At 34.8% G+C, this 166832-nt stretch carries 168 protein-coding genes, 2 tRNA genes and 1 pseudogene; 106 read left to right on the plus strand and 65 right to left on the minus strand.

What is annotated here, in order from left to right; translation table 11 throughout:
- Positions 1–258 precede the first annotated feature (258 nt).
- A complete protein-coding gene (locus J2X31_RS10035; protein ID WP_310026473.1) occupies positions 259–498 on the plus strand; it encodes a hypothetical protein in 240 nt (79 codons plus the stop codon).
- A 455-nt stretch (positions 499–953) separates the two neighbouring features.
- On the opposite strand, the gene J2X31_RS10040 is transcribed toward J2X31_RS10035, so the two are convergent.
- The 5 genes from J2X31_RS10040 to J2X31_RS10060 form a co-directional block, all read right to left on the minus strand.
- Positions 954–2426 carry a lipopolysaccharide biosynthesis protein gene (locus J2X31_RS10040; protein ID WP_310026474.1) on the minus strand — a complete coding sequence of 491 codons (1473 nt, stop codon included), beginning with the start codon at positions 2424–2426 and terminating at the stop codon, positions 954–956.
- 8 nt (positions 2427–2434) lie between these two features.
- Positions 2435–3727: a glycosyltransferase family 4 protein gene (locus J2X31_RS10045; protein WP_310026475.1), complete on the minus strand. Its 1293-nt coding sequence runs from the start codon at positions 3725–3727 to the stop codon at positions 2435–2437.
- A gap of 79 nt (positions 3728–3806) precedes the next feature.
- On the minus strand, positions 3807–3968 hold the full coding sequence (locus J2X31_RS10050) for a hypothetical protein (RefSeq protein ID WP_310026476.1): 162 nt from the start codon (positions 3966–3968) through the stop codon (positions 3807–3809).
- A gap of 44 nt (positions 3969–4012) precedes the next feature.
- Positions 4013–6457, minus strand: a complete 2445-nt coding sequence (locus J2X31_RS10055) for a YfhO family protein (RefSeq protein WP_310026477.1) — start codon at positions 6455–6457, stop codon at positions 4013–4015.
- Positions 6458–6534: 77 nt separating this feature from the next.
- The gene (locus J2X31_RS10060) at positions 6535–6819 is read right to left on the minus strand and encodes a DUF4834 family protein (RefSeq protein ID WP_310026478.1); all 285 of its coding nucleotides are present in this window, start codon (positions 6817–6819) and stop codon (positions 6535–6537) included.
- Positions 6820–6944: 125 nt separating this feature from the next.
- Between J2X31_RS10060 and J2X31_RS10065 the strand changes: the two genes are divergently transcribed.
- Both J2X31_RS10065 and J2X31_RS10070 read left to right on the plus strand, forming a co-directional pair.
- Positions 6945–7904 carry a transporter gene (locus J2X31_RS10065; RefSeq protein WP_310026479.1) on the plus strand — a complete coding sequence of 320 codons (960 nt, stop codon included), beginning with the start codon at positions 6945–6947 and terminating at the stop codon, positions 7902–7904.
- Positions 7904–9022: a GTP cyclohydrolase gene (locus J2X31_RS10070; RefSeq protein ID WP_310026480.1), complete on the plus strand. Its 1119-nt coding sequence runs from the start codon at positions 7904–7906 to the stop codon at positions 9020–9022. The genes J2X31_RS10065 and J2X31_RS10070 overlap by 1 nt, the downstream gene beginning before the upstream one ends.
- A gap of 297 nt (positions 9023–9319) precedes the next feature.
- Here J2X31_RS10070 and J2X31_RS10075 read toward each other — a convergent pair whose 3' ends face one another.
- The 3 genes from J2X31_RS10075 to J2X31_RS10085 form a co-directional block, all read right to left on the minus strand.
- A complete protein-coding gene (locus J2X31_RS10075) occupies positions 9320–9727 on the minus strand; it encodes a hypothetical protein (protein ID WP_310026481.1) in 408 nt (135 codons plus the stop codon).
- A gap of 27 nt (positions 9728–9754) precedes the next feature.
- Positions 9755–10540 (minus strand): hypothetical protein, encoded by a 786-nt coding sequence (locus tag J2X31_RS10080; RefSeq protein ID WP_310026482.1) that lies wholly within the window; start codon positions 10538–10540, stop codon positions 9755–9757.
- Positions 10541–11075: 535 nt separating this feature from the next.
- Positions 11076–12611, minus strand: a complete 1536-nt coding sequence (locus tag J2X31_RS10085; protein WP_310026485.1) for a YifB family Mg chelatase-like AAA ATPase — start codon at positions 12609–12611, stop codon at positions 11076–11078.
- Between the two features lie 150 nt (positions 12612–12761).
- On the opposite strand from J2X31_RS10085, the gene J2X31_RS10090 reads away from it, so the two are divergent.
- From J2X31_RS10090 to J2X31_RS10105, 4 genes are all read left to right on the plus strand, one after another.
- A complete protein-coding gene (locus J2X31_RS10090) occupies positions 12762–13961 on the plus strand; it encodes an NAD(P)/FAD-dependent oxidoreductase (RefSeq protein ID WP_310026486.1) in 1200 nt (399 codons plus the stop codon).
- Between the two features lie 30 nt (positions 13962–13991).
- A complete protein-coding gene (locus tag J2X31_RS10095; protein WP_310026487.1) occupies positions 13992–14369 on the plus strand; it encodes a PH domain-containing protein in 378 nt (125 codons plus the stop codon).
- 75 nt (positions 14370–14444) lie between these two features.
- Positions 14445–15803, plus strand: coding sequence for a CoA-disulfide reductase (locus J2X31_RS10100; protein WP_310026488.1), 1359 nt, complete (start codon positions 14445–14447; stop codon positions 15801–15803).
- Between the two features lie 52 nt (positions 15804–15855).
- The gene (locus tag J2X31_RS10105; protein ID WP_310026489.1) at positions 15856–16545 is read left to right on the plus strand and encodes a hypothetical protein; all 690 of its coding nucleotides are present in this window, start codon (positions 15856–15858) and stop codon (positions 16543–16545) included.
- A gap of 70 nt (positions 16546–16615) precedes the next feature.
- Here the strand turns inward: J2X31_RS10105 and J2X31_RS10110 are convergent, their stop codons facing one another.
- Positions 16616–18592 (minus strand): alpha-ketoacid dehydrogenase subunit alpha/beta, encoded by a 1977-nt coding sequence (locus J2X31_RS10110; RefSeq protein WP_310026491.1) that lies wholly within the window; start codon positions 18590–18592, stop codon positions 16616–16618.
- 192 nt (positions 18593–18784) lie between these two features.
- On the opposite strand from J2X31_RS10110, the gene J2X31_RS10115 reads away from it, so the two are divergent.
- From J2X31_RS10115 to J2X31_RS10150, 8 genes are all read left to right on the plus strand, one after another.
- A complete protein-coding gene (locus J2X31_RS10115; RefSeq protein WP_310026492.1) occupies positions 18785–19735 on the plus strand; it encodes an isopenicillin N synthase family dioxygenase in 951 nt (316 codons plus the stop codon).
- 82 nt (positions 19736–19817) lie between these two features.
- Complete coding sequence (locus J2X31_RS10120) at positions 19818–20150, plus strand: translation initiation factor (protein ID WP_310026493.1); 333 nt, start codon at positions 19818–19820, stop codon at positions 20148–20150.
- 93 nt (positions 20151–20243) lie between these two features.
- On the plus strand, positions 20244–21110 hold the full coding sequence (locus J2X31_RS10125) for a nucleoside phosphorylase (RefSeq protein WP_310026494.1): 867 nt from the start codon (positions 20244–20246) through the stop codon (positions 21108–21110).
- A gap of 48 nt (positions 21111–21158) precedes the next feature.
- Complete coding sequence (locus J2X31_RS10130; RefSeq protein ID WP_310026495.1) at positions 21159–21536, plus strand: VOC family protein; 378 nt, start codon at positions 21159–21161, stop codon at positions 21534–21536.
- A gap of 17 nt (positions 21537–21553) precedes the next feature.
- Positions 21554–22006 carry a DinB family protein gene (locus tag J2X31_RS10135; protein ID WP_310026496.1) on the plus strand — a complete coding sequence of 151 codons (453 nt, stop codon included), beginning with the start codon at positions 21554–21556 and terminating at the stop codon, positions 22004–22006.
- Positions 21997–22530 (plus strand): GNAT family N-acetyltransferase, encoded by a 534-nt coding sequence (locus tag J2X31_RS10140; RefSeq protein WP_310026497.1) that lies wholly within the window; start codon positions 21997–21999, stop codon positions 22528–22530. The genes J2X31_RS10135 and J2X31_RS10140 overlap by 10 nt, the downstream gene beginning before the upstream one ends.
- Positions 22531–22590: 60 nt before the next feature.
- Entirely contained in the window at positions 22591–23439 is an 849-nt protein-coding gene (locus tag J2X31_RS10145) for a substrate-binding domain-containing protein (RefSeq protein ID WP_310026498.1), read from the plus strand.
- A gap of 22 nt (positions 23440–23461) precedes the next feature.
- On the plus strand, positions 23462–24394 hold the full coding sequence (locus J2X31_RS10150; RefSeq protein WP_310026499.1) for a transglutaminase-like domain-containing protein: 933 nt from the start codon (positions 23462–23464) through the stop codon (positions 24392–24394).
- Positions 24395–24809: 415 nt separating this feature from the next.
- Here the strand turns inward: J2X31_RS10150 and J2X31_RS10155 are convergent, their stop codons facing one another.
- Entirely contained in the window at positions 24810–25475 is a 666-nt protein-coding gene (locus J2X31_RS10155) for a uracil-DNA glycosylase (RefSeq protein ID WP_310026500.1), read from the minus strand.
- A 649-nt stretch (positions 25476–26124) separates the two neighbouring features.
- Between J2X31_RS10155 and J2X31_RS10160 the strand changes: the two genes are divergently transcribed.
- Positions 26125–28293: an endonuclease MutS2 gene (locus J2X31_RS10160; protein WP_310026501.1), complete on the plus strand. Its 2169-nt coding sequence runs from the start codon at positions 26125–26127 to the stop codon at positions 28291–28293.
- A gap of 5 nt (positions 28294–28298) precedes the next feature.
- The gene (locus tag J2X31_RS10165; protein WP_310026504.1) at positions 28299–28709 is read left to right on the plus strand and encodes a thiol-disulfide oxidoreductase DCC family protein; all 411 of its coding nucleotides are present in this window, start codon (positions 28299–28301) and stop codon (positions 28707–28709) included.
- Positions 28710–28774: 65 nt separating this feature from the next.
- Here the strand turns inward: J2X31_RS10165 and J2X31_RS10170 are convergent, their stop codons facing one another.
- Together J2X31_RS10170 and gyrA are read right to left on the minus strand one after the other, a co-directional pair.
- On the minus strand, positions 28775–30091 hold the full coding sequence (locus J2X31_RS10170; protein WP_310026505.1) for a tetratricopeptide repeat protein: 1317 nt from the start codon (positions 30089–30091) through the stop codon (positions 28775–28777).
- 19 nt (positions 30092–30110) lie between these two features.
- Entirely contained in the window at positions 30111–32735 is a 2625-nt protein-coding gene (gene gyrA, locus J2X31_RS10175) for a DNA gyrase subunit A (RefSeq protein WP_310026507.1), read from the minus strand.
- 264 nt (positions 32736–32999) lie between these two features.
- Between gyrA and J2X31_RS10180 the strand changes: the two genes are divergently transcribed.
- Together J2X31_RS10180 and rimK are read left to right on the plus strand one after the other, a co-directional pair.
- Complete coding sequence (locus J2X31_RS10180) at positions 33000–35543, plus strand: ATP-dependent Clp protease ATP-binding subunit (RefSeq protein WP_310026508.1); 2544 nt, start codon at positions 33000–33002, stop codon at positions 35541–35543.
- Positions 35544–35684: 141 nt separating this feature from the next.
- On the plus strand, positions 35685–37058 hold the full coding sequence (gene rimK, locus J2X31_RS10185) for a 30S ribosomal protein S6--L-glutamate ligase (protein ID WP_310026509.1): 1374 nt from the start codon (positions 35685–35687) through the stop codon (positions 37056–37058).
- 41 nt (positions 37059–37099) lie between these two features.
- Here rimK and J2X31_RS10190 read toward each other — a convergent pair whose 3' ends face one another.
- Positions 37100–37753 (minus strand): class I SAM-dependent methyltransferase, encoded by a 654-nt coding sequence (locus tag J2X31_RS10190; RefSeq protein WP_310026510.1) that lies wholly within the window; start codon positions 37751–37753, stop codon positions 37100–37102.
- Positions 37754–37997: 244 nt separating this feature from the next.
- Positions 37998–38858 (minus strand): NAD(P)H-hydrate dehydratase, encoded by an 861-nt coding sequence (locus J2X31_RS10195; RefSeq protein ID WP_310026511.1) that lies wholly within the window; start codon positions 38856–38858, stop codon positions 37998–38000.
- Between the two features lie 98 nt (positions 38859–38956).
- On the opposite strand from J2X31_RS10195, the gene J2X31_RS10200 reads away from it, so the two are divergent.
- The 7 genes from J2X31_RS10200 (at position 38957) to tsaE (ending at position 47097) form a co-directional block, all read left to right on the plus strand.
- Complete coding sequence (locus J2X31_RS10200) at positions 38957–39628, plus strand: hypothetical protein (RefSeq protein WP_310026512.1); 672 nt, start codon at positions 38957–38959, stop codon at positions 39626–39628.
- A gap of 244 nt (positions 39629–39872) precedes the next feature.
- The gene (gene gcvT / locus J2X31_RS10205) at positions 39873–40955 is read left to right on the plus strand and encodes a glycine cleavage system aminomethyltransferase GcvT (RefSeq protein WP_310026513.1); all 1083 of its coding nucleotides are present in this window, start codon (positions 39873–39875) and stop codon (positions 40953–40955) included.
- A 128-nt stretch (positions 40956–41083) separates the two neighbouring features.
- Entirely contained in the window at positions 41084–43126 is a 2043-nt protein-coding gene (locus J2X31_RS10210) for a carboxy terminal-processing peptidase (protein WP_310026514.1), read from the plus strand.
- Between the two features lie 5 nt (positions 43127–43131).
- Positions 43132–44163 (plus strand): LIC11966 family surface protein, encoded by a 1032-nt coding sequence (locus tag J2X31_RS10215; RefSeq protein ID WP_310026515.1) that lies wholly within the window; start codon positions 43132–43134, stop codon positions 44161–44163.
- A 62-nt stretch (positions 44164–44225) separates the two neighbouring features.
- On the plus strand, positions 44226–44936 hold the full coding sequence (locus J2X31_RS10220; protein WP_310026516.1) for a YebC/PmpR family DNA-binding transcriptional regulator: 711 nt from the start codon (positions 44226–44228) through the stop codon (positions 44934–44936).
- A gap of 175 nt (positions 44937–45111) precedes the next feature.
- Complete coding sequence (gene porX, locus J2X31_RS10225; protein WP_310026517.1) at positions 45112–46665, plus strand: T9SS response regulator signal transducer PorX; 1554 nt, start codon at positions 45112–45114, stop codon at positions 46663–46665.
- A gap of 21 nt (positions 46666–46686) precedes the next feature.
- The gene (gene tsaE / locus J2X31_RS10230; RefSeq protein WP_310026518.1) at positions 46687–47097 is read left to right on the plus strand and encodes a tRNA (adenosine(37)-N6)-threonylcarbamoyltransferase complex ATPase subunit type 1 TsaE; all 411 of its coding nucleotides are present in this window, start codon (positions 46687–46689) and stop codon (positions 47095–47097) included.
- Here the strand turns inward: tsaE and J2X31_RS10235 are convergent.
- Positions 47094–47216, minus strand: a complete 123-nt coding sequence (locus tag J2X31_RS10235) for a hypothetical protein (RefSeq protein ID WP_310026519.1) — start codon at positions 47214–47216, stop codon at positions 47094–47096. The genes tsaE and J2X31_RS10235 overlap by 4 nt on opposite strands.
- Positions 47217–47324: 108 nt before the next feature.
- On the opposite strand from J2X31_RS10235, the gene J2X31_RS10240 reads away from it, so the two are divergent.
- The 3 genes from J2X31_RS10240 (at position 47325) to J2X31_RS10250 (ending at position 49065) form a co-directional block, all read left to right on the plus strand.
- Positions 47325–48518, plus strand: a complete 1194-nt coding sequence (locus J2X31_RS10240) for an alanine dehydrogenase (RefSeq protein WP_310026522.1) — start codon at positions 47325–47327, stop codon at positions 48516–48518.
- Between the two features lie 37 nt (positions 48519–48555).
- A complete protein-coding gene (locus J2X31_RS10245) occupies positions 48556–48930 on the plus strand; it encodes a DUF4258 domain-containing protein (protein ID WP_310026523.1) in 375 nt (124 codons plus the stop codon).
- A 60-nt stretch (positions 48931–48990) separates the two neighbouring features.
- A tRNA-Val gene (locus J2X31_RS10250) sits at positions 48991–49065 on the plus strand.
- A 405-nt stretch (positions 49066–49470) separates the two neighbouring features.
- Here the strand turns inward: J2X31_RS10250 and J2X31_RS10255 are convergent.
- Both J2X31_RS10255 and J2X31_RS10260 read right to left on the minus strand, forming a co-directional pair.
- A complete protein-coding gene (locus tag J2X31_RS10255; protein ID WP_310026524.1) occupies positions 49471–50193 on the minus strand; it encodes a LytR/AlgR family response regulator transcription factor in 723 nt (240 codons plus the stop codon).
- Position 50194: 1 nt separating this feature from the next.
- Complete coding sequence (locus tag J2X31_RS10260; protein ID WP_310026526.1) at positions 50195–51241, minus strand: sensor histidine kinase; 1047 nt, start codon at positions 51239–51241, stop codon at positions 50195–50197.
- 341 nt (positions 51242–51582) lie between these two features.
- Between J2X31_RS10260 and J2X31_RS10265 the strand changes: the two genes are divergently transcribed.
- From J2X31_RS10265 to J2X31_RS10275, 3 genes are all read left to right on the plus strand, one after another.
- A complete protein-coding gene (locus tag J2X31_RS10265; RefSeq protein WP_310026528.1) occupies positions 51583–53958 on the plus strand; it encodes a TonB-dependent receptor in 2376 nt (791 codons plus the stop codon).
- A 40-nt stretch (positions 53959–53998) separates the two neighbouring features.
- Positions 53999–54820, plus strand: a complete 822-nt coding sequence (locus J2X31_RS10270) for a DUF4249 domain-containing protein (protein ID WP_310026529.1) — start codon at positions 53999–54001, stop codon at positions 54818–54820.
- Between the two features lie 72 nt (positions 54821–54892).
- Positions 54893–55762: an SDR family oxidoreductase gene (locus J2X31_RS10275; RefSeq protein ID WP_310026530.1), complete on the plus strand. Its 870-nt coding sequence runs from the start codon at positions 54893–54895 to the stop codon at positions 55760–55762.
- Positions 55763–56387: 625 nt separating this feature from the next.
- Here J2X31_RS10275 and J2X31_RS10280 read toward each other — a convergent pair.
- The 27 genes from J2X31_RS10280 to J2X31_RS10410 all read right to left on the minus strand — a co-directional run bounded on the left by J2X31_RS10280 (position 56388) and on the right by J2X31_RS10410 (position 76659).
- Positions 56388–56972: a TetR/AcrR family transcriptional regulator gene (locus J2X31_RS10280; protein WP_310026531.1), complete on the minus strand. Its 585-nt coding sequence runs from the start codon at positions 56970–56972 to the stop codon at positions 56388–56390.
- 85 nt (positions 56973–57057) lie between these two features.
- Positions 57058–57813 carry an SDR family NAD(P)-dependent oxidoreductase gene (locus J2X31_RS10285; RefSeq protein WP_310026532.1) on the minus strand — a complete coding sequence of 252 codons (756 nt, stop codon included), beginning with the start codon at positions 57811–57813 and terminating at the stop codon, positions 57058–57060.
- 270 nt (positions 57814–58083) lie between these two features.
- Positions 58084–59451, minus strand: a complete 1368-nt coding sequence (locus tag J2X31_RS10290) for an NAD-dependent succinate-semialdehyde dehydrogenase (protein WP_310026703.1) — start codon at positions 59449–59451, stop codon at positions 58084–58086.
- A 4-nt stretch (positions 59452–59455) separates the two neighbouring features.
- Positions 59456–61114 (minus strand): acetolactate synthase large subunit, encoded by a 1659-nt coding sequence (locus J2X31_RS10295; RefSeq protein WP_310026533.1) that lies wholly within the window; start codon positions 61112–61114, stop codon positions 59456–59458.
- 329 nt (positions 61115–61443) lie between these two features.
- Positions 61444–61932, minus strand: a complete 489-nt coding sequence (locus J2X31_RS10300; protein ID WP_310026534.1) for a hypothetical protein — start codon at positions 61930–61932, stop codon at positions 61444–61446.
- A 48-nt stretch (positions 61933–61980) separates the two neighbouring features.
- The gene (locus tag J2X31_RS10305; protein ID WP_310026535.1) at positions 61981–62955 is read right to left on the minus strand and encodes an alpha/beta fold hydrolase; all 975 of its coding nucleotides are present in this window, start codon (positions 62953–62955) and stop codon (positions 61981–61983) included.
- A gap of 20 nt (positions 62956–62975) precedes the next feature.
- Entirely contained in the window at positions 62976–63416 is a 441-nt protein-coding gene (locus J2X31_RS10310) for an SRPBCC family protein (protein ID WP_310026536.1), read from the minus strand.
- A 30-nt stretch (positions 63417–63446) separates the two neighbouring features.
- Entirely contained in the window at positions 63447–63839 is a 393-nt protein-coding gene (locus J2X31_RS10315) for an OsmC family protein (RefSeq protein WP_310026537.1), read from the minus strand.
- A gap of 23 nt (positions 63840–63862) precedes the next feature.
- Positions 63863–64744: a pirin family protein gene (locus J2X31_RS10320; protein ID WP_310026538.1), complete on the minus strand. Its 882-nt coding sequence runs from the start codon at positions 64742–64744 to the stop codon at positions 63863–63865.
- 82 nt (positions 64745–64826) lie between these two features.
- Complete coding sequence (locus J2X31_RS10325) at positions 64827–65051, minus strand: phosphoribosylpyrophosphate synthetase (protein ID WP_310026539.1); 225 nt, start codon at positions 65049–65051, stop codon at positions 64827–64829.
- A gap of 19 nt (positions 65052–65070) precedes the next feature.
- A complete protein-coding gene (locus J2X31_RS10330; protein ID WP_310026540.1) occupies positions 65071–65388 on the minus strand; it encodes a GNAT family N-acetyltransferase in 318 nt (105 codons plus the stop codon).
- A 98-nt stretch (positions 65389–65486) separates the two neighbouring features.
- Positions 65487–66461, minus strand: a complete 975-nt coding sequence (locus J2X31_RS10335) for a zinc-dependent alcohol dehydrogenase family protein (protein WP_310026541.1) — start codon at positions 66459–66461, stop codon at positions 65487–65489.
- A gap of 191 nt (positions 66462–66652) precedes the next feature.
- Complete coding sequence (locus tag J2X31_RS10340; protein ID WP_310026542.1) at positions 66653–67141, minus strand: VOC family protein; 489 nt, start codon at positions 67139–67141, stop codon at positions 66653–66655.
- A gap of 75 nt (positions 67142–67216) precedes the next feature.
- The gene (locus J2X31_RS10345) at positions 67217–67474 is read right to left on the minus strand and encodes a glutaredoxin family protein (RefSeq protein ID WP_310026543.1); all 258 of its coding nucleotides are present in this window, start codon (positions 67472–67474) and stop codon (positions 67217–67219) included.
- Complete coding sequence (locus J2X31_RS10350; protein WP_310026544.1) at positions 67467–68648, minus strand: cation:proton antiporter; 1182 nt, start codon at positions 68646–68648, stop codon at positions 67467–67469. Before J2X31_RS10350 ends, J2X31_RS10345 begins: the two co-directional genes overlap by 8 nt.
- A gap of 11 nt (positions 68649–68659) precedes the next feature.
- Positions 68660–68872: a (4Fe-4S)-binding protein gene (locus J2X31_RS10355; RefSeq protein ID WP_310026545.1), complete on the minus strand. Its 213-nt coding sequence runs from the start codon at positions 68870–68872 to the stop codon at positions 68660–68662.
- 8 nt (positions 68873–68880) lie between these two features.
- Complete coding sequence (locus J2X31_RS10360; RefSeq protein ID WP_310026546.1) at positions 68881–69165, minus strand: GNAT family N-acetyltransferase; 285 nt, start codon at positions 69163–69165, stop codon at positions 68881–68883.
- Positions 69166–69227: 62 nt separating this feature from the next.
- On the minus strand, positions 69228–70598 hold the full coding sequence (locus J2X31_RS10365) for an alginate export family protein (protein ID WP_310026548.1): 1371 nt from the start codon (positions 70596–70598) through the stop codon (positions 69228–69230).
- Positions 70599–70749: 151 nt separating this feature from the next.
- On the minus strand, positions 70750–71775 hold the full coding sequence (locus J2X31_RS10370; RefSeq protein WP_310026550.1) for an LLM class flavin-dependent oxidoreductase: 1026 nt from the start codon (positions 71773–71775) through the stop codon (positions 70750–70752).
- 14 nt (positions 71776–71789) lie between these two features.
- Positions 71790–72110, minus strand: a complete 321-nt coding sequence (locus J2X31_RS10375) for a MoaF-related domain-containing protein (RefSeq protein ID WP_310026551.1) — start codon at positions 72108–72110, stop codon at positions 71790–71792.
- Positions 72100–72489 (minus strand): nuclear transport factor 2 family protein, encoded by a 390-nt coding sequence (locus J2X31_RS10380; protein ID WP_310026552.1) that lies wholly within the window; start codon positions 72487–72489, stop codon positions 72100–72102. The genes J2X31_RS10375 and J2X31_RS10380 overlap by 11 nt, the downstream gene beginning before the upstream one ends.
- A 10-nt stretch (positions 72490–72499) precedes the next feature.
- Positions 72500–72910: an OsmC family peroxiredoxin gene (locus J2X31_RS10385; RefSeq protein ID WP_310026553.1), complete on the minus strand. Its 411-nt coding sequence runs from the start codon at positions 72908–72910 to the stop codon at positions 72500–72502.
- A 93-nt stretch (positions 72911–73003) separates the two neighbouring features.
- Positions 73004–73879, minus strand: a complete 876-nt coding sequence (locus tag J2X31_RS10390; protein WP_310026555.1) for a pirin family protein — start codon at positions 73877–73879, stop codon at positions 73004–73006.
- 16 nt (positions 73880–73895) lie between these two features.
- The gene (locus J2X31_RS10395) at positions 73896–74252 is read right to left on the minus strand and encodes a nuclear transport factor 2 family protein (protein WP_310026556.1); all 357 of its coding nucleotides are present in this window, start codon (positions 74250–74252) and stop codon (positions 73896–73898) included.
- A 103-nt stretch (positions 74253–74355) separates the two neighbouring features.
- Positions 74356–75015, minus strand: coding sequence for a hydrolase (locus tag J2X31_RS10400; protein WP_310026557.1), 660 nt, complete (start codon positions 75013–75015; stop codon positions 74356–74358).
- 279 nt (positions 75016–75294) lie between these two features.
- Positions 75295–75861, minus strand: coding sequence for a Crp/Fnr family transcriptional regulator (locus tag J2X31_RS10405; protein WP_310026558.1), 567 nt, complete (start codon positions 75859–75861; stop codon positions 75295–75297).
- Between the two features lie 261 nt (positions 75862–76122).
- Complete coding sequence (locus J2X31_RS10410) at positions 76123–76659, minus strand: Crp/Fnr family transcriptional regulator (protein WP_310026559.1); 537 nt, start codon at positions 76657–76659, stop codon at positions 76123–76125.
- A 379-nt stretch (positions 76660–77038) separates the two neighbouring features.
- Between J2X31_RS10410 and J2X31_RS10415 the strand changes: the two genes are divergently transcribed.
- The 9 genes from J2X31_RS10415 to J2X31_RS10455 all read left to right on the plus strand — a co-directional run bounded on the left by J2X31_RS10415 (position 77039) and on the right by J2X31_RS10455 (position 84630).
- Positions 77039–77899: a helix-turn-helix domain-containing protein gene (locus J2X31_RS10415; protein WP_310026560.1), complete on the plus strand. Its 861-nt coding sequence runs from the start codon at positions 77039–77041 to the stop codon at positions 77897–77899.
- A gap of 196 nt (positions 77900–78095) precedes the next feature.
- Positions 78096–78506 (plus strand): OsmC family protein, encoded by a 411-nt coding sequence (locus J2X31_RS10420; protein WP_310026561.1) that lies wholly within the window; start codon positions 78096–78098, stop codon positions 78504–78506.
- 19 nt (positions 78507–78525) lie between these two features.
- Complete coding sequence (locus J2X31_RS10425) at positions 78526–79563, plus strand: alpha/beta hydrolase (protein WP_310026562.1); 1038 nt, start codon at positions 78526–78528, stop codon at positions 79561–79563.
- Between the two features lie 210 nt (positions 79564–79773).
- Complete coding sequence (locus tag J2X31_RS10430; RefSeq protein WP_310026563.1) at positions 79774–80373, plus strand: SCO family protein; 600 nt, start codon at positions 79774–79776, stop codon at positions 80371–80373.
- Positions 80374–80748 carry a hypothetical protein gene (locus J2X31_RS10435; protein WP_310026564.1) on the plus strand — a complete coding sequence of 125 codons (375 nt, stop codon included), beginning with the start codon at positions 80374–80376 and terminating at the stop codon, positions 80746–80748.
- A 41-nt stretch (positions 80749–80789) separates the two neighbouring features.
- A complete protein-coding gene (locus J2X31_RS10440; RefSeq protein WP_310026566.1) occupies positions 80790–81647 on the plus strand; it encodes a helix-turn-helix domain-containing protein in 858 nt (285 codons plus the stop codon).
- 41 nt (positions 81648–81688) lie between these two features.
- On the plus strand, positions 81689–82513 hold the full coding sequence (locus tag J2X31_RS10445; protein ID WP_310026567.1) for an MbnP family protein: 825 nt from the start codon (positions 81689–81691) through the stop codon (positions 82511–82513).
- Between the two features lie 86 nt (positions 82514–82599).
- Positions 82600–83667: a cytochrome-c peroxidase gene (locus J2X31_RS10450; protein WP_310026568.1), complete on the plus strand. Its 1068-nt coding sequence runs from the start codon at positions 82600–82602 to the stop codon at positions 83665–83667.
- A gap of 6 nt (positions 83668–83673) precedes the next feature.
- A complete protein-coding gene (locus J2X31_RS10455) occupies positions 83674–84630 on the plus strand; it encodes a transporter (RefSeq protein ID WP_310026570.1) in 957 nt (318 codons plus the stop codon).
- Between the two features lie 104 nt (positions 84631–84734).
- On the opposite strand, the gene J2X31_RS10460 is transcribed toward J2X31_RS10455, so the two are convergent.
- Genes J2X31_RS10460 through J2X31_RS10470 form a run of 3 tightly spaced genes read right to left on the minus strand, consistent with a single transcriptional unit; the run spans position 84735 to position 88906 of the window.
- Positions 84735–86930, minus strand: a complete 2196-nt coding sequence (locus tag J2X31_RS10460) for a PepSY domain-containing protein (RefSeq protein ID WP_310026571.1) — start codon at positions 86928–86930, stop codon at positions 84735–84737.
- An 11-nt stretch (positions 86931–86941) separates the two neighbouring features.
- On the minus strand, positions 86942–87430 hold the full coding sequence (locus J2X31_RS10465; RefSeq protein ID WP_310026573.1) for a DUF2271 domain-containing protein: 489 nt from the start codon (positions 87428–87430) through the stop codon (positions 86942–86944).
- A 3-nt stretch (positions 87431–87433) separates the two neighbouring features.
- Entirely contained in the window at positions 87434–88906 is a 1473-nt protein-coding gene (locus tag J2X31_RS10470) for an ankyrin repeat domain-containing protein (protein ID WP_310026575.1), read from the minus strand.
- A 228-nt stretch (positions 88907–89134) separates the two neighbouring features.
- Between J2X31_RS10470 and J2X31_RS10475 the strand changes: the two genes are divergently transcribed.
- Both J2X31_RS10475 and J2X31_RS10480 read left to right on the plus strand, forming a co-directional pair.
- Positions 89135–90121 carry an FAD:protein FMN transferase gene (locus J2X31_RS10475; protein ID WP_310026576.1) on the plus strand — a complete coding sequence of 329 codons (987 nt, stop codon included), beginning with the start codon at positions 89135–89137 and terminating at the stop codon, positions 90119–90121.
- A 179-nt stretch (positions 90122–90300) separates the two neighbouring features.
- Positions 90301–91251: a DUF4349 domain-containing protein gene (locus J2X31_RS10480; protein ID WP_310026577.1), complete on the plus strand. Its 951-nt coding sequence runs from the start codon at positions 90301–90303 to the stop codon at positions 91249–91251.
- A gap of 203 nt (positions 91252–91454) precedes the next feature.
- Here the strand turns inward: J2X31_RS10480 and lpdA are convergent, their stop codons facing one another.
- From lpdA to J2X31_RS10495, 3 genes are all read right to left on the minus strand, one after another.
- Positions 91455–92861, minus strand: coding sequence for a dihydrolipoyl dehydrogenase (gene lpdA, locus J2X31_RS10485; protein WP_310026578.1), 1407 nt, complete (start codon positions 92859–92861; stop codon positions 91455–91457).
- A 105-nt stretch (positions 92862–92966) separates the two neighbouring features.
- Complete coding sequence (nhaA, locus tag J2X31_RS10490) at positions 92967–94319, minus strand: Na+/H+ antiporter NhaA (protein ID WP_310026579.1); 1353 nt, start codon at positions 94317–94319, stop codon at positions 92967–92969.
- 95 nt (positions 94320–94414) lie between these two features.
- Positions 94415–94873: an Lrp/AsnC family transcriptional regulator gene (locus J2X31_RS10495; RefSeq protein WP_310026580.1), complete on the minus strand. Its 459-nt coding sequence runs from the start codon at positions 94871–94873 to the stop codon at positions 94415–94417.
- 352 nt (positions 94874–95225) lie between these two features.
- On the opposite strand from J2X31_RS10495, the gene J2X31_RS10500 reads away from it, so the two are divergent.
- A complete protein-coding gene (locus J2X31_RS10500; protein WP_310026581.1) occupies positions 95226–96443 on the plus strand; it encodes an aminotransferase class I/II-fold pyridoxal phosphate-dependent enzyme in 1218 nt (405 codons plus the stop codon).
- A 94-nt stretch (positions 96444–96537) separates the two neighbouring features.
- Here the strand turns inward: J2X31_RS10500 and J2X31_RS10505 are convergent, their stop codons facing one another.
- The 4 genes from J2X31_RS10505 to J2X31_RS10520 form a co-directional block, all read right to left on the minus strand.
- Positions 96538–98106 carry a L,D-transpeptidase family protein gene (locus J2X31_RS10505; protein WP_310026583.1) on the minus strand — a complete coding sequence of 523 codons (1569 nt, stop codon included), beginning with the start codon at positions 98104–98106 and terminating at the stop codon, positions 96538–96540.
- 234 nt (positions 98107–98340) lie between these two features.
- Positions 98341–98622, minus strand: a complete 282-nt coding sequence (locus J2X31_RS10510; protein WP_310026584.1) for a Txe/YoeB family addiction module toxin — start codon at positions 98620–98622, stop codon at positions 98341–98343.
- A complete protein-coding gene (locus J2X31_RS10515) occupies positions 98607–98825 on the minus strand; it encodes a DUF2683 family protein (RefSeq protein WP_310026585.1) in 219 nt (72 codons plus the stop codon). The genes J2X31_RS10510 and J2X31_RS10515 overlap by 16 nt, the downstream gene beginning before the upstream one ends.
- 106 nt (positions 98826–98931) lie before the next feature.
- The gene (locus J2X31_RS10520; protein WP_310026586.1) at positions 98932–100611 is read right to left on the minus strand and encodes an amino acid permease; all 1680 of its coding nucleotides are present in this window, start codon (positions 100609–100611) and stop codon (positions 98932–98934) included.
- Positions 100612–100892: 281 nt separating this feature from the next.
- Here J2X31_RS10520 and J2X31_RS10525 point away from each other — a divergent pair, with 281 nt between their 5' ends.
- The 11 genes from J2X31_RS10525 (at position 100893) to J2X31_RS10575 (ending at position 110906) form a co-directional block, all read left to right on the plus strand.
- Positions 100893–101531, plus strand: coding sequence for a peroxiredoxin (locus tag J2X31_RS10525; protein ID WP_310026587.1), 639 nt, complete (start codon positions 100893–100895; stop codon positions 101529–101531).
- An 87-nt stretch (positions 101532–101618) separates the two neighbouring features.
- Complete coding sequence (locus tag J2X31_RS10530; RefSeq protein ID WP_310026588.1) at positions 101619–101927, plus strand: thioredoxin family protein; 309 nt, start codon at positions 101619–101621, stop codon at positions 101925–101927.
- Positions 101928–101939: 12 nt separating this feature from the next.
- Positions 101940–102197, plus strand: a complete 258-nt coding sequence (locus J2X31_RS10535; protein WP_310026590.1) for a DUF6952 family protein — start codon at positions 101940–101942, stop codon at positions 102195–102197.
- A 147-nt stretch (positions 102198–102344) separates the two neighbouring features.
- A complete protein-coding gene (gene tpx / locus J2X31_RS10540; protein ID WP_310026591.1) occupies positions 102345–102842 on the plus strand; it encodes a thiol peroxidase in 498 nt (165 codons plus the stop codon).
- Between the two features lie 16 nt (positions 102843–102858).
- Positions 102859–103233 (plus strand): diacylglycerol kinase family protein, encoded by a 375-nt coding sequence (locus J2X31_RS10545; protein WP_310026593.1) that lies wholly within the window; start codon positions 102859–102861, stop codon positions 103231–103233.
- A gap of 54 nt (positions 103234–103287) precedes the next feature.
- The gene (locus J2X31_RS10550) at positions 103288–105786 is read left to right on the plus strand and encodes a DNA translocase FtsK (protein ID WP_310026595.1); all 2499 of its coding nucleotides are present in this window, start codon (positions 103288–103290) and stop codon (positions 105784–105786) included.
- A 1-nt stretch (position 105787) separates the two neighbouring features.
- The gene (lolA1, locus tag J2X31_RS10555) at positions 105788–106429 is read left to right on the plus strand and encodes an outer membrane lipoprotein periplasmic chaperone LolA1 (protein ID WP_310026596.1); all 642 of its coding nucleotides are present in this window, start codon (positions 105788–105790) and stop codon (positions 106427–106429) included.
- 9 nt (positions 106430–106438) lie between these two features.
- A complete protein-coding gene (locus J2X31_RS10560) occupies positions 106439–107992 on the plus strand; it encodes an LptF/LptG family permease (protein ID WP_310026599.1) in 1554 nt (517 codons plus the stop codon).
- A 5-nt stretch (positions 107993–107997) separates the two neighbouring features.
- A complete protein-coding gene (ribB, locus tag J2X31_RS10565; protein ID WP_310026600.1) occupies positions 107998–109134 on the plus strand; it encodes a 3,4-dihydroxy-2-butanone-4-phosphate synthase in 1137 nt (378 codons plus the stop codon).
- A 177-nt stretch (positions 109135–109311) separates the two neighbouring features.
- Positions 109312–109396: transfer RNA gene (locus J2X31_RS10570), tRNA-Ser, on the plus strand.
- 262 nt (positions 109397–109658) lie between these two features.
- Positions 109659–110906: a site-specific integrase gene (locus J2X31_RS10575; RefSeq protein WP_310026601.1), complete on the plus strand. Its 1248-nt coding sequence runs from the start codon at positions 109659–109661 to the stop codon at positions 110904–110906.
- An 18-nt stretch (positions 110907–110924) separates the two neighbouring features.
- Here the strand turns inward: J2X31_RS10575 and J2X31_RS10580 are convergent, their stop codons facing one another.
- Positions 110925–111560 carry a TetR/AcrR family transcriptional regulator gene (locus J2X31_RS10580; RefSeq protein WP_310026602.1) on the minus strand — a complete coding sequence of 212 codons (636 nt, stop codon included), beginning with the start codon at positions 111558–111560 and terminating at the stop codon, positions 110925–110927.
- A 293-nt stretch (positions 111561–111853) separates the two neighbouring features.
- Here J2X31_RS10580 and ybiA point away from each other — a divergent pair, with 293 nt between their 5' ends.
- From ybiA to J2X31_RS10810, 46 genes and pseudogenes are all read left to right on the plus strand, one after another.
- A complete protein-coding gene (gene ybiA, locus J2X31_RS10585) occupies positions 111854–112303 on the plus strand; it encodes a riboflavin biosynthesis intermediates N-glycosidase (RefSeq protein WP_310026604.1) in 450 nt (149 codons plus the stop codon).
- 175 nt (positions 112304–112478) lie between these two features.
- Positions 112479–112961 carry a hypothetical protein gene (locus tag J2X31_RS10590; RefSeq protein WP_310026606.1) on the plus strand — a complete coding sequence of 161 codons (483 nt, stop codon included), beginning with the start codon at positions 112479–112481 and terminating at the stop codon, positions 112959–112961.
- Between the two features lie 144 nt (positions 112962–113105).
- Positions 113106–113870, plus strand: coding sequence for a hypothetical protein (locus J2X31_RS10595; protein WP_310026608.1), 765 nt, complete (start codon positions 113106–113108; stop codon positions 113868–113870).
- Positions 113870–114019, plus strand: coding sequence for a hypothetical protein (locus J2X31_RS10600; RefSeq protein WP_310026609.1), 150 nt, complete (start codon positions 113870–113872; stop codon positions 114017–114019). Before J2X31_RS10595 ends, J2X31_RS10600 begins: the two co-directional genes overlap by 1 nt.
- A complete protein-coding gene (locus J2X31_RS10605; protein WP_310026610.1) occupies positions 113992–114615 on the plus strand; it encodes an SMI1/KNR4 family protein in 624 nt (207 codons plus the stop codon). The genes J2X31_RS10600 and J2X31_RS10605 overlap by 28 nt, the downstream gene beginning before the upstream one ends.
- Positions 114616–114704: 89 nt before the next feature.
- Positions 114705–115121, plus strand: a complete 417-nt coding sequence (locus J2X31_RS10610; protein ID WP_310026612.1) for an Imm50 family immunity protein — start codon at positions 114705–114707, stop codon at positions 115119–115121.
- A 64-nt stretch (positions 115122–115185) separates the two neighbouring features.
- A complete protein-coding gene (locus J2X31_RS10615) occupies positions 115186–115695 on the plus strand; it encodes a hypothetical protein (protein ID WP_310026613.1) in 510 nt (169 codons plus the stop codon).
- Positions 115667–116176 (plus strand): hypothetical protein, encoded by a 510-nt coding sequence (locus tag J2X31_RS10620; RefSeq protein ID WP_310026616.1) that lies wholly within the window; start codon positions 115667–115669, stop codon positions 116174–116176. Before J2X31_RS10615 ends, J2X31_RS10620 begins: the two co-directional genes overlap by 29 nt.
- A gap of 75 nt (positions 116177–116251) precedes the next feature.
- The gene (locus tag J2X31_RS10625; protein WP_310026617.1) at positions 116252–116554 is read left to right on the plus strand and encodes a hypothetical protein; all 303 of its coding nucleotides are present in this window, start codon (positions 116252–116254) and stop codon (positions 116552–116554) included.
- Positions 116555–116581: 27 nt separating this feature from the next.
- A complete protein-coding gene (locus J2X31_RS10630) occupies positions 116582–117175 on the plus strand; it encodes a hypothetical protein (RefSeq protein ID WP_310026619.1) in 594 nt (197 codons plus the stop codon).
- A gap of 105 nt (positions 117176–117280) precedes the next feature.
- Positions 117281–117808, plus strand: a complete 528-nt coding sequence (locus J2X31_RS10635; RefSeq protein ID WP_310026622.1) for a DUF4303 domain-containing protein — start codon at positions 117281–117283, stop codon at positions 117806–117808.
- 57 nt (positions 117809–117865) lie between these two features.
- Positions 117866–118552, plus strand: coding sequence for a hypothetical protein (locus tag J2X31_RS10640; RefSeq protein ID WP_310026623.1), 687 nt, complete (start codon positions 117866–117868; stop codon positions 118550–118552).
- Positions 118553–118563: 11 nt separating this feature from the next.
- The gene (locus J2X31_RS10645; protein WP_310026624.1) at positions 118564–119271 is read left to right on the plus strand and encodes a hypothetical protein; all 708 of its coding nucleotides are present in this window, start codon (positions 118564–118566) and stop codon (positions 119269–119271) included.
- Between the two features lie 24 nt (positions 119272–119295).
- Entirely contained in the window at positions 119296–120705 is a 1410-nt protein-coding gene (locus J2X31_RS10650; RefSeq protein ID WP_310026626.1) for a hypothetical protein, read from the plus strand.
- A 250-nt stretch (positions 120706–120955) separates the two neighbouring features.
- Entirely contained in the window at positions 120956–122152 is a 1197-nt protein-coding gene (locus J2X31_RS10655; RefSeq protein WP_310026628.1) for an immunity 26/phosphotriesterase HocA family protein, read from the plus strand.
- A gap of 169 nt (positions 122153–122321) precedes the next feature.
- Positions 122322–123035, plus strand: a complete 714-nt coding sequence (locus tag J2X31_RS10660) for a hypothetical protein (RefSeq protein ID WP_310026630.1) — start codon at positions 122322–122324, stop codon at positions 123033–123035.
- A 179-nt stretch (positions 123036–123214) separates the two neighbouring features.
- The gene (locus J2X31_RS10665; RefSeq protein ID WP_310026632.1) at positions 123215–123598 is read left to right on the plus strand and encodes a VOC family protein; all 384 of its coding nucleotides are present in this window, start codon (positions 123215–123217) and stop codon (positions 123596–123598) included.
- Positions 123599–123608: 10 nt separating this feature from the next.
- The gene (locus tag J2X31_RS10670) at positions 123609–124127 is read left to right on the plus strand and encodes a HEAT repeat domain-containing protein (protein ID WP_310026634.1); all 519 of its coding nucleotides are present in this window, start codon (positions 123609–123611) and stop codon (positions 124125–124127) included.
- Positions 124128–124312: 185 nt separating this feature from the next.
- A complete protein-coding gene (locus J2X31_RS10675; RefSeq protein ID WP_310026637.1) occupies positions 124313–125098 on the plus strand; it encodes a hypothetical protein in 786 nt (261 codons plus the stop codon).
- Positions 125099–125264: 166 nt separating this feature from the next.
- Entirely contained in the window at positions 125265–125783 is a 519-nt protein-coding gene (locus tag J2X31_RS10680) for a hypothetical protein (RefSeq protein WP_310026639.1), read from the plus strand.
- 393 nt (positions 125784–126176) lie between these two features.
- A pseudogene (locus tag J2X31_RS10685) lies at positions 126177–127490 on the plus strand (DUF1266 domain-containing protein).
- Positions 127491–127501: 11 nt separating this feature from the next.
- Complete coding sequence (locus J2X31_RS10690) at positions 127502–127936, plus strand: hypothetical protein (RefSeq protein ID WP_310026641.1); 435 nt, start codon at positions 127502–127504, stop codon at positions 127934–127936.
- A 153-nt stretch (positions 127937–128089) separates the two neighbouring features.
- Complete coding sequence (locus J2X31_RS10695; RefSeq protein WP_310026643.1) at positions 128090–128572, plus strand: hypothetical protein; 483 nt, start codon at positions 128090–128092, stop codon at positions 128570–128572.
- A 234-nt stretch (positions 128573–128806) separates the two neighbouring features.
- Positions 128807–129409, plus strand: coding sequence for an SMI1/KNR4 family protein (locus J2X31_RS10700; protein WP_310026644.1), 603 nt, complete (start codon positions 128807–128809; stop codon positions 129407–129409).
- Between the two features lie 251 nt (positions 129410–129660).
- Entirely contained in the window at positions 129661–130446 is a 786-nt protein-coding gene (gene bla / locus J2X31_RS10705; protein ID WP_310026645.1) for a subclass B1 metallo-beta-lactamase, read from the plus strand.
- A 9-nt stretch (positions 130447–130455) separates the two neighbouring features.
- Positions 130456–131130, plus strand: coding sequence for an alpha/beta hydrolase (locus J2X31_RS10710; protein WP_310026647.1), 675 nt, complete (start codon positions 130456–130458; stop codon positions 131128–131130).
- A 70-nt stretch (positions 131131–131200) separates the two neighbouring features.
- A complete protein-coding gene (locus J2X31_RS10715) occupies positions 131201–131587 on the plus strand; it encodes a hypothetical protein (protein ID WP_310026649.1) in 387 nt (128 codons plus the stop codon).
- Positions 131588–131591: 4 nt separating this feature from the next.
- Positions 131592–132047 carry an SMI1/KNR4 family protein gene (locus tag J2X31_RS10720; protein WP_310026650.1) on the plus strand — a complete coding sequence of 152 codons (456 nt, stop codon included), beginning with the start codon at positions 131592–131594 and terminating at the stop codon, positions 132045–132047.
- Positions 132048–132182: 135 nt separating this feature from the next.
- The gene (locus J2X31_RS10725) at positions 132183–132809 is read left to right on the plus strand and encodes a hypothetical protein (RefSeq protein ID WP_310026651.1); all 627 of its coding nucleotides are present in this window, start codon (positions 132183–132185) and stop codon (positions 132807–132809) included.
- 265 nt (positions 132810–133074) lie between these two features.
- Positions 133075–133320, plus strand: a complete 246-nt coding sequence (locus tag J2X31_RS10730) for a hypothetical protein (RefSeq protein WP_310026652.1) — start codon at positions 133075–133077, stop codon at positions 133318–133320.
- A 15-nt stretch (positions 133321–133335) separates the two neighbouring features.
- On the plus strand, positions 133336–133680 hold the full coding sequence (locus tag J2X31_RS10735) for a hypothetical protein (protein WP_310026653.1): 345 nt from the start codon (positions 133336–133338) through the stop codon (positions 133678–133680).
- A gap of 146 nt (positions 133681–133826) precedes the next feature.
- The gene (locus tag J2X31_RS10740; RefSeq protein ID WP_310026654.1) at positions 133827–134084 is read left to right on the plus strand and encodes a DUF7660 family protein; all 258 of its coding nucleotides are present in this window, start codon (positions 133827–133829) and stop codon (positions 134082–134084) included.
- A 1-nt stretch (position 134085) separates the two neighbouring features.
- Positions 134086–134454, plus strand: coding sequence for a hypothetical protein (locus J2X31_RS10745; protein WP_310026655.1), 369 nt, complete (start codon positions 134086–134088; stop codon positions 134452–134454).
- Positions 134455–134612: 158 nt separating this feature from the next.
- Positions 134613–135500 (plus strand): class A beta-lactamase, encoded by an 888-nt coding sequence (bla, locus tag J2X31_RS10750; protein WP_310026656.1) that lies wholly within the window; start codon positions 134613–134615, stop codon positions 135498–135500.
- A gap of 28 nt (positions 135501–135528) precedes the next feature.
- The gene (locus tag J2X31_RS10755) at positions 135529–136206 is read left to right on the plus strand and encodes a hypothetical protein (protein ID WP_310026659.1); all 678 of its coding nucleotides are present in this window, start codon (positions 135529–135531) and stop codon (positions 136204–136206) included.
- A gap of 80 nt (positions 136207–136286) precedes the next feature.
- On the plus strand, positions 136287–137132 hold the full coding sequence (locus J2X31_RS10760) for an RteC domain-containing protein (RefSeq protein WP_310026660.1): 846 nt from the start codon (positions 136287–136289) through the stop codon (positions 137130–137132).
- Positions 137133–137217: 85 nt separating this feature from the next.
- Positions 137218–137532: a DUF3892 domain-containing protein gene (locus J2X31_RS10765; RefSeq protein ID WP_310026663.1), complete on the plus strand. Its 315-nt coding sequence runs from the start codon at positions 137218–137220 to the stop codon at positions 137530–137532.
- A gap of 150 nt (positions 137533–137682) precedes the next feature.
- A complete protein-coding gene (locus tag J2X31_RS10770) occupies positions 137683–137970 on the plus strand; it encodes a helix-turn-helix domain-containing protein (protein WP_310026664.1) in 288 nt (95 codons plus the stop codon).
- Between the two features lie 75 nt (positions 137971–138045).
- Positions 138046–138924, plus strand: a complete 879-nt coding sequence (locus J2X31_RS10775) for a transcriptional regulator (protein ID WP_310026666.1) — start codon at positions 138046–138048, stop codon at positions 138922–138924.
- Between the two features lie 93 nt (positions 138925–139017).
- The gene (locus tag J2X31_RS10780; protein ID WP_310026669.1) at positions 139018–139644 is read left to right on the plus strand and encodes an AAA family ATPase; all 627 of its coding nucleotides are present in this window, start codon (positions 139018–139020) and stop codon (positions 139642–139644) included.
- A 143-nt stretch (positions 139645–139787) separates the two neighbouring features.
- Entirely contained in the window at positions 139788–144230 is a 4443-nt protein-coding gene (locus J2X31_RS10785) for an AAA family ATPase (RefSeq protein WP_310026670.1), read from the plus strand.
- Between the two features lie 165 nt (positions 144231–144395).
- On the plus strand, positions 144396–144575 hold the full coding sequence (locus J2X31_RS10790) for a hypothetical protein (protein ID WP_310026671.1): 180 nt from the start codon (positions 144396–144398) through the stop codon (positions 144573–144575).
- 109 nt (positions 144576–144684) lie between these two features.
- Positions 144685–144972, plus strand: coding sequence for a DUF6922 domain-containing protein (locus J2X31_RS10795; RefSeq protein WP_310026672.1), 288 nt, complete (start codon positions 144685–144687; stop codon positions 144970–144972).
- Between the two features lie 76 nt (positions 144973–145048).
- On the plus strand, positions 145049–145741 hold the full coding sequence (locus J2X31_RS10800) for a nucleotidyl transferase AbiEii/AbiGii toxin family protein (RefSeq protein ID WP_310026674.1): 693 nt from the start codon (positions 145049–145051) through the stop codon (positions 145739–145741).
- Positions 145742–145854: 113 nt separating this feature from the next.
- Positions 145855–149598, plus strand: a complete 3744-nt coding sequence (locus tag J2X31_RS10805; protein WP_310026675.1) for a YecA family protein — start codon at positions 145855–145857, stop codon at positions 149596–149598.
- Positions 149599–150734: 1136 nt separating this feature from the next.
- Positions 150735–151160, plus strand: a complete 426-nt coding sequence (locus J2X31_RS10810; protein ID WP_310026676.1) for a DUF6943 family protein — start codon at positions 150735–150737, stop codon at positions 151158–151160.
- A 552-nt stretch (positions 151161–151712) separates the two neighbouring features.
- Here J2X31_RS10810 and J2X31_RS10815 read toward each other — a convergent pair.
- The 3 genes from J2X31_RS10815 to J2X31_RS10825 are packed head-to-tail and all read right to left on the minus strand — an operon-like array spanning position 151713 to position 153092.
- Positions 151713–151928 carry a hypothetical protein gene (locus J2X31_RS10815; protein ID WP_310026677.1) on the minus strand — a complete coding sequence of 72 codons (216 nt, stop codon included), beginning with the start codon at positions 151926–151928 and terminating at the stop codon, positions 151713–151715.
- A gap of 10 nt (positions 151929–151938) precedes the next feature.
- Entirely contained in the window at positions 151939–152334 is a 396-nt protein-coding gene (locus J2X31_RS10820; RefSeq protein WP_310026678.1) for a DUF5675 family protein, read from the minus strand.
- Positions 152334–153092 (minus strand): hypothetical protein, encoded by a 759-nt coding sequence (locus J2X31_RS10825; protein ID WP_310026679.1) that lies wholly within the window; start codon positions 153090–153092, stop codon positions 152334–152336. The genes J2X31_RS10820 and J2X31_RS10825 overlap by 1 nt, the downstream gene beginning before the upstream one ends.
- Before the next feature lie 266 nt (positions 153093–153358).
- Between J2X31_RS10825 and J2X31_RS10830 the strand changes: the two genes are divergently transcribed.
- A complete protein-coding gene (locus tag J2X31_RS10830; protein ID WP_310026681.1) occupies positions 153359–153562 on the plus strand; it encodes a hypothetical protein in 204 nt (67 codons plus the stop codon).
- A 502-nt stretch (positions 153563–154064) separates the two neighbouring features.
- Positions 154065–154622, plus strand: a complete 558-nt coding sequence (locus J2X31_RS10835; RefSeq protein WP_310026683.1) for a hypothetical protein — start codon at positions 154065–154067, stop codon at positions 154620–154622.
- 626 nt (positions 154623–155248) lie between these two features.
- On the opposite strand, the gene J2X31_RS10840 is transcribed toward J2X31_RS10835, so the two are convergent.
- The 7 genes from J2X31_RS10840 to J2X31_RS10870 form a co-directional block, all read right to left on the minus strand.
- Positions 155249–156532 carry an HlyD family secretion protein gene (locus J2X31_RS10840; protein WP_310026685.1) on the minus strand — a complete coding sequence of 428 codons (1284 nt, stop codon included), beginning with the start codon at positions 156530–156532 and terminating at the stop codon, positions 155249–155251.
- Positions 156533–156643: 111 nt separating this feature from the next.
- Entirely contained in the window at positions 156644–158839 is a 2196-nt protein-coding gene (locus J2X31_RS10845) for a peptidase domain-containing ABC transporter (protein ID WP_310026687.1), read from the minus strand.
- Complete coding sequence (gene gwsS, locus J2X31_RS10850; RefSeq protein WP_310026688.1) at positions 158832–159908, minus strand: grasp-with-spasm system SPASM domain peptide maturase; 1077 nt, start codon at positions 159906–159908, stop codon at positions 158832–158834. Before gwsS ends, J2X31_RS10845 begins: the two co-directional genes overlap by 8 nt.
- 178 nt (positions 159909–160086) lie before the next feature.
- Entirely contained in the window at positions 160087–160989 is a 903-nt protein-coding gene (gene gwsG, locus J2X31_RS10855; protein WP_310026690.1) for a grasp-with-spasm system ATP-grasp peptide maturase, read from the minus strand.
- A gap of 19 nt (positions 160990–161008) precedes the next feature.
- Positions 161009–161854: a hypothetical protein gene (locus J2X31_RS10860; protein WP_310026693.1), complete on the minus strand. Its 846-nt coding sequence runs from the start codon at positions 161852–161854 to the stop codon at positions 161009–161011.
- 208 nt (positions 161855–162062) lie between these two features.
- On the minus strand, positions 162063–162266 hold the full coding sequence (locus J2X31_RS10865) for a hypothetical protein (protein ID WP_310026695.1): 204 nt from the start codon (positions 162264–162266) through the stop codon (positions 162063–162065).
- A 176-nt stretch (positions 162267–162442) separates the two neighbouring features.
- Positions 162443–163087 (minus strand): response regulator, encoded by a 645-nt coding sequence (locus tag J2X31_RS10870; protein ID WP_310026696.1) that lies wholly within the window; start codon positions 163085–163087, stop codon positions 162443–162445.
- An 89-nt stretch (positions 163088–163176) separates the two neighbouring features.
- Here J2X31_RS10870 and J2X31_RS10875 point away from each other — a divergent pair, with 89 nt between their 5' ends.
- The 3 genes from J2X31_RS10875 (at position 163177) to J2X31_RS10885 (ending at position 166522) form a co-directional block, all read left to right on the plus strand.
- Positions 163177–163890, plus strand: coding sequence for a LytR/AlgR family response regulator transcription factor (locus J2X31_RS10875; protein WP_310026697.1), 714 nt, complete (start codon positions 163177–163179; stop codon positions 163888–163890).
- A 321-nt stretch (positions 163891–164211) separates the two neighbouring features.
- Complete coding sequence (locus tag J2X31_RS10880) at positions 164212–164400, plus strand: hypothetical protein (protein ID WP_310026699.1); 189 nt, start codon at positions 164212–164214, stop codon at positions 164398–164400.
- Positions 164401–164671: 271 nt separating this feature from the next.
- Positions 164672–166522 carry a tetratricopeptide repeat-containing sensor histidine kinase gene (locus tag J2X31_RS10885; RefSeq protein WP_310026701.1) on the plus strand — a complete coding sequence of 617 codons (1851 nt, stop codon included), beginning with the start codon at positions 164672–164674 and terminating at the stop codon, positions 166520–166522.
- The last annotated feature ends 310 nt before the right edge of the window (positions 166523–166832 follow it).

The following is a 166832-nucleotide window of genomic DNA, read 5'->3' on the forward strand; positions in this document are numbered from 1 at the left end:
TTGCTTATAATTTTCTGCCGAAAAAACCTTCTTTAAAATACGAAACAATTAAAACTAACCAATTAGCGGTCTTTTATTAATCGAGTTCAGGTTATTAGAAGAATAAAAACTTGGCAACCTTACCACCGATACCCGTCCGCTCGGATATCCACAACAGTTAGAGCAGATTTTCAATCTATTGCTACTAAACAAATTAAAACTGCAAGCTTAAACCTTTAAAAATATAATTGTACTTTTGATATATAAAAATAATACGTTATGGATATCGAATTGAACCTACAAAACACAAAGCTTGAATTAATTCAATGGCTTTCTACACTGGATGATGCTAGCATTCTTGAAAAAATAATGGATTTAAGGAAACGCGAAGCTAAAGATTGGTGGAACTCTATTTCTGAATTGGAAAAGCAATCCATAGAACAAGGAATAAAAGAGGCAGATGCAGGAAAACTAACTCCACATTCAAATGCTAGAAAGCTATATGAAAAGTGGCTGTAGAATCAGATCGAAATAGTATCATTTTTCTCGAATCGGCAAAATCCTAAAAAGCGAAAATTTAAGTAACTAAAAAACATTTTAGTTTAGACACAAACAACTCAAAACTGCAAGCCTAAAACCTTGCAGTTTTTTTATTTTGAAAATACCCTTGTACTCTGCTACCGCGAACTTAATGACATTAAGTTCGCGGTAGCAGAGGATTTGCATCAAACTGTTTTTCATATTACTATGAGTAATGCATTTTTAAGACACGTAAAATCAATATTTACAAAGAACAAATCGATATTTACAACGAACAAATGAACATTTACAATGGACAAATCGATATATACAAAGACCAAATGAACATTTACAAGTGACAATACAGAAGTACTGATTTAAAATAATCCGCGGAAAATCCGTAGAATCCGTGGCAAAAAAAAAGCCGGATAATTCCAGCCCAAAATCTTTCAATCTTACAATCTTACAATCCGAAGCTTCGACATCACCAAATTCAAAACATAATTAATATCCGAAGAAATCTTAAAGATATAATTCAGAAACAAATATAATACTGTCAACAAAGTCGATTTCAGCAGGATATTCACAACAGGGTGAAAAGGAAATTCCCAAAAGTAAAACAGCAAAAAACAGCTTGAGATGATGACCAACGAAGTGATGGTCTTTTTCGTAAACGGAAACAGCTTCATCTTGAACACCACAAACATCAACTTCGAAAGGCTGTAAAACGCAATCGAAATCAGCGTGGCTATCGCGGCACCTTCGATCCCGAAGTTGGGAATAAAATAGCGGTTCAACCCTACCACCATCACCAGCAACATCAACCCAAGGAACAAAACCGTGCGGTAATATTTTGAATTGAAGATGATGGAATTGTTGTTCCCTAACATCAAATCGAAGAATTTAGAAATGGAAATGATAAAAACCACCGTGATTCCTCCGCTATATTGTTGGGGCAACAGCAGATACAGCTCATTGATGTTCACAAAAATGCCCAACATGATCCATCCGCCAATCACCTGAAGCGTGATGGAAGTTTTTTTGTATAATTTATTAAGTTCGTCGTGTTTCTTTCGAGCCATCAAATCGGTCGTAATCGGATGCACAATCTGATGCATCGCTCTCATGGGTACCGAAACTGTCAGGGCAATATAAATCGCCACCGAATAATAGGCATTCTCCTTGATAGCGATATATTGACCAATCATAAACTTGTCGATTTCCAACAGCATCACGGCAATTCCGGCTGAAAAAATGATAAAACTGGAATAAATAAGTACGTCCTTCTTTTTTTCTGGAAACCTCAAATGAAAGGCCGGTCTTCTGACTTTAAAGGCTGAAATAGCCATTAAAACCATCAGTATAAAATAAATCAACACCAGACAGTACACAAATTCAATTGGCGTTATCCATTTAAAATAAACCGCAAAAAGAAAGATGGAAATCAGGATTCGCAACAGCACTTCCTTGATGAAATTCCCGTAAACGGACTTCATGTGTACTTTTACCCACGCATAAAAAATCTCGAAATAGGCCATAAACAAACCTATGAGCGGAATCATCCAGGCATATGTGTAAATGATGGGGTTTTCTTGAGAAATTAACGATGCAAGCTGGTCATAGAAAAGATATGAAAGTATAAAAACCGGAACGGCAACAAGCAAAGGCAACACCAAAGTCAGGTTCAAAAAGCGTGATTTATCGTCTTCCGATTCGTGTTCGGCATAGAATTTTATCAACGTATTCTGGATTCCAAACGCCAACAAAGGCATGATCATATTGGAAGTGGCCAGCAAAAAAGAAGTCAATCCGTAATAATCTTCCCCCAAGAAATTGGTGTACATATAAAGCGTATTGATCGCGCCAATCCCAAACCCCAAAAAGGTGATGATGGTATTTCGGATGGATTGCTTTATGACGATGCCCATTGGAGATTTTAGATTTTAGATTTTAGATTTAGGATTGAGGCCAACTTCTCTGTTAGTTTTTTACGGCTGTATTGTTGCAATCCGATGGCGTTTGCTTTTAAATTTCCTTGTTGATATTCTGTGTAATAATTTAGGATTGTATTTTTCAGTTTTTCTATTTCATCGTATTGATGAAAAACACCTGTGTTGGTATTCTTGATAATTTCTGCAAAATCAGAACCTTCGGGACCTACTGCAATTATGGGTCTTTCGGAAACCATATACTCGAATAATTTCCCTGGAATGATACTTTTGGTATCTTCAGAATCAATTTCAATCAGCAATAAAACCTGCGATTTACGTTGATGTGCGACTGCTTCCTTATGAGAAACATAACCAAGATTATTCACATAATCATTCAACCTAAATTCAGCAATTGTGTCTAAAACTTCCTGACTCACGGCTCCAATCAATTTCAATTGGAAATCAGCTTTGAATGAAGGATTTTCCTTGATGAGTTCCTTCAGGCATTTCCATAAAATCCTTGGATTTCTTTCGGATAAAAAAGAACCGATATGGGCTACTGTGAATTTTTCATCTAACGGTTGCTTTTCTACTTTTTCAACATCAAATCCGTTTGTGATGACTTTGATTGGTTTTGTGGTTAAGGCTTGGAATTCGGTCTTTGTGGTTTCGCTTGTTACCAAGACAATATCAGCCGTATTCAAAACCTGAGATTCTAACTCTTTATGCTTTTTCGAAGCTGAATCAGATAGCTTCAAAGCCTTATGATAACCAATGGTTGTCCATGGGTCACGGAAATCTGCCATCCAGTTTACATTTAATCTTTTCTTTAGTTCCAAACCTATAAGATGCAGACTATGAGGTGGTCCTGTCGTAATAATGGTTTCAATATTGTTTTCGGAAATATACTTTTCTAAAAACTTTACCGAAGGTTTCACCCATAAAACTCTTGCATCAGGAATAAAAATATTTCCCCTAACCCAAAGGAGCATTTTCTGAATAAACGATTGCTTTTTCTGATTCGGAATGATTCCCGAACTTATTTTTTTGGTATTCTTTTTTGAGAAAACAGAAGCAAAACCATAAGGCTCTACAATCTTCTTTTTGATGATGATGGCCTTATCGGAAACTTCATCCATCAAGCCTTCATCAACAATCGGATACGTAGGATTTTCTGGAACATACACAATCGGCTGGATGTCAAAATCAGGGAGATACTTCACAAACTTCAACCATCGCTGAACACCCGGACCTCCTGCAGGTGGCCAATAATAAGCTATGATGAGGACTTTTTTCAAGATGGGTTATAGGTTGTGGGTTTGTGGTTCAGATGAAACATCTTGACATTAACTCCAGAAATTTATAATTTGATAAGTATCACTTTCCATTGGTAATTCTTGGAGCATTTTTCAAAAGATATGAAATTTCAATTATGGCCATCAATTTTTCAAAACGTTGTTGAGGAGACATTTTTCTAATCTCTTCTATATAACGAGCTTGCATTTTGGAGGGATGATCATGATTTAATTTAGCTTTCATAATTCTCATAAATTATAATCAAATTTACAGAAAAAATTTTCCTTTTAGGCGTTAGCTTTTTTCTTTTTGCTTTCAAAATAAATCCCGCCAAGCAAAAACAAAAGCATTCCAATTGAACTGAACAAAGCAATTGTACTTCCTGTTTTTATTACTTGAGGTTCAAACTTGAATTCAATAGTATGTTTTCCAGCTGGAATTTCCATTCCTCTCAAGGTATAGTTCACTCTGAAATGTGTAGCTTCTTTCCCGTCAATCGTAACGTTCCATCCTTTTGGGTAATAGATTTCAGAGAAAACCGCTAGACCTTTATTGGCATTATTCGAAGTGTATTTCAAATAATTCGGTTTGTATTTATTTAAGACAATCGTTGCTGTACTGTCTTTTTGATACGTAGTAACATTGCTTACTTTGAACTCTTTATTGTTGATTACCACTTGGTTTTTACTGTCGATACTGTCCAAAGCTTTCATTTCTTCATCTGGAGAATTTACGAATTTCACTTCCTCCACAAACCAAGCATTTCCATTTGCATCTGGATTTATGGCTGGGAACTCCTGCCCTTTTTCATCCACTTGGATTACATATTTTGTATTGAGCATGTTCAAGACCTCCAAATTATTCTTATCGATTTGATAAGCAAAAAGCTGGTCCATTCTTCTTGGTCGAACCGCACTGTAACCCGACAATGATTTATGGAAATAGGAAGTTCGGGCTTGCAATCTTCCATTGATTTCATACACTCTATAATGGGATGTGTCTTGCAGAATGTGCATATCCGAAGGTGTCGCCTGGAAAGGTTCTTTCACTTCTCTTGCACTTACAAATCCGGTGGAATCAACATATTTTTTATCAATCAAAACCAAATCGCCAACCATGAAAACTCCCACTAAAACTACTGCGAGTGTATTGGACAACCTCTCTTTCATATACAACCACAAAAGTCCAAAAGCCACAACAATCAAGAATCCAGAACGAAGCAAATCGGCAGAATACAGGTCTTTTCTATCGGCTTTCAAGGCATCCATAAATTCATCTGCAAAAGTTGGATCGCCCATTTGACTGAACATCTCGAACAATCTTGCATCAATTGGTCCTGAAAAATCAAATAATCCTTTTGCCAAAAATAACAGAACAATCAATCCTAAAGCCACGGCTCCGGTCAATTTCAAAGATTTCCATTGTGTGTCTTTATCCGATTTGAAAAAGCTTTGCAATCCCATAATTGCCAAGACTGGAAAACACAATTCCAATATCACTTGAATAGACGAAACTGCCCTGAATTTGTCATACATCGGAACATTATCGATAAAGAAATTCGTCAAAAACGGGAAGTTTTTCCCCCAAGAAAGCATCAAAGTAAAAATCGCTCCTGCAAGAAAAGCGTATTTTATTTTTCGCTTGTCATTGAATAAGGCTAGGATTGCCAAGAAAAAAACGATTGCTCCAATATAAGCCGGTGCGGCAACAATCGGCTGATCGCCCCAATAGGTTACGCCATAATTTTCAGTAAAATCAATGGCTTCTTCTGGCGAAGCTCCTTTTTTAGAAATAAATTCATAGATATGTGATTGTTTCCCAAGCTTTTCAGAATTAGAACCTCCAAAAAGTCGAGGAGCAACAAGGTTTAAACTTTCTGAAACACCATAACTGTATTCCGTGATGTAGTTATAATCCATTGACGTTTTGGTCTCGTTTTTAGAACCATCCGGATTAAAAGTCAGTTCGCTTTTGCCTCTCATACTGAAATCAGCATACTCGGAAGTTGCCATGAGTCCGGTTGCATTGGCACCAATCGCAAAAATTCCAGCAACGACAAAAGTTCCAAAAGCATATAAAAGTGGTTTGAACTCCTTTGCTTTGATGTATTTATAGATAAAATAGCCCGAAAGGAACAACAGTAAAAACAAAAGATAATAGGTCATTTGAAAGTGATTCGCATTGATTTCCAATGCTGTAGCAATCATCGTTACTAAACCACCTACGATATACCTTTTTCTAAAAACTAAAATCACACCCGCTATAACCATTGGCATATAGGCAATTGCATGTGCTTTTGCATTATGACCAACACCCAGGATAATAATCATATAGGTAGAAAAACCAAACGCCAAGGCTCCAAAGAATGCCTTCAGTGGATCGGTTTTTAAAACCAATAACAAACCATAAAAACCTAGAAAGTATAAGAATAAATAATCCGAAGGCCGAGGCAAAAATCGCAAAGCATCATCCAAGGCTCCAATCCAATCGTTTGGATAATTGGCTCCCATTTGATAGGTTGGCATCCCCCCAAAAGCAGCACCTGTCCAATAGGGTTCGGCATTTTCTTCTGCACGAAAGTCATTTTGCTCTTTTGCCATACCAGTAAATTGTGCAATATCAGACTGATAAATCTGTTTACCTTGAAGTACTGGATAAAAATAAATTAGGGAAATGACAACAAAGCCAAGAATGGCAAATAGATGTGGATAAAACTTGTTCAGGAATTTCATTGATCTGGTTTAAAGTTTAAAAGTTCAAAGTCCAGTGTATGATTAAAACCGTAAACTATAAACTGAACAATGCAAACTTACTCAATTTCTTCATAATCCACATACTCCCCGACTTTTTTGGTTTCGCGAGGTTTTGTAGATTTTGCAGTATCAATAATAATTTCGTCTCTATTAGTATCTTGATACTGGTTTTGTTGCTGATTTTGATGGGAATACTGCTGTTGGAAATTTTGCTCGGCTTTTTGCACCACTTTTTTTACCAGAACAGGCAAAAACAATCTGGCCAAAAATTTAAGAGCATAATATAACAGTATGATTATGCAAGCTGTTTTTATAAAACTAGTAAGATTTGCGGTTTCCATTGAAAAATAAAATTTGTCAAATTTAACAAATCATAACCTTAAAAATAAATTATGAGTCTTAAATAAATAATAAATTATAGTACATTTGGGTTTATATGATGTGCTTCATTCCTAAACAATCAATTATGCTCAAAATCAGACTATCAGCTTTGACCGTTGCTGTTTTTTCATTTGCAACAAGCTATTCCCAACATACAGATGTGATCAATTCTAACCGACCGGGCGAATCGCAATCGGCATTTTCTGTAGGAAAAACGGTTTTTCAAGCCGAAACTGGAATTTACGGAATTACCGAAAAACACAACTTATTGGAAACTAAAACCAATGGTGTCGGATTCGATTTAAACTTGAGATATGGTGCCTTTTTAGAGCAATTGGAATTCAATATCGAATTGCAATATCAGAATGATTCTTTCGAGACCGAATTCAGCAGGCAAACCAGAAGTGCTTTGAAGCAAACTACAATTGGAGCGAAATACTTGGTCTATGATCCCCATAAAAATTATGAAGAAAAAATAAACATCCACAGCTGGAAAGCCAACCACCGTTTTAAATGGCGACAATTTATTCCTGCAGTTGGGGTTTATGCTGGGGCAAATTTGAATTTCGACAGTCCGTTTTCGCATCCTGAAGAACCAAATTTCTCACCAAAAGCGATGATTATCACTCAAAATCAATTTACAGGAGGTTTTGTTTTGGTGATGAATATCATTGCCGATAAGATTGGTACCGACTTTTCCAGTTATGGCTATGTGATTACAATGACTAAAGGATTCAATGAAAAATGGTCGGGATTCCTGGAAAATCAAGGATTCAAGAGCGATTATTATTCTGATTCGATTCTTCGTGGTGGAGCCGCTTATTTGATCAAGGAAAACATTCAGATTGATGCTTCGATAAGTGGAAATTTTAAAGACACACCTTCTATTTTTTATGGAGGAGTTGGACTTTCTTGGCGATTTGACAAAAACTACAAGCCTGTTATGATTAAAAGCGGAAAAGAAAGCAAGGAAGACAAGAAAAAAGAGAAAGAAAAAAACAAAAAACGCAAGGACGAGGTTGAAACTGAAACTGAAAAACCATAATGATTACAATAAAAGAAGCCGTTTCTAAAAAAGAACTATTAGAATATATAAAATTTCCGTTTTCGCTATACAAAAACCATCCTTATTGGGTGCCACCTTTGATAGATGATGAAATGGAAACGTTTGATAAAACCAAAAATCCTGCTTTTCAAAGTGCCGATGCCAAGTTTTACATTGCTTACAAAGATGGTAAAATTGCAGGAAGAATTACCGCAATTATCAACTGGAACGAAGTTAACGATCAAGGAAAACGAAAAGTACGTTTTGGTTGGTGGGACGTGATTGACGATATCGAAGTTACAAAAGCACTGCTCCAAAAAGTTATCGAATTCGGAAAAGAAAATCAGCTTGATCATGTTGAAGGTCCGATGGGATTTTCAAATTTGGATAAGGTTGGCGTTGTAACCGAAGGTTTTGATGAAATGGGATCGATGATAACGTGGTATAATTTTCCTTATTATGCCAAACATTTGGAGCAATTAGGATATGTAAAAGAGAAAGAATACATCGAAAGCAAGTTTCCATTTTCGAATGTAAAGCCTGAATCTTTCTTAAAAGTGAAAGATTTGATTACCAAAAGATATGAACTCACTTCTTTGAATTTTACGAAAACAAAAGACATCATGCCGTATGTCGATAAGATGTTCGACTTGTTTAATGATTCGTATGCAGAATTATCGTCTTTCGTTGCCATAACGGAAGTACAAAAGGAATATTTCAAGAAAAAATACATCAGTTTCATCAATCCGGAATACATCAAATTTGTGGTGGACAAAGACCAAAAATTGGTCGCTTTTAGTATCGTGATGCCTAGTTTTTCCAAAGCATTGCAAAAAGCCAATGGAAAGCTTTTTCCTTTTGGATTGTTCCATTTATTGAATGCCCGAAAAAACAGTAAGGAAGTTTTGTTTTACCTCATTGGTGTTGATCCTTTCTATCAAAGCAAAGGTGTTACGGCTCTGATTTTCAATGAATACTATGAAACGTTCAGGCAAAAAGGTATCACCAACTGCATTCGAACACCCGAATTAGAAGACAATTTGGCGATTCAGAATTTGTGGAAACATTTTGATCCTGTGATTTATAGGAGGAGGAGGACTTATACGGTTGGGATATAAAAAATAAAATGACTAAAATAAAATCAATGGAGATACCAAAATTTCACGAAACATTCAATCCTATTTTGGAAATCTTAAGTAATGAAGAAACCCTTCATACTAGAGAGTTACAAAGATTGGTTATTAGTCGCTATTTTTCTGACTTAACATTTAAGTTTTTCATAGTCTTTTCTGTTCTTGTAAACCGCATAACCAGTATTTCCTAAGATAGCTATAGAAAAATCTTAAATAAAATAATCTAAAGATATAACGAAAAAAGGGGCATTGTTGCCCCTTTCTAATTATGAGATTTAATAATTATTTAATCATTAAGCTCTCCAAATTATTAAAAAATTTAACTGAGTTTCTCTTATTTTTCCCGTAGTCAAATATTTGTAGCGGAAACACACATCTTGATTTGAACCTTACCTTAATTTTTGAATTACTAATTTTATTATAATCAATTTGTATTTTTTCAGAAAAAGAAAGTATAGTTGGCAAAGCAACTGCTGAGTATGTATTACCGTTTTTCTGTACTAATTTAAAATTAGATTTTTCTAAAGTTGGGGTTAAGTTTTCCGTAATTGCCGTTTCATCAGTACTATATTCTCTTTCTTCATCGTAGTGACTAGTAAAATAGAATGTACCATATTTTACAGCCCTAAAAATTAAAATTAGTAATACCACCGAGAAAAAAATTAATAATATCAATTGGAAATTTGTCATAATAGTATTTTTTTTTTATAAATGACATTAAATACAACCACCTTTTTTCTTCGTCATTGCATATATCATAGTAGAATAACCAATTGAACCTAATGGTCCAAACATACATCCAACAGCATCTGCAAAAGCAATTTGATAATACGGGTCACAAGGTCCACGTTGTGCTAATGAATTATAAGCTGAAGGGTTTTTAATAGAATAATCATCCCAAAAAAGAGCAGATTGTCCTAAAACATTTTTAAATTTATCTAATTCTAAAACTTCATCGGTTGTTAAAAGATTATCTCTTCTAAACTCTCTTAACTTATTTAAAACATCTGCCGGACTTTCTGGATTAGCAAGTAATGGTAAAAAGAAAGTCTGTAGTTTTGGAGAATAATATGTTTGAATTGCAGATTCTGTTATACTGTGATAATTATCTTCATTAAAATTATTATTTTGACTATTGAATGTAGTATAAATTCTTTCTTCAAAAAATAATCTTTCCTCTTGAGATAAAGTATTAGGATATCTTAATTCAAATTCAGCAAGAATTTCATTATATACCTCAGTAAAAGTAGGTTCACTTGAAAGACTAAATTTATCTAGATAAATACCTAGAATTTCATTGTGATAGATTCCATAATTTTTAGGGGTAGTCCATGTAACACCTGCTGAGTTTGCAGCATTACTTTTGGAAACTGGGTTAGTAATTTGTTCGGAATTACTTTCAGTAGTTCCATCAAGATTTTGGTCACTTGAACAAGCTATAAAAATTGTTGCCGATAAAAATATTGTAACTAAGCATAATATTGATAATTTAATATTTTTCATATTATTAAAATTTGGGATTAATGAATATATTATAAGTATTAAAATCTGAATAATTAGGTTTGTAAGCATTCAGAATAATTTACCAAACCTTAAAATTATTCTGAAAATACTTGAATACCTTCTGCCTTTTTCTCATAAAATGATGTTTTGACGAATTTAAAAATTATTCTTCTGATTACAAAATAATTGATAAAAAAAATACAAATTTTCTTATATTCTCAATGTTTACGAACATTTAAGATATTATGGATACATTAGAAATAACACATTAATTTTCAAATATTTAATATGATTAAATTCATTTATTAAATAATGTATTGTTATAAGCAACTTCTCACGTTACTTGTTATTGTTTTCTAATGCAAACTTTAATTAATTATTTTTATCAGATAACACAAAAGATTGTTTGACATTAGATAAAATATCATCGTAAATAGCAATATTTAAATTTATTAAACCTTATTTTAACCACCACCTAAAAATAACTCCAACATTCGAAATAGTGTGGTTTGGACTTCGAAAAGGCCGTTGATTCCTACCCCAACCACCCCTCACGATCCAAACTCCTATACTGTATCGCCTCTGCAATATGAGAAGCTTCCACATTTTCTGAAGCTTCCAAATCGGCTATGGTTCTGGAAACTTTTAGGATTCGGTCATAAGCTCTTGCGGAAAGATTTAGTCGTTCCATTGCAGTTTTGAGGAGTTGCTTTGAACCTTCATCCAAGACACAAAATTCCCGAATTTGCTTGGTATTCATTTGGGCATTGTAGTTCACTTTATCCATTTCTTCAAATCTTTTGGACTGAATTTCTCGGGCATTTGTAACACGTTTTCGAATATCCACACTGCTTTCTGCTTTTCGTTCTTCGGATAATTTATCAAACGGAACTGGAGTCACTTCGATATGGATGTCAATTCGGTCCAACAAAGGTCCTGAAATCTTACTCATATAGCGGTTCATTTCATGAGGCGAGGATTTTGAAGGCACATCGGGATCATTAAAAAAACCACTCGGACTTGGGTTCATGCTCGCCACCAACATAAACGAAGATGGATAAGTTACTGTAAATTTCGCTCTAGAAATTGTCACTTCTCGATCTTCCAATGGCTGTCGCATCACTTCCAAAACATCTCTTTTAAATTCGGGTAATTCATCTAAAAATAAAACGCCATTATGTGCCATCGAAATTTCTCCAGGTTGAGGATAACTTCCTCCCCCAACAAGTGCTACATTCGAAATCGTGTGATGTGGACTTCGAAAAGGCCGTTGATTCATCAACCCGACTTCTTTTAATTTTCCGGCAACACTATGAATTTTGGTAGTTTCCAAAGCTTCTCGTAAAGTCATTGGGGGTAAAATACTAGGCAATCTTTTGGCCAGCATCGTTTTTCCAGCTCCTGGAGGTCCAATCAAGATGATATTATGACCACCAGCGGCTGCAATTTCCATACACCTTTTGATGGACTCCTGCCCTTTCACATCGCTAAAATCGAATTCCGGGAAATCTAATGTCTTATAAAATTCAGCTCTTGTATCGAAAATCGTAGGTTCGAGTGTTCCCGTACCTTCAAAAAAATCAATCACTTCTTTCAGGTTTTCAACGCCATACACATCCAAACCCGAAACAATTGCAGCTTCTTTGGCATTTTGTTTTGGCAGAAAAAATCCTTTGAAACCTTCTTCTTTCGCCTTTATGGCAATTGGCAAAGCTCCTTTTATGGGTTGCAAACCACCGTCAAGCGAAAGTTCGCCCATGATGATGTATTTGTCCACTTCATCGGCTTTTATTTGAGCGGAACCAACGAGAATTCCAATCGCCAAAGTCAAATCATAGGCCGATCCTTCTTTTCTTAAATCAGCTGGAGCCATGTTGATGATGATTTTTTTGCCGGGCATGGCAAAACCGTTGTTCTTTAGTGCGGCAGCAATCCTAAAACTGCTTTCCTTGATGGCATTATCGGGAAGTCCGACCAGGTGATAACCAATTCCCTTGTCCATATTCACTTCTACAGTAATTGTTGTAGCTTCTACTCCAAAAACCGCACTTCCAAAAATTTTAACTAGCATGGCTTGTATTGTTTAAATTAATTTTAAAAATAGTAATTTTTCTTTATAAACAACAAAATAATTTTTATTTTTTACCTATCACAATTTTTACTTAAAAACCCTTATTGAAGTAAATATTTGAATTAATTTTAAAATTAAAATACCCTAACAATGAATTTAAAATCTGGATTGCCTTTTTGGCTGATTAAAAACGGATTAGCATCTGAATATAAAACATTGGATGAAAATATTGAAACAGAAGTATTGATAATTGGTTCGGGAATTACAGGAGCTCTTGTCGCTCATTTTTTATGTGAAGAAGGCGTCAAATGTTTAATTGTAGATAAAAGAATGGAATCTACAGGAAGTACAACTGCGAGTTCTGCCCAACTTCAATATGAAATTGATGTTTTCCTTTTTGACTTGATTGAGAAAGTAGGCGAAGAAAATGCTGTAAAAGCCTATGAATTGTGTTTAGAATCGATTTCTACTCTTCAAAAAATCATTAAAAAATTAAAAATAGAAGCCGATTTTGAAATCAAATCAAGCCTCTATCTTGCTTCGGATGCTAAAGGTGTGAAGGATTTGGAAAAAGAATATGAAATCCGAAAAAAGCACAAATTGCCGGTTACTTTTTTAAATCAAAAGCAATTAAAATCAAAATTCAACATCAACAAGAAGGCGGCTTTGTATAACGATGTTTCAGCTCAAGTTGACACCTATAAATTATGCCAAGGAATTTTAAACCATCATAAAAAACATTCAGGATTGGTGGTTTACAGCCATACAGACATCATTAAAATTGAAAATAAAAAGGATTTTATTGAAGCTCATACCGAAAAAAAAAATACCATAAAAGCCAAAAGGATTGTAGCGGCTCCTGGATTTGAATCGGAAAATATATTGGATGAAAAGGTGATGCAATTGAATTCTACTTATGTTTTTGTCAGCAAACCCTTGAAAGACGAAGATTTTTGGAACGAACGTTGCCTGATTTGGGAAACTGCCCGACCTTATATTTATGTCAGAACCACAAATGACAATCGGATCATGGTAGGTGGCTTTGATGAACCTTTTCAAGACCCAAAACGCCGTGACAGGCTGATGGAAAAGAAAAATGATTTGATTTTGAAACGATTCAAGAAACTTTTTCCAGAAAGCAAAATTGAAGTTGACTTTTACTGGTGCGGCACTTTTGGCGAAACAAAGGACGGATTGCCGTTTATTGGCGAACACAAGGATCATCCGAATATGTATTTTGCATTGGGCTATGGTGGTAACGGGATTACTTTCAGCGTTATAGCGGCAGAAATGATCAAGGATATGTATTTAGGAAAAAAGACAGAAAACATCTTTTCTTTCGATAGATAATTATAAATTTACATTCAAAAAAATAAAACAATGGGACTATTTAATGCCATTTTAGGCAATGCTTCAGAGGTTACCAACGAAGATGTTTCAAAGGAATTCGGACCACTTTTAATAGAAGGCGAATCAATAGAAAAAGCTTTCAAATTAATCAAGGACATGTTTGTTTTCACAAATAAAAGATTGATTTTGGTTGAAAAACAATTGGTTGGGACGAAAGTCGATTATTTATCAATCCCTTATTCAAGCATCAAGAAATTTTCGAAAGAAAGTGCTGGAATTTTAGATTTGGATGCCGAATTGAAAATATGGTTGAATCACGACGACCAACCTATCAAGAAACAATTTGGTAAAGGCGGCAACAACATCAATGAAGTCTATCAGATTTTGAGCAGGCATATTTTAAAATAAGAATTTATTATACGATTTAAATACCCAATGCTAAATGTGTTGGGTATTTTTTTTATATTTATAGAAATGAGATTTATGATGAACAAACCCAAATTGGTTATTATCGGTGGAGATGCAGCAGGAATGTCGGCGGCTTCAAAAGTACGAAGAGAAAATTCAGATTATGAAATCGTTGTCTTTGAGAAATCAGGCTTTACCTCCTATTCTGCTTGTGGTATTCCCTATTTTATTTCTGGGAAAGTCGGCACTTATGAAGAATTGATTGTTCGATCTCCTGAGGAATTTATCCAGAAATATAAAATTGACGTCAGGGTTTTTCATGAAGTAATTGAGGTTGACACAAAAAACAATCAAGTTTTAGTCCGGAATTTAAACGATAAGACACAGTTTTGGGAAACTTATGACCAATTATTGATTGCAACTGGAGGAAAATCCTTTTGTCCTGAAGTTGAAAACCGAGAAGCAGAAGGAATTTTTGGTGTTCAAAGTCTGAAAGGTGGCATAAAACTGGATACTTTTATCAAAAAAAACAAACCAAAAACAGCTGTAATTGTTGGAGGAGGCTATATCGGTCTTGAAATGGCGGAAGCTTTAATCATAAAAGGATTGAAAGTCACCTTGATTAATAGAGAACCCGAAATCATGAATACTCTGGATCCTGATATGGGAAAAATCGTCAATACGGTCATGACTAGTTTGGGTGTGAAGATTTATGTTAATGAAGAACTCAACCATTTTGAAGCAAAGGAAAATCGAGTGACAGCTGTTGTTACGAACAAAAAAACCATCAAAACCGATTTGGTTATTTTAGGAATGGGAACTAGTCCGAACACTGCTTTTCTACATAATTCAAAAATAAATCTGACAGAAAAAGGAGCAATAAAAGTGAATCGTGAACAAAGAACAAATGTCAAGAATGTTTGGGCTGCAGGTGATTGTGCCATGACGTATAATTTAGTGAGTAAAAAACCTTTTTATATCGCTTTGGGAACGGTTGCCAATAAAACAGGATTGGTTGCCGGAACCAATATTTCAGGTCAAAAAGCTCGATTTCCAGGAGTAGTTGCAACAGCAGTTTGCAAGATTTGTGTCTATGAAGTTGCAAGAACTGGTTTGCTCGAAAAAGAGCTTCTAGCTTTGAAAATGGAATACATTCAAACGATTATCAAGACCAAATCGAGGGCCCATTATTATCCCGATGCCAAAGATATTTATGTAAAATTATTGGCCGAAAAAGGAACCGGGAAACTATTGGGCGGTCAAATAATTGGAGAAGAAGGTGCTGCCAAAAGGATAGATGTTTTGGCGACGGCCTTGACTAACAAGCTAACATTGCAAAACATCATTGATCTGGACTTGTCCTATGCTCCACCGTTTTCTCCCGTTTGGGATCCTGTTCAAACTGCTGCAAGAAAATTGATAAATGAAGTATAGAAATATTTTCTAAAATTCAGTTATATTTGGTTTTAATTCCAAAAAATAGTCTATGAAAAATATATTTTATATTGTTATTTTATTGTTTTACTTGAACGGTTATGCTCAAAAATATTTTCCAAAGCTTAACAATTTATTTTTACAACAATCTGGGAGCGAATCGCTATTTTCAGATGATTTGAATTATTTTAGGGAAGGGTTATTAGCAGCAAACAACAAGCTTTTTTATAAAGATCTGCAAACATCAAATAGTCGTAATGCAGCCTTTTATAGCACTAGCCTCATCCCTCGTTTTATTACTGAAGTAAATTTCTTGGAAACAGGAATGCTTTTGAAATTTAATGCCAAAAGTAAAGACGAATTTCCTTCTTTTCCAGTTATTTTTAATGAATTTTTTGATTCTAATGATGGTGGTAAATTTGGACAAGGCACAATTGACATTTTTGATGGTGGAATTTCGCTGGCATTTACAGATAAGCAGATTTCAACATCAAGTAAAAAGCAAAATGACGAAAAACCTGAATTTATCGTTAAAAAAATAAGCTACAAAATAAATAAGGATAAGTTATCCATTGAATTAGATGGAAATTTCAAGACCGACATTAGTATTAAAAAACAAAAATTTGCAAAAGATTTACTTCAAAAACTAAAAATTGAGGTCGTAAAGCAATCCTTTATAGTTTCTTGTATAAATCCAAGCAATAATAAAGATATTCTTATTATTGAATTTAAAAGTAAATAAGAATTTTATGTTTAAAAAAACAAGGTGTGATTTTTATCTCACACCTTGTTTTTTGCCTATATATTATTTTTTAATAAGCCATCAATTCTTTCAAGGCATCTTCAAATCGGCCTCTGCTCAAAAACTGGTCTTCCAATGCTTTTGTAAACGGAATTGGAGAATCTAAACTCGCTACACGTTTTACAGGACCGTCCAGATATTCGAAACATTCTTCCATAATCATTGCTGAAATATCGCTGGCAACTCCGCCAAACATAGTATCTTCTTGCAAAATGATTGCTTTTCCGGTTTTCTTTACCGAAGCGAAAATAGCTTCTGTATCCAAAGGTTGTAAAGTCCTTAAATCCAATAAATCAGCTGAAATTTCAGGGTTACTTTTCAACGTATCCAAAGCCCAGTGAACAGCTGCTCCAAAAGCAATAATCGTCACGTCTTTTCCTTCTTTTAATAAAGAAGCTTTTCCTAACGGAAGAGTATAATAATCCTTCGGAACGTCTTGGTAAACGCTTCTGTACAACTGTTTATGCTCAAAAAACATCACCGGATTTGGGTCGTTAATTGAAGCATTTAAAAGTCCTTTTGCATCATACGGAAATGCGGGATAAACCACTTTCAAACCTGGTGTTTTGGTAAACCAAGCTTCATTGGTTTGCGAATGGAAAGGTCCTGCTTGAGTTCCGCCACCACAAGGCATTCTCACTACAACATCGGCATTTTCCAACCAACGATAGTGTGATTTTGCCAATAAATTTACAATCGGGTTGAATCCTGTAGAAACGAAATCGGCAAACTGCATTTCTACGATTGCTTTATGTCCGTTGATGGAAAGTCCCATTCCGGCAGAAACCACGGCACTTTCGCAAATTGGCGTATTGATGACTCTTTCCTTACCAAATTGAGCTACAAAACCATCGGTAATTTTAAAAGCCCCACCATATTCTGCAATATCTTGCCCCATGATTACTAAATTCTCATGACGTTCCATCGATTGTCTCAAACTATTTGAAATGGCATCAATCAAACGGATATTTTCTACTTCTTTCGAAGGATTAACTTCTTCAAAATCAAAAGGTTTATAGACATCATTTAATTCGCCTTCATAAGTAGCAACAATTTCTGGTTCGGCTTGAACCATTGCCCAATTTTCATCAATTTCTTTCTTTATTGCAGCACGGATTTCTTCGTCAGCTTCCTCTGAAAGAACATCAGTTAATTTCAAATATTTTCTGTAATTGTCCACAGGGTCTTTAATCGCCCACATATCCATCAATTCCTGTGGAACATATTTTGTACCGCTGGCTTCTTCATGACCTCGCATTCTAAAAGTTTTGAATTCCAATAAAACGGGTCGAGGTTTTTCAATCATCGAAGCTTTTAATTCTGAAAGAATATTGAAAACTTCCAAGATATTATTTCCATCAATAATATGACTTTCCATTCCGTAGCCAACTCCTTTATCGGCTAGATTCTCACAACGGTATTGTTCGTTTGTAGGTGTTGAAAGTCCGTATCCGTTGTTTTCTATTATAAACATAACTGGCAATTCCCAAACTGAAGCGATGTTTAGTGCTTCGTGAAAATCGCCTTCACTTGTAGCTCCTTCTCCGGTGAAAACTGCAGTGACTTTTCCGTTTTTCTTTAATTTATTGGCCAAGGCAATTCCGTCGGCAACACCTAATTGTGGTCCCAAATGCGAAATCATTCCGATGATTTTAAATTCTTGAGTTCCGAAGTGGAAAGAACGGTCACGGCCTTTTGTAAACCCATTTGCTTTTCCTTGCCATTGTGAAAATAAACGATGTAACGGAATATCTCTCCCTGTAAAAACCCCAAGGTTTCGGTGCATTGGCAAGATGTATTCGTCCTTATCTAAAACTGCAGTCACACCACAAGCGATGGCCTCCTGCCCGATTCCAGAAAACCATTTTGAAACTTTACCTTGACGGATGAGAATCAGCATTTTTTCCTCAATCAATCGAGGTTTCAAAATTCTTTTGTATAAGTCTAATAACTGTTCGTTGGAGAGGTTTTTTCTATCGAAATTCATAATAATACGAAAAGGTTTGCGTGATTTTTTAGCTCGTCCAAAAGTATAAAAAAATAACAGCATATTTCGTTAATGTTACAGAATTTTCGATTGTTGATAACTTTTAAAATTATATTCTCAAATTATTCTATACTTTTGTGATAACAAGGCTTATCGCCTAGCAAAGTTATTAACATCTATTTTTAAAAGAGTATGCAAAATATTCCTAGTGTTGACTTGCGTGATTTCCTTTCGGACGACCCGAAACGTAAACAAAAATTTGTAAATGAAATCGGAAAAGCATTTGAAGAGATTGGCTTCGTTGCTTTAAAAGGTCATTTTTTAGATGACAAATTGGTAGATGAATTGTATGGCGAAATCAAAAATTTCTTCGCCTTGCCATTGGAAACCAAATATTCGTATGAAATTCCAGGAATTGGAGGGCAACGTGGGTATGTTTCCTTTGGAAAAGAACATGCAAAAGGCCGAAAAGAAGGCGACTTGAAAGAGTTTTGGCACTTTGGTCAATATGTTGACAAAGATTCAAAATGGGCTTCCGAATATCCTGATAATGTGGAAGTAAAAGAACTGCCTCGTTTTAATCAGGTTGGAAAAGAGGCTTATCAAATGCTTGAAAAAACAGGAATTTATGTTTTGAGAGCTTTGGCGTTGCATTTAGGTTTGGATGAATTTTATTTTGATGATTATGCAAAAGAAGGAAATTCGATCCTTAGGCCAATTCATTATCCACCAATTACACAAGAACCAGAAAATGCCATTCGTGCCGCAGCTCATGGCGACATTAACTTGATTACCTTATTGATGGGTGCTCAAGGTCGTGGACTTCAAGTTCAGAACCACAATGGCGAATGGATTGATGCTATTGCAGAACCAGACGAATTGGTTATAAATGTTGGCGACATGCTTTCCCGTCACACTAACAATAAACTGAAATCGACGATTCATCAAGTGGTAAATCCGCCGAGAGAATTGTGGGGAACTTCGCGATATTCAGTTCCGTTTTTTATGCATCCTGTAAGCGATATGCGTTTGGATTGCCTGGAAAACTGCATTGACCAAGAAAATCCAAAATTATACGAAGACATTTCAGCTGGAGAATTCTTGCACGAACGTTTGGTTGATTTGGGATTAATCAAAAAATAAACATAAAATTCAAATAATAAAATTCCAAATTCCAATTCTCATTTTTGGAATTTGGAATTTGTTTTTTGAAAATTTAAAAAATATGGATTTACAAGACCAATTAAAAAACCTTTTTCCAGACCATCAGGTTTCTAACGAACCAGAAGCTGTTGAGGAAAAAGACCACGAATTATTCGTTCAAAAAGAACCAATGATCTGCAAATATGAAAAGCGAAAAGGAAAGCCAACAACAATAATTTCGGGCTATGAAGGTGAAGACGAAGATTTTAAAATTCTTGCCAAAGAAATAAAGAGTAAATTAGCTGTTGGCGGAAGCTTTAAAGACGGAGAAATCATTATTCAAGGGGATTATCGCGATAAAATCATGAATATCTTAAAAGAAAAGGGCTTCAAGGTAAAACGAGTTGGAGGTTAAATTTTCAATGGCAATGACAATTGCAATGACAAATTTCAAATTTCAGCTTAAACATTTTTCCATTTTTAAATCTTTAAATTTTTCAATCAACCAATGATACAATCATCAGAATTAATACTAAATCCAGACGGCAGTGTTTACCATTTGAATTTAAAACCAGAACACATTGCAAACGACATCATTTTCGTTGGCGACCAAAATCGTGTGGAAAAAATCACGCAATTCTTCGACAAGATTGAATTTTCTACTCAAAAAAGAGAGTTTAAAACCCAGACTGGATTTTACAAAGGAAAACGGTTAACGGTAATGTCAACCGGAATTGGCCCGGATAATATCGACATTGTAATCAATGAATTGGATGCTTTGGTTAATATCGATTTGGAAACACGCCAGCCGAAAGAAGAATTGACTTCGTTAAATATCATCCGAATCGGAACTTCAGGTTCTTTGCAAGAAGATATTCCTGTGGATAGTTTCGTGATGTCGATATTTGGATTGGGATTGGACAACATGCTTCGCTCCTATTTGATTGATGAAGTTTCAAATTCGGCAATCGAAGAAGCCTTCATCAACCACACCAATTGGGATGCCAGAAAAGGAAAACCTTATGTCATCAAATGCAGTGAGAAATTGGAACAATTAATCGAAAGCGATAAAATTTTCAAGGGAATTACAGCAACTGCCGGAGGATTTTATGGTCCACAAGGTCGGGTTTTACGACTTGAAATACAAGATTCTGAATTGAACAACAAGATGGACAATTTCAAATTTGAAGACAACCGAATCACGAATCTTGAAATGGAAACTTCTGCAATTTATGGCTTGTCTGCTTTGTTAGGTCACAACGCTTTATCACTTAATGCAATCATTGCGAATCGTGCAAGTGGAACTTTTAGTGAAGACCCTTATAGAGCTGTTGATGAACTGATTAAATATACTTTGGATAAACTATCGAAGTAGTTTAAGTAGTAAGACTGGAGTATTAAGTATTAAGATTTTATAAAAAAAATGACATTTCGATTTGCAAGACATACCAATAATTTAGAACAACTTAAATCCTTTTATATAGATGTATTAGGATTGGAACTGCTTGGCGGTTTTGAAAATCACAGCGGTTATGACGGTATTTTTATTGGCAAATCGAATGAAAATTGGCATCTAGAATTTACAAGATCAGATGAAGTTGTTGCGTTTCATTTTAGCGACGAAGATATTTTGGTTTTTTATCCCAATACAAAATTAGAATTTGATGCAATTCTGGATAAGATAATTACCAACAAAATTCAATTTCTGAAAGCAAAAAATCCTTATTGGAATGAAAACGGGAAAATGTTTTTAGACCCAGATGGTTACAGAGTTGTAATCTCAAATTTAAAAATTAAATAATCCACACAAAAATTAATATGGAAGAGAAATTAGAGGAATTTGGATTACTATTAAACCGTCTTCAGGTTTTATATTCGACTAATTCTGTTGTAGATTTTGAAGTAAAGCTTTCTGAAAACAAGTGGTCAAAAAAGGAAATCCTAGGTCATTTGGTCGATTCAGTTATCAATAATATTCAACGGTTTGCAGAAATTCAAACCTTTGAAAAACCTTATAAAATAAGAACTTACAACCCGGATGGTTTAGTAAAGTCAAACGATTATCAAAATAAAAACAATCAAGAATTATTAGATTTATGGATAAGCTTGAATGTTCATGCTTTGCATATCATTAAAAATCAAACAACAGAAACTTTAGCTTATAAATTAATTTTGCCAAACGGTGAAGAGTCTGATTTAAAATTTTTAATTGAAGATTACTTTGAGCATTTATACCATCATTTAAAACAAATTGACCCGACATGGATTTAGTTTTAGAAACTGAACGTCTTCTTATTCGTCCTTTAGAATTAACGGATGCCGAAGCTATGTTTGAAATGGATCATAATCCAGAAGTTCATAAATACTTATGGCAAAACCCAACCCAAACCATTGAGGAAACCATCAAAGTAATTGAAATGGTTCAAAAGCAATATGTTGACAATAAAATAGGTCGATTTGCAACCATTTTAAAAGAAACAAATGAGTTTATTGGCTGGACCGGAATCAAATTTATAAACGATCACATTGAAAACGGAAACACGAATTTCTATGATTATGGCTATCGGTTAAACGAAAAATTTTGGAACAAAGGTTATGCAACCGAAGCCTCAATCGCTTGGTTAGACTATGGTTTCAACAAAATGAATATCAAAGAAATGAACGCCTACACTCATTCTGAAAATGGAGCTTCCAATCATGTTTTGCAAAAAGTAGGTTTCAATTTCATCGAAGATTATCCTGATAACGATGGCGTGATTTGGAAATGGTGGCAACTAAAAAAGAGTATCCAATAATCTCAATTTTAATACCGTCAAAGTCTTAATACTTAATACCCCTATCTTAATACTTAAAAAATGAAGCACCTCAAAATAGCCGGAGTTCCAGAACATTTCAACTTACCTTGGCATCTTTGCATCGAAAATAATGAATTTGAAGCCGAAGGAATCGACCTGCAATGGACAGACGTTCCCGAAGGAACCGGAAAATTATGCCAGATGCTTCGCAACAAAGAAACCGACATCGCCGTAATTTTAACCGAAGGAATCATCAAAGATATTGTAGCAGGAAATCCAAGCAAGATTGTTCAAGTTTATGTGCAATCGCCTTTGATTTGGGGAATTCATGTAGATGCAAAATCAAACTATCAAACGCTTTCCGATTTAAAAGATAAAAAAGTTGCCATCAGCAGAATTGGTTCTGGTTCACAATTAATGGCTTACGTAAACGCTCATAATCAGAATTGGAAAACAGATAATCTGCAATTCGAAATCGTCAACACCATCGATGGAGCCGTTGAAGCTTTATCAAATGGAAAAGCCGATTATTTCATGTGGGAACGTTTCATGACAAAACCGTTAGTCGACAAAGGGGTTTTCCGAAGAATCGACGACTGTCCAACACCTTGGCCATGTTTCGTAATTGCTGTTAGAAATGAAGTTTTAGAAAACCATCCGGAAACCATCGGAAAAATTCTTGAAATCATCAATACAACCACATCAGAATTCAAGGGAATTCCCAGTATAGACAAAACACTTTCAGAACGTTACCATCAAAAGCAGGAAGACATTCTAGAATGGCTTTCACTAACCCAATGGTCTCAAAAACAATTATCAGAGCAAATGTTAAACAAAGTCCAAAATCAACTTCTCGAACTCGCTATTATCGATAAAAAAGGTACTTTTGCTGAAATAGTTCACGGCTAGAAAGCGGTTGCCATTTTGGTATATGATAAACTTCAAAAACATTAGTCTTCAACAAATAAAAAGCAAACTCCAGGTCAAAAAACCGTGGGACAATGTGATAATTTTCCTGTTGAATGTCCTGATTGCCATTCCCGTTTTTATCATTATTCACCAAAACATCATCGACCCAGAATGGCCTTTCCAAATCGACAGAATTCTGCTTTTCATCGCCTTAATTGTCGTTATACAACTTATCCTAAGAGCTTTAAGAACCATCATCATTGTTTGCATCGCTCTCTATTTGATAGCCTTAATCTACGGAAGCACTTTTGGAAACTACGGTTTCAATGCCGTTTTTGAAGACTATCGTTCTATGATGTACACCATGCTCGACGACCCAAATCCGCAAGACATCATCCTAGCAAAACTACTTCCGTTTCCCAACAAATCTAAAATCCTCAATGCCATAGATTACAGCAATCCGAAGGTTCGAAATTTTGCCCTAATGGCCACAACCAAGAATTTCCGCAACATAAAAGGCTACCAACAATACCGAGTTACCATCCAAAGCTTTGCCGTTTTCAAGGAAATCAAGGACCGATGGAATTATGTAAACGACCCAAAAGGAAAAGAATACATTGCCTCTGCAAGCGAATCCATAGAACATTTTTCGGGCGATTGTGACGACCATGCCATCCTCATGGCCGCTTGTGTTCGTGCTGTTGGAGGGACTCCCCGACTCATTCACACCGGTGGACACATCTATCCCGAGATGCTAATTGGTAGCAAAAAAGATTTGGAGACCATCAATTATCTCATCAAGGAAGTACTTTTCAAGCAGGAAAGTAAAGGCAAGGAAATCCACTATCACATCGACGAACGTGGCCAAATCTGGCTCAATCTAGATTATACCGCACGATATCCAGGAGGACCATTCATGTCCGAAGAAATCCTAGGGGCTTTGACTTTGAATTGATTTTTAGGAGCGAAACTTTCGGCATTTTCTTAATCCATGTTCCTGCCTTCCTTCCAAATCTTTTTGTCTCGTTAAAGAAACGAGACAAAAAGGATTTTCCCTCCAGTCAGGGCTATAATAAAAATTTATAGGCTTCTTCCGAAACTTTGGGATAATCTTTTGGACTCAACTTTGTCTATAATGCTTCGCCCTTTCAGGGCTAAACCACTAAAACCTCAAAATACATAAAATTCATAGGGTTTCACCCTATGCTAATTAATTTCGCCCTTTCAGGGCTAAAATCAACAAAACCTCAAAATGCATTAAGGTTTCACCTTAGGCTAGAATACTTCGCCCTTTCAGGGCTTTGACATCAAAAAACATCGTCAAACTGACAATTCTGATATTTTATAAAAAACCTGTCAGGTCTCAAAATCTACCACTCGATTTCATTTCTACCTTTCGATTTCAAGTAAGTATTTGCCTTACTAAAATGTTTGTTTCCAAACCAAAAACCGCGATTGGCACTCAAAGGCGAAGGATGTCCCGTCTCTAAAACCAAATGTTTTTCCCTGTTTATTTTTAAACCTTTTTTCTTGGCAAATCCACCCCAAAGTAGGAAAACAACATTTTCATTATTGTCTGAAACTTTCTGGATTACCGCATCTGTAAACGTTTCCCAGCCTTTATTTTGGTGGCTTCCTGCTTCGTGTGCTCTAACAGTTAAGGTTGCATTCAACAACAAAACGCCTTGCTTTGCCCAACGTTCTAAATTTCCAGTTGCAGGAAAAGGTTTCTGCAAATCGGTTTGAATTTCCTTGAAGATGTTGACCAATGATGGCGGAAAAGCAATTCCATCGTTCACAGAAAAGCACAAACCATTTGCCTGACCCACTCCGTGATAGGGATCCTGACCAATAATAACCACTTTCACTTGATCAAAAGAGCAACTATCAAAGGCTGAAAATATTTGGCTTCCCTTTGGATAACAAGTGTGTTCTGAATATTCAGATTTTACAAAATCTATGAGGTTTTTAAAATACGGTTTCTCAAATTCGTCTGATAGTATATTTTTCCAAGAAGGTTCAAGGTTGATTTGCATTAGGATTATTTTTAGGTTGCAAAGTTCGTGAAGTTTTCTAAAATGTGGTAATTCTTTTTTCCAGCAAGACCTACATTCTTTCAACTGAAATGCCCTGAAAGAGCCAAACATATTAACATTGGGTGAAGCCCTATGAACTCAAAGGGTCGTTCGGGATAGCCCTGAAAGGGCGACACAAATTAGCATAGGGTGAAACCCTGTGAATTATGAAATCAAAAGGTTGTCGGGTTTCAGCCCTGAAAGGGCGAAATTAAATAGCATAGGGTGAAACCCTATGAATTTTATGTATTTGAGGTTTTAGTGGTTTAGCCCTGAAAGGGCTAAACAAAATAGCATAGGGTGAAACCCTATGAATTTTATGTATTTTGAGGTTAGTGGTTTCAGCCCTGAAAGGGCGACACATCTTAGTATGAGGCATAGCCTTATGGATTTTGAAAAACCAAAGATTAAAAAGAGCCTAAAGATTTCATTTTAGCCCCGACTGGAGGGAAAATCCTTTTGTCCCGGGGTTCGGGACAAAAGATTTGGAAGGAAGGCGGGAATATGGACTGAAAAAAGCCCAAAGTTTCGCTCCTAAATTAAAGCTAAAGCCGATTCAATAATAGTATGAATCTTTGTAACTTTGGGGCTTCCCAACTTATAACGGAAAATGATATCCATAACAGAAAAAACTTTACAAGATTTACAATTTCCTACCGTTTTAGAAACCGTTTCGGGGCTTTGCAACACCGATTTGGGTATGGAAAAAGCATTGAACATCACGCCTTTCAAGGACAAGGAAACGTTGATGCAGGCTTTGAGCCAAACATCGGAATATGTTTCGTCGTTTCAGAATAATAATGCGATTCCGAATCACGGTTTCGATTCGATTGCACGCGAAATTAAGTTTCTGGCAATTGAAAACAGCACTTTGGAAGTGGGTAGTTTCAGAAAAATTGCCAATATTTCGGATACTTCCAACACACTTTTGCAGTTTTTCAAAAAATTTGACGACTATTATCCAACCTTGAACAACAGGGCTTCGGAACTTGAATTGACGAAAGACATCATCAAGAAAATTGAAGTCGTTGTAGATAAATATGGCGAAATAAAAGACAATGCTTCTCCGGTTTTACAACATATTAGAAGCGAGATGAAGGTGGTTCGAGGGAAAGTCAATCAGAGTTTTGGACTTTCGTTATTGCAATACAGCGGTTTAGGTTATCTGGATGACATCAAGGAAAGTTTTGTTGAAAATCGTAGGGTTTTGGCGGTTTTGGCGATGTATAGAAGGAAAGTGAAAGGCTCTATTTTGGGCAGTTCCAAAACGGGAAGCATCGCTTATATTGAACCTGAAGCAACCTTGAGGTATTCGCGTGAATTAAGTAATTTGGAATACGAAGAAAAGGAGGAAATTGAAAGGATTTTGAAACAACTTTCGAATGATATTCGGCCTTTTTTGCCTTTGATCATTCAGTATCAGGATTTCTTGAGTGATATTGATGTAGTTTCGGCAAAGGCTAAATATGCAAATAAAATCAACGGAATTTTGCCGACGATTACAGAAAACAGGAGGTTGTTTTTTAGAGAAGCCTTCCATCCTATCTTGTATTTGACGAACAAGCAGAAAAAAGAAATTACGTATCCTCAAACTATAGAATTACATCAGGAAAGCAGGATTATTGTGATTTCTGGACCCAATGCTGGTGGAAAAACCATCTCGCTGAAAACGGTTGGACTTTTACAATTGATGCTGCAAAGCGGAATGTTGATTCCTGTTCACGAACGAAGCGAAACGTTTTTGTTTGACAGAATATTGACAGATATTGGCGACAACCAATCGATTGAAAATCATTTGAGTACTTATAGTTATCGTTTAAAAAACATGAACTATTTCTTGAAAAAGTGCAATAGTAAAACGATGTTTTTGATTGATGAATTCGGAACAGGTTCTGACCCAGAATTGGGTGGTGCTTTGGCCGAAACGTTCTTGGAAGAGTTTTACCATCGGGAAGCTTTTGGAATTATTACGACACATTATTCAAATTTGAAAATGCTGGCTAATGAATTGCCTTTCGCTACAAATGCGAATATGCTTTTTGATGAAAAATCGCTGGAACCGATGTATAAATTGATTTTGGGTCAAGCCGGAAGCTCGTTTACATTTGAAGTGGCTCAGAAAAATGGGATTCCGTTTGGTTTGATTAATCGCGCAAAAAAGAAAATTGAAGGTGGAAAAGTGCGATTCGACAAGACGATTGCAACCTTGCAAAAAGAACGTTCGAAGCTTGAGAAAACTTCTCTGAATTTAAAAGAAGAGGAAACTAAAGCACGAGAAGAAAGCAAAAAAATGGAAGCTACCAATTTGAAAATCAAGCAGAAGTTGGAAAGCTATCAGGAATTATACGACAGCAATCAGAAGATTATTTACATTGGACAAAAAATTGATGATATTGCCGAGAAATATTTCAACAATAAAAATAAAAAAGATTTGATTGGAGAATTTCTAAAAATCATTGAAATAGAAAACTCGAAACGAAAAAAGGCAACTCCAAAAGAAATAAAAGTCAAGCAGGAAATTAAAAAAGAAATTATCAAGGAAGTTACGGTTCAGGTGGAGGAAATCCGTCAGGAGAAAAAAGAGAAGAAAATCAAGGCTTCGTTGGTTCCAGAAAAACCAAAACCAGTCCTGAAACTTGGAGATAGGGTTCGAATGTTAGACGGAAAATCTATAGGAACGATTGACAAGATTGAAAGAAACAAAGCAGTTGTAAATTATGGTGTTTTTACATCAACAGTTGGTTTGGATGCTCTGGAATTTGTTGAAGCAAAAAAATAAAAAAAATGAATTTACCGAAGGATAAAAAAATAATTTTGTTTGATGGTGTTTGTAATTTGTGCAATTCGTTTGTGCAATACGTCATAAAAAGAGATAAAAAAGATGTTTTTAGATTTGTTGCCCTACAATCTGATTTGGGTCAAGAAATTTTGAAACACATCGGAATTGATACTAAAAATATTGACAGCATTATTTTATACGAACCTGGAATTGCCTATTTCTATAAATCATCTGCTGCAATTGAAATTGCAAAACACCTGGGAGGATTTTTAGGTTTGAGTATCATTTTTAAGATTATTCCAACTTCACTTCGAAATCCTATTTATGATTATGTAGCCAAAAATCGCTACAAATGGTATGGAAAAAAAGACGCTTGCATGATTCCGACACCTGAATTGAAAGCGAAATTTTTATAAGAAGATATAAAAAAAACCTGTTCATTTAAATTTGAACAGGTTTTTATTTGCTAACAATTTTATGTTTATTCCTTGATGGTTGCTTTTAAAGCTTTTGCTTTGTCGGTCATTTCAAGAGCATTGTAAACACTTACAAGAGTTGTTTTAGCTGCAGTATTTTTATCATCTAAACTAACCGTTTTTTCAAGATGGCTAACGACAAGAAGCAATATTGCGTCTCTTTGTTTTTTCAATGCTTCATATTTTTTATTATCTGCCGCTGATGTTCCAAGCTTATTCATCTGATCCAATAAAACTTGAGATTCATCAATTTTTAAAGCTGATAAATTATAATATGCATTTGCATAATTAGGATTAATTTCAATAGCTCTCAAATAATATTTTTCAGCACCTTTAGGATCTTTATTATTATTACTGATAACACCTAAATTAAAAATCAAGTCAACATTGTTTGGGTCTTTTTCTAAAACTTGATTGATGGCTGTTTTATAAGCCTCCATGTCATTTGTCTTGAGATACAAATCAGCTTCTGACAATAATAACGAATTATCGTCTGGATTGGCTTGACGTGCATCTACAATTGCTTTTTTAGCCTCTTCAATCTTTCCTTTTTGAACCAATATTAGAGCAATATTCTTGTAGATTTCTCCTCTTTTTGAAGGCTCTTTTTCTTCAGACGGAGTAATATGTGTACCAATTTTTATAGCTGCATCTCTATTTGCTTTATTATCAAAGTACTCTACTTTATCATTTAACTTACTAACAGCAGCATATAATGTTTTTTCTCCGGAAAAGTTCAAGGTTTTTAACTCTTCATAATATTTCAAAGCAGTATCATAATCTTGAGCATTTACTGCATAACTTGCTGCATAATATAATTTCTCTTGATCTTTTTTATCTAAAAGATAGAGATTGTGTAATACTGAAGCTGCTTCAGAATTCTTCTTTTGATTCCCTAGCGTAACAGCATAATTTAAAAGAGTCGGCTTATAAAAAGCTACAGTCTGATTGATATTATCTGTATAGACTTTTTTTCCGGTTCTTTTTTCGTAATCCAGCATCGCATTTGCTGCAAGAGTAAATTCTGAAACAACTGTTGGAGTTATGAATTTTGCCATCTGTTCAGGAGTGGCAGCTGGTCCTAAAGCCTTGATTTCCATTACTGGAGTCATTGCTTTATAGAAATTAGCATAAATTCTATCTCCTTCTTCAGATGCCAATGGCGTCAATTTTACAACATTTGCCTTGTAATCAATTACATCTTTGGCTGATGGTGCATCTTTTGTATATAACTTTTTAAGATTTTTTAATTCATCTTTCTGTGCAAAAGAGCTTACTGAAATAAGCAATGCTGTTGCAAGTAGTACAAATTTATTTTTCATAATTGTTGTGTTTAAATTATTATTCTTCGGATTCCTCTTCGTCAGAGTCATCTTCTTCTAATTCTTCGTCTTCAATTTCTTCATCAGCATCGTCATCGTCGTCTGAAGCTCCATCGTCTTCTAGTACTTCCAAAACTGGTTTTACTCTTTCAATGGTTTCATCTACGATAATGTTTCCATCTTCGTCAACTGCTGGTTCTACTACATCATCTTTCATCACTTTAGTTACTGCAGCAATCGAATCGTTTCCTTTGATGTTGATTAATTTCACACCTTGTGTGGCACGCCCCATTACTCTAAGGTCTTCAACTGCCATCCTGATGGTTAATCCAGACTTGTTGATGATCATCAAATCATCTGCATCAGTAACATCATTGATGGAAATCAACTTCCCTGTTTTCTCCGTAATATTAAGGGTTTTGACACCTTTACCTCCACGATTCGTAATTCTGTATTCATCAAGGCTAGAACGTTTTCCGTAACCGTTTTCAGCAACTACTAGGATTTCGCTACTCATATCATTTACAGTAACCATACCAATTACTTCATCGGTATCGTCTTTTAAGGTAATTCCACGAACTCCAGAAGCTGTTCTTCCCATAGGACGTGTTTTGGTTTCTTCAAAACGAACCAATTTACCAGATTTAACCGCCAAGATAATCTGGCTCTCACCATTTGTCAATTTAGCAGCCAATAATTCATCACCTTCTTTAATCGTGATTGCCGCAACACCATTAACCCTTGGTTTAGAATATTTCTCCAAAGATGTTTTCTTGACCTGACCTTTTTTCGTTACCATCACAAGGTTATGACTGTTGATGTAATCTTTGTCTTTTAAATCTTGAGTACAGATGAAAGCTTTTACTTTATCATCACTTTCAATATTTACCAAGTTTTGAATGGCTCTACCTTTGGCTGTTTTGCTTCCTTCTGGAATTTCATAAACACGCATCCAGAAACATTTTCCTTTCTGGGTAAAGAACATCATATATTGATGGTTCGTTGCAACATACATGTGTTCCAAGAAATCTTGATCTCTTGTTCCTGCACTTTTTTGTCCAACTCCTCCTCTATTTTGTGTTTTGTATTCGGTTAAAGGTGTACGTTTGATATAACCTGCATGCGAAATTGTAATAACAACATTTTCATCAGCAATCAAATCTTCGATACTTACATCCCCACCAGAATATTCAATGATTGAACGACGCTCGTCTCCATATTTTTCACGGATTTCTGCCAATTCTTCTTTAATCAAATCCATTCTCATTTCCTTACTTGCAAGTAAAGCTTTCAAATGATCGATTAATTTCATTATTTCTTCGTATTCCGCTCTCAATTTATCTTGCTCCAGACCTGTCAACTGACGCAAACGCATCTCAACGATTGCTTTCGACTGGATTTCAGATAATTTGAAACGCTCCATCAATTTCTCTCTAGCTTCATCTGTATTTTTAGACGAACGAATCAAGGCAATTACTTCATCAATATTATCAGAAGCAATGATTAAACCTTCAAGAATGTGGGCTCTTTCTTCCGCTTTACGCAATTCATATTGAGCTCTACGGATTACAACCTCATGACGGTGTTCCACAAAATAATGAATCAATTCTTTTAGATTCAGCATTTGAGGTCTTCCTTTTACCAATGCAATATTGTTCACACTGAAAGAAGATTGTAATTGGGTATACTTATATAAGGTATTCAACACCACATTTGGCACAGCATCACGCTTCAAGATGTAAACGATTCGCATACCATTTCGATCCGATTCATCACGGATATTGGCAATACCTTCAATTTTTTTATCATTCACCAAGTCAGCTGTTTTCTTGATCATATCAGCTTTATTCACTTGGTATGGAATTTCAGTAACAATGATTGATTCACGTCCGTCAACCTCTTCGAAGCCTACTTTTGCTCTCATCACGATTCTTCCTCTTCCTGTCTTGAAGGCTTCGCGAACCCCTTCATAACCATAAATCACACCACCTGTCGGAAAGTCAGGTGCTTTGATATGGTTCATCAACTCATCGATTTCAATATCTTCATTTTCGATATAGGCTAAAGTTCCGTTGATAACCTCAGTTAAGTTGTGAGGCGCCATATTGGTAGCCATACCAACTGCAATTCCAGAAGCTCCATTAATCAATAGAGTCGGAACTTTAGTAGGCATTACTTTTGGTTCATATAATGTATCATCAAAATTCAACTGGAAATCGACAGTCTCCTTGTCGATATCAGCCATGATTTCTTCTGATATTTTTTTCATTCTCGCTTCGGTATAACGCATTGCTGCAGGACTATCACCATCCACAGAACCAAAGTTACCTTGCCCATCTACTAAAAGATAACGCAAACTCCACTCTTGTGCCATACGAACCATCGCATCATAAACCGATGTATCGCCATGCGGGTGGTACTTACCTAAAACTTCTCCAACAATTCTTGCTGATTTTTTATGGGCTCTATTCGAAAGAACTCCTAATTCGTACATTCCGTAAAGTACTCTTCGGTGTACTGGTTTCAAGCCATCTCTAACATCTGGAAGTGCTCTTGATACAATAACTGACATCGAATAATCGATGTAAGCTGATTTCATTTCGTCCTCTATGTTTATAGGAATTAACTTTTCTCCGTCAGACATATTCTATAGTTATAATTAAATTTACTTGTTTTAAAAAATCCTGCTAATATAACCTTTCTCAAACTTTTTTCGTATATAAATTAACAGAATTTTATTCGATTTATTAACATAAAATCAGCCTTTATTAGTTGATAAGTTAATTGTAATTTAACTTTTATTTTTGGATATTTTTTTGTCAATTAGCTGTCAGTACTAATGGCAGGGTATGATTTTTGCAAAAGAGATACATTATTACTAAATTTACAGAACCAATATCAATATAGTATGGATGATAATTTTTCACCAAGAGTAAAAGATGTGATTACCTACAGCAAGGAAGAAGCCCTTCGTTTGGGTCATGACTTCATAGGTACTGAGCATCTAATGTTGGGTATTTTAAGAGATGGTAATGGTAAAGCTATAAATATACTAAACAATTTATCAGTCGATTTAGACCACCTGAGAAAAAAAGTAGAAATTTTAAGCCCTGCCAATCCAAGTGTTGAAATTAGCAACGATAAAAAGAATCTTCACCTAACCCGTCAAGCGGAAAGAGCCCTGAAGACCACTTTTTTGGAGGCAAAAGTATTTCAAAGCAGTTCAATAAGTACCGCACATCTTTTATTGTGCATTTTAAGAAACGAAAACGATCCCACAACCAAGCTATTAAATAAGATGAAAATCGATTATGATGTAGCTAAAGAACAATATTTAAATATGACGCCAAGCGAAGAAGAATTCCTAGATAACTTACCTAGAAATGAGTCATTTAATGATGATTCAGGACAAGATGACAGTTTAAAAGAAGGCAGTTTTAACAATCCTGCAAGCAAATCCAACAAGAAATCTAAAACACCAGTTCTGGATAATTTCGGAAGAGATTTAACAGAAATGGCCGAAGAAGGAAAATTGGACCCTGTTGTAGGACGTGAAAAAGAAATCGAGCGTGTATCGCAGATTTTGAGCCGTAGAAAAAAGAACAATCCCCTTTTGATTGGAGAACCAGGTGTTGGTAAATCAGCTATTGCAGAAGGACTTGCCTTGAGAATCATCCAAAAGAAAGTATCTCGCATTTTATTCAACAAACGTGTTGTTACTCTTGATTTGGCAAGCTTAGTTGCCGGAACAAAATACCGTGGTCAGTTTGAAGAACGTATGAAAGCCGTGATGAACGAACTTGAAAAGAACGATGATATCATTCTTTTTATTGATGAGATTCATACGATAGTTGGAGCTGGAGGAGCAACTGGTTCGCTTGATGCTTCAAACATGTTCAAACCGGCTCTGGCAAGAGGTGAAATCCAATGCATTGGTGCCACAACACTTGACGAATACCGTCAATACATTGAAAAAGACGGTGCTTTAGAGAGACGTTTTCAAAAAGTAATTGTGGAACCAACTTCTGTTGAAGAAACGATTACAATTTTGAACAACATCAAAAACAAATATGAAGACCACCACAACGTAATCTACACACAAGAAGCAATTGAAGCTTGTGTGAAGTTGACGGACAGATACATGTCTGAGCGTTTCCTTCCAGACAAAGCGATTGATGCTTTAGATGAAGCTGGTTCGAGAGTTCACATTACCAACATTGATGTTCCAAAACAAATCTTGGATTTAGAACGTCAATTGGAAGAAGTTCGTGAACTTAAAAATACAGTCGTTAAAAAGCAAAAATATGAAGAAGCAGCCAAACTTAGAGATGATGAAAAACGCATCGAAAAAGACTTGGCAATCGCTCAAGAACAATGGGAAGAAGATTCCAAAAACAACCGTATTCAGGTAACTGAAGACAATGTTGCTGATGTCGTTTCAATGATGTCTGGAATCCCTGTAAACCGTATAGCTCAAACTGAAAGTAATAAATTAGCTAAATTACCAGAACTCATTCAAGGTAAGGTAATTGGTCAAAATGAGGCGGTAATGAAAATTGCTCGTTCCATCCAAAGAAATCGTGCTGGATTAAAAGATCCAAACCGACCAATTGGTTCATTTATTTTCTTAGGACAAACAGGTGTTGGAAAGACCCAATTGGCAAAAGTTATCGCTAAAGAATTGTTTGATTCTGAAGAAGCTTTAATCAGAATTGACATGAGTGAATACATGGAGAAATTCGCCATTTCAAGATTAGTTGGAGCACCTCCAGGATACGTTGGATACGAAGAAGGTGGTCAATTGACTGAAAAAGTTAGAAGAAAACCATATTCTGTTGTTCTTTTGGATGAGATTGAAAAAGCACATCCAGATGTATTCAATATGATGTTGCAGGTTTTGGATGATGGATTCCTGACAGATAGTTTGGGTCGTAAAATCGATTTCAAGAATACAATCATTATTATGACTTCTAATATTGGAGCACGTCAATTGAAGGATTTCGGACAAGGTGTTGGTTTTGGTACTGCTGCAAAAGTTTCTCAAACAGATGAAAATTCTAAAAGTATTATCGAAAATGCCTTGAAAAAAGCCTTTGCTCCAGAGTTCTTGAACAGAATTGATGACGTTATTGTTTTCAATGCATTGGAGAAAGAACACATCGACTTGATCATCGAAATCGAATTGAAGAAACTTTATGCTCGTGTGAAAGAATTGGGTTACAACCTAAACCTTTCTGACAAAGCAAAAGCCTATATCGCCGAAAAAGGTTTCGACAAGCAATTTGGTGCAAGACCATTGAAAAGAGCCATTCAAAAATATGTTGAAGATGCCTTGGCAGAGGAAATCATCACTTCAAAAATTGGAATGGGCGACGAAATCTTTATGGACATTGAAGACGGCGGTCAGGAATTGACGGTTACAGTTCAAAAAACCGAAGAGCCAACAAATTAATATTATTAAATTGTTATACTACTTTTAAGACCCGATAAATTCAATGTTTATCGGGTCTAATCTTTTTGGGATAGTTGATTCTATTTCCAAAACAAATACTACTTTTGATATATTCAAAAAGAATCTCCTCAATCAAAAAATATGTTACAAGAAAAAGTTATCGTCGGAAGTGAAGAATGGTGCTCCTTCCCTGCTTTAGGAATTCCAACGATTAAAGCCCGTGTAGATTCTGGTGCCAAAACATCAGCTTTACATGCCATCAATATTGCTCCATTTGTCAAGGATGGAGAAAACTGGGTAAAATTCGATATCAATCCGATACAAAATAATGTCAAAACTGTGATTCATTGCGAATCGAAATTGGTTGATAAGAGAGTTGTCAAAAGTTCAAGTGGTTTCCGCGAACAACGTTACGTTATTGGAGCCGAACTCGAAATTGGCGGTCAGCATTGGTCGGTGGAAATTACACTTACCAATCGTGACTCGATGGGTTTCAGGATGTTATTAGGTCGTGAAGCGATGAACGGTCGCGTTTTGGTTGACCCATCTCAAAAATATCTTTTGGGCCAACCTACAACTGATAATCTCAAGGAGCTTTACAAATCTTCTGAACAAGCTAAATCAGGATTGAGAATTGGGCTTCTCGCAAGTAATCCAGAGCTTTACAGCAACAAAAGGATTATGGAAGCTGGCGAAATGCGAGGTCACGATATGCAATTCCTCAACATCAAGGAATGCTATATGAAACTCGATGCAACAAAACCTGAAATACATTATAGAGGTGGAAAAATCCTTGATAATTTTGACGCCATCATCCCAAGAATTCGTCCAAGCATTACGTTTTATGGTTGTGCTTTGACCAGACAATTCGAGGCTTTGAAGGTTTTTTGTTTGAATTCTTCTTCTGCAATTACACAATCAAGAGATAAATTATATTCGTTGCAATTATTATTGAATAATGGAGTTGACATTCCTACCACAGGATTTGCAAACTCGCCTTTGGATACCAATGATTTGATTAAAATGGTTGGTGGACCGCCTTTGATTGTAAAACTTTTGGAAGGAACACAAGGAAAAGGTGTCGTTTTGGCAGAGACCAAAAAAGCCGCAGAAAGTGTGATCAATGCTTTCAAGAGTTTAAATGCAAATATTTTGGTACAGGAATTCATCAAGGAAGCCAACGGAAAAGACATTCGCTGTTTTGTGATTGACGGAAAAGTGGTTGCTGCAATTCAACGTGAAGCGTTGCCGGGCGAATTCAGAGCGAATATCCATTTGGGCGGAACTGCCTCAATCATCAAAGTTACTCCCGAGGAAAAACGCATTGCCATCAAGGCTGCAAAAGCAATGGACTTGAAAGTTGCAGGGGTAGATATCATCCGTTCTTCAAAAGGACCGTTGTTGTTGGAAGTAAATTCTTCGCCTGGATTGGAAGGAATTGAAGGTGCAACCAACAAAGACATTGCCGGTGAAATGATTCTCGCGATTGAAAAGAATTTCAAATACAGACAATAAAAAAATGAAAAACAGCTTCTTTAACCGGAAGCTGTTTTGTTTTAAACTTTATCAAGAATGAATGTATAGAATTTTCGGGTAACCAAATCCCCTGCTTTACTCCTCACTTCATCTGTATTTTCTTTTATTTTGGATATTTCAAAACCAGCACTTTCAGCTAATTTTTCAATTTCTGATGTTTCATAGAGAGTAAATACATATTTGGTAAAAGGCAGTTTTTCCATAAATGATTTGTCGGCCATGGTAATCAACAACTTTCCTTTTTGATTCAAGACACGATGGATTTCTTTTAAAAATTCTTGAGGATCTTTCCAAAAATAGATGGTGTTTACGGTGAAAACTGCATCAAAACTACTTTCTTCAAAAGGGAGTTTTGTTCCTTCATAAAGTTGAAAAGTGACGTTATCATCTAGTAAGTGCTTGTTCATCTTCTTTGCTTCATCAGACATAAGTGCTGAAATTTCCAAACCTGTATAGTTCAAATGATTTGCCTTGCTTAGAAGATATCCAAGATGTCCACAATTTCCGTGACCAATTTCTAGGACTGAATCATTATCTTTCAAATTCAATTGATTAATGGAGTCGGATGTCATGGTGATATTGGTGCTATTCATCATTTCTCCCATTTGGATGCCTGCTTCTCCATCAGGTTTTGAAAGTTGTTGTGCTATATTTTTTAAATCTTCTTCGTTCATTTTTGAGCAATTGGAATTAATAATCAAATATAAAAAAAGAGAAGCCCCTTACAAAAAAGACTTCTCTACTATAGTTTTTGTTAATTTATATACCTGCAGTTTACGTTGACAGTACTTCGAGGTTAAACCATTTATTTTGAATCAGGACTGAAAGAAAACAAATAGTTTAGAATAAATCACTAAAGTAAATTTACACAAAAATATTTTACCAACCAACTGATTTATTGGGTTTTAATGAAATATTTTAGCCCTGTCCGATTTCCCTTTCAAAACTTAAATAGGCTTTCCCAAGATATTCTATTATGGTTGAAGCAATAAAAGCCTGATGTCCTGTTTCAGGTAAAGCAATGTCGGCTGTTAAACCGTGGAGGTAAACACCCAATATAGAAGCTTCTAACGGTTTATAGGATTGAGCCAATAACCCCGTGATGATTCCCGTCAAAACATCGCCACTTCCGGCGGTTGCCAAGGAAGGGTTTCCTGTGGTGTTTTTATAGACGTTTTCGCCATCAAAAACATAGGTTGGAGCTCCTTTCATTACGATTATCACTTCAAGGGTTTGCGAAAGAGCTTGTGTCTTTTCGAATTTTTCTTCTTCGGATTCCCACTTGCCAATCATTCTTTCGAGTTCTTTGAGATGTGGTGTCAAGATTGTTTTCTTGGGTAATTCCAACAGCCATTCTCTATTGAGTGAAAGTATGTTCAAAGCATCGGCATCAATAACCAAAGGCGAAGTACTGTTTTTCAAGAATTGATAAAGTGCTCTTTTGGTTTGGCGGTCCTGCCCCATTCCTACTCCAATTCCGATGGCGTCTGGCGTGATGCCCAGCCGGATTTTTGAGATAGTATTTTCGTTTATATCGGTAATTACCATTGCTTCAGGGAGAAAAGTCTGCATGATGTTGTAGCCACATTTTGGAATATAACCCGTTACTAATCCGCAACCAGACATGAGTGAAGCTTTTGATGCTAAACAAACCGAACCCATCTTGCCATAGCTTCCGCCGATGATGACGGAGTGACCTTGGGTTCCTTTGTGGGCGGAATTTTCTATGGGTTTGTATATTTTGAGTATTTCGGTTTTGGTGATTTCTGTGGGTTTCATTGTTTGGGGTTTGTTTATTTAAATGTAAGGTTTTTTGAAATGATTCAGAAGTTTAATTTATTTATATTTGAATAATTCAACTTGTTAATTCATTTCTGATGAAAAATTTATACAAACTCATTTTTCTTTTCCTACTATTTCACAGTCTTTCAAGTTGCAAGAAAGAAACACCATTAGAATTTGAAAAGGACGTAATGTGCGAAATCCTTCCAGCTTTGCTGGATTCATTAGCAGTTGATAGAAGGTTGATGTATCCTCCACCAGTTGCAAAAATAATTTTTGATAAAAATGACAATCGTATTAGATTAGATTCTAGTGATTTGGACATTAGAAGAAAGGAATTTGAAGAAAATCTAATGAAGATAGAGCAGGATACTAATGTGGTGTTTGTAATAAAGGATTTTGTGAATGAATTAGAAGACGAAGATTGGAATACTCGGAATGATTATTTCAAAAATGTAGTGTTTGAAAAGGATTCGATAAATTCAAAGCAAAAATATAAGATTGACTTAAGTTGTGTTTCTAAATACAAACTAAAATATCGCTCAAAATTTAAAGAGACTAATGATTTTTTTATAGATAAATATAAGTTTTTTGTAGGTGGACTTCTTTCTTTTTCTAGAATTCATTTTGATAAAAATCATGAACACGGAGTTTTAAGTACATCATACTTATGTGGTGGGAATTGTGGTCAAGGTTTCAAAGTATATCTAAAAAAAATAAAAAACGAATGGGTCATAGAAAAAATTATTCCTACTTGGATTGCCTAATTTACACAATCTATATCCACAATCCTGGCAAATAGCCCCGATAGTAGTGAAAATCCTTTGTTGAGAAAAACCTATTTTTTCCTGACCTGGCAGAGCGACCGGAGGAAGCTCCTGACGGGTCTTGGAAAAAAAGGTTTTTATAACAAAGATTGTAACGGATAGCGGGAAATGCTTCTTAAAAAAAATATTTTTCTCTAAAAAAAAGCAATAAATTAGCAACTTTAAAAAACTTAACTACATTAAGATGAAAGATACTGCATTAAAGCACATACACGAGAGTTTGGGAGCGAAGATTTTACCGTTTGCGGGATACAATATGCCGATTTTATACGAAGGCGTGAATGCTGAACATGAGACGGTGCGAAATGCCGTGGGTGTTTTTGATGTTTCGCACATGGGGGAATTTCTTCTTTCTGGACCTAACGCGTTGGCTTTGATCCAGAAAGTGACTTCGAATGATGCTTCGACACTTACAATTGGTCGTGCTCAATATTCTTGCCTGCCGAACAATCATGGTGGAATTGTGGATGATTTGATTGTTTACAGAATGAAGGAAGAGCAATATCTTTTGGTGGTGAATGCTTCGAATATCGAGAAAGATTGGGAATGGATTTCATCGCACAATGATTTGGGTGTTGAAATGAAAAACCTTTCTGAAGACTATTCGTTATTGGCAATTCAAGGACCGAAAGCAGTTGAAGCGATGCAAGCATTGACTTCGGTTGATTTATCGGCTATTCCTTATTATCATTTTGAAGTGGGTGATTTTGCTGGAATCGAACACGTTATTATTTCGGCAACGGGCTATACTGGTTCGGGAGGTTTTGAAATCTATTGCAAGAACGATGAAGTGGAACAGGTTTGGAACAAGGTTTTTGAAGCGGGTGCTGCTTTTGGCATCAAGCCGATTGGTCTTGCTGCACGAGATACTTTGCGTTTGGAGATGGGATTCTGCCTTTACGGAAACGACATCAACGACACTACTTCGCCTTTGGAAGCTGGTTTGGGATGGATTACAAAATTTACCAAGGATTTCGTGAATTCGGAAAGCTTGAAAAAGCAAAAAGAAATTGGTGTTCATAGAAAACTGGTTGGTTTTGAATTGTTGGACAGAGGAGTTCCGCGTCAGGACTACGAAATTGTTGATAAAAATGGCGATGTGATTGGAATTGTAACTTCGGGAACAATGGCTCCATCTTTGAATAAAGGAATCGGAATGGGTTATGTAACGACTCCATTTTCTACCGTTGATAGTGAGATTTTCATCAGAATCAGGAAAAATGATGTTCCTGCCAAGGTCGTAAAAATGCCTTTCTATAAAAAATAATTCAGCTTGATAACAAGTTCGAATACACTAAAAAAAAATCACTACTCGTTAGTGATTTTTTTTATATCTTAATGGTTTCAAAAACTAGCTATAATTTCCCCTAAGGTAGCTATCCTAAAGGTCAATATATGAAGCAATTTTTACTTTATCTAGTACTATTACCGCTACCCGTTTTGAGTCAGTCGAACGACAAGACTTGCGAAACACTTGCTAAAATAAATGCTCTTGTAAAGGAGAATCATTTTCAACCGAAACCGGTGGACGACAGTCTGTCGGTTTTTGTTTTTGATAAATTCATTGACGGATTGGACAGCAACCGTAACATTTTCACGAAGGTGGAGTATGAAAAATTACGCAAACACCGCCTTTTGATTGACAATTATATAGCCGAAAATAATTGTTCGTTTATGAATGATTTTGTTTCGACCTATAAATTGGCGTTGGAAAGAAAGCGATCTGTGATTGAAAAACTGGAAACGGTTGCCTTGGATTATAACTCGAAAGACAGCGTGAAATTCTCGAAAGAACAATTTCCGTTTGATTTGAATGAAAATGATTTCGATAGGGTTTGGAAAAAAAGGCTCCGCTTTGATATTCTGGAGGATATTTCGAAACTGAGCAAAAATTCGGATTCCCTTCAAAAGCATTTTTCTGAAATTGAAAAGACGGTGAAAAAGAAGATTTTTGATACCAATCTGTGCAAGGTCAATGCTATTCTTAACAACAAAAACGGTTTGGACGGTGTTTTGAAAAATGATTTCCTCAATGCTTTCTGCAATTATTTTGACCCCCACTCCAATTATTTTTCGTTTGATGCGAAGTCCAGTTTCTTGTCGGGATTGTCCACCAGCAATTTATCTTTAGGTATTGATGTTTCAATGAATGAGAATGACGAAATTGTAATTGCCGAGATTGTTCCAGGCGGTCCGGCATCGAGAAACGAAAAAATCGAAATTGGCGACATCGTAACCAAGGTTTCCAACACCAAAGGCGAAGAATATTGGGTTTCCTGCTCGTCAATGGAAACCATTGGCGACTTGATTTTTTCGGATACTAACAAGCAGATTCAACTTACGCTTCGCAAAAAAAACGGAGCAACAGTTGATGTTTTAGTCAAGAAAAAAGTGATGAAAGCTACTGCAAATGCAGTTTACAGCTTTATTGCCGAAAAGGAAACAAAGGTTGGCTACATCAAGATTCCTAATTTTTATGCTGATTTTGATGGCAAAACAATGAAAGGTTGTGCAGATGATGTAGCTAAGGAAATTGTGAAATTAAAGAAAGACAAAATTGACGGACTCGTTATAGATTTGCAAAACAACGGTGGCGGATCTATGGCGGAAGCTATAAAATTGGCTGGAATGTTCATCAATGTGGGGCCGATTTCGGTTTTGGTTGATAATAATCACAACCAAAACATCATCAAGGATTTTAATCGTGGCGAAGTGTATGATGGTCCGATTGTGATTTTGATAAACGGCTATTCGGCATCTGCCAGTGAGTTTTTTGCAGCAGCTTTGCAGGATTATAATCGTGCAGTAATTGTTGGCTCTACCTCTTTGGGAAAGGCTTCGATGCAAACCATTATGCCTCTGGAGGAAGACAATGAAAATGATTTTGTGAAGCTTACTATTGAAAAATTCTACAGGATTTCGGGCGAAAGCCATCAGATAAAAGGAATTGTTCCAGATGTTTCAACTCCAGTTTTGTTTGACAGTTTGATAAAAAGGGAAGACAGTTTTGAAACGGCATTACCTTATGACGCTATTACCACTCGTGCAAAATACAATCCGCTTCCGAATACTTTCAATTCAGAAATCTTTAATTTGAGCAAAACTAGAATTGAGAATGATTTACGTTTTAAAGAGATGAAAAGCATCAATGAAGAAATTAATCTTACTTATAACAAACCAAGAAATCCTGTGAGACTGACTTTTGCAGATGTTTTCAAGGAAGTGCACGACATTGATTCGCTTTGGGAAAAAGTAAAAAGTGTTACCGAAAAGGAAAACAGCCTGACGATTTCCAATACATCTTATGATAAAGAAAAATTTGCCTTTGATGAATTTCAAAAGGAAATCAATACGTTCAAGATGAAGGATGTGAAAACCAATCCGTACTTGGAGGAAGCTATCAATATTATTAACGATTATAAAAAATTCAAACAATAACTTTTATGAAATCAGCCTTATCCGTTTTACTATTGCTTTTTGTGCTAAACACGAATGCTCAGGAATTTAAGACACCTGTAGAATATTTGGATTATATCGGAAAAGAATCGGATATCATTTCCCGAACCACTTGGAAATATACTTTGGCTGTAGCCCATAGCAAAAGTGCCCGTAAAATTGACAATACCCGAAAAGCATTGGTGAAAAGTATTCAAAATGCCAAAAAGAAAATTGGAGCATTAAAAGATGGTTATAAAGGAGATGTAGAATACCGCGACCAGATGTTGGCCTATCTGACAATTTCTGAAAATCAAATCAATGAAGAATATGATAAGATCATTGACATGCAGGAAGTTGCAGAGCAATCCTATGATTTTATGGAAGCCTATATCTTGGCTAGAGAATTGGTAAACGAAAAAATCAATGCCGAAGTCGAAAAACTCAATGCTAATCAGAAGCTATTTGCCAATAAATACGGCATTCAAATTGGAGAAGACAATACAGAATTAGGCAAGAAAATGAAAATTTCAAACGAAGTTTTTAAAAATCAAACGGATTTGTATTTGATCTTTTTCAAGGCAAACATCACTGATTATAATCTGCTGAAGGCTGCTGAAAAGAAAGATTTGAATGCCATCCAACAAAATGCAAATGCGTTGCAACAATTTGCTGATGAAGGTTTGGAGAAATTAAAAACGTTTCAGGCTTATAAGAATGATCCGTTACTAATAAATGCAACAAAGAAAGCTTTAGAATTCTACAAAAGAGAAGCAGTTGAATTAAGTCCGAAAATCATAGCTTTTATGATGCTTAATGAAAAAATGGAAGAAAGCAACACCACACTGAACAACAAAAATCCAAAAGACAGGACCAGGGACGAAATTGATGCCTTCAATAAATTGGTTACCGAAGTAAACAAGGAAGTTGGAAATTATAACAAGCTGAACGCCAAATTCAATGCAGAAAAAACGACTGCCGTAAACAATTGGAATATGGCAAGTGAAAATTTTGTTTCAAAACACGTTCCTAAAGATTAATTTTTCATTTGATATAAAGAAGGAATAACACTATTTTTGCATCGTTAAAATAATTTTTAGAAATGGGAAGAGCTTTTGAATTTAGAAAAGGTAGAAAAATGAAACGTTGGTCAGCAATGGCCAAAGCATTTACCAGAATTGGAAAAGATATAGTAATGGCTGTTAAGGAAGGTGGACCAAATCCGGAAGCGAATTCCCGTTTGAGAGCCGTTATGCAAAACGCAAAGGCTGCCAATATGCCAAAGGAAAATGTGGAACGTGCCATCAAAAAAGCTACCGATAAAGACACTGCCAACTATAAGGAAGTTTTGTTTGAAGGATATGCACCTCACGGAATTGCACTTTTGATTGAAACTGCCACAGATAACAATAACAGAACGGTTGCCAACATCCGAAGCTATTTCAACAAATGCAACGGAACAATGGGAACTCAAGGTTCGGTTGAATTTATGTTTGACCATACTTGTAACTTTAGAATTCCTTCTGAAGGAATTGATGTGGAAGAAATGGAATTGGAATTCATCGATTTTGGTGCAGAAGAAATTTTTGCTGATGAAGACGGAATCCTGATCTATGCTCCTTTCGGAAGTTTTGGAGCCATCCAAAAAGAATTAGAAAACAGAAAAATTGAAATTCTTTCTTCTGGTTTTGAAAGAATTCCGCAAGTAACCAAGCAATTAACGCCAGAACAAGTAGCTGATGTTGAAAAATTATTAGAAAAAATCGAAGAAGATGATGACGTTCAAAACGTTTATCATACTATGGAAGAGTAATCTTTTTTAGATTTAAAATATACTGAAACTCCCTTCGTGGGAGTTTTTTTATTGAATAATCTTTGAGCCTTTGTGTCTTCGTGGCAAAAAAAAACTTTTACAAAAATATTAAGAACCAACCCAACCAATAAATGTTAAATTGCACTACTTTAGTAACAGAAAATTATACCTACAAATGGATCAGATAAAAATACTTTGGGTTGATGATGAAATCGATTTGCTCAAGCCACACATACTTTTCTTGGAGAAAAAAAACTACAATGTAACCACGTGCAACAACGGTCGTGATGCTGTTGATATGTTCGACGAAGGCAATTTCGACATTGTTTTCTTGGACGAAAATATGCCGGGAATGAGCGGTTTGGAAACACTTCAGGAAATCAAGGAAAAAAAATCTTCTACACCTGTAATCATGATTACAAAAAGTGAAGAAGAATATATTATGGAGGAAGCCATCGGTTCTAAAATTGCCGATTATCTGATAAAACCCGTGAATCCAAACCAGATTTTATTGAGTATCAAGAAAAATTTGGACCATTCGAGATTGGTTTCCGAAAAAACAACTTTGGATTATCAGAAGGAATTCCGCAAGATTGCAATGGAACTTTCCATGGTAAATTCTTATGAAGATTGGTTTGAATTGTACAAAAAACTATTGTATTGGGAAATTGAACTCGAAGATATCGACGACCAGAATATGGTGGAGATATTAGAGTCGCAAAAGATTGAGGCCAATTCGCAATTCGGAAAATTCATCGAAAGAAATTACAAAGATTGGTTTTTGCCAAAAGCCGATAAACCGATTCAATCCCATACCCTTTTCCGCGAATTGGTTGTTCCGGAAATCACCAAAAAAGACCGCCCAGTCCTGTTTGTCGTAATCGATAATTTGCGTTATGATCAATGGAAAGTCTTCGAAAGTGTAGTGAACAATCATTATAAATTGGAAAAAGAAGTTCCATATTATGCGATTTTGCCAACTGCGACACAATATGCAAGAAATGCCATTTTCTCAGGCTTGTTGCCGATTGATATGGAAAAACAATTTCCGCAATATTGGAAAAACGATGTTGATGATGGTGGAAAAAATCTTTATGAAGCTGAATTTCTTACGGCACATTTGAAACGTTTGGGCTTAAACATCAAACAGGATTATTTCAAGATCACGAATTTAGCAAGCGGAAAAAAACTGGCTGAAAACTTCAAATCATTCAAAAATAATGATCTAGTAAGTGTTGTTTATAATTTTGTTGATATGCTTTCACACGCTAAAACCGAAATGGATGTCGTGAAAGAATTGGCTTCGGATGACAAGGCATATCGTTCGTTGACATTGAGTTGGTTCAAGAATTCGCCCCTTTTGGAAATCATCCAGCAGGCACAAAAAATGGGGTTCAAACTCATCATCACAACCGACCACGGAACCATAAACGTAAAAAATCCTTCTAAAGTCATCGGAGACAAGAATACAAGCTTGAATTTACGCTACAAAACCGGAAGAAGTTTGACCTATGAAGACCGTGATGTCTATGCTGTAAAAGACCCAAAATCCATCGGATTGCCAACTATAAATATGAGCAGTTCGTATATTTTTGCCAAGAACGACAACTTTTTGGCCTATGTAAACAACTACAATCACTATGTAAGTTATTATAGAAATACGTATCAACACGGAGGAATTTCACTCGAAGAAATGATTATTCCGTTTTTAGTTTTTAATCCTAAATAAAATTTATTGTTCTGATATACAATGGAAATAGAATTTTCACTTGAACAAATACATCAAATAGCTCAAGAAGTTTTAAAGCAAAATCCAGAAAAGGTGATTTTGTTTAATGGTGATATGGGAGTTGGCAAAACCACCTTCATAAAAGCATTATCAAAAGCACTTGGCGTGAAAGATGCCACAAGCAGTCCTACTTTTTCTTTAGTAAACGAATACGAAGCCGAAAACGGAAAACTCGTCTATCATTTCGACGTTTACCGACTTAAAAATGAAGCCGAAGCCTACGATATGGGCATCGACGAATACCTTTATTCCGGCGAATGGTGCTTCATCGAATGGGCCGAAAAAATCCCGTCATTGATTCCACAGCAACATTCCGTTATCAATATAAAATTATTGGGGAACGGAAACAGGAAGCTTACGTTGAAGAATTAGGAGCGAAACTGTAGGGCTTCTTCGGAATCCATTTTCCTGCTATCCATTACAATCCCGAAGGTTTTTAAAGAAAAAACCCTCGGGATTTCCATTGCTATCAGGGCTATCTGGAAAACCATTCGCATACTTTTAAACATTTCTTAAAATCAGCTATAAAATTCCAACACTTCACTTCCAAATTTTGCAACTTTTTGCGTAATTTAGACCTTTAATTTTTAGACACCATTATGTCACTGACACCTTTTACCAAACAGCAACTAATTCCGCAGGAAGAAAAGTTAGAAATCGCCCGACACAAGAGCGAACTTTTTATTGGACTTCCAAAAGAAACCTCCTTTCAGGAACGTAGAATTTGCCTGACTCCCGATGCTGTAAATTCACTTACATCCCACGGACACAGGGTTATGGTAGAATCAGGTGCAGGAGAAGCTTCAAGCTATTCCGATAAAGAATACAGCGAGGCAGGTGCCGAAATTACAAAGGACACCAAGAAAGTTTTTGGTTGTCCGATGCTTCTAAAAGTAGAACCGCCAACGCTTGAAGAAATAGAAATGATCAATCCACAAACGATTATTATTTCGGCCATTCAGCTCAAAACGCGACAAGCCAACTATTTTGAAGCACTTCACAAGAAAAAAATAACCGCTCTAGCCTTCGAATTCATCAAGGACGACGACGGAACTTATCCTGCCGTAAAATCTTTAAGCGAAATTGCAGGAACAGCTTCAGTTTTAATTGCTGCCGAATTAATGATCAGCAGTCAATCTGGAAAAGGTTTGCTTTTCGGAAATATTACAGGAGTTCCTCCTACCGAAGTTGTAATTTTAGGAGCCGGAAGTGTTGGCGAATTTGCGGCCAAAACCGCCATCGGATTAGGTGCAAGCGTGAAAGTTTTCGACAATTCAATTACCAAACTTCGAAGATTGCAAAATCATTTGAATCAAAGGGTTTTTACTTCAACCATACAACCAAAATCTTTACTGAAAGCACTTCGCCGTTGTGATGTTGCCATTGGAGCAATGAAAGGACGTGACCGTTGCCCGATTATTGTAAACGAAACGATGGTCGAGCACATGAAAAAAGGTGCTGTAATCGTTGATGTAAGTATTGATACCGGTGGCTGTTTCGAAACTTCGGAAGTAACCACACACGAAAAACCAACTTTTATAAAACACGATGTTGTTCATTATTGTGTTCCCAATATTCCTTCGCGTTATTCCAAAACAGCTTCGTTATCCATTAGCAATATCATCACTCCTTACCTATTGCAGATTGCCGAAGATGGCGGGATTGAAAGTTCCATTAGATGCAACAACGGTCTGAAACACGGTGTTTATTTCTACCACGGAATCCTTACCAATAAAGCCATCGGCGAATGGTTTGGAATTCCGAATAGCGACATCAATTTAATTGTGTTTTAATATTACTTTGACTTACCTTTGCCCAAAATTTAAATAAATGAAGTTTTATCAACGTTTTGCCTATTACCTTTCCGGGTTTGCCATCGGGTTGGTATTTCTTTTTTTTATCCTTAACGGAAAAGAAACCAGTTGCAGTTATTTTCCAAATGCCAGGGTTTTGAAAGATTTGAGAAGCAAACCTTTCCATTATTCAGACATTGCAAAGGAAAAACTGACTCAAAAATGGGTCGATACTGCCGATATCAAAAAAACACTTACCTATGGTGATGTAGATTTCGACAGAAGTAACATAAAGGAAGGAAGTGGGAAACTATACACGGTTGAAGGTAAAAATTCTAAAAATGAGAAGATTACCGTAGAAGTCATCAATTATTCGGATAGAGTTTTGTTGAAAGACATAAAAAAAGAATAATTTTTTACTCAAAATAGCTTGCAAATATAAATTCATAGTGTATATTTGCACTCGCATTTAGGGCGATTAGCTCAGCTGGTTCAGAGCACCTCGTTTACACCGAGGGGGTCGGGGGTTCGAACCCCTCATCGCCCACTAAGAAAAACCTCAATGAAAATTGAGGTTTTTTTTATGCCGAAAACCCAATAAATTTAACCCTTCACAATCTTACTAAAAATTTTAGGTTCGGAACCCTCAAATAAAATCATTTTGAGTCATACACTAGTTATTTATTGATAATCAGTTGTTTAGTGTTAAAGATGTATTTAAAAAGCAAAACTTCTATAGAGATCATCTCTAATAATAATTCTTAAAAGTATAAATTATTGATTACTACCGAAATATAAAATTACTTAAGCATATAACTCAAAAATCATTTTAATTAATTTAAATAAGAATTAAAGAGCTAGTGTATTAACTCTTGTATTAGAAAAGGTTTAACTTCATTATCTTTTATCAAAATGAATGTACCCATTACAAGGCAAAAAAAAGTATCATTTATTACCTATTCAAAAGTTTCTTTGTTACAAATTCATTAAAAAAGAAATCCCTGTAAATATTTCCGATTGGTATTTCATTTTTTCCAATATATACAGTATTGTTATCTACAGAATCTATTTTATTTACATTGATTATATAAGATTTGCTGACTCTGACAAAGAAACTTTTTGGAAGCAAATCATGAATGGTCTTGATATTCATCAGGGTAATCACTTTCTGATTTTCTAAATAAATAACCACGTAATCTTTTAAACCTTCGATAAAAAGGATGTCACTGAAATGTACCTTAAACATTCTGCGATCTGCCCTTACGAAAATATAGTCATCGGTTATGTTTTCTATATTGCTGTCTATATGGTCAGTGTGGAATAATTTGCAATACGTCTGTGCTTTTTCTACTGCTTTTTGAAAGCGTTCTAATTTTACAGGTTTTATCAAATAGTCGATGGCGTCGACTTCATAACTCTCAGAAGCAAATTCATGAAAAGCGGTAGTAAATACCACTAGGGTATTTTTAGGAATAGTCCTGGCAAATTCAATTCCGTTCACTCCCGGCATCTGGATATCAAGAAACACTAAATCAACAGTGTTTTTCGCCAGAAATTCCCTTGTAGCATCCGCTCCGTTAAATGAGGCTATAACTTCCAGATTTTCTGTCTCATTAACCAGTTTTTGGATTGCCTTTCTTGCCAATGGCTCATCATCTACTATAATGCAGTTCATTTTACAATTTTAAAGTTAGGGTAATGCAGTAGGTTTCCGAATTGTCTTCTATTTTCAAATCATGTGTCGAAGGGAACAGGAGTTCCAATCTTCTTTGAATATTGGCGATGCCTAATCCACCTGGCTTATTAATTGCTTTTACGGCGGGTTTTGAGTTTATGCATTTGAAAAAAAGCTCAGTCCGGCGAACATCGAAGAACAAATTTACGTAGGATGATTTCGCTGCATCATTATTATGTTTTACGGCATTTTCTACAAATGAAATAAATAATAAGGGAGGAACCTGGACACCGCTCAACTCACCTTCCTTGGATATTAAAAAATTAAAATTATCCCTTCTGACTTTTTCCAAGTTTAAAAAATCTTCCAAAAAATGGATTTCTGAAGTCAATAAAACTTTATCCCTGGAGCTGTCATAAAGCTGATAACGAAGTAGGTCGCCCAGCTTCACCAAGACCTGCGAAGCTTTTTTGGGATCGTCTTCAATCAAGACATTGGCATTATTGAGCATATTAAAAAGGAAATGCGGATTGATCTGATTCTTGAGCTGTTCCAGTTCGGCACCAGCCTTTGCCAGTTCTAGATCGTGAATCAGCTGGGCATCAGATATCCATTGCTGGAATAATTTAATTGCTGCCGATGCAATAATAAGCACCATGATCATAAAGGAATAGGTAAAAAAGTTAATATCGTCGTCCTGGTAAGGCAGTAGATAAGGCCTCAAATAATAAGAAGCAGCCCGATGTATAACGTACGCCAAAATAATACCTGAAAGCACAGAAAGGCCAAAATTCAGATATTTTTTTCTCAACAAAAATTTAGGCACAAAAAAATACATATTACTGTAGGCCAATAAAATTATCTGGGAAAAAATGACTATTCGATTATAGGTCTCGAAAGGCTGTACATAGTCCGGCGGACTGTAATACAAAACAACGATACTGAATGCGATCAGCATCAAATGGCGGTGAAATCGGAATTTTTCTGAAATGAAAAACTCAACCATCCACTTGGTATCCATAGTTTTTCTGGGTAAAGATTTATTCATAGGACTATTTTAGTTTTCCAGCAAATGTAGCAATATGCGAAAATTATAAATTTTTACTATACGAAAGCACATTATTTATATACCAAAATAGGATTTTAAGATAGTAAACCTTTTCCAGCGCCTAAATAATAACATACAAGAAAAAAAAGGATATCCCAGTAATGATTTTTTGCTTTAAGAATCCAGCTTCTTTCGATGAAATCTTGGTATGCATTTTTTTTACTATATGAAAATGCTACTTTACTATATAAAGTAACGCATTTTGTATATATAAAATATACGGGTTCAGCAAAAATATACTTTAGCCGGGAAATGTAACATTTAATCCTAAATTTTAATAAATGAAAAGCAGCATCCACCCCCTTCTATTACTCTTTTTTGTCTTTGTAGTCAATACATATTCGCAGGAAAAAGTTACCCTTAGCGGCACAATAGCCAATGCGTCCAATACCGAGACACTAATCGGCGTAAACATTCACATTCCGGAAGCAAAAGTAGGCATTACTACCAATTCTTACGGATTTTATACTACGACACTGCCAAAAGGGACCTACACCATTATCATAAGCTACATGGGTTTTGATACTATCGAAGAAACTATCACGCTGACCGAAAACACAAAGATGAACTTTGGGTTGACAGAAGTCAGCAAGACATTGGACGAAGTTGTAATTAAAAGCAATACGACAAAAGCAAACATCAGAAAGCCTGAAATGAGTACCAATAAACTCTCTATTGCCACGATAAAAAAGATGCCTGCCGTTTTGGGCGAAGTGGATGTCTTGAAATCGATATTGCAGCTTCCAGGAGTTACCAATGCCCAGGAAGGTGCATCGGGCTTCAATGTCAGGGGAGGTTCTGTTGATGGAAACCTTGTACTGCTTGATGAAGCCGTTGTTTACAATACCTCGCATTTATTCGGATTCTTTTCTGTTTTCAACTCCGATGTAATCAAAGATCTAAAACTTTACAAAGGAGGGATTCCCGCTAATTTTGGAGGACGTATATCATCTGTCCTGGATATTTATCAAAAGGAAGGAAATAACAAGGAGTATCATGTTAACGGAGGTATAGGATTAGTCTCAAGCCGACTGCTTGTTGAAGGTCCTATTGTTAAAGATAAAAGTTCTTTTGTGGTTGCAGGGAGAGGGTCTTACGCACATCTTTTTTTGAAAATGGCAAATGAACCAAATTCAGCCTATTTCTACGACTTAAACACCAAGTTCAATTACAAATTCAATGATAGAAATAATGTTTTCGTATCAGGTTATTTTGGTAACGACAACCTGAATTTTAATAACAGCTTTATAAACGTCTACGGTAATAAGCTTTTTAATCTAAGATGGAACCATATATTCTCAGATAAGATTTTCTCTAACGCATCTGCCATCTACAGTGATTATGATTATCGTATTAAAGTGAAAACCGTTGGTCTTGACTGGAAATCAGATATAAAAAATTACAATTTTAAATATGATTTTAAGCACTATTTTTCAAATGACCTGACTTTAAATTACGGTATAAATTCAATCTACTATAGTTTTAATCCTGGAACAATCAGACCGTTTGGAGAGGGTTCAGCCATCAATCCGGATCAGATCGCCAAAAAATATGCTTTTGAAAATGCCGCATATATCAGTGCCGAACAAAACCTTTCTGAAAAATTATCACTGAATTATGGACTTCGCTACAGTAACTTTCAAAGATTAGGTGCACAGGAAGTGTACACCTATGCCAATAATCAGCCCCTTGTTTTCAATCAGGAGTTTCAAATTTATGAGGAGGCTGATCCTACAGGAATAATAAACTACAAGAAAAACGAAAAGATAGCAAGTTTTGACAACTTGGAACCAAGACTTGCCGTTGCTTATTCGCTAAACAGCGACCAATCCATCAAGGCCAGCTACATCAGAATGAGCCAGTATGTGCATCTAATTTCAAATACCGCTTCTGCAACTCCGCTTGATATCTGGGCCCCTAGTGACCAATACCTTAAGCCGGAAATTTTAGACCAGGTAGCACTGGGCTACTTTCACAATTTCAAGGACGACAGATATTCCCTTGAAGCAGAAACCTTTTATAAAAAAGTAAAAAACAAGGCAGACTATATTGACGGTGCAGATTTACTTGGAATCGATGCTATAGAAAGGGTGCTTTTAAACGGAGAAGCAAGATCGTATGGCCTAGAACTGATGCTCAAAAAAAACACAGGAAAGCTGACGGGCTGGGTTTCCTATACTATTTCTAAAGCAGAACAAAGAACACCAGGCAGAAATGCAGATGAAACGGGTATAAATAACGGGGAATGGTACAGGGCTAATTATGACAAATTGCATAATTTATCTGTTACGGGCGCTTATGCTTTAAATCCCAAATGGACATTTGGGAGTATTTTTACTTTCCAAAGCGGAAAAGCTGCTACATTTCCTAATGGAAAATACCAATACCAGGGTATCACTGTGGCGAGTTACGGAGCAAGAAATGACGATTCTTTATCTGCATACCACCATTTGGATGTATCTGCAACTTATACTCCTAAACCCGACAAGAAAAAAGGATGGCAGGGTGAATGGAATTTCAGTATCTACAATCTTTACAGCAGAAGCAATGCAGCCTCGTACAGTTTTAGACAGAATGAAGATACGGGAGCAAGCGAGACAAGAAGAACATCCATTTTTGGTATTGTTCCGAGTGTGAGCTACAACTTCAAATTTTAAAAAATAAATAACAGACTTTTAACTTTTAAAAAGATATAAAATGAAACTATTACAAAAAATTCTCATACTATCCGCCGGATTGTTTTTGACAGGATGCGAAGACGTTATTACTGCCGATCTTGATACAGCACCGCCAAGACTGGTTATAGACGCTTCTATAGACTGGGTAAAAAATACGGCCGGCAATGAACAAAAGATTGTATTGTCGACAACGACCAGTTATTACAGCCCCGAATTCCCGACCGTCTCCGGAGCAGTAGTTACTGTAACAAACCCGTCAAATACGGTCTTTGAATTTGTAGAAATTCCCGGAACCGGGCAATATGTCTGCAATAATTTCCTTCCTGTTATCGGACAGACCTATAACTTAAAAATTGTTTTGAATGGGCAGACCTATACTGCTTCGGAAACATTGACAGCTGTGCCTGAAATTGAAGATACTATTGATCAGAACAACAATGGAGGCGATACCGGTGATGAAATTGAAATAACATTCTACTATCAGGATGATGCAGATCAGGCCAATTATTATCTGAGCAGTGTTACTCAGCCTTACACACCGTTCCCCGAGCTTGAAGTTGAAAATGATGAGCATACTAATGGTAATTTAATGCAGGAATCCTATTCGCATGAAAAGTTAAAAGTTGGGGACCAGATAGACATAAGACTGTACGGAATTTCAAAAAACTATTACAATTACATGTACAGGTTAATAGTGGCTTCCGGTAATGATGGCAGCCCTTTCCCAACCATACCAAGTGCAGTCCGTGGTAATATTGTCAATCAGACCGATAGCAAAAATTACGCTTTTGGCTATTTCAGACTGGCAGAAATGGATACTAAAAGCTATACGATTCAGTAATTAAGTTCTTGTAATGCGGTAAAATGCAGTTTTTTTTTATCGCATTTTAACTTTTACAAATTCAGTTTAAAAATGGACAAGATATTGGTAACCGGTGCAAACGGACATTTTGGAAGAGGGGTGCTGAAAGCCCTGCTCAATAATGGTTTAGAAAAAAAGAACATTTATGCAATGGTAAGGAACAAAGCCAAGGCAGCAGACTTGAAATCTTTAGGTATCCATGTTGTTTTTGGAGATTATGAAGATTATGATTCTTTACTCAAAGCATTTTCAGGTATAGATAAGCTGCTTTTTGTTTCCGGAAGTGATGTGAGGAACCGTGTAGCACAGCACAAACTGGTTGTCAAAGCAGCTAAAAATGCTGGGGTAAAGCATATTCACTATACCAGCCAGCAGCACAAGAGTGACGATAGGGACTCGCCTATTTATTTTATTATAAAATCACATTTGGCGACAGAAACGGCTATTATGAACAGCGGCATGAACTTTACAATTCTGAGAAATGCCTTGTATATGGATATGCTTCCAGAATTTTTAGGTGAAAAAGTTGTAGAAGATGGTATTTTTCTGCCGGCAGGCCAGGGCAAAATAGCTTTTACGCTCCGAAGCGAGATGGCAGAAACCGCAGCGGTTATTTTGACATCGCGGGGTCATACCAACAAGATCTATGAGATATCGGGCAACAGTATTTCCTTTACAGAAATTGCCCAGAAAATTTCTGAAATAAAAGGACACAATATTACCTATCTGAGTCCCGACCCAAAAGCATTTATAAATACAGCAGTAAAGAAAGGTGCACCCAGAATGCAGATAAAAATGCTGGCAGGCTTTGCACAGGCAGCTCGAATCGGAGAACTGGATAGCGAAAGCCCGCACATGGAAAAAATTCTGGGAAGAAAACCTTCGCAGGTCAATGATTTTTTACAGCAGATATACAGTTGAAAGAAATTATTCTGGCTCTTTGATTTAATATAAAGACGTCATATTTTGTTTGTTACTTAAAAAACGCAATCATTAGCAATTTTAATAATTGTTTTTGATGGATTGTTCATTAAGTAAAAAAAGAGACTTCTCTATCTTTTCCTTTTTAATAAATTCATTGATTGTTGTTCCTGCTACCGACTTAAAAATTCTATGAAATGAAATTTGGAAAAATTAGAAAGACTAGCCAATTTTTCCAGAGAAAGTTCTTCATTAAGATTCTCTTTAATGTAGTCTATACTCTTATTGATAGATTGTCAATATTTTTATTTTAAAACTGAGAGAAGTGGGATTAGAACATTTTATAAAGCTTAAGTTTTCAAAAAAAGTCAAAATTGGAATTAAATGTTCGATTTCAATCCCTGACAGCCCACTGATTTAAAAACAAATGGATACAAAAGCCGATAAATCTTAAGATCTATTGGCTTTTTGCTTTGGGCATATACCAAATTATTCATTTAATCTTAATGCGAAAGGGATAAAATCGAGACCCTAAAAATTTCTACAATTTTGGGTCTCGATAATTTTTTTTTGCACAACGTTTACCCCAACATAATTTAGCTTCATATCTCATAAGAGCCAATTGTCACACCCTTAACGCTGACAGGCAGACATTCACAATGTCATCAAACATCTTTTTATCTGCATCAAATTTTACAGTAACACGCAGTCCATTCAGTGAATTAAAAACAAACCTTGCCAGAGATCGGGCGGAAAATTTAGTCGTAAAGACCCCTGTATCTTGTCCCTTTTTGATGACTTTGCATAAAGCCTCTTCAGTATCGTTCATGATGGAATTGGCAATACCGGCAATTTCTGAATCAACAGGTGCTAACTCTACTACTGAATTAATTATAAAACAACCTTTTGAGCTATTATCGCTCAGTGCTTCTTTCTGAACCGACTCAAAAAAAAATCTTATGTAGGCCTCTACATCTTCCACCACATCTGCTTCTTGAAGCACGGGGTCAACTCTTTCTTTGCGATATTGCTTTAGTGCTTTCACAAAAAGAGAATGCTTATCACCATAAGTATCATATAAACTTGAACGGCTTATGCCAAGATTATCGACCAAATCCTGGGCCGAGGTGGCATTGTAGCCTTTTTGCCAAAACAGATTCATTGCTTTGTCCAAAACATCATTTTCATCAAATACTTTTGTCCGTGCCATAATAAAAAATCTTTGTAAAGTAGTGAACTACTGTACAAAGATAAAAAAATTCAGGAACGAATGTTCCGATTTTAATCAAATTTTTTTAGAGACGAACAGCGTTCACAGAAGCTCCGCTATCAATAGTATATTCCGCACCCGAAATAAAGGATGCATCATCGGAAGCAAGAAAGGTAACAAGTTTGGCTATTTCCTCAGGCTTCGCAAATCTATTGAAAGGCATAAACTTGCTTTTAAGAAAATTGTGTATTTCTTCAGTTCCAAATTCACCTCTGTAAATCATATCCGTTTCTGTCATAGAAGGTGCTACTGTATTTACCCTAATTTTTCTGCCTGCCAACTCAACAGCTGCTGATTTACTGTAGGCTGTTAGTGCCGCTTTGCTGGCTGAATAGATGCTAGTTCCAGTTGCATAAGTATAGGCACTAACAGAGGTCAGATGAATTATTGAAGCACCGTCATTAAGAATAGGAATAAATTTTTCGGTTGTGAATACAGCACCTTTAAAATTTATATCCATTAGCGTATCAAAAGTTTCTTCTGTAATATGTCCTATCGGTTCTTGATGGGAAACGCCTGCATTAACCAGCAAAATATCAACTTTTCCGTAAAGACTTTTTACTTGTGCTACCAAATTTTCGGTGTCCTTGATATGTATTGCATCGGCACGAATTCCTATTGCATTGTTCCCTAATTTTGCTACTGCTTCATCAATAGCTTGCTGATTTCGGCCTGTGATAATCACTTTGGCACCCTGTGCGCTAAATTCTTTGGCACTCGCAAAACCAATTCCTGCACTACCGCCTGTAACAACGGCAATTTTTTCTTTTAATTTACTCATTTTTCTTTTTTTAATATTAATATTGGAATGTTTGTTCCGCAAAGATAATGAAAACGGAACAAACATTCCAAAATAAATTTACACTTTTTGACATGCCTAATCATTAATTGGACATGGTGTCATTTTTCATAAATTTCACTTTGCAAATTCATCGAAAGTATGGAAACGAAAGATATACGACTCCAATAGCTTTAAATGGGCCTTGAGACAGTCCGTTCACGATTTGAATCCTAAATGAAGTGGTGTCGGTTTCTCTTTCGACACGCTTTTTCAATCTATCCAAATCGATTTAATATTCACAAATTCCCGAATACCATAACTGGAAAGTTCTCTTCCATACCCGCTATTTTTGATACCTCCGAATGGCAACCTAGGATCTGAAGTGACCAATTTATTCACAAAGCTACTCCCGGCTTCAAGTTGTAATGCCACTTTTTCACCTCGTTCTTTATCTGATGTGATCACTCCCGATCCTAAACCAAATTGAGAATTATTCGCTAGTGCAATGGCTTCACTTTCATCTTTTGCTCGGATAACCGAAGCTACCGGACCAAAAAGTTCATTGTCAAAAGCTTCCATCCCTGGTTGTACATCTACCAATATTGTCGCTGGATAATAGGCTCCTTTTCCTTCGTGTATTTCTCCCCCCAGAATGAGTCGGCCTCCTTGTGAAACGGTTTTAAGAACTTGTTCATGCAGTTCATCACGTAGATCGAATCTTGCCATAGGACCATAATAGCTGGTCTCATCCATTGGATCCCCCATTTTGGCATTTCGCATCTTATTTGTGAATATTTCCAGAAACTTATCATATATCGAATCGAGAACAATAAAACGTTTCGCCGCTATACAGGTTTGACCATTGTTCTGTAATCTTCCAAACGTAGCAAGCTCTGCAGCAGCATCGATGTCTGCATCATCTAGTATAATATAAGCATCACTGCCCCCTAGTTCCAATACGGTTTTTTTTAGGTTAGCTCCTGCTATAGTTGCTACTGACCTTCCTGCGGGATCGCTTCCTGTTAGGGTTACCGCTACGATATTCTTATCTTCAATAATATCTTTAACGTTTTCTGCACTTATATTTAGGTTAGTAAACACGCCTTTTGGGAACCCTGCCTTCACGAAAGCATCTTCCAAGGCAAAAGCACTTCCCTGTACATTGGAGGCATGTTTCAACACCCCGGTATTCCCGGCCATTATTGCCGGCACTGCAAATCGGATCACCTGATAGAACGGAAAATTCCAAGGCATCACAGCCAAAATGACTCCCATCGGCTGGAAGGTAACGTAACTTCTGGTCGCTTCTGTTTCAACTGTCTCATTTGCCAAAAAGTGTTCTGATTTATCCGCATAGAAGCGGCATATCCAGGCACATTTTTCAATTTCCTTTCTCGCCTGAACAATGGTTTTTCCCATTTCTGTCGTAGCCAGTTTGGCATATTCTTCTTTATTGCCTTCAAAATGGTCGGCAAGCGTATGCATTAATTTCGAACGTTCTGCAAAGCTTGTTTGCTTCCATGATGTAAAGACTTCCTTTGCTGAAGCTATCTTCTCTTTAGCTTTTACTAAATCTATTCTTTCATATTCATTTACTGTTTCCCCATTTGCAGGGTTAATCGTTGTTGCTTTACTCATCATCTTATTTTTTAAGTTCACTTGAATATTTTTTTATCAATACGTTCAAAATCTCATGGTTAAGGGAATAATCAATAGCCAAATCAATAAGATGAACGCCTTTGGAATTCATTACTTTTTTCAAGATTTGTTGAAATTCCTCTACCGAATCCGGTCGATAGCCTTTGGCTCCAAAACTTTCGGCATATTTAACAAAGTCAGGGTTTCCATAATCCAAACCATATTTCTTGAACCCTAAATCCTCTTGCTTCCATTGAATCATACCATAGGCATTGTCATTTAAAATAATCACTACCAAATCCAATTTCATACGTATGGCGGTTTCCAACTCCTGTGAATTCATCATAAATCCACCGTCTCCGTTTATGGATATCACCTTTTTATCTGGATTTAATTTTTTTGCCATCATAGCCGAGGGCAAACCTGCACCCATGGTTGCCAAAGCATTATCCAGAAGTAAGCTATTTTGCACATAGGCCGGATAATTCCGAGCAAACCAGATTTTATACATCCCGTTATCTAAAGTGATGATACCATCATCTGGGAGAACATCACGTATCATCTTTACTAAACGCTGTGGTAAAACCGGAAAGCGATTGTCCTTTTCATATTTTGTTAGATGGCTGGTTACATTGGCTTTTATATTGAGAAAGAAATCAACATTCCAGCTTTTGGCTAAGGGTTTTAGCTTTTCAGTCAATTGAGAAACACTATTAGCAATATCGCCAATAACATTTAGGTGAGGAAAGTACACTTCATCAATCTCTGCTGGAAAAAAGTTGAGATGAATGACCTTTCGCTTGTCTTCAGCGAGCATGAAAAAAGGAGGTTTTTCAATGGTATCGTGCCCAACGTTAATAATAAGATCTGCTCCCTTGATGGCCTCGTGTAAAAAGTCGTGATCCGACAAAGCAGCGGTTCCCAGGTATAAAGGATGGCGTTCGTCTATAATTCCTTTTCCCATTTGGGTATTAAAAAAAGGAATCCCTATGGTATCGATAAAATTTGTAAGAGCAATACTCGCCCTTTTTCTATTGGCCCCAGCACCTATAAGCATTATTGGCTTCTCTGCCTCTTCAATCATTTTTACAGCCTGATCAATGGTATTTTCACCGGCATTAGGAATCCTGTAATCAACCACATCAAATATCCTAGGATTTTTCACTTCCTCTTGTGCAATGTCCTCCGGAAGCTCAATATGAACCGCTCCGGGTCGTTCCTCTTGGGCTAGCCGAAATGCCTCTCTAACCATAGAAGGGATATGCGAACTATGGGTGACTTGCTTCGTATATTTGGTAAGTGGATTCATCATTTTAATGACATCCAGAATTTGAAATTTTCCTTGTTTACTCTTTTTAATGGGTTTTTGCCCAGTAATCATAACCATTGGCATTGCCCCCAATTGAGCATAAGCTGCAGGTGTTACTAAATTAGTAGCTCCAGGCCCTAGCGTAGCGAGACAAACCCCCGGCTTGCCAGTGAGCCGGCCATAAGTAGCGGCCATAAAGCCAGCTCCTTGCTCATGCCTTGCAAGGATTAATTCGATTTTTTCTGATTTTCTTAAAGATTCTAAAAAATCTAAATTTTCCTCACCCGGTAGTCCAAAAATATATTCAACGCCCTCATTTTCCAAGGCTTTAACAAATAGGTCTGATGCTTTCATAGTATTTCAATAATTAATTTCAGTACTGGATTTTAAATGAATTGCCACAGTAGTTCCTTTGGTTTAATGCTATCGTTTTAAATTCTTCTATTTTGCAACTGGTTTATTTTTTCAATTGATAAAACTAATTGTTTGCATTTATATGCTATTTATTAAACAGATACCTCAGGAGCATATTTGTAAATTTAATCATTTCGCTTGGAACCCTTCGCCATAAAAACGCTAATTTTTTCGCCATCTTCTTCCAAAGCAAAATGTCCTCTGTCATAAATAGTATAGTCGAAATCTTTCACTTCTATTAAAATTTACAAAACGATTTTTTAAAGTATTTATCTCTTTTTTTCAAAAGTACCAACGATTTTGATTCTATGCTGACGCTCTAAAATGCGATAGGGCCACCACAATCCTGTTTTATTTTTTGCATGAGGACAACTGTCTTTTAACTCTGAATATGGGCTCCTTTTCTTCTCACTATTGCCGAATGTGTATTCATAATTTTTTGGATAAGGCAAATCATTGTTTGTATATCCTGTGAAATCGGGAGTCATTAAGTGAAGTCCATCCATAAGATGATTTACTATTTTTTTATACTGATCCAAATAGGTAGCATAACCCTTCAATAATACGGCTTTTGAATTTTCGGTGAATGCTGGTCTTCTATAATTGATTTTTACTTCGTTTGTTTTTGAATTTTTATAATCGATTTGTTGTATTTTACTATCTTTTTTAATGAATGTTTGCTTTTCTACATTTAAATTTTCTTGGAATCCAAAAGCGTCTATCAGCAACAAAAGGGATAGAATACTTAAATTTTTCACAACTAGTAAGTTTAGTACTTGGTTCTTAATTTTTTCTACACTTTAAGCTTATTTCTCCTTGGAAACCTTTCCCATAAAAGCTCTCATTTTTTCAATAATTTTGTCGCCATCTTCTTCTAAAGCAAAATGTCCTGTATCATAAATATTATAGTCCACATTCTTTACATCTTTTTTAAATGCTTTAGCCCCACTTTCAGGAAAATATTCATCATTTTTACCCCAAACAACTAATAACGGTGGCTGATTATCTCTAAGATACTGTTGCCATTTTGGATAAAGTTTTAAATTGTTTTGGTAGTCATACCATAAATCTAAATTTACCTTATGGGCATTAGGACGGTTCATTCGCAGGTAATCCAAATGCCACGTATCAGGATTCACATTTTCAGGATTTCGGGTACCGTGAGTGTAGTCCCATTTTAAACCCTCCAGTGTAAAAGCAGGCAGTAAAGCCTTTTCGGTACTGTCATTCCTGTTTGCCCAAAGGGCTTTAATCCCTTTCCATACTTCTCCAATACCTTCTTCATACGCGTTTCCATTTTGTGTAATGATGGCCGTGACTCTTTCTGGATGTGCTGTTGCAATTCTAAATCCAATCGGAGCCCCATAATCCTGCATCATTATGACATAAGAACGGATACCTTTTAACTCTAAAAAAGTATTCATCGTTTTCGCAATATTGTCAAATGTGTATTCGTATGCTTCGGGTGATGGAAAATCGCTGTTTCCAAATCCAGGGTAATCGGGTGCTATTAAATGATATTCATCCGAAAGTTGATCCAATACTTTTCTGTATTGGTGAGAAGAAGAAGGATAGCCGTGCAGCAATACTATAGTTGGGTTTTTCGTAGATCCTGCTTCTCTGTATGCAATCGTTACACCATCAACATCTAATGTCTTGTATTTAATTTGTTCTATTCCACCTTCTTTTTTAAGTAGTGCTTGCTTTTCTATGTTTGTTTTTTCTTGACATCCTACAACCAATAACAAGAACATAAAGTAAAAAGAATTTAAATTTTTCATAATCGTTTCGTATTTAATTTTTATTGATTCATACTGTTTTCAACTCGCCTTTTTAGGTTTTCGTTCATCATTTCAAAACCTTTCTTAGTACTATTCTCAAGTTTTTTTTTGAATAGACGTACTAGCATTCCTTTGAAAGTTTCGCTATGATAAAAGATTGTTGTCCCGTTTCCGCGATCTATGAGTTCAAATTTATGTTCGCCGTCAAATAAGCCCTTAAAAAATAACTTTCCGACCCAACGAAATTCTCTGTTAGGATTGAAAACTACTACCACTGGCTTGAATGTCATAATCTTACCATCTGGTGGGGCAATACTAACTGTGATTTGACTCCCTACCTTTGGTTCTCCAATGATACTTTTAATAAAAGGATTCCAATTGGGGTAATTTTCAAAGTCGGTCAATACTGCCCAAACTTTATCTGGTGTGGCATTGATCATTATTTGCGTTTTGATTTCCATTGTAACTAATCTCTAAAACAGTAAGCTTTTTTATATCAAAATAGATACTACCGAGACATCTCCAGTAATCATTTTTTCTATAGGGCATTTTGACCCCATTTCCAGCAATTTTTCACGCTGTTCATTATCCAAATTACCGAAAAACTGGATTTCTTTTTTAAAAATTATCTGATGAGTGGTTATGTTTCTTTTGAATCCCACTTTGATTTCAACCTTATCCAGTTCCCATCCTTTTCTATCGGCATACATTCTAACGGTCATTGTTGAGCACGCTGCCAAAGAAGCCTCAAGTAAGGCTATAGGTGTAAAACCTAAATCTTCCCCACCCACCTCAATGGGTTCGTCGGCCATAATAATGTGGTTTTTTGATTGTATCTCCGTTTTATATTTTTGTTTTCCAATAGTAGCAGTGGTTGTTTTCATTTTGTGTACTGTCTTTGTTATTACTATTTTAGTCTAGGTGATGGTAAAGGAACTCTAACCGTTTCGCTTGGCACCATTGGAAACTTACCTTGAGTCCAGTTCTGTTTTGCTTTTTCAATCAATCCTTTATCTGTTGCTACAAAATTCCACTCGATAAACCGCTCTTCAGGAAATGCTTCTCCTCCAAATAGGTAAACGGTAGAGTTTGCTTCAATTTGAAATTCACAAAGTGAGCTGTCTTTAGCAACTAGAATCTGTTTAGGATCATAGGTATGACCATCTGATTTTATAGTTCCTTCTAATATGTATAAAGCACTTTCACCATACAGATGTGCTCCAATATTGATTGTTTTTGTTTCACTTGATTTGATTTCTACAAAATATAGTGGACTATAGACCGGTACCGGCGATTTTTTTCCAAAGGCTTCTCCGGCAATCAATTTAAAATGAACTCCGTTTTCTTCCCACATAGGTAAATCCTCAGCATTGACATGAGTGAAGGAAGGCTCACACTCTTCCTCCTCTTTTGGTAACGCGACCCATATTTGCAACCCGTGGAGCGTCTTGGCTTTATCACGAAGGTAATCAGGAGTTCGTTCGGTATGAACAACACCTTTTCCGGCTGTCATCCAGTTCACTTCACCCGACTTTATCTCTCTAGCAGTACCCAAACTGTCTCGATGAAATACATTTCCTTCAAATAAAAAAGTTAACGTTGACAGACCAATATGTGGATGCATATCGATATCGATATTTTCATTAGCTTTTAAATGTGCCGGACCCATGTGGTCTATAAAAATAAATGGACCTACCATTCGTTTTTGACGAAATGGCAACAAGCGACCTACCATAAAGTTGCCAATATCAGCCGCTCGTTCTTCTATAATGAGTTGTAAATTTGACATTAGTTTGAGAATTTAAGTTTGTCTAACATTTGGTTTGTAATAGCATTGGAATAGATGTTATATGAATTTATAAGTGTGCCTTTCAGTCTATATTTTTAGAACGAATGGTGTACAAAATAGAGGAGCTATCAGCACTTGAATCTTCATCATCAAACCTAAAATGATTGTCAATTTCAAATTCATTGTGGAATATTTTATAAGCTCCATTCCTGCATTCCAAACAATTTTGCTTTAGGTTGAAATCGTCCACATACCCTTCTTTTTTAAGGTCATTTAAGGCTTCGATTAAATTATCATATGATTTCATCTATGCTATTGTTATTAGATTAAAGTTTGTCATAACCTTTAAATTTTGGACTGACAATACGTTTCCATTCCGGATGCTTCTTTATATATGCAAATACATAAGGACAAAATGGAAGTAATGATATAGCATTAGCTTCAAGATACTGTAATGTTTTTTCAACTACGGCACTTGCAGCACCTTCTCCTGCCAATTCGGAATCGGTTTCGGTATGCACCAATGCTATCTGGTTGCCAAATTCACCATAATTGATGAAAGCATATTTTCCGTTAATATCTATCTCAAAACGTTTTTTATTCTCATTTTTCACTAATGGAATAGATTCAAAAATTGGTTTCATTTTCTTGATTTTTTATTTGTTGATGCTGTTGTTATTGATTCCTATTTTATAGAGTAATGGTGGTGTTTTTTAAATAATTGCTTTATTTTATAACCTCCTTATGCTTCTTTTTCAACCTCTATTGCAATTTTGCCATAGAAATCTTTATCCCCAGCTCTTGTTTCCAGAAGGTTATGGGCTTTGCCAATATCGGATAGAGAGAAAACTTTGTTTACGATAGGTTTCAATTTGTTACTTTCTACGAGTTTGGTGAGTTCTTCTAGTTTGTTTCTACTTTGTCTTGTAAAAACAAAATGATAGGTGGCATTTTTCCCCCAAGCCGCGACAAGGTTTTGTGGCTTTTCAATATCAACCAAAGTAACCACTTGTCCTAACTGACTAAGTATTTTTCCACTATCAGAAAGAGTATTGCCACCGATAGTATCAATAATTACATCTACTCCTTTGTTGTTGGTTAATTGATTAATCGCTTGGATGTAGTCTTCCTTTTCGTAGTCAATCACATAGTCAGCCCCCAACTCAAGAAGAAAAGCGTGGTGCACTTTTCTCGCTGTTGTAAATATAGTTGCTCCCATAGCTTTGGCTATTTGAATGGTAGGAATTCCCACTCCACCTGCACCTCCGTGAATCAATATCGTCTGGTTAATTTTAAGTTGTGCTCTTGTAACCAGCATTTCCCAAGCGGTTCCTGCAGCTAATGGAAGCGTTGCAGCTTCTAAGTGACTAATGTTTTTAGGTTTTAGGCTGATGATAGATTCGTGTGCAGTGTGATATTGTGCATAGCTTCCTTGTCCCTTAAAAATTTCAGGTGAATAATACACCTCATCACCCACTTTAAAGTTTTCGACCGCGGAGCCAATTTCCACAATTATACCTGAGATATCGTGCCCTGTAATGACAGGTAAGGTTAGTTCGTTTTTATAATCTCCACGACGGACTTGAAAATCCAACGGGTTAACGGAAGTGGCAAGGACCTTTACTAGGACTTCTTTTGATTTTGGTGTTGGTGTCGGTATTTCTGTAATTTTGAAACTGTCAAAAGATCCGAATTCATTTAATATTGCTGCTTTCATACTATTATATTTAAGTTAAATTAAAAGGTTCAAAAAATATTGTCTTGGTAAATTTTGATTGTATTTTTAAGTATTCTTTTAGATGTTACTCCGTAATTGATAAAGAACTATTTCCCATCTATTTCTCGCTTATTAGTAAAAGGAATAGATTCAAAAATTGGTTCATCTATTTATTTTAGCCTCTTTGAATTTTACAATTCTTTTAAGAGGTCTGCTAGATCCAAAGGTTCGGAATACATTTCCAATGAACCATCTTCCTTTGTTGGCCATTCTTCCTTGGGTCTGTCCCAATAAAGTTCAACGCCATTTCCATCAGGATCATCAAGATAAATTGCTAGGGACACTCCATGGTCCGAAAAACCAGTCAAAGGGTATTGATTCATTTTGAGCCTATTGTATAGTATCGCTAAATCCTTTTTAGTGGGATACACTATAGCGGTATGAAACAGACCTACAGTGTTTTTCTCGGCCCTAGGACTATCTTTAGTGAACCAAGTATTTAAACCAATATGGTGGTGATAGCCACCTGCCGATATAAAGGCGGCGTCATTGCCATACAACGTTGTGATCTCGAAACCCAACAAACCACAATAAAAATCTATCGACCGTTGCAAGTTGGCTACTTTTAGGTGAACATGGCCTATTCTGGTAGCAGCAGGAATTTTATAATTTTTATCCATTGGTATCTTTTTTATTTACTAGGTTGTCAATTTACAGCTTCATTTTGATGCAGTTGTTCTTCAAATTTTATAGGTTTAATAATCGAAACTGTGCTTTTTCAAAAATTCATTGAGTTCTGTTATGGTCGGGTTTTTAATAAACTCATTACCTAACATTATGGTTGGGAACTTTAATTTTCCTTCATAAAGCGAACGTACTCTCTCATTTGCTTCAGCATCAGTCTCCACATTAAAGTCATCAAATACAATCCACTTACCTTGCATATAATTGCGTAAGGCCGATGACTTCGGGCACCAATCGGTTCCATATAATTGTAATATTGGTTTATCCATTTTTAGTTGTATATTTTTTAAACAAAGGATATATTTTTTCTGCATTTGTCACTATGAATGGCGTAAGCGACATTAAGATGATTGATACTGCCAAAAATATTTGATAGTTGTTTGCACTTATTAAATTATATTCTAATCCGCTTTGGGCAAGCACAAAAGAAAATTCCCCTATTTGAGCTATTGAAAATCCTACTGCAAAGGCTGTCTTCCATTCAAGTCCCAAAACTTTAACAGCAAGTATTCCTGCCGCTGCTTTTACAACAAAGGCAAAGAGTGTCCAAAAAACAATCCAGCCAAAATCGGTCATAAAAACTTCATAATTAAGCAGCATTCCCATAGAGATGAAAAAGAAACTCATAAAGACATATCGGAAAGGCAAAAAACAGGAAACGGCCATGTGACTGTAATCTGTTTCGGCTATAATCAATCCTGCGATAAAGGCTCCAAGAGCAAGAGACAATCCTAATTGCTCTGTTACTAAAGCAATCCCGGTAACAATGAATACTGTTGCAATTAAAAACACTTCTTGGCTTTGTACCTTCATAACCGTTTTTAAGAAAAAAGGAATTACAAAGCGTGTCAGAACGTAGGCAATACCGCCCATTAGGACCAGTTTTCCTAACAGCCAACCAAATGCCACCAATGGGTTACCTCCTACTCCGGCAACAATTGGGGTTAACAACATGAGTGGTACAATCATAATATCCTGAAACAGCAAAACAGCAAGGATAAACTTACCGTGAGGTGTTGCAATTTTATTGGAATCTTGCAATGTTTTTATGACGATAGCAGTACTACTCAATGCATATAAAAATCCCCAAAAAACGCTTTCTTCCCAACTTGGTCGCATCACGAACCAAATAAGTACCGCAGTGATTATAATTGTAAGAAACACCTGTGCACTACCTCCTCCTAGAACATATCTTTGAATTTTTTTTAGATTGGTAAACGAAAATTCAAGACCAATGGTAAACAAAAGCAGTATGATTCCTATTTCTGCATATACTTCCACCTCATCCATATTAGCAAAATAGCCAGACGTATGCGGACTAAGTAGAACACCCGTAATAAGATAGCCTATGATGTATCTGATTTTAAGGAACTGACAAATAATGATAACTGCAATAGCAACGCCAAAAATGGCACAGATGTTCAAGAGGATATGATGTTGCATAATGGTTGTTTTTAAGATTCTCTGTAACTCAATGCTCCTGAAGGACAAGCATCAATCTGTTTTTTTAATTCCTCTACAGAAGCATTTTCCGTGGTAATCCATGGCTTTGCTTTAGGGTTATAAACCTTTGGCAGGCTTTTTACACAAACAGCAGCGTGGATGCACTTCTTTTGGTTCCATAGTACTGTTAAATTGTCTTTTGGGTATTCTTTAATAGTTTCCATAATTGTGTTTATTTTTTTAATACGTCATTAATATCCTCTACTTTTTTGAACATGGAGTTAGCAAATGGACACAAGGGAATAATTTTGATCTTTTTCTCCCTGGCCATTTCTACGATTTTGTAGAGCATTTGCTTCCCTACACCTTTACCGCTATACTTTGGATCCACATCGGTATGGTCTATGATAATTAGTTCTGAACCAGCAATAGAATAGGTCATCATACCAGCACGAGTATCATTGTCTATTGCTATTGCAGCGCCTTTAGTTTCGTCTTCTTTTAATACTATTTCCATAATTATTTATTTTTAAATTCGTTTAGTTTATTAATGTTTCATAAAGAAGTTCTCATAGGGTGTTAAAATTTAAACCCTACTACAGAACCTACAAAGAATCCGTCTTTATGCTGCGGTAGTACATCATCAATAAAGCTACCTGTTTTAAAATACTGTACACCAATATTATAACTCAAAAAATCATTGATATACCATGACATGGTGCTTGTATAGGACGTGCCAATATATCTTTTTCCAGAATCAGATGAGGACAATCTAAATGCACCACTTGGGCCATAAATACCGTCTTCTGTGGAGTTCCGCCAATTAAACACCACCTCCATAGTGAGTTTCACATTTTTACTTGGATTCCAACCGATGTTAGGATGAACAGACATTAAATTAGCTGGCCCTACTTGAGGGTTCATTCCAAAATATCCACCATTTGGATAAATTGCATTAAAGGTTCCGAGTTTGCCATCTCCTTTGATTTTATCGCCGGAAATATAGTCGCTTCTCAACTTTAAGACGGGTAACCCTTTTATATTTTCAAATATATATCCGATCTCTGAAGAAATGCCATAAGCAAGAATCTTATCCAAACCAAACGAGCCAAATTGATACCCTGCTTCAAAATTGTAAACCAAACCAAATCCATTTCTCCAAAATCTGGAACCGAACGTATGTCGGGATTCCTCCGCCACGCCTTCATCAAAACGGGCATTTTCTCGGCTAATCCCAATGTAATAAAGGTCAAAATTGCTACGTTTCGGGTTACCATAAGTACCATAAGCACCCCAAAGGTTAGCCTTATGGGAAGATTTATTATCCAAAATACCTGTTCTTACAATGGATTCTGACATAACAAAAGCATCTATTTTTAATTTAGGCGATGTAAAGGCAATCTTTACACCATCAAAATACAAACGAAGATTGGGACCTTCCCGGGCATCGATCAAACGGCCACTTCCGTAATGAATTTCCTGTCTCCCCAAACGTAGCGTTAGTATTTGGTTCGCGTTTTTATAAGGCACAATATCCACAAAAAGATTTTGCAGGTTTAGCTGATCTTCATCAATTCCACGTGGACCGTTATCACGACCATCTTCTAAACCACTTCGCAACTGTCCAAAAAAGCGAACCCGATTGCCTAGATGTAAATCGGCATGAAGATTATAACGCTGTAGCGTAAAAACAGCTAGCCCTTGATTCATTTTACCCCAATCTTCATTCCGAACATAATCCAATTCACCCCTTGCTTCGCCACCCAATGAGAGGTATCGATTACCATTTTCGGAAAACGGTATGTATTTTATCTTATTGTAAAACGTTCTCGCACTGTCTTTCAAATCTGCATAATTTTCGTCAAATCGCATCAACTTAAAGTTTTGTGCCAATAAATTAAATGGTACATATCCTAAAAATAAACATATTAAAATGTGCCTTGTACTCATTGTTTCTGATAACCGTCAAAGTATTTCACAGACTCTTGAGTAAACGTGGCAATTGACGCCAAACCCAATACGAATGATGCGATAACTTTTTTGTTTTTATATATTTATAAATTACTAATAATTAACACATTATAAGTTGTAATTTATTTTTTCACTTTAATGATTGTTTTATAAGTGGAATTACCTTTGTACCAATCAATTCAATAGATTGTAGCAATTGGAGATGGGATAATCCTGCATTATCCATCTGAAAAGTAAAGCGGTCTATGCCTCCAAGTGCTTTGCTATGCCTGATCAATTTTTCAGCAACCTGTTCAGGTCCACCAACCACCAGCACTCCTTTAGGGGCAATCAATGCGTTGAATCCTGTTTTTGTTACTGGAGGCCACCCCCGCTCTTTCCCTGCCTTTGTCCACAGCTCGGCATATCCCGAATAATAATCTGAAATTGCCTGCTCTGTATTTTTAGCCACATAACCAGGCGAATGAAGTCCTACTTTGAGCTGGTTTGGCGAGTAGCCGGCTTTTCGTCCGGCTTCACGGTACAAATCGACCAGAGGGCGAAATCGTTCTGTTTCACCACCAATTATCGCCACCATCAAAGGCAATCCGAGTGATCCTGCTCTTATAAATGATTCAGGAGTTCCGCCTACTCCAAGCCAAATAGGCAATTTTTCCTGTACCGCTCTAGGATAAACGGGTTGGTTTTCCAGAGCAGGTCTGAATTTACCCGACCACGTAATAAATTCATTGTCACGAATCTTTAGCAATAAATCCAATTTTTCTTTGAAAAGGGCATCATAATCCTTTAGATCATAACCAAACAGCGGGTAGGCTTCTATTGCAGATCCGCGACCTACTACAAGTTCAGCACGTCCTTTGGAAATAAGATCAAGTGTTGCAAAACTTTGGTAAACCCGAACGGGGTCATCAGTACTTAAAACTTTAACGGCACTGCCAAGCGTTATCCTTTTGGTTTTTGCAGCTGCTGCAGCAAGGATTACTTCTGGTGCAGCATCTAGAAATTCTTTTTTATGATGTTCACCGATGCCATAAACATCAAGCCCAACTTCGTCAGCAATTGTGATCCGTTCTAAAAGCTGTTCCATAGCATCTATGCTACTAAGGCTAGTACTTCCATACATAGCCGATGCAAAACTGTCTATTCCTATTTCCATGATATTTTATTATTTTAATTTGACAAAGGATGTATTGTTCCCTTCATTGTATAAAAACTACCATCGGGCAAAGTTGCATTGCTGTATATAATTCCATTTTCATGATCTTCCACATGGGTTACCGTTGCACCTGAATTTTCTTTCCATGCCACCATATAAACATCCGGACGAATTTCTGCAATCGTGGTTTCTACTTTTTCTGTATGACCTTTTTTAGTTAAAGAACCTCCTTCTATAACTGTAAAAACCATGGATTCATCTGTTTCGAAGTAGAGTTCGGTTTTCAGGACTCCAACATCCATTATAAATCTATTGCCAATTAATTTATTTTTCATTTTTTAATATATTAAAAGAGGTCATCGCATTCCCATTAGCAGATTTTGAGGCAAGAACCTCTTCTTGTACAACATCCCAATGTTCGGCTATTTTTCCATCTTCCAAACGGAAAATATCTACTACTATCACAGGTACAGGTCCCCATCCATTTACTAGACTATGTGTAATAACAATATCATTCTCTTCCACGATTATGCCGGGTTGCCACTTAAAGTTTGCGTCCAAAAAAGGTAAGAGCTTTTTTAGTCCTTCATGACCATTGATCATGGATGGGTTGTGCTGTTGATACGACTCATGCCAATAACGTTCTATTGCGGAACTGTCTTTTTCGTGAAACAATTCGTTCATTGCCTTCAATACAATTTCTTTATTGTTCATAATTTTTAGTTTATAGTAAGGTTGCTTCTAAGGAAATTTCAAGATTGTAAGCCTTACTAACAGGGCAGGTTTCTTCAGCTAATTTTGCTATTTTTTGAAACTCTTCTTCAGTAATTCCTGCTATTTTTGCCGTCAAAACCAAGTCAGATTTTGTAATAACACCATTGGCTAAGGTAATAGATGATGTTGTGGTCAATTCTTCAGGATCATAGCCTGCAGTAGTCAATTCGGCACTCAACTTCATGGTAAAGCATCCTGCATGAGCCGCGGCCATAAGTTCTTCAGGATTGGTGCCAGTTCCGTTTTCAAAACGGGATACAAATGTGTAAGGTGTTTGATTTAAAATGCCACTTTGGGTAGTAAGATTTCCTTTTCCTTCCTTAATCGTGCCGTTCCATACGGCTGTTGCTTGTTTTTTCATATTGTTTGATGTTTTATTTATACTTTTTTTTGTAATTTCTAATAGGATAGAAATTGATTTTTCTTTAATTGATTTTTGGCTTATAAATTGAATTTATACCTTACGGCTTTGATTATTGATTGTTCCGTATTTTCCGGCATAAAAGTCACGGTAAGCATCTGCTATTTCAGAGTGGCTGTTCATTACAAATGGACCTTCGGCAACTATCGTTTCTGTATAGGGTTCTCCTCCAAATAGAATAATGTCAGTAGTTTCATAAAATTTATTTTCAATTACAATATCACCTTCGTTTCTGTCAAATTCTATAAAGTCACCTGCTTGAAATTCGGAATCATTAAGTAGCGTACTCTTTGTTGGCAAGAATGCTGCAACCTCAATTTTTTCATCAACGGAAATGGCAAACCTTTTTCCTTTTTTAAGATGTATATGGTATAAAAACTGCTCTGAATAATTTGGTATTATAGATTTTAAATCTTGATAGCTACCGGCAATTACTTTTATCCAACCACTATTGTCGGGCAATGATTTTTGGGGCACATCATCGCTTTGAACCGCTAAATACGCCGGTTTTTCTGCTTTGTTTTTTGCAGGAAGGTTAATCCAAAATTGAAAAGCATGTGTACGATTGCTTCCTGTTTTAGAATCTATATTTAACGTTTCATCATGAATAATTCCATTTCCCGCTTTCATCCATTGGATTCCTCCGGAATGCACTTTGGCATAGTTTCCGGCACTGTCAAAGTGTTCGTCTTCACCCTCTATAATATAGCTCAAGGTGGCAATTCCCCGATGAGGATGTCCCCCGGTTCCACTGTTAATAGCTGATGAATGAACTTTTGGAATAATATGGTCTAAAAAAACAAAGGGACCAACAGCATCTGCATATCGGTTTGCTAATAATCGATAAATGGTTAAGTCGCCGATATCAGCTCTTTGTCCTTTTGTAGAAAAACTGATTTTCTTTTTCATGTTTTTAACTTTTAAATTAATCTAGAAACACATACAGTGATTTTATTTTTCCATCTTCAAAGACAGCAATATCCATCCCTGTTGCAACAATCGAAGCTGCATTTGGACCCAAGCCCCATATCAGCCTACCAATATTATTATTGATTGTCACTGGTTTAAGTTTAAAAAATATAAAATCTTTAGGCATATTGGCCACAACATTACTAACACTGTTATTGATGGCTTCAAACCCTTTTGTTTGATGTCCTATATGGTATAAACCACTATCTTCAGAATAAATAGTCTGTATAGATTTTATTCTTTCGGAAGCATTTCTTTGACTCCAAACATGAACCAAATTTTCTTCCATCAGGGAAATTAATTCTTTACTCATAACTAAATTTCATTAGGTTTTTAGTTCCTAAGTTTGATACAAATTAAAAAGAACTAAAAGCTGTTTTAGGATAATCAAAACAGCTTTTAGTCTTGCTAGATGACTATTGATTCAGTATTTCAGGGGAAGTTGCCAATAGTTGTAGTTCCCAAGCTAAAGCAATAGCACTTCCACCACCATGGTCTAAAACAACTTCAGATAATTTTGTAGCTGTTTCCATACGGGCCCAATCTCTTTGCCATTCTGCAGCTACTGCCATCCAATTGATTGGCACTATACCTACTTGTACCATACGACGTACCGCCATGTCATGTGCTTCTTTACTAACACTGCCACATGCGTCTGTAACAACAAAGACTTCATAGCCTTCACCTAATGCTTGAATTGCAGGCATAGCAACGCATACTTCGGTCCATAAACCTGCCAAAATTAATTGCTTACGACCGCTTTCTTTGACGATGTCTGTAACTTTAGGATCTTCCCACGTATTGATGAAAGTCCTATTGATTGGTTTTTGTTCAGGAAACACCTCTTGAACACTTTTAAAAATTTTACCCCCACGTTCTTCAATTACCGTAGTAAGTATAGTAGGCACGTTAAAAACTTTTGCTGCCTTTGCAAGACCTACAGTGTTGTTGATAATCATGGTTGGTTCGTGGCTGTTCAAATTGGCCATCTGATAAGGCTGGTGATCAATTAGAACTACGATACTGTCCTCTGGACGAAGTAGACCTTGAAGGCCTGTTTTTGGAAAATTTTGCATTGTTTTATTGATTTAAGTTAACAATACAAAGTTGCAGCAATAAGAAAAAAATTGACGTAGATAAAAGACGAAATAAAACGTAGACAAATGTCTATTATTTATCGGTAGTTTAAATAGCTGTTGCCACAACAACAGATCGGTTTATTCAAAACCAAATAATAATGTAAGGATAGAACACGCAACAGTTTTAAATGTAGTTAGAGTTAATTACGTGCCAGAATACGGGAAAAGGTACAAATTCTTTATTCTCTTGTTTATTTTAGAAAATTAGAACGAAGGTCACTTTTTAATCACCCTACTTAGAGTGTCTTTTGTAATGCCAAGATAGGAAGCAATAATGTGTTGCGGAAAACGATTAGCAAAGAATGAAAAATTTTCAACAAAGCATTTATAACGTTTTTCAGCAGTGTAGTTAATCGAAGCTATTCTTTTTTGTGTAGCAATATTATGTCGCTCTCCGAGTTTAAATATCAATTGATTAAAAGCAGGATATTCATCACATAATTTCAAAATGCTTTCCCTTGAAATCAAAAGCACTTCACAGTCTTCCCAAGCATCAATATTATAAGCACTTGGAGTCAAACTGACAAAACTCTCATGATCACCTGCCCACCAATTTTCTACATATAGATTGATAACACGCTCCATACCTTTTTCATCTATGTAATATTGACGAAGTGCCCCTTTTACTATAAAAGCAAAATATTTACAGATTTCTCCTTCTTGAAGTAAATATTGCTTTTTCCTTATTTTTTTCAGAATAAAATGACGCAATAAAACTTTAAAATCTTCTTTGGGAATTATAGACGAAGTATATTGATTAATATAATGGAAAAGTGGATGCATTTTAAGGAATTCAATAATTGTTTTTAGTCTATTTATAAGTTTTATCCATATAAACGACAAACTTTAGCAAATAATAGAGGAAATAGTAATACCATCTTTCTATAAATAAATTACTAAAATGAGCTTGGATATAAGCTCTTTGTATAATTTATAAGTAAACTTATTTAAGCAAACCTACTATAAAATGAAATGGGAAAATGTAGACAAATAGCTAAAAAAAATAACGACAAATGTCTACTAAATAAAGTCGATTAGTAAAGCTTATTTTTTAATTGCTTTGCTACGAACACGACTTAATGTATCTTTAGTAACGCCAAGATAGGATGCAATGATATGCTGTGGAAAACGTTGCACAAAATCTGGATGGTATTCTGCAAAGTGATTATATCGTTTTTCGACACAAGAGCTTAAAGTAGAGGTAATTCTTTTTTGTGTTGCAATACTATTTCGTTCATCAAGTTTTAATAGCATATCATTAAAAGCAGGACATTCAGCACATAATTTCAATGTGTTTTCTCTTGATATGAGCAAAACTTCACAATTTTCCCATGCATCTATATTATAATTACTTGGTGTGAATTGAACAAAGCTCTCCCTATCACCTGCCCACCAATTCTCAACATATAAATCAACAATGTGCTCAACACCCTTCTCATCGACAAAATATTTACGCATAGAACCCTTAACTATAAAGGCAGTATATTCACATATTTTACCCTCTTCTAAAAGATATTGTTTTTTTCTAATCCTTTTTGGAACAAAATGACTTAAGAGAAATTTAAAATCTTCCTCTGTCATTAAGGCTGAAGCATATTGGTTGATATAGTGGTGTAGTGGATGCATAACAATAAATAGGAAAATACAAATTTAGTATTTTTTTCTTTAAATTTATTTCTTCCACAGAGTGATAAACTACTGTAAATACACTTTCCATTTGCTACTGTCTTGCCTTAAAATAGTTAAACACAAAAGAAGTTATATAATTAAGTTTAGGATTTTAATTCCTCCAAAAAACAATTTGGATGCAAAAACCAACCCAAGCAAAAATAAAACCTAAAATTTCATATCATTTCATTCATCAAAAATAGAATAGTACTCATAGTACTCTTGGAGTGTTATCAATATTTTTCAAATCCATTAAATTTACTACTTTTACGATTCAATATATCCCTACAATATGGTCTTGCAAAAAGTATTTGAATTAAATTATAAAAAACTAGGCCTACTTGCTGTTGATGAAGAAAGTGTATCAAAAATAAACAATGAGGCACAATTCAAGTCATTGATAAAAATTCTTTATCTCCCAAAAGGTTATACCCTAACCATTGATTTCAATCAATATACTACTTCCCAAGATAGTCTGTTTTTTGTAAATACCAATCAGTTTTTACAAATTCAAAAAGCTGGAAACGAGAAAGGCTTTTTCATCTTTTACAACCGTGATTTCTATTGTATCCAGATCCATGACGAAGAAGTGGCTTGTGATGGCTTGCTTTTCAACAACATCTACAATATGCCGATGACGGTTTTGAATGAATCGGATAAACAAATGATCCAAAACCTATTCCAACAAATTGATGAAGAATTGGATTTAAAAGATGCTTCCGAAGAAGAAATGATTCGGACTTGCTTGAAGCAAATATTATTACGAGCTGCTCGTGCCTGGAAAAAGCAACAATTAGGCCTGGAAATGATTGCCCAAGACAGCGAAATGGAATTCTTCCGCCACTTCAGCAGATTGGTTGACATTCATTACAAGGAAAAACATACCGTAGCCGATTATGCCGATTTACTGCATTTGGCACCAAAAACCATCACCCATAAATTCAAAAAATTAGGCTTGTCACAACCCAACGACATCATTAAAGACCGAATTATCCTTGAAGCAAAACGGCTTATTATCCATACCAATAAAACTTCAAAGGAAATCGCCTATCAATTAGGGTATGAAGATCCTGCCTATTTCAATCGGCTGTTTACCCTAAAAACAGGAGATAGTCCGGTGAGTTTTAGGAAAAAATTCAGTGGTACGAATTAAAACTTTAGCCAGTCAACCTTTTGACTGGCTTTTTTTTGCTTCAAACTTTTGCTTCAAGCTTACAAAATCATATAAAAATCAATTTAAATACCTCCAAGGGAAAAATATACAATCTTTTAGGAATTTTGACCCTGTTTTCGAACGCATAACTGTCGCAACTTTGTAGTGTTAAAATTAATCATTAAAAATAAACAGTATGAACAGATCAGCAAAAGCCGTTTGGAACGGTACAATCAAAGAAGGAAAAGGAAATCTAACTACTCAAAGTGCAACCTTACATCAAACTCCTTATTCATTCGTTTCACGATTTGACGAAGGCAAAGGAACCAATCCTGAAGAACTAATGGCGGCTGCACATGCAGGTTGCTTTACAATGAAATTAAGTTTAGACTTGACAACAGCCGGATTCAATCCAGAAGCTTTGGAAACAACGGCAGTCGTGACACTAGATAATGGTGTGATTACAAAATCAGCCTTAACCCTAAATGCTAAAATCGATGGAATTTCGGAAGAACAATTCTTGGAAATTGCCCAAAAATCAAAAGAAACCTGCCCAGTAAGTAAAGCTTATAACCTCGAAATCACTTTAGAAGCACATTTAAATTAATCATTAAAAAATATTTATCATGAGAACAATAAAATCAATAGCACTATTTTTAATACTAACATTAAATACAATTATCATGGCACAAGAAAGACCTTTCAAAGGAGAAAACGATCCTCAAGTATTCACTTCTGTTCAATCATTCTTAAAAGCATTGAATTCTGGCGATGGAAAACCATTGGAACAACTAAGTCCTGCAGATGCTCGTCAGGTTTTGGTTGGAGCACAAAAATCTGTTGAAGTAGATTATTCAGGAATTGAAGAATCAGAACGCACGATTTCTCAAAACGGATATACGGTAAAAATTCATATCACAAAACCAAAAGGAGCTAAAGCAAATGCACCAGTTTTCATCTTTATTCACGGTGGCGGATGGGTTTTGGGAGATTACCCAACTCATAGAAGATTGGTTCGCGATTTGGTTGTAGAAAGTGGTGCTGTAGCTGTATTTCCGGATTATTCTCCTTCTCCAGAAGCAAAATATCCTACAGCAATCAATGAAATTTATGCAACTACGGAATGGGTTTCAAAAAACGGAAAAGAAATTGGTGTTGACGGAAAAAACCTTGCCGTAGTGGGAAATAGCGTTGGTGGAAATATGGCAGCGATAACAGCCTTGATGGCAAAAGACAAAAACAGACCAAAAATCAAATTGCAAGTTTTATTATGGCCTGTTACGGATGCAAATTTTGAGACAGAATCCTACAACCTGTTTGCAAACGGAAGATTTCTATCTAAAAATATGATGAAATGGTTCTGGGACAGCTATTTGCCTGATACTTCAAAAAGAAAAGAAATTTATGCTTCTCCCCTACAAGCTTCATTGGAACAACTAAAAGGTTTGCCTGTAACCCTCGTTCAAACTGCTGAAAATGATGTGTTGAGAGACGAAGGTGAAGCTTACGCCAGAAAATTAGAACAAGCCGGAGTTCCTGTAACACTAACAAGATACAACGGATTGATTCACGATTATGGCCTATTAAACCCAATTGCAAATGTACCGGCTGTTCAAACGGCTATTTTGCAAGCTGCAGCTGTTATCAAAGCGAATTTGAAATAAATACCTATTGCTCTTTATATTTTCAAAACTCTTCGGGAAACTGAAGAGTTTTTTTTCGTTTTATAATTGATTATCGATATACAACACCTTAAAAACGAAACCCAAATTGCTATTGTTTTAAGTATATTTGCATCAAATTTGAATCTTTTCTGAAAAGAAAATCCCTCAATGAAAAAAACAGCTCCATATACTTTAAAACATACTTGCAAAATGGCAATTGTATTTTTGTTTATGGGTATTATTGGCTGTTCTCAAAAAGAAACAAGACTTCCTTATTTGGGAAATCCTGTCGTGAAAGGCACTGACAGCATTTTCCCAAAGATCAGTGCATTCAAATTTACCAATCAGGATAATTCAATTGTTACCAATAAAACATTTGAAAATAAAATCTATGTTGCTGATTTTATCTTCCTCTCCTGCCCTACGATTTGCCCGAAAATGACATCAGAACTGAAATCGGTTTATGATGTTTACAATAGTAATCCGAAAGTTGCTTTTCTTTCCCACACCATTGACCCTGAACGCGATACTGTAGAAAAATTAAAACTTTATGCAGAAAGTATGAACCTGAATTCAAACTGGCATTTCGTGACCGGAAAAAAAGAAGATATCCTTGAAATTGCAGAAAAAAGCTATTTTACAACGGCTTACAGCGATGCAAACGAACCTGGCGGATATGTTCACGGAGGTGGCTTGTTGCTGGTTGATGATAAGGGTCATATTCGTGGCGTTTATGACGGAACAAACTCTACCGAAACCAAGCGATTGATTGCCGACATCAAAATCCTTTTAAAAGAATTGAAAGCCTAGATGAAAAAAATCTTTATTCATATTGTGCTTTTGACGTTCGTATTCCAAAGTACGTGCAACTTCTGGATCATCATTTCGTTTTATGCCAATCGAGATTATATTGCCGAAAACATCTGTATCAACCGATTTGACCAGATTCCGGTTTGTAAAGGACAATGTTTTCTGAACGAAAAATTAAAGGAAAACCAGAAACAGGAACAAAAACTTCCCAATTTAAAAGTCAAAGAAATTCAGTTATTCTGCAACATTGCTAATTATACTTATACAAAAACGCCTGTCTTTTTTCAGGAATATCCAAAACCTGCGATTCTTCCTGATTTTACCTTAATCAAGAAACTTTCCACTTCCATCTTCCATCCTCCCAAATTGGCCTAATTATTTTTAGAACCTCTAAAATTTAATGAATCAAATTCCAAATGCATACAAAAATAAAAGTATGCAATCTGGCTCAATTTGATACTGATTTTCAGCACCTTTTGATTTGTGATCTTGAAGATTTTCAAGCCACTTTTCAAGAACTGCAAATGCCTCATAAGAATGATTTCTATACGATTCTATTTGTGGATGATGCTATTGGCGTTGTCCAGATAGACAATGCTATAGTTTATCTTGAGCAAGCGAAAATCATTGTCATTGAGCCAGGTTGTGTCAACACAATCAACTTTAGAGGAAAAGCTAGGGGAAAAGTAATTTGCTTTTCGGAAACCTTTTTTTCCTTGCGGTACAACAATAATATCCTGAATCATTTTGGATTTTTGGAAACAGAAAACCGAGTGATTTCGGAACTGTCTGAATCGCAATCTGAAAAATTTGAAAGCTTATTGAAACTGATTCATCAAGAATATTTGTTGCATTCGGAAGAAGGAATAAATATACTTCGTTCCTACATCAACATCATTCTTTTTGAGTTGGAACGATTGCTTTCGCCTGAAAATGTTGTGAGAAAAACAGATGTAAAACTGGATAAGATAAATCAATTTAAAAAACTAATTGAGAAACATTATTCAAAACACAAACTACCTTCTTATTATGCTGATAAATTGAATATTACAACCAATCATCTCAATAAATTATGCAAGGAAGAAACAGGCAGAACTGCTGGAGATTTGATTCGAAAACACATCCGCATTGAATCGCAAAGACAGCTTCGTTTTACCACACTTTCCATCAATGAAATTGCTGATGAATTGGGTTTTGAAAGTCCGTCTTATTTTATCACCTTCTTCAAAAAACAGGTTGGCATCACACCTGAACAATTCCGAAAGGAACAGTAAAAGTTACCCAAAAAATTTAATTATCAAATCTTAAAAATAAAATGAAAACAAATTTTAAACACTTGGCATTATTCCTAACATTCACTGGATTATTAACTTCTTGTAGTGATGACGATGCCACAAATAATGGTTCTCTTGACGGAACTTTTGGAGATGTAGAACTGTTTTTCGACAATGGTGTAAACGGAGATGCCTTGATTTTGGGAAGTTCTTACACTAACTCAAATGGCGAAACTTTGACCATCAATCGCTTTAATTATATCGTAAGCAATATTGTTCTCATAAAAGAAGATGGAACGGAATTTACTTATCCAAAAAACGAAAGCTATTTCCTTATCAGTGAAGAAACTGAGGCGTTGACAGTGCATTTGGAAAATGTTCCATCTGGAGACTATAAGCAAATAAAATTCGGAATTGGAGTGGATCAGCAACGTTATTTGGAAGGCGAAACAGCCCAACAAGAATTTTGGAACCTCTCTTCTACCAACAATATGGTTTGGACTTGGAGTACAGGCTACCGTTTTATCAACTTTGAAGGAACATTTACTTCTTCAAACAATCAAGAACCTTTAAACTTCCAAATTCATCAAGGAAGTAATTCTGCAACTGACAATTACAGACTAGTTACCTTGAATCTTCCTTCGACAGCAAGAGTGAGAACTAACGAAATGCCAAACATTCATTTTGTGGCTGATGCCAATGTAATTGCTGATGGAACCAACAAAATTATCCTTCACGACAACTTGAATACCGCTGGAACTAATGCAAGTATTATGGGTGGCGAAAACTTGATTAAGATTGCAACAAATACCTTGAATATGTTTAAGGTGGATCATGTTCATAATGGAGGAGGAAGCCATCACTAATAACTTTTAAACCATTAAGGTATTAAGTTTCATTAAGCCTTAATTCTCTTAATATCTTAATGGTTTAAATAATTCAATCTAAAAATATGACTTTATTTTTTCAAAGAATAAAACACATTGCCTGGATTTGTCTGCTTGTGATGATGACATCTTGTAGCAATGAAGAAGATTATGCAAGTATTCCAGAGAACAGTCCCTACGATTTTGAAATACCTTCCAATTTCCCGGATTTGCAACAGGATATTGCCAACAATTATCCAACAAAATACGGTGTAGCATTGGGGCAGAAATTGTTTTATGATGCTCGTTTATCAAAGGACAACACGATTTCTTGTGCTTTTTGCCACGAACAATCGTCGGCTTTCACGCATCACGGACACGATTTCAGCCATGGAATAAACAACCAGATTGGCAATCGGAATGCTCCAGCAATTCAGAATATGGCCTTTCAGAGTGACTATTTTTATGACGGAGCTTCCAATAGTATCGAGATGCTTTCAATAGTTCCTATTCATAATCCAATAGAAATGGACGAAACGCTTCCTGGAATTGCTGAAAAGCTTAAACAGGATGCAGAATATGTTCGTTTATTTGGTGGTGCATTTGAAAATAAACAAATTAGCTCGGCTAACATTCTTAAAGCTTTAGCTCAATTTATGACAGTTATGATTTCTGCTGATTCAAGATATGATAAATATGTCCGAAATGAAATGGGTGGCGATTTGAATACCCAAGAATTGCAAGGATTGAGCTTGTTCCAAAACAATTGTGCATCGTGTCATGCAACGGATATTTTTACTGATAATTCCTTTCGAAATAATGGCTTGCCTCCGAATCCGAATTTGAATGATTTAGGTAGAGAAACCGTTACAGGTTTTCCAAATGACCGTTACAAATTTAAAGTTCCGAGTTTGCGAAACGTAGCACTTACAGCACCTTACATGCACGATGGCCGTTTTGGTTCGTTGCAATCGGTTTTGAATTTTTATTCCAATGGCGTTCAAAATACCCAAAATTTAGACCCTTTGATGCAACAACATTCCGCATTAGGAATTCCGCTTTCGCAAGAAGAAAAGGAAGCCATTATCGCGTTCCTGAAAACATTAACCGATGAAAAATTCATTTCCAATCCTGAATTTTATCATCAAACCTGATTTAAAATGAAAAAAATACTAGTTGTAATGATTCTATTTTTGGTTCAAAATGCTTTTGCAAATGAACCAAAGCCATTTCCAAATCCGTTTTTTAAGGCAAATCCTTTTACTCTTTTTGATGATTGTGATGCTTGTGGATGTTCTGCAAATGGCGGAAGTATGGGCTTCAGCTCGATGTTGAACGACAATTTTATTGGGATTCGTTATTTTCATCAAAGCTATAGAAGTCGTGATGGCGTTTTTAATAATTCACCTTGGATAGACGAAAACTTCAATACGGCTCAAATCTGGGGAAGAATTCCTGTATCTGAAAAAATCGAAATTACCGCACTTCTTCCCTATCATTTCCATCGAAGAATCAAAACTGATGGTAATCAAAATACCGACGGAATTGGCGACATCACTGTGATGGCTTTTTATAATGTATTTGAATCAAAAATTGACAGTACCGCAAAATTTGGACATAAAATTCTCGTTGGTGGTGGCGTGAAAGCTCCAACGGGAAAATACGACAGTGCCAATAATGGAAGTATCAATCCGAGTTTTCAGGTTGGAACCGGAAGTTGGGATTATTCGGTTGCTTCAGAGTATATCATTCGAAGAAATAAATTAGGCCTCAACACGACATTAAATTATATTTTCAAGACTGAAAACGACAAGAATTATAAATTTGGCGACCAGTTCAATTATGGAAGTACACTATTTTATACGACTGGAATTCAAAAAGTTATGATTGTTCCACAGATTGGAATTGCTGGAGAAACGTACACCGCCAATCAAGACCACAAGGAAGATGTTCCGTTAACAAAAGGCGATATTTTTTTCAGTAAAATTGGAGTTGAAGTGGGTTACAAAAAATTCTCTGCTGGAGTAAATGCAATGCTTCCCATCAATCAGAATCTTACTGGAGGTCGCGTTGAAGCTAATTATCGATTGGCGGTTAACTTGAATTATAGTTTATAAATTACTCCTATTTAATACTAAATTAGATTGTTATTCAACACGAATTGCACGAATTTTTACTACTTAATTGGTGGAAATTCATATAATTCGTGTTGATTTTTTTATCAATAACAATCCGTCAGCAATTGATTTCTTGATTGATAAAAACCAATCGTTTCCATTTTTCGCTCAAGGCAAATGGCTTCCAGATTGGCAACAACCATTTGTTGCATAGCCAAGGAACCACAAATCATGATGACACCGCCATTTTGCAAAGTTTCAGCCATCAGATTGGCATCTCGAAGAACCAAATCCTTGACATATTGTTTTTCGCCTTGACGGGAATAAGCCAGATTTAATTGGGTAAGTTTTTCTTCTGATAAACCTTTTTCTAAATCATTTTTGTATAATTCATAAGAAGATTGATCACGGAAACCGCAATACAAATAGGTTTTTATTTTATTTCGATTTTCGTCAATCATCCCTAAAAACGGAGCGATTCCGGTTCCGTTGGAAATCATTACAACCGATTTTGATTTCTTCGGAAAATGAAAATGCTTGTTGCTACTCAAATATGCTTCAATGTTGTCACCCGGATTTAGTTGGTAGAGAAAACTGGAACCTAGTCCGTTTTGGTGCAATTTCACACTCAATTGAACTTCATTATTTACCTTTCCAATTGAATATAATCGTTCGCGATGATCGTTTGCAGGATAGATCGCCAACAAATCACCCGAAGTAAATTTTGCTTTTTTCTTGAATTTTAATCGGATTAAAAAAGATCCATCAACATGTGCGATTTCTGTTCTTTCGGTAACCACGAGCTGTTGGGTTCGCTTTGGTTTTAGATTCAAAAGTTTTGGCGAAATGTCGAATGGAATAGCTGTTTTTTGTGACCAAAGTGACGTCCATTTTTCAAAATCATCTGGCGATTTATCATCTACTGTATGAATTTCCAGCAAAGGTTCGGCCCAACTTTCCTGCAATAAAGCATTATGAACTTCAAAAGCAAATTGGCAAAAATCGGGATAGGCTTTCGAACCAAATCCGAGAACGGAAAAATGAACTGAATTAGGTTGTTGATTTTCTTTTATTTTTTGAAGAAACTTTGTTGCATTTGTTGGAGCATCTCCCAAACCATAAGTCGCCGTCATCACAATTAAATGTTCGGCTTTTGGATAAATGGTGCAATTATTTAATTCAGCAATAAATGATTTCTCACCATTTTTCAATAGTTCATTGTGAACGGCATTTGCATAACGAATTGTTGTTCCGTTTTCCGAACCTACCAAAATAATAAACTTGCAATCGTCTTTTTTATACTTATTTCTCAATTTATTTTTCATCCGCTTTAGCGTAATGGCAAAGCCAGAATAGATAAAAAACAGAATGTTCACACAGGCAATTGCTAAAATTATCGACCAAAGGGCACTAGCTCTTCCCGTATGTAAATCAAGACTTAAACTGTTGAAAATATTAGTTTTAGAATGATTTATTTCACTTAAAATTTCACCTGTAAATTGATTCACTACCATTTCACGATCCGTTAATTGAAGCGTGAAATAATCTTCTGGATCATCTGAAAAAGGGAATTCAATTTTTCTTACATCAGATAAAGGAATATCTTGAAAAACTTTAAAATCAGCAATTTCCTTTTTCGGTTCAGATGTAATTTTATCGAAATCAATATTGTGCGAAATCTTTTGTTCTGGAAAAATATTGAACTTCACAAGTGACAAATAAGTTCCTGTCAAGGCTATAATTATAATCGGAATAAGTGTCCATCTTCCCAAAACCACATGATAATACTGGAAAAAATTTTCCTTTATAATTTTGGTAAAAAAACGTTTGATGCCACGTTGTCTTTGAATGACCAAAACGGTTCCTGAAACGGCAATCAAAAGCAGTAAAAAAGAAACCAATCCGATAATAAAACGACCTGTTTCTTTCAAGAAAAGTGATCGATGCAAATTGGTTACCCATTGAAAAAACTCGTTCTTCTCTCCTACTTCTGCTATTTTTTTTCCTGTTTTGGGATTTGCATAAACCGACACATCATTTCCTTCCTGGTCAATCGCATTCAAAACTACAAACTGATTGTCATCTACAGCAATATCGAAAACTTCATCATAGTTTGAACGAAAATTTTCGATGGTTTCAGCAACATTCATTTCGCTAAAACCTTCTGTTTGATAAGGCTGAATCTTTTGGGAAACCGGCTCAAAAGCCAAGATAATCCCAGTGATGGAAGCCAATGCTATAAAAAGAAAAGAAGATATAGCCAAAGCTAAATGGCTATACCTCCAGATTGAAATTGTCATTCTTCTTGCTTTTAGTTAGCGTTCAAACGCACATATCGGATGTAACCCGTTCCTTCGTTCTTTTTGGCTAAATTTTCGGTCGTAAGTTCAAATTGAAGATCCTTTACATGATACTGCTGATTTTCAACAGCCGATTCAAAACGCAAGCTGTAACCTGCATTGATTTTAGAATTTTCTATTTCCATAACCGTCATACTTCTATCGCCACCTGAAACTGATGCACCTGAAATAGCGCTGATGTTCACTGGTTTTTTGGTTTGGAATTTGTTCCATTCCTTCAAATCTTTATACCATTGTTTGTCTGGTCCCATCATGTAAAGTGTTTTCTCATAAGCTCCTTTCGGATCAATCAACGAAACCACAATATAGGCTCCTTCGCCAGGATAATTGGTCATTTGGACCATACATTTATATTTTGTAACTCCATTTTTTTGTGCAAAAGAGTTAAAAGAAGTCAACGTGACTGCCAACAAAAGGCAAATTTTAAAGATGTTATTCATGGCTTATTTTAAAAAATCGATTGATACTTTGTTTTTGGTCAACATTTCGTTTTCGGAAGCCAAATCATAGGCCGTTTCTCCAAATTCTGTTGTTGTGTCTTTTTTTGCTCCAATTGATAAAAGATATTTTAGGATGGCGTCGTCTTTAGCAGTCAAGGCGGCTTGTTGTAAAGGCGTGATTCCGTCTTTGCTCTTGTGGTTGACATCCGCTTTGAATTCTTCGGAAATCTTTATCAACTCCAAGTCATTTTTGGCCAAAGCCAAGTGATAAACCGTAGTTCCATTTTTTTGTGGAGCTGCAAAATCCAAACCTTGTTCCCTCAAGATTTTTGTCTTTAATTCAAAATCTTCTCTCTTTCTTGGATTATAGGAATCCATCAAATACACGATTAGATTGTCACCATTGTTATCTACAACTTTACTGTCGGCTCCTTTTTCTTGAAGTAATCTTACAACTTCGGGTGTATTGCTTTTTATGGCAAAAGCCAATGCTGTAACTCCTTTTTTATTTTTATGATTGATGTCTTTTACTTTAGATGAAAGCATTTCTACCACATTAATTTCATGATTCGAACCTGCTGCATTCAAAAAAGGAGTGTTTCCTTCATTGTCTTCTTTATTGATATCGACACCTTTCGATAAAAAATATTCGATAATAGCTTTCTGCTTTTCTTTTCGAACAATGTAATGCAAAGCATTTTCTCCATTTTTACCGATAACGGTTGGTTTCAATTTCAAGCTCTCCAGATATTGATACACTTCTAGCGTATTAGCAGTTCCTCTTCCTCCTTGACTGGCCATTAGCATTGCATTATCGTTATATTTCACTCCTTTTCCGATCAAGGCTTTCAAAGTTGCAATGTTTCCCGTTCTTGAAGCATAATTAAAAGCCGTGTTACCGTCTTTGTCTGTACTTTTTATGTCCAAACCTTTATCAACAAAATAATTGATCAACTTAAAATCCTTATCGTGTGGAGCAACCAAAAGCAATGCATTTGCACCTTTATTATCCGAATCCTTTTTAGGATCAATTCCGTTCGCTATCAACAAATCATATACTTTAGTATTTTCCTGACCAGAGGAAGCAGCAAAATTTAAAGCCGAAGATCCTTTGTCGTCTAAAATATTGGTTTTAGCTCCACTTCTAAGCAATTGATCCAATATTTCAACATTTCCACGAAAGGCAGCCCAGAAAATATAGGTTCGTCCGTCGTGCGTCAATTTGTTCACATCATTTCCTTTTTGATCCAATAAAAATTTTATTACCTCATTAGAAGCTTGTTCGTTTATTGCTAAAACTACAGGGTCAAAGGCATTGCTGTTGAGTTCGGAAGGATTATTTCCCTTTTTGATTTCGGCTTCAACGGCTTGAATATTTGGATTTTTTTTCCAAAAAGAGCGATCTAGTAAAGTGTTTTCTTGAGAATGAACCGAAAAACTCAGCATAGTGACGGCAACAATAAAAAGTTGTTTCATTTTAAATGGATTGATTAGGTTTAGAAAAAATAATGACAGGCTTTTGTTAGCATTATTTTCTTACGGCAAAACTAATAAGAATGATTCTAAATAAAAAATTATTCATCGATTATATCGCTCCCAAATTGGAACTAAGACGTTAAATTATTCATAAAGCCATTTAAATTTCAAAGAAGGGATGAAATGAGAACTAAAGAATAAACTCTATTTTTGCCCTAACTTTAATCTATGAAAAAAATTATCTTCTGCTTATTTTTTTTGAATATAGCTTTTGCCTATTCACAAATTGCAAAAAACAGAGCTGTAACTTTGATGGGATCACGGTTTGATATTACTATTGTTGCAAAAGATGAAGCTACAGCAAATGCCTATATCGATTCTTCCGTTATTGAAATCAGCCGAATAGAAAATTTAATTTCCGATTGGATTCCAGAAAGTCAGGTTTCACAAATCAATAAATATGCAGGTATCAAACCCGTGAAGGTCGATAAAGAACTTTTGGAACTTACGAAAAGAGCCATACATTTTTCCGAACTAACCAAAGGAGCTTTTGATATTAGTTTTGCTGCGGCAGATAGAATCTGGAAATTTGATGGTTCGATGACTGCAATTCCTTCTGCAGAAGTTGTTTCTGAATCCGTAAAAAAAATTGGTTATCAGAACATAATCATCAATGAAGAAGAATCAACTGTTTTCCTGAAACTTCCGGGAATGAAAATTGGTTTTGGAGCAACCGGAAAAGGTTATGCAGCCGATAAAACCAAGGAATTGATGATTTCGAAAGGTGTTGAAGCAGGAATAATTAATGCTTCGGGCGATTTGAACACTTGGGGAAAACACCCCGATGGAAGTAATTGGATTATCGGAATCACAAACCCAATGAAGGAAGATGATTTGTTTGCCTTGTTTGAACTTTCTGGAACAGCCGTGGTCACTTCTGGAAATTATGAAAAATACATCATGCTTGACGGCAAACGCTATTCACACATCATAGATCCTAGAACGGGCTATCCTTCTTCCGGAGTTTCAAGCGTTACTGTTTTTGCCGATAGTGCCGAAACTGCAAATGGATTTTCTACGGCAATTATGGTTTTGGGTAAGAAAGCCGGATTGAAACTCTTGAAAAAAAACCCGCATCTTCAGGGAATCATAATAGACGACAAAGGCAAAATATTTTATTCCAAAAGATTCAAGGTGAAAAAATACAAACCTTGAGTAGTTTAAAAATACACTACTTTTATTTCTCATAAAATTTCTGGCACAGTTTTTAGTATTGTTTTAAATGTTAAAATAATCTAAAAAATACATAGCGCTATTGATTGAAAATTACACTACAACTTTCCGTATTTAAAACTGTAATTAAAATTAATAGTAACCCTTTAATATGATTTTTTATGAAAAATGCTTTGAAAAAAATTGATTCTAGAAATGAATTGATTTCAGTTCCAAAAGTTGGAATTGCCCTACTCCTTTTTGCCTTTGCACTTTCGTGTAAAAACTACTCTGAAACTGAAGAAGCTTCAATGGAAATGACTGAAAATGCTAAAGAAGCCGACATAGTTTCATCTTCTGCAGCAATAGAAAATAAGAACAGTGAACGAAAATTTGTTCGGACAGCTGATGCTAAATTCAAGGTAAAAAATGTAGCACAATCTACTTATGCTATTGAAAATGCTACTACAAAATTTGGTGGTTTTGTAACGTATACCAATTTGCAAAGTAGTGTTTCTGAAAAGTTTGATACCAAAATCAGTCAGGACAGTATTTTGGAAACTACACGATATAAAGTTGAAAACAATATTACGATTCGTGTTCCAAACACTCAATTGGATACGGTTATCAAAACGATTGCCCAGCAAATCGATTTTCTGGATTATCGTGTGATTAAGGCTGATGATGTTTCCTTGCAAATGTTGAGCAATCAGTTAGCCCAAAACAGAAGCAAGAATTACGAGAACAGATTAGAAAAAGCGATTGATGAAAAAGGCAGAAAGCTTAAAGAAATCAATCCTTCGGAAGAAAATTTAAACAATCAGAAAGAAATTAACGACAACAGAAAATTGGAAAATCTTGCTTTGAATGACAAGGTTAATTTCAGTACGATTTCATTATACATTTATCAGCCTGAAACTACAAAACAGGAAATGGTGGTGAACAATGCAGACATCAGTGCTTTTCGACCACATATTGGGATTCAGATTGTGGATGGATTGAAAACGGGTTGGTATATTTTGGAAGGTATAATTGGTTTTATTGTACAACTTTGGTCGTTGATTTTACTTGGATTTATTGGCTATATCGTTTATAAAAAATATTTGAAGAAACAAATTTCCAAGGCAATCTAGGGAAAAGGTTCCGAAGATGCGGAAAGTTTCCATCTAGAGCCCCGACTGGAGGGATCTCGTCTTTTGGACGAGAGGAAGGAAGGCGGGAACAAGGATTATTTTATTCCCTACCGATTCGCTCCTAATAAAAAACCCGCTTCTTTTGGAAACGGGTTTAGTTTTTTTATACCTACAAGGTTTTGAAAACCTTGCAGGAGATAGGATTACATGTGCAAAGGTCTATTTTCAGTTGCGGCAAGTGCGGCTTCTTTTACAGCTTCCGCATAAGTTGGATGTGCATGACTCATTCTTGAAATGTCTTCGGCTGAGGCTTTGAACTCCATTGCTACAACTGCTTCGGCAATTAAATCGGCAGTTCGGGCACCAATCATGTGGATTCCTAGAACTTCGTCTGTTTTCTTGTCGGCAAGGATTTTCACGAAACCGTCTGTATCGCCACTTGCACGGGAACGTCCCAAGGCTTTGAAAGGGAAACTTCCGGCTTTGTACTCCACTCCTGCTTCTTTCAACTGCTCTTCTGTTTTACCAACAGCGGCAACTTCTGGCCAAGTGTAAACTACTCCTGGAATCAAGTTATAATCAATATGTGGTTTTTGTCCAGCGATTGTTTCGGCAACGAAAACCCCTTCTTCTTCGGCTTTGTGGGCCAACATTGCACCTTTGACAACGTCTCCGATGGCATAGATGTTTGAAACGGATGTTTGCAAATGATCGTTTACTTCAATTTGACCTCTTTCGGTGATTTTCACACCCGCTTTGTCGGCATTCAAACCGTCAGTATAAGGACGACGACCTACAGAAACTAGAGCATAATCGCCATCAAGCGTGATGGTTTCGCCTTTTGCATTTTCGGCCTGAACTTGAACATCGCTTCCATTTCTTTCTACTGATTTCACTTTGTGCGAAGTGTAGAATTTCATTCCTTGTTTCTTCAAGACTTTTGTCAATTCTTTAGACAGACCAGCATCCATCCCTGGAATGATTCTGTCTAAATATTCTACTACAGAAACTTGAGCACCAAGACGAAGATAGACTTGTCCTAACTCTAATCCGATAACGCCACCACCAATAACGATAAGGTGTTTCGGAACTTCTTTTAAGTTTAATGCTTCTGTTGAAGTGATGATTTTTTCTTTATCAATTTTGATAAATGGCAAAGAAGATGGTTTTGAACCTGTTGCAATTATGGTGTTTTTTGCTTCAAGTGTTTCAGAAGAACCGTCGGCTTTGGTAACTTTTACGTGAGTTGCATCTTCGAATGAACCAACACCTTCAAAAACCGTGATTTTATTTTTGTCCATTAAATATTTAATGCCTGAAACGTTTTGGTCCACAACCGAAGCTTTTCTGGCAATCATTTGCTCGATTGAGAATTTGATTTCGCCTGAAATTTCAATTCCGTGTTCCTTAAAATGGGAAATGGCATCGTGATAATGGTGTGAAGAATCTAGTAATGCTTTTGATGGAATACAACCCACATTAAGGCAAGTTCCGCCAAGGGTTGGATATTTTTCTATGATTGCGGTATTGAAACCTAATTGTGCACAACGGATTGCTGCTACATATCCACCTGGTCCTGAACCGATAACGACTACGTCAAATGAACTCATATTATATTGTTTTGTGTGTTTAAATTTTTGCAGTACAAAATTACGGAAGTTTTTTTGTTTAAGGTTTAATTCGGTTTAAAGTTTTCTAATTTCCTACTATTACAATTAAGAAACAACTTTAGCCATTTCCTTTTTCGAATTTCTACTCAAAATAAGATATCCTGCAACACCTGCAATAATTGAGGCAACAAAAATTGCTATTTTGGCTTGGGTGATGTGTTCCTGATTTTCATAGGCCAAAGTGGTGATGAAAAGACACATCGTGAAACCAACTCCTGAAAGAATACTGATTCCGAAAAGGTGGTTCATATTCATTTTCATTGGAAGTTTAACTAACTTTAATTTTAGGAGGATAAAGGTTACACCAAAAATTCCAAGAAACTTTCCTGCTAATAAACCCACTACAATTCCCGAGAAAATGTTGTTTGAAAATAAATCGGAAAAGTTGACATTGAAAACCACTCCTGCATTTGCCAAAGCGAAAATTGGCATGACTACAAAAGACACAACAGGATGCAAACCATGTTCCAAACGTTGCAAAGGTGGCATGGCATGACTGGTAATGGATTTCATATTTTTCATGATATACCACTTCTCTTTAGTAAGCGTTGGACCAGTTAATGCTCCTGTTTCTCCAAGACTGGCAATATAATTTCTTATCTTTTTAAGAAAACCTGCTTCACTGATTTTGGTTGTGGCAGGAATGGTAAAAGCTACTAAAACGGCGGCGATTGTGGCATGAACACCCGAAAGTAAAAAGGGAAGCCAAACTCCTAAAATTCCAACTATTCCGTAGAAAACCGTACTTCTCACACCTACTCTATTAGCAATCACCAAAAGAATGAAAAAAGCCATACCTATCATTAAACTAACAAATGAAATTTCACTAGTATAAACAAAAGCAATGATCAAAACGGCTCCCAAATCATCGACAATACCGAAGGCAGTGAAAAATATTTTTACAGATGCTGGAATTCTGTCGCCAAGCAAATATAAAATTCCCAAGACAAAAGCGATGTCGCACGCCATCGGGATTCCCCAACCATCAAGAACTGCGGTATCGGAACTGTTGAAAAAATAAAAAATCAAGGCTGGAAAAATCATTCCTGAAATTCCCACAATTATAGGTAAGATCGCGTTTTTGACACCCGACAATTGTCCGTCGACCATTTCGCGTTTTAGCTCCAAACCGAGTACGAAGAAAAATATCGAAATCAGACCATCGTTGATCCAATGGTGCAAATCATAATCAACAAAAGGATTTCCGTTGAAATTTAATGAAATTCTGTTTTTCCAAAGTCCTAAAAACCAATCGGACCAAGGAGAATTGGCTAAAGCTACAGCAATAATTGTAGCAACTAGAAGCACAACTCCACCCATAACGGAATTACTGATGAATGATTTTAGTGGATTGATGACGTATTTGTCAACGGGAGCTAAACGTAATTGGTCTGGCATAAATATTATTTTTAGGTTTTATCCCAAAAATAGCTTTTTTAAACCTTAAAAACCAATGAAATATTAGAATATTAGGATTTTTTTGGGATATAAAATCAGATTGAAAACGATGTTGTGTTTTTTACTTCTCCAATCATAAAAGTGCTGTGTGTGCTACCGATATGTTGCAAGGTGGTGAGTTTGGTGACCATAAATTCACGGTATTCTTCCATGTTTTCTACACAGATTTTCAAGATATAATCATAATCACCACTGACGTGGAAGCATTCGAGAACTTCTGTTAATTGCACAACTTCCTTTTCGAATTGGGAAATAAATTCCTTGGTGTGTTGCATGAGTTTTAGATGACAGAATACGACGAAGCCTTTTTGTATTTTATTTCGGTTGAGAAGGACGACGTATTTGTCGATAATTTTTTCGCGTTCTAGTTTTTTTATTCGTTCATAAACAGCTGTAACGGAAAGATTTAACTTTAAGGACAACTCTTTTGTGGTTTGCTTTGAATCTTCCTGCAGAAATTGGAGTAGTTTTTTATCGATGGCATCTAAATTCATTTGGAAATATTTTCGGTTTAAATGAAATTACTTATGTTTTAATGTAAATAAAATTGCAAATATAGGTTATTGTAGGTTTATTTTCTAAATATAGACGACAAGGTTGATTAATAATCTAATTGTTTGTTGTTTTGGAAAAGATTCCAAAGCGAAAATGGATTGTCCAATAGCCCCGACTGGAGGGAAAATCCTTTTTTGTCTCGTTTCTTTTAACGAGACAAAAAAGATTGGAAGGAAGGCGGGAACAAGGATTGCTGAAATGCCCAAGCTTTTCGCTTCTAAAAAATAGCAATTTCAAAAATCAATTTCAATAGCATTTTCAATAGCAATAACAATTTTAAAAATATACAATATGAAAAATTTTAATCCGGCTGATAATATTCAGGATCTGCAGTATTTTGGAGAATTTGGTGGTGTGAATCCATCGATTTCTGATTCATCAACTTATACGTTTTTGTCGGCCAAGACGATGTTTGACACTTTTGAAGGCAATGCTGAAGGCTGTTATCTATATTCACGCCACTCCTCGCCTAGCAATTTGTATTTGGATAAAGCTTTGGCAGCAATGGAAGGAACGGAATCTGCGAATGTTTCTGCTTCGGGAATGGGTGCGATTACGCCAACGCTTTTGCAATTGTGCGGAAGTGGCGACCATATTGTTTCGAGCCGAACGATTTATGGCGGAACATATGCCTTCTTGAAGAATTTTACACCGAAATTTGGTATCAAGACCACTTTTGTGGACATCACAAAATTGGATGTTATAGAGGCTTCGATTACGCCAAACACGAAGGTTTTGTATTGTGAAACAGTGAGTAATCCGTTGCTTGAAGTGGCTGATATTGCTGGTTTGGCAAAGATTGCAAAGAAACATAATATTAAATTGGTGGTGGACAATACGTTTTCGCCATTGTCGGTTGCTCCAGCGAAATTGGGAGCTGATATTGTGATTCATAGTTTAACAAAATACATCAACGGAAGCAGTGATACGGTTGGTGGTGTGGTTTGTGCTTCGCAGGAATTCATCAACGATTTGAAGAATGTGAACAACGGAGCGAGTATGCTTTTGGGTCCGACGATGGACAGTTTGCGTTCGGCGAGTGTGATGAAAAACTTGAGAACGTTGCACATCAGGATGAAGCAACACAGCCATAATGCACAGTTTTTGGCGGATAAATTTGAGCAGGCTGGTTTAAAAACAGTTTATCCGGGATTGAAAAGCCATCCGAGCCACGAATTGTATAAAAGCATGATTAATCCTGAATATGGTTTTGGTGGAATGATGACGGTTGACGTAGGAAGTTTGGACAAGGCGAATGAGTTGATGGAGTTAATGCAACAACGAAATCTGGGCTATTTGGCGGTTAGTTTAGGGTTTTACAAGACGTTGTTTAGTGCTCCTGGAACTTCTACTTCGAGCGAAATTCCGTTGGAAGAACAGATAGAAATGGGATTGACAGATGGTTTGATTCGATTTTCTATTGGATTGGATAACGATATTCAGAGGACTTTTGATATGATGGAGGCTTGTATGATGGAATTGGGGATTTTGAAAATGGAAAGAGCTTAAACACAGATTTCGCAGATTCTTATAAATACAAATTCCACTAATATACACGAAATGATTTGTGTATATTAGTGGAATTTGTGTTTAAACTATTTAATTATTTGGCTTCTGTATATAATAAATGAGCCAATTTGTCGTCTTTTTTATAGATGTCCTGATAGAAGCTCACAGTGCCATTTTCATCTGCCCATGCTGTGAAGTAGGCTATATAAACTGGAATTTTATGGTTTAATGTATAATGCTTTTCGGTTCCAGCATTCATGGCTTCATCGATTTTCTTGGCATTCCATTTTTTGTCGCCTTCCAAAATGGCATTGGCTAATTCTTTTGCTTTTTCTACACGAACACAACCGTGGCTCAAAGCTCTGGTATCTCTTCCGAAAAGGCTTTTTGCAGGTGTATCATGAAGGTAGATGTTGTTTGAATTTGGAAACATGAATTTCACAAGTCCAAGCGAATTGTTTTTTCCAGGTTTTTGACGCACGTTTCCATTGTTCCATTCCATATTGTGTTTTGCGAGGTAGTCGCCATCAGCATCCATTCCTGGTTTGATTTCGTTTTTGATGATGCTTGGTGGAATGTTCCAATACGGACTAAAAACGATATAACTCATTTCGCCACTGAAAATTACGGTTTGATTTAGCTCTTTTCCAACCACAACATTCGACTCTAAAACCCTTTTTCCGTCACGAAAATATTGCATTCTGTAGGAAGGAATGTTCACTGCAACAAGTTCTTTAGAGTTCATGGTTTCAGGATTGATCCAACGGCAACGTTCCATGTTTACGATGATGGTTTTGATTCTATCTTCGACCGAAACATTCATTTCTTTGACAATGGCTGGACCAATTTTATCATCGAATTTACGATGGTGACGGCTTTCATATTTGGTCAAGGCATCTTTTAAATCATTATCAAAAACAGATTTCCCAGAATCGTTTTTCAAATCGCCAATCAGGAATAATTTTTTCCTGATTTGAACAATTGCAGATGATGAATCGCCAGGTTTTAGTGATTTCACTCCTTCAGGCAATTCGATTTTTCCCCAACTTCCTGCTTTTTGGATTTCTCTAAATTTGTGTAATGCTTTTTTTAGGTTATAATATTGACCAATTAATTCTCCCTTGTCTTTTTTTATCAAGTAAGGATCTTTTAGCAAGGAATCAAGATAATCAACATAGGAAACATTTTCACGAGGCAAATACCATCCGGTTTGCTTGCTTTTTTCTGGATCTAAACCTTGCAGAACGTTTTTAGTGTAGAAAAAATACATCGAACTCACCAAAAAATCGCTTTCTGGACCTGCTTTTTTGCTTTCTCTTTGATCAAAAAGTTCGTCAATTTGTTTTTTGTAGGGCATTTCGGCTTGAACGCCATCGTTCTTTAATTGATTGATTCTGTTGTATAAAACTTCGGCGAAATCAATTCGTCCATCCTTATCATACCAAACATAATGGTAATTTCTTTTCTTGTAGACTTCTTTTATTTCGGATTCAAATGATTTAAAATCAGGGTATTTAACAAAGAAAGAAGCTATTTGTGTGCTGTCGAATTTAACTAAATCTTCAGGAGCAACAACAGCTGATTTTTCATCTTTCTTCTTACAGGAAACGGTCATCAAAAGCGAACCCGCAAAAAGGATTAGATATAATTTAAGGTTTTTCATAGATTGTTTTTTTATTTTAAATATACATAAAAAACAATAGTAATGAAAAGGCTTAACAGGAATTTAAGGTTTGAAACTCTGATTATACCGATTTTAAAATAATGGATACAAATTTCACTAATTTACACTAATTACTTTTCTGGATTTGAACAAATTTATAGGTCTTTAGTTATTTGATTCGTATAAAAAATCCCGCTATGAATATAACAGGATCCTTTGTAGTTTTTTGTAAAATTATTTATCTCCGTAATGTCCTATGACTGAAACAATCTCAACAGTTACGATTTCTTCTTCGACAGTATATATCAATCTATATTTTTGATTTATTCTTCTTGACCAAAAACCAACAAGTGTGTGTTTAAGTTGTTCGGGCTTTCCTATTCCAGTATAGGGGTGTTCTTCCAACTCGTTGACAATAGCTAATATTTTATTCAATACAGCTTTATTTCCATACTTTTTATGCTTTTGTAAATCGCTAATAGCAGTTTCAGTATAATTAACTATATACTTTCCCATAACTTATCAGCTTTAATAGTAACTCTTTTGTCGTTTTTGTGAGAGTTCAGAACTTTCTTTACAAATTCAGGATTGTAAGGGCTTTTTTCTTTTTCATCATTTTCTGTAATAACAACACCTTTGCTGTTTTCAGAAAGCAATTTTGCCATTTCAAAAAGAAGCTTTCCTTCTTTTGTACGTTTATTTATTGTTATCGTTGTCATAGCCTATAGTTTACAGTTTCACAAATATACAAAAAATCATGCCACAAACATATTCATCTAATCCTTCTGATCTTGAGAAATCATATCCAGTGAACCAACAACAATTTTATAATTTTTGAAAATTCAGTTTACTTTTTTTATAACCATAAATAAAGTAAAAAAACAACCCAATAACCAGCCAAACTCCAAACCACATCCAGTTGGAAACGGCCATTCCTGTTAATAAATAGCAACAAGAAACCAATCCTAATAAAGGAATTAAGGATAGATTTTTGAAGAAGGACAAAAAAGTCATCACTACACAAACTAATAGAAATACTAGCATTGGTAGATTAGTAGCTATCTTTCCATCAGAAAAATCAAGAATATCGTTGAAGAATGTTGGAAGATAGATTATAATTAATGCAACAGCAATTAACATTATTGCAGGAAAAATATATTTTGAATTCACATACGGAATTCTGAATTTTCCTTTTGTTGCTCTTTCTGCCAATTCGGCTTCACTTTGAGGCGAAAGCATCAGAACACCACCACAAACCAAGACAAAAGCAAATAAGGTTCCGATGCTAGTAAAGTCTAATACAAAATTTTCATCGGTAAAAAAGATGGGAATCCCAACAACTAAACCAGTAACGATAGTAGCAAAACTCGGTGTTTTATATTTTGGGTGGATGTTTGAAAATTTCTTCGGCATCAGTCCATCACGGCTCATGGTCATCCAAATTCTTGGTTGTCCCATCTGAAAAACCAGTAAAACGCTTGTCATGGCCACAACGGCAGCAATTGACACAATAAACAACATCCACTTTACACCTTTCAATGCGAAAATTTCTGCTAAAGGATCGCTTACACCAAGTAATTCATACGAAACCATTCCAGTGATTACTAAAGCTAAAACCACAAAAACCGCCGTACAAATTACGAGCGAATAAATCATTCCTTTCGGCAAATCACGTTGTGGATTCTTGCTTTCTTCTGCCAAAGTAGAAACGGCATCAAAACCAATATAAGCGAAAAAAACAGCTGAAACTCCCGCCATAACACCGCCAAATCCGTTTGGCATAAAAGGTGTCCAATTGTCGATATCTACATAAAAAGCACCCACTATAATCACCAATGCAATAATAGCCAACTTGATGTAAACCATTGCATTACTGAAGTTTTTAGATTCTTTCGTTCCTCTATAAACTAAATACGTAATTAATACATTGATGACAACTGCCGGTAAATCGAAGATGACTCTTAATCCGCCAATAATTGGGGCATTTTGCCAAGCCAAAAGACCTTCTGCACCTTTATTTGCCAAGAAAGCTGCGTGAGCCGATTTGTAGTTTATAGTAAGCCATTCGGGTAAATGAATGTGAAAGGTTTCTAATAAATTAGTAAAATAGCCGCTCCATGAAAAAGCGATATAAATGTTTCCGATGGAATATTCCATAATTAATGCCCAGCCAATTATCCAAGCGAATAATTCTCCAAACGAAACGTAAGCATAGGTATAGGCACTTCCTGAAACAGGAACACGTGAAGCAAATTCAGCATAACACATGGCGGTAAATCCACACGCAATGGCACACATCACATACAAAAGTACAACAGCCGGACCTCCAGAAAAACAAGCATTTCCAATAGCACTAAAAGTTCCTCCGCCAATAATCGCAGCTATTCCAAAAAAAGTTAAATCTTTAACCGTCAACACTTTATTCAAACCAGAATGTTCACCATCCCCTCCTTCTTTAACTATAGTATTGATTGACTTTTTTCTGAATAAATTGGAAAAACTCATAATGTTAATTTCTTTTTAAATAATTTAATGTTTGATCATTATTTTTAACAAAAAACAAATATATAAAACCAAACCTAAAAATAGGATTTAAGAAATAGAAAATTAGATAAACTATGATTCATACAATTATTACACTTTAAAATTACAAATTTGACAATTTCAGAAAATAGATAGTCAAAAACTATTCTATAATAAATAATTATAATAATTTCTGATAGTATTTTCGAAAGCATCTGCCCTATTTTTGCAACATCAAAAAATAACCATTAAAAAATATATTTATGTCATTAGTAGGTAAAAAATTTCCAAGTATTGCAGTTGATGCCATTTCTGAAATGGGCGACAATTTAAAAATCAACATCTTTGAAGAAGCAGTAAACAACAACAAAAAAGTATTGTTGTTTTGGTATCCAAAAGATTTTACATTCGTTTGTCCAACTGAATTACATGCTTTTCAGGCTGCTTTGCCAGAATTCAACAAAAGAAATACAATCGTGATTGGAGCTTCTTGCGATACCAACGAAGTGCACTTTGCTTGGTTGAATACAGCAAAAGATAACGGTGGAATCGAAGGAGTTACCTATCCTCTTTTGGCTGATACAAACCGTAATTTGGCCAACATCCTAGGAATTCTTGACATTGAATCTACAAGCTACAGCGAAGAAACAGATTCAGTTATCATCGAAGGTTCAAACGTAACGTACAGAGCGACTTATCTGATTGACGAAACCGGTAAAATTTTCCACGAAAGTGTAAACGACATGCCGTTGGGAAGAAACGTAAACGAATACTTGAGATTGGTTGACGCCTATACTCACGTTCAAGAAAAAGGTGAAGTTTGTCCTGCAAACTGGGAAGAAGGAAAACAAGCTATGAGTGCTGACAGAGTTAGTACGGCAGCTTATTTGTCTCAAAACTAAAAATATAAATTCCAAATTTTGAAATTCCAAATTCCAATTCCTTATGTTGGAATTTGGTTTTTTAGATTTGAAAATTAAAAAAAAACTATGTTAATCGAATTAAACGAAGATACTTTACAAGATTTAGTAGCAAAAACCAAAAAGGTAATTGTTCAATATTCAGCTTCGTGGTGCGGTAACTGCCGTATCATGAAACCAAAATTCAAGAAATTGGCTTCGGAAAACGAAGATGTGACTTTTGTTTTGGTTGATGCCGAAAAATCTCCTGAATCAAGAAAATTGGCCAATGTTTCCAATCTTCCAACTTTTGCCACTTTCGTGGATGGACTACTGGTAAACGAAACCCAAACCAACAAGGCTGAAGTTCTAACAGAATTGCTTGTTGAAATATTATAAAAATCTCAAAAGATGAAACTACCTGTTATTAAACATCTTACTCAATTCATTGAGGAGAACGACCAAGATTATATTATCGAAGCTATTGAAGTTCTTGAGGCTTTAACCGAAGTCCCATCTTTGAAAGATGAAGAGCTGGATGTCATTGGGGAATTGATTTCCAATATGTATGGTGCTTTGGAAGTAGATAAAATGGTAAAGGAAGGAACCGACAAAAAAGAAGCTCTAAACGCTTTCATGAAAAGGGTTTTAGGTTCGATCGATAAATAAATCTTGTTTAGAAAATGCAAAAGCTCTCTTTTTAGGGAGCTTTTTTTGTTGTTCAAAAGTCTGATTTCACGTTGTCTGTTTGCCTTCATTTATTTTTATTCCCAATATAATTTTCATACTTTTGACCCCTAATAAAACATAAACAAAATGGCTTCAATTACATTAGGAGGAAATCCGATACATACATCTGGTGAATTACCAAAAACAGGTTCAAAAGCAACTGATTTTAAACTTGTTAAAAACGACTTATCTGTAGTTTCATTGGCAGATTTTGCAGGAAGCAAATTGGTTTTGAATATTTTCCCAAGTGTAGATACGGGAACTTGTGCTGCATCTGTTAGAAAATTCAACGAAAAGGCAAGCCAATTGGAAAACACAAAAGTATTGTGCATTTCAAGAGATTTACCTTTTGCCCAAAAACGTTTTTGTGGTGCTGAAGGATTGGAAAATGTTGTCAATCTATCTGATTTTAAAGACGGAAGTTTTGGAAAAGACTACGGTTTAGAAATGCTTGACGGTCCATTGGCTGGTTTGCATTCAAGAGTGGTTGTGGTAATTGATGAAAATGGGAATGTTTCTTATACAGAACAAGTTCCTGAAATTGCTGATGAGCCGAATTATGATGCAGCCTTAACAGCTCTTTAATTCTTCTTCTATTTAAATGAAAAACGACAACTCTTTTGTTACCGGAAGATTAAAAAGTTTTAAGTTCGCCATACTTGGCGCCTATAAATTAGTGACAACTGAACACAGCATTATGGTTCAATTTTCACTTGGTGTATTGATAAGTATTGCCGGATTTTATTTCGAAATCACCAAAACCGAATGGCTTTTTCAAACCTTGGCAATTGGTTTGGTTTTGAGTATTGAAGGTCTAAATACTGCCGTAGAAAAAATTGCAGATTTTATCCATCCGGATTTTCATAGTAGAATAGGATTTATAAAGGATATTGCCGCCGGTGCTGTGTTTTTTGCTGCAATTGCCGCACTTGCAATTGGATGCATTATCTATATTCCTATAATTATGAGCCTGTAAAAGACAATTATCTTTTAATTTTATTTATTTTTACTCCAATTAGCAACAACCTGAATGGCAAAAACGATTAAAAAAGAAACCGCTGCAAAGAAAAACGACGCGGATGCTGCTCCAAAAAAATCATTTAAAATTACCCGTCAACATAAAGTTGTATTCGGTAGCTTGCTTGTACTCTTTTCCATTTCACTGTTATTGGCATTTATATCTTTTTACATTTATGGCCAATACGATCAAAGTGCAATTAGCGAATTAAACGACAGAACTGTTAGTGTTCAAAACTGGCTTGGTAAATTTGGAGCCTACTTGGCAGATGTTTTTGTTTATAAAGGTTTTGGTGTTGGAGCTTTTCTTTTTGTACGATTGTTTTTCCTTACCGGAGCTTATCTGGTTTTGGATTTATCCGTAAAAAAATTAAAGAACACTTGGTTTTGGGATTTATTTGCAATGGTAATCATTTCCATCCTATTTGGATTTTTTGCCCATTTTCTTCCAGAACTTGGCGGTATCATAGGTTATGAAATGAACCTGTTTTTGCAAGATTATATTGGAAAGTCCGGAACATTACTTGTATTGATTTTCGGGCTGATTATCTATTTGATTTTCAAGATAAAAATATCTCCTGATACAATCAAAGCTTTATTTGAAAAAACAAAAAAAGATTTGACTGAAGATTTAGAATCCATCAAAACACCATCAACACAAAGCACTTATAATTTAGAAGAATTTGCTGTTGATGAAGAATTTGAAGATAATCAAATCATAGAAGAAGAGGAAGAAGATTTAGAATTAGAAAAAATCGTAATCAAACCAGCCTCACAATTTGAAATCAATAGAGATGCTTTAAAACCCACCATAAACAGTTCTTCTGAATTGATTTTAGAACCTACAATAAAACCTTCGGTATTAGAAATTACGCCATCGATTTTAGAAATCGAACCACCAATTCAGCATATTGAAGAAGAATTCATCGTTGAAAAAGTAGCAGAGGAAGACATTATTGAAGAAAATCTGGCCTCTCGCCTAGTTGCTGACTTTGGTTTATTCGATCCCACTTTAGAATTATCTAATTTTAAATTTCCAACTTTAGATTTATTAAAAGAATACACCACAGGCGGAATTACCATCAATCAAGAAGAATTAGAAGAAAATAAGAACAGGATTGTTGAGACACTTCGAAATTATAAGATTGAAATTGCCCAAATCAAGGCAACAGTTGGTCCATCTGTAACCTTATATGAAATTGTTCCGGAAGCAGGAATCAGGATTTCAAAAATCAAAAGTTTGGAAGATGACATTGCCCTATCACTTTCGGCTTTAGGAATTCGTATCATTGCTCCAATTCCAGGAAAAGGAACGATTGGTATTGAGGTTCCGAATAAGAATCCAACTATGGTTTCGATGAAAAGTGTGATTGGTTCGGCTAAATTTCAAGAAGCTGAAATGGAACTTCCAATCGCTTTAGGAAAAACAATTTCGAACGAAACATTTGTTGTTGATTTGGCAAAAATGCCTCACCTTTTAATGGCTGGAGCTACAGGACAAGGAAAATCGGTTGGTTTGAATGCCGTTTTGACTTCTCTCTTGTATAAAAAACATCCTGCCGAAGTAAAGTTTGTTTTGGTCGATCCGAAGAAAGTGGAATTGACGCTTTTCAATAAGATAGAACGTCATTATTTGGCAAAACTTCCTGATACAGATGAAGCGATTATTACCGACAACAACAAGGTAATCAATACATTAAACTCACTTTGTATTGAAATGGACGACCGTTATTCTTTGTTGAAAGACGCGATGGTTCGAAACATCAAAGAATACAATGAGAAATTTAAATCTCGAAAATTAAACCCTGAAAACGGACATCGTTTTCTACCGTATATTGTTTTGGTTGTGGATGAGTTTGCCGATTTGATTATGACAGCCGGAAAAGAAGTGGAAACACCAATTGCACGTCTGGCACAATTAGCTAGGGCGATTGGAATACATTTGATTATCGCAACCCAAAGACCTTCTGTAAATGTAATTACTGGAATGATCAAGGCGAATTTCCCTGCGAGAATAGCCTTTAGGGTAACTTCTAAAATTGATTCCAGAACTATCTTGGATACTTCGGGAGCCGACCAATTGATTGGACGTGGAGATTTATTATATACCAACGGAAACGACATCGTTCGTGTTCAGTGTGCCTTTGTTGACACACCCGAAGTTGAAAAAATCACGGAATTCATTGGAGCCCAAAAAGCCTATGCAAGTGCCTATCTTTTACCTGAATTTGTTGGAGGAGACGAAAGTGGCATCAAACTTGATATAGATGTTTCCGAAAGAGATTCTTTGTTCAGGGAAGCTGCCGAAATTATTGTTACAGCTCAACAAGGTTCAGCTTCTTTGCTTCAGCGAAAGCTAAAATTAGGCTACAACAGGGCAGGAAGATTGATTGATCAATTGGAAGCCGCTGGAATTGTTGGAGCTTTTGAAGGAAGTAAAGCCAGAGCCGTGAACCTACCCGATTTGAGTTCTCTTGATGATTTTTTAAACAACGAACAAAACAATTTTTAAGATGAAACATTTTATCCCGTTTGCTTTTTTATTCATTTTCAGTTTTTCGATTCAGGCCCAGGACAAGAAAGCAAAAGAACTCCTAGATGAAGTTACGGCCAAAGTAAAAAGCTACGATAATATTCAGATTGATTTTAAATACTCCCTTAACAACTCAAAAGAAAACATCAATCAAGAAAGTAAAGGAAATGTGATTTTGAAAGACAATCAATATGTATTGAATTTCATGGGAATTACAAAGATGTTTGATGGAAAAAAAGTATATACCATTGTTCCAGAAGATGAAGAAATTAGTATTTCAAGCGTTGACGAGAAAGATGAAAATGCCATTACACCTTCTAAAATGCTGACTTTTTTCAATAGCGGTTATAAATATTCTTGGGATATTCCACAAAATATAAAAGGAAGGAAGATTCAATACATTAAATTGATTCCAATCAGTTCAAAAGACCAACGAAAAGAGATTCTTTTAGGTATTGACATCCAAACCAAACACATCTACAATTTAATTGAGACTGGGAAAAATGGAACTAAAACGACAATTGTTGTTAATTCTTTTAAAACCAATCAGCCATTATCAAAAAATCAGTTTACCTTTGTTCAGAGTAAATATCCAAAATACTATATCAACAAGTTAGACTAATTTCCCAGAGTGAAAATTCTTGACCGATACCTTCTAAAAACATTCCTGATTACATTTACTTCGGTATTTGTAATCCTTTTTTTTATATTCATATTGCAAACTGTTTGGCTTTTTATTGCTGAATTGGCCGGAAAAGATTTGGACTTGATCCTGATTGTCAAGTTCCTCCTCTACTCTATGCCAACTGTTATTCCGTTGGTTTTACCACTTTCAATTCTTCTGGCTTCAATCATGACTTTTGGAGATTTATCTGAAAATTATGAATTTGCAGCGATGAAATCTTCGGGAGTTTCGTTGCAGCGTGCCATGAAAAGTCTGATTGTTTTCATCTTTGTTTTAAGCATCGCCGCTTTTGCATTTGCCAACAATGTCATTCCCTATGCTCAATATAAATTCATCAATTTTAGAAAAAATATTGCCCAGGTAAAGCCTGCCATGGCAATAGCCGAAGGTCAATTCAGCGATGTTGGAAATTACAACATCAAAGTTGAAAAAAAATCGGGCGAAAACGGAAATTTATTGCAAGGTGTTACCATCCACAAAAAATCATTGGGAGGCAACTCCAGTAATGCTGTTATCAAAGCTAAAAACGGTGAGTTATTGAGCAGTGAAGATTCAAATATCCTGCAATTGGTTTTATTCGAAGGATTTCAATATGAGGATGTTGTTCCAAAAAAATATGAGGATCGAAAAAAACTTCCTTTTACAAAAACTTCTTTCAAGAAATATATTATGAATCTTGATTTGTCGCAACTCAACAAGGTTGATGTTGATGATGAAAAAGTAGCCAACACCAACACAATGCTTAATATCAATGAGTTGCGATATACTTTGGATTCATTAAGTACAAATTATGACAATGATTTGATTTCATTTACAGAAAATATTCATTTGAGAACCGGAATTACAAATCATCAATCACAAAAGAAAACAATTCCACCCTATAGGCAAGCTCTAAACAAACCTATTGAACCTCCTATTTCAAAAACCATAATTGAAAAGGTAGATACAACTAAAGCTACATCAACAAAAGATTCTACAAAAGCTGTCATAAAAAATAAAATAGCCCGTAATGACAACCTACTATCAACCTATAATGATAATGACAAGGCAAAATTTTTAGAAATCGCCCGAAACAATACCACCAATACAATCTCTACTGTTATTGGAACCAAGGATGAATTATTCAATAAGCAAAAGACAATCAACGAACACTGGATTGCTTTCCACGATAAATTTGTAATTGCCTATGCCTGCATCCTAATGTTTTTTATTGGTGCTCCACTAGGTGCCATCATCCGAAAAGGCGGATTAGGGCTTCCGATTGTATTTGCGGTTTTAATTTTTATTACCTTTCATTTTATCAATACTTTTGGTAAAAAGATTGCACAGGAAAACGAAATAACCCCATTTCTAGGAGCTTGGATGGCTTCAATGATTTTGACGCCTTTAGCCATTTTACTTACTTACAGGGCTACAAATGACATAGGATTGATCAATCTGGACGTAATTTTAGCACCTTTCCAAAAGCTCTTTAAAAAGAAAAAATCTCAACAAAAATAACTACAATGTCATCAGACAAAATACAACTCAACACAATAGAAGAAGCTATTGAGGACATCAGACAAGGAAAAGTAATAATCGTTGTAGATGATGAAGACCGTGAAAATGAAGGCGATTTTTTGGCTGCTGCCGAAAAGGTAACACCAGAGATGATTAATTTCATGGCCACTCACGGAAGAGGCTTGATTTGTACTCCGCTAACCGAAAGCCGTTGCAAGGAATTAGATCTGAAAGCAATGGTGACGAACAATACCGATCACATGGAAACGGCCTTTACAGTTTCGGTAGATTTGAAAGGAAATGGCGTAACCACGGGAATTTCTGCGTTAGACAGGGCCAAAACGGTTTTAGCATTAGTCGAACCAGATACAAAACCCTACGATTTAGCAAGACCTGGACATATTTTTCCACTTATTGCCAAGCAAGGTGGTGTATTGAGAAGAACCGGACACACAGAAGCTGCAATAGATTTTGCACGTTTGGCCGGATTCAAGCCAGCTGGTGTGATTTGCGAAATAATGAACGAAGACGGTTCGATGGCAAGATTGCCTGAACTTGTTGAAGTTGCTAGAAAATTCGATTTGAAATTGGTTTCAATTGAAGATTTAGTTGCTTATAGAATGCAACACGACAGTTTAATCGTCAAGAAAGAAGATTTTGATGTAGAAACCCGTTTTGGGACTTTTAGATTAAGGGCTTATGTTCAAACTACCAACAAACAAGTGCATATAGCATTGACGAAAGGAACTTGGAATTTAGGTGAGCCAATATTGACAAGAATTAATTCTTCTCAAGTGAACAATGATCTTTTAGGAACGTTAACCAACAATGCAGATCAACAGCTTGACGACATGTTCAAGGTAATCAATGAAGAAGGACGAGGTGCTGTTATCTTCATCAATCAAGACATGCAATCTGTAAATTTATTAAATCGTATCACGGAATTGAAAACATTGCAGAGCGAAGGCGTGATGAAAGCCCCAAAAATTATAATCGATACGAAAGATTATGGAATTGGAGCCCAAATTTTGCACGACATTGACATCTCAAAAATTAAATTAGTTTCGAATACTCCAGAACAAACTAAACGTGTTGGAATGATTGGATACGGACTTGAAATCACAGAATACGTAAGGTTCTAGGTTATTTTAAGCGGTTGCGGAAAAATAATTAAAAAATATTTTAGCTGTAAATAAAAGAAAATGAAACGGTTAAAACCAAATTTAAAATTTTCTTTATTTTTTAAGCACAAAATGTTTTGATAATCAAAAAAGCGTGCTATATTTGCACTCGCAATCAGATACTGAAAGCGACTTATTGGAGAAATGGCAGAGCGGTCGAATGCGGCAGTCTTGAAAACTGTTGACTGTAACAGGTCCGGGGGTTCGAATCCCTCTTTCTCCGCGAGCTGAAAAGCAAATGGTACTAAAACCCACTAAATTCAACAATTTAGTGGGTTTTTACTTTTAGGATAATATCAAATTATTCATTAAATCTCAAAGTTTAGGTGTCTTTCAAGGTGTCACTAAAAAGTAAAATTTTAAGTGACACCTCGCAACGAAAAGCACCGCTACAGCAGGAGTTCAGCAACATATTCAAAAAGTGGACATCTTGTGTGTAGTTATTAAATCGAATAAATTTAATAGTAACTTTAAGGTCACCAACCATGAGCACATCAGTATCAATTCTCTTTTACATTAAGAGAGCAAAAGTCAACAATTTAGGCATCTGCCCTATCTACACACGAATCACAATCAACTCCAAACGATTTGAGTTTAGCACCAATAAATATATCAATCCAGATAAATGGTCTTCCGAAGGCAACAAAGTAAAAGGATCTACAGAAGAATCTAGAACAATAAACAGTCATCTGGATTATTTGAAAAACAAGGTTTTAGAAGCCGAAAAAAAACTTTTTAAGAAAGACATAAGCTTAAATACAGAAAACCTAAAGAATGAATTATTTGGAGTAACCGAAACCAAGCGCATGCTTGTACCTATTTTCCAAGATCATAACAATAGAATTAAAGAATTGGTTGGAAAAGAATATGCACCAGGAACGTTAGAACGCTATACAACCTCACTAAAGCACACCGTAGAGTTCATAAAATGGAAATACAATGTTTCTGATATCGACATTACAAAGATTGATCATGCTTTCATAACCGATTACGAGTTTTGGTTAAGAAGCGTTCGTAACTGTGCCAACAATACTGCTGTAAAGTACATTAAAAATTTCAGTAAAATAATCAAGTTGTGTTTGGCGAATGATTGGCTTAACAAGGATCCATTTGCCAACTACAAATCCAAAGTAAAAGAAGTAGAAAGAGTTTATTTATCGGAAGAAGAAATTCAAATCATCATCAACAAAGATTTCAAAACCGAAAGACTTTCATTAGTTCGCGACATCTTCCTTTTCAGCTGTTTTACCGGCTTGGCATACATTGATGTAAAAAATCTAACTAAATCGCATATAAGCTACGGAATTGATGGCGAGAAATGGATATTCACCCATCGTCAAAAAACGGAATCAGCCTCAAAAATCCCCATTCTTCCAATTACACAAATAATCATTGATAGATATCAAAAACATCCGCAATCACTTAATCAAGACAAATTGTTACCAATTCTATCTAATCAAAAAATGAATGCCTACTTAAAAGAAATTGCCGGCGTTTGTGGTATAAATAAAGAATTAACTTTTCATATTGCTAGACATACCTTTGCAACAACTGTAACGCTTACAAATGGCGTACCTATTGAAAGTGTAAGCAAAATGCTAGGTCATAAAAATTTAAGAACCACACAGCACTATGCAAAAGTACTTGACAGAAAAGTGAGTGACGATATGAAAATTTTAAAAGATAAATTCAGCTTTAACAAAACAACAAATCAGCAAATAAAATCAATCTAATTTCATGGTTTCTATACACTATTTTTTTTCAAAATTATCATATAACATATCCAGCATTTTCATAAGAGTGCTTTTTATTTGATCTCTACCTTGTTCATTCGTCAAATTTATACCACAAAAAGTATCAGCATTGGTGGTATACATATTTAAATAATATATTCCTGAAATCAGTATAGCCATAGCTGTTCTGAAATCTGTAGCATTATTAGCAAAATGTGGATCAGCAATAGCTTTAAACATCATTTCGCCATTTTCTTCTCTGCCGACATTTACATCTTTCAGCGATTTACGACTTTCTGCAAGACCCCAAATCAGTATCTCCTGAAGCTCCTTATTGCTTGCTACATAATCGTATTGTTGTGTAAGTAGTTGTTTGGAAAGCTCTTTGCCACCATCTGTAATTTCTGCCGGATCCACGTCAACACTTGCATTATTCCAAAAATCAAGTGAGCGGATATACTGATCTAATAGTCCGTCTACACTTCCAAAATAATTATAAATGAGTTTTTTGTCCAATCCGGCAACCCTTGCGATATCATTTACCTTTAGTGCTTTGTATCCTTCTTTTCTAGCAATTTCACCTACTGCATTCAAAAATTTTTGTTTACTCTGCTCCTTATTTCTTACTGCTTTGACCTTTTCTTGTTTACTCATTAGAATAGTTATTTCCTTAAAATTAAAAAACACAAACTGAAATGTATTAAAAATCTATAAATCAATTAATTATGTTTTTTCAATGTTGATGATTACAAAAATAACGATTTTTTTTATCACCGTTTAGTGAAAATTTATATTTTAGCAACTCACTTGATAGTGAGTTTTTTTATTGACATAACAAATATTTTATAAACAATTAAAAATGGAAACTTGCGCTAATGTGCGAGTTGTGGGCAATTTTACCGAGCATTGTGCAGATTAACAAAGTAAAAAGAGAGATTTAAAATTGTATGGAAGACGAAATAAAATTTTATAGTGAAAACGGGCATTATGGAGAATTTTCAAATTTTGCCAATTATCCAATTAAACTGAAAAACAAAGTTTGGAAAACGACAGAACATTATTTCCAAGCCCAAAAGTTTGAAAAACAAGAATACCAAGACAAAATACGAAATGCAGATAGTCCAATGATGGCTGCACAATTAGGGCGTAGTAGAAAAGAACGTATTTTGAAAAATTGGGACAACATAAAACAGAATGTAATGTATGACGCTGTGAAAGCAAAATTCACCCAGCATTCTGACTTGACCCAATTGTTACTTGACACCAAAGACGCCAAAATTATTGAACATACCGAGAATGACAATTATTGGGGAGATGGAGGCGACGGAAAAGGTAAAAATATGTTAGGGAAAATTTTAATGAAAATACGTGAAGAGCTGAAAAAAAAATTGACATAAGACACTGCAACTAACTAGGTTTTTACGTTAGTGAGTCGAAACTGCAAAATTCAACAAATAAAAGTTTTTGCGCTTCGATTTCCCACCCGAATGCAAAGCCTCAAAACGTTAGTGGTCAGATTACCAAAGACCACGCAACTCAATGAAAAGCAAAAAAAGAATAAACTAAAAATATATGGGAATACTTGACAAAATTTTAGGAAATAATAAAGAAGAAAATTTTTATGATTTAATAAAAAAATTAGAAGAGCTAATTGTAAAAGCCAAAAAATCAGGCGATAAAAATGAATTTATTGACCCAGCTTATGACATCATTGAAAAAATTGAAGAAAAGCAAAATAGTTTTGACGCAGTTAAACCAATATTAGACTTAATTGAACGTAGTCCAGATATAGATTATGGTGGACCAGGACCTTTGGGTAGTTTTCTTGAGACATTTTATAACAATGGCGAATATGAAAACTTGTTGGAAACTTCCGTTCGACAAAAACCTAAAGCATTCAACGTTTTTTTACTTGATAGAATTATTGCAGACAAAAAAAATAAAAAAAGAGATGTTTATATTCAACTCTTAAAGGAGACAAATTTAAGAACTGACCTATCAAAAGAGACAAAAGAGTATTTAGATTTTGCAATTGAAAAAAACAAAAAACTCTAATAAAAAAACAACCGCTAAAAAAGGTTTTGCAATAGCGGATCGAAACTGCCAAATTGAAGATCCGGCTTCGATTTCCCACTCGAACGCAAAGCCCGAAACATTATAGACAATACAAAAGCGACTGCAAAACACAGAATAGAAAATATGAGAAGCTTTATAAATTGGAACATATTACAAAGAATTCAAAACTCACCCAAAGAATTTATCGTACAACGGAATGTCGCATTGTTAGATGCCTTTTTGCTCGGTTATGAGGATTTGTTATTACAACTTGAGAATGAACAACAACTAAAGGAGAATTATGGAAATATTCTTTCATTAGAAGAATATGCACGAAAAAAATACAAAGCAGAAAATATTGGTTCACGGAATTTTAAAAGTATTATATCATTCACTTGCGAAGATGATTTAGACTTTTTTCACAAATACTTTGATTTCTTAAAAGAGTATGAACAAGCATATCCTATACAAGAAGTTATTACATACAAATTAAGAGAACCAAGAAAAAATATAACCAAACAACTAACAAAATTCGATTATAGTTTTGCTTCATTACCAAACAGATCTAATGAACTTAAAGAATGGATAAAAGGAATGCGTAAACGTTATCCGATGTATTTTGGTCATTATGATATCTCTTATTTTCGTGCTTTTTTGGACGGTTATTTTCTTTGTAAAAAAGAATACAATCTACCGTTTACAACATTTGACACTAAAATTAAAAGTTTTACAGAGAGCATAATTTGTGAAGATTTAAATATAACCGGAGAATTTATTACTTGGGACAGAAAATATCGCTATAAAACAGATTGGAATTCTTGGGGAAAAATAAGTGAAACAACGGCAAAAGAAATTTTGGAAAATTTGTGGAAAGATTTAGAAATTTTTACCGGTGAAAAATTAGAATAATGAAAGAAGAAATATGCAACCTTATTTTTAAAAAAGATTTTAACAAGGCAAAAGAATTACCAGATTCAAATTATAATGAGATTTATATAACTATTAAAAAAAATTTGATGAATAACATTTTATGGAAAATAAAGATTTTTGGGACTTAACTAAACCTGCAACTTTTAAAAGTTTGACAGAAGAATTAATTTATAAAGCTGAAAATGAATTAAAAATTCAGTTGCCAAAACGATTAATTGAATTACTAAAAATTAAAAATGGGGGAAGAATCAATAAAATAAAATTACACTCACAAGATAATACAATTTGGACAGACGGATTTTATCAAATTGATGAATTATTTGGAATAAACGATGAAAATTCCAAAAAACTTGGAATTCTTTCAACATCATATCTGACAGCCGAATGGGAATTACCTGAAAAACAAGTTATAATTACAGGTGGTGGACATTGGTGGATAACATTGGACTATCGAAATAATTCACAAGAACCTACTGTAAATTGGATTGAACCTGAAGCAAGACGTGATATAATAATAGCAAAAAATTTTACTGAATTTATTAATAATTTTTCAATCAATCAAAAACAAAAAACATTAGATGTAGAAACAAATGGAATGATCACAATTTGGGAGGATTTTTTGAATGAAGATGAATTAAAAGAATTGAGCATTACAGATTTAAATCTTGTTAATGAACGCAGAAAAGAGAAAGGACTTTCAGAAATAAAAAAAAACCGCTCATAACAAAAAACATTCGCAACCCCGCTCGCTGGTGCAAGCATCTTACTCGTGCCTACAAAAGAAACCTGTGGAAAAAATAAGATAATACAATAATGATAACACCCGAAGAATTTATACAAAACAGCGAATTGCTTACAGATATTTTTGGTCAGGTTCCTAAGTTCCACGACGGCGAAATAATATCATTGAACTTGGAAGTTTCATCAACCGTATCTTATCCAAAAATGCGGTTATTGATAGATATTTTACATTTTGGGAAACATTTCCTTATTGCTGTTGAGTTTAATGAAATCATTAAAAATAGTTTTGAAAATTTTGGCAATCAAAACTCTGTATGGGAAATGAATTTTGAAAAACAAGAAAATGTTTTGTGTACAATAGAAGGCAATTGCGGACTATCTGCCGAATTAGAATGTAAAACAGTAAAAATAATTTCGGTAAAAATGCAAAATCACAACAACAACAACAACAACAACAACAACAACAACAACGCGGTTCAACAACAATAGCCACAGGTTGCACCCTTTGGAAAAAATAAGAAAATAAACTAATGACAACCGAAAAATAAATCTTATGAACAAAATAGAAGCTCTTTGGGATAAAAGTGATTACAACCAAGATTTAGATTTTATAAACTTTCGTATTGACGATTTTTGGCTGGATGAAAAATTAGATGAATTATATCCGGGTAATTTATACAAAGGACTTATTCCTACACTTGATTTTTGTTTGGACAGGCAGGCTGAAAAAGAGATTGTTTGGAAAAGAATTATTCCGGAAGAAAATCAAATTGAAAGATGTCCGATATTAATGTGTCCGGATGATTGTGATTTTTCTTGCACTTTAATTGTTGCAGAAATTCAAAACTATGGAACATTTATTCAATGGAAGAAACTGGGAATTGACGAAACAAAAGAATGGGATGCAGAAATGGTTGGCACAAAGGTCAACTGGTTCAAAGATTTTCCGGTACTAAATTTTGAAAAGACCGAATATTTAAAAATGGTTGAAACATTTAAAGCAGAATTTGAAAAACAAAAGATAATGGAAAACAATGAAAATAAAACAAAAAATAACCATTGACTTTCTTGAATTTTTCAAAACAGGGAAATTCGATTACATCAAACTCGGGCAAACCAAAGAATGGATATTAAACAACTTTCCCAATCCCGACGATTTTTTTGCTGATGATTGGGTAAAGCAAAAAGGCTATGATATCTGGACTTACGGAAACATCGAATTTCATTTTCAGCAGGAAAAACTGTTTCTGATTTTTTCCGACCATTTCAATAATGCCAAACTGAGCGGAGGAAAACACATCAAAATCAACCCCTGGATTTTGAAAGACACAAGCAAGCTGACATTGCAATTTGTCCTTGCTGAACTGAATAATCAAAACATTGATTTTAAGAAAAAGACAGATAATCTTGGTATTCTGTTGCGACTTCAAAGCGGGATAGAACTAACATTTGAAAATTGGGAAGACATTGACGGTTGCAATCCGAATGATTTTCGGCTTACCTCATTTTCCTTAATCGAAGAAAACCCAAACCGATGGAAGTAAAACAAAAACAGAAATAAAAAATACGCTGAAAATGGATTTAATAAGTGAAATAAAACCAATAAATCCCGCAATATAATGACAAACAGTAAAATACAGGTATTAGTAGAAGTAGAGTTTTTTAAAGAAAAGCAAATGGCACGCAAGACATTTCCCAATCTTGAAAATCGGATATACCAACCTCATTTTGTAGTGAAAGGCACAAAAGAATATTTGGGAGTTTGCTTTGTAGCAGGAAACATCGTTGAATTAGGCGAAAAAACAACAGCAATAATTGAAATGATATATGACAATGTGGATTACAGTCTGTTATTCAAAGCAGATACAGAATTTTATATTACAGAAGGCGCAAACATTGTAGGACAAGGAAAAGTTATCTAAAATAAAAATACTACCAACCATTACTCTATGAAAAAAAATTACAAATTTAACGAGGTGCTGAATGACTTAATGGATTATTTCATTTTAGGCGATCCAGACTATCTTCTGCAATATAAAGCCCACAAAGGTTTACCAGATGATTTATTGACAGAGTTTACTACCAAAGAGACTGGTGACATTGCCGTAGAAAACGGAGTTATTGTGCCAATGATAGGGATTGAAAATTATCCCTACACAATATACTTTAATTTATCAACCGAAACACCGGAACTTTTAAAACCCGAAAATAAACTTCAACACAAACGCGGTGGCTATTGCCTCAAGGTAGAAAACGAAAGGATTTACCTTTATACAATACCTTATTTAAAAGATTTTACTGCCACAAAAATTGAAGCATTAAAAAAATACAAACCTGCTACAATCGAACTTCAAAATGGTTGGTATTCTGTGACCATTTTAGGCGGGTTGACAAGACAAATCATAGAAATTAAAGATACAAACGGCAATATTAAAAAAATAGAAACAATGGAACCGACATTTGAATTCATTATAAAACCGACTATTGAAAAACCAAATTATACAGCCGACTTTTCATACCAGTTTAAAATAGAAAATGAATAGATACAACAAATAATACGAGTTTTTATCAGGCAGGTTCCCACGCTGGCGCAAGCATGTTGCTGTGCTTCCAAAACGCAACCGGTGAAAAATTAAAATAATTGCAAAATGAAAAATTTCAATAAAGAAGAAATCAAAAAAACACTATTAGATTTTACAGTTAATGCTGTAGAAAAATTTCTAAAAGAAAATCCTGCGCTTGAATTTTATGCTTTTGCTTACGATTGCAATGCCGAATATGCAGAAGTGAATTTGTGCTTAAATACGGAAGATGAGTTTGAAAAAACATTAAAACAGTATCAAATAGGAGAGTTTTCAAAATATTATCAGACAGAAGGTGATATTAAAGATTTAAAATTCAATACAGGAGACTGGGAGTATCAATGTTTTGAAACAATTAATGTTTTGACAAATGAACAGTTAGACCAAATTTTCAACAATTTGCCGAAAGATGATTATAAATCGTGGAATGAATTTGTAGAAAATCTGATGAAAATTTTTGGTGAATGCTTGTTAGATTTTATGCAAACGGAAACCTATCAAAAAATTCCGAAAACCAAAAACTTTACAGCATTCTGCATTGACCACGATGAAGGCATTGAAGAAGCAATGGAAAGACTGGAAAACCTGTATTAAATATCCTCCTGTTGTAAATCTATAACTCGCAAATCTTAAAAATAAAAACACAAAAAAATGGAAATGTTACTGATACTACTTTTGCTATTTATTCTTCTTTCAGTTTTTATACTGTACAGAATTGTCCTTTGGATAAGCAAAAAGAAAGCACGCGTTAACTGGACTTTAGCGCTGTTAGGAATTTTTATTTTGGTTAAAATTATCAACTTCGTATTTTTTACTGAAATGGAATTGATACAATCAAAAGTATATACAGATAAGTTTTTTCTAAAAAATCCGAGAATTACCCAAGATAGCATCAACACGATGATCAAACAGTTTTGTATTGAAAAAATGAACAAAGAATTTGTTGGAAACGAAGAAAAATATAAACGTTATAACAGCGACAGTTCCAATGTATGGATTAGCTATGATCTTGATTTTTACAACTATACCGATAATTTTTTTGGTAGTAACACTGCTTATTTTATCGACAACGAAGAAGACGAGGGCGGACCTACAAGCATGCATTTTTTATCTGAAATTGAAAAAGAAAGAATCGCAGAATTCAACATCGACTATTGTGAAAACGATACCGTAAATTATTATGCCACAATAACTTATCATCAAAACCAATATAAAATTGATACCATTGTCAGTAAATGTATCCAACAGCCAAAAAGCTTTACTCCCATAAAAACTAATAAAACATATTCTACAGAAGCAAAAGCCAGAGTAGCAGAATATCCAACCAATAAAAATTAGAATCAAACAATATGTACAAACTAATTATATTTTTTCTAACCGTTTTTGCACTGCAATCCTGCAAAGAAAAAACGCAGAAATCTCCAAAGGTGAAACCGCAAGAAAAAGTAGAAATTCAAAATAAACAACCTAAAAAGGAAATCTTTAAAGGTACTTTTGAATTTATCTCTTATGATGACAACTACGATTATATGTTGTTAAATGCCCGGAAAGACAAGGAAATATATGGCTTTGTCAATGACAGAAACAACGACAGAACATTGTTGAGAGGCGATATTTGTGAAATTCAATGGGAGAAAGATACCATTTATATAGCAGGCGACGGTGATACGCCCGAAATTGCAGATTGGCTGGTTTCCATCAAAAAAATTAAAGACGGTAACGTTTCAAAATTCAGGAAAGAATATAAAAAACAAATCAAATACCATTGGCACGAAGATAATTACGCACAAAATTACCTAGACGAAATTTATTTATTGGCAGAATATTACATTGCAAATTCTAAAAACAAGCTAATTAGTAACGCTGTTCAGAACAAAGAAAACATAGAATATTCTGTTGAAAAACGAACCGAAAACAACAGAGATTATGATGCTTTAGGCATTGGCTTTATGTCCGAATATCGTTTTGCCGTTATGCAATGGGTTTATATTGAAAGAGAAAACAAGAAAATATTTGAATTAGATGTAACCAATGATGAACTGGTTGAATTCAAGTAAAATCGGTATTAAATTTTAAAGAAAATGAAAAAACTAATCATACTCCTATTAGCTACAGTTTTCGCATTGCAATCCTGCGAGAAGAAAACATCAAAACAAAATAAAGAACCAGTTTCCAATAATGAAACCTGGGAAATAAAACAGGATAATTTTACTTATACAGTAGAAATACTGGATTCTTTGCAGTTTTATGCAGAACAAAAAAACGTAAAACACAAACCCGAACCGCTGAAAAAAATTACAGATTTTACGTCTGCCCAAAAAATGCTGAAAGGTGTTGTTGAATTTTGGGATGGCGATGAAGATGGCGAAAGCCACGGATTGAGAAGAATTTTATTTAGAAACGGAAATACATTTAACAATAAATATAACGAAGAATTTTTCGTGGCGTATTATCCAACCGAAGATATTATTCTGTTTGAAGGAGGACATTCTCTTGATGTGAGTTTTACCCTGACAAATGGCAAGCAGACCCAAGAAACCGGAAATCCGGAATATATCGTTACATCGCCCAACAACCAATATCGTCTGAATGGCTTTTACGAAGGACAAGACTGTGTTTCTTACTTTATTCAGAAAAACGTAAACGGGCAATTTGAGAACGCGATTCCGTTAAGCGAAACTTTTTCCAAAAACAACAGAAAAAGTATTTGTCAGATCAAAGAAGCTTTTTGGACAAACGACCATACTTTATTTCTTAAAGAAGTATTCGTTTTTGATTCTAATAACGAACTCAAGCCAATCTATTACAAAATTTCCATTACTGAAGCTGAACCAAAACCAAGTCAGTCGGCCGTGTTCCAATCAAAAAATATTTCTGATTTTGTGCCGGAAGATTATGTAATTTATAAAGAAAATGGTCTGGAAGAAATAAAAGGAGATCTGAACAAAGACGGCTTGGAAGACATTGTTCTAATCATCAAAGCAACAGACAAAAGTAAAGTCATAAAACACGAAACCCGTGGCGAATTAGATCAGAACCGAAGAGGAATCATTGTTTTATTCAACAAAGGAAACCATTACCAGTTGGCACTTAAAAACTACGATTGCTTCACATCCGAAAACGAAGATGGCGGTGTATATTATGCGCCGGATCTTAATATAGAAATCAAAAACGGAAATTTATTAATCAATTATCTGCACGGCAGGTATGGCTATTGGAGTTACGCCTTCAGGCACCAAAACAATGATTTTGAACTAATTGGCTATGATGCAAGTCACAACAGAGGCCCAATGGTTGAAAGTGACATCAGCATTAATTTCTTAACCAAAAAATTAATAAAAAACGAAAACATTAACGAAAATGCACAAGATGAAAGCGAAGTAGTTTTTAAACAAACCAAGCAAAACATCCGGTTAAAAGAATTCACCAGATTATCGGAAATAACAGATTTTGACCAGCTGAAAATTTCTGAATTATATATTGTTGAATAATGGAAAGCTCTATTTTCATAGAAAACTTTAATCAATTTCATACGTTGGTATGCAAAATTCAATTTTATAATAATTTATTATTGAGCATTTTACGTTTCAAAGAAAAAAAAATAAAAATTTTTATCACCATTTGGTGAAATTTAATATATTAGCAACTCACTAATAAGTGAATTTTTTTATTGACGATAACAAGTATTTACAAACGACAACAATCGGAAATTGCGCCAATCCGAGTGTTACCTGCCATTTTATGACAACAGCATTTGAACTAACAAACGACCAAAGAAAATATTTCGGACTTGACCCTATTGAAAAAAATTGGGAGAGATTTGTATTGAAAGGAGATAAATATCGAGCCGACAGTTTTTTATATTTTGATGGAGATGTAATTAAACGACACATCACAACAACAGAAGACAGTTATATAGAAAGACACTACAACGAAGCAACAAGAAGCAGAGAAATACTCTTACCTAAAACCGACAAAGGAAAAGACAAAAAACTATCCGGCTCAACTTTGGAACAAAGGCAAGGAGACGGAGTTTACTTGGAAATATATGACGGACATCTACGAATTGGAAATTTTACTTCGCAAACAACTTTTTACTCAAGCCGTTGGGACAATGAAGATAAATTAGAACAATTAATTCCAAACATTATTACTGATTTTATCAATAATTCGACACAAAATCATTTGAACGAAATTGAGATTTTCAAAAAATCAAAACGAAAAAATATAAAATTTAAAGCAGGCGATTATTTCTGTTTTAAAATCAACAGAACAGAGTTTGGTTTTGGAAGAATTCTACTTGATATTGGTAGTAAAATGCGTAAGCTAAACCTCGTAAAGGAAAATCATAAAATATTCAGTTTTATGGGACAACCAGTTTTTGTTGAACTTTTCGTATTTAAATCTATCACAAAAAATATTGACATAGAGGTTCTGCAAAACTGTAAAAAACTACCTTCTGATGCAATGATGGATAATGTATTACTTTATGGAGATTACGAAATTATAGGACACAAAGAAATACGAGATGAAGAATATGATTTCCCTATTTCTTTTGTATGTAATTCTTACCATAACACAGCTAGTTTGCAATGGGGATTAATTCAGATTGAACAGACATTTATGGAATACGAAAAATTAGCATCCAAAAAACTAAAAGAGAATATAGAAAACAATCATTTCAGATATGCCACAATTGGATATAGTCCTAAATACGGAAGTATTGAAATTTTAAAAACACTCAAAAAAAATGATATTTATGATTTTGAAGATAGTAAAAATTATACAGCTCGTTTAGATTTGAGAAATCCAAAATTTAAAGAAGCTAGAAATGAATTGTTGAAAATTTTTGGACTTAACCCTTCAAAGAACTATTACGAAAATTCAATTTTGACAAACACAATTCTACCAAGCGAAATAAATAAAAAAATGAAATAAAAACGGCAGGTAACAAGGGTTTTGCGTCAGGCGGGCTGAAGTGCAAAATTCAACAGCAGTTTTTCAATTAAACTTTAGTAATAAAACCAGCTTTTGTGCTTCGAAATCCCGCCCGAACGCAAAGCCCCAAAACGTTAGCCGTAATTTTAAAAACGAAACGCACAGACAAATGAAAATTGACCTCTATCCGAACTTTGACAAAGTTTTTACTGACGAAACTCTTAAAGGAATATTTTATCCGTTATGCAGTTTGACACTTGACAAATATCCAAATAAAGTATTTCATTTCATCTCTTCAAATGGACTTTGGATTGACGAAAACTTTGAAACAGAAAATAATACATTCAGCTTTACGCTTTTTGACTTTGTTGAAAACAAATACAAATTCAATGGCAACATAAAACTTTACAAAGGTTCTGAAAAAGCAAAAAACATATTTGATAAACTGAAAAGTGACTTCGACCTTAACGGAAAACATTATTTAGAAACTAAAACGCAGACCGACGATTATATCGAAATACAAAAGCAAAACCTTAACATACAAACTGATGACGAGTTTGATGCAGATTATTACATACAAACGTTTTATGAGTTTTCGATTAATAAATTAAACTTTGAATTAAATAATGAATTTGGAGCATTTAGAACTTTAATTGAGAAAAATTGGACAAAACCCGATGAACCAAGTCCAATTGTTTATGACGAAACAACAGACGAACTAAAAGGAACTTTAAATTATTATGACAAACCAAAAATTGAAAATATTGATGCTTATGAAGTTATTGGGAAAATAGTTGGCTTTGAATTTTTCACAGACGGAAATGATACAGTTTTGTTCTATAACAATTCGGACAGAATACTTTGTGTAAACTCATATTCGTGAAAAAAACTACGGCTAACAAGGGTTTTGCGTCAGGCGGGCTGAAGTGCAAAATTCAACAGTAGTTTTTCAATTAAACTTTAGTAATAAAACAAGATTTTGTGCTTCGATTTCCCGCCAGGAAGCAAAGCCCCGAAACGTTGGGCGTCATTTTGAACCGACCCTACAAAACAAAAAAACTTATGAATACAAATACGAAATTAGGAGCATTTTCAATAAGTCTCGCAGTAAAAGACATTAAAAAATCAAAAACGTTTTATGAAAATTTAGGCTTTTCAGACTTGGGTGGAGACATTAATCAAAAGTGGTTGATTATGAAAAACAGAAACGCCATTATTGGATTATTTGAAGGAATGTTTGAAAACAACATCATCACGTTTAATCCAGGTTGGGATGAGAACGCTCAAAACATAGAAGAATTTGATGATGTTAGAGTTATTCAAGAGCATTTAAAAAAATGTGGCATTACATTAACAGCAGAAACGGACACAAACACAACCGGACCAGCTCACATAAGCTTGACAGATCCAGACGGAAACAATATTTTAATAGACCAACACAGATAATATTTAACTTATGACGATAGAACAAATTTTTCAAGACAAGTCAATAAAAGCAAAAGGAAAAGTAAAAACTCTAGGAGAATGGTTACTAAATGGGGAATTGCCCATTGACGAATTACTAGCATATGCCGAAAAGCAAAAAGCATCCGACAAAGCTACTTGCATAGAAGCCGTAGAATTTGCTACCAAAAAAACGCCAAAAATTGCAGATGAATACCTATTGGATTACGTTACAAATTCCTTGAAAGATGAAGAGCCAAGATTAAAATGGGAAAGTGCAAAAGTTATCGGAAACATAGCCAAACTCTTTCCCGAAAAATTAGAGAAGGCAATTACCAACCTTTTGCCAAATGCTGAAAACAAGGGAACTGTTGTTCGCTGGGCGACTGCATATGCTTTGGCAGAAATATTAAAATTGAAGACAGAAAATAACGTGAATTTATTGTCAAAAGTTGAAACTCTTTGCGACAAAGAAGAAGACAACGGTGTAAAGAAAAAATATCTGGACGCTTTGAAAAAAGTGAAAAAATAAAAAACGAACGCCCAACAGCGTGTATGAGAAATAGCGGGTTAGATGCTAAATCAAAGGCAGTGCTTTTAATAAAAGTCAGTGCCAAACCGAAAGAGCAGTGCTTTTTAATCCGCTACTTCTCATACACGCAAAACGTTGGGCGATATGCTAAACCAACAACCTTCAAAAATTGAAACGACAAAAAAATGAAAAAAATAATCAGTATTTTTTTTTCAACAGCTTTTCTTTTCCAATCTTGCGAAAACAAAACCGACAAAAAAACAGATAAATTCGTTTTGAAAAAAGATAGTATTTCTATAAAAAAAAATGAAATAATAAATCATTCTTCAAAAGAGGATTTTAAATATCGTTTAAAAGTTGAAAAAATTGATTCTACACAATATCATTCAGAAAAAGAAAAAGTCAAATACAGACAAGATGAAATAAAGAAAATAACAGATTTTCAGACAGCTAAAAAAATGTTAAAAAATATTGTCTTTTTTAATGAGAATGACCAAAATGGAGAAGTCCAAGCTGTACTAAAAATCCGTTTTAGAAATGGAAAAGAAAAAGTTTACACAAACGATTATGATTATTCTTATTTTGTTGCATATTATCCAACAGAAGACATTTTGCTAACCGAAGGAGGACACACTACCGACATAAGTTTTAATTTAAAAAATGGAAATGAAACTGAAATTACAGGAAATCCAGATTATATTGAGACTTCACCATCTAAACTTTTTCGTTTAAATGGACATTTTGGTGGGCAAGAATGCTCTTCATATTTTATTCAAAAAAAATCAGAAAATGAATATGAAAAAATTATTCAATTAGATGAAGAATTTGAAAAACAAACTAAAACTTGGTTATGCATAATGGGAGATAGTTTTTGGGATAGCGACACTATATTATTTTTTACTTTAGTTGATAGTTATGGTAAGGATGGAAAAAATTTAGGATTTTATAAAATAAAAATAATTGAAAAATAAAAAGCACAATCGCACAACAAGGGTTTTGCGTCAGGCGGGCTGAAGTGCTAAATTCAACAGCAGTTTTTCAATTGAACTTTAGTAATAATATCAACTTTGGTGCTTCGATTTCCCGCCCGAACGCAAAGCCCCGAAACGTTAGCTGATATTTTGACACCAAATTGCTATGACAAATGACAACACTTTAGAATTATTAAATATTGATTGGCATATCGATAGTGAAGACAATGGATTGATTTGTTCAAAAGAAATTCACATCAAGTCTATTCAAAGTAATACCGAGATTTGGATAAATAAAGAAAGAAGAAACCAATTTCCATACAGCAAAAAACAAAAAAAGGCTTTAGAAAATTTTTTAGAGATAGATGTTTTGGAATTACAAAAAATGTATTCTGAACTAAAAAGGTTTTCCGAAGAATTGATTGCTGACAATAAGATAACTAAAAAAAGCATTGCAATTTCGACAGCTTATAAACTTAAATTTAGAGCAGTTATCGTTCCTAAACAAAATAAAACTCTTGACAATTATATACTTATTTTAGCTGACACTAGCTGGAAAATAAAAAGAAGTAATTACAATTTAGAGATTGAAATATTGTTTAAAAACAATCAATTTGAACTATTGCAAGAATATTCAGGTTTGTGGACAAGGTTGGAATGGATTTATGATTATAATACTAATTAAACAAAACAAGAAAAAAAATCAGCTAACAAGGGTTTTGCGTCAGGCGGGCTGAAGTACAAAACTCAACAGCAGTTTTTCAATTGAACATTAGTAATAAAACCAGCTTTTGTACTTCAGCCGAAGAAAGCAAAGACCCAAACTTTACCAGCAACTTTGAAAATGAAAACTTAGAAAAATATAAATGATTTAACAACTTAAATTATAAAAACACAAATGCCAGAATATCTAAAAATAGGAATAAATACTGTACTGCGAATAGACACACAATCTCCTTTTTCCAAAGAAGATCAGCAAGCACTCAGCCTATCGGCAATGCTTTCCTGGTCTAACGGATGGGTGCTTAATACATTAGATTACATTCCCGGCAAGGTTCACAACAGAAGACGGGAATCTATGAAAACAAGCTGGGGAATTAATGATCGTGATTCTGCATTAGAAGTGCTCAACTGGCTTAGTACTGAGGGGCATCGATCTACGTGGAATGAAACGCTTGTTAACTTTTTTGAACCATCAGAATTTATAAGCAATTATGCAAACAACCTGCTTTATAGCGAAATTGCCTTAAAAGATCTCGGCATTATAGACACTTGGGAAGACGTCTGCAAAATTGATATTGATGCCTGGGATTGGGGAAGACTTGTGTTTCTAGCCCGATACTGTTATCTTGATGATTACATCACCGAAGATGAATTTTAGGAATATGTGCGTTTGGCTTATTCAGAAGTAAAACAGCGATACAAGAATTGGGCAGAATATTCTAATGCCTATATTTTGGGCAGGTTTGTATGGGGCGGTCCGCAACAGAACGATGAAGATTTAATGCTGGTTCACCTTACAATGCTGGAAGAGCCGGAAAGCATCTGGAACAAACTGCCTTTGCATCCTCAACACGTTTCGGAATATGAAGCGCAGAAATCAAAAATTCTAAAAAAAGCAACATTTTTTATAGAACACGCAACGCCTGTGTGGACATTGCAAAACAAATTGCAAAAGAAATTTTCTCTTTCAAAATTATTTTCATCAGATAAAGATGCCGAAGAAAAAGGCATTCGCGATTACGAAAAAGCTCAACAATACAAACTAAACGGCGACATCAAAAAAGCAAGAGAATACTTTTTACTTGCTGTGCAAAACGGTCGTCATAAAGCAATCCTTGAAATAGCAACAATTGATCTGAAAGATAAAAACTACCAAAGTGCCACAGAATTTTATACAATGGCTCTTGACATTCCAACATTGAAAATGAATGGTCATTTTGGACTGGGTTTGGTAGCTTTTTATCAGAATAATATGTCTGTTTTCCAGGAGCACGCAGACTATCTTCATTCGCACTATTCTTCTGTTTTTCCGTTAAATCTTTATCTGCAGGAAGGTGAACTGTTATATGCACAGAAACAATATCAAAAAGCCATTACGGCATACACCAAAACTTTGGGCTTTGGTATTGAGGACAGATTTTCTGTACTAATTAAATTGGCATCCTGCTATGTGATGTTGGACCAGCGTGATGATGCTATAGATGTGTATGCACAAGCCTATTATATACAACCAAAGCCCAAACTTATAGAAATTATGGTAACCCTTTTACTGGAACTAAAACAATTTGAACCGGCAAAAGAATGGATAGCAATTGCCAGAGAAAACGGCTGGAAAGATTTGGAAATCGATTTAAAGGAACGATTGGATGATGAGGTACAGGAAAATTAAATTATAACAATATGGCAGTATTAAAAAAAGAATTACAAGATCAGATAGATGAACTTATCAATTTGGGAAATGAAATTTGGGAGAATGATAAGCCTTCCTATTTTGACCATTTATTACAAGCGTGGGATTTGTACCCAATTCCTAAAAATAATTGGAACGAAGCTTATTCTCTCGCAAAAGAATTATTTGATGCTTATATCATTGAGGAAGACTATGTAAATGCCCAAAATTGGCTCAATGAAATGATAAGTCACAACAATAATCTGCACTTGTTTGATTTTGATTTAGAGCATAACGAGGCAAAATATCATTTCGAAACTGGCAATTACCAAACCGCTTTGGATAAATGGAAATATGTGGTGAAAAACGCAGGTAAAAGATATTTCGAAAATGAGAAACCGGAATATCTGGAGTTCTATAAAAATCCTGAAAAATATATTAAATAAATGTAGGGCAATTGAAAACTATCCAAAGAAATTTATTATAGAATAAAGTGTAGTCTTTCAATTGAACTTTAGTAATAATATCAACTTTTGCGCTTCAAAAAACCGAATAACGCAAAGCCCCGAAACGTTATACCTAATTTAAGACCTAAAATAATGGCGAAGTATCAATATAAATTAACCTGCAACTTAAAAATTAATCCTGAAACCTTTCTTGCAGTAGCTGATAATTTGGAAATATCATTACCCTGTATTAATTGCCAAAGAGACCATAGAACAATAATATTTGAGAGTATAAATAACAATGGGATTTGCACACCTAGAGCGAAATGTAATGGATTTCTTGGAAATCTAATAAGTATAGAGATCATAACGGAGAAAGATAAAATTAAAATTAATTATCTAATTGAGTTTGACTATCAACCATTTTTTGATTTAAAATACAAAGTAGAATCGGACTTTAAATTTGGTTGGGCAAGGGTCTATTTCTTTGTTAGGTGCTCTAAATGTCAAACAGAAAAAAAAATCTACACACAAGAAAATATTTCAAGACCAAGAATTGAAAAATGCGAATGCGGAAATGTTCTTTTTAAAGATGAAGAAAGTCCTTTTAAATATAAAGCAACTGAAATAAACTAAGTATAACAAAGGTTTTGCTTCAAACAAACTGAAGTGCAAAATTAAAGTAACCCTATTTTCAAAAAATAATTTTAAATTTCTTATCACCATTTGGTGAAAATTTATATTTTAGCAACTCACTATTAAGTGAGTTTTAATTAACAACAACAAGTATTTACAAACTACACAATCGGAAAAGCACGCCAATCCAAGTGTTAGCAGATATTTCAGAACGACTGTACCAACGACAAAAATATGATTGAAAAATTAAACAAGTTTGACTTAAAAACTTCGGAAATCGATAAACTAAAAACTTTTAATTCAAGAGATGGATTTATTTTACTTGACGAAAAGGAGTTTGAAGAAATGGAAAGCTATTTTAGCCAATTTTCGATTTATAAAAACTTAGTTGCTTTATTGACAGATGAAAATTCAAATTATTGGTGTCTAAATATTAGCGGACCAATGAAAGGAATGATTTGCTATTTAAGCCACGACGAACCAAATTTAGAACCGAAGTTTAAAAATATTTCAAGTTTCATAAATGTGATTAGCGAAAGTCCTGATGCTTATGACTTTGACGATTTAGAGGAAACTTTATTCGATTTTCCCAACTCTAAAAGCACAACAGCGTTTAACGAACGAAAACAAATCATCGAAGAGCTTAAATCCAATTTTAAATCAGAAAGCGATGAAGATGTAAAACAACAAATTGCATTCTCAATTATTGCTCTGTCTTTGATTGACGAAATTAAAGAAAATATTTATCCATTTCTTGAGGACGAAGATATGTATATCCAAGAAAGAGCAATTCAAATTATAGGTTTTCACAAATATAAATCTGCAAAAGAAAATTAATCGAATTAAAATCTACTGCAATGCCAAATGGACAAACAGCAATCGGAATTGCACTAAAAAAAATGAATGAAAACTAAAAAACATCTGCTAACAAGGGTTTTGCAATAGTCGGGCGAAACTGCAAAATTTAACGATTATGCAAAAATTGAACATCCCTCCCCCGAACGCAAACCCCGAAACATTGAAACAATTTTACAAAAACCATTGTAAACACCAATAAACACTCACATTAAAAAAAATTATTAATTAAAATGACACAAATTTTCAAACTGATTTCTTTTGCATTAGCAATGTTATTCATAAGTTGTACCTCATCATCACTCGATAAAAAATATACCGAAAAACAAACAGATAAAAATACTTTACCAAAAGCCATCTATCAATCTGATGATTTCATCATTACGCAGTTATCAGAAAATACTTTTGAACATAAATCTTTTCTGCAAACCAAAGATTTTGGAAAAGTACCTTGCAATGGAATGATTGTAAGAGATAAAGGAGAAGCGGTATTATTTGATACTACATCGGATCATATTACATCTGCCCTTTTAATTAAATGGGTAGAAGAAAATTTAAAATGCAAAATAAAAGCTGTGGTAGTCACTCATTTTCATATTGACAATCTGGGAGGATTAAAGGCATTTGAACAAGCGGGAATTCCGTCTTATGCCAATTTCAAAACTATTGAAAATGCAAAAGAGCGGAACGAAAATTTGCCTCAAAACGGATTCAACGATATGTTGGAGATTAAAGTTGGCAACAAAAAAGTAATTGCCAGGTTTTTTGGAGAAGGTCATACAAAAGATAATACGATTGGCTTTTTTCCCGACGAAAAAGTACTATTTGGTGGTTGCCTGATAAAGGAAATGAATGCTACCAAAGGCAATCTTGCCGATGCCAACGAAGACGAATGGGCAACAACTGTGAAAAAAATAAAAGATGCATATCCCGATGTTCAATGGGTAATTCCGGGGCACGGACAATACGGCGACAAAAAACTACTCGATTATACCATAGAACTTTTTAAAAAACCATAAAACATACAGATGAAACCTACATTCTATTTCTTTTTCTCTCTGCTATTATTGATTTTCACTAACAGCTGTACTGTTAAAGACACGCATAAATCTGATAACGAAAAAAACTATATTTTCTTTATTCATAACAAATTTCTGGAAGACAATCCCGATGGAACTTTTGACAAAGAATACAGCGTAACGACAGATTACAAAGGTGTTATAAGCTCGTTTAAAAATGATGGTTTTGTAGTTCTCAGCGAAAAAAGACCGCCAAAAACAAACGGAATTAAATATGCCGAAAAAGTGGTAAAACAAATCGATAGTTTAATTTCAAAAGGCGTTCAGCCTAATCATATTACAGTTGTTGGAACCTCAAAAGGTGGTTACATAGCCCAGTTTGTTTCTACTTTTGCGAAAAATCCGGAGTTAAACTTTGTTTTTATTGGTTGTTTTCAGGATACGGATATTGCAGAATTTCCAACGATTAATTTTTGTGGAAATATCTTAACCATTTATGAAAAATCCGACGTTTTCGGAGTTACAGCCATCAAACGAAAAGAAACATCAAACCTAAAAATCAATCAATTCAAAGAAATTGAATTAAATACAGGATTGAAACACGGCTTTTTATACATCGCATCAGACCAATGGATAAAACCAAGTAAAATGTGGGCTAAAAGAAATTATGAATTAACCGAATAAAAAACGGCAGGTTTTGATGTGATTTTCCAAAACCTAAAAAAGATCAAAAACATAACAGCACAAAAATATTATGAGCGAAAAACCACAAGAATATAAAGAATTTATAGACAGACTTTGCAAAACCGGAGATATTGAGGAATATTCAAAAGCTGATTTAGAAGATTATAAATCAACTATCGAACTTTGTAAAAGTGAAGATAATGATGAATTAGCTAATCTATATAAAGCCCTTGGTCCTTTATTCAGCAAATTAACAAAAGTAGAAAAACAAGCCTTTGGAAAATGGAATGAATATCTTGTGAGGTATGGAATTGCAAACTGTCTTCAACAATTAGAATTTAATAAAGAAATACATTTAGCAATTGATGAAAAAATTCCAAAATTTGATTACGCAAAAGATTTTTGGGACAGATGTAAAACAGACGGATCACCTTACGGAAACTGGGAAATTAAATAAACAGATGCGAGCAACAGAAATACAACTTATAGAAACAGAATTAGGAATTACATTGCCTGACTATTACAAACATTTCTTATTAAATTATCCATTTGAAAAGTTTATTGATTTACCTAATGGAGGTTCCAATATACCAGATGAATATCTTTTAAGTTTTGCCAAACGAAAAAGAGATAATGAATATGGTATTATTGACATAAACCTTCTTATAAAAGGCTATTCAAAAGAAGGAAATCAAGGAATTAAGAACAAGCTTTGCATAGGAATTTACGATGCGGATTATTATTTTATAGACATTGAAAATGCTAATAATCAATCTGTTTATTGGATACAACACGAGCATTCTTACTACGAATATTATGACACTGACACAAATGTATGGAATTGGGAGAAAATGAAAGTTGCTAATTCAATAGATGAATTCATTGAAAACTTAATTGAAAAACATAACAGAGAATAAAAACTACCCCAACACATAAAAAATGAATACTAATTTAGATAGCATCATTATAGAATTAGTTGTTACCGCTTGACAAATGGATGCTAAATTAAATACGTTGGAGTTGGACACAATTGGTAAATCAAATTTAAAAAAATGAATCTACAAAAAACACCAAAATATTTCCTCTATTTTATGTTTGCTATGCTTATTAGCTGTAACAAACATATAAACAATGACAAAGCAACAAATGAAGCAAAACATACTTCGTTTGAAAGAAGCGTTTTTGAAATTTTAGAAGCATATAATCAAAAAGATGAAATAAAAATCAATCAATTTATTAGCAAAAAATATAAAATTGCGGTTTTGTTTAGAAGAGGCGCTTTAGATAACTTGGTCATTACAGATTCAATTAAGTTTTCAAATCCAATCCCTGAATATTTATCATACGATTATGGTTTCGCAACATACAAAAATCAAATAAAATATGAACAACTTCCCGAGTATGATTGTACCAATGAAATGTGGAATAAACCTCCCGGAATTTATACGGATACTATAACAATAGATGAATCTAGATCAACAATCGCTAAAGATGAGAAAAAGTTTGAAATTCAAGATTGGTCAGATGATGCTATAAAACAAATTGAAGCAACAGAAAAAGTAAGCAGAAAAATAATTATTGTTGGTAACGATGGTGGAACTTTCATTTTTTTCTTGACAAAACACAATGATAATTGGTATCTGTCTGGTATTGATAGATTTGAGGTTTGTAGTGCTTAATGAAAACTATAATAAAACAGGTTTATCTCACCGTTTCTATGATTGCTTTTCAGTTTGCAATAGTTAAACACAACTCAAAAATTCGAGTATCCCTATTTTTAAAAAAAATAATTTAAAATTTTTTATCACCATTTGGTGAAAATTTATATTTTAGCACCTCACTATTAAGTGATTTTTTTTATTGACGATAACAAGTATTTACAAACGACAACAATAGGAAATTGCGCCAATCCGAGTGTTAGCGGTAATTTTGAAAACCCTGCAAATGACAGACGAAGAACTAATAAGAACTCTCGAAAAATATGTTAGAGATGGAAACTGCTTTACGACAGAAGTAAGAGATATTTTGTTGGCATATAAAAATGCAGGCGGACAACAAGAAACTGCTCAAAAACTTATTGGACAATTAGCAATGAATTTTTCAGACAATGAACTTTTGCAAGACCGAACATACGACATACTCGACATTGTTACAAGTTGGTGTAATTATGAAATGAGAGTATGGGACTAATATAAAATATAAGGAATGGCATATTCGATAAAAAAGGGAGAAGTAATAACGTATGAGCCAAATGAATTAAGAAACTTTAGGCTTTTTACTCACGAATATATAGACAACTTGAATTTCACATTTAAGCCCGCAGATTTTTTGCCAAACGCTGACGAATATTTAAAAGTAGCGTCTGAATTATTTACAAATGCAGGTTGGTATGGAGATGGTGAAATTCAATTAATTTGGGTTCCACCATTTATGCTTGACGAATTTACAATGAATGAAGATGCATATGGAATAGTAATTTGGCACGTAAAACAACAAGAAGATGGAATTTCGTGGTTGCTTTCACCTAAAAAGCTACCATTGGACAAATAAAACTACCGCTAACAAGGGTTTTGCGTCAGGCGGGCTGAAGTGCAAAATTCAACGGTAGTTTTTCAATTGAACATTAGTAATAACATCAGCTTTTGTGCTCCGAAACCCGCCCGAACGCAAAGCCCCGGAACGTTATAGCCAATTTTATGAACGACACTCTTAACGATTTTAAAGTAGCGGACAGACAAACTTTCATTAAGTTTCTTGACTTATTACGCAAGGACTTTCTGGACAATCCTGAAAGTTGGGAAAACAAAACACTACCTGACTTTTTAGAAGCGTTAAGTGCGTACGCAGAAGACATTCCAGGCTATTACGACAATATAAAACTAAATGTAAATGCTGATAAACCAGACTGGTCAACATTTGCGGATATTTTTAAAGGAGCGAAAATTTACGAATAAGATGTGGAGCGACAGATACAATTACTATAACATCCAGTTTGACGAACAATTTGGACAAAAGCTCGATAAATCATTTGTGGTAAATTGTCTTTTAGAAACTAAGTTATTTAAACAAACAAATCATCAGACATTCACAAATTCCAAAGATTTTCCGTGGGTTGACATTATTCTAGTTGAAACTTATGACGGTAATTTTACTACATCAGACAAGGAAAATCAATTTGTAACTTTGGTTGCTATTGTATGTTCAAAAAGACAAGATATAGACCAACAAATTTATATTGACACATTTAAGCAAATTGCAAATAGGCTGAATTGGAAACTATACTTGGAAGAAGACGATGACGGAAACGAAAACATTGAACTATAAAAAAACTGGCTATAACAAGCGTTTTGCATCAGCTGGGCTGAAGTGCAAAATTCAAAAGCAGTTTTTAATTAAAAATTAGTAATAATATCAACTTTCGTGCTTCGGTTTCCCGCCCGAACGCAAAGCTCCAACAATAAAAGAAACCAAATCTATAATTTATGAAAAAAAATCTTATTCTGTTACTATTAACATTTACAACGGTAGCTTTTGCACAGGTTAAAAAAGACAATCTCACCGAAAAAATTGAGCAAATTTTAAAAGACAAAAAAGCAGACGTAGGCGTTGCAATCATCGGAACCAACAATGAAGTGATCCACATTAACGGCAACAAAATGTATCCAATGCTCAGCACCGTCAAATTCCCGATTGCCTTAACCGCTTTGTATCAGGTAGAGAAAGGCAAACTATCTATGAAACAGAAAATTTTTATAAAAAGAGAAGAGTTGCTGGATGATCCGGATAACTGGAGCCCGTTTAAAGAAAAGCATCCCAATGGCAATCTATATATTACGCTGGAAGAAGCCTTGAGCTGGATGGTATCGTACAGCGATAATAATCTCACTGACATTGTGTTGAGACTCATTGGCGGACCGGAAGCTGTACAGGAATATATGGACAGCGAAGAGCATTTCATTATTAAAAATGATGAAGAAGGAATGCACAAAGATTGGGACTCGCAATTTGTAAACAAGACAACACCAAACAATATGGTTAGAGGTCTGGAAGAGCTTTACAACGGAAAATACCTAAATCCAAAGCACACCAAATGGCTTTACAAAGCAATGCTAAACAATAAATCCGGACTGAAAAGAATAAAAGGCAACCTGCCCAAAAATACAAAAGTTGCCCACAGAACAGGAACATCTTTTACCAACGATGCCGGAATGACGGGTGCAATCAACGATGTCGGAATTATAGAGCTACCGAATGGTAAGCAAATTTACATTGCGGTTTTTGTGCACAATACGTATGAAACCTTCGCAGATTCCGAAAATATAATCGCAGACATTGCAAAAACTGCTTATGATTTTTATGCGACTAAGTAAAAGTGAAAAACACCTTGAATGATGAAAAATGAAAATCAAAATTAAGTTTGTTGTAATAGCCTTTGCTATCGTATCATTGTCCTTTCTATTATATACCTGGCTTTCCCGTGAAGAATGGCAGGAAAATAATCGTTGTGCGGACTGTGCTTTAATGGACAATGATACATTGCAACGACTTGTTGGTACAGTTGAGATTGAAAAAAATGGAAAGTGGCTGTTTACGGATAGATTAACAAATCTAAACTATCATCTGGTTCCTTGTGATGCCAATTGTGGCAGAGATGAAGTAACCCAATTTGACAAAATCAATCCGATAGATCCTACCACAAAAAAACAATTATACTTTGACATTGAAGGAAAGTACATTAAAGAAAAAGACCAGTTTCAATACCGTTCCACCATTTTTATGAACGAAAGAATATTTCTGAATCCGGAAAAAATCAAAGATCTAACATTCGAAGAAATCAGTGAAAAGTACACCGTTCTGGAAGAAGAAACCTTCAAGCTAAACGAATCGCATTACGCCGGGTTACGCGAATTTTTGCCTCATTATTTTTCCATGGAACAGCTTAAACAACCGATACTTTTAAAAGAAGTAACTTGGGAAACAAGCGATAGCACATTGATAACAATCTGGTTCATTAAAAAACAAAACCGTTGGTTACCCATTGAAACTTATGAATGGAAAAAGGGAACGGAATTCTAATTAACAATAATTTAAAAAAAATTAATGGAGACATTAAATATCCTAGATGCGTAAAATGTAATAAAAATTAAAAAATATCTTTGAACCCAAAAATAAACCTATACCTTTCAAACCTAAACGAACAGATCAACTTTATCGACCTGGAAATAGACAACCCGATACTTAAATGCGAAAAAGCCATTGAAATAATTTTAGCTTCAATAGCAAGCCTTAAGCACATAATCCACAAATACAGTTTTAAGTCTGAGTCTGAAGAAATACATTTTTTCAAAGAAGTAAAGCCACAGTTTACTTCTAAACTCATATATTATAATATGGTGTACAAGGTTGAAACCAAAAAGCCGTATGGCGGAGAACGTATTTTAAAAAAATACCTCAACAACGAACTGGAAAAGTTAAAAAGGTACTTTGATAATAATTTAGAGTTTTATAAATATTACCGTACCGGCAGTAGCTACTTAGATTATAAATACTTTACCAGAGGAAAGTTTGACATCAAAATGACGTTAGATAGCTTTTATTTTGAAGTAGATCACACTTTTGCCACCTCACACGATTTTAAGGTAGCAAAGATCATGGCGCACGATCTGGTACAAGTATATTTGGAAGACAAATTGCTGATGATGGAAAACAAAGAAAACAAGGAAAAAACACAAGTTAACCCCAAGGTAAAACAAAACTGGACAGGCTCTAAAGTCGCACTAATAGAGCTTTTATATGCGTTGCATACCGAAGGTGTGTTTAATAATGGAGCTTCAGACTTAAAAGACATTGTAGAATATTTTGAAACTGTTTTCAATGTTGATTTAGGTCAATTTCACAGGGTGTTTTTAGAAATCAGAATGCGTAAATCTTCTCAAACTAAATTTATAGATACGCTAAAAGAATCTTTAATAAAAAGGATGGAAAACATCGATGAAAAATAAATTTTTCACCACATTACGGAAAACCGTAAAGATTATAATTAAAAACGTTCTACTTTGCGATCTAATAATTTTAAAATTAAAAAATATGGCAGAATACAGAATTTCAGGAGTATGGAAAGATGCTCAAGGTACTATAACGCACTATGGGTTTCATACTGTAACGAGTACCGGCGTAACTAGGGCGGTAAAAAAATCAAAAGCCACGGCAATTCAGTTATTGGAAACCTCTGGTAATAGCGCAACAACATGGGTATGGAATTATAAATCATGTTTTTGGACTGTTGGCGAAAATGTAGAAGTAGTTAATGCTTCAACTGGCAAATATTTAAGAACCAATCCGGACAGTAAGGAAACAAATAATTTAGGACATTTGATTAACTATGACTGGTTAGCGTCTTAAATACAAGAATTTTTTATTAGTAAAGTAAAAAGGCTGAATGAATTCATTCAGCCTTTTTTGTTAAATAGTACTCACAACTTGTGAAAGGCTTGTGATTTAAAACAATTCAAATACTACAAATTTGTACCATAACAATCTAAAACATACGTTATGGCTATCGAAGTAGTTACCCGTGAAGACTTAAACGAATTCAGAAGTCTTTTGTTGAACGATTTAAAAGAAATTATTCAATCCAAACCGCAACAAACAAAACAGTGGCTCAAATCTAGTGAAGTCCGCAAGCTCTTAAACATTTCTCCCGGCACGCTCCAGAACCTCCGAATCAACGGTACATTAACCTATACCAAAATTGGTGGCATCATGTATTATGATCATGCAGACATTGAGAAACTTTTAAACGGCAACAAAGTAAATGCCTTGCCTACTCTCTTTAAATAGGATACTATTTTTGTTATACCAAACAAAATTATGGTACTTAATCGTGACCAAAGTCTTAATACTTAATACATCCAAATGAACTACATAAAACACCTGACAGGCTTTTTTGAGAAAGTAGCAATAGATCAAACGTTGAATCCTACACACATAAGCTTATACATTGCCCTGTTTCAATTTTGGAACTGCAACCGGTTCCGCAATCCAATCAGTATTAGCCGTGATGAGGTCATGCGCATCAGTAAGATAAGTTCCAAGGCAACCTACCACAAATGCCTTAAAAATCTGCACGCTTTAGGCTACATCAATTACCAACCCTCATACAACCCATTTAGGGGAAGTCATGTTATTTTATTCAATTTTTCAGATGATTTAAAACCGTTGCCAAAATCCGACAGAAAACCAAATAATGAACCTGTTTTTGAATCTGTTGATAAACAGGTATTAAACCAGCCTTATACGAGTGATGAAACCGGCATTGAACAAGTGCTGGTACCTTCTATAAACAATACAAACCTATCAAACCTATCAAACCATTTAAACAATCAAAACGGTTCAAACTTGGAAAAGCAAGTAAAAAATAATGAAGAAAGAACTGATTTTAGAATGAAAGCCGAAAAAGAGAAAGAAAAAAAGTTGCGCGAAAAAAAGAAAGATATTTCTTCCATCCAATCCATAACATCAGCACAACCATCAAACCATGAAAAGCCTACCATCGAAGAAATCAGATCCTATTTCAACGAAAATAACTTTCCGGAAATCGAAGCACAAAAATTCTTCAATTACTTTTCCAGTGTGGGCTGGCTCGTAGGCGGAAAAATACCCATGGTCAATTGGCAAGCATCCGCACAAAACTGGATAATCAACGCACCAAAATTCATTTCAAATACAGAACAGCCCAACAGAGCAATGCAACTTAACACGGCAACAGACAAAGATTATTCAGAGCCACTTTAACTGGAACATTACAAGTACTTTGTAAGCCCTTTTTAATATTGAACTTGGTTCAGTATCTAAATATTTGTGAATCTTGTGGTTAAAAAATATGATATGGAAAACGAAATAAAATCCCATTACAGCTATTCAGAAGTAATAACCTGGTTAGAAAATAAAGGAGTTGAACTGTACGGTAATCATTTTAAGATAATAGAAACAGATTATTCAATCGTTTACAAACTCATTGCCTATTTCTTGAAAGATGAAGCCAGTTGTTTTCAATACGGAATTAATTCTGCAAAAGGAATTTTGCTATCCGGTCCCATAGGCTGTGGTAAAACATCATTAATGAATATAATGAAATACCTTGCAACTGCAGAACATAAGTTTTTCGTAAAACCCTGCAGGGATATCAGTTTCGAATTCATTCAAGACGGGTACCAGATCATCCACCAATACAGTAAAGGCAAACTATACGAATCAGCCCCAAAAACCATCTGCTTTGACGACCTCGGAACAGAAAACAACCTGAAATATTACGGCAACGAATGCAACGTTATGGCAGAAATACTTTTAAGTCGTTATGACCTGTTCATTTCCAAAAAACTACAAACGCATATTACTACCAACCTATCAGCAAGTGAAATCGAGAATTTTTATGGCAACCGGGTACGCTCAAGATTAAGAGAATTATGCAATTTAATTGCTTTTGATAATACTGTGGTTGATAAACGGAGATGAGTTGTAAATTTTTATGAGCGCCAACAAAGGCATATTAAAAATGATTAATGTCTATTAACTTAATTTTAAAACGAAATTGATTATAAATTGATTTGATAGTAATTGTATTAATTTAGTAGATTGTTACATTTATTGAATTGAATATGGATTGGCAAGATTATAAAGTTAAAAATACAAATATAGAAGGAGCAAGATCTGCATTTGAAAAAGATTGTGCTACGCTGTTTAATCGCATTTATGAAGGTAGGAATGTCAAGACAGTTAAAGTTTCTGTTGGTGATGGAGGTATAGATGTTTTTATTGGTAACATTGGCATTGAGCCGATTTCTGTTATTCAATGTAAATTTTTTCTTGAAGATTTTGGATCTTCTCAAAAGCAACAAATTAAAAATTCATTTAATACTGTAATTAATTCAGATGAATTCGAGACACAAGAATGGATATTATGCATTCCAAGAATTTTAGATTTAAAACAGCATAAATGGTGGTGTGAATGGACAGATGCTATGAAATCTAAACATAATTTAAAGGATGATTTTATCATATTAAAAGATGGTAATAATCTAATAGATTTATTTAAAACACACAATCTTTTTAATCAGGTTTTCAAAATTCAAGATTCTTTAAAAATATTAGATATAGATAAAAAAGTTGATGATATTCATAAAACCATAACGAACAACATTTCTTTTGATGAAACTAAAATAGAAATTAATAAAGCGAATTTTTATCTTGAAAATGTTCCAAACCTTTTTGGAGAAAACACAGAAACTCATGTTGAAAGAAGTGAAACGAATGTCATTTATAACTGGATCAATAATGATTTACCTAATGATCAAAAAAATATATTTATTCTTGAAGGAGAAAAAGGCTATGGCAAAACAGTAGTTTTAAAAGATTTATTATTAAAACTTAAGCAAAATAATACAAATGTCCTAGGTATTAAGGCAGATAAATATTATGCTTCAGATAGAATTGAATTAGAAAAAAAAATATTTCAAAAAGAAAATATATCAATTGAAAAAATTGTTAAGCTTTATAAAAATGAAAATAAAACTCTGGTAATTGTAATTGATCAATTAGATGCGCTTTCACAGACATTATCAACAAATAGAGAATTCATACAAACTTATAATAGATTAATATCCGATTTATCTTTTCATTCTAATGTTAGAATAGTAATATCTACAAGAAGCTATGATTTAAACTATGATGCTGAATTGAGTATTTATAAATCTAATAAATATTCAAAAATCAAAATCACTGGGATATCTAAAGAAAAGGTTCAGGAAGTTTTATTGAAATACGGAATTAATAATTGTTCTGAAAAACTTTTAGAATTATTAACAGTTCCCAATCATTTAGATATATTTTGCAGATTACCAAGCAAAATTAATATAGATACTTTGTCATCATTGAAGGATTTATACGATGCACTATGGAAACAACTGATATACAACAAAAATGATTTGCACTTAAAATCTATTTTGTATAAGATAGCTGATGGAATGTATCAAAATCAACAAATCACAATTAGTAATATTTTTGAAAACCAATATTCGAAAGAAATAAATTATTTGAAAAGTAATCATTTGTTAATTGAAAACAATAATGAATTACAATTTTTCCATCAAACATTTTATGATTATACATTCTCCAGACAATTTGTTGAGAATAAAAGATCACTAAGTAATTATATTAATGAGAATAAACAAAGTCTATATGTTCGTTCAATCATTAAAATGGTTAATGAATATTATCGAGAATATGATCATAATGAATATTGCAAAACAATAACACAACTTATAACCTCATCGAAGTTTAGGTTTCATATAAAAACGTTAGTTATTACAAGTTTAGGAGATGTAAAAAATCCGACTAATAAAGAAAAAAACATTGTATCAAAATTCATTTTGACTAATCTTGATTTAACCAAAGTTTTTATAAACTCTATTTTTTCTTTGGGTTGGCTAGAGTTCATTGTTAATCAAAACATTCCATTACAGTACTTTGATTATCAAAAAGATTGGAAAATTAATTTTTATGAAAAATTAATTTTAAATAAAATTATTAAATCTGGATCTTCATTAAAATACGATTATTTGAAACAGAAAGAAATGAGATTAGGGTTGCTATTTCGTTTGTTTACTAATAATAGAAATGACGGCTTAAACATCATTATAGGTGTTATTGAAAAACTTCCTGAATCAGATGAAAAAATAAATTTTATAAATAGATTTTTGATTAATGTCGACGATTGGGATAACAAAAAATTATTGGTGTTATTTGACAAATATTTTCATTTTAATATAGAAGATAAAAGCAGAAATAACTTTTGGTATTATAAGATATTAGAAAAAATATTCAATCATTATCCCCATTTTGTATTTGATAAATTAAAACCAATCATTTTGAAATGTTTCGAAGAACACTCATTTACAATAAGCTTTACTTATGAACAAAGTAGTCTAATAGAGAAAATAAATGAAATTGATCCTGATTTATGTTTCCCGTATTTTCATTCAATTTTTGATGAGTTAGTCGATGATAATAAATATGAAAAAGAGTTTGATATTGAAAATAGTCCATTATATAAAAACTCAAAATTCTCTGATTTATTTGAAAGCGATACAAATGAAAATGCTGATGATATAATTGAAGAATTGCTTTCAAAATATATAAAATCTAAATCTGAAGATAGCGTATTTTTCAAGTCTTATTATGAAAAACATAAAGATTCAAATTCTATATCACATCTTAAAATTTTAATTCTAGGCTTAACAGAAACCCCATTACTATATAAGGAAGAAATTTTTGAATTCATAAAAATAGTCCATTTTAAAAATGGATTTAACGGCTATGATGATAAATTTCAACTATACTTGAGGGAATTAATCTCTAAAAGTTTTACGATTTTTACTGAAGATCAAAAATTAAAATTGGTGGATATCATTTTATCTGTTACAAGCCCAGAAGATGTATATTTTTACATTGATAACGATGGTAAAAGAAAAGCATATCTTGGATCTAATGGAAAGAAAAAGTATCTGTTTATTGATATTCTTGCAAAATCAGAGATTGATTCAATCCCGATACTCAAAAAGATTTATCAAGAACTTTATAGGAAGTTTGGAAAACTTAAAATTAATAAATTATATAATAACAAAATAAGGTCTGGATTTGTTGGTCCTCCACTCGAAGTAAGAGCATACAAAAAAATGACATTAAATGATTGGAAAAAAAGTTTTTTAATGTTTAATGATGATTATGTTAGAGATAGATTTAACGATGCTTTTAAAGGAGGAAGGCGTGAGCATTCTAATACTTTTAGAGACGAGGTAACTAATGATCCGAATAAATTTTATCCTCTAGTTAGGGATCTGTTTGATATTGATAATATTTCTATAGATTACATTTCATCAGGTATTGATGGTTTAGTAAAAGGAAAGTTTGATGTAAAATTAGTTAAAGAACTTTATTTGAAATTAATAAAACTAGATCTTGATTTATCAAATACTTTGACCTCAATTTGGAATGTAAGTTACTTTATTGATGAAAAAGTTGTAGATGATGAAATTTTACAATATTTGTCTAATTTGGCATTAACTCACCCTAATCCAGAAAAAATCAATAATCCGAAAGACCCTCATTTCGATAGCTTAAATTCTGTTAGAGGTGCATCAGTTCATAGTATAATGCATTGTTATTACGATATTCAATTTTGTGAACCTATTTTTACAACTGTTGAAAATGCTTGTAATGACAATCAAGTTTCGGTAAAAGTCGCAATACTGTTAAATCTTGCATACTTGAACTATTTAGACATTGACAGGGCTTTTAAAATTTTTACTAAACTAACAGATACAGATAATTATTTAATTCTTAAATACTGTTTTAAATCAGCTGGTTATTTTAATAATAAGTTCTACTTGCAAATGCTACCGCTAATGGATAAAGTAATTAATAATAAGAAGTTACATGATAATGGCAGTTATTTAATTGTTCATAGTTGGTTATTAGGTTATGATAAAAACAAACAATATTATAACAGATTTATAAATAGCAGTAAGAAAGCAAAATTACAAGCTTTGCATATTGCAGAAGGTAATCTATTTGCAAAAGAAAGAATTGATAGAAAGTGTTTAGATATTTTATTTGAATTTGTAAGTGAAATAGATGACGATTTCGCAAGTTCTTATTCAACTTTAATTTTAAGAAAATTTAATAGTTCTAATTTTAAGGAATTGCTCCCTTTTATGAAAAAATACTCTAAAACTATATTGTTTAGGAATCAACCTAGATACTTCTTACAATATTTAATGAAGTGTGCAAAAGATTATCCTAATGAATGTTTAGAATTGTTAGAAAATATGAAATTTAATAAATTAATAACAATTCAAGATAGAGGTCATTATGATACAGAGCCAGTTCAATTGGTTTTATCAATATATAGTAGTTTAAACAATAACTTTAACGCTAACAAAAATCAAATTGAAAAAGCTTTAACTGTATTTGATGATATGTTAAAACTAGATCATTTAAGATTAAATTCAAATAAAGTCATGGATACTTTAAAGTCAATTTAAAAATTTTCAATTCTATATTACACAACTTAATTAGTAAATTGATTTTAAAAAATAGTGGATATAATGGCTACGTAATAAATTATGGCAAACTCTATAATAAAAAATCCACAGAAGACTATTTTGAAGAAATATAATTAATATTGAATTTAAAATGTAATAAAAATTATGAATAAGAAAGAACTAGATAACCTGAAATTAGAGATCTTGAAAATTGAGGTCAAGAGTCTAAAAGTATTATCTGAAAAGTTAGATAGAAACGATTATCATAAAGATATTGAATCTGTTCTACGAAGAGCTAATGAATTAAAAATAGAGATAAACGAACTAATCCAAAATGAAGAGTAAAATAGCAGTATAAATAATTGAATAAAAATTGATACATTTGTATAATAGTAGAGTGACAATCAAAGACATAATATTATACATTGGTATTGTATTTGATTTATAGTAAATAATGAAACAAAAAGTAAACATAGCGACAATTTTCCCTAAACATCTTTTCTGGGATATAGATTATAATAAGCTTAATCTTGATAGAGATAAGGCTATTATTATCCCTAGGGCTATGTATGCCACAACTACAGATACTTTTGAACAGGATATTAAAAGATTAGAGCAGTTATATACTCCAGCAGTTATTATAAAATACCTTAAGAACACTAAAGAAAACATTAGCAATAAAGTTTGTATTAGTGTGGCAAAAAGGTACAATGTAAAACCATTTCTTCGCTATTCACTCTAAAATGAATACAGTTTCTCCGGCAATTGTAAAAACAATAATACAATTGCAAAGTTTGCCCTCAATAGCCAATTTTAGTTTGGCAGGCGGAACCAATTTAGCCTTACGGTACAATCATAGGATTTCTGATGACATAGATTTATTCTGCCCTGAAATTATTGGATTTGAAGGATTCAATAAAATTATAGAAGAAGTTAAAGATTTTTTTGGCAAAAATGCTAGAAATTTTGATTTTCCATGTGATATAAATGACCAATATTGTTTCTTGAGATTTTTTGTTGACGCAGAAGATGGAACAATGATAAAAGTAGAAATGTTGCAAAACATGAAACATCTTTTCGCTGTTGAAACAATTAACAACATACGTCTGTTTAATAAAGCTGATATCGGTTTATACAAGTTAATAAGCCTTGCGAACCGTTCAACTAAAAAAGATGTTTACGATTTAGATTTTATTACCGAGGAAATCAAAATTGTAAGTCTCTATGAAAACCTTGTAGAAAAGGTAAATAAATTCAATCAGGAAAAACACCGAACAATATTTGATTTAGACAAAAATGAATCGGTATTAGAAAATCCTGAATTATTAATCCGTTTTGATAATACAATAAATTCACCAAGGTTTCCCGCACATACGCACGACAATATTAATATTGCTAAAGACAGTAAAACTTGGATTGAAGCCAGAATTAATTGGCGTTCCAAAGTAAGACAGTTATACACGTATTTAGGGAAAGATTTCCCTGGTCCAAAAGGAATAGATATTTCATAAGCATTATTAAAAGCTATTGTTTGTTAAGTCATAAAACAATCAAATTCAATTACAGAAGTCAATGTTAATTTTTATCTTTAACAAGGTATTAATTTAACCATAAACACTGTATTATGAATAAAAAAATAGGAAGAAATGATTCTTGTCCATGTGGATCAGGAAAGAAAAATAAAAAATGTCATAATATTGATAGATGGCCAACTACTACGGTCAGTAAAAAAGAAAATATAAGTAGTACAAAAGAGTACATACAAACCCATGAGTCCAAACATCTGCTCAATGAAATAATTTCTTTACAGCTTTTACCTGAAAATCACGGTAAAAATATTCGAATTGAAGAATTAGCAACCCTTGTAGTTAAAAATCTAAATAATGGTAAGATAAAAGATCTCAATAAGCTTTACGACTCAGTTAAAAAAGAGTATGCTTATAATTATAATGAAGATCCGGTTGAAAGCATATATACTGAAAATGTTATTTTTTATGGAGGTAACTTCACGGTTTTTCCTGGTATCGCATTAGAACCTGTAGAAATTTTCAAGAACTTAACGCACATAATATTCAATACCGATATTAAACTTCCAGATGCTTTTAGAGCACAGGTTTATAAAGGTATAACACTGTTATTACATATAGGTCAAGAATTTGCCAATAAAGCAAAAATTACAGGAAATACATATACTGAAAGTGAATCACAAGAATTAGTTCATTTTGATAAAGAAGTAGACTTTTCAATTTCAAAAACTGAATTAATTAAAATCTGTAGCTTTCTTCAGATTGACCCCAATATAATTAATGATTTTATTATTGACCCAGAGGATGTTCGCTTTCAAAATAACGACCCACAATTTAATCCGCTTTTATTTTATCCTATAGTTGAATTTAATAATGAATATTTTTTCATTTTGATCTCTAATCAAGTCAATGCTTTAAATGAATACATTTTAAGATTAGCCAAAAAATACAATTGCGAAAAAAAGCTATTATTGGCTTATCAGGAAGAAATTTGGACTGAGGTAATGATAGCTTGTCAACAAATGGGATGGGCAGAAACTGATATTAAACTTCCTGAAGATGAAAACGATATAGATATTAAAGAGGCTATTCTACATTTCGATAATAATCGGTTGGCTTATGTTTCACTACAAATCCCGTTGGGATTATCAGATTTATTTAGTAATCAATTTGCAAACACTAGACAACGTTCACAAGAACGATTAACAAAAGTAATTACAGAGTTAAAAAAACGCCCTGAACTTTTAGAATCTAAATTTCTAACCGTTAGTTTATACGATTCAATTGGAAGGTTTTTTATGGGGATGATGCAGACACCGCAAGAAAGGGAACTCAAACTGTCATTCTCTGCATACAATTTTATAACACTATCTAAAGGTGAAGATTGGGAGAGATTAAGCTTATGGAAATTTGCAAAAGCATCAGATATTTTTCTCAGAAAAGCACATAGTATGTCATCAATGATTGACATATACAACGTCTATAAATCAAAAGGGCAAGGATTTTATTTTTCAGACGATACAAGACCCGATTATGTGATGGTAGCTCCTGGAGATGGTAGTAAATTAATCAGGGAAACAAAATTAAAAGCAAATTATCATGCAACCCCAATTAAAATTGAAGGAAACGTTGTATTTATGCCCGTTACAAGGATTGCAGATTTTGCACCTATTTATAAACCCACTAAACATTTAGGGTACTTTTTACAAGCATTAGAAACATTTTCTATACCGTTATGGATAACAAACACACAGATAAGAAAAAATTCTATGGTACCTGCGGTACGTCTTTATGCCGACGCAATTTCTTTTTGGTTGCATAAGTTTCAAACCTCACTCATGGATTATATAAATCAAGCAGGTACTGATCCTTTAGAAATTGAAATAAAATTTGATCCAGCAATATTTGAAGAAATGACATCACTTGAAATGAAAGAACAAAGTGATGGTCAATATTTAGCGTCATATATTGATGGAAAAATAATCTTTAATATTCCATCTTCTTCATTAACAGAATTTATGGGATCAAAAAATGAAGGTGAGCGGATAATGATGAAAGAAGTACTTAACGCTCTAAATCTAATTGATGGTATTTCTATCAATGATGATGAGATAGATAATATTATAGAGCATCACATGCCACTGAATCAAGCAAAAATGATCTTAATTTCAGACAGTCAGCAAGACTTACTGATTGAGCGTAGATGGCTAGTAGAGGAATTTCTGTTAACCGATGCAGAGGTTGAAATGTTGTTGGATGAATTACCTGGTATGATTGAAACAAAAATGTCTATTCCAGAGAAAATTATCAATCCTGATGATAAAAAAACTTTATTTAATACTGCCACTACCGTCTTAATAGAAAAACTTAAAAATGAAATTGGAGTATTCAATCACAAAGAACTCTTAATTGCACTTCTAAAATTACATGAAGCATTGGTTCAAAAAAGAGAATACAATAAAACCATCATTCCTGCTCAATTGTTATGTTTCGGAGGAATTGAGGATAAAGTAAATGAGATACTAGAAAATGAAAAAAATCTTGTCAGAACTTCTGTAGCACTTCGAGCTTTAATCGAATATCTTTCAGCACAACCAATTTCAGGTAGCTTAAGTCCAAGTCTAGATGACATTGATAGGCTTCTGGCATTAATGCATGAGGTTGTGAATTTTGGCTTTTTAAGCGATGCAGTTCATTTTAAGATGGATGATCCGGAAGTTGGAAAATTACCTTCTGGGCGTATTGGTATATCGAGAGATTTTTTTGAGGAAAAGCTTAAACCTTATACCGAATCCAATACTAAGGCAGAAATTGATGATTATATATCAAATTTTGAAGACAGATTTGAAACGTATAATCCTGATGAAGAAAATGATGTTGATTCAGAAACACTTAAATCAGTTGAAGAATTAGATGAAGCCTTCGTCAAAGATTGGGGTATTACTTTTTCAAATCTTTACACATTGTTTTATCATTCAGCAATGATGTGTATGCAAGCTGAAGAATCGGTTATTACAATAAGTGAAGTAGAATTAATTGAGAGACTTGTTACTGATTTAAAACTTCCGAGAGAACAGGCTATAGCAGGGATAGATAGACTTGTCTTATCTCCAAGAGATTCATATCTAACAGCTCCTGAAAGTTATAATAATAGTGAAGTTTTTCCATGGAAATACAATCGGGAATTTAGTCTAACTAGAAGATTCTTTGTGCGACATGTAGGTTCGGATAAAAAAAACTTATTGAGTTGGGGGTTTAGAACCGCTATCGCTACTCAAAAACAATTGCAATATTTATTACACAGTGGTAAATTAAATAATGGAGGCACTGAAATTAAGAAATTAATGGGTGCATTTCGTGTAAACAATGGTAATGTATATAGAAATATTGTGAAAGATTGGTTGAGTTTACAATCCGATTTCGTCGTTATTGATTATGAAGTCAAAATTGCTCCTAGAGCTCCGTTGCATGCTGAAAAACAATATGGTGATGTTGATGTACTAGCACTTCATAAACCAACTGGTACCGTTTTTAGCATTGAATGTAAAAACACCACTAAAGCCAAAAATATACATGAAATGAAAACGGAGATGGATAGCTATCTAGGGCGTGAAGGTGGAAAGGGAATGATAACAAAACATGTTGACAGGCATAATTGGTTGATCGATAATAGAGATCAATTGCAAAAGCTTTTTAAGATAGATACACCCATTACGGTTAAGTCTTTAATGCTTTCATCTGAAGTAATTCCTACCCCATACATTAAATCTGAAGCATTGCCATTGCCTATAATAGCATTCCATGATTTAAAAAGAGAAGGTACAAAACTATTATTTGAATAAATAACAAGTCATTATATAACAAGTAAAACTCTGCATTGAGGAAGTAACTTAATATCCCACCCTCCCCAACGCTCCAAAAAATTACCGTCATGGTTTTTGTCCCAAACCACATCAAGCACTTTGCCTGCTGGCTGGAAAGCTAGGTGTAGAATTAAAATTTATACAAGCCACCAGGCAAACAGCTTGCCCAACGCACAAACAAAAACGCGTACGCTTCGCAACTCATGCCGGTAATTTTTTCCCAAAGCTAAGTTACATAATGTGGCATTATAGTCCCTGCGGGCTACGGGGGCAAGCCCACTATAATAACATTATGTAAAAAAGCCCCACGGCCAACGCGCTTGCCAGTGGCTCCAGGACAACATTTTTTGTAGCTCCCATCGCATCAGCCAGCCACAAAAAACACCATCCTTCTCCACTGTCTTTAACAACGTTCACCATTTTATAGGAAATTTTACAGTTATCATTGCTTTTAAGAACATTCTCAATAACTGTTTTTTCAGCTTTGTGGTTAAAATAGGAAGTCTTTTCATTGCTTTTGTAAGTAATAAAATGGCTTTCATTTTAATTAAATTTGCCTATGGTAAAAGCCATTTTAGCACACACAAAACCAAAACCCCGGCAATAGTATTATTGTTATTTGCCTGTACTATAAAATAATCAGAAGCATGTGTTAGGAAAATAAAATAATACCCTTGCCTGCGCTACTGCCTCATCGCACTCGGTAAGTTTTTGCATTGCTTTTTGAAGATATTTGTCGCTTTCTCGATAAACCACACTAATCATTAAAATTGATTTTTGACTACTAGTACATCCTTCAAAAAACAAAGGACATCCCAAAGTTCTTTCTAACCAATAATTTAGGCTAGCAATCAAAACAAAAAATAAAAAAAGATGGCAAAGGTAAGTTTCAGGTATTCAAAAAAACAAGTTCAAGCCCTTCGGGTTTCAGCAAAAATCTCCACCTTATCAGGTAGTATTTTTTCTGAAAAACCTGCTTTTTTGAAACCTTTTACTTTAACGTACGGCTTTCTTTTTTTCTTTTTTTTCTTTTGAAATGAATTAGTTTTAAACTCAATTCATTCATCAAAAACTGAAAAGAATTTAAAGAAAAGCTAATCTTTAAATTGTAAATCATGATGAATTTTATCGTTAAAACACACAAACAAGGCACTATTTACGCTAAACCTCATTTCTTTATTTTAAACAAAGGAATGAACAGTGGAAAACCTCAACAAGCACCCTTTACAAACAGTTTTGTAATACTGTTTGAACACAATAAAGATTGTGAAAATATATTCTGGATTGCATACAGTCTTTGGAAATCAAAATTTTGGTTGCAACATTTAGTGGGATCAGTCATTCCTTTTTTACGTCTTCCGGATTTTAAAGAATATTTCTTTGAAAGAACAATACTAATGATGCAAGAACACGAAGAGCATGTAAAATATGTTGCCTCTTTAAAGTTGTTAGAACAGAAAGAAAAACAGTTTAATGAAAACATGAATTTAATTAATGATATGCGAAGAGTAATTCTTTACAGGTATATAAAAACAAAATAACCCTGAGGAATCAGGGTTATAGTTTGTGGACAGCCAGGAATCGAACCTGAGAGCTAACTGCAATATGTTCATCCTTAGATTTTACCAATTAGACTTTTCTACTTTTAGGTCTGTCCGCGTTAACTCCAATCCACCTTTCGAAAAAAATTCCAATGTCTTTCATATCTTCTAGATTTTTTATATAGTTAAAAACTGTTATTCCACCCAATGCAAACTGGAAAAATGTTGCTGGAGGACATCCAAAAAAAGAAACCGATAAAACATTAAGTACTAATAATATTCAAAATATATTTATATCAAATATAAGCAATTAAATGGAAAAAGTCAAGCCTTTTCAGACCTGACTTTCATTTTGTTTAACCCAAAGGTCACCACAATTGGAGTTAAACTTATTTTTTGTGCTTTCTGTATAGACTTTTAAGTATTAACGAAATTGTAAAACTGACAATTGCACCAAGAGTAGCTAATAGGATCGTCTTGATTATATCTGCAGATTGAATGTTAGGTAGAATACTTAAAAAGGTGCCTCCGGCAGTTCCCACTATGGTGGAATTATTTGTTGTCATCAGTTGTAGTAAGCTGGCTCGTGGCTGATAAAATCCCGCCAGCCAATGCTACATAACCACCAATTGTAATTACAACTGCAGGTAAAGCAACAGGAGCCGTTAATACAGTTCCGCCTACAGCTACTAATGCTAATCCAATAGTCCGAAGCACTTTAAAAAACTTTGGTGTGGAAGCGGTAGCTCTGTTTACAATTTTTTTCATAAGCTAAAAATTAAGATTGAACAATTAATTCAACACTCTCATTATTGTCCAAGGCTTTATAAACAATATCTTTTAGCCTCATAAAAGCTTTTCTCGACATCAATCCTAAACCTGGACCCGAAAGTTTAATCACGGGAGCAATACAGCCTTGCAGTTCTTTTTGAGCATTGTTTGCAGGATGAAAAAGAATAAACTTTCTATTAGGTACATCCTCTAATTCCAAATGCCATTTATGTTTTGAACTGTATCGCTTTCTAATAAAATATTTCCCTTCAGGAATGCAGGAAACCTTCGTTTCGTTCATCTTCCATGGCAATTCGATTGTTTTACAAATCAATCTGCCTTCGCATTCGAGTTTCCCATTAGTTCCATCAGGGAAATAAGTTCTGGTAAGCCAAATAACCATTACACTCCACTATCTACTTTTATAATGGACAACGGGTTAAAAGCACCATTCTTTAGCGGATACATTTGCCCATTGATCTCTTGGTAAAATTCAACACCCAAAGCCAAGAACAAAGGCTTTGTTGAATTGGCAGTCACTGTATTAGTTTGGGTAACTGGAGCGGTTGCAGTTGCATCCCACGGTAAAATCGCAGTTTCGGAATTCGCAACCACAAAAGTTTCAGCTTCAAAATCAATTTCAGCCCCTCCTGAAATAATCTTGTAATGAGTAGTTCCACTTGGAGCAGAAATCATATTCGATGGGATAAAAGAAGCTAAATCCACCGAAATAACTCCAGATACACGATCAATAGTTGCTACAAACGGGGCAAATAAAGTAGTTCCTAATTTCCCGCGAATATTGAATTCAAAACCAAATAACAACTCCGCTTCACCATCAATAACATTTCGTAAACCACGTTCGCTCACGGTATCAGCTTGGATAACTTTAACCATTGCCTGTGTTAAACGGCTAACCATTCGGCTATCTGCAGAATTTAAAAGTAACGCACGTAGCGCTGTTCTTAAAATCTTTCCGGCTTTTCCAGCTCGCCCAAATTCCGAACCGTTTTCACGAGTTCTTTGAAACGCTGGATCATTTGCAATTCTGTTGGCGTCAATTCCACCTTTTTCTCTTGCTAAATGCCCGTCGCGCGTTTTATAAAAGGTAATATCTCCAATAGTACCCTTTAATTTAATTATGCCTTTTTGTCTAGCCATAACTTCAAAATTTTGTTAAACATTCATTTAAAATCTCTTTCATTCCATCAACAAGTTGCAACCAAATTTTGAGTGAATAAGCAAAGTTTACAAAGCATTAAACAAAAATAAAAATGGTAAGTGTACCAGATGTCCAAAAATGACACAAGTGTCCTATATCAACATAAAAACACTCTAATTATCTGTGAAAAATTATTTCTAAATTGCAAAAAGAATTTCAACATGTCACATGGTATTCAAAGCTTAATCAAAGGCATAGATAAAGTATGAAAAATGAATTACAAAGAGTTTGCATCTATCCAAAAGACATACAGCGTATAACCGGCAAGAGTTATCGTCAAAGCACCCGATTGATGCAAAAGATTAAAAACGAGCTTAATAAACTTGAAAACGAGTTTCTAACAATTGAAGAATTTTGTAGCTATTCTGGCATAAAATATGAACAAGTAACCCACTTGATTTTTGGCTAAAATTAAGAGATTGTTTTAGTTAAACTTTAATCATAAAAGAATCATATTGTCATTTAAAACCAGTTCATTTTTTAGCCTTGACACTTTAATAATCAAATAATTATCCTTATATTTGACTACTTTGAATTTAGAATAATAGTAGTCTTATAAAAGAGGTGTCAGTCGAGGTGTCACTTAAATTAAATGCTTTGTGAAGTATTGATTTTATTGGTGGCTTTTGTAATAGACAAATCCCTCTTTCTCCGCCAGACGGAGTTTCAAAAGAAATTTTATGAATCAAAAGCCCCTAAATGCTAGCATTTAGGGGCTTTTCTCATTTATGTGGCATATCAAAATGCACATATTGTGTCATAGTTCAGTAACCCTATGAGTAACCCTATTTACTTTTGGCTCTTTTGGTCTAAAATAGGGTTACTGGAATTTGAGAATTCCCTCGGAATTCCCTGCTGTCACTAGGTTCACAAGTGGTTTTAAATCAATTTTAATTTTTAATTTAAATTGTTTGAACCATGTTAAAAGTAAACTTCTTCATCAAGCCCGAAAAGGCAAAAAAAAAGGCCTCTGCCCGATCTTCGCCAAACTTTCACTCGGGAACAAGTCAACGACCATCACAACGGGGAAACTGATCTCCAAGGAAAGATGGAATTCAACAAGCAACCTGAAAGGCACACTCAGGCTTGAAAGCGAAAAAATTGTCCAGGAGTCCCTTGACATATTCAAGCTCAATGTGGAGCGCAAAATGAACGAGCTATCCAAATTCGGCGCTGATGTTTCGCTTGAGCTTCTAAAGACAGAGTTCCAGGGGAAGACTATTCCCTCGAAAAAAACCGTTGGCATCATAAGCATCATTGAAAAACACAATGCCTACTTCAAGAAAAAAGCAAATGCAGGCGACCGCGCCGCCACATCCCTTCAAAAGTATGAACGGGCAAAGACGTTGCTTGCCTGCTTCGTTTCAAGGCAGTATGGCAGGGATGAGATGGATGCCATGGAAATCGACAGTGCCTTCGTGTTTAACCTGGAATCATACCTGCGCTATGACAGCACCCAATGTCATTAAGTTAAGGAAATAAACCGTCTGTTTTGTCCTTCCCACGAAGGAGGAATCGCATTGTCAAATTCACTTTATAGAGCTACTTGTGAGTTCCCTCCTTCGTCGGGAGGACAAGATTGAGCTTAACTTAATGACATTGACCTCCCCCTAGGGCCGGGTCCAGCAGCCGTGAGGGATACCTGGGATTGACGCGGAACCCATAATTTTCCAGGACAGCGCTGATCACACCCAGGTCACCACTCTTCACAATTTCCATCATCCTCCTGTAAAGCGGGAGGCATTTGGTATATGGTGTATCCATCATATACAGTTCCTTGCGATGCGACAGTCCAATCATCTCGGCTGCCTGCAGCGAGTTGAGGGCAAAGGACTTTTAGCAAAGGACCGACTTCCCACTGTTGGAGCCCAGCAATGTATTCTGATGGTGCAGGCTATGAAATCAACAACGTCGCTTTCGGCAAGCGACTTAATAGGCGCCCAAGTTGAAGGGGATTTTAAAGCCACTGCAGAAATTCTTTGCATTTTTAAGTGAGCGGGAACCTACAGCGGTTGGTCCTTATCGGGGCTGCCCCATTACATTAATTATCTTTACCCAGTCCATTCCGGAAGAAAGAGGAGTATTTTTTTGATGACTATCTCCTAAACACATCCCTAAACTGATACAGCAACCTTTCAATCAACCGTAAATCTTCAGTCACAATATCGGCAGTTCCCGACATTTCTTGTTGGAACGTAATTTGCTTTTTATAGGACGTTTCCAAACCTTTGGGCAACGAAATATCAATCAATAAATTGCCTTCCTTGTCAGGAGTTAAAGAAATAGTTCTAATAGTTCCCTTGAGCATTCCGAATTCTCGGTCGGGAAAATTAGCCAATCGAATATTTACATCCTGGCCTGTTTTGATTTTGCCTGAATTCTGGGCAGGAGCTTTTACTTTTCCGATATAATTTTTACTTTCCGATGGAATTATGGCAAAGACATCATCTCCTGCTGCTACATTTTGGCTGGGTGTCCAGATTTGCAAGAAGGTCACTTTCCCCTCAATTGAGGAACGAAGCACATAGTTGAGCTCCCAATTCCGTATGGCTTTTTTCAACTCATAGTAAGATTGAATGACATTGCGTTCTAAAATGACATTCTCCTTGGTTTCATTGATTTTTGTGGTCTTGGTATTTCTGCTCAAATCATTCAAAGAAGATTTCATCTGGGAAACCGAACTCAGCAGACTCTTGTAGTTTTTTTCCGCCTGAAGATAAACCAACCGCTGTTTTTCGATTTCTTGGGTGGCGATTATGCCTTTGCCATAAAGTTTTTCATGGCGATCCAGATCGTTTTTTTGCAACACTAGCTCGTTCTGCGTGATGCTCTTTTGCGATTCCAGCAAGGTCAGTCGTTCCTTGAGTTGCAAATACTCATAGCTTTGAGCAGTGCCTTCTACCTTGTAGGGCTGTAGTTTTGTATTTAATTCGTCTGCAACATATTCCTTTTGAAAAACGGCAAAGGTGCTTTCCACTTCTCCCAATTGTGTAGATTGTAATAACTCAAACGGAAAAGTATTTTTGTTTAAATTTAAAGTATCAACAATACTCTTTAATAAAAAAATATCTTTAAAGTTGGCACTGTTTTCTATAACGGCAAGCGGTGTGTTTCTGGCAATACTTTGCCGGTCAACAACCAATATCGCTTCAATCCTGCCTGAAGTTCTGGCTACTAATTTCTCTGGTGGAGTTTGGGTGGTGATGATAATCTGGGTGGTGATGATGTCCGGGTATTTGATGAACCACGTAATCATAAGTACCAATATCAAAAGTAATAATATGACAACATTTCCCCATCGGATCATCCAACTGGGAACCCGGGTCAGGATTTCCTGAACTTCCTCGCTTCTTAATTCTATCTGCTTGTTTTCTGGCATTTTTTACTTCTTAAATCTAATCTTATTTATGAGTTCCCTCCTTCGTCGGGATGACAAGTTTGTGGAGTTTCACTTCTTAAATCTAAAATCGTTACTCTTCAATCTAAAATCCTATGTTCCCAATTGCAATTGATTTCTGACGAGTTCATAATAACTTCCTTTTAAACTTACTAATTCCTGATGGTTGCCTATCTCTACAATCCTTCCTTTTTCCAAAACAACGATTTGGTCGGCATTCATAACCGTACTCAATCGGTGGGCGATGACAACCACGGTCTTGTTTTTAAAGAACACGTTTAGCTTTTCCATAATCTCCTTTTCATTATTGGCATCCAACGCGGATGTGGCCTCGTCAAAAAACAACATTTCTGGGTCTTTATAGACCGCTCTTGCAATCAGAAGTCTTTGCTTTTGTCCGGTACTCATACCAACTCCTTCCATCCCGATTTTGGTATTGTATCCCAAAGGATACTCTTCGATAAAGGTCTTGATGTTAGCCACATCGGAAGCATAGACTAGCTTTTTCTTATCAATTATGTCCACTCCAATGGCAATATTATTGGCTATTGTATCATTAAAGATATAGCCTTCCTGCATGACCGATCCGATGTGGCTACGCCATGATTTCTGGGCAATCGTACTCAACGGAGTCTTGCCAACCATTATTTGACCTGAAATGGGTTCATAGAATTGTTGCAGTAATTTCATCAATGTAGTTTTGCCACTTCCACTTGTTCCTACGATTGCAGTAACTTTATGGGCTGGAATGGTCAGGTTCAAGTCCTCCAAAACGCTAACATCTGAACCGATATAGCGGAACGATAAATCCTTGATGACAATATCGGCATCTTTTGGGATATCTTTTGTTTTTTCTGCAATGGCAGTTGTTTCATCTTCCTTTTCGTGGATTTCTGAAAGACGTGCAAGCGAAATTTTTGCATCTTGGGCTTCCCTTATAAAGCCAATCAATTGTACGATTGGTCCGTTGAGGCTTCCTACGATACTGCTTATCGCCATCATCATACCAAGGGTAATCTGTCCGTCAATGACCAATTTTGCCGACAGAAAGATGATGATGATGTTTTTCAATTCATTGATAAAGTTGGAACCGATACTTTGGGTCTGTTCCAATACCAATCCCTTCATCGAAACCTTGAAAAGCCGTGCCTGGAGATATTCCCAGCCCCATCGCTTTTGCTTTTCGGCATTGTGGAGCTTTATTTCCTGCATCCCGTTGATGAGTTCCATCACCTTGCTTTGTTCCTGGCTTACTTCTGCAAAGCGTTTATAATCCAAGGTTTCACGGCGTTTCAAAAAAAGCGTAACCCATAGGAAGTATAACAGGCTTCCTGCAAAAAAGACTGCAAATATTTTCAGATTATAATAAGCTAAAACGCCTCCCATAATAAACATATTGATCATGGAGAACAATACGCTTAATGACGAAGTGGTCAAGATTCGCTCTATCCTGTGATGGTCGTTGATACGTTGCATGATGTCGCCCGTCATCCTTACATCAAAAAAAGATATCGGAAGGTTCATCAATTTTATAAAGAAATCAGAAATCAGGGAGATGTTGATCCGCGTTGAAAGGTGCAGCAGTATCCAGCTCCTGATGAGTTCAAGTCCCGTCTTTCCAAAAAAGAGAAACAGTTGGGCAACCAGAACCATATAGATAAAGTGGATGTTTTGGTTTTGGATCCCGACATCCACCACACTTTGGGTAAGGAAAGGAAAAATGAGTTGCAGCAAACTTCCAGCAAGTAATCCAATTATGAGCTGAATTATAAAGGATTTGTACGGAAAAATATATTTAAACAATAAGCCAAAGCCAAACGTCTTTTTATCTTCTTTATCGAATTCAGATTGATGAAATTTAGGTGTTGGTTCAAGTAGTAATGCAATACCTTCTTCCGTGTTCTCATCTGCATTGTTGCCAATCCAGGATTTTAGAAAAGATTCTTTGTTGTATTCTAATAGACCAAAGGCAGGGTCGGAAATAAAGACCCTATCCTTTTTGATTTTATATAGAACGACATAATGATTCGCATTCCAATGTAGAACACAAGGCAACGGTGCTTCTTTTAATTTTTCTACAGAAAGTTTTACCCCTAAAGTCCTGAAACCAATTTGCTCGGCTGCCTCTGAAAGATTTAACAGGTTGCTTCCCTCACGGGTGGTTTCGGATAGGCTGCGAAGTTGCTGGATGTTTAATGTCTTTCCGTAATGCTTGGCGATTATTTTTAGGCAGGTGGGGCCACAGTCTTTTGCATCGGGTTGTTTGTAGAATGGGAAAGTTCTAGGCATCTTTTTTTATTAATTCCTGCATACCATAATATTCAATTGCTTTTTGTTTTAAAGTATTTGTACTCCATTCTTCCCAAACATTGGTGTAGGGGTTGTAGCCACATTTCAAAGGCTTTGAATATTGGTTATCAGGTTCTTCAATATAGGCACGACAATCGGTACAGATATGTCGGAACTCACAATCCTTGCAAACCTCTATCTGGTCTTTGGTGATGTTCCAGTATTTTTTAAAATCAGGATGGTTTAGGGCTTCTTCTAGTGTGGTGTCTTTTATGTTGCCAAAACTTTGTGGCATTGAGGGGCAATTCTTTATGTTCCCGTCTTTGTCTATCGAGATTTTTTTGTGAAGGCATGAGTTGTGGTTGAGGGATTCTAGAACTTTGGGCAGGTTGGTGTTAAAGTATTTTATATCTACAATACCGCACGAGGATAATTTCAAATCCTTATCAGTAAAATTTACTGAAAACCGTAAAAAATCATTTCCCTTAAGTGATTTTCTATTACAACCGTAAAAAACCATACTGTATATTCTCAAAGTTTCGTTATTCAGACATTGAAGAAAATCGACATTTACTTCATCATAAAAAGGAGAAATAACTTCAATTCCCTCCAATATAGAACCTTCAAAACAATTATCGATGTCAAAAAAATCATTAATAGAAAGTGGTTTGGCTGAATAAATAACCAAATGCTTTAATTCAAATTCTTCCAAAGAGGTTCTTATTTTATGCAGAACATCCAGACTGCTAAATTCCATAAACAAATTGGATAATTTACTATAGTCTTGGTAATCATATGAAAGAGGAGGGAAATTTCTATCCCAATCATCGTTACTGACAAAACCATATTCTTTTTCTAGTAAAAAATTCACATATCCCTCTGCAATATCTTTAGATTCACCATCATATGAATTTATCACGTCTTGTATAGAACTTTTCCCTAATTCATTAATAAATTCATAAAGCTCCAAAGGATATAGTTCCGAAACGTTTCTTTGTAAATCGGAAATTAGGATCCTTCTTATTCCTTTTGTAAGCAAAATATTTGAAAACAGATTAAAATAGTTCATAGCATTCTTATAAGGGATTTTACGGGACGCTCTCTAACCAAGAAATCAGTATTATATTTTTCACTAGGCACAAAGTAGATAGTATCTTCTCTTTTACTTCTCTTGTTTTTCTGTTTCCTAAAAGGCTCCATATATTTAAACGTAAGAGGTAATTTGTGCTTTTCCTTAATTTTTTTTTTCATAGATAATTGGCTATCTCCCTTGTCAGAGAGTAATTACATATTGCGGACAAACCCGCAAATTGACCGACAGGATTAACTTCTAAAAAATAGTATGTATCTGCATTCTTTAAAAAATCTAAAGAACCACAATTTAGGTCTAAAGATTTCATAAGAGTGTGAATTCTTTCTTCAATTTCTATTGGAAGATTATACCTTACGTTTCTATTAGGGTTTTTAGTATTATATCTTCGAAAATCAATTTTAGTTTGTTCATCATTTTGTGAAAAAATCGCAAATGACCAAATTTTTCCGTCCAAATAAAAACTTCTAATTTCAAAATCTTTCTCTATTTTTTCCTGGAAAAAAGAAATAAAAAAATTTTCATTCTCGTGTTCTTCTACTACGTTGGTATACATTATTCCATCCAAATCCTTTTCTATATCGTCCAAGACAACATTTTGAGTTATAGATTTTATGATGGTTTCATTTAAGATGACATCGTTGGTGTTTTCCGCTAAAAAATATTTTGGAACATCCAATCCGCTTTCTCTTGCTTTATCTAAGACAATCAATTTGTTAACATTGTTAGTGGTTTGCTTATTAAGATGTCTTTTAGATTCTAATGTTTTGCTTACATAATCCTGCAACCAATGTTGAGTTTCATCCATATGCAAATCAATAGCTTTATTTACATATCGACAATGTTTAAATATCAAACCTCCTCTACGATACCATACGCTACTTACTTCATCAAGAAAAAAACTATTTTTTTGACTTTCAAGAAAGATTCTTTTCTGATTGACTTTAATTTCAAAAACTTCATTTTCATTTACGCGAATAAAACTTTTTTTCATAAATGTCAACCACCTTGTGACCTCTGTTGTCGTAGGTTCTTGGTTTGTTGAAAATATTAGTATCATTTTTTTTAACTTGATTATCTTACTTTTTCACATTATAGTTCAAGCTTCTCAACCCAATACTTCTTCTATTTCGATTTACTTTTAGAGTATCTGAAAACTCCCCAAAGTATTCATCATAGAGGATTTCTCTACCACTATTCCGTTCATGCCGATCAACCATTGTTGCATATTCTTGGGGAGAACATTCTCCAGACTTCACATACTTCAACAATTCATCTTTAAAAAAGGGATAATATTCATCTACGTATGCCATGTGACTTAAAAAGGTCCTCATCGGCATAAAAACACTGTCATTTCCTGTAATACCAATTTTCTGTGGTGAAGGATAACCATAATTCTGTATTGTCCATTTTAGAAGTCTTGCATTTTTTCTATCATTTTTTACCATAGTCACAGAATCTGAACGTTCTTCTTTTTGGTCCCGAACAAAAGCAACAGAAAACGAATCGATCAGTCGTTTATTCATCTTGCTTTTGCTACTCGCTATTTTTTGCTCAACACTTAAACTATCTATTCCGTATTTTTCGCAAAGCGGAAACAATGTTTTGTAATGCTCATTATAAGGAGCAACTAAATCAAGTAGTTTATACACGCTCTTTTTTCCTCCGAATTTTTTGCTGTACTTGTCAGAAAAAACAATATAGGTCTCATATTTGCTAAATCCTCCATTGCTCTTGGGCGGATTGTATTTTCTATATATTTTTTTGTATCGTTTTATAAAAGCAATGGTATCACGATTTATCTTATAAACACTATCAATAGCATTTGCTTTATTGTAATAAGTAATGTAATTCCTGCCTTTGCAGGATAAAGTAGAAAAACTTGCTAACGTAATGAAAACTGTGATAAAAAAAAATGATCTCATAATTTGGCTTTTTTTTACTAAAACACGATTACTAAACGCAAAGGAAAATAGCGTAATTTTTATCCATAGAGGGTTTAGTAATTATTGTTTTTATGGAGTGACTATAATTATTAGTACTTAATTAACATTTAAAAGTAAAAAGAGGAGATTGCTCCCCTCCTAAATAAAGTAAAATCAAAGAAGTTACAAATAAATGTGGAATAAAATACTACTCAAGAGGTCCAACTTCTATTCGACCTATGTATCTTCCATTATCAGTATACTTATCATGTTCTACAGCATCTGGCCTTGAAGGAACATTAGACTGTATACTTTGCTGTGTTCCTCCTCCGCCAATAATAGACTGTAAATTTTTCATTTCTTTGTTTTCAAACGAAGAAAAACCTTTCTCAATTCCAGTTAATTTTTTCATCTTTTTGTTTTTTTGATGATTAATAAATATTTTTTTTACTCTGATAGGAAATTACGTTGTTTTTACTAGTCCTGTACACAAACTTTCTAAAAATCAAATTTCTATCAGTACGAAGTTATAAGACCTTGTCAAAAGACAACGCTACTTTTTATCCTAAAAATGTTAAAATAAATATTCTACAAAAAACCGTTTAGAAATGCCTCTTCTACAAGACTGGAATCTTCCTTGACATCAAAAGCATCCTTCATCATTGAAATACGGCGTTGAATGGCACTTATGGAAAGCGATAAGACCGTTTCAATTTTTTTAATCTTATACCCTTTTGAAAGATAAAGAAGGATTTCACGATTGACATCATCCACTAAAAGATCTTTTTTCCAAATTTCCCTGATGATATGCCTTGCCCCGCTACTCTGAAAGGGATTTCCAATCAAGATTTGTTGTACAATCAAGGGCAGATTTTCAGGAGTAATTTCATTTTTAAGAAGCAACCCATCGGGTTGAACCGATTTTAAGATACCATACACAAGGAGTATTTCGGTATGGGCCGTTATCATAACGATCTTGCAATTTGGATGTTGCTGGCGAATCATGATGGCAACATCACTTCCTGAATGCAGATTTTCGGTTTCGTAGGCAGGCAACCCATAATCAATAATCGCCAATTCGAGTGATAGCGCCTCACGCGACTTTTGAAACGCTTCCTCACAAGTATAAGCTTTGTAAAGCATTAACGGCTGTGGTAGCAATTTAGCCAAGGAAAGGCTCTCGATATAGCCCGAAACGGTCATAGGATGGTCGTCAACGATAAGAATATTCATGTCTTGAAAATTTTAACAAACTTGATGGTTTTTATAGCTTCTAAAAAACAATGTCCTCTGTAGTTTGCATCACCTTTAAAAAGTCTCATATGCAATTCTCTTTCATAGTTGTCAATAATAATGAACCTGCCTTAGCAGAAACTATTTTGCTATTCGATAGTTTTCCCAATTATTTTTGTGTAGGAAATTTCAAAGATACTCAAACGGCGATAAATTCAATTATAAAATCCAAACCTCATCTGGTCCTAATAGGAATTGACGAAACGGTAGAGGGTAATGATGCGTTATTTAAGGTGATGGGAGAAATGCTACAGTATAGCAATCCACTTCCTTATCTCATTGCTACCGCTCCTTCAAATAAATTTGCCATAAATGCCATACAAAATGGGTTTTCTGATTACATAATAGGTGGGATTACTGCACACGAGCTCGCAAAGACACTCTTCAAATTTGAAAAGCGAGTACCCGAAAAAAAAAGTACCACCATCTGCATAAAATCCTATAGCGATTATCAATTTGTCAATCTAGAGGATGTGGTATATCTCAAAGCTGATAACAACACAACGGATATACAATTGATAAATGGCAAAGTGGTGAATGCCTACAAAACACTGAAGCATTTTGAAAATGCACTTCCCTTTTACTTTTTAAGAATCCACAAAAGCTATGTGGTAAACATCAACCATGTATCAAGGATACACTTCAGCAAATCAAAATGCTACATTAATTATAATGAAGTCCTCCCCTTTTCGCTCACCTACAGGAAAAATATCGAAGCTATAATCCGAAAGATAGACCTCTGACAACACTATTTTAAGACAGAAGCGTAAAAACATCCCATTTCACCCTTTTCTTTTCGGACCAACCTAACAGGTCTTCACATTTCACAACATCCCTGGCAAAAAAGTCAATGATTTTGTTTCCATGATGTAATTTGCCAAAGATTTGAAACACTAAATCGATAAAAGCTTTTATTCAATTATTGAGTTTGGGGAAACATCACATACACGATTTGATGTCATTCTTGATGGTTCAGAACAGCTAATTCCCAGCTTTTCTTAAATAAGGTAAGCCGCATTTTGCGGAAGCTACCGGATATACCAATATTCCCAAAATCTATTTTTATGAAAAAGCTATTTTTTTTTACCAGTTGTTGCTTTATAGCAGTTCTTTTTACAACATCTTGCACCACCGAAGGCATCGAAGACGACGAAATAACAATACAGCATAACAATATTCCTCATGTACCTACGCCACCACCTCCCGGTGAACATGGAGATGATGACAGGGATAAGGATAAAGTGAAAGGATAGGCAAAAAAAACCAGGTACAATGTGACTGCTACCTGGTTTTTAATATATATTTTTGGCTAGTGAAAATATCCAGGAATTGAAAGTAAAAATAGTAATAGTATTTATAATCGTAATATCCTGCAGGAAGGAAGAAACTACTCCATATCAAAAAGAAGCAGCACTTTTTGAAACCGCTAGCGATGCAAATGCAGACAGAAAAATTCGGGAAAGAAATCTGGACACAGTCTGCCAATACCTGCTACAGGGAAGGAATGACTCAATTAGTCGTAGCTTGCTTTTCAAAGCTTCAGGACTTTATTATGAATTGGACAGGTATGACAAGTATTTAGCCACCACTACAAAAATACAGCAACTAGCGATTGAAAGCAGGGACACGGCACACTTGGCCAAATCACTTTACTTCATAGGGGACTATTATGAAAGGGAATTGCAGATTGACAGTGCCTTCAAATACTACTCCAAGGCAGAAAGATTATACAAGAAAATAGATGATGCCCTGAATAGTGGCCGTACGATATTATACAAGGCAGGAATACTTTACGATGCAGGGATTTTTACCGAAAGTGAGATGCTAACCGCACAGGCATTGGAGTTTTTAAATACCACGGAAAATGAGAGGTTGGTGTATGAAGGTTACAACTTGATGGCACTGAATCTTAAGGAGCTCAACGACTATAAGAACTCCCTGCGGTACTTTAACTTGGCCTTGAAAAAGTTAGACCTACTGGAGCAAAAAAAATATAATCCGACCAAATTGATAAAATCCAGGGCTTCCATCTACAACAATATGGGAGGCCTTTATGAGAAAGCAGGCAGTTACAATGAAGCAATCAAGCTCTATGAAAGGGGCTTAGCATCGGAAAGGATCAAAGAGAGTCATCCGAGATTATATGCCATGCTCTTGAACCATCTCGCCTCTGCACTATTAAAAAAAGGTGGAAATGACGAAAAAATAGAAGCGTTGCTATTGGAATCATTGGAAATAAGGAAGGATCATAAAATTGAGGAAGGAATAGTGAGCAGCAAGATAAGCATTGGAGAATTTTATCTGCAGAAAAAACAGACATGCAAGGGCATCGAATACATTAGGCAGGGATATGAACTGGCCAAGAAAATCAACAGCAGTTACGATAGCAAGAATGCGCTGAAATTGTTATCCGAAAATGACGGCACCGATAAGGGACCTTATGATAGCCTATACATGAAAATCACCGATAGCCTTTATACGCTGGAACGAAATACAAGGAATAAATTTGCCCGGATTGCGTATGAGACCAATCAGGTGGAAAAGAAAAATGCATTCCTGTCCAGAAGAAATAGAAATATTACCGTTGGGGCGGCCTGTATTATTTTGATATTGGGGACTTCCTTCATTATCTACAGGCTACGGTCCAAGAACAAGGAATTGCTTTTCATCAAGAAGCAGAAGGAGTCAAATGAAAAGATTTATCAGCTGATACTTGGACAACGTTCTGAAACAGACAGGGTTCGGCTGGAAGAGAGAAACAGGATTGCGATGGAATTGCATGACGGTATAGTAAACCGCATCTTTACAACGCGCTTCAATTTGATGCTGCTCCAATCCGAACAATCGAATAGGAAGGAAGAATTAGTGCAGGAACTGATAGCGGCTGAGACCGAAATCAGGAAAGTGTCGCATGATCTGCAACACAACCTGCTTTTCGAGGACGACAGTTTCCAAAAAACATTGACGACCTTGGTGGCAGCACAGCAAAACGAATTCAGTACCGTATTTGATTTGTCCATAGATAAATATATAGATTGGTCCTTGGTTTCCAGTGAAAAAAAGATACATGTCTACAGGATAATTCAGGAAGCAATTCAAAATATAAACAAATATGCCCGGGCAAAAAAAGCAGAAATCATCCTGCTGAAGACGGGCAATAAGATTACTTTACGTATCCTGGACGATGGCATTGGTTTTAATCTGGACAAGGCAAGGAACGGTATCGGCTTGAAAAACATAAGACAACGTACCCATGTTTTAAAAGGCGAATGCACGATTGATTCAAAAAATGAACATGGCACCCGTTTGGAGATCGTATTTCAAGGAACAGGACCGAACGGGAATAGAATTGCAAGCGATTCAGAAGGGCTATAGAAGCACAGGCAAGTACCTGACATTCCAACACTAGAAAACAACCAGGAACTTTGTAGCTCCTATTCTGCAACTTTATGGGGAACAATAAATAAGCTGCGACATACAAAGTTGCTCCGCAGCCAATACGATGGCCCAAAAAAAGAGGGCTGTGCACTTTTTTCCAATTCAACAATCCGAGGCTTTCCCGGGACTATAATGCCGACCTATGGACATTTATAACCTGAACTCGATTAATAAAAGACCGCTAATTGGTTAGTTTTAATTGTTTCGTATTTTAAAGAAGGTTTTTTCGGCAGAAAATTATAAGCAA

Source organism: Flavobacterium arsenatis (assembly GCF_031456785.1).
GTDB lineage: Bacteria > Bacteroidota > Bacteroidia > Flavobacteriales > Flavobacteriaceae > Flavobacterium > Flavobacterium arsenatis.

Excerpts from the sequence above, each read along its gene's own strand:
- J2X31_RS10725 (WP_310026651.1), top strand. The coding sequence starts at position 132,183 with ATGAATCTACAAAAAACACCAAAATATTTCCTCTATTTTATGTTTGCT.
- J2X31_RS10390 (WP_310026555.1), bottom strand. The coding sequence starts at position 73,879 with ATGAAAAAGAAAATCAGTTTTTCTACAAAAGGACAAAGAGCTGATATC.
- J2X31_RS10145 (WP_310026498.1), top strand. The coding sequence starts at position 22,591 with ATGAAGCACCTCAAAATAGCCGGAGTTCCAGAACATTTCAACTTACCT.
- J2X31_RS10505 (WP_310026583.1), bottom strand. The coding sequence starts at position 98,106 with ATGAAAAACCTTAAATTATATCTAATCCTTTTTGCGGGTTCGCTTTTG.
- J2X31_RS10125 (WP_310026494.1), top strand. The coding sequence starts at position 20,244 with ATGATACAATCATCAGAATTAATACTAAATCCAGACGGCAGTGTTTAC.
- J2X31_RS10665 (WP_310026632.1), top strand. The coding sequence starts at position 123,215 with ATGAATACAAATACGAAATTAGGAGCATTTTCAATAAGTCTCGCAGTA.
- J2X31_RS10310 (WP_310026536.1), bottom strand. The coding sequence starts at position 63,416 with ATGGAAATCAAAACGCAAATAATGATCAATGCCACACCAGATAAAGTT.
- J2X31_RS10075 (WP_310026481.1), bottom strand. The coding sequence starts at position 9,727 with ATGACAAATTTCCAATTGATATTATTAATTTTTTTCTCGGTGGTATTA.
- J2X31_RS10595 (WP_310026608.1), top strand. The coding sequence starts at position 113,106 with ATGAGAAGCTTTATAAATTGGAACATATTACAAAGAATTCAAAACTCA.
- J2X31_RS10060 (WP_310026478.1), bottom strand. The coding sequence starts at position 6,819 with ATGGAAACCGCAAATCTTACTAGTTTTATAAAAACAGCTTGCATAATC.
- J2X31_RS10305 (WP_310026535.1), bottom strand. The coding sequence starts at position 62,955 with ATGAAAAATTTAAATTCTTTTTACTTTATGTTCTTGTTATTGGTTGTA.
- J2X31_RS10345 (WP_310026543.1), bottom strand. The coding sequence starts at position 67,474 with ATGGATAAACCAATATTACAATTATATGGAACCGATTGGTGCCCGAAG.
- J2X31_RS10235 (WP_310026519.1), bottom strand. The coding sequence starts at position 47,216 with ATGGTTTTCCAGATAGCCCTGATAGCAATGGAAATCCCGAGGGTTTTT.
- J2X31_RS10315 (WP_310026537.1), bottom strand. The coding sequence starts at position 63,839 with ATGAAAACAACCACTGCTACTATTGGAAAACAAAAATATAAAACGGAG.
- J2X31_RS10820 (WP_310026678.1), bottom strand. The coding sequence starts at position 152,334 with ATGGTTATTTGGCTTACCAGAACTTATTTCCCTGATGGAACTAATGGG.
- J2X31_RS10195 (WP_310026511.1), bottom strand. The coding sequence starts at position 38,858 with ATGAAACCCACAGAAATCACCAAAACCGAAATACTCAAAATATACAAA.
- J2X31_RS10530 (WP_310026588.1), top strand. The coding sequence starts at position 101,619 with ATGTTAATCGAATTAAACGAAGATACTTTACAAGATTTAGTAGCAAAA.
- J2X31_RS10755 (WP_310026659.1), top strand. The coding sequence starts at position 135,529 with ATGAAAATCAAAATTAAGTTTGTTGTAATAGCCTTTGCTATCGTATCA.
- J2X31_RS10675 (WP_310026637.1), top strand. The coding sequence starts at position 124,313 with ATGAAAAAAATAATCAGTATTTTTTTTTCAACAGCTTTTCTTTTCCAA.
- J2X31_RS10440 (WP_310026566.1), top strand. The coding sequence starts at position 80,790 with ATGCATACAAAAATAAAAGTATGCAATCTGGCTCAATTTGATACTGAT.
- J2X31_RS10710 (WP_310026647.1), top strand. The coding sequence starts at position 130,456 with ATGAAACCTACATTCTATTTCTTTTTCTCTCTGCTATTATTGATTTTC.
- J2X31_RS10095 (WP_310026487.1), top strand. The coding sequence starts at position 13,992 with ATGGGACTATTTAATGCCATTTTAGGCAATGCTTCAGAGGTTACCAAC.
- J2X31_RS10775 (WP_310026666.1), top strand. The coding sequence starts at position 138,046 with ATGAACTACATAAAACACCTGACAGGCTTTTTTGAGAAAGTAGCAATA.
- J2X31_RS10395 (WP_310026556.1), bottom strand. The coding sequence starts at position 74,252 with ATGAGTAAAGAATTAATTTCCCTGATGGAAGAAAATTTGGTTCATGTT.
- J2X31_RS10200 (WP_310026512.1), top strand. The coding sequence starts at position 38,957 with ATGAAAAATTTATACAAACTCATTTTTCTTTTCCTACTATTTCACAGT.
- J2X31_RS10695 (WP_310026643.1), top strand. The coding sequence starts at position 128,090 with ATGGCGAAGTATCAATATAAATTAACCTGCAACTTAAAAATTAATCCT.
- J2X31_RS10655 (WP_310026628.1), top strand. The coding sequence starts at position 120,956 with ATGACAACAGCATTTGAACTAACAAACGACCAAAGAAAATATTTCGGA.
- porX (WP_310026517.1), top strand. The coding sequence starts at position 45,112 with ATGGATCAGATAAAAATACTTTGGGTTGATGATGAAATCGATTTGCTC.
- J2X31_RS10260 (WP_310026526.1), bottom strand. The coding sequence starts at position 51,241 with ATGAATAAATCTTTACCCAGAAAAACTATGGATACCAAGTGGATGGTT.
- J2X31_RS10810 (WP_310026676.1), top strand. The coding sequence starts at position 150,735 with ATGATGAATTTTATCGTTAAAACACACAAACAAGGCACTATTTACGCT.
- gwsS (WP_310026688.1), bottom strand. The coding sequence starts at position 159,908 with ATGAACTATTTTAATCTGTTTTCAAATATTTTGCTTACAAAAGGAATA.
- J2X31_RS10680 (WP_310026639.1), top strand. The coding sequence starts at position 125,265 with ATGACAAATGACAACACTTTAGAATTATTAAATATTGATTGGCATATC.
- J2X31_RS10470 (WP_310026575.1), bottom strand. The coding sequence starts at position 88,906 with ATGAAACAACTTTTTATTGTTGCCGTCACTATGCTGAGTTTTTCGGTT.
- J2X31_RS10815 (WP_310026677.1), bottom strand. The coding sequence starts at position 151,928 with ATGAAAAAAATTGTAAACAGAGCTACCGCTTCCACACCAAAGTTTTTT.
- J2X31_RS10275 (WP_310026530.1), top strand. The coding sequence starts at position 54,893 with ATGGACAAGATATTGGTAACCGGTGCAAACGGACATTTTGGAAGAGGG.
- J2X31_RS10465 (WP_310026573.1), bottom strand. The coding sequence starts at position 87,430 with ATGAATAACATCTTTAAAATTTGCCTTTTGTTGGCAGTCACGTTGACT.
- J2X31_RS10245 (WP_310026523.1), top strand. The coding sequence starts at position 48,556 with ATGAAGTTTTATCAACGTTTTGCCTATTACCTTTCCGGGTTTGCCATC.
- J2X31_RS10360 (WP_310026546.1), bottom strand. The coding sequence starts at position 69,165 with ATGGAAATAGTATTAAAAGAAGACGAAACTAAAGGCGCTGCAATAGCA.
- J2X31_RS10605 (WP_310026610.1), top strand. The coding sequence starts at position 113,992 with ATGGAAAATAAAGATTTTTGGGACTTAACTAAACCTGCAACTTTTAAA.
- J2X31_RS10700 (WP_310026644.1), top strand. The coding sequence starts at position 128,807 with ATGATTGAAAAATTAAACAAGTTTGACTTAAAAACTTCGGAAATCGAT.
- J2X31_RS10090 (WP_310026486.1), top strand. The coding sequence starts at position 12,762 with ATGAATTTAAAATCTGGATTGCCTTTTTGGCTGATTAAAAACGGATTA.
- J2X31_RS10135 (WP_310026496.1), top strand. The coding sequence starts at position 21,554 with ATGGAAGAGAAATTAGAGGAATTTGGATTACTATTAAACCGTCTTCAG.
- J2X31_RS10745 (WP_310026655.1), top strand. The coding sequence starts at position 134,086 with ATGTGGAGCGACAGATACAATTACTATAACATCCAGTTTGACGAACAA.
- J2X31_RS10210 (WP_310026514.1), top strand. The coding sequence starts at position 41,084 with ATGAAGCAATTTTTACTTTATCTAGTACTATTACCGCTACCCGTTTTG.
- J2X31_RS10035 (WP_310026473.1), top strand. The coding sequence starts at position 259 with ATGGATATCGAATTGAACCTACAAAACACAAAGCTTGAATTAATTCAA.
- J2X31_RS10190 (WP_310026510.1), bottom strand. The coding sequence starts at position 37,753 with ATGAACGAAGAAGATTTAAAAAATATAGCACAACAACTTTCAAAACCT.
- J2X31_RS10880 (WP_310026699.1), top strand. The coding sequence starts at position 164,212 with ATGAAAAAGCTATTTTTTTTTACCAGTTGTTGCTTTATAGCAGTTCTT.
- J2X31_RS10375 (WP_310026551.1), bottom strand. The coding sequence starts at position 72,110 with ATGAAAAATAAATTAATTGGCAATAGATTTATAATGGATGTTGGAGTC.
- J2X31_RS10265 (WP_310026528.1), top strand. The coding sequence starts at position 51,583 with ATGAAAAGCAGCATCCACCCCCTTCTATTACTCTTTTTTGTCTTTGTA.
- J2X31_RS10500 (WP_310026581.1), top strand. The coding sequence starts at position 95,226 with ATGAAAAATTTTAATCCGGCTGATAATATTCAGGATCTGCAGTATTTT.
- J2X31_RS10495 (WP_310026580.1), bottom strand. The coding sequence starts at position 94,873 with ATGAATTTAGATGCCATCGATAAAAAACTACTCCAATTTCTGCAGGAA.
- J2X31_RS10795 (WP_310026672.1), top strand. The coding sequence starts at position 144,685 with ATGAAACAAAAAGTAAACATAGCGACAATTTTCCCTAAACATCTTTTC.
- J2X31_RS10650 (WP_310026626.1), top strand. The coding sequence starts at position 119,296 with ATGAAAAAACTAATCATACTCCTATTAGCTACAGTTTTCGCATTGCAA.
- lpdA (WP_310026578.1), bottom strand. The coding sequence starts at position 92,861 with ATGAGTTCATTTGACGTAGTCGTTATCGGTTCAGGACCAGGTGGATAT.
- rimK (WP_310026509.1), top strand. The coding sequence starts at position 35,685 with ATGTTACAAGAAAAAGTTATCGTCGGAAGTGAAGAATGGTGCTCCTTC.
- J2X31_RS10525 (WP_310026587.1), top strand. The coding sequence starts at position 100,893 with ATGTCATTAGTAGGTAAAAAATTTCCAAGTATTGCAGTTGATGCCATT.
- gcvT (WP_310026513.1), top strand. The coding sequence starts at position 39,873 with ATGAAAGATACTGCATTAAAGCACATACACGAGAGTTTGGGAGCGAAG.
- J2X31_RS10170 (WP_310026505.1), bottom strand. The coding sequence starts at position 30,091 with ATGAAAAATAAATTTGTACTACTTGCAACAGCATTGCTTATTTCAGTA.
- J2X31_RS10400 (WP_310026557.1), bottom strand. The coding sequence starts at position 75,015 with ATGCAAAATTTTCCAAAAACAGGCCTTCAAGGTCTACTTCGTCCAGAG.
- J2X31_RS10450 (WP_310026568.1), top strand. The coding sequence starts at position 82,600 with ATGACTTTATTTTTTCAAAGAATAAAACACATTGCCTGGATTTGTCTG.
- J2X31_RS10270 (WP_310026529.1), top strand. The coding sequence starts at position 53,999 with ATGAAACTATTACAAAAAATTCTCATACTATCCGCCGGATTGTTTTTG.
- J2X31_RS10830 (WP_310026681.1), top strand. The coding sequence starts at position 153,359 with ATGAAAAATGAATTACAAAGAGTTTGCATCTATCCAAAAGACATACAG.
- J2X31_RS10840 (WP_310026685.1), bottom strand. The coding sequence starts at position 156,532 with ATGCCAGAAAACAAGCAGATAGAATTAAGAAGCGAGGAAGTTCAGGAA.
- J2X31_RS10220 (WP_310026516.1), top strand. The coding sequence starts at position 44,226 with ATGGGAAGAGCTTTTGAATTTAGAAAAGGTAGAAAAATGAAACGTTGG.
- lolA1 (WP_310026596.1), top strand. The coding sequence starts at position 105,788 with ATGAAACATTTTATCCCGTTTGCTTTTTTATTCATTTTCAGTTTTTCG.
- J2X31_RS10580 (WP_310026602.1), bottom strand. The coding sequence starts at position 111,560 with ATGAGTAAACAAGAAAAGGTCAAAGCAGTAAGAAATAAGGAGCAGAGT.
- J2X31_RS10805 (WP_310026675.1), top strand. The coding sequence starts at position 145,855 with ATGAATAAAAAAATAGGAAGAAATGATTCTTGTCCATGTGGATCAGGA.
- J2X31_RS10155 (WP_310026500.1), bottom strand. The coding sequence starts at position 25,475 with ATGCAAATCAACCTTGAACCTTCTTGGAAAAATATACTATCAGACGAA.
- J2X31_RS10120 (WP_310026493.1), top strand. The coding sequence starts at position 19,818 with ATGGATTTACAAGACCAATTAAAAAACCTTTTTCCAGACCATCAGGTT.
- J2X31_RS10150 (WP_310026499.1), top strand. The coding sequence starts at position 23,462 with ATGATAAACTTCAAAAACATTAGTCTTCAACAAATAAAAAGCAAACTC.
- J2X31_RS10370 (WP_310026550.1), bottom strand. The coding sequence starts at position 71,775 with ATGGAAATAGGAATAGACAGTTTTGCATCGGCTATGTATGGAAGTACT.
- J2X31_RS10340 (WP_310026542.1), bottom strand. The coding sequence starts at position 67,141 with ATGGATAAAAATTATAAAATTCCTGCTGCTACCAGAATAGGCCATGTT.
- J2X31_RS10770 (WP_310026664.1), top strand. The coding sequence starts at position 137,683 with ATGGCTATCGAAGTAGTTACCCGTGAAGACTTAAACGAATTCAGAAGT.
- ribB (WP_310026600.1), top strand. The coding sequence starts at position 107,998 with ATGTCATCAGACAAAATACAACTCAACACAATAGAAGAAGCTATTGAG.
- J2X31_RS10865 (WP_310026695.1), bottom strand. The coding sequence starts at position 162,266 with ATGAAAAAATTAACTGGAATTGAGAAAGGTTTTTCTTCGTTTGAAAAC.
- J2X31_RS10790 (WP_310026671.1), top strand. The coding sequence starts at position 144,396 with ATGAATAAGAAAGAACTAGATAACCTGAAATTAGAGATCTTGAAAATT.
- J2X31_RS10480 (WP_310026577.1), top strand. The coding sequence starts at position 90,301 with ATGAAAAATGCTTTGAAAAAAATTGATTCTAGAAATGAATTGATTTCA.
- J2X31_RS10740 (WP_310026654.1), top strand. The coding sequence starts at position 133,827 with ATGAACGACACTCTTAACGATTTTAAAGTAGCGGACAGACAAACTTTC.
- J2X31_RS10420 (WP_310026561.1), top strand. The coding sequence starts at position 78,096 with ATGAACAGATCAGCAAAAGCCGTTTGGAACGGTACAATCAAAGAAGGA.
- J2X31_RS10845 (WP_310026687.1), bottom strand. The coding sequence starts at position 158,839 with ATGCCTAGAACTTTCCCATTCTACAAACAACCCGATGCAAAAGACTGT.
- bla (WP_310026645.1), top strand. The coding sequence starts at position 129,661 with ATGACACAAATTTTCAAACTGATTTCTTTTGCATTAGCAATGTTATTC.
- J2X31_RS10435 (WP_310026564.1), top strand. The coding sequence starts at position 80,374 with ATGAAAAAAATCTTTATTCATATTGTGCTTTTGACGTTCGTATTCCAA.
- J2X31_RS10180 (WP_310026508.1), top strand. The coding sequence starts at position 33,000 with ATGGATGATAATTTTTCACCAAGAGTAAAAGATGTGATTACCTACAGC.
- J2X31_RS10320 (WP_310026538.1), bottom strand. The coding sequence starts at position 64,744 with ATGTCAAATTTACAACTCATTATAGAAGAACGAGCGGCTGATATTGGC.
- J2X31_RS10535 (WP_310026590.1), top strand. The coding sequence starts at position 101,940 with ATGAAACTACCTGTTATTAAACATCTTACTCAATTCATTGAGGAGAAC.
- J2X31_RS10365 (WP_310026548.1), bottom strand. The coding sequence starts at position 70,598 with ATGAGTACAAGGCACATTTTAATATGTTTATTTTTAGGATATGTACCA.
- J2X31_RS10510 (WP_310026584.1), bottom strand. The coding sequence starts at position 98,622 with ATGGGAAAGTATATAGTTAATTATACTGAAACTGCTATTAGCGATTTA.
- J2X31_RS10545 (WP_310026593.1), top strand. The coding sequence starts at position 102,859 with ATGAAAAACGACAACTCTTTTGTTACCGGAAGATTAAAAAGTTTTAAG.
- bla (WP_310026656.1), top strand. The coding sequence starts at position 134,613 with ATGAAAAAAAATCTTATTCTGTTACTATTAACATTTACAACGGTAGCT.
- J2X31_RS10870 (WP_310026696.1), bottom strand. The coding sequence starts at position 163,087 with ATGAATATTCTTATCGTTGACGACCATCCTATGACCGTTTCGGGCTAT.
- J2X31_RS10590 (WP_310026606.1), top strand. The coding sequence starts at position 112,479 with ATGGGAATACTTGACAAAATTTTAGGAAATAATAAAGAAGAAAATTTT.
- J2X31_RS10825 (WP_310026679.1), bottom strand. The coding sequence starts at position 153,092 with ATGGCTAGACAAAAAGGCATAATTAAATTAAAGGGTACTATTGGAGAT.
- J2X31_RS10165 (WP_310026504.1), top strand. The coding sequence starts at position 28,299 with ATGAATTTACCGAAGGATAAAAAAATAATTTTGTTTGATGGTGTTTGT.
- J2X31_RS10105 (WP_310026489.1), top strand. The coding sequence starts at position 15,856 with ATGAAAAATATATTTTATATTGTTATTTTATTGTTTTACTTGAACGGT.
- J2X31_RS10860 (WP_310026693.1), bottom strand. The coding sequence starts at position 161,854 with ATGAGATCATTTTTTTTTATCACAGTTTTCATTACGTTAGCAAGTTTT.
- J2X31_RS10520 (WP_310026586.1), bottom strand. The coding sequence starts at position 100,611 with ATGAGTTTTTCCAATTTATTCAGAAAAAAGTCAATCAATACTATAGTT.
- ybiA (WP_310026604.1), top strand. The coding sequence starts at position 111,854 with ATGGAAGACGAAATAAAATTTTATAGTGAAAACGGGCATTATGGAGAA.
- J2X31_RS10660 (WP_310026630.1), top strand. The coding sequence starts at position 122,322 with ATGAAAATTGACCTCTATCCGAACTTTGACAAAGTTTTTACTGACGAA.
- tpx (WP_310026591.1), top strand. The coding sequence starts at position 102,345 with ATGGCTTCAATTACATTAGGAGGAAATCCGATACATACATCTGGTGAA.
- J2X31_RS10645 (WP_310026624.1), top strand. The coding sequence starts at position 118,564 with ATGTACAAACTAATTATATTTTTTCTAACCGTTTTTGCACTGCAATCC.
- J2X31_RS10630 (WP_310026619.1), top strand. The coding sequence starts at position 116,582 with ATGAAAAAAAATTACAAATTTAACGAGGTGCTGAATGACTTAATGGAT.
- J2X31_RS10730 (WP_310026652.1), top strand. The coding sequence starts at position 133,075 with ATGACAGACGAAGAACTAATAAGAACTCTCGAAAAATATGTTAGAGAT.
- J2X31_RS10325 (WP_310026539.1), bottom strand. The coding sequence starts at position 65,051 with ATGAAATCATATGATAATTTAATCGAAGCCTTAAATGACCTTAAAAAA.
- J2X31_RS10405 (WP_310026558.1), bottom strand. The coding sequence starts at position 75,861 with ATGCATCCACTTTTCCATTATATTAATCAATATACTTCGTCTATAATT.
- J2X31_RS10110 (WP_310026491.1), bottom strand. The coding sequence starts at position 18,592 with ATGAATTTCGATAGAAAAAACCTCTCCAACGAACAGTTATTAGACTTA.
- J2X31_RS10425 (WP_310026562.1), top strand. The coding sequence starts at position 78,526 with ATGAGAACAATAAAATCAATAGCACTATTTTTAATACTAACATTAAAT.
- J2X31_RS10140 (WP_310026497.1), top strand. The coding sequence starts at position 21,997 with ATGGATTTAGTTTTAGAAACTGAACGTCTTCTTATTCGTCCTTTAGAA.
- J2X31_RS10100 (WP_310026488.1), top strand. The coding sequence starts at position 14,445 with ATGATGAACAAACCCAAATTGGTTATTATCGGTGGAGATGCAGCAGGA.
- J2X31_RS10240 (WP_310026522.1), top strand. The coding sequence starts at position 47,325 with ATGTCACTGACACCTTTTACCAAACAGCAACTAATTCCGCAGGAAGAA.
- J2X31_RS10690 (WP_310026641.1), top strand. The coding sequence starts at position 127,502 with ATGGCAGTATTAAAAAAAGAATTACAAGATCAGATAGATGAACTTATC.
- J2X31_RS10065 (WP_310026479.1), top strand. The coding sequence starts at position 6,945 with ATGCTCAAAATCAGACTATCAGCTTTGACCGTTGCTGTTTTTTCATTT.
- J2X31_RS10055 (WP_310026477.1), bottom strand. The coding sequence starts at position 6,457 with ATGAAATTCCTGAACAAGTTTTATCCACATCTATTTGCCATTCTTGGC.
- J2X31_RS10785 (WP_310026670.1), top strand. The coding sequence starts at position 139,788 with ATGGATTGGCAAGATTATAAAGTTAAAAATACAAATATAGAAGGAGCA.
- J2X31_RS10355 (WP_310026545.1), bottom strand. The coding sequence starts at position 68,872 with ATGGAAACTATTAAAGAATACCCAAAAGACAATTTAACAGTACTATGG.
- J2X31_RS10720 (WP_310026650.1), top strand. The coding sequence starts at position 131,592 with ATGCGAGCAACAGAAATACAACTTATAGAAACAGAATTAGGAATTACA.
- J2X31_RS10670 (WP_310026634.1), top strand. The coding sequence starts at position 123,609 with ATGACGATAGAACAAATTTTTCAAGACAAGTCAATAAAAGCAAAAGGA.
- J2X31_RS10385 (WP_310026553.1), bottom strand. The coding sequence starts at position 72,910 with ATGAAAAAACAAGCAACAGCCGTATGGAACGGCACGATTAAGGAAGGA.
- J2X31_RS10550 (WP_310026595.1), top strand. The coding sequence starts at position 103,288 with ATGGCAAAAACGATTAAAAAAGAAACCGCTGCAAAGAAAAACGACGCG.
- J2X31_RS10455 (WP_310026570.1), top strand. The coding sequence starts at position 83,674 with ATGAAAAAAATACTAGTTGTAATGATTCTATTTTTGGTTCAAAATGCT.
- nhaA (WP_310026579.1), bottom strand. The coding sequence starts at position 94,319 with ATGCCAGACCAATTACGTTTAGCTCCCGTTGACAAATACGTCATCAAT.
- tsaE (WP_310026518.1), top strand. The coding sequence starts at position 46,687 with ATGGAAATAGAATTTTCACTTGAACAAATACATCAAATAGCTCAAGAA.
- J2X31_RS10620 (WP_310026616.1), top strand. The coding sequence starts at position 115,667 with ATGAAAATAAAACAAAAAATAACCATTGACTTTCTTGAATTTTTCAAA.
- J2X31_RS10380 (WP_310026552.1), bottom strand. The coding sequence starts at position 72,489 with ATGAACAATAAAGAAATTGTATTGAAGGCAATGAACGAATTGTTTCAC.
- J2X31_RS10780 (WP_310026669.1), top strand. The coding sequence starts at position 139,018 with ATGGAAAACGAAATAAAATCCCATTACAGCTATTCAGAAGTAATAACC.
- J2X31_RS10415 (WP_310026560.1), top strand. The coding sequence starts at position 77,039 with ATGGTCTTGCAAAAAGTATTTGAATTAAATTATAAAAAACTAGGCCTA.
- J2X31_RS10115 (WP_310026492.1), top strand. The coding sequence starts at position 18,785 with ATGCAAAATATTCCTAGTGTTGACTTGCGTGATTTCCTTTCGGACGAC.
- J2X31_RS10515 (WP_310026585.1), bottom strand. The coding sequence starts at position 98,825 with ATGACAACGATAACAATAAATAAACGTACAAAAGAAGGAAAGCTTCTT.
- J2X31_RS10410 (WP_310026559.1), bottom strand. The coding sequence starts at position 76,659 with ATGACAGAGGAAGATTTTAAATTTCTCTTAAGTCATTTTGTTCCAAAA.
- J2X31_RS10715 (WP_310026649.1), top strand. The coding sequence starts at position 131,201 with ATGAGCGAAAAACCACAAGAATATAAAGAATTTATAGACAGACTTTGC.
- J2X31_RS10215 (WP_310026515.1), top strand. The coding sequence starts at position 43,132 with ATGAAATCAGCCTTATCCGTTTTACTATTGCTTTTTGTGCTAAACACG.
- J2X31_RS10460 (WP_310026571.1), bottom strand. The coding sequence starts at position 86,930 with ATGACAATTTCAATCTGGAGGTATAGCCATTTAGCTTTGGCTATATCT.
- J2X31_RS10600 (WP_310026609.1), top strand. The coding sequence starts at position 113,870 with ATGAAAGAAGAAATATGCAACCTTATTTTTAAAAAAGATTTTAACAAG.
- J2X31_RS10280 (WP_310026531.1), bottom strand. The coding sequence starts at position 56,972 with ATGGCACGGACAAAAGTATTTGATGAAAATGATGTTTTGGACAAAGCA.
- J2X31_RS10765 (WP_310026663.1), top strand. The coding sequence starts at position 137,218 with ATGGCAGAATACAGAATTTCAGGAGTATGGAAAGATGCTCAAGGTACT.
- J2X31_RS10080 (WP_310026482.1), bottom strand. The coding sequence starts at position 10,540 with ATGAAAAATATTAAATTATCAATATTATGCTTAGTTACAATATTTTTA.
- J2X31_RS10610 (WP_310026612.1), top strand. The coding sequence starts at position 114,705 with ATGATAACACCCGAAGAATTTATACAAAACAGCGAATTGCTTACAGAT.
- gwsG (WP_310026690.1), bottom strand. The coding sequence starts at position 160,989 with ATGATACTAATATTTTCAACAAACCAAGAACCTACGACAACAGAGGTC.
- J2X31_RS10445 (WP_310026567.1), top strand. The coding sequence starts at position 81,689 with ATGAAAACAAATTTTAAACACTTGGCATTATTCCTAACATTCACTGGA.
- J2X31_RS10290 (WP_310026703.1), bottom strand. The coding sequence starts at position 59,451 with ATGAGTAAAGCAACAACGATTAACCCTGCAAATGGGGAAACAGTAAAT.
- J2X31_RS10735 (WP_310026653.1), top strand. The coding sequence starts at position 133,336 with ATGGCATATTCGATAAAAAAGGGAGAAGTAATAACGTATGAGCCAAAT.
- J2X31_RS10335 (WP_310026541.1), bottom strand. The coding sequence starts at position 66,461 with ATGAAAGCAGCAATATTAAATGAATTCGGATCTTTTGACAGTTTCAAA.
- J2X31_RS10330 (WP_310026540.1), bottom strand. The coding sequence starts at position 65,388 with ATGAAACCAATTTTTGAATCTATTCCATTAGTGAAAAATGAGAATAAA.
- J2X31_RS10430 (WP_310026563.1), top strand. The coding sequence starts at position 79,774 with ATGGCAATTGTATTTTTGTTTATGGGTATTATTGGCTGTTCTCAAAAA.
- J2X31_RS10295 (WP_310026533.1), bottom strand. The coding sequence starts at position 61,114 with ATGAAAGCATCAGACCTATTTGTTAAAGCCTTGGAAAATGAGGGCGTT.
- J2X31_RS10625 (WP_310026617.1), top strand. The coding sequence starts at position 116,252 with ATGACAAACAGTAAAATACAGGTATTAGTAGAAGTAGAGTTTTTTAAA.
- J2X31_RS10085 (WP_310026485.1), bottom strand. The coding sequence starts at position 12,611 with ATGCTAGTTAAAATTTTTGGAAGTGCGGTTTTTGGAGTAGAAGCTACA.
- J2X31_RS10130 (WP_310026495.1), top strand. The coding sequence starts at position 21,159 with ATGACATTTCGATTTGCAAGACATACCAATAATTTAGAACAACTTAAA.
- J2X31_RS10640 (WP_310026623.1), top strand. The coding sequence starts at position 117,866 with ATGGAAATGTTACTGATACTACTTTTGCTATTTATTCTTCTTTCAGTT.
- J2X31_RS10070 (WP_310026480.1), top strand. The coding sequence starts at position 7,904 with ATGATTACAATAAAAGAAGCCGTTTCTAAAAAAGAACTATTAGAATAT.
- J2X31_RS10050 (WP_310026476.1), bottom strand. The coding sequence starts at position 3,968 with ATGAAAGCTAAATTAAATCATGATCATCCCTCCAAAATGCAAGCTCGT.
- J2X31_RS10285 (WP_310026532.1), bottom strand. The coding sequence starts at position 57,813 with ATGAGTAAATTAAAAGAAAAAATTGCCGTTGTTACAGGCGGTAGTGCA.
- J2X31_RS10350 (WP_310026544.1), bottom strand. The coding sequence starts at position 68,648 with ATGCAACATCATATCCTCTTGAACATCTGTGCCATTTTTGGCGTTGCT.
- gyrA (WP_310026507.1), bottom strand. The coding sequence starts at position 32,735 with ATGTCTGACGGAGAAAAGTTAATTCCTATAAACATAGAGGACGAAATG.
- J2X31_RS10875 (WP_310026697.1), top strand. The coding sequence starts at position 163,177 with ATGCAATTCTCTTTCATAGTTGTCAATAATAATGAACCTGCCTTAGCA.
- J2X31_RS10575 (WP_310026601.1), top strand. The coding sequence starts at position 109,659 with ATGAGCACATCAGTATCAATTCTCTTTTACATTAAGAGAGCAAAAGTC.
- J2X31_RS10635 (WP_310026622.1), top strand. The coding sequence starts at position 117,281 with ATGAAAAATTTCAATAAAGAAGAAATCAAAAAAACACTATTAGATTTT.
- J2X31_RS10040 (WP_310026474.1), bottom strand. The coding sequence starts at position 2,426 with ATGGGCATCGTCATAAAGCAATCCATCCGAAATACCATCATCACCTTT.
- J2X31_RS10475 (WP_310026576.1), top strand. The coding sequence starts at position 89,135 with ATGAAAAAAATTATCTTCTGCTTATTTTTTTTGAATATAGCTTTTGCC.
- J2X31_RS10255 (WP_310026524.1), bottom strand. The coding sequence starts at position 50,193 with ATGAACTGCATTATAGTAGATGATGAGCCATTGGCAAGAAAGGCAATC.
- J2X31_RS10160 (WP_310026501.1), top strand. The coding sequence starts at position 26,125 with ATGATATCCATAACAGAAAAAACTTTACAAGATTTACAATTTCCTACC.
- J2X31_RS10615 (WP_310026613.1), top strand. The coding sequence starts at position 115,186 with ATGAACAAAATAGAAGCTCTTTGGGATAAAAGTGATTACAACCAAGAT.